This is a genomic window from Pseudobacillus wudalianchiensis (assembly GCF_001685015.1).
In the GTDB taxonomy this organism is placed as follows: domain Bacteria; phylum Bacillota; class Bacilli; order Bacillales; family Domibacillaceae; genus Pseudobacillus; species Pseudobacillus wudalianchiensis.
In genome coordinates this window covers 57672-288357 of the sequence record NZ_MAYT01000027.1, presented here as the reverse complement: position 1 = coordinate 288357, position 230686 = coordinate 57672, and the positions used below count along the sequence as shown (strand labels likewise).

The following is a 230686-nucleotide window of genomic DNA, read 5'->3' as shown; positions in this document are numbered from 1 at the left end:
AGCAAACCAATTTTACATTTAACGAGAATGGAAGGGTTAAACCCGGTTTATATTATCACAGCCAAAAGGATGAAGGAGGACCAGTCATGACGACAGGCACATTATATGGAGTAGGTGCAGGACCCGGCGACCCGGAATTGATTACAGTAAAAGCTTTTCGGGCACTGCAGGAGTCATCGGTTATTGCTTACCCGAAAAAAAGGAAAGGCAGCAAAAGCTATGCACGGAAAATCATCGATGCTTATGTGGATCCATCCGAAAAGGATATGCTCGGCCTTGTGTTTCCGATGACGAAGGATCCGGCGATTTTAGAGCGGGAATGGAATGCAACCGCAGAAGCGGTCTGGGAAAAACTGAGTGAAGGAAAAGATGTCGCTTTTATTACGGAAGGGGACCCGCTTCTCTATAGTACGTTTATACATATGATGAATGTGATGAAGGAACGCTACGGGAATGTCAGCATGAAAGTCATTCCGGGCATTTCCTCTATCAACGGAGCAGCCGCACGGCTTTCATTGCCGCTTGCGGACGGCGATGATCTCGTTGCGATTGTGCCAGCGAAGGATGACTATGAAGCAATGAAAAAAGCGATTGAAGAACATGACTGCATCATCTTTATTAAAGTCGCTAAAGTAATAGATTTAATGCTTCAGATTTTAAAAGAGTTGAATTTAACCGATAAGGCAAAAGTCGTTTCCAAAGTAACCTCAGAAGAAGAGATTGTGTGGAGCATGGAAGAACTCGAAGGCGCTGAGCCGGAGTATCTGACTTTAATGGTGGTGAGAAAATGAAGCTGTTTATCGTCGGAGCAGGTCCGGGAGCGGCCGATTTAATTACCGTCAGGGGGCTGCGGCTGATCAAAGAAGCGGACGTCATTTTATACGCTGATTCTCTCGTAAATGAAGACGTGTTTCAAGAAGCCAAGCCCGAAGCAGAAATTTTAAAGACAGCCGGCATGCATTTGGAAGAGATGGTGGACGTGATGATTGAGCATTTGCAGGCGGGCAAAAAAGTCGTTCGGCTTCATACGGGCGACCCGGCTGTATACGGGGCGATTATGGAGCAAATGACGCTGTTAAAAGAAAAAGGCGTCGATATTGAAATCGTGCCTGGTGTCAGCTCTGTTTTTGCGGCGGCGGCCAGTGCGGGTGCGGAGCTAACGATTCCTGATTTAACCCAAACCGTTATTTTAACGAGAGCAGAAGGGCGTACGCCGGTGCCGGATCGGGAGAAATTAGCCGATTTAGCGAAGCATCACTGCACGATCGCTTTTTTCCTTAGCGCCACGCTGACAAAGAAAGTCATGAGAGAGTTAATGGACGCAGGGTGGGCACCGGAAACGCCGGTAGCGGTCGTTTATAAAGCAACATGGCCGGATGAAAAAATCGTGCGTACGACTGTCGAGAATCTGGATGAAGATATGAGAAAAAACGGCATTCGCAAACAAGCAATGATCTTAGCAGGCTGGGCGCTTGACCCGGCGATTCATGAAAAGGATTTTCGTTCTAAGTTATATGATAAAGAGTTCACGCATGGCTACCGCCGGGGGGTGAAATCGTGACGGTCAAAACAGAGGCTCACCATTTGCCAGAGGTGACCGCAACAGGGGACTATGCCATTGTGGCGATCACGAAGCATGGGACCCAGCTCGCGCGAAGAATTCATGCTGTCTTTCCCGGCAGCGACCTTTATTACATGAAGAAGTTTGAGCAGGGGGATGAAAGCGGGCAAGGGATTACCCTATTCGAAGGCTCTGTCCGTTTGCTGCTGCCAGAGCTGTTTGCCAAGTATAAAGGGCTGATTCTTATTATTTCTCTCGGTGCGGTTGTCCGGATGATCGCCCCTATTTTGAAGGATAAAAAGACGGACCCGGGTGTGGTGGTCGTCGATGATAAAGGAGAGCATGTGATCAGTGTTCTTTCGGGCCATATCGGCGGAGCGAACGAGCTGGCACGGGAAGTGGCTGCCCTCATTGGAGCCTATCCGGTTGTGACCACTGCTTCTGATGTGCAAAAAACCATTCCAGTTGATTTATTCGGCCGCCGCTTTGGCTGGGTGTGGGAATCAGATGAAAAGCTGACACCAGTGAGTGCGGCAGTGGTGAACGAAGAAAAGGTCGCAGTCGTGCAGGAATCCGGTGAGAAAAACTGGTGGATGTATGATACACCGATGCCGGACACGATTCATGTTTTTTCTTCTATTCAAAAAGCGCTGGCTGAAAAACCGGCGGCTGCTCTTGTCGTCACGCACCGGCAGCTGGAAAAAGAAGAAGAGATCATTTTAACGAACGGCGTGTTGTTTCGTCCGAAAGTGCTCGTTCTTGGTATTGGCTGCAATCGCGGTACCGCTGCAGAGGAAATTGAACAAGTGATCGAAGAAACATTGAGTGAGTTAAAGGTAAGCATGAAAAGCGTCAAAGCGATCGCAACGATTGACTTGAAAAAGGATGAAGCCGGATTGCTTGAAGTGGTGCGGAAATACCGCTGGGAATTCGTATACTTCAGGCCAGAAGAATTGAATCAAAAAGAGATTTCTCAACCGTCCGAAACGGTCTATAAATTTACGGGTGCTTACGGAGTGAGCGAACCGGCCGCTATGCTTTGCAGCGGAAATGATGAGCTGCTGCTTACGAAGAAAAAATCAGGAAATGTCACCATTTCAGTTGGACTCATTTCCTATTAGAAAGGGGGAAGGAACGTGAGGCAAAGAAGAATAATGATTGCCGGGACGAGCAGCGGCGCGGGCAAAACAACGGTTACCCTTGGCTTAATGGCGGCTTTTCATGCGCGAGGCCAGGTTGTACAAGGGTTTAAATGCGGTCCCGATTATATTGATCCGGCTTACCATACGGCGGTCACCGGCAGGCCTTCCCGCAATCTTGACAGCTGGATGATGGATCAGGAAACCGTCAAAGAGGTCTATGCAAGAGGCGCAGCCGGAGCAGACTTATCGATCCTAGAAGGAGTCATGGGCTATTTTGACGGCCGCGATCCGCTCACAGATGAAGGCAGCTCGGCTGACCTGAGCCGTCTGCTTGATTGCCCGGTTTTACTAGTCGTGAATTGTGCCAGTATGGCACGCAGTGCGGCTGCCGTCGTCAAAGGATTTCAGGTGATGGACAAGGCAGGAAACATTGCCGGTGTGATTGCGAATCAGGTCGGAAGTGAGAGCCACTACCAAATTGTGAAAGCAGCGATTGAACAAGAATGCGGGCTACCGGTCGTTGGTTATTTAAAGAAAAACACAGCCGCCGCTATTCCAGAGCGCCATCTCGGCTTGGTTCCTTCAGTAGAAAGAGGAGAACTGGATGAGCTTTTTCATACACTTGGTGAGCTTATTTCAGCCACGATCGATCTAGATGAAGTTTGGAAAATAGCCGAAACCACTCTAATAGAAGAGAAGCCAGAGACGATCTTTACAAAGAAAAAATCGGCCACTGTTAAGATGGCTGTTGCCCGGGATGCAGCTTTTAATTTTTATTACGAGGAGAATGTAGAGCTGTTAAAAGCAAATGGCGCCGAGCTCTCTTTTTTCTCACCGCTTGCCGGGGAACCTGTCCCAGAAGATACCGCTGGTTTATATATTGGCGGCGGCTTTCCAGAAGAGTTTGCTGCCCAGCTCGCTGAGAATCAAAATGTGAAAGAATCTATTCGTGTAGCTGTAGAAAAGGGAATGCCAGTACTTGCTGAATGCGGTGGCTTTATGTATCTAACTCAAGCGATTGAGGATACAGAAGGGCAGTTGTATCCGATGGCAGGTATTATTCCAGGGAAGGTTAAGATGCAAAAGAAGCTCGCGGCCCTTGGCTATCGCGAGTTAACGGGATTAGAGCCGAATTTTCTCTTACCTGTTGGGGAAAAGGCGCGAGGGCATGAATTTCACTATTCAACTTTCACTGCAGATGATTCACTTCCGGCCGCTTGGCAATCGGCCGGAAGAAGAGGGACGAAAGCAGAAGGATGTCTCGTTCATAATGTAGCGGCGAGTTACATTCATTTTCATTTTGCTTCTTCACCGGAGATGGCTGAGCGGTTTGTGGAAGCATGTGAGAAGTATAAGGAAGAACAAGGCATTGGGAGTGAAAGCTATGCTTTATCCGGTGATGCTTAACATTGCCGGCAAAAAAGCAGTCGTGGTAGGAGGAGGATCCGTTGCGGTTCGAAAAGCTCGTTCTCTTATCGAAGCAGGGGCACTAGTGGAAGTGATCAGCCCCGAGATAGCGGAAGCGATGGAGGAGCTGCTGGATGTCCACGAGATAAAGTGGCGAAAGAAAGAGTTTGCACCGGCTGATTTGACAGATGCTTTTATCGTAATTGCTGCTACAAATAGCCAGGAAACGAACGAGTTTATTCAGCGCAGTGCTTCTTCCTATCAGCTCGTCAATCGGGTGGATGATCCGAAAGAAAGCAGTTTTATCGTGCCGGCTTCATTTAAAAAAGACAAGCTTTGTGTAGCAGTCAGCACACATGGAGCGAGCCCGGCGTTAAGCAAAAGGATCATTCAGGAGCTGAAGGAGCAGTTCGATGCTTCGTATATTTCTTATGTAACCTTTTTGGACGAGTGCCGGGCTGCCGTTAAACGACTATGCCCGGATTCCTCTGGCAGGAAAATGATGTTAAAAAGGTTGGCCAGTTCAGCTTTTGAAGAAAAGGCGAAGGCAGCTTCTCCTGCTGAAAGAGATCAGCTATTGACAGAAATCGTACGTGATTGGAGGGAAATGCAATGACAACAGGAAAAGTATTTTTAGTGGGTGCCGGTCCGGGTGACCCTAAATTGATTACGGTAAAAGGAATGGAATGTCTGCAAAAGGCAGATGTGATTGCGTATGATCGGCTTGTGAATAAAGAATTACTCGCTTATGCGAAGCCGGGAGCTGAACTGATTTTCTGCGGCAAGCTTCCTGGTAAGCACGCCCTCATTCAAGAGCAAATTAATCGGCTTCTCGTAGAAAAAGCAGAACAGGGCTTGATCGTTGTTCGCTTGAAAGGAGGAGACCCGTGTGTGTTTGGCCGAGTGGGTGAAGAAGCGGAGGAGCTGGCGATCAGCGGCATTCCTTTTGAAATTGTCCCTGGTATTACAGCAGGCATTGCGGCTCCTGCTTATGCAGGGATTCCGATTACCCACCGCGATCACGCTTCAAGCTTTGCGATTGTGACCGCCCACGGACGAGAACAAAAGGGAGAAGATCACATTAATTGGCAGGCGCTTGCTCAAGGAATAGATACGATTGCGTTTTACATGGGAGTCGGTAACCTAGCGCACATCTGTACTCAGCTTATCCGCCATGGAAAAAAGCCCTCTACCCCTGCTGCTCTGATCGAATGGGGAACGACCGCTGAGCAGCGAACCGTTATCGGAGAGTTGTCGTCGCTTGAGCAAAAAGCAAAGGAATGTCACATTTCAAATCCGGCCATCGTCCTTATTGGGGAAGTCGTTCAGCTTAGAGAAAAAATCAGCTGGTTTGAGTCAGTGAACTTACAGCAGCCGATAATCCTCTAAACACACAATTATATTGGGAAGGTGACGATATGCGTAACATACATAAATTAGCCATCGCAACAATGGCTCTTGTCTGTTATTTTTGGATCAGTTCACTGCAGCCAGTGGCCGCTATGCATATTATGGAAGGGTTTCTTCCGTTAAAATGGGCGATTTTTTGGTGGGTTCTAGCCATTCCCTTTATCGCAGCAGGCGTGAGATCGATTCAAAAGACAATGAAACAGCATCCAGAGACGAAAATGATGCTCGGTCTTGCGGGAGCTTTTACTTTTGTATTATCTGCCTTAAAAATTCCGTCTGTTACAGGGAGCAGTTCCCACCCAACCGGTGTAGGACTTGGTACCGTTTTATTCGGCCCGCTGGCCATGACCGTCCTTGGAACGATCGTTTTGCTATTTCAAGCGTTGCTGCTAGCCCACGGCGGATTAACGACGCTAGGCGCCAATGCATTTTCAATGGCGGTCGCGGGGCCCCTCATTACGTATGCTGTGTATAAAGGCTGCAGAAAACTCCATATTAGCTTTGCGGCAGCCGTTTTTCTATCTGCCTTTTTTGGCGATTTAGGTACATACACAGTGACTTCATTTCAGCTGGCGCTTGCTTTTCCAGCTGAGGTTGGCGGCGTATTCGCTTCATTTGCTAAGTTTGCCGGTATTTTCTCGCTTACACAAGTCTCGCTTGCAGTATGTGAAGGAATCCTCACGGTGATCGTGATGAATTGGCTGATGAAATACAACGAAAATGAATTAAAACTACTGAGCATTGTCGGGAAGGGAGCGTAAATCGTGAAAAATATTCTGTTATTCATGCTAGTCGTTCTCCTGGCCGCTGCACCGCTTGTTATGAATCGAGCTGCTGAATTTAATGGGGCGGACGGTGAAGCAGAAGAAGCCATTACAGAAATTAATCCAGATTACACACCTTGGTTTGACGCTCTTTGGGAGCCGCCAAGCGGGGAAGTTGAAAGCTTGCTGTTTGTGCTGCAAGCAGCGGTCGGTGCTTTATTCATCGGCTACTTTATTGGCGCCGGCCGAATGAAAAAGAAATTGGAAGAGAAAGCAGCAGAACGGCTGCAATGAGAGCCATTGATTACTTTGCTCATCACAATCGCTTAGCAGGCTGGCACCCCGTGGAAAAAGCATTATTTGCTTTTTCCCATTTGTTTTTAGTGCTCTTTTTAAAAGAGATGATAGTGTCCATTTTTGTTTTTCTTTTAATGGGCATGGCCGCCGTGTTAGGAGCGAGGGTTCCTTGGCGGTGCTATGTACACTTACTGAGCCTGCCGCTCGTTTTTTTGCTCATGAGCATTCTACCTCTCCTTGTGTCCATCGCTCCGAGCGGAACCGATACAGATGCCTTCATTCAAAGCCATGACGTTCTAGGATGGCATGCCTATATTTCTTCTTCCGCCCTGAAACAGGCGGTTGTTTTATGCTTGTCTGCCTATGCAGCTGTCAGCTGTATGTACTTTTTTATATTAACGACGCCTTTTCAAGGGATTGCACTCGTCCTGTACACTTTGCGTGTTCCCCAAGTGTTTGTTGATCTGACAGCTGTTACGTACCGGTTTATCTTCGTGCTGATTGTCAAAGCCGAGGAAACCTATAAAGCGCAAAAATCCCGGGCTGGCTACAGCGGTTGGCGTTCTTCGCTTCACTCCTTGTCTAGTTTAACAGCCAATTTATTTGTGCAAACGATGAGAGAGGCAAGAGCCGTTCAAATGGCGGTAGATGCGCGGGGAGGAGCGGACGTAAAGAGAAAAGGAGCGTCTGAATATACGCTGCGTCCCTATGCCTGCGGGCTCGTCTTAGTATTATTTTTTCTGTCGTGCAGCATCGGGTTATTTTTCTAACAATCGATAAAGGATGGCATAAAATGATCGAATTAAAAGAGGTTAGTTATCACTATACAGATGGAACAAAAGCGCTTCATGAGGTTTCTCTAACGATTACGGCAGGACGGAAGATCGCCGTGCTTGGCAATAACGGGGCAGGAAAGTCGACGCTCTTTCTTCATTTGAATGGGCTGCTCCGGCCAACGGAAGGCCAGCTTTTGTTTAATGGATCGCCTTTTACCTACAAACGAAAGCAGCTGCAGGAACTGCGCAGACAAGTCGGATTAGTTTTTCAAAATCCTGATACGCAGCTTTTCTCGCCAACGGTTCGGGAAGATGTTCTTTATGGCCCGAGCAATTTAGAATGGGAGCAGGAGCGTATCGAGCAGGCGGCAAAACAGGCGATGGAGCAGACGGGAGTATTAGAATTCCAACACAAACCGCCTCACTTTTTAAGCATTGGACAGAAAAAGCGGGCAGCAATTGCCAGCGTTTTAGCCATGCAGCCCAAACTTCTTGTGCTCGATGAGCCAACAGCCGGTCTCGATCCATACTATGCAAGAAAAATCCTGCATTTGCTGACAGACTGGCATCATGAGGAGACGACGATTATGCTCTCAACACATGATGTGGACTTTGCTTATGAATGGGCTGATGAAATATTAGTGATGAAGCAAGGAAGCATCCAGGCGTTTGGAAGGACAGTTGATATCTTCAATAAGCCTGAACTATTAGCAGACTGTCATTTAGAACGACCGTGGATTATGGAAGTCTACGCAGCTCTTCAAATAGACGAAACACAAAAAATGGAAACCATTCCTAGATCGAAACCGGAATTGCTGGAATGGATCATGAAAAAGACAACTAAAGATAGAGGGAATTTCACAGAGCGCATACTTCTCAAGTAGAAGTGATGCGCTCTGTTTGTTGGCAAACGCTCGCTTTCCTTGTGGCTCGTGACCATTATGATCACTTTGCTCCTCATCAAGTATCGCGCCTTGAAAGACAAACGTTTTCAGCAATCCTGTAGTAGGGAAGATAGACTTTATCTCCATTCCTAAATGCTTTTTATAGGATAAAATAACTGTTCATCCATAAAAAGGTACCCATCTAAAAAGAAAATTGATATGATAAAGAAAAAGTGGTTTTCTTTTGAAAAAATTGAAAAACATGAGAGAAAGCGAGCCATTTGGATGATGCATCGTCAAGCGAAAAGAATGTATTCATTGCAAATGGATGATATGTGGTAGATCCAGGGAGAAGGGTTAAAAAGTAACTGCTTCGATCTACATTCGATCAAAAGACGGGGGAGAAACATTCAATGGCAAATGAAAATGAGATTTTATTAGATAAGGGAAAACAAGATGATACAAAAATGAAAGTAGAGAGAAAAGAGGGAGAACCCACTCCAGCATTTAAAGGCGCATCTTGGGCAGCGCTATTAGTAGGGGTGATCACTTATCTTATTGGTTTGTATAACGCGTCGATGCAGCTGAATGAAAAAGGATATTACTTTGCCATTTTAGTATTCGGACTCTACTCAGCGGTATCCTTACAAAAAGCAGTAAGAGATAAGTATGAGGGAATACCAGTCACAAATATTTATTATGGTATTAGTTGGTTTGCATTTATTGTATCTGTTGCTTTAATGGCCATTGGTTTGTATAACGCGACAAGTATTGTTTTAAGTGAAAAGGGATTCTATGGTATGGCATTTGTTTTAAGCTTATTTGCAGCCATCACGATTCAGAAGAATATTAGAGATGCGCAGAGGGCAAGAGAAAGAGATTGACTGGATAAAAAGCAGAGCTAATTTATATATAAATTAGCTCTGCTTTTTTAGTATTACAGGAGCAGCGGAATTTCATACATCCAAATGAACAAGATAAATCGGGGCAGTACGAGCGTCTAGGCAAACAGGGATAAGGAGTCTGCTGAATTTTATCTTACTCTTGTCCTAATTAATTACTGGGTAAAATGATGATCTCTTCGTTTTCAATACAGTGACATTAGCTAAATTTTTTAAGTTGCCTTTCTTGACAGTTTAAATTTTGATTCAATGTCGACATGCACATGTAACTAATCAATATGGCTATCCCTTTTTATGAAATCCTTTTTTTTCTGTAATTTTTCGAAACAGAACGGAAAAAATAAAGTTGTCCTCCCAAAGACATTTCATACAAAAGGATGATAGCAAAATGAATCATACATGCTTTTATTGTGACGACGACTTGAAGGAGCAGCGAGTCCACCATATTTCTTTTTTTCACGAAAATAAAGAGCGCGAGGAAACGATGTGTACAGAGTGTTACGCTGAGTGGCTTCAAGGGATAAAAGGATAAATAAAAATGAAGAGGCTTGCCCGGAAAGAACGTTTCTCCAGGCAAGCCTTTGTTTGTTATACTAGCCTCATTTGCGCTTGTATCGTTCCTAAATGCATTCCTTCGTGGAACAAAAGAAAATTCAGCAAGTCATCAATGGTTTCCAGTTTGAGTGGGCCGATCATAATTTCATTGGCTGGTTGATCTGACAGGCGGCCTTCAAAATGTTTTTGAATTCGTTTTTGCTGATCAACGAGCAGTTGGATCACTTGTTCTTTTGAAGGTACCGTGTCAGGCCAGTCCGAAGGCTTCGTACCCGGGCTGAAAAATGGAGCGTATTCCTGAATGTTTGTTTCCAAGTCAGGAGCGGCTTTCGTTATTAAAGCCTCCATAACGAGATAAATATGACCGGCATTCCATTTGATCGTATTGGAAAACCCATCAGGCTGCTGATCCCATTTCTTTTCATCAATTTTCTCTAATGTGTTCACTGTTGCTGTACGTGAAAAATCAAAGCGTTCCCAAATAGCCATAAACATTCCTCCAGTTGCCATATTCTTTTTTATTATAAGGCAAAAAATAAAAAAAACCCGTTCTCAAGATTGGCTTTTTAAGAGGAAAATTTTCGAGTTAATCCGTCAATGATGAATAAAATGTCGAAAAAACAAAACAAGCCGCTTTAAACTAAGATGTTTAAGCGGCTTGCTTTATTTAAGATTAATCATTTAGCTTATCTTTTGCCTTTCCTACTGTTTCTTGAAATTTTCCTTTTAGCTGATCGGCTTTTCCTTCTGCTCTTGTTCGTTCGTCATTTGTCACATTTCCCCAAGCTTCTTTTGCCCCGCCTTTCATTTTGTTTCCCATTCCTTTTAATTTATCTTCCATGCCGTTGTCTCTCATGATAAAACCTCCTAGTTGTTAAATTTAAATGAAGGAATATTACTCTATTCCCGGTAGACTTTAGAACAAACATAATGGAAGAAGAAAAATACAAATAAGCGAGCATATCCTTGAAAAGTGGTTTCCGTTATAGGAAAATAAATACAGTGAAATCCTAAATTGGAATTGAAAGTTATATAAATTTGAAAGAATATTCAAATAATATTTTCCGGGAAATGTTTTTTAAGGAAAAGGTATAAGGGAAGTGAGAGGATGGAAATTACGCTGATGAGGCATGGGAAATCCAGTCACACAGACAAGTCAGCTATTTCTTGTTCTGAATTTGCCAAATGGGTTGATGATTATGATAAAGCAGGGATTATTCAAGAAATCGTTGTGCCGGCACAAACGAAAAAGAAAGCACAAGAAGCAAAGCTGCTGATCTCCAGCACTTTATGTCGGTCTATCCAATCAGCAGCGAGGCTTGATACAAATTGTTTGACGATTTCAGATTCGCTTTTTCGGGAAGCGGAAATGCCCGTTTCAAAATTTGCTTTTTTTAATGTAAAGGCTCCTCCGTCTTTTTGGGCGGTTTATCACCGTTGTGCTTGGCTGATGGGATACAAAGGAGAGAAAGAATCTATAAAGGAAATAAAAGAAAGAGCGACTAAGGCGAGTGATCGGTTAATGAGGTTAGCGGCCAAATATGAACACGTTTTTTTAGTGGGGCACGGAGTTTTTAATCAGTTCATTGCCCGGGAACTATTAAAAGCAGGCTGGCAAGGGAACAAAAAAACCGATCGGCATCATTGGAGCTGCACAACCTATACGTTGACAGAGGCGAATAGTCGACATGGCGGCCAGACGAAAATGTCATAAAACGTAGAAATTTGCGTATGTAATAATGAAGAAAAAAGGTATCCGCGTTGCAAAATTAACGCTCCTTGGTTGAATGAAAAATGGGTGAGCAAGTACTTTTTCTATTGTGAAATGACTGCATTTGAACAGGCGAACGTCTTCCATAAAGAGAATACGGCCGCTGCAATCAAATAATAGGACACCCTTCTTATAGAAAAGTAAAGAGGACAATGAAAAGATTTACAGAGGGCTAAAAGACGGAGATCAAAATTAGAGAGTTACCCAAATATGAAGTAGCGTTCAATCGCCGTACTGGAAGTTATTTTGAGTCTCAAGACCATTGGGGAACATTGGTCAATTGGGCTATTCAAAATGGGCTTTTTCCGCCCAGCAGTCTTTTACAGGAGTATCCTTAGACAATCCTGATTTCGTCGAAGAGCAGCAGCGCCGTCATGATGCTTGTGTGACCATCCCGAAAAAAGTTGAAAGGGAAAAATATAAAGACATGCAATTTAAAACATTAGATAGCCGTTTATAGGCTTTGTATGCATTTTATGATACAGCTGTGAAGTTGAACGAAGCTTATCAATATATGTTTGGAGAGTGCTCAAAAGTGTGTATCAGGCAGATGAGGATCGGGATAATCTTGAATTTAATTTAAATAATCCCGCTGAAGATCCAGAAGGGAAATGCAAAGTGAATCTGTATGTCCCTATTAAGCAGAAAAGGAATCATTAAGTTTTTTTTCTTTTTTAGAGGTATATTTTTATGCTCAGAGAATAAAAAACTCTGAGCATTTTGTTTACTGTTCATGAAAATGCAACTCCCTTAAATAGTTTATTGCCGTCGTCAACATACACAAAACTCAGGTAAAGGATAATCGTGTTACGTAACTAAGTATCAGTGAAGTCATTTATGATAGCGGATGTAGCTGTAATTCGAGGTTGGAATCCTTTCTTGTTCATTCCCTTGACTATCAGTGTAGACCTCATATTCACGATAGGTTTCAACCATATAATCATCTACTTCCTCGCGCTGAACTAATTCCTCCTCTACTTTGAAATTTTTAGATTGAATGAATTTATTTTGGTCTGTTGATTCAGCTAACACAGGTTCACTATCTGGTTCAATAGTCGTTAAAGAGGTCTTTTCCTCCAAGAGCCTGCGAGAGGAAAAATCGAAGCTGGATGCCGCTGCAAGAAGAATAAAGAGAGCCGGGAACAGGAAAAAAGTAAACTTTTTATTCATTGAGTTCGTCCTTTCTTGTCCAACATAAAGCTTTGCTCATTTCTATGTAGATAAACGTTTTAATATGCGTATGAAGAATGATTTTCTCATTCAGGAAATGGAAGTTTGTCGTCAAGGCAGGTAGTGTTTTATCTACAAAATGAAAAAGGAGAGAGAAACGATGAGAAAAATAAAACAAATAAGCTTTTTGTTGCTTGCTTTCGTATGTATGCTGGCAGGATGCACGGAAACGAACACAACAAGTACAGCCAAGGAGAGAAAGCCAGGCACGGTATTTGAGGTGGATGGCCAGACTTTATATGGGGAAGAGGGAAAGTTCGGGATGATTAAATTAAACGGAGAAAGTGGAGAGCTGGCGTTTGCTGTCGGACAAGGCCGGCACTATCAGCTGTATTTTCTCGCTGAGGCTGAAAAAGTAAATGGGAAACTGTACAATATGATGGCTCTGCACCAGGAGACAGGAAAAAAGGTTAAGCTTTACGAAGCAGGGATTGAAAATGCACAAAGCGGAGCAAAATTTGCGCTTGATCAGTCAGGTAAGTGGAAAATAAACGTAACGGTTAATAAAGAACCGTATGCAAGCTTTTTGATAACAGCCGAGTAAGAAATCAGCTTTTCAGGCTGCAGGCTGATTACAAACGCTCGGTCTTTTCGCTCCTCGAAAGATAAACGTTTGCAATCAGCCTTGGGAATGAGAAACGGGCTTTATTTACATGAGTAGCCTAGCAGTTTGAATAGAGAAATAAATGTTCTTCTTTTTCACCTTAGAGCTTTCTTCCAAACAAGACAACGAAATTAAAATATTTATAAATGCAATCCACATCGACAAAGCCGCTTGCTTGTAACCAGTCAAGCTGGTCTTGAAGAGGTGCCATTTGGTCAAGGTTTGTCCGTTCGTAAGCCGCTTGAATTTCTTCCGCCTTTAAACCGCTGGCTTCAATTTTGTGTTTCCAATCCCTTTTGTACAGAGACTCAATGAACGGGGTATGTCCAAGAACTTGGTCAGCATTTATAAAGATTCCATTTGGATGTAGCAGTGAGAACACTTTGTCGTATAATTTTCTCTTCTCTGTGTCGGTTAAATGATGAATCGAAAGTGAAGAGATAATGAGATCAAATGGTTTATTAAATTCATGCACTGTATAATCAGCTATCACATAATCGACCTGTGGATCTCCTTTAAACCGTTCTTTAGAGAGAGCCATCATGTTTTCGGACAAGTCAATGAGCGTTATGTGAGCACCAGGGTATTTCTCTTTCACAAAGGAAGCAAATAAGCCTGTACCTGCCCCTATATCCAGCACAGAAGGCTGCTCTTTTTCAAAATTGATCAACGATAATGGAACTGAATAAAAGTCATCAAAACAAGGGATTAGTTTTCTTCGCTGCTGGTCATAATGCGGGGCATTCTCATTAAATTTTTCTTTCACATGGTTTTTTATATGATTCATTTCTACTTCCTCCTTTATCATTCTTTTTTAGCAGTTGATTAGAGAGCATAAGGCGTTGGTCTGCAGGAAAAATCAATAACGAAATATAACAGCGCCTTCAGTAAAGATACAACTAGTTAGTGTGATATGAATTATAAAGTAATAAGAGTACAATGAAAATTAACAAAATAGATCATTATTAATAACGATCTGTTATTAAAGAGAAGGACGGTAATGGAATGGATATAAAGTGGTTGAAAACATTTATTGCGGCGGCTAACTATGAAAACTTTCGCAAGGCTTCTGAAGAACTTTTTTTAACACAGCCAGCGGTAACAAAACATATTAAAAAATTAGAAGAGCACTTGCATATTCAGCTATTTGAGCGGAAAGGAAAGCATGTTTTTCTTACTTCTGCCGGCTTTACATTTCTTTCATCAGCGGTAGGGATTGTGGAGAAATATGAAGAGGAAATGGAGAAGTTTGAGGGATGGAAGCAAGGATACCATCGCAAGCTGACAATCGCTGCAGCTCCACAAATTGCTGCTTCTGTCCTGCCCTCTTTTTTGCGTTCGTTTATACATGATCATCCAAATATTGAAGTGATCATAAATGTCCTAAGTTCTTTTAAGATCGGGGAAGAAATAAGCAGTGGCCAAGCGGATATTGGCTTAACGAGGTTAAAACCGGCTCAAATGGAAATTTGTTGTGAAACAGTTCATGAAGAACGAGTCATTTTTGTCGCTCCCTATCGTGAAAAGGCGGACAGGAATGAAAAAGAGGTGCTCCATTCCTATCGGCTTTTGACGAACAATCATCCAGCCTACTGGGAACCGCTTTTACGTAACATTAAAAAACATTATCCAAGAACCCGCACTATGCCTGTTACTCAGGTCGAAGTGACGAAGAGGATGATTGAAGAAGGGCTTGGCGTTTCTTACTTACCTCTATCCATGATTAAAGAAGAGCTGCAAAATAAAAGAATAGTGGAAATACAGCCGGATAACGTCATCCCTCCTAATTCGTTCACATATGTCGTGACAAAAATAGAGACACCTGAAGTAGAGCAATTTAAACAGTCGTTAATTGCTTCTTTTTTTTAAGACTGGATGAGGCAGAACAGATTGAGGCTGTTTATTTTTATTTGCCGTAATGGTCCTTTAAAGGATTACAAAGGAAGAGTTGTCAACGAGCGAATAGTATGACAGTATAGAAGAGTGTGAGGAATTACCTATGTGTTTTTGGTCCTGTTTAATGGCACATAGAATTCTTTCAATGTTAGTTGTTTACATAATGGAAAATCATCGAATGGAGGATATATCATGTCTGATTTACCAAATTGCCCGAAATGTAATTCGGCGTATACGTACGAGGATGGAGCGCTTCTCATTTGTCCTGAATGTGCTCATGAATGGACGCTGGAGACAGAAGCAGAAGAGGAAAAGATCATAAAAGATGCGAACGGCAATATTTTAAGCGACGGGGACACGGTGACAGTGATTAAAGATCTTAAAGTAAAGGGGAGTTCATCCGTTCTAAAAATAGGAACAAAGGTAAAAAATATCCGTCTTGTAGATGGGGATCATGATATCGATTGTAAAATTGATGGCTTTGGAGCCATGAAATTGAAATCTGAATTTGTCAAGAAAGTCTAATACAATAGACGCCCGTTAAGAAAGTACAGCACTTAATAGGCGTCTATTTTTTCATTCATAGCGGAACCGTAAAATAAAGCTGCATTTTGTGTGGGCGTTCAAGAAGTGAAGGAGGGGGAAAAATGAAGAAGTGGTTGTTGGCTGTTCTTTTATGTATCTTCCTATCAGCATGTGAAGTAGGAATTCAAGGGCCGCCCCAGCCTGTTTTAACGGTAGGGAAGAAAGAGATCATGTATGAAATCGGCCCCTATTCCTGGCACAAAAATGGGGAAGGCATTGCAGTCGACACAGCCGGGCCCGAAGAGCTTGTCGAACACACAAATGCTGTTGCTGTTCCTCCAGGTGCGGTGTTAGTTATCGATTTTAAATACCGTCCTGATGGTCTCGAGGCGGGAATTTGGAAAAATGAACAAGCAAATTTCAAGAGAGTAAAACATAATAAGATTATGTTACCTAACAAAAAAGGAACCTATATTTATATTATCCACGCGAAGTGGAAAGAGGGAGACGCCACATATGCTTTGCGGATTGCCACGAAATAACATTTCCTTCTTTAGTATTTTAAAGGGACTTGTTAATATAAAGTAGAGTGAATATCTACATAATAGGAGTGGACAAAGGATGAGTGTACATAAGGATCTCGAGCTTCATGCCCAAAAGCAAAACCAATTATATAAGAAGTTTGTCAGCCTTGATCAGCAAAGAGAAAAATATATTGAAGAAGCAGTAGCTTTATGCAAGGAAGGAAAGGAATTCACAACTGAGCAAATCAACGAAGTCACTGAGCAAATCAATCTTCTTGCCAATCAAAGATTGATTCCTACACGTAAATTGGTGACACCGGAGATGGTTCGTGAATATGTGGAATCCCTAAAGTAAGGGTATTCTGTTTTAAAAAAGAAAAGTCGTTCGGCTATGATGGAACGGCTTTTTTGTGTGCATTTCTTTTTTATTGGAAATGAAAAAATACCCATCAATTGGAAACGTGTTATACTATTTTGAAGGGGGGGATGATAATGGAGAAAACAAGCGTAAAAGCGGTTCAAGATGAGTACCCGGATGATTTTGCTTGGTGTTACGGGTGCGGCCGGTTGAATGAAGCGGGGCATCATTTTCGGACGGGCTGGCAAGGGGAGCAGACTGTCACAGTGTATACGCCAGAGCAAGATCACACGGCCATTCCCGGATTTGTTTACGGTGGGGTTATTGCATCATTAATTGATTGTCATGGGACGGGTTCAGCTTCTTTAGCCTTGCACCGGAAAAATGGGCATGAGCTGGGAGATGGAGCAGAGCCGCCGCGGTTTGTGACAGGGTCTTTACATGTTGACTTTATGAAGCCAACTCCGCAAGGTATTCCATTAAAAGCAGTTGGAGTGGTAGAGGAAATTCATCCGAAGAAGTGGAAGGTTCAGACAGAAGTATTTGCTAATGATACCCTTTGTGCTCGTGGAGAGGTCATTGCTGTCGTCATGCCTAGCAACTTTGTAGATAAACAATAGATGAGAGAGCAGGAGAACTCATTACGGAGTTCTCCTGTTTTTTATTTACTAGCTGCCATTTGAAGGCCCGTCATCCTGATGAGGCTCCTCATCTGCATGGGGCGGTGCGACTGGATGAGCATCGTTAATGATGCGGATAGGGCGCATCATGTCATGATCTTCATGTTCGAGGAAATGGCAGTGCCACACATAGTTTCCAGTATGTTCTTTAAAATGCATCACAAGTTTTGTCACCATGCCGGGATCTGTCTTGGCTGTATCCTTCCAGCCTCGCTCGTAAATTCGCGGCTCTTCAGGTGGACCTGTAAATTCTATTTTGCCTGTTTGATTAAACAAATCTACATTAAAAGGCCTTCGTTCGACAATTTTAAATTGAACTAAATGAATATGAATTGGATGCGGGATAGGAGTAGTATTTATAATGTTCCAAATTTCAATGCTGTCAAGCGAAGGTTTTTCGGTAACGGGGTCATGCCACATTTTTCCGTCCAGCATTAGCATTAACCGTCCATATTCATCGAAGGAGATACCTAGCGGCAGATTGCGAATAGTATGAGCCATATGTTCATGTAAATCCATATTCGGGTACAATCTTTCTGGTACCTCGCTTTTGTCTTCTCCTTTTAACGGGAGATCTACACGGAATTGCATGACCGTTCTCGTGTGGCTGTCTTCCGTTTCGTTCGTGTTAAGAAGGGTAATTTGTTCTCCTTTCCATTTAGAAAAGTCAATCACAATATCTGTTCTCTCAGCCGTCAGCAATTCAAATGAAGTAAGCTCCGTTCTGTTTGACAGCAGTCCGCCATCCGTGCCGATCTGGTAGAACGGCTCATTGTTTGACAGACTAAAGTTATATTCTCTGCGGTTAGATGCATTTAAAATCCGGAAGCGGTATTTACGTGGTTCTACCCGTAAATAGGGCCAAACTTTTCCGTTCACTGTAATCATCTCTCCAAGAAAACCTGGTACGATAGAAGGAAAGACCGGCAAATCAGGGTCAGGGGTTTCTGGATAAAAGAGAGATCCATCTTCATTGAAGGAGCGGTCTTGGACCATTAACGGAATATCATAGTCACCTGCTGGCAAATTCAACCGTTCCTCATTGGTGTCCCGAAGCAGATAGAAACCCGCCAGGCCGGCGTACACATTTAAGCGGGTGAGTGCCATGCTGTGATCATGGTACCAGAGAGTGGCACTTTGCTGATGATTTGTATAGGCATGCACTTTTCGTCTAAATGCAGGTCCCGTAAATTCATAGTTATTTGTGTACCAGGCTTCTGGATAGCCATCGCTTTCCCAATTGACGTTAGCTCCGTGAAGGTGAACTACTGACCGAACCTCCGGGTTACCGACTGCTCCGTGCAATGTGTAATCTACAGGCAGGAAGTGTTTTTTGGGAAGATTATTTAACCACTTTACTTCAACGGTTTTTCCTTTGCGCGCTTCAATCGTTGGTCCTGGAAAGATACCGTTATAGCCCCAAATAGTCGTTCGTGGAAAAGCGGGATGAAATTGATGTTTTGCTTCTTTCATCCTTATTTCATAATAAGAGTCTCCAGCGGTTGGTCTCGCTATGGGAGGTTTTTTTACTTCTTCAATGAACTTTGGAACGGTGTTTGGGTCAGCAGGATTTACTTTCTGACTCACCAGTGATTCCACCTTTCTTTTTAACATGGACTTTTGTCTCGATACATTTTATGCGGAGTCTTCAAGGAAGGAAAGTGAAAAAATGAAAAACTTTTCCAAGTGTTTAATATATTTGTAATATAATTAAAATATAGTAGAAATTTTTAAATGGTAGAATAGGAGACAAATAGAAAATATATTGAAAGAAAGCAGGTTAGAAGTGTGAAAAAGTGGTTAGTAGCAGCAACGATGGCCGGTGCTTTACTGGCAAGCCCGGCTGCAGGAGAAGCAGCATTAGGGGATCAAACGTTAAAAAGTGGTATGAAACATCAAGATGTAAAGGAACTTCAACAAGTATTAAAATCAAAAGGGTATTATCGTTCTTCGCTGGATACAACCTTTGGGCCGTTAACGAAATCAGCGGTTATGAAGCTTCAAAAAGCTCATGGGCTGACAGCAGATGGTATAGTCGGAAAAAACACATTTAGAGTATTAGGTAAATCAACTGCTTCAGCAAAACCAACGACAAGTGCATCAAGCAAGGCGAACACGATAACTTATGCGAAACGGTTCATGAATGTTCCTTATAAATGGGGCGGTACCACACCAGCAGGTTTTGACTGCAGCGGATTTTTAACATATGTTTATAAAAATAGCGCTAACATCTCCTTGCCTAGAACAGTAGCTGGTATTTATTCCAGAGGATCAAAGGTAAGCAGCCCAAGAGTTGGGGATCTCGTTTTCTTTGAAACCTATCAAAAAGGCGCCTCACATGCTGGTATTTATCTAGGCGGAAATCAATTTATACATAGCTCAACTTCAGAAGGGGTAACGATCAGCTCACTGAAGAGTACATATTGGTCAAAGCGGTACATAGGAGCAAAAACATATTAAGCTACCTCAAGCGTTTTATTTTTAAAACAGGTATAGTTAGAGGGCTATCCTAAGTCTATAAACCCTGTTGATCGGAATGGAAATATATACAAACAATAAAAAAGACAAGCTGGATAGCCGCTTGTCTTTTTTATTGTTCCAAAATAATATCATTATTTTTCGTCAAATCCCAAGAGGTAATAATGCCGACCGGCAGCTCATCTGAACTTCCATCGGGGGTGATAAGGATCGCTTCCAGTTTTTTATTACGGGATTGATGTTCCTCAAAGGTAAATTCAATATCAAAAATGTTCGCATCTCTTTTCACAAAAGCAATAATGTATTCATTTTTTTCCGGAAGAATGTCCTTTACTTGAACCGAGGCAATATCTATTTTCCCATTGGCATGTGTATTAGCCATCCATTTCAATATTTCTTTTCCGGTTAACAAGCCCTGACATTTACCTTTTTCATATACAGGGTATTCGTTCATTTTATCGTCGCGAATCATTTCCAGCACTTGTACAAGCGGAGTATCAAGCTCTACAATGTGAACGGGAGAAGAGGCGATGGACATCGCTTCTGCTGGTTCGGATAACATCTTGTCAATTTGTTCAATACGTTCTACGATTTCTTGATGAGGCTCAGCTATGTAATAGTTGGCTTCTGTCTTTTGATGGACGATAGCGTTTCTTAGCTTAGCATATTGCTTTAGTTCATCAAGGTGAGCCCGGACGCTTGCGTGGTTACGCGCACTGATGTGAAGCAGCTCGACAAAAGCATCGCTGTCACTTTGTTTAACGGTTGCTTTTAGTCTGTTGTGGATACGATTAAAAGCAGCTTCAAAACGTTCCGATAATTCATCATTTGTTTTTGTTTCTTTTTCCATATCGATCGTTCTCCTTTATTCACTGCGGCCTTTGTCTTAAAAATGGCTCTGTTATACTTGATTGTTGATTTTCGCTGCAAGCGGACGCCTTCTGCCCTAATTTACTATTGAAAAAAACAACGATCATCTTTAACGAAGCCTAAAAGATGAACACGCGTCTAGTTGAAGGTGTGGCTGTTGCGTGCTGTGAGTGACGGATGAGCCAGAGTGTAAAATGAAAAAATAGATTGCTCCATACAGTAGAAGTATGGTATAGTAATCAAGCGATGAGCTAATTTGCGTAAGCCGGGAAGCCTGCCTTTGGCAGAACGTCTGGATGTGGCCGGACGTCTTTTCGCCGCAAAATACGTCAGAAAAAGCTGTCATGGAGAGGATATCCACTCTATGACAGCTTTTTTCGTTTGTCCGGTTTAATGTTTGTTTGCAATTAGAACTAGTTTGCCCTTGTCTAGTTCTTTTTCATACGTATCTGCTTCCTGCTGAGATAAGCCGAGGGACTCCATTTTGCTTCGTAATTCGTCACCGCGTGATTTGAAGATGTTACTCATGCTGCCGAATACTCCTTGTTCCTCCATGCCAACCTCATTCGTGTGAAGAGCCTCAGAGATATCCTCACCACGGTGTTCATCGTGGGCTAGAAGATAGACATCATCTAAAGAGTACCCTTGAGCGAGTAAACCCTCGATCTCATGTTTTGCTTGTACTGCGTTTTCAACTGTTTTTGTTGTAACCATTTTATCTGCCTCCTGAGTTTTATATTCTCTATATGTTTACCATTAAGTTCTTTCTTTTAAACATGCTTAGCTCGTTTGTTTTTTGCTTGATTGTCTTCTGATGAGCCAGACTGCAGCCGCCACTCCAAGAACCAGCAAGACGATCGATATTGTAAAGAAAGGAGGGCGATAGATAAGTTCTATCTGGTTGTTGCCTTTTTCTAAAGGAAAACCGATAAAGGCAAAATTCGCTTTCTCTATCTCTTTTTCTTCATTATTTATCTTTAGCTGCCATCCTTTTTCAAAAGGAATCGGCAGTGCCATATATCGTTCGTCGGTATGATTGTCATAAGTAATAGAGATTTTATTTTTATCCCAATTCATTTTAGCAGGAGTGCTTTTTTCCGCTGCTGTTTGCTGAAGTTCACGGTAATCCTCTTCATACAGCTTTAAATGTTTTAATTTGTATGTGCCTTTAGGCAATTGAATGGCAATGTGCTCTTCTTTTGGTACCCGGATGAGCACAGTATGAATGCCCGTTTTATAAATAGAAGCGGCTCGCTTCCTTGTCGTTCGATATTGATTCACTTTGACAGCGAAACCTTTGCCATGGACATTTTCAATATAAAACTGGACATAGTAGTCTTTTGTTTTTTCAGATGAGAGGCGGGGAGTGATGACGATGCCGCCATTGTCTTTGGTTACCTTTAATTGCCCGTTATCGTAGGCTGCATTCTTTTCTTTTATAACAGCCTCATCGATTCTATTCTTTTCCGTTGGGGGAACATCACTTTTGCCGTTCTTCTTATCTAACACGACTCCCGACAGCATCGCGTGCTCTTTATCTAGCGGTGAGCGATTTTTTAACTCTTTTTCATAAAATACATGGCGCGCAGTGCGGATAAAAGGAAGTGAAAGTGTGTTTTTGTACGCGATATAATGAGCTGATTCTGCAACTGGCTCGAAACCAAAAGGGGCATTGGCAGCCTCAGCTTTTTCCCGCATCCAATAGTTGGTTTGCAAGAGGCCATAAAGGTTTGCCCGATTTCCCAAAGTGGCATAGCGGCTTACACTTTCCCGTCCCATATCGATCTGTAAATCGCGCCAATAGAAAAATAGCAGCTCCTCGTTCAATATGCTGGAGTACAAGCTTGTTCCATTAAAATCTTGGACAATAGGCGTATTGTTTCTAAGCGGATTCATCCAATCTATTCTGACAAGCGGGTCTTGTTCGGAGTGTTGGATCTTTTTGATCAGCTGCTGTTGTTCAGCCCCGTTGTATGCAGGGTCTTGTAAAGTGTCACGGGAAACCCGGTCAACGCCGAATTTTTCTGACATGGTCATCTGTTCGTACCCATTGACGATGACAAGGCCGGAAATGATAATGACAAGCTGTAACAAAAAGAAGGTAGAAGCGTGCTTTCTCCATACGTACAGACAGAGCAAAAGGGCTGCCAGAAAAAATAGCTGGATAATTATATCTATCTGTTCTTCAAACATCATCATTAGCTTTGGGCCCATAACGTATGTCATCGCTTCGGCCATAAACAAATAAAGGCCGAAAGAGATGATAATCGATAAAAACAGCTGGTTCAAACGGACTTTGTGCAAAGACTGCAGGCCTGCAGCCACACATCCGCCTGCTGTAAAGGAAAGTAAGTATTCCCAGCGGTATTGCGGGGCAGAAAATCCATTAAACGCACTTGCTGCTAATGGGCTAAAGTGAAAAATGATAAACAGTATAGTAAGCAGGGCAAAAAAACGATATGTACGCTCTTTATATAAAGGAACTAAAAAGAGAAACAATACTAAAATAGCTGGCAAAATAATATACTTGCTTGCATGTAAAATGTTGTCAGTAATAAAGAAAAACGGGATCTGTTCCTCATAAGCAGGCCGATAATTATGTAGAAATCCATAAACAGCTGGAATAAAGGAAACAGCGCCTATACAAAAGCTGATCACTCCTCCTAAGAAAAAGAGAAACAACTGTTTATGCTTCGGGTACTCTTGTCGAGATAACGGAACGATCCAGCGAAATGCTATGTAAATAAATAAAAAGATCAAATGAATATAAGCAAAATAAAAATTGTTAAAAAACATAAGTGACCAGGCGACAATGAACCATCCTGGTTTTCCTTCGCGGATAATTTTTTCTGTCCCTATCACAAGAAGAGGCAGCCACAGCATAGCATCGGTGAAAAACTCCCAGAACACGACATGCCGGAAGTACATGACGGATAGGCCATACACAGCCGCACCAGTAAAAGCAGCCGTCGTGCGGATGCCCATATATCTAAAAGCAAAAACCGCCGTTAAGATAATGAGAGACAGCCTAATGATGCTGACAGGCAGTATCGTATTTATCCAAAATAATAAATCAGGGTGGGAAATAAGCCCGATGGTTTCGAGTGAAAAAACGATTCCAGCCGTCATGAGAAAAATAATAGAAGTAGAAAAGTAATAAGCAAGCTGGCTATAGAACCCGCCGCCTAAACCAAACGACCAAGAGTAAAAAAAATTCCCCTGACTGTATTGATCATAGATAAATTTTTTAAAAGGAGCCATTTGTGATAAGCCGTCGTTTGGACCGATCATAAATCGACCATTGAACCATTCCTGGATGAAAAAGAAATGAGCAGCCGCCGATAAAAGCAGACTGCTAATAATAAGAACCGTGACACTTTTTTTCCTCATGCACTAACACTCTCTTTTTTCATAATTTTACTCGTTACAACAAAAGTAGCAGGCAAGGCAACGAATACAGCCAAGATAGGAGTAATCATACTGTTAATCTGGAAGTATTCAATAAATACATACATAAAAAGAGAAGACACTGTAAAGTTCACGACCTGAGATAGCGGGAATTTTAAGAACTTAGCTAATGTCGGCTTCACTTTAAATGTAAAATAAGAATTTAAAAAGAAAGAAATAATAAAGCTGACTAAAAAGGCAATCACATGGGATGGCATATAGAGCCATCCCAGAAGCATATGAAGCAGTAAATAGACAGCATAATAATTAAAGGTATTGATTCCCCCGATTATGACGAATCTGATAAATTCTTGGCTTGTTCTTCTCATACTGCGCTCCGTTCATAAAGTTTGTTTCTTGAATTAAATAAGGCGGCCGCTTTTTCGTCTCATAATAAATCCGGCCAATATATTCCCCAATGACACCTAAGCTGACGAGTTGAATGCCTCCTAAAATAAGGACAGCTGTAATAATGGTAAAGTAGCCAGGCACATCGATACCATTATTTAAGATTTGGATAAATGTAATGGCGCTGTAAATAAGTGCCAGACACAAAACGATCGCTCCTGAATAAAAACAAATCCGCAGGGGACGGTTGTTAAACGAAATAAAGCCGTCCAGTCCATAGTTCAATAATTTAGAAAACGACCATTTTGTTTCACCGTGCTCCCGCAGCACATTGTTGTAATCAATGATTTTTTGATTCATGCCGATCCAGGAAAACAGCCCTTTTGAAAAACGCTGACCTTCATTTAAGGAAAGCACAGCTTGCACAGCTTTCTCGCTAAGTAATCTAAAATCACCTACTCCATCCTCCAATTTAACATCGACAATCTGGTTAACCAACCTGTAATAAGCTGAGGAAAGGAACTTTTTTAAGGTCGGTTCGCCGTTGCGGTTTCTACGCGCAATGACCTGGTCAAAGCCTTCTTCGTAACCTTTCAATAGTTTAGGGATTAAAAAGGGAGGATGTTGAAGATCGGCATCCATAATGATGACAGCTCGATCATTAGCATGCTGCAAGCCAGCTAATAGTGCAGCTTCTTTTCCAAAATTGCGGGAGAACGAAATAAATTTCACTTTAGGTGTTTTGGCTGCTAATTGTTTAATTTCTTCTAATGTGTTATCAGTGCTTGCATCATTAATAAAACATATTTCAAAATCATACGCTAACTTTGTAAATTCTTTTTTGATACTTTCATAAATTAGTGAGATATTATCTTCTTCATTGTAAGCTGGTATGATGATTGAAATGGTATTCACACTTCTCCGCCTCTTCTCTTCATAAAATTGATTCTGTTGTATAAAAGGGTAGGTTCTTTTTATGTATGCCCCGCATTGACAGAAAAATGAAAAGAAAAAAATGATCGAGCTGGTATAATATCGGCTGCTTTATAAATTCTGTCAAACGGACTTATACCCTGTTTTTTCTTTTTTTAATCCTCTTGCCGAGAAGAGAATGGTCGAGACTTGATTTTATCTAAAAAACAAGGGTACATTTTATAGCAATATATAAAGAATATTGGAAAGGACAGGTGTAACGGTATGTTTCATTTAAGTAAAAATCATGATCCTGCCAAAAATGATCAGCTCATCTCCCAATTTTTCTCTAGAGAGCCATCTATTAAACAGATTGTGCAGGAAACAAACAATTTATTCACCCAGTGCAAAAAACACTATCCCATCCCTTCAAATATAGAGACTCCCCGCTCCCTTTCTATTGGACGATTTTTTCAAAAAGCGGCATCTTTTTTCATTAATCTCCTCTTGCCATCAGAGCGCTCCAGACCGGCTGCTTCTTCAGAAACGTTGGTAGACGAAGCGGGGAATGTTTTTCCAGCGTGGAAAAAGTTGTTAGACAAGGAGTATGAGACGTTTACAAAACAAGTAACTCGAGAAGTAAACATCGAGCAATTTGGGGCTGTTGGCGATGGGGTAACAGATTGTACAGAAGCTTTCCGAAAAGCGATTGGAAAAGGAAAAGTGAAGGTGCATATTCCAAAAGGGGTGTTTATCGTCAAGGAGATTCGGCTTCCTTCCTTTACGTATCTTGTTGGAGCAGATAAAGATAGAACAATACTAAAGCTTCATGATAAGGCTCCGAAAAGCAGTTGGCTCATCACAAATTCAGATCATAAAAAGGGTAACCATCATCTTTCTGTAGAAAATATGACCCTTGATTGGAATGTCGAACGCCTCGGTGATATTCCGCGAACGAGTACAGGAGGCAACCGTTCAAGCTGCTTAACTTATGCCCATGTTACGTATGGTTGGGTTAAAAGGGTAAAAGCGATAAACCCGGGGCTGCACTGCTTTGATGTTTCCTCTACAAAATATAGTTATTCAGGGGATGGAACGAGAGCACGCGGCGGCAGTAAATATGTTTGGTTGGACCATCTCCAAGGATATGGTTTTGGGGATGATGGCATTACGACTCACCATAGTGATTTCATTTTTATTTCTAACTCGCATATGTGTGATCCGAGTGGAAAAGCCCATAAGGAAGGGTTCTCCAATTCAAATGGTATTGAGGTAGATGATGGTTCTAGAAACGTTTGGCTGTTAAATAACTCAACAACTAGATGCTTTGGCGGCGTAGAAATAAAAGCTCATGAAACTTCATCTGCTGCTAATAACGTTCATATTATTGGGCATGTATCAGTCAATGATAACCGTTCATTTAACTTCAGGCATATTGGCCATCATAGTGCGGCGGATCCCGAGTCTCTCACTGCTTACAATATTACAGCTGCGCGCCTTGTTTCTATTGCTCCTATTAGGACAGAGCTCTATCGGGAGTCGAAGCCAAGGGCACTTGTCGTATCGGCCTATAAAAATGTAATCATTAATCATTTTGCTGTTATCGGTGACCCGAACTATGACTACGAGCAGCAACCGGTTATTGCGATCCAATACCGGTCGCGAAATGTACATTTGCATCACGTTCAAATAAAGGATTTTAAAACGGCAGGAGTAGACATTAAAATATTTGGGGGAGGCCAACGAGCGGATGATGTTCATATTAAAAATGTCGTTATTGATCAGTCGGCGAGAACAGGAATCTTTATTGGAGCGGGGATAGAAAGAGTATCGGTTTATAATGTGACAGCTAAAGCAGAAGAAGGCCTTTGCGGCTGTCAGGCAGATACTCCATCCGCTCGATTTAAAAATATTATGGCAAAGGGATATAAGGTCGCTCTTTCAGAGGCTGCTTCCAAACAAAAATGAATAAAAACAGGAAAATGAGGAGATAAGAAAAAGAAGCATCCTTGGAAGGAGTGAACAGCATGAAAGGAATAATCCTAGCTGTTTTATTGGCGTCCGCTTTTCCGCTCGCGGGCTGTGCCAATAATGATAACGATAATAATAACGATCAAGATCAAGTGCAGACTCAGCCGGAAAAAGCACCGGTAAAAGGGGATGGGGCTAATGCCAGCTATCCGTTTACAAGTTTTGATCTTGATGTTGATTTGAACGGGAAGGACGATGCAATTGATGTTGACTATGATCAGGATAAAAAGGGAACGGAAGCATCGTACGTAAATCAAACAAAAAATCAAAACTTACAAGGCGATGCAGCGATGAAAGAACTGGATGAAATATTCTCTTCTTTCGCTTTTAACGAACGAACGCCTGACGATGAAGTATTAAAAAGTGTAGAACAAGCCTTTGATATTCCTAAAGATGCTCGATCAGTGGAATTGGAGATTAATTTTGCAGGCGGCCCTGAAAAGAAATATAGAAGGTAAGCACAACAGATCTGTCTGTCAGAGACAGATCTGTTGTATTGTTTTAGAAAGCTTTACAACTAGGGAGAGGAACATAGAATGAATAAAGAAAAAAGAAGGGAAGACGCTCTTCAGGAAAAGAAGAGGGCGACTGCTGCGAATGAAGTTGCTTTTTCATGGGGAGCTGTCATATTTACTCTTTTGTTACTCATTATTCCGCTGGCAATCGGGTAGGGGATGATGGTTCTTCATCTAGAGGAAGGTTCATATGGAGAGGAAAAGTTAATAGAGCCTTTTTACAGCTGGATGCATTCTTTCATAAAAGTGTATTGGCTAGCCGGTGTAATGCTGCTTCTTGGCTGGTCGATCAGTGTGAAATTTATAAACGACAGCCATCAGCAAGAACGCTGGGCTATGCCTTTCTTAGGGGGAATCCTTATGTTGTTCGGCATCGGTTTTACAGTGGCTTACATGGTAGCATTAATGAAACTACAGGCTATCAGGGAGAGTCTTCTTTTTGCCGTTCTTTTGTTCGTTGTGATGACTGGTCAGACAGTGGCCGCTTTTTTTAAAGACAGCTGGCTGCACTCCTTGTCATGGAAAGCAATGGTGGGTTTTCCGCTTCTTTCATTGCTGTTGTTAGTTATGGCTGATCATTCGGAAGGGCTTTATACCATCGTTCACCGCTGCAGCCCTATGGGAAATATTAGTGTGAAATTTCTGCTATGGATGATCGCGATAATTGGCACAGGCATGGTTATTGGTATGTATGAGTTTGTCCTTAGAAAGCTAGCGAAAAAATAACTAGATAGGGAAAGGAAAGTTCCAAGAATCTACTAAAATAGTGATAGTTATTTAGCAAAAGTTGTAGTATATTTTTAGGAGGTGGAAAAATAATCATATAAAGGGGATATTGGCAATAAAATGAACAAAGATTTGAACAGCCGCAATGGGAGAAGAAAGCGTAAACGGTTAAAGAAATCGGTCAAGATCACACTTTTTGTCCTATGTATACTGATTATTGGTGTCTCCATATATAATTTTAATTTAGATTCCGCTGAGACAGTCAGCGGCAGTGAAGTCGATAAAGGAACGGCTAAAGCTAAACAAATAGAAGCGAATAAAGAAGAACCGGCACCGGCGAAGGAAACAGCGATCACCATCAGTGCTGCTGGCGATTTTACATTAGGAACAGATGAAACATTTCAATATGCTGGCTCTTTTCCAGATGAGGCAAATAAGAATGGACTTTCTTATTTTGTAGCGGAACTAGATGATATTTTTAAGAAGGACGATTTGTCAACAGTCAATTTAGAAACAACGTTAACGAATGCTAAAGAAAAAGCCGTTAAAAAGTTTCGTTTTAAAGGCGATCCATCGTATGCGCAAATTTTAAAGCTTGGCGGAATCGAGTCTGTAAACCTAGCAAATAATCACATTCACGACTATTTGCAAAAAGGCTATGAGGACACGATTGACACGTTGAAGAAAGAGAATATAGGCTACTTTGGCTACGAGAACAAATATTTAACAGAAGTAAAAGGGGTAAAAGTAGGGGCTCTCGGTTACGAAGGCTGGGATGATACAGCTGAACTACGTGATCAAGTAGCGAAGGACATTAAAGAACTTCGCAAGAAAGGTGCGGAAATTGTTCTTGTTCATTTCCACTGGGGAGTAGAAAGACAATATGTGCCGGAAGCATCGCAAAAAACACTGGCTCATTACACAATTGACCACGGTGCTGATTTAGTCCTTGGACATCACCCTCATGTCGTCCAAGGGGTAGAAGAATATAACGGCAAGTTCATTGTCTACAGCCTCGGCAACTTTATGTTCGGCGGCAACCGAAATCCAAGTGACAAAGATACGTACGTGTTCCAGCAGACATTCCATTTGAAGAATGGGAAGCTGACAGACAAGAAGGAAATCAACGTTGTGCCATTCTCTATCTCTTCCGTTTCCTATAGGAATAATTATCAGCCAAAAAAATTAGAAGGTGCTGAAGCAGAAAGAGTAAAGAAAAAAATTATCGATGTATCCAACCAAATCAACGGATCGGATTGGCTGCAATACGAAAAAAGTAACTAATATAAACTTTAAAGTCTTCTCTATACAACTAGTTAGGGAAGACTTCTTTATACTTTTATACGAATCAACTTTACGATCGTTGTTTTAGAAAAACAGGAGTTTACTTAGCCACTGACGAAATAGTTATATATAAAAAGAAAGGAGGAAGAAAGCATGACAAAGTGGATAGGAGAACAGCTGTCCTTACCTGTCATTATGGCTCCCATGTTTTTGGTATCCAGCCCGAGAATGGTCATTGAGGGCTGCAAGGCAGGTGTCATCGGTTCATTTCCACTGTTAAATGCCCGGACAGTGGACGTGTTAAAGGAATGGATGGAGACCATTAGGATAGAGTTAGAAGAGGCAAAGCAGCAAAGGCCGAATGAAATCATCGCCCCGTGGGCAGTAAATTTCATCGCCCACCGTTCAAATAAACGATATGATGAAGATTTAGGGCTTATTAAGGAATATCAGCCGCCAATCGTCATTACGTCATTAGGGGATCCGAGCCCTGTCGTAAAGATCGTCCATGATTACGGAGGTCTTGTTTTTGCTGATGTTATTACCGTTTCACATGCGGAAAAAGCAGCTGAGAAAGGGGTAGACGGCCTTGTATTAGTGTGTACGGGAGCGGGTGGACATGCTGGAACGATCAATCCTTTTGCTTTTATCGGAGCGGTGAAAGAATTTTGGAACGGAATAACGATTTTATCAGGTGCGATTTCGACTGGAAAAGATATTGTTGCAGCCAGAGTTCTCGGAGCTGACCTCGCTTATATGGGAACCAGGTTCATTACAGCAGAGGAAAGCTTTGCCCAAAAGGAATACCAAGAGATGATTATCGACTCTACACTTGATGACATCATCTACACAGATGCCTTCAGTGGAGTGCACGCCAATTATTTAAAACCAAGTATTAAGCAGGCAGGATTAGATCCGACCCAATTAGAGAAAGAGGAGAAAGTTGATTTTTCAAAAATGAATGGGACTGCCCCCAAGGCATGGAAAAATATTTGGTCAGCTGGACAGGGGATTAACACGATTCATAAAGTCCAAAAAACCTCGCACATTATAGAAGAGCTGCAAGAATCCTATCAAAAAGCACGAAACCAATTAATTAATCAACCTTCATCTATTGAAGGATAAGAAAATAACAATATGAATGATTAATCATTCATATTGTTCGAGGCACGTTCATAACGGTATGGAGGTTTTGGGAAGGAAAAAAAAGGGAAAAAATAAATAAATCAATGAGGAGGCGATACACATGAAAGATGGCAAAGACACGCTCTCTGAAATCCCTTCTATTATTGAAAGAGAAACAGCTGTTCAACCGAAGGAAAAGAAAAACTTCCTCACCCATGCAGACACCGATTCATCAGGGGCGGGTGGAATGTCTTCACCGGATGAATAGGCCAATCGTTTTGTGACTTAAGGGGCGTTTTGTGAAACGTCCCTTTTTTATTTTTGACAAAATATCCTTAATTGATCATTTAAGGATAGATATTGTCGAATTTTTTCATTTGTTTCATTGACCTTTAATGGAAAATAGCATAAAATCGAGAGGTTACAAGATGGATATTTTTCTAGATATTAGAAGAATCTTGTGCCATTATGACAGTTTACAGAGAGACATATGATCTATTTATTATTGAAGGGATTTAAAATAATGAGACGATTACGCTGGCCTGCTTGGGTCGTTCTTACCTTATTTTTTCTTTTTGTTTTGATAGGGTTTAATCAGTTTACGGGAAATGGGACATATGCGAAGAATGAAAAAGTGGAAACAAAAAAGTTAAGCAAGTATCCAGGACTGCAACTAGAGACACGCACAAGTGAAGCAAGAAATTACACATTGGCAATCAGCCTGCCTGTTGCCGGAGACAAAAAAATAGATCAGCCTATTCAACAGTGGGTTAAGCAGCAGAAAGAGCAGTTTTTTACTGAAGTACAAGCGAATAAAAAGCTGTTTGGAAAGCAAAAGCGTGCAAATTTGACGATTGAAGTAGACACAAACAAAGTGAATGATCATCTATATAGCCTTGTGTTTTCTGCCCATCAATATACGGGCGGGTCAAAAAGACAAGAAGCTATTAAAACCTTTGTGGTAGATATTACCCAGAAAAAGATTTTAAAGGTAACGGATATTTTAGAAGACGGAAAAGAAAACTTAGATGAGATCCGCTCCATGGTCGTAAAACAATTAAATGGGCAAGAAGACGTAGCTTTTTATATAATAGACGATTTATTGGATGAAGCACTGAAAGACCATCATACATGGAAATGGTCTATTAATAAACAATCCTTTATCTTATATTTTGATAAGTATGAAGCGGCAACGGGTTCAGCCGGTTCATTAAAAGCAGTGATTCCGTTAGAGAAAATAAGTCCCTTCTTAAAAGAGGGAATCGTAAAAGAGTTGAACATCTCCCAGCAGCCGAAGAAGAGTGCTGTTGAACAAAATCCAAAACAAGTGAAATTGGATCCTAATGGCAAGTATATTGCACTTACTTTTGATGATGGGCCGAATGCCAAATCTACACCTCGTGTTTTAAGTGCATTGGAAGCTCATCATGCCGTAGCGACATTCTTTATGTTAGGCAGCCAAGTGGAGTATTATCCTGCCGTGGCCCAGCAAGTATTAAGCAAAGGCCACGAAATCGGAAGTCATACACAGAACCATCGCGATTTATCAACTTTAAAAGATGTGCAAATTCAACAGGAGCTAGGAGAAGCAAGCCGTAAAATTGAAGAAGCGACTGGGGCAAAGCCGACCTTGCTGCGACCTCCGTACGGAGCATACAATGATAAAGTTAAAAATGAGGCAAAGCGAAACGGAACGCCTATTATCTTATGGTCCGTTGACTCACTTGACTGGAAAAATCGGAATGCTAAGGCCGTAACGGATGTTATTCTGCGCACTATTAAGCCAGGATCGATTGTATTAATGCACGATATTCATCCAACAACAGCAGAAGCACTGCCTGCTCTATTAACAGCATTAGAAAAGCAAGGATATCAGTTTGTAACAGTTTCACAATTGCTCTCGTTAAACGATCATTCTGAAATCGGTCCTTATTTTAAAAGATAGCTCACTATAATGAAGTGAACGAGAAAAACATCATCTGTCTGTTTGGATGATGTTTTTTCCTTGTGCAGGCAATGTTAAGATGAGTGTTCTCTTCACAATGAATGAGAAGGCTTTGTGATCAGCGTTATTCGTGTGACTAAGAGCTGACACCTATAAAAATCGAAGACTAAGTATTTGTTAGCTCCCTTTTGTTATATTCTATATATTATTAATATAATGGGAAAAGAAGGTATTAATTATTTAATGTAGAACACTTCCAAAGAATAATTACATATTTAGGGGATAGAGAATAATGGGAAAAATGAATGTGTGTTTTGAAACCCTAAAAACTCAATGTAAAGAGCGGGGGCTAGATCCTCTTGTGATACCTGCATTCGAAGACAGTTTAGGTGAAGAGGAACTGCAGCAAAAACTCTCACAGCATACCAAGTTTTTAAAAGTTGTTCAGCATTTTTTTGAAAAGTTTATTTCATCTATGCAAGGTGTACCTGTCCTGACGGCAACGACCGATAAGGAAGGTTACGTGATCCAAATGAATGGGGATCAAACGATCAAAGATACCGTTAATCAACTTGGCATCAAAGAAGGGGTTCGATTTACGGAGGAACACTGCGGAATCAACTCTGTCAGCTTAACATTAAAGCATAAACAGCCAATTGAGATCATCGGACCGGATCATTTTCATCACTGCCTGCATGCGTGCACTTGTTACGGCGTACCCATAATAGATCAGAGTGAGGGAGAAATAATCGGTACGATTACCTTTATGACAGCTGTTGAATGTGGCAGTCCACTTTTATTAACGTTGCTGTTAATGATGAAAGATTCTATTGAAAGAGAGCTGCAGTTGTTACATCAGAATGAGAAGTTATATATTATTAACCAACTCATTATGGATACAACAAGAGATGGGATCATGATTTCAAGCAAATCAGGAAAGTTGATTGGCTTCAATCACTCAGCTGAACACATAACAGGTTTAAAAAAAGAAGATGTTCTCTTCCAACCTCTTGATCAATTAGAAAGCTTTGGTCTCTATTTAAGAAAGGTGCTCGAGGAAGGAGAACGGTATACCGATCTAGAAATAGATTTTAGGCAAAAGAGTGGTGGAAGGGTGACGGTTTTATTTGATGCGCTGCCCATTCTAGATGAGAAACAAAAACTAATTGGATCCTTTGCTCAAATAAAGGATATTACGCGGCGCAAGCGAACAGAAGAATTACTGCTAAATGCAGAAAAGCTGGCGGCAATCGGCCAGATGGCTGCTAGTGTCGCTCATGAAATTCGTAACCCTTTGACGACTGTTCGCGGTTTTATTCAGCTTATTAAAGAGGACTTTGAAGATAACTCACATTTTCATCTAATTTTAGATGAAATTGACCGCATTAATTTCATCGTAAGTGAATTCTTAATTTTATCAAAACCGAATGTTGTCCATTTTCATCCAAAAAATTTAAAACATATACTAGAGGAAACGGTTGTTTTGTTCCAAGTGCAGGCCAGTATGAACAATACTCAAATCGTTCCTGACTTTGAAGATGGCGACCTGCTTATTCATTGCAATGAAAATCAATTGAAGCAAGTATTTATCAATCTCTTTAAAAATAGTATAGAAGCGATGCCGTTTGGGGGACAACTAGCTGTTCGTGTAAAAAGAGTAGAAGATAAAGAGGCAAGCATTCAAATTATTGACAAAGGCGAAGGGATGAAGCCAGAACAAATTCAAAAGCTGGGAACCCCTTTTTATACGACGAAGGAGACAGGAACCGGACTAGGTTACATGGTCATTAAACGTATTATTGAGCAGCATAAAGGAAGGTTGACCATTCACAGCAAGATAAAAGAAGGAACGACTGTTGAGATTACGCTGCCGCTTATTTCTTGTTAATTCGTTGTACGCTATGAAAGAGTTTGGTAAAAAGGAGTCGTTTATGGATGACTGTTATCTTGATTGATGCAGATGGTTGTCCGGTAGTGGATCGGACAATCAAAATCGCTAAAATGTTCGGACTAGAAGTTCTGCTAATTTGTGATACTGCTCATATTATGCAGAGAGACGGTGCAGAGACGATTACAGTTTCCAAAGGAGCAGATGCGGTAGATTTTGTGCTAGTCAATCGTGTGAAAAAAGGAGACATTGTCGTGACTCAAGATTATGGGCTAGCGGCGATGGTTCTCGCTAAAAATGGATATGCCATTGACCAAAATGGCCGTTTGTACACAACGGATAATATTGACCAGCTTCTTGGATTTCGTCATGTTGCAAAAAAAGCACGGCAGGCTGGCGGGAGAATGAAGGGGCCTAAAAAACGCCAAAAAGAAGATGATCAGCGATTTGAAGAACATTTCCTTGAACTCATAAAACGGGTGACGGCGGCTGGAGAGTTCGAGTGAAAAAGTGAATAGGCGCAATCAGCCTGATAAGATATAAAATAGACTTTATGTGCAATCTCAGAGTCCGGTATTGACCGGACTCTTTTTTTGTGAAAATGATCAAAGCTCTCTCTACGTACAAGTAAAAAGGACAGAGGAATTTGTTCTCCGTGACCTTTCACACTTTCTGGGCTATTTACATACTGTATCTTTGTAGAGGTGGTGAATATGAGAAATGAAAAAAACAGCCGTTCAGTTTGATCCCTTTAAAGTGGAACAGCAAGAATGGAAAAGGCGGCAGCGCAGGGAGAGGTATAAAAGAGCGCTAACGATTTCTTCGCCCATCTTTGTTCTCTTGTTATGGGAGCTGTTATCGCGTACTGCTTTAATTGATCCCCGCTTTTTTCCGCCGCCGACTGAAATTATCAAGACCTTGGTCGTAATGAGTGTGAGTGGTGAATTATTCCAGCACATTTGGATTTCTCTTTACCGGATTTTTGCTGGCTTTTTGCTTGGGGTTATTCCCGGTATCATTATTGGATTGCTAATGGGGCTTTACTCGCCAATCCGCCATTTTGTTTCCCCGCTTATTATGGCGTTAATGCCGATTCCAACACTCGCTTTGCTTCCGCTTATTATTATTTTATTTGGCATTGGCGATGTGTCTAAAGTTGTTACCATTGCGGGAAGTGTATTCTTTCCAGTTGTGATTAATACGGCTGCTGGCGTGCTGAATATTGATGGGATTTATCTGGATGTAGCTAAAAATTACGGAGCGGGCTCCAGAGAGTACTTTCTTAAAATTGCCTTGCCAGGCTCTCTTCCGGTTATGCTTGAAGGCATACAGATGGGGCAGGCCATTGCCCTCTTGACGATCGTGGCAGCAGAAATGATGGGCGCTACATCTGGCATTGGTTATTTAATCTGGACATCATATAAAGCTTTTCTATTAAAAGAAATGTTTGTAGGGCTGATTCTTATTTCGTTTTTTGGCTATCTTTTTTCAGTAGCTCTGCGGATATTGCAAAAAAAGCTGCTCCCTTGGAGGTGATAAAATGAGCAGGCAGCCTAAAATTATCATTAAACATTTAACAAAAGTTTTTTACAAAAAAGAAAGCCGTGTGAAGGCGCTGGATCGCATCTCGGCTACTATCGAAGAAGGAGAATTCGTGTGCCTTGTTGGTCCGAGCGGCTGCGGCAAGACGACACTGCTTCGTATACTGGCAGACTTGGAAAAGGAAAGCACTGGTTCATATCAGATTATGACGGGCCAGGAAGATCGCCCGCTTCAATCAATGGTGTTTCAAGAGCGTGGAGTCATACCATGGCTGACAGTAGAAGAAAATGTGGCGTTTGGTTTAAAGATGAGAAAGCTGCCCAAAAGCGTAATAAAAGAGAGAACGGCTTACTATTTAAAGAAAACGGGTCTTACTGCGTATGCCTCACTTTATCCAAAAGAGCTTTCTGGAGGGATGAAGCAGCGCGTTAGCATTGCGCGTGCTTTTGCAAACGACCCCGAGATTTTGCTGATGGATGAACCGTTTGCCGCACTAGATGAACAAAACAAATTCATTTTGCAGGAGGAGCTGCTGGCAATCTGGTCAGAAACGAAAAAAACCGTTCTCTTTATTACTCATAGCATTGATGAAGCTCTTTTACTAGCTGATCGCGTATTGCTCATGAGTGCGCAACCGGGAAAAATTGTCAAAGAAATAAAGGTGAGTCTGCCAAGGCCGCGAACGATGGAACAGGTACGGGCAGACCCGGATGCAGCTGCTCATTTTATAGAGATTCGCAAGCACTTGCAGGATGAAGTACAGGCGTCTAGAAAATAGAGGGGGAAGAGCAATGGGAAAGCGACTGCTTCAGGTTTCGTTTATGATCATGATGGCCATTTTATTTATGTTAAGCGGCTGTGCACAATCTAAAACAGATGAGAATTTTAGTACGAACATAGATAAGAGAAATCCTTCAGGCGATTTAGCACCTCTTAAAAAGAAAGCGACTGTAGTCATTGCAGAAGACGGAGCTGCCTCAGGAGCTGGTTTCTATATTGCTAAAGAGAAAGGCTACTTTGCAGATTATAATATTGAAGTGAAGTTTGCTCAATTTGCGAACAGTGATGATATGCTGCCGGCTCTCGCTGCGGGTGAGGTAGACATTGCCGGCGGTGTATCGACAGCCTCCTTTTTTAATGCAATTGCTCAAGGGATTGATGTGAAGATCATCGCGGATAAGGGTCATAATGTAAAAGGGAAATCTTATTTTTCTTTTGTGATTGGCAAAGATAAGCAAAATAAAATAAAGGAATACGCTGATTTTAAGGGGAAGCGCATTGCCGTTTCCACGAAAAATGGGGTTGATGATTATATATTTCAGCAAATGATCAAGCATGGGGGTCTGACAAAAGAGGACGTTGAATTCGTTTTGATGCCTGATTTCGGCAGTATGCTCGCTGCTGTTGATAACGGTTCAGTGGACGCCGCTTTGCAAATTGAACCTTTCATTACACAGGGGATAGAGAAAGGGATGCATGTTCGGTTTGGCGATACAACCGACTATGCACCGGAGGCACAAATTGCCATGGTTCTTGCCTCACCTAAATTTATCAATGAAGAAGAAGACGTTTCTTTACGGTTTATGGCGGCTTATTTAAAAGGAGTCCGGGATTACAATGATGCTTTTATGAAAGGGAAGAATAAAGAAGAAATCATTAGCATTATGACAAAACATACTGCGTTGAAAGATGCCTCGCTGTGGGAGAAAGTCTTCGTAACCGGTCTGAATCCAAATGGAGAAATGTACATTGAAGACATTAGAAAGCAATATGAGATGTATAAAGCAAATGGGGCGATCCGTGGGGATGTGGACTTGAATAAAGCAATCGATCCATCATTGACGGAGGAAGCCGTTAAAGTGATTGGAGAATATGATCAGAAATAAACAGATGAAGGAGCGTAGCCGAAAGGGCTATGCTCTTCTTTTTTATATTCAAAAGAGAGAAAAACCTAACGGTGCCAATTTAAAGATTTCTGTATAAAATAACCCAAATGAAGAACCATAAAAAGAGGAATAAGAGCGGATGTCAAAGATGGGGAGGGACTAGGGTGATCCGTAATGTAAGCAAGTTGTTGAGACGGAAAAAGGAGAAGAAGCGCCTAGATCAGCGAGAGGCTAAACCTCAGGAGAAGCTGCATGCGAATTTCGATCAAAACGTCGAAACTTTTCGGTCGATTTATACAAACTGTTCAGACGTTCTTTTTCGTTCCTTTTTACTTTTCGGAAAAACGAGAGCGATGATCATCCACATCGAAGGTCTTTCGGATGTAAAGGGCCTTGAAGATTATGTTCTTTCTCCCCTTATGAAGGAAACAGCCGATACTCCACAGTCTTTTAATGAATTTTTAGAAAACAAATTATCAGTTTCCAAAGTAGAAAAAGTCCATTTGTTAGCTGATTGTATTGAGTCGATTTCAAGTGGAAATCCCATTCTCCTATGTGAAGGAGAAGAGACGGCTTTATCGTTAGGATTGGCTAAATGGGAGAAGCGAAGCATTGAAGAGCCGCAGGCTGAGTCATCCATTAGAGGACCGCGGGAAGGGTTTATTGAATCTTTAGGTGTTAATACATCTTTATTGCGCCGCATTATCAAAAGTCCTGCCCTAAAAATTCAACCTATGAAGATTGGGGAGTACACGAAAACGAATGTGGCGGTTGCTTATATAGAAGGACTGGCTGATCCGACACTTATTAAAGAAGTTAACAATCGACTGCAACGGATTGAAATAGATGCCGTTTTGGAAAGTGATTATATTGAAGAATTGGTTGAAGACAATCCCTATTCACCCTTTCCGCAAATTTTGTCAACTGAACGGCCGGATGTAGCATGTGCCAATTTACTTGAAGGTCGTGTCGTCATTTTAGTAGAGGGCACGCCATTTGTTCTAATTGCCCCGATTTCTTTCTTTTCTTTGATGCAAGTACAAGAGGATTATTATCAGCGTTTTGTTATTAGCACGTTTGTTCGGTGGCTACGCTATCTTTTTCTCGGCGTTGCCCTGTTGCTTCCATCTGTTTATGTAGCGGTTGCGACGTTTCATCAAGAGATGGTGCCAACTACGCTGCTGCTGAGCATTGCAGCCGCCAGGGAAACGGTTCCTTTTCCTGCTTTAGTGGAAGTATTAATCATGGAAGTGGCGTTCGAGGCGTTGCGCGAGGCTGGTGTTCGACTGCCGAGACAGATTGGGTCAGCTATTAGCATTGTCGGAGCCCTCGTTATTGGACAGGCAGCTGTTCAGGCAGGACTTGTTTCGGCGCCAATGGTTATCGTGGTGGCTATTACGGGTATCGCTTCTTTCATGCTTCCCCGCTACATTACGGGTATGTCTATTCGTATCCTTCGCTTTCCGCTCATCTTTCTTGGAGGAACGTTAGGATTGTTGGGCGTTGTAATGGGAGTTATCGCAATTGTCATTCACCTGTGCACGCTGCGCTCCCTTGGAGAGCCTTATTTAGCGCCCCTAGCTCCGTTAAAGAAAAAAGAGCTGAAAGATATGCTGTGGAGAGCCCCTTGGTGGATGATGAATACACGGCCGCATTTTACTGGGGAGTCTAACGCGTATCGGCAGTCCCCACACCAGGTACCGAATCCAGAGGGAGATAAAGGGAAACGTCAGGGAAGAAGGTGAACACTCATGTTGGTGGAAAAAAAGAGAAATAGCTTCATAAAATGTGCCCTTCTCTTCTTATCTTTTAGCGGCTCGCTTTTTCTGTTGAGTGGCTGTTGGGACAGAGTCGAGATTAATGATTTGGCCATTATTACGGCTGCCGCGATTGACAAAAAGGATGTCAACCAAGTTGAGCTCTCCTTGCAAATATTTATCCCTAAAGCGATGGGAGGAGGGCAAGGTGGAGAAGGTGGAAGCGGGGGTGAGAATGTAACATTTGTTATCTCTCAGGCAGGAGTCAACATTGCAGACGCTTTATCGAAGCTGCAAGCAGACTTTCCCCGTAAAATTTTTTGGGGCCAATGTAAAGTCTTTTTATTTGGTGAAGAATTGGCGAGAGAGGGAGTATATGAGTCTCTAGATTTCCTGCTTCGTCATCCAGAGCCAAGAGAGAGAGGCTATGTGTTCGTTAGCAAAGGAAAGGCGAAAAACATTCTAGCGATGAAAACAAATTTGGAACCTTATTCAGGAGAAGCCGTTCGGGAAATAGCTACACTGGGCAGTGGATTAGCCGTTACTTTACAAGATTTTGATGAGCTATTGACGGGTGCTTCTCAAGGTGCAGCACTTCCATATATGAAAGTAGCTTCAAAGAAAGGAGATAAAGAGAGCTCTTACGACTATACATCATTTATCGGAGCAGCTGTATTTAAAAAAGATCGAATGGTCGGTGATCTTTCACGGAAAGAAACGAGAGGATTGCTATGGCTAAAAAATGAAGTAAAAGAATATACCGTTACTGTGAGGCCTCCCGGGGAAAAGGGGGAGTTGTCCTTCACTCTTGGGACTGTACAAGTTAAGGTTGATCCCCAAATTAAAAATAAAGAGTGGAAAATGAAGCTGGATGTTAAAGTAACGGGGATGGTTATACAAAATGGAACGAATTTAGACGTTAACGATCCGAATTCCTTAAAGATCGTACAACAAGCTTTCCAAAAGAGCGTTAAACAACGGATCGAGGGAGTTATCGGAACAGCACAGCATAAACTAAAAGCAGACATTGCTGATTTTGCAGAAGAGTTCCATCGGAAATATCCGAAACAATGGAAACGAGTAGAAAAGCGCTGGGAAGAGGTCTTTCCAAACGTGAAAGTACAAGTCCAGGTGAACGCCGAGGTTCGCAGGCAAGGATATATAAACCAACCAGAAAAAGCAAGGGAAGGGGTAGACAACGAATGAAATGGACAACTTTCTTTATGGTGGCATTAATCGTGGCAGGCATCTTTTTGTTTCAGTGGCCAAAAATGAAGCAAGCACCTAGAAAAGATAAATGGGTATTTAGTTTGTTGCTATTAACGGGCTGGGGAATATCATTGTTTGACATTCAGCACATAAGCGGGCCTATTCAATTGAAAGCAATTATTTTCGGGCCGCTTGGACAATTTATGAAAAATTAGATTTTATTCTTGATTTATTTAAGAAAAGGGGAAAGTAGATGAAAGAAGTTAAAATTTCATCCTTGCAGCTGTCCATGATGATGTATCCCACCATTCTGGCTACCGCTATTCTTACGGTTCCAAGCGTTACAGCGAAGTTCGCTGCTCACGATCTCTGGATGTCACCTATTTTGGCATCTTTCATGGGGGGTGTGGCAGTATTTATAGCGGTTCAATTACATAAACTTTATCCGGAGCAGACCATTATAGAATACAGCGAAAACATTATCGGCCGGATACCAGGAAAGATTATCGGGTTTTTTGTTCTGATTTTCTATCTTGAAATGACGGGAGAGATTGCCAGGTCTTACAGTGAATTTATTGTCAGTTCCTTTCTATTTAAAACTCCTATTATGGTCATTATTGCCTTGATGCTCCTTGTCTGCGCCTTCGCAGTGTACGGCGGTTTAGAAACTATGGCAAGAGCAGCCCAATTGTTTTTTCCTGCTTTTTTCGTTCCGCTAATTATTTTGATTATTTTACTAAGCCCAGATTTCAAATTTGAAAATGTATTTCCAGTATTGGAGGAAGGGATTGTTCCTCCTGCTAAAGGGGCTGTTGTGCTAAGCGGATGGTTTGCTGAATTTTTTTTGATTGCCTTTTTCCTACCTTTTTTATCTGATAGAAAAAAAGCCATGAAGCAAGGGATAATCAATGTGGTAGCTGTAATGATTACGTTAACGCTTGTGAACTTGACCGTTCTTTTCGTCTTGGGCGTGTCGACAGCATCTAAGACTTATCCTTTGATGAACGCCGGACGGTATATTAGCTGGGCGAACTTTTTTGAGAACTTGGACGCTGTGATTATGGCGGTTTGGATTTTGGGAGCGTTTGTCAAGCTCACTGTTTTCTATTTTGCAGTCGTTTTAGGTACTGCCCAGTGGCTGAATCTTTCCGATTACCGTCCGATTGTATGGCCGGTAGGAATTCTAATTGCCGAGTTCTCTTTCTGGGGAATACCAAATATGATGGTATTTGCCCGGGATGAAGATCAGTCGTTTCCTTTTTATTCAATTTTGATTCAAGTTCTTTTTCCACTATTATTATTAATGATCGCTATGATCCGGAGAAGAAAAGGGGAAAACAGAGCTGTCAATGAATGAAAATAATAAGGTGTCAGCGCAATAACTAGTTTTTTTCATGCTTATCTGTCCAAGGATCGAATGTAAAAGGAATGCCAACCATTCGAGCGATAGATTCATCATAGGATACTAAATCTTCTTTTGACAGCTCTTTTAATGAACGTTTCCCCATGGCCCGCAAGGCTGTTTTCATTTCTTCTGTGCTGGCAGTTAAAAACTTTTCTGCCGTCTTAATTCCTTCTTCGACTTTAAATTGATCTTTCAGCTTGCCGTTATACCAAACAACTTGGGTTGGAGGCTCAAATGGAAGGGGAGCGGTGGATTGACCATGTGATACGGCAAATAAGATGGATGATCCTAAATAAATGGCATCCGCACCAAGGGCAAGTGCTTTTAAAAAGTGACCCGGTGTCAACATACCGCCGGAGATAATCAAACTAATTTTTTGTTTCATCTTTCTTTGCTCTAAATGATTCACAGCTCGAACGACTGCATGTAAGGTTGGAATGCCAAAGTCGTCAGATAAAATAGGAGGGGCGCTATAAGTTGCCGCTTGTCCCCCATCAATCGCAATATAGTCCACGCCCATTTCGATTAAGTGATCAATATCTTCCTCAACTTTACCTCCTGCGCCTATTTTTGCCCCGATGGGAACGCCTCCAGTCAATTTTCGAAGCTGTTCTACCAGCTCTTTCAAGTCGTGTAATGTTTGGTCTTCGAAAAAATGTTCATGGATGATGGCCATCTCACCTTGTTGAAGCCCCATGACTTTACGGGCATTGCCTGTTAAGTCTTGAGGAGAAATGTGTGCTCCCATTCCGAATAATGCGCCTTGACCAAGCTTAATTTCAATCATGTCGGCACGCTTGATGGTTTCTTCTTCTTTCGCCCACTCCGTTTTGGAAAACTGTAAAATATATTTTCCAGCTGCCTGTAACTCCTCGGACAGCACGCCACCTTCACCGGAATTAATCGCTGTTCCAGTATTTTTAGCCGCACCAGCCAGCGAAAGCCTTGCTCGTTCGCTTAGCGAGACGCCATAGCCCATCCCGCTGATCATGAGCGGAATGTTAATTTTCATTGGCTTTTTTGCTTTTGGGCCAATGATTACCTCTACGTCTACTTCTTCTTCACTGCTGACAGCAAAAGGGGCCGTTTGTGCAGGGACAAAGGTAATAGCATCAAGGTGCGGCCATTTTTTTGAAGAGCCGAGCGGGCGATGAAGCACCTTGCCTGTTTCTGCCCGCAAGCTATTTTCCAATGTATTTTGAATGCCCATATGCCGCAGACCAGGCATGAGCTCCATAATATTTTCCTGGTAACTGTCAGATAAAATAATGTTTCCAGCATGCTGAACCATTTTCTTTATCACCCAGCGCCAACTAATGAGTAAGAATAAAAGCAGAATAAATAATGTGACGGTTATCCCAAATGTTAAATAGGATACGATGTATGGCATGTTCTCTCCTCAATCTTGATTTAGATTCTTTAGCTGCCCGCATTATTTCCTATTTTTACTTTATTTATTCGTCAAGAAGAAAAGAGCTTGTCCAACAATAATTGTATCCTTATAGAGGAGAAGAAGTTTAAAAATACATAAAATGATTGCTTAATAATAATGTTCCCGGGGACCTTTATAATCTTGAATTGTATTCCCGCCATCTACAACGAAGAGCTGACCTGTAATATAAGAGGCCTGTTCAGATGCTAAAAATGTAATTAAATGCCCGACTTCCTCAGGCTGGCCGTTTCTGCCCATTGGGGTGTTTTCACCGGCTATTCTTTCATGCTCTGTTTGTGAGCCAGTTGTAATCCAGCCAGGAGCTACGTTGTTCACTGTAATGTTATGTTTGGCTACCTCGATTGCAATGCCTCGGCTCATACCAACCATAGCCGCCTTTGCCGCGCTATAGCCAGATTCTCCGGGATTGCTGACAAGTGGCCCGGTGACAGAGGAAACGTTGACAATTCGGCCGTATCGATTTTCGATCATTTGTGGAAGGGCCGCTCGTGTGACATGAAAGCAAGTAGATAAATTGCGTGAAATAGAAGTATTCCATTCTTCAGTATCAAGTTCTACAAAAGGAATAAATTTTTCAGGTGAGCCCACTTGCCCCATGCCCGCATTATTAATAAGGATATCAACTTTTCCATAGTCCTTGAACACTTGCTGGACAAGCTGTTCTGCCTGATCAAAATTCATAAGGTCGGCTATATAGCCTTTTGCATCAATTCCAAGCTCTCTTAGCTCCTTCTCTCGCTTGTAAATTCTTTCCGTCGTGGAAGTGATCGCTACTTTGCCGCCAAGCTTGCCAATAATTTTGGCCGCAGCAAATCCAATGCCTGAGTCGCTTCCTGCTCCTGTTACAAGACAAGTTTTCCCATTAAATTGTGTATGTACTTTCATATTTTTCTTCCCTTCTATTAAAATAGTCTAAACTATTTTAATAGTATAACAAATCATTCGAATGATAAGAAAACAGATGTAAAAAAGACACTATTTTGGCGAAAAAAAGAAAGTTATCTTAAATATAGTTGTATTGACCTAGTAACTTTGGTATAATCTGCCTAAATTATTCACATACACTGGTGAGTTGATCGGAGAGTGAGGATGGTGGGATACAGTAGAAGCGTTTATGATGATCAACCAGAGCTTCTTCTAATGGACTTGCAACAACTACATGCTTCTTTGAGTAAATTTGATGTAAAGCAACGAGCCGCTTTTGAACGGTTAGATAGCGAAGTTGTAAGGTTTATTCGAAATCATACGGACTTATTAAACGCTGTGGATCAAGCTGTCATCATCGGTATTACGGATACAAAAGGAAGAATTTTGTATGTAAATGATAGTTTTTGTAAGATTTCTAAATATGTACGAGAAGAATTAATCGGAAAGAATCACCGCCTCATTAATTCTTCCTATCATCCTAAAGCTTTTTTTAAGGATATGTGGGATACGATTGCCTCGGGAAAAGTTTGGCGGGGTCAGGTGAGAAATAAAGCCAAAAATGGCGAGCACTATTGGGTGCAGACAACCATCGTTCCGATAAAGGATGAGAAGGGAGAAGTAAGCTGCCATATCGCCTTGCGCACGGATATTTCTAAAGGGAAATTTCTTGAAGAAAAGCTGCGCATGTCGATAGCAGAAGATTACGACCGGACCATTAAACTAGTGAATCACCTTGTTTTTAAACTGAAGAAAAATGACAGAGATGATATTGTCTACTCCTATATAAATGGCGGAATTGTGAATCTATTTAAAAAGGATCATATGAAACAACTTAATAAATCTCTTCATTCCATTTATCCGAAAGAACAGGCTTCTTTTTTTCTTGAGCACTATGAAAAGGCGTTTAGGGGAGAATCCATCTCCTATAAATATAAAATCGGAAAGCTATGGCTGTTCACTTCGCTCACTCCGGTTGAAAGAGACGGCCAAATTGTAGAAGTGGTTGGAACGACGAGCGATGTGACCGATCTTGAGAAAATGCAAGAAAAAGTTCATTTTATGGCTTACCACGATGACATGACCAAGCTGCCTAATCGCATGAAGCTTTTAGAGGATTTAGACCGGCAAATGAAAGGAAGAGAGCCTTTTACTGCTTTTTATCTTGATATGAATAACTTTAAAACTATTAATGATTCTATTGGCTATAAGATAGGGGACAAGTTAATTATTCTCGCAGGGCAGCGGATAAAAGAATTTTTTAAACAGTCTGCTATGGTTTACCGAGTCGGAGGTGACGAGTTTTTTGTTGTTTGGCGTGATTCTGACAAGATTGAGTCGACTGTGACCGAGCTGCTTGATCAGCTAAGCCTGCCTTTTGTCATTGACAGTCATGAAATTTCTATTTCTTTTAGTTTAGGCATCAGCCATTTCCCGGAGCTGAGCCAGGATGTAGAAAGCGTGCTGCAGCATACTCATCTTGCCTTACAAAAAAGCAAGCAAGCGAAAGAGAATAATTTTGTTTTTTACAAACCTGAATTATACAGGCAGTATCAGCAAAGGGCTGAAATGGAGAAAGAGTTGCGATCAGCGATTGATTCGAGTGAGTTAACCCTTTTGTATCAGCCTAAAATGGATAGTAAGACAAACAAAATGATTGGAGTAGAAGCGCTCGTTCGCTGGCAATCGCCTAAATACGGAATGGTTAGCCCAGGGAGATTTATTCCCTTGGCAGAAGAAACGGGCTTAATTAGCAGGATTGGCAAATGGGTTTTAACCGAAGCGTGTAAGCAAATGAAAGAATGGCTGGAAAAAGGCTATCCAGCGATTAGAATGGCGGTAAATATTTCTGCGAATGAATTGCAAAGTCCCAATTTTGTGCAGCAAGTAGAGGAGATTTTACAAAAAACAGGGGTGAATCCTTCTTGCCTGGAGCTAGAAATTACAGAAAATAGTATGCTATCACAACAGAGTGGCGCCGTATTAAATGAACTAAGAAAATTAGGTATTTATTTATCTATAGATGATTTTGGTACAGGCTATTCTTCACTTAGCTATTTAAAAACATTTCCTGTGGATTGTTTAAAGATTGATCAAAATTTTATTTTTGATGTATTCAAAGATTCAGGAAGCGCAGAGATTGTGAAGGTAATTATCCAAATCGCTCATACTTTTAACTTAAATGTGATTGCGGAAGGTGTCGAAAATAGAAAAACTGTTAACTTTCTCTTAAATAATAAGTGTAATCAAGTGCAGGGCTATTTTTATAGCAAACCAGTTTCACCTAGGACAATTGAGCGTTTTTGGATTGAGTCTTTTCAAGGGTTAAATAATTAATAGATAGATGAAAAAACTGTCTAGGTGCATGAGACAGTTTTTTACATGGGTTAAATTTCCCAGAATGGATTTCTTTAATGTGAATAACGCAGGAAAATATCGGAATAATAGCCTATTTTGAAAACGCTTACTTTGTTATAGAATGATCACTAACCTATACATTTACATAGGCACAAGAGATCAAATATGAAAAAGGGAAGCGAGGGAATAAGATGGGGAAATGGAAAAAGGCTGTTTTATCAGGAACGATTGCAACAGGTGTCATGATGGCACCGTTTGCGGTGTATGAGGCGCCAGTTACGGTAGCAGCTTCTTCGCAGGCATTTGACAATAAAGTTGTCAAAAAAATTGATGCTGAAACAATCTATCAGCACGTATCAGACCTATCTGTTGGCATTGGGGAGCGTGTAGCAGGTACAGCAGCAGAGAAAAAGGCGGTTGATTACATAGCTGCCCAGTACCGTTCCTACGGCTTAGACGTGGACATCCAGCCGTTTGAATTTCGAACGTATCAGGAAGCAAAAGAGGTTTCTGCTCAGGTGGCGGGACATCCCGAACAAAACTTAAAGCCAACTGCTTTCCAATACTCTCCTAATACGCCAGATGAAGGGTTGACGGGTGAAGTTGTTTTCGCTGGTTTAGGACAAGCATCTGACTTTACGGGGAAGGATGTAAAAGGAAAAATTGTGCTGATTGAACGAGGCACCATTCCTTTTGTTGACAAAGCAGCCAATGCAGCTAACGCAGGAGCAAAAGCAGTGCTCATTTACAATAATATATCAGGCACGTTAAAGAGCAGCTTATCTTCTACCGGAAAATTTGTGCCTACACTTGGAGTAACAAAGGCAGAAGGAGAACAATTGAAGGCTTTACTTGATGAAAAAGAACCAGTTACCGCTACGGTAAAAATTCTCGGTTCCGGTTTTGTAACAAAAACATCTTATAACGTAATTGCTACGAAAAAGGCTCATAAAAACCATGACACAGGACAAATCCTCTATGTGGGGTCACACCATGACTCGGTGCCAGGATCTCCAGGAGCGAGCGATAATGCTTCTGGCGTAGCAGTCAATCTTGAAATCGCCCGCGTTTTGAGTGATCAGCAAACGGATACAGAAATTCGTTTTCTGACGTTTGGAGCGGAGGAACTTGGATTGCTCGGTTCTTATCATTACGTTTCTACGCTAACGGAAGAGGAGAAGGATCGTTCGATCGGCATGTTCAATTTTGACATGGTCGGCAGCAAAAACGCTGGTGAGATGATTATGTTCACTGTAGACGGCCAGCGAAATGTTGTGACAAATACCGGTGCCTCAGCGAGCACGCGTGTGTATAAAGAGCTGACTTATGGAAAAGTGGGGCGCAGCGATCATCAGCCATTCCATGACAGCGGCATTCCGTCAGCTGCCTTCTCCTATGCACCGCTTGAGCCTGAGTATCACCAACCGACTGACACAATCGATCATATTAGCAAAGAAAAAATGGAAAACATGGCAAAGGTCGTAAGTGCTGGCATTTATCAAATTGCCCGCAAGGATACACCAGCATTAGAGCGATCTAACGTAGCGCCAAAGCCAGTAGAACCTCCATTTGAAGACCGTCCGCTTTAATAAAATACGGAGAAGGTCGTGTAATTGAACCTGACTTCACGAACAAGTTAAATAAAAAATGCACCCTGAAAATGATCTTTTGGGGTGTATTTTTATTTTGTAACAATTTTATGTTAAAACATTATGTGCAAAATTCAAAATAAGTCTTTATATCAAATAAAATTACTTTAAAGGTAAATGTTAACATTTGGAAGGATATCCTCCACCTGTTCAAGAAATTAAACAACAAAGGAGGATTCTATGAAAAGCTATGTTTCTATTTTCGTTCTTTTCATCATCATTTTAACAGGATGTGGCACTGAAAATGCACAAGGCACCAAACAGGAATATCAACAGGCAAAGGAGAACAATGACTTGCCGAGCCAGTTTGGAAGTGAAGCAGCAGGGAAGAAAATGAAGCCTGCTTTTCCTTACTGGGACCAGCCAGCTTGGGAACGAGGAGACATCATCATAGAAAAAGACATGAAGACGAATCTGTTAGATGGTTTATTTGTAAATGTTCCGGGACCGATACAACGCCCGAACCAGCTCGTTTCCGTTGAGTTGCAGAAGCTGCCGAATGGGACGAAGATGCAGCTTCTGCTAGAGGATTATGACTGGGAGAAGAAAACGTATACCTCCATACTTGAAAAAGAAGCAGTTAGACGACAGGATACTTTCCTTAAATTGCCTAACGAAGAAAATAAGGTATATCGTTTAACCGCGAATGTAGTAAATAAACAATCGGAGCAACTGTTAGATGCCGTCCAGTACCGCTTTTATGTGCCTTACCAAACAGCAGAGTTAAACGTTAAAATAACAGCTGAAGAAAAAGTGGCTGATCAATCTCTTGAAGTGAAAACAATGAATTGGGGGCCAGCTGATGTAGAAGTGAGTAAAACATACTCGATCAGCAAGTGGGAAGACAAGGAATGGAGGCTTGTTTATCCAAATGGCCCCCAAACCGATGAGTACGTATTTGAGCGACTGCCTCCAGGCGAAGAAATGAAGTCAGAGATTGATGTTTCGGATTTAAAGCCAGGGCTGTACCGGTTTGAAAATGGAATAAATGTAGGAAATACAGATATTGCCGGAGGAACAGTTTTGGCTGCTGTATTTGAAGTGGTGAGAAAATAGAAAAAGCCGGCAATCATAATGTTTATCATATAAAAAGCTCGCTAACCTTGACATTTGTCTCGTTTAGGCGAGCTTTTTTATATGGAGAGAACATTAATCTTTCGCAAGGTTGATGGCCGTTTGGGCTGCTTCGAAGTCTACTTGCAGCTGTTCATTTAACGCGCCTGGGTGATAGTAACCTTTATCAATCATATAATGGCTAATGTTTTTGTGTGTCTCGATTGCTGTTCTCAATTGCTCTCTTAATACCGATCTTAATTCGGGGGTAGCCGTTTCCGTAAGAGCGACTGCAAGGTTTCGAACCCCCGCTTTCGCTGAAATGAGAAAATCGGTAGCGATCACTTGATCGGTCATTCCACCCATTCCGACGAGGTTCTTTAAAATCGAGTTCATGAATAATTTCCTCCTCCCTGTAGAAAAGCCCGTAATTGCTGAATATGCTGTTGTCCGATGGTGGCATCATTTTCGAGCAGTATTTTCAGCTCCTGATCCTTTACTAACCCGCTCATCAACGCTGACTTCGTGACGCAAAGGTTTTTGAATGTCAGTAATTCGTGTGTATCTACTGTTTCATGCAGACCTAAAGATTTCCTCATCTTGTTCACTCCCCATTGGTTGTTTACTCGTTTAGGTTATGTAATCCTGTGATGATTATCCCTCTATATCAGTATGGCTTTCGTACAATGGGAAGTCTGTTTTTACAATAGTATAGATTATAGCTGGAGAGGGAAAATAAGACGGTTAAAGCAGCGGAGGTGAATACGATGGAACAAAAAGCAATGGGATATCATGAAACAATGGAAATTCATGAAATTTTTAATATGAAAACGACTTGCTTGCTTAAGTCTAAAATGATGCAAGGAATTTGTTTAGATAATGAATTAAAGGCTCTTATGGAAAAGGATGTAAAACAATCTGTGCAAGCCATTCAAGAACTTCAGGGACTCTACAAAAAGGCCCGGACTGATTACGTACAATGAGGTGAAAAAGATGAAAATGGATTTTTTAGATCCTGCTAATGCAGAAGGAATGCTTGAAAAAACGGATGCGGCCCTTTCATTAGATTTTCTGTTATCTATTAAAAACGGCATTCGCAATTATGCATTCGCCATTACTGAGACAGCCAGTCCGGAAGTAAGAGATGTGCTATGCCGGCAGTTGGAGCAAGCATTGAATTTACATGAAGAGGTTTCTGAACTCATGATGAAGAAAGGCTGGCTATATCCTTATGATGTAGGGAAGCAGGTAGAATTAGATTTAAAGTCAGCAACGATGGCGCTTGATATTGCTGAGATGACGCTCTTTCCTCTAGATACCGATCGGCAAGGGATGATGGCAACACCTGATAAGTAAAGAAGGAGGACTATTCGTGAAAGCTGTTACGTACCAAGGTTTAAAAAATGTGAGTGTTAAGGACGTAGAAGATCCAACAATTGAACGAGAAGACGATATTCTTATTAAGGTGACTGCTTCAGCTATATGCGGCTCAGACTTGCATTTAATTCATGGACTTGTGCCCAACATGCCGACTGATTATGTAATTGGCCATGAGCCAGTGGGCATCGTGGAGGAGGTAGGTCCGGGAGTCACAAAGGTAAAAAAAGGAGACCGTGTCATTATTCCTTTTAATGTCAGCTGCGGCGAGTGCTGGTATTGTCAAAACGACATCACGAGCCAGTGTGATAACTCGAATCCTCACGGAGACATGGGCGGGTTTTTGGGGTATTCCGAAACAACAGGCGGGTATGCCGGCGGCCAAGCCGAGTATTTGCGTGTCCCTTTTGGGAACTTTACTCCTTTTAAAATTCCAGATAACTGTGAAATAGAAGATGAAACATTGGTATTACTAGCAGATGCTGCATCGACTGCCTATTGGAGCGTGGATCACGCGGGAGTAAAGAACGGTGATACCGTGATCGTTTTAGGCTGTGGACCAGTCGGGCTGCTTGCTCAGAAATTTGCCTGGCTGAAAGGAGCGGAAAGGGTCATTGCCGTCGACCATCTTCAATATCGTTTAGAACATGCTAAAAAGACGAATAAAGTAGAAATCGTTAACATCGAACAGCATGAAAATACAGGGAATTATTTAAAAGAAACGACTCGTGGCGGGGCAGATGTTGTGATCGACTGTACCGGGATGAGTGGAAAGATGACTCCGATGGAATTTCTTGCGTCAGGCTTAAAGCTTCACGGCGGAGCGATGAGTGGGATCGTCATTGCTTCTCAAGCTGTAAGAAAAGCGGGTACTATTCAAGTCACTGGAGTTTATGGCGGACGATACAACGGTTTTCCGCTGGGAGATATTTTTCAGCGCAATGTAGATATTAGGACAGGACAGGCGCCAGTCATTCCAGTAATGCCTCATTTGTACGATATGGTGACTGAAGGAAAAGTAGATATAGGAGATGTCATCACCCATATTCTGCCGCTCGATCAAGCCAAACATGGATACGAGGTATTTGATACGAGAACAGACGGATGTATTAAAGTAGTTCTAAAGCCTTGAGGGGCTCTTTTAAAAAAGCCAGCAAAATTGCTGGCTTTTTTATTTTTAAATTTCCCCTCTCTATACAGTATACAAAATTGTTCTTTAACCAAAACTTGTGAGGAAGAGAAATGGATAAAATGGATCTATTAGGGGTGTGTCTGTATGCCGATCGTTTCTGTTATAGGATATGGAGAGTTTAAAGTAGAAAAAGGGAAAAAATTAGTTTTAGCATTAGAAGATAATGGTATTCATATCCTCCACCGTTGTGGAGGAAAAGCAAGGTGTACTACTTGCCGTGTGGAAGTATTAGCGGGTGAATATTATGAAACAAAAGAAATTGAAAAAAGTGCTCTTTCAGAAAAAGGGATTGAAGATCTTTTACGATTATCCTGCCAAGTCTATGTAAACGGGGATGTAACGGTTCGGCCAATCTTGACAGTTGAAAGCTCTGGCATGAATGCGGGCCCTAGACCAGCTGATTAACATCGTTGAGTACTTTAAATACCGATTTTTAATTAAATACTGAAAGCTCATTACATCAATATTCTGGAGGATAGATTAAAAAGCGCCCAAGAAAATAAAGAATTAAAGCATATGATTAATTGAAAGTTCATTTTTAAAAGTGGGGGCGTTTTTATGAACACAGAAACTCAAATCTTTCCAGAAGACCATTTGCATGACATGCGTGCAGAAGAGGAGCAGCCGATTGAGGCTGATAGCAGAATTGGTCGATTTGGCCGTCCGTTCGGTGGATTCGGTAGACCGTTCGGATTTGGGAGACCCTTTGGGTTCGGCAGGCCGTTCGGATTCGGCAGACCATTCGGATTTGGAAGACCGTTTTTCGGTCGGCCATTTTTCGGCAGACCGTTTTTTGGTAGGCCATTTGGATTTGGGTTTGGCTATCCTTTCTATCCTTACTATGGATTCGGAGGTCCTTTCTTTGGAGGACTCGCTGGAGGTTTGTTAGCTGGCGCTTTGCTAGCTCCATACGCGTACGGCTACCCATACTACGGCTATCCATACTATGGTTATCCGTATTACGGCTACCCATACTACTGGTAAAAAAGTAAAGAGATAGACGAATTCTGTTGTTCATAGTGAAAATGTTTTCGGTCAGGAGAAATTCTAACAGGTCTCTTGATAGGAAGGAACGATTTTTTACAAATTAACAGGTTTTTGTTTAGTAAGCTTAAACTAGAAAGATTTATCGTTGGCGGGTTAAGTCCAGTAATGCTAAGGGCTTAACCCGCTTCCTTTCTTGTGTCAATAATGAGGTAAATCACTAGCTTGTCCGATCAAAAATAAAAAAGGTTTCTTAAAAAGAGGAGAAGGGCACGCGCCCATTTTCTTGAATAATGAAGATTCTTTTTATCTATTTACTAGCCTATGCTTCACTTGGAAAGCAAAAATAATATTTCATTTTTACGGAGCAGTAGGTCAACAAAAGAATGGCCGTAATAATATCGATATTGCGCTGCGAAGAGGATATAAATTGGAGTTCATTTTGGAATTTGATATTTTTCCAATATGGTCACATCCTTGTATCCTAGTTTGTCCTAACTATGATGTGATGGTTTCTTAGGATGCTAGAGTTGATATAGGATATCTCGGAGCAAAATAGTTGTTATTTACTGACTATTCAGTTAGGTTGGAAGAAAGAGGGGAATTTGTGAAAGGGAGGGCTTGACAGTGAAAGCGATTGTTTTGAAGGGACTTGGGGGACCTGATCAGCTATCATACGAAGAAGTAATGACTCCTAAGCCAAAAGGAAATGAAGTCGTCGTTAAATTAAAATATGCTTCTTTAAATCGAAGAGATGTATGGATCCCGTATGGAAAATATCCTGGCATAAAGCTGCCGGCTATACTCGGGTCAGACGGAGCTGGTGAAGTGGCGGCTTTAGGCGAGAATGTCAAGAATATTGAAGTTGGCAGTGAGGTCATTATTAACCCTTCTTTGAATTGGGGAGAGAGCGATGCTTTTAACGGTCCCGATTATTCCATATTGGGAATGCCGACAAATGGAACCTATGCTCAATACGTTGCGGTACCAGTCGAGAATGTGTACCCTAAGCCGGAATACTTATCGATGGAGGAGGCGGCCGCTTTGCCGTTATCCGCTTTGACGGCTTATCGAGCAGTAGTAGTTCGAGGAGAAGTGAAGAGGGATGAGACGGTCTTCATCCCTGGAATCGGCAGTGGAGTAGCTTTATTTGCCCTCCAAATTGCAGCAGCAACTGGTGCAAATGTCTATGTCACTTCAAGCAGTGATGAAAAGCTTGAGAAAGCGAAAGAGCTTGGGGCGATAGGAGGAGTGAATTACCGTTCAGATACATATGTAAGAGATTTAAAAGGCGAAATAGGCGGCGCTGATCTTCTAATTGATGGAGTAGGTGGAAAGACTTTTAACGATTTAATACAATTGGCTAAGACGGGAGGAAGAATTATTAATTTCGGAGCAACGGCAGGCCCTGTGCCGGACCTTGTGCTTCCACGCCTATTTTTTAAACATTTAGATATCAAAGGAACCACGATGGGGAGTTCGCGGAATTTTGAAGAAATGCTTCAATTTTTTGCTGATCATGAAATCCGGCCGGTTATTGATCGGATATTCCCGCTGCAAGAAGCAGCTGAGGCTCAGCGCTATATGGAAAAAGGCCAACAGTTTGGCAAAATTATATTGGAAATTCCAGAAGGTGATGAGTAAGAAAAGACCTATTATTTCTTATAAGTGAACTTTTGATACGAATAGGGCTTTACGATACAATGGGTGCATGCAGCTGCATGCACCCATTGTATCTTCTTTAACTCCTGGCTCTGTTAATGGTAAAGGTTGTTTTTCAATAGTCGATTAAAATAAAAATCAACAATCAAGTATAATAGAGCCGAATTTTTTTAAGAGGCTGCTTAAAAGCAAATAAAGATAAAAGAGGAGAGAAGGAAATTGGAGAAAAGAACACCAATCACCGTTGCTGAAGCTGTACGAAAAGTGATGGCTGTAGCGGGCAGCGGAAAAAAAGAAACAATACATATTGATCAAGCCTATGGGCGGAGATTGGCGGAGAATGTGATTGCCAAGCATCCGGTCCCGCCTTTTGATCGCTCTCCATATGATGGTTTTGCGATCCGCGCCAAAGATTCTAAGACCGCTTCACGAGATCACCCGGTTACATTCCGGATTGCCGGCGAAATTGCAGCTGGCGATGTGTTTACAGGAGAAGTGAAGGAGCAGGAAGCCGTACGAATTATGACAGGTGCCCAAATTCCCGACGAGTGCGATGCGGTCGTTATGTTTGAACTGACAGCCGAACATTCAGATGAAAAGAATAAATATATGACGATTAAACGCCCATTCACGGAGGGCGATAACGTTTCCTTCGCTGGCGAAGATACAAAAGAAGGAAGAGTGCTCGTCGAAAAAGGAGAATCTATTAATCCAGGAGTGATGGCCCTTTTAGCGACATTCGGGTATAGTACGGTAGAAGTGGCGGAGAAGCCTGTTATTGGGGTATTTGCCACCGGGTCAGAGCTGTTAGATGTCCATGAGAAGTTAGAACCGGGGAAAATCCGTAATAGCAACGCCCATATGATTCTCGCCCAAATCGAACGGGCAGGAGCGGAGCCGCTGTATCTTGGTAAGCTGCCGGATCAATTCGATCTTTGTCTGTCAGCTATTCAAAAAGCGTTGGGGAAGGTAGACATGCTCATTACAACTGGAGGGGTTTCCGTAGGCGACTACGATCTTTTACCGGATATCTACAAGGAAATAGGAGCTAACGTGCTGTTCAATAAAGTAGCGATGCGTCCAGGAAGCGTAACGACGGTTGCTGAGACGAACGGAAAAATTTTATTCGGTTTGTCCGGGAATCCTTCCGCTTGTTATGTTGGGTTTGAACTGTTTGTCCGGCCGGTCGTTCTTCATCGTTCATTCGCCAAGGAGCCTCATTTGAAAAAGGTAACAGCTAGGCTAATGGGGGACTTCTTAAAGCCTAATCCGTTCACCCGCTTTGTGAGAAGTGCCATCGAGATAAAAGATGGCTGCTTAGAAGTGGATCCGAGTGGATTTAATAAATCGAATGCGGTTGCTGTGCTTGCCTATACTGATGTGCTCATGGTGCTTCCGGGCGGCACGAGAAATTTTAAAAAAGGAGACATGGTCGACGTGCTCCTCCTTGATTCTGATAAAGGCAGTGAGTGGCCTTGGGAGTGAATAAGCCCATTCTTCAAGTGACGGGCTATCAAAACAGCGGCAAAACGACGCTGATGATGGAGCTAATTGAAGAAGCTGCTCGCCAAGGATGGACAGTCGCTTCTTTAAAACACCACGGCCATGGCGGAACCCCGTCCCTTTCTGAAGATCTAAAAGATAGCGATAGGCATCGCCGGGCGGGAGCTCTCGCTGCGGGAGTAGAAGGCGGGGGGGTATTGCAGATCACGGCTGCAAAAGAAAACTGGCAGCTGGAAGAAATTCTTGCGTTATACCGCTCTCTTCCTGTTGATCTCCTGCTTGTAGAAGGCTACAAACAGGCAGAGCATCCCAAGATCGTCTTAATTAAAGAGGAAAAGGAGCTGAATTTGCTGGATCAGCTCCAAAATATTCAAGCGGTGATCAGCTGGCAGCCACTCTCTGTAAAGAATCAGGGTTATCCTGTTTTTCTGCTTGAGGAAAAAGAAACCTATAAAAGTTGGTTTGTCCGTTATGTAAAAGACTGCTTCTTTGCACAATAAGGGAATATCCCCCTGAAGATGGGGAAATCCCCCGATATGGAGAACACTATCTTTTTCTTATGATAAGAATCAGATAGTGTTCTTTTTATTTGTAAGGAGGAAGCAAAAAATGCCACAAACAGCCATTATCAAACAGAAGAAGGAACGATCCATTAACAATGCGTTTGCTTCTCATTATGCAAAGTCGATGTTTCTTACCGTCAGCGCCCTGATTCTTTTATCTTTTATCGGAACAAGAATGTTTACCCATATTGATTTAAACCTTTACGGTTACATGGTCGGAACGATCGTGTTTATCGGTGGCTTTTTCTACCGCTTCATCGCCTGGGGGGAGAGACCGCCGACAAAGATTTTCATCAAAAAAGGATTGAAGTTATTATTCCGTCCCACAACAGCTAAAACATCCGTTGATCACCTAGCGATCTATAATTTTATCTGGAATCGGGGAATTTACCGCTGGACTCAGCATATCCTGATTGGCTGGGGTTGTATCCTTTCCTGCTTTGTTACGTTTCCGCTCGTATTCGGCTGGATGTATTTCACAATGGAGGAAAATGGCTATTACACAGTGGTTGCTCTCGGAATGAACATTCTGCATGTAAAAGCAGACGGGGTGTTAGCCTTCTTCTTTTATAACGCCCTGAACTTTACAGCCGTTATGGTGATCATCGGAGTATGTATGGCGCTATACCGCCGCCTGAAAAATATGCAGGCACGCGCAGAGCAAAAATTCATGTACGATTTTCTCCCTTTATATTTATTATTATTAGTTGCGATTACAGGCTTACTGCTCACATTTATGAACATTTTCCTGCACGGTCAAGGACAGCCGATCATGTCACTTATTCATCAGTATGCCGTTATTGTTACACTGATTTATCTTCCTTTCGGAAAGCTTGCGCACATTCCTTTCCGCCCATTGAGTGTATTTGTCAAAAACTACCGCGAGCATTACGCGAAACGATCCATGAAAGAGTGCAAAGTATGCAGCGAGTCGTTCGTTTCCACAGAACAGTCTAATGATGTACGCGAAGTTCTCGGAACAAATGATATTCATTTTGATATGGAAGATGGTTTTAACTTAGCAGAATTATGCTTGCCATGCCGACGTAAATATCGAATCTCCCGTTTCTCCGGCATTGCGACTCACGAAATTAAAGTCAAGGAGACGAATCAGAATGCAAAGGGATAAATTTTTTAAAGAAATAGATAACTTAACACATCCAAATGAAAGGTTAATTAAAACGCATTGCAGCTATTGCGGCATGCAGTGCGGCATGAACTTGCGTGTTAACACGATCACGAACAAAATTATCGGGGTAGAGCCAAGATATGACTGGCCTGTCACGGTCGGTAAAATGTGTCCAAAAGGGGTGACAGCTTATCAGCAGACCAATCACAAAGATCGTTTGTTAAAGCCGCTCATTCGTGATGATGCTTCGCTGAAGGGGACGAAAGAAGGCTTTCGGGAAGCGAGCTGGGAAGAAGCTTATGATCTCATTGCTGCTAAATTTAAAGAGCTTCAAGAACAATACGGAAAAGACAGCTTATCCGTTTTCAGCGGCGTATCGATGACGAATGAAAAGTGTTATTTAACTGGAAAGTTTGCCCGTGTGGCTCTCGGAACACGTTATATCGATTACAATGGCCGGTTCTGTATGTCGAGTGCAGCAGGAGGATTCCTGCGCTCATTCGGAGTTGACCGCGGTTCCACTCTTCCATGGACTGATATCCATGAAACCGACTGTTTATTTATTGCGGGCAGCAACACAGCGGAATGTCATCCGACCTCTATGTTCCGCGTCTGGGCAGTACAGGAAAGGGGGGGCTATCTTATCGTAGCCGATCCGCGTGAAACACCGATCGCCAGAAGAGCAGATATCCATCTTGATTTAAAACCAGGAACAGATTTGGCCCTAGCGAATGGTATTTTAAATCTCTTAATCCAAAATGGCTATGCGGATGAAGAATTCGTTCGTCAACATACGAACGGGTTTGAAGAAACGAAAGAACTCGTTAAAGAATTTACACCTGAATACACAAGTGAACTTACCGGGGTTGCTATCGAGAAGATCGTCCGGGCGGCAGAGATTTACGGTAAAGCGCCGAATGCGATCGTTATGTTCGCAAGAGGAGTGGAGCAGCAGCATAAGGGAGTCGACAATGTGTCCGCTTATGTGAATTTAGCGCTAGTTACGGGGAAAATTGGACGGACAAAAGCAGGGGTGGCTACTTTTACCGGCCAGGGCAACGGCCAGGGCGGCCGCGAGCACGGACAAAAAGCAGATCTTTTACCGGGATATCGCAAAATTACCAATCCTAAGCATGTTCAGGAAGTATGTGATGTATGGGGCATTACACCAGAGGAAATGCCGGGACCGGGTGTTTCCGCTTATGAAATGTTTGAACTGATGGAGAAAAAAACGATTCGGGGCTTGTATCTGCTCTGCTCTAATCCGGCTGTTTCAGCGCCAAACCTTAACTTTGTTAGACAGGCCATGAAAAATCTTGACTTTATGGTTTGTGCAGATTTTTATTTATCAGAATCAGCAGAGTTTGCTGATGTTGTGCTGCCATCGGTTACATGGTCAGAAGATGAGGGAACGGTCACCAACTTAGAAGGGCGGATTATTAAGATTAATCAAGCTCAAGAGCCGATTGGGGAATCAAAACCGGACTGGAAAATACAAGTAGAACTAGCTGAACGGCTCGGAAGAGGAAAATATTTTTCACATTTACACACAGCAAAGGATGTTGCCGATGAATTCCGATTAGCTACTAAAGGCGGATATGCTGATTATTATGGGGCCACTTGGGATAAGATCGACAAGCAGGATGGAGTCTTCTGGCCTTGTAAAGATGAAAAGGATGCAGGAACACCCCATATGTTCCTGGATAAGAAATTTTATCATGAGGATGGCCGGGCAAAGATTTGTGCACTGCCCTATCGGCCGCCAGCGGAGGAGCCCGATGAACAATATCCGCTTCGCTTAACAACTGGAAGAGTCGTCTATCATTATCTGTCCGGCAACCAAACGAGACGAATTCCATTTTTGAAAGATATGTGCCCGGAACCATTTGTGGAAGTACATCCGGAAACCGCCTTAAAGTATGACATCAATCATGAAGAAAATGTTCGGCTGTTTACCCGCCGTGGAGAAGGAATCTACCGAGTGAAGATTACGGAAGCTATTCGACAGGATACAGTATTTGTGCCCTATCATTTCGGACATGAGCAATCTATCAATTTATTAACGATTGCAGCGCTTGATCCAATGTCACGCATGCCGGAATTTAAAGCGTGTGCCGCACAAATTGAAAAACTAGAACAAAAGAAGGTGCAATAAATGAAAAAGAGGCTGTATTTAGAACTGGAAAATTGCATTGGGTGCCGCTCCTGCCTTGCAGCATGTACCCAGTGCGGAGGACACGAAGAACGAAATCGAAACTATGTATACGACGTGAATCCTCTCGTTAACCGGCAGACGATGCCTCTTATGTGCCTTCACTGTGTGAATCCGGCATGTGCGAGAAGCTGTCCGGCCCAAGCGATTCAAATTCATGAAACAGGAGCTGTCTTATCGGCTCTTGTAGAAAAGTGCATTGGCTGTCAAAACTGTACGATTGCTTGCCCGTACGGCATTCCTAAATTTGATACAGAACAAAATTTAATGTACAAATGTGATTTATGTATTGACCGCACAAAAGATGGCATCCCGCCCATGTGCGCAAGCGTCTGTCCGACCAATACACTTCAATGGTTAACAGACGAAGAAATTGAAAATAAAAAGCAGCATAACCTTGATAACGGAAAATGGGTCACAAGCATGCCTTATTTAGAAGGAGAAACGAACGTCAAGATCAGCCTCCCAGGGATTTTACAAGGGGTAACAAAGCTGTTTTAGGAGGAATAAGCACGATGGACAAAAACAATAAGATTCCTTTTCAAGAAGATAACTATACTCATAATATCGAGCGTAACGGCGAACGAACGCTGGATCGCCGGGGATTTATGAAAACACTCGTCGGGGCGGCTGGCTTATTCGCTGTTTCTTCACTCCCATGGGGGGCGGTAGCAGCGAAGGAATTAATGGGGCTTAGCGATAAAGGCTATCCAAAAAAGAAAATTGCGGACGTCTCAAAAGTAGCGATTGGTGATTCCGTTAATTTTTCCTTTCCAGGTGAGCATGACAGTGCCCTGTTAATTAGACTTAGTGAAAACAAGTATGTTGCTTATCAAAATGCCTGTACTCATCTTCGCTGCCCGGTATTTTGGGTGAAGGAAAAGGGCGAAATGATCTGCCCATGCCATCACGGGAAATTTGACGCCCAGACAGGAGAGCCAACTGTGGGCCCGCCAAGACGTCCGCTGCCAGAAATTAAAGTAAAAGTAGAAAACGGCACAATTTATGCAGTAGGGGTGAAACGCTATGAAGCGTAGCTATCTGAGTGTGGCCGTTCTTTGTGTCATTTTGATGATGAACATCGTCTTTACCCAATTGATCGTTCACCAATATTTCTTTGAACATTATGTAACTGTTTTAATTTATTGCGGATTCAATATTTTATTATTTCCGATTGCTCTACTTGTTTATCAGCAGGATAGAAAGCGCAAAGGAGTGCATCACGATGAACAATGAAACCTATTTGGATTTTTGCTTTATCCGGCCTGAACAAGGCGAGTTCAAACAGGAGGTTGACCGGCTGCTCGCGGAGCTGTTTAGCGGCAAGCGGTTGAAATGGTATTTAGAAGAAAAGAAGCAGGATGGCCTTGAAGTGGTCGTTGCCGAAGTGAAGGGCATGAGTAATTGGTCCTCTGAAGAAGAGCTAGTCTTACATTTGGAAGACGAGGCGGACGAGCGCTTTTGGAACTATATACAAGGCTATCAGTTTTATATTTATCCATTCACGAAAGGGTGTGGCTCCTGCGGAACTCATTAATATAGCAGAATTGGATTCTTACGTATCCATTCCGGTCCAGTTAGCCATCCATGATGAAAATGGGACGAAGGCGCCGTGGTCGAAAAAAGTAATCGAACAGGTGACACTTTGCCCGGATGGCACCCATCTCCGTTTATATTTTGACCAGCATCATTTTCTTGCAATTCCGCGAATGAGTCAAGTAGTAAAAGATGATCGGCTGTGGATCGCTCACGACGAAGAAAATAAATTAATCTATATGATCCGAAAGGAAGAGACTTTCCATGAATAAAAAAGTTCAGCTGCCGTTGCAGACGCTAAACTTAACAGTTGGTTTTATGATTTGGGTTATTTTATCCTCCCTCATGCCATTTATTAAAGAAGACATTGCTATTCCGCCAGAGCAGCTTGCCTGGGTTACGGCGATACCGGTTATTCTTGGCTCTTTATTAAGAATTCCGCTCGGTTATTATGCAAACATATTCGGAGCACGTAAGATTTTCCTTGCTAGTTTCGTTGTTCTTCTTTTTCCTATCTATTATATTAGCCTAGCAGATAGTTTTGTGGACTTGATGATCGGCGGTTTATTCTTAGGGGTTGGCGGCGCCATCTTCTCTGTTGGTGTTACCTCATTGCCGAAATATTATCCGAAAGAACGGCATGGACTGGTAAACGGCATTTACGGAGCTGGGAACTTAGGAACAGCGGTTAGTACCTTTGCAGCTCCAGTCATCGCTTCGAAAATTGGCTGGTCTGCTACTGTGCAATTATATTTAATCCTAGTCGGTCTCTTCTTTGCAGCCAACTTCTTCCTTGGCGATAAAAAAGAGGAGAAAGTAAAAACACCATTAGTAGAACAGATCAAGGGTGTCTATAAAAATGAAAAAATGTGGATGCTTAGTTTGTTTTACTTTATTACATTCGGTTCATTTGTCGCTTTTACAATTTATCTGCCCAACTTTCTAGTCACAAATTTCGGTCTGGAAAAAGTGGACGCAGGTATGAGAACAGCAGGCTTCATTGTTGTGGCTACTCTCATGAGACCGCTCGGCGGCTGGCTGGCTGACCGTTTTCATTCATTGATTTTGCTTATGTTTGTGTTTGCTGGAGTGACAGGTGCTTCTATTCTACTGTCATTTGCTCCGTCCATCCAATGGTATACAGTGGGCTGCTTAACAATTGCTTTTTGTGCAGGCGCTGGAAATGGCATTATCTTCAAGCTTGTGCCAACATATTTTCATAAGCAAGCAGGGATTGTAAACGGCATCGTATCGGCAATGGGAGGACTCGGTGGCTTTTTCCCGCCTCTAATGCTGACATTACTGTTCAATTTAACTGGCCATTACGCGATTGGATTCATGGCTTTGTCGGAAGTAGCGCTCGTAAGCTTTGTATTAGTCATCTGGTTATATTTCCAGGAGAGACTCGACCTTTCCAAACAAATTATTAGCCATACAGCGGAAGGGCTGATTGTAACAGATAAGAGCGGCACCATTATTATGGTTAATCCCGCCTTTACTCAACTAACAGGTTATGAGGCAGATGAAGCGATCGGCAAGAACCCAAGCTTCTTAAAATCTGGTATTCAGACGAAAGAATTTTATGAGAAAATGTGGGGAGCGATAGCAGAAAAAGGATCGTGGCAAGGGGAAGTATGGAATCGCCGCAAAGATGGCCGTAATTATTTAGAATGGCTGACCATTAGTGCGATTAAAAATGAAGCAGGTGAAGTGAAGCAATATGTCGGCATGATTAGCGACATGACAGAGCAAAAATTAAATTGGTCAAAGGAGGGATAGGATGGAGAAAAAGCTGGTGGATCAAGAAATCAGCTCCTATATTATTCAGTTCCAAGAAGAAGAATTAAAGCGGATTGCTACGGAGCTCCATGAGGGGATAGGACAGACACTGTACGGTATTTACACTAGTTTAGGCTTTTTGGAAACCGGGCTGGATCAACCAGAGATGAAGCAGTATATGCAGGAAACCGCTTTACTCATGGAAAAAACAATTAATGAAGTACGGATGCTGTCAGTGGAACTTTATCCGCCAGCTTTGGAAATTGGACTAGTCCCTGCCATTAAAAGTTATGCTAAGCTATTCACATCGACTTATGGTATTATAGTAGAAATCGAGTCAAGCGGTACTCCGCAAGATATATCTAAAAGCGGGAAGCTCGTTTTATTCCGTGTTTGTCAGGAGGCGCTTGCCAATATTGCTAAATATGCTGGCACATCGTGCGCTTCTATTATAATAGAGTGGGAACCGTCTCTTGTAAAAATGCAAATACAAGATTACGGCGAAGGGTTTGACCTGAAGGAAGCATTAAAGAAAACATCAGGGCTTGCAGCGATGAAGGGAAGGATGGATCTCGGCGGAGGCACATTTTCAGCCGAATCCGAGATAGGGAAGGGATCTGCTATCAAGGTTTCACTTCCTCTTGAGCAGCCTTCGTAGTGCAGCGATTATTCATGGCAAATAAGATTAGGCTAAAGAGGAAAATAGCGGCCATTTAATTTAAGTCGTGGTCGATTCAAAAAGGCAAGCAATAAAAATTAAAGTGTTTCAATAGCCTGAAAGCCTCCATCATTGGAGGCTTTCAGTATTTTTTGGTTTAGTAAGGATTTATTGGCAGATAGAACGGGAAGTTAATAATGAGGGGGATTGCTATCATGATTAAAATATTACTTGTGGACGATCATTCTGTAGTCCGAATGGGGCTGAAAATGCTGTTAAATAATCATTCTGACATAGAGGTGGTAGGAGAGGCATCAGAAGGGAATGAAGGTATCCAAAAAGCGCTGGAGCTTCATCCTGATGTTGTCATAATGGATTTAAGCATGCCTCATGGAAAAGATGGCTTATCTGCTACGTCAGAATTAAAGAAGCAGCTTCCGCATGTTCATATTCTCATCTTAACGATGCACGATGATGAGGAATATTTATTTCAGGCAATTGAAGCCGGTGCTTCTGGCTGTTTGTTGAAGAGTGCGCCGCATGATGAGCTGTTATCTGCTATCCGGTCAGTCGCTTCAGGACAAGCTTACCTCCATCCATCAGCGACAAGAAGATTAATGGAAGAGTACATAGGTACGATACGGCAAAGTGGTTCAGGAGGGGGTTCGTATAATTCACTGTCAGATAGGGAAAGGGAAGTGCTAACGCTTATTGCTAAAGGCTATTCTAATAAAGAGATCGCGGAGCAATTAGTAATCAGTGTCAAGACTGTCGAAACACATAAAGGAAACTTAATGGAGAAACTGCAAATGAAAACACGGCCGGAGCTTGTGGCATATGCTCTGAAGAAAGGGCTTCTCGGCTATGGTATATAAGAGGAATCATTTATGATAAATAATACAGGGGAAGAGCAGCAAGTACTCCGCTTATTTGATCAATTAAGAGAGCGTATTTCCATTGATTTTGTGGCTCTTGCTTTTCAAAATGTAAAAGGAACAGACATTACGTGGCGCTATGCAGCCGGCAATAGCAACGATAAATATAAACGAATTACCGTTCGTTATGGCAAAGGAGTGGCTGGAAAAGTTATTTTAACTGGCCGATCCATTCTCGTTGAGGAATTTCCGCACAACATTAGTGGGACAGTACTAGATTACCCTATTATGCTCGCTGAAAAACTTGTATCCGTTTATGCAGTGCCGCTTTTTCCTTTTAACCATCCAAAGGGAGTCTTGCTTATTGGACGAAGGAACAAGGCAATATTTACGAAGAGAGAACAGTTGGACGTGCAAATGTTTGCGGAAGATCTTGAAAGTATCATAATGATCTGAAGCTCAGTTGGTATCAGGAAACAGTCATTGACCAGGTTTATTCAAGAGGGGCATATGACTGTTCGCAAATACGCTAAAAAAGACGAAATATGTGTAACGATAAGAGAATTTGAAGGAGTTGTTCGGCTTGTTGTTGAAGATAAGAAGAAGAACTCGAAGAAATAACAACCTCCGCGGGGTCGGTTTATTTAGCATAGAAGAACGAGCACGAGCAGTAAAAGAGACACGGATCGTGTCAAAGACCCTGCTTGAACAATAAGTCTTGCCACTAGAAAGGAAAGATAAAGAGATGCAAGGACGTTATTCAAGGCAAGAGCTGTTTTCTCCTATCGGCAGAGAAGGACAGAGGAAACTGAAAGAGAAGCATGTACTTCTTGTTGGTGCGGGAGCGCTTGGTACAGGAAATGCAGAAGCACTAGTACGAGCGGGCATCGGCCGTCTAACGATTATTGATCGTGATTATGTAGAGGAAAGCAATTTGCAGCGGCAACAGCTCTATAGTGAAGAGGATTCAAGGCTTGCGGTTCCAAAAGCGATGGCTGCACAGCAAAGACTAGCGGCTATTAACTCAGCTGTCACGGTCCAGGCAGAAGTGATTGACGCTTCCTACGCTGAATTGTTGGAACTTGCTGAAGAAGCAGATTTGATGATCGATGCCACTGATAATTATGAAACAAGGCTGATGATCAATGACGTCGCCCATCAGCTCGGTATACCGTGGATTTATGGAGCATGTACAGGAAGTCATGGAATGGTCTTCGTCATCCTTCCTGGGGAAACACCGTGTCTTCGCTGTCTATGGGAAAGAGGAGCAGTCGGCAGTGGTTATACGTGTGACACGGCGGGCATTATTGGGCCAGCTGCTACTCATGTCGTCTCTTACCAAGTAACGGAAGCGATGAAGATATTAGTAGAAGACTGGCAGGCTTTAAATGGGAAGCTCATTATGTTTGATCTTTGGAAGAATATGCATAAAGAAATTAACGTGAACAAAGTGAAAAGAAAAGAATGTCCTACGTGCGGAGAGTCGCCTGTGTATCCACATTTATCTCATGAAAATCTGACAAAAACATCAGTGTTATGCGGAAGAAATACAGTGCAAATCCGCCCGGCCGAGGCAAGAAAAGTGAATCTTTCAGAGTTAGAACAGACATTTGCAGGGCAAGGCTATCCAGTTAAGCGCAATCCGTATATGGTGACCATTCACTTTCCTTTGCATCGTCTCGCTGTATTTCACGATGGCCGCATGCTTGTGCATGGAACGAATGACCAGGCGGAGGCAAAAAAGTATTACACGAAACTATTTGGCTAGTTTCTCTTCTTTAGTCGACGGCTCCCTCACGGTTGTAATCACCGTTTTTGCCGCCCGATTTTTTAACTAAATAAGTTGGACCGATCACCATTCCTTTGTCTATCGCTTTGCACATGTCATAGACGGTCAAAGCACAGATAGAAGCTGCAGTAAGAGCCTCCATTTCCACTCCTGTACTGCCTTTTGTTTTTGTGGAAACGGTAATAGTCAGCCTGTAGTCAGGTTTTTCTTCTAACCAGTCAAATGCAATATCGACGCCGCTTATTGGGATTGGATGACACATCGGAATAAGGGTAGAAGTTTGTTTAGCTGCCATAATACCAGCTACTTGGGCGACAGCCAGAACATCTCCTTTTTTGATCGCATGGTTGTTAATTTGCTGATAAATTTGTTCATTCACAAGGATGCTTGTTTGCGCTGTAGCAGACCGGTGGGACGGTTGTTTCTCCGTAATATCGACCATCTTGGCTCTTCCTTGCTGATTAAAATGAGTAAATTCAGACATAAGATCCCTCTTTTCTGCAATGATTACCTTAAAGAAAGCTGATTTGATTGTAACATGGAAGGAGAATCAACTGAAATAAGAGAACTGTAATAAGTATATTTCCATGGGGAGGGAACAAGAATTGGAACGTTTGTTTATCGTAACGGATCAGCCGATTTCGGTTGAGGAAGTGACAAAAAAAGTAGTTCGTCCCGAGGCTGGGGCTATTTCTAACTTTATCGGGACAGTAAGAGAATACACACACGGCCGTCGAACGCTGTCGTTAACATATGAGGCCTATCAATCAATGGCTGAAAAACAGCTGAAAAGAATCGGAGAAGAGATTAAAGAAAAATGGCCAGATGCCAAAACAGCGATTACACACCGAACAGGCGATTTAGCTATTTCTGATATTGCCGTTGTGATTGCTGTCTCTACCCCTCATCGTAAAGATGCCTTTAGGGCAAGTGAGTATGCGATTGAACGAATCAAGCAAATTGTCCCTATCTGGAAAAAAGAGCATTGGGAAGACGGAGAAGAGTGGATTGGAAATCAATTAGAGACAGAAGCCTATCCGGAAGGAAAGCCAAAGGGGGAAGAAATTTATGATTAATGTGCTTTGTTTTGCCCACTTAAAGGAGCAGGTTGGACAGGAACAGTTAGAGCTTGCCCGTGATGAACTAACAGTGAAAGAGCTATTACAAGAATTGCATGAACAGCATTCGATTGATACCGATTCCTTAATCGTCGCCGTTAATGAAGAATATGCAGACGTGGACGATGTCATTAAGTCAGGTGATACAGTCGCACTTATTCCACCTGTGAGCGGCGGGTAAAAATATTGCTGGTAAAACAAAGGAAGCAGTGGGCCGGTGTTATTTTAGCAGGTGGAGAATCAAGAAGGTTCGGCAAGCCAAAAGCTTTTGCTAAATTCAAAGAAAAATATTTTTTTGAATATGCTATGGAGGCTCTTGCTCCTTTTGCCGATAAAAGAATGATTATTAGTCATCCCTCTCTTACGGATCGATTTAATCGCCGGGCAGCGGTCAAAGTCCTAGAAGACTTGCCTCCTTATCAGGGCAATGGACCACTCTCAGGATTGTACAGTGCAATGAAGCAGAGTGACGCTGAATGGTACGTCGTACTCCCTTGTGATATGCCGCTCATTACAGCTGAGGTAGTGAGTCAGTTGGCTGCTGCAGCCGATGAAAGCGTGGATGCTGTTATTCCGATTATAAATGGCAAAATCCATCCGCTCGTCGCGGTTTATCACCGGAGAGTGCTGCCTATTGTGACAGACCAGCTTGCTAGCGGGAATTATAGAATGATTGATATGATTAGAAAGATAACGGTTAAAGAACGAACAGAAGCTGATTTGCTGTCAGCAGATACATTATTCCAAAATATTAATACGAAGGATGCCTACAGCCAATTATTTACTGGTAAGTCATGTGATCCGCTAACATAACGGAAATTTGTTAAGCCAGGCGGCATCCAGAAAGGGGAATGGAATGGGACAAGTAAAAGACCAGTTTAACAGACCGCTCAGAGACATTCGAATTTCCTTGACGGATCAATGCAATTTTCGCTGCTCTTACTGTATGCCGGCTGAAATCTTCGGTGCAGATTATCCGTTTTTGCCAAAGGAGCAATATTTAAGCTTTGAAGAGATTATTCGTGTTGTCGAGGCGGCAACAGAACTGGGAGTAGAAAAAGTCAGACTAACGGGAGGCGAGCCGTTACTTAGGAAAAACTTGCCCGAGCTCATCCATGGTTTGTACACTAAAACGGCTATCAAAGATATTGCCTTAACAACGAATGGCGTCTTCCTGCCGAAATATGCAAAAGAGCTGAAAACGGCTGGTTTGGAACGAGTGAATATTAGTATGGATGCAATTGATGATGCGATTTTTAAAAGAATGAATGGCCGCTCCGTTAGTGTAAAAACCGTCTTAANCAAAAGAGCTGAAAACGGCTGGTTTGGAACGAGTGAATATTAGTATGGATGCAATTGATGATGCGATTTTTAAAAGAATGAATGGCCGCTCCGTTAGTGTAAAAACCGTCTTAAAAGGCATTGAAGCAGCCAAAACAGCTGGTTTGGGTATAAAGGTCAACATGGTCGTCAAAAAAGGTGCCAATGAAGAACAAATATTGCCAATGGCCGCTCACTTCAAGGAGGAAGGCATTCCGCTTCGGTTTATTGAATTTATGGACGTTGGAAGTACGAATGGCTGGCAGCTCTCTTCTGTTGTATCTAAAAGAGAAATTGTTGAGCTCATTAACAGCCAGTTTCCAATAGAGCCTGCTGATGAAGCGTATTACGGAGAAGTGGCAAGCCGTTTTCGCTATAAAGATGGCAGTGGTGAGTTTGGTGTCATTTCTTCTGTAACCGAGTCATTTTGCTCTACATGTACGCGAGCAAGGGTATCAGCAGATGGAAAGCTGTATACTTGTTTGTTTGCGGCAAAAGGTACGGACTTAAAGCCTGTCCTTCGTTCCTCAGGATCAACAGAGGAAGTGAAGCAATTTATTGCTTCTGTTTGGCACAAAAGAACAGATCGTTATTCTGATGAGCGAACAGAAGAAACCGCTAAAAACCGGCCGAAAATTGAGATGTCCTATATTGGCGGTTAATGAAGAAAGGAAGTGATCTCCATGAGTGAAAGACAAGTGCATGCTCATAAAGAACAAGCAGCAAAGCATGTTGTTTGCCAGATCATCACAGTTAGTGATACGCGTACAGAAGAAACGGACAAGAGCGGAAAAAAGATTAAAGAGCTCCTGCTTCATAACGGCCACTCCGTCGCGCACTATCAAATCGTACCTGATGACAAAGCGAGAATTGAAGAGTTAGTTCTCCAAGGAATTGAAGATGCTGACATTGAGGCTGTGATACTTAATGGGGGCACTGGTATTGCCAAGCGGGATGTGACGATTGAAGCTGTCACGCCTTTATTTGAAAAAGAGCTGAAGGGATTTGGAGAATTATTCCGTTACCTTAGTTACACAGAAGACATCGGGTCAGCGGCTCTTATGTCTCGGGCTGTAGCTGGAGTCGCTGAAAGGACGGTTATTTTTTCGCTTCCGGGCTCGACCGGGGCTGTTGCTCTCGGAATGGAGAAGTTAATTTTGCGTGAGATTGGTCATATTGTAACGGAACTAAATAAAAACCAATAAATCGTCTTGCCTGTCAAAGAGCTAAAGGATCCTTTTACTCTTTGACAGGCTTTTTGCTTTATTCAGACGAGTATGCTCAATTGGTTTAATGGTGTTCCCAAAGAAGGATAAGCTGTTGCTATCCTTCTTTTTTTATGCCAAATTGCGAAGCGAACTTACTGAAGACAAATTGGCGGGAGGAAAATTTTTCACACTAAGGGAATTTCCGCAGAAAGATGGGGACTTTCCCTGATAGGCTGGTAACTGGCTTTAACATATGATAAAAGCACAATAAAAATCATTTAATTGGGAATGTAAAAGGGTCGGGGGGATAAAATGGATGAACTATTAGATAAAAGTCGTCCGGGACAATATGTTGTTTTTGCAATTAATAAGCAGCTTTGTGCCCTTTCTATAGAGGAAGTGATGGAGATTATCCGCATTCAGCCGATCACCGATGTACCGGAAGTAAACGATTATATTGCAGGCGTTATTAATCTGCGAGGAAATATTATTCCTGTTGTTAACTTACGGAAACGTTATGGGATGGAAGCGGTATCTTTTCAGAAGAAAACAAGAATTATTATTGTGAATGATAAGACAGGGGATATTGGTTTAATTGTCGATGAGGTTGCAATGGTGACTTATGTGGAAGAAGAGAATTTAGAGCCGCCGCTTGATGTATTTAATTCCATTGAAAAAGAATGTTTTAACGGATTTGTTAAACGTGAAGGCCAGCTGATTGGCATTCTTAATCTGAAGAATGTTCTTTATCCGGCAATAAGCAAGGAGGTGTAAAGAATGGATATGGATATGTCTCTCTATCTGGGGGCGTTCTTAGATGAAGTAGATGAACAAATACAAGTTCTTGAGGAAGAAGTATTAAACCTTGAGCAGGATGGGGAAAATCTTGATACGATTCAACGAATTTTTCGATCAGCACATACGTTGAAAGGCTCTTCAGCCGCTATGGGATTTGACAAGATGAAGGAGCTAACCCATAAGGTTGAGAATGTGTTTGATTTAATTCGTAATCAGCAATTAAAAGTAAATACAGAAATTATCAACCTTATTTTTGAATCAATTGATGCGATTAAGCAACTAAAGGAAGCCATTTTAAACGGTACGCTTGAAGAAGCGGACGTCTCGGATTTAACGGGGCGCCTTGAACAAGTAAAAACAAATGCAGATGAGAGTGAGACAAAGAGCAAACCGGCACAAGAAACCGCAAAGAGTTCGTCAGAGGACGTTATTTATCCAGATGTAAAGTTTGATCAATATCAAGAAGAGATTGTGAAAAAAGCATTTGATATGAATATGAATGTGGTGGCCGTGTATGTCTCCATTAATGAAAAAGCTATGCTGAAATCGGTGCGTGCTTTTTTAATTCACAATAATTTAAAAGAAATTGGTGAGATTGTCGCTTCTTATCCAGAAGCGGAAGTGATTGAAAATGAAGAAGCTTTTACTGGGAATCTCGTTTACCTCGTCGTGACAGAGTCAAAAAATCAGGATGTATTCAAAGCGATCCAAGGTATTTCGGATATTCAGGCTATTCATTTAACTGATGTAACGAAGGACAATCTGAACAGTTTCTTAGAAGGAAAGAAGCTAGAGGTAACCGGACGGAAGAAGATGGAAGAAACCAATCAAACACCGGTCCGGGCAGAGGCAAAAGTGAAAGTGCAGCAAACAGTTCGGGTGGATGTCGACCGCCTTGAGAATCTCCTTAATCTTGTCGGCGAATTAGTCATCGGACAGACAAGGTTGGCTGACATTAAGAGCCGGTTTGAAAGCCGTTATCCGAATGATGCGGATGTAGAAAACTTCCAGGAAGCAACGAATAACCTTAGGCAAATTGTGAGTGAGCTCCAGGAAGGAATGATGAAAACCCGGATGCTGCCGATTGAACAATTGTTTAATCGTTTTCCGCGTATGGTTCGGGATATTTCACAAAAAGCCAATAAAGACATCGAATTTATTTTGGAAGGAAAAGAAACGGAGCTCGATCGAAATTTAATTGAAGAAATTGCTGATCCTATTATTCACTTGCTTAGAAACTCGCTTGACCATGGCATTGAATCCCCTGAAGAAAGGGAACAGATCGGTAAACCTCGCAAAGGAACGGTTCGCCTGAAAGCAGCCCATGAGGAAAACCATATCGTCATTTCTATTTCGGATGACGGAAGAGGAATCGATGCTGAAAAAATTAAACAGTCAGCCGTTAAAAAGAACATGATCACAGAGGAGGAAGCAGAGCGCATCAGTCCTAAAGATGCTGTTTTCCTCATTTTTAAATCAGGGGTTTCTACGGCGAAAGCGATTACTGATATTTCAGGGCGCGGCGTTGGAATGGATATTGTGCGCAGCCATATCGAAAAGCTAAACGGCATGATCGATATTGAAACAGAGGTTGGACAAGGAACGACCTTCATCATTAAATTGCCGCTTACGTTGGCGATTATTCGTTCACTGCTCGTTCAAATGGGAGAAAAACAATTTGCGGTGCCACTGGCTAATGTCCAGGAGATTATCCGGCTCGATAAAGATGAAATCCAAACCATTCAAAACAAAGAGGTTGGTGTTGTTCGGGGCCGTGTTCTACCTCTTATCCGTCTGCATCGACGATTAAAAGCTAGCGAGGATACACTCTTACAAAAGAAAAGACTTTTTGTAGTCGTCATCGGTTTAGCAGAAAAAAGAGTTGGCATCGTGATTGATAAACCACTTGGCAATAGAGAAATTGTTATTAAGCCGCTTGGACAGTATATCGGTATGCCGAAGTATATTGCTGGCGCCACGATTATGGGAGACGGAAGTGTGGCGCTCATTTTAGATGCGGGAGCGATCGTATATGAGGAAGGAACGGCAGAACCATCAGGTCATGGTGCTATCGAGAAAATGGTAAAGAAACAATCAGAGCAAACGATTCAGCTAGCAACCTTTAAACTCGGCAATGAAGAATACGGACTGCCTGTCGATCAAGTAAAAGATATCATTACCGTGCCTGAACTTACACCAGCTATGAACTCACCGTTTTCCATTATTGGCATGATGAACTTAAGAGGAAACATTATGCCTGTTATGGATCTGCGCCGGCGCCTTCATCTTGCAGAAGGCAAATTGACGAGAAAATCAAGAGTAATTGTCACTGAAACAGCAGAAACACCGATTGGCCTGCTCGTTGATCAGGTTGTTCAAGTAATGAAAGTAAATAAAGAAACAACGGAGAAAGCAGCCACTCATGAAAACAAGCCGGATGATCGTTACATCCAAAGCGTTTGTAACTTGGGGGAACGGCTCGTTATTCTGCTCCATCTTTCCTCTTTGTTTAACATAGAAGAATTAACAGAGAGTGCCCTATTACAACAAGTGAAGGAGAAATAATTATGTCATGGCTTAAAAATGCCCATATAGCTAAAAAGATTATTACACTGATTACGACTTCCTTATTATTTATTATCGCCGTCGGCGGTTTTGGTTATTATAACATGTCACAAATGGCTGACCGTTCAAACACCCTTTATCAAGACCGATTGCTTCCAATAAAATGGATTAATGATTTACGTGCACAAACACGTGCAAATGAAGCGCTTGTAAAAGAATATATCTTAGTGAAGGATCAACAAAAGGAACAAGCAATTTTAGATGAAATTCAGAAACGTTACAAGAACATTGAAAATGATCTATCACTTTATAAAAAAACGAATTTAATGGACTATGAAACAGAGCGATTACCTCAAATTGATGAAGAATTAAAGCAAATTCAGGAGAAACGCCAGCAATTATATGCTCTAAAAGCTAAAAGTGGACCAGATGCAGCTTTTCGTTATTATGAACAGAATTTAAAGCAGCTGCTTAATGACTTAAATGTTACTTTACAAGAGCTGGCTGACTACAACGCCTCTTCTGCTGAAAAATTAGTTAATGAAATTAATAGCAAGGAAAAGACTACTTCTATTTTCATGGTGATCGTCATTTTGGCTTCTGCCGTTATTGCATTGATGTTGGGATTAACGATTTCTCGGATAATTACAGCGCCAATGAAGGATATGGTTGAGAAAATGGCGAAAGCCAAAGAAGGAGACTTAGCCGTCCAAAGTGATTATCAATCAAAAGATGAAATTGGCGAATTAGTCCAATCGTTTAATCAAATGATCGCTGGGATGCGAACAGCTATTGCAGAAGTAAATGAGAGTGCTTCTAACCTTGCTGCCAATGCAGAAGAAATTTCTGCAAGTACAGAAGAAGTCGCAACAGGTACACAGCAGCAAGCGCATGATGCCGGAACGTCTGCTGATATGGTTACTGAAATGGCCACAGCGGTACAAGCGGTTTCCAGAAACACAGAAGACGCAGCTAATCTTTCTGAAAAAACACTAGAGGCAGCTCAAGCTGGTGAAAAAGTGATCAATGAAACGATCACTGGCATGGAGCAAATTAATGCCAGTATTCAAGACTTGGCTGACAAATCAGTTCAAATTGGTGAAATTATTGAAGTGATCGACGATATTGCCGAGCAAACGAATTTGTTAGCTTTAAACGCGGCGATTGAAGCAGCACGTGCAGGTGAAGCAGGAAAAGGATTTGCAGTAGTCGCTGATGAGGTTCGCAAACTGGCAGAACGAAGTGGGACAGCAACAAAAGAAATTTCTGAACTTATCGTTACAATTCAGGAAAATACAAAACGTTCGGTTGAAGCGGTTGACAGCGGCAATGGTAAAGCAATCCAAGCAGGGGAAACCTTCGGAACGATCTTATCACTTGTAAAAGAAAATGCATCTAAGGTAATTGAAATTGCTTCTGCAAGCGAGGAACAAGCGGCGCAAGCACAAGAAGTTCTGTTGTCTGTGCAAAACATTGCCGCGGTTTCTGAAGAAGCAGCAGCCAGTGTTCAAGAAACGGCTTCTACAGCAGCGGACTTGGCAAGCATGGCAGAGAGCCTCAATCACCTAGCTGCTAAGTTCAAAATTTAGTGAGAGACTTGAAAGGAAGAAGAGAATGAGTCTCCAGTTTAATTGTATAGAAATGCCAATCAAAACAGAGAAAGATGTATGGGAAGCAATGAAAAGAAACGATCAGTTGGCGGAAAAACTTGGTTTTCCGCCGACTGTCCAAATCATGCTTCGACTCGCTCTCGAAGAAGCAGCCGTTAACTCCCTCGAATATGGGAGAGGATCAAGTCACGAACCTGTACATCTCAGCTGGAATGTCGATAACCACACGATTAGAATTTCTCTAAAGCAAAAAGGAAGCCGCTTTTGTATTGGAAAAAAAGAAGAGGTAAATGTGTCTTCTTGTGGAAGAGGGCTTCAATTAATATTAAATATTATGGATAAAGTCTGGCTGGATGAAAAAGAAGGCTATGTCATTTTTCATATGCAGAAGAGTTGTCATTAAGGGGGAGAAAGAGTGAAAATAGAAAGCTTTAATCGTATACAAGTGATGCATTGGGAAGAAGACATTACGTTAAAGAATATTGAGCTGTTCCGGGCTGCTATGCTGAAATTTACGGCAGGATCGGTAGATTATTTTGTTCTTGATCTAAAACCAATACAGTACATCAATAGTGCTGGACTTGGAATCATAGCTGAAAGTGTCATGAATATGCGTAAGCAGCAAAAGGATATGGCGATTTCAGGGATTGGCCAGTCCATTGAAGAAATTTTTGCAATTGTAAAGTTTACAGCGTTTATTAAATTGTTTCCTGATATAGAAGCAGCTATTAACTTTTTTGAGGCAGCTCAAAATGACAATCCCTCCATTTGCTAGCTCCGGGAAAGGGGAAGGACCGGCAATGAAGCTTACGAAACCATTGACGGCCTCTTTATCAGAAGCGAGTGAATTTTTAGCTGATCGTCTTTTCCAAAGCATCATGGAAGGCGTGATGGTGACAAACGTTGAAGGAAAGATCCTGTTTATTAATCCAGCCTTCACTGAAATTACCGGTTTTGATAAAGAAGTAATTGGCTTAACACCGAGAGTGATTCGGTCTGGGAAACATAGTGAGGCTTTTTATAAAAATATATGGGACTCAATCGCTCGACATGGTCAATGGAAAGGAGAAATTTGGAACAAGAGAAAAGATGGCCAGTTTTATGTTCAGTGGACGACGATAACCGTGATCAAGGATGAGAAAGGGAAACCGCTTTTTTATGCTTCTGTCTTTACGGATATTTCAGCCAAAAAAGAAGCCGAGCAACAACTCCAAGAAGATTTAAGGTTAGCTCGTAAAGTGCAAAAAGAGCTGTTAAGCCAGCCAATCAGAAATCAAGATATTCATATTACAGGGGCTTATTTGCCTTCAACAATGATTGGTGGTGACCTGTACGTCTGGTACCAGCTGAATGAGCATGAATATAGCCTATTCGTGCTAGATGTCATGGGACATGGCATTACTTCTGCTTTGTTAGCTGTTTCTATCCGTTCGCTTCTTCGATCTGTTTTATACGAAACAGTGAAACCCGCTAATGTGTTAGAAAAAATGAACAGCCATGTTTATAGTTTATTTAAATCCCAGCAAGCAACGTTACGCACGTATTTTATTTCGGGGATTTATGTTCACATTGACACAGACGCAAAACAGATAAGGTATGCGTCAGCTGGTCATCCACCCGGACTATTTATTGACTATACAGGCGATGTGACAGAATTAGAGAGTAGTTGTCCTCCGTTAGGAATGATAGAGCAGATCGAAGTGAAGGAAGGACAGTTTGATTATGAAGGAAGAGCAGTGCTAGTTTTATATACAGATGGCTTGATCGAGCATGGGGAACAGACGGTAGGAGCAGCTATTGAGGAATTAAAAAAGATGGTCAGACAGCATCGTCACTTGGAATCAGAACAGATTATTTGTCAATTGCTCAAAGAAAAAAAATACTCCCGAAATCCGAACACTTTTGAGGATGACATAACGATCGTGACGGCCATTCTCTATTAACTTAATTTGACCAATAGTCGGTCTAATGTCACAACCTATCCGCCTTCTGCTTATTGACTTATTGGGCATATAGTTCTATGATAATCGTATAAAGATCATGGACTTATTTTACATATTGCCTTTAAAGTGGAAGCGATGAATAGTCATTTGTAAGTGGGCACTTGAATGGCTTGGAGCGAGTAGTGCAACCGACTCTTTTTTAGAGTCGGTTTTTTGCTTGCCTTATAGATAAATATAGAATAGAAAAGAGAGATCTGCCATGCCTAAATATTCCCTTTTGAATAATCCTGATAACAGAGAAAGTGAACAGTTCGAGGTGGTTTTAAAAGAACTGACAGATGTTAAATATGCGCTTGATCAGTCTGCTATTGTAGCCATAACGGATCAGCAAGGAAAGATTTTGTACGTAAACGAGCAATTTTCTAAGATTTCAAAGTACAGCGAGGAAGAATTGCTGGGACAGGATCATCGAATTTTAAATTCCGACTATCATCCTAGCTCCTTTTTTAAAGAGATGTGGGCAACGATTGGGACCGGCCGTATTTGGAGGGGAGAGGTAAGAAATCGAGCAAAAGATGGTTCTTTTTATTGGGTCGATACCACAATAGTGCCTTTTCTAAATGAGAATGGGAAGCCTTATCAGTATGTGTCTATACGAAACGATATTAGCAGCCGCAAACAAATAGAGGAAGAATTAAGAGGGAGCGAAGAAAAGTACCGTCTTATTACAGAGCATTCATCTGATTTAGTTGCAGTGATCGATAAACAAGGGGGTTTTCGATACGTTTCTCCCTCTCATGCTTCCTTGCTCGGTTACGATCTGGATGTATTAGCATCGGGACAGTTGTGTCAATTTGTTCATGAGGGAGATAGTAAAAAGGTTTTGGCGAAGTTAGATAAGCTGGCTGCTAAAAAGAAAATCTCTGCTCAGCTTGAGTTTCGTATCCGAACCATTCGCAACGAATATAAGTACATGGAAACAAAAATTAGCCCTATCTTTAAAAACGGAGAAATTGAAAGCTTCGTATTAGCGATGAGGGATGTAACGGAACGAAAAGAATCAGAGCAAATGGTTTATCATTTAGCTTATCATGATACGTTGACAGATCTTCCGAATCGCCGGCTCTTCATGCAGCAGTTGCGAAAAGAAATAGAACGGGCAAAAAAAACCTCATCCCAGTTTGCTGTGATGTTTCTTGATTTAGACCGTTTTAAATTTGTCAACGATTCATGGGGCCATGAAACGGGTGATTTCATTTTGACAGAAGCGGCCCGTCTTATTAAAAAGTCCGTTCGTACAACCGATTTAATCGCCCGCTTAGGTGGCGATGAATTCACGATTTTGCTGAGAGATGTTCAGAACGCGGAAGAACTTGAGCGGTTAGCCAAAAGAATTCAATCCAACTTTCAAAAGCCGTTAAAGGTCGCAGAGCAGCAATATACCCTTTCCTGCAGTGTAGGCATCGCTCGTTTTCCGGAGCATGGAGAGCAGCCGGATGAGCTGCTAAATAAGGCGGACTCTGCCCTTTATTTTGTAAAAGAACGAGGGCGCAACGGATACGCTCTGTTTAAAACTGAAATGGAAGAAAAATCATTAGAGCGGATTTTACTAGAAAATGAGATGAGAAAAGCTATTGAACTTGAGCAATTTCATATTGATTACCAGCCTAAAATGGACATTACAAACAACGAGGTCATTGGAATGGAAGCACTTGTCCGCTGGCATCATCCAGAGCTTGGGCGCATTCCTCCCAATAAATTTATTCCGCTGGCTGAGGAAACTGGCTTGATCCTTCCTCTTGGGGAATGGGTGCTCCGCCATGGGTGCAAACAAAATAAAGAATGGCAGCGTAAAGGCTATAAACCGTTGAGAATATCTATTAATATGTCTGTCCGTCAACTGGCCCATCCAAACATCGTGGAAAAAATTCAAGAGATTTTAACAGAAACAGAGCTGGACCCAGAGCTGCTGGAGCTTGAGGTGACAGAAAGTGTATTTGCGGATTTCGATCATGCGGCAGATACTTTACAGCAGCTTAGAGATTCAGGGATTCATATTTCGATTGATGATTTTGGCACCGGGTATAGTTCATTTAGCTATATTAAGTACTTACCTGTCGATACGTTAAAAATTGATGCTTCTTTCATTCGCGATATTCACCATAATGAAGAAAGTCAGGCAATTGTGCAAGCTGTCCTGACCCTAGCACGGACACTTGGCATGAATGTTATTGCCGAGGGAGTGGAAAGCAAAGAGCAATTAGCTATACTGCATGAGGACGGCTGTAATCAGGGGCAAGGATTTTTGTTTAGTAAGCCGCTGTCTGGCCAAGATTTTGAAACATATTTAATAGAAGCCCATAAAAAGCAGGAGAGTAACGACTAAATTAATAAATTTTAAATAAATTCAGAGGAAATGAATACACTGATGCTTTAGCAACTGGCAGAATGAGTCGATAAAAAGTGAATTATCTGTGATGGCTTATAAGGTTCGCATGCTAGCCAAACGTATAAAGAAATCTAAAGGTGTATACCTCAGGATAGAGGAGAGGAGCGTTTGTCTTTGAGTCAACTAGCAACGAAAAATGGATTTTGGAAAGTAAATAGAGGGGGAGTCATTATGCCCCTTTTGTTCTTAATTCCTGTCTTGTTTTTTCGCGAACCATTATTTGCTGTTTTTAAAGAGCAGAACTATATCACGCTTCATTTAATTTTTGAAATTTTTATCATTGCCTCCTCCTTTACAATTGCTATTCAGGCATGGATGGTCTTCCCGCATATTATGTCCAATCAGCGACTGTGGCTGGGAGCGCTATTCTTTTCCATTAGTTTGCTGGAAGTCCTTCATACGATCACTTATAAAGGAATGCCATTCTTTTTAATAGAAAGCACGCCGTATACAGCTACTTGGTTTTATATGGTTTCACGGCTGACGCAAGCTTTAGGACTATTTTTAATTATTATATCGACGGAAAAGCAAGTAAACTCAAAGTATCGGTGGCTGGCCTATAGTTTTGCTTTCATTTATTTCTTGAGTTGGACGACTATTATTTATCATCCCGCCAAGCTCCTGCCTGAATTAGTGGTAGAAGGGACAGGCACTACAGTGATAAAGAACAGCCTGCAATATACGGCCATTGTGCTGCAATGTCTCTGTATTGTTTTTTTAATTAAGAATTTTAGAGAGGCAAAAAATCGCAATTTTATGATGATCGTTGCTTCTCTTTACTTAATGATTGGTGATTCGATGTTCACTTCTTATAAAAGTGTATACGATATTGCCAATTTCATCGGCCATTTATTTCAGCTGCTAGGTTTTTATTTTTTGTTAAGAGCGTTGTACTATACGGCGGTAGAAGAACCGTTTCAACTGTTAAAACAGGCGGAACAGCGATTAAGGAAATCCGAGGAGTCGCTTCATTACATGGCTTATCATGATGAATTGACGAAATTGCCGAACTTTCGTTATTTTAAAGAGAAGCTGGCCGAATTGCTAAAACGGGAGCCGCAAGAGAAGACAGCCATTCTTATTATTGAAATTGACCGCTTTGATGCGATGAATGAGTCGCTTGGCCATTCCTTTAGCGATTTAATTTTGCAATCTGTTGCTGCCCGCTTGCAGGAGACCGATTTTCATAATGGATTTCTCGGAAAGATGAGAGGGAAGGAATTTACACTTTTTTTCAAGTCGATAAAAGATAAAGAGGAAGCAGCAACTATTTGTCGAAAGCTCCAAAAGTTGATGGCAGAGCCTTTTCGAATCCAGCATTTACAGCTGAATATCACCTTGAATATGGGAATTGCCTTATATCCGGAACATGGGAAAAATGCAGATGAACTTTTAAAGCATGCGCAGGTTGCTAAGTTTGAAGCACAAAATGAGTTCAGCCGTTATGCGTTTTATCATTATGATATGGATGAGCAGCTGATGGACCGATTAGTATTAGAGCATGATTTACATAAAGCACTTGATAAGGGAGAGCTGTACCTTTACTATCAGCCGCAGGTGAATTTGCGTGAAGGACGTATTGTTTCGCTAGAGGCATTAATTCGCTGGAAGCATCCGGAGAGAGGATGGGTATCCCCAGGGGAATTTATACCGATTGCTGAAGAAACTGGACTCATCGTGCCAATTGGAGAATGGGTGCTAAGAACGGCTTGTAAGCAGCTGAAACACTGGCATAATCAAGGCTTCTCTGACTTAAGCGTCGCCGTAAATCTATCTACCCGGCAGTTTTTCCAGCGGAATCTCGTTGATTTAGTAGAAGACAGCTTGAAAAAAGCAAATCTGCCGCCGCGCTATTTAGAATTAGAAATTACAGAGAGCATGACGATGAATGTTAGTTATGCAACTGATATTTTAGCCGAATTAAAGCGGTTAGGTGTGCGCATTGCCATAGATGATTTTGGAACCGGCTATTCCTCCTTGTATTACTTGAAAGACTTACCGATTGACTGTGTAAAAATCGATCGTTCATTCGTTCGTCATGTCCGGACAAATAAACATGACGCTGCCTTGATTGCGATGATTATCTCGATTGCCAAACACCTGGAACTAACCGTTATAGCTGAAGGGGTGGAACAAGTTGACCAGCTTGAATTTCTCTGGAAAGAGCACTGTCATCAAGTGCAGGGATACCTTTTTAGCCCGCCAGCTTCTTCGGAGAGATTAAGTGCTGAGTACGAGGAACTGCAACAGCAATCCAAAATATATTGTGATCAATTAAAGCATGTACAAGCAGGAAATAGATAAAACGAATAAGACCTCTGGCTACTAGGTGTGAATCATTAACAGCAAGTAGCTAGGGGATTTTTGTGTTAAAAAGAGCAGGGCTGTCCAGCTGCAAAAGAAAGTGGCTTGATCCTAATATAAAGTCATTGGTACTAGTATTGAATGGTTATTTTCTTGTACGGCGGATAGGACTATTACAAGATTTATGCGTTTGCTGACCAAGACAAAGCATTCTTTGTTTATTATCAAAGCATAAAAATTATGATATTGTTTTTAGATAGCCATTCTATTTTACCAAGAGGAATAGGCAGTATAAGTGAAAAGTCTCAATAGCTTGTGGAGAAATGCTTTTCTTTGCTGCTTTTGAATTCCGTTCATGAACTAAAAGCTGGTCCGCTTTCAGTTTGTGCACTAGGAAAGACGCATGTTGGTGAATCTGCAAAAAAAATCAACAACTAAGTATAATAGGGACTAATTTTAAAAACTGAAATGGTACAATAAAAGCCTGTTTCTCTTTGAAGCGGATACTCGAGCAGCCGCTCTGCTCATACATAGACGTATTTACACTAACTAGATAGGAGGAAAAAAAGTGAAGATCGATGTAGAAAGTTTTAAAGGCTTATCTGATTTTGACAACGTATTAATTGTCGATGCGAACGGAATAGTCATTTTCTATGACTTAGCCGATTTAAATGTATTAAAAGAGCTTGATCTAAGACCTGAGAACTTTTTAGGAAAACATATCACTTCTTTCTATAAAGATTTAACAAATGAAAATAGCACGTTGATGAACGTACTAAGAAGCGGAGTGCCGCTTTGCAACGTTAAGCAAGAGATGACCACCAATAAAGGAAATACTTTCGTATCAGTTAACTCGACTTATCCGATTAAAGAAGGGGATCAAATTATCGGAGCTGTTGAGTTCTCTAAGCACTTTTTTGATAAGAAAAACATTCAGCATCTTGATAAATATGCGCGTCATAAAGTGTATCGTAAAAATGATACCATTTATACGATTGATGACATCATTACAGCAAATCCTAAAATGACTGCGATCAAACAAAAACTCGAAAAAATTTCTAAGACCGATTCGACAGTGCTAATTCACGGGAGAACAGGGACGGGAAAAGAAGTCATCGCCCAGGCGATTCACAATTTAAGCGACCGGTACAGCCACCCCTTCGTTTCTCTAAATTGCGGAGCAGTCCCGGCTAATCTGCTAGAAAGCACGTTGTTTGGCACAACGAAAGGGAGTTTTACGGGTTCCGAGGACAAACCGGGTTTGTTTGAGCAGGCCGAGGGAGGCACCCTGTTTTTAGATGAAATCAATTCTTTAGAGCTTAGCCTTCAAGTGAAGCTTTTAAAAGCAATAGAGGAGAAGTCGATTAGAAGGATCGGCGGCAAAAAAAATATTAGGTTAGATATCAGAGTCATTTCGGCTACGAACGAAGATCCTGATTTACTGCTTTCTGAAAAAAGGATGCGGGAAGATTTGTATTATCGGCTGGGAGTCGTACAACTTGATCTGCCCAGCTTAAAGGAACGGCAGGAGGACATCGAAGTATTGCTCCAGCATTATATTGAGTTTTATAACAATAACATGAACATTTTTATCGATGAAGTCGATCAGGAAGTGATTGATTGCTTTAAAGCATATAATTGGCCGGGGAATATTAGAGAATTAAAAAACGCGGTAGAAACTGCTTTTAATCATGCAAGTGAGCATCGTATTACAATGGAAGATATACCGAGAAGAATTAGAGAGTATCAGATGGCTGCTCCTGTAAATCCTGCAATGAACAGTATGATCAGTTCTTTACGGGAAGCCGTGGAAGACTATGAAAAAAAGATAATTGAAAATGAATTAGAACAAACAAATGGTGTTATTGCTCAAGCGGCAAGAAGATTAGGGCTTTCTAAACAATCTCTAAAATATAAGATGGACAAATATAGACTGCGGTAAAAAAGTTTTTACGAAAGAGGGATAAATTTTTCCCTCTTTTTTTGCTTTTTTCATGAACTTTTTTCTTACCAGCCAGTTTGAAAAATAATATTCGGCTTTATCCTTGCGGGTAAATAGGGCGTTTAATACGATTTATGAGGGAAATTTTTATTTTTGGCACGAAAATTGCATGAGAAAAATGACGATGAGTCTTTTTTACGCTTTCAATTTTGGATTTCCTAACCAAAATCACAAGCAATAAAACAATTGAATGAAAGCGGATAACTTCATGACTAAAAACAAATGAATGAATCAGCTGGCAGAGGAAAGCTATCCAATCGCCAAGAGAATGCATCTTAGAATTTTATTGTAGGAAGGAACATGATAAGCATGAATAACCAATATGAAACGACTTTTATAAATGGCAAGATCTTTACATCTAATCGTGATCAGCCATATGCAAGCGCTATGAAAGTACAGGGTGGAAAGATTACATGGATCGGAAATGGGGAAGAGATTCAACAAAGCAAAGGAAATGTCATTGATCTTCAAGGCCGACGAGTGCTTCCTGGTTTCATTGATGCTCACCTTCATCCCTGGCATTTAGCGATGTATTCTAAACAAATTGCGGCTCTTCCTCCGAATGTACATTCTATTGCCGAATTGATTGAACAAATTCGTGAGAGACGTAAAAGTTTAAAAGAAGGCCAATGGATTGAATGCTGGGGATACGATGAAGGGAAATTAGCAGAGGGCCGGATGCCGACACGCTGGGACCTAGACAAAGCAGCTCCAGACGTTCCTGTCATCGCCAGCCGTTCATGTGTTCACATTGCTACAGTAAATAGTAAAGTATTAGAAATGGCTGGAATTACAAAGGATACACCAAATCCTCCAGGCGGACAAATTGATAAAGATGAAAACGGTGAACCAACGGGAGTTTTACGAGAAAATGCGAGAGAAATAGTATTTAAGCTGATGCCTGTTCAAACAATTGAAGAAGATGCATCTGCCTTAGCTGAGTTAAGCCCGAAGTTGTTTGCCCATGGCATTACGGCCATCACAGACTTAATGTCAAGAACAGCGCCGGTTGATTATTTGGAAATGTATAAAAAGGGACAGGAAAAGGGTCTTAAGCAGCGAACAGTCCTTTACTATATGTGGGAGGACTTGCGCATGCAGCCGATTGAGGACAAAGAGCGGATAAATCGAAATAACCCTGTCCATATTGGAGGGATTAAACTATTCTCTGATGGAAGCATTTCCGGTCAAACAGCTTGGGTAAACCCGCCGTTCCTGGGAGAAGGCGAAAACTATGGCATTCCGACAACGTCAAAAGAAGAATTATTAGCAGCGGGTGAGGCTGCTAAGAAATATGGGATTCAATTAGTGATTCATGCGATGGGAGAGCAGGCAATCGATTTAATCGTCGATACGTTTTATGATAAAGAAGGCTGGTTAGAAGATGCACCGTCTGTCAGAATTGAGCACGTGACTTTGCCTACTGAACAAGCGATGAAACGCATGGCGGAAGCGAGAATTGGCATTGTTACGCAGCCTGTCTTCCTATATGCAGAAATCGAAAGCTATTTGAAAAATCTGGGGGCGGAACGGACAAAAGAAACGTACCCAATTAAAACCATGCTAGAAATGGGAATAGAAGTGGCCTTTTCTTCCGACGCACCAGGAACAGCATGGGCTGATCCGGTCAATCCATTCCTCGGACTCAAATCCGCCGTTACACGTAAGGCGTATGACGGAACAGATACAGGACAGGATGAACGAATCGATGTTGCTGCGGCTATTGAGCTTTATACGCGGGCCGCTCAACAGCTCACCCGCATTCCGCAGGTTGGTCAGTTAAAACCAGGATATCATGCTGATTTCATCGTGCTTGACCAAGATATACTCGAAATCAATCCAGAGAACATTGATGAAGTACAAGTGGTTGAGACGTATATGGGGGGAAGCTGTGTCTATCAAAAAGAGGCTGCAGTAAAAAAATAAATGAAGTGTTTTTCTGCAAGATGAGAGGATAGAAGATTCTCTCTTCTTGCAGAATTTTTATTTTGAATATTTAATTAGTTTTGCTGTTTGAACAATTAAAGATCTAACCCTGTTCTTACTTAGGTTCAGATTGAATAAATGCTTCATTTTAAGCGATCCATTCATCGATCTGAACATCTAAAAGAGTTTGCTTTTAATCGAGTAGATAAAATTTTAATCATTTTATTACGAATAATTGTGTTTTTGATAAAATAATGGCAGACTAAGGGCCAAATTGGTAGTAGAACGAGTAAAAAATTTGTATCTGCAAGAATCTAAATTTTACGGGATACTTTAGGGGGAAACAGGATGCAAAAAACAATCTACACTAACGGAGTTGTTTACACGCTTGATGCGACTCAACCGTTAGCGGAAACAGTCGTCGTAGAGAATGGAATTATTACTGAGGTTGGATCACATAAAGAGATAATTCAAAAGTGGGGAGGGAAAGATACTGAAATTATTGATTTACAAGGGAAGATGGTCACTCCTGGTTTGATCGACAGCCACCTTCATCTCTCAGGTATTGCTTTTCAATATTTGGATTTAAACTTAATTGGTGTAACATCTAAAAGAGAAATGCTAGACAGAGTAAGAGAAAGAGCGAATGCGACACCACCAGGCAAATGGCTGTTAGGGATGGGCTGGGATGAAAATCTGTTTACTGACGGAACCATTCCGACGATCGAAGAATTAGATCAGGTTGCGCCGCATTGTCCAGTTTTTCTAAAGCGGATCTGTCATCATGCGTTTCTTGTCAACAGCAAGGCGCTTGAAATGTGCCACTACTCTCCTTCAATGACTGTACCGACAGGCGGAAGCATTGTTCTTGATGAGGTAACGAAACAGCCAACGGGCGTGTTGCTTGAGTCAGCTTCTAAACTGATTACAGAGCATATTCCGGAGCATACATATGATGAATTAAAGTTCGGCTTAGAACAAGCGATGGATCATGTCGCGCAAAGAGGAATAACAAGTGTTCATACGAATGACCCAATCTATTTGGGCGGTTTTGATCAAACGTATAAAATGTATGATGAATTACTAAACGAAAAACAAAAAGGCCTTCGATGCAATCTTTTAATTGATTATCCGTTTCTCAATCGTTTAAAAGAAAGAGGAATGTATGCGGGATATGGAAATGATAAGCTGCAAATCGGAGCGATCAAAATTTTTGCGGATGGAGCATTCGGAAAGAGAACCGCTTTACTGTCGGAAGCTTACCATGACGCGCCAGGTCAATTCGGGGAAGCGCAGCATAGTCAGGAAGAGCTTTACCAAATGGTGAAAGATGCAAGGGAGCACTCGATGCCAATCGCTGTCCATACAATTGGCGACCAGGCGGTGGAAAATGTGCTGCAAGTCCTTGAGCAATTTCCAAAAGTACAGCACCGTGATCGGATCATCCATGTATCTCTGCTTCGGAAAGATTTAATCGAGCGTCTTGCTAGACCGAATCTAATTGCTGACATTCAACCGAGGTTTATAGTAGGGGATTTCCCGTGGGTTCAGGAAAGGATTGGGGAAGAGAGAATACAACATTTGTATGCGTGGAAATCCCTGCTTGCTGCTGGAGTGTTATGTGCCGGAGGATCAGATGCACCAGTTGAGCCAGTTGATCCATTATTAGGTATTCATGCAGCGGTTACTCGGAGAGCGCCTTCACAATCACACGATGGCTGGAATGAAAAAGAAAAAATCTCTATGCTTGATGCCCTAAAGACATTTACAATCGGCGGTGCTTATGCCACGAATGAGGAGCACAAAAAAGGAACTCTTTCACCAGGAAAGTTAGCGGATATGACGGTTTATTCGAATAATATTTTAGCGCTGGAAGAACCGGATGAGCTTTTGACCACTGACATTGAAATGACGATTGTAGGCGGGAAAATTATATATAAGAAGTAAATGGGAGAAGAGAATGCCTATAGATAACAGGCATTCTCTTTTTAAGTCAGTAAAATGAAGGAATGGCTGCAAGAAACACAAACGGAGAGTTGAAACAAAGTTCGATCATTTAAAAAAAGCATATCGTTTATAATAAGATTTAATCAAAAATCCTCCATATAGAAATTCGTTATTTTTATAGTATAGAAAAGGTCAAAATAATAAGTACTATCATTTAATAAGTTTATAAATGGAAAAGTTTTTTCAATAGCAAGGCTTGCTTTTTAACAATTGGCCTGTAACAGAGGATTTTTCACTCTCTTTTTCTAAAGGGTAAATATTCCAAAAAACTCTTAGCCGCAAGTGAAAGCAATCTTTGCTCTCTCATAGCAAGGCCAATATTTCGAAAAGCAGGCACTTCAAGTTCTTTCGCTATAACTTGGTAAGGAATACGGTGTAAAATCAGCTCTGGCAATATACTGATTCCTAACCCGTTTTCCACCATAGACATAATGGCATAGTCATCCCATGTAGTAAAATGAACTAACGGTGAAATTTGGTGTTTTTCAAAAATTTCGGATATTTCTGCTTTTGCTCCCTTTTCCAATAGCATAAAGGGACTGTGCAATAATTCGCTGATTGGAAATTTATCGCAATCAGCAAGTGGATGATCTCGAGGTATGACTACCAGCAAACGGTCCTGCTCCAAAAAGATCGTTTCAAGTTCAGCTTTTGTCGGCAGCCGTAAAAATCCAAAGTCGACACGTCCTTCGATAATCCAGTTTTCAATTTCTGTATAATCACCTAAAAGCAATTCAAAATCAATATTGGGATAATCCTTCTTAAAGAATTTAATCATATTAGGTAGCCAGTGAGTTGCCACACTTGAAAATGTTCCGATACGGATGATCCCAGATTGCATATCGTGTAAGTCCTCAACCTGCCTCATTAAAATTTCATGTTCATTACAGATTCGCCGTAACTGGGGCAGTAATTGTAAGCCATCAGATGTTAAACTAATACCGGCACGCCCTCTTTCCAAAAGGGACATTCCCCATTCCAATTCTAAATCTTTAATCATACGGCTGATGCCAGACTGTGTATAATTTAATGCTTCAGCCGCTCTTGTAAAGCTCCCATATTCTACTGCTTTTACAAACGCCATATATTTTTGGATATTCATAACTCTTTCTCCCTTACATCAGATTTTGTTATAGATAGCATGAGAAACATTTGATTCTGTAATACATATGAGTATGCTATGCTATTGCTATTGTAAAATCAAGTTTGAAAGGGATGAGTATTTAACGATGTTTTATGTGAGTGATTTTATGCAAAAAGCACCTGACAGTTATAAATCATCTCTGCAAGAAATGGTTTATGACTCATTAAAAAGTTAGAAACTTCATTTGAACGTGTAGATACTGATAAAGCAATTTCAATGGAGGATTGTAGTGAAATCAATAAAAATTGAATATGAAAATGGTAAAAAAGCTTTTCCTTTGTAACTACCGCAGATAAGCTATTCAAATTCAAGAATTTCAGCCATGAATTCAATATTTCATTGGTTTCCTTTGCTTCTTTAGAACAGATGGAAAATATTTTGGGCGTTAAAGTTGGGGCTGCTACTGTATTTGGCATTTTAAAAGCAAGGAAAATCTCGCACAAGTTATTTTTTGATAAAGATGCGCTTCTAGAAGAGTGTTATGGATGTAGCAAAGGGACAACAACGGGATATATGAAAGTGAAAACAATGGAGGTTATAGATAAATTTCTGCCTTCTAAAAAGTACAAGCCGACTGTTATTCAAATATAGATTTTAGTAGAAGTATGGTGATTAAGAATGAAAAATGCATATTTCAAATATGTGGTCGCACTGCTCCTATTTGGCTCCAATGGAGTGGTTGCAAGTTACATTTTATTGAACAGTTACGAAATTGTTTATTTACGGACTTTGATTGGCAGCATATTTCTGATTTTCGTATTTGCGCTGTCTAAGCAGAAAGCACAGTTTTGGAAAAATAAATTCCACTTTCTGTATTTAGTAATATCCAGCGTGGCGATGGGGGCAAGCTGGATATTTTTATTTGAGGCTTACACACAAATCGGTGTAAGTATTGCCACTCTTGCTTATTATTGCGGCCCTGTAATCGTCATGATTCTTTCACCACTTATCTTTAAGGAAAAGATGACAAGCGCTAAACTACTTGGATTTTTTGCAGTGATAATTGGAATGCTTTGTGTAAACGGACAAGCTTTTACACAGGGAAGAATCTCCTTGGGGTTGATTTTCGGAATATTATCGGCAATCATGTATGTCATTATGGTGGTTTTTAATAAAAAGGCTGTAAGCATAACGGGGCTTGAAAATGCCACGTGCCAGTTAGTTATTAGCTTTATAACGGTTGCCATTTTTATGGGCTTGAAGCAAGGGTTTTCGGTTAATGTGATGGAAGGGAATTTGCTGCCTATACTGATACTAGGCGTTATAAACACGGGAATCGGTTGCTACTTCTATTTTTCTTCCATAGGTCAGCTGCCTGTTCAGTCGGTGTCCATTCTCGGGTATTTGGAACCTCTCTCAGCATTGATTTTTTCAGCTGCTATATTAGGAGAAAAGTTAAGCCTTGTGCAAATAGCCGGGGCTGTGTTGATCTTAGGAGGTGCAGCATATGGGGAACTGTTTCGATCGGGAAATAAACTAAAGGAAGCAAAAGGTGAAAATTAAGCGGAAGCTGCTATGGTTTCTCTTGAACACCTTGCTATGATTCATTGGTTGGAAGGGGATCGGAATACGTTAAACCACTTTATTATCTCTGTCTTTTGTAATTAACGAGTGCATTAGTAAAAGAAGACTAAATTGGTTTTGAGACTGAAAACATACATTAAGTTATTCCACAATCGGGCGCAATTGTAGGGCGTCACAGGTAGAAAATGATCAAACTTTTCTATAAAACAGAAACTTAAATCTATTGAGAAAGACTCCAATTTGATCAGCTTTTTTCAAATTGGAGTCTTTCCATTTATCGTAGAGTACTGATTGGTGAGGGGTGTCCGAACAAACCTTATTTTAAAGTAGCAACAGGTTATCTTTGTCTATTGGATCTTTTGTCCAATAATCCTTTGGCAGAATCAAATGAACGGCCGTTCCCAAATCTAGTTTGTCTCGTTAGGGCTCTCTATAAGTAAGTTTTAGTCGTTTATGAGTATAGAACAGACTAATTTAACTAAAAGACGCATGAATCATAAATAAGATAATAAAGCCAATTGCCAACTTTAAATGCCATTTTTTATCTTTTCTCTTGAATCGTTTCAACCCCATAAATAAGAGAAAACCTAAGAGAACGATCGCCAGGATTCCCGTAACATTGGTGAAATCCCATTTAAATCCCCTTATAACAGCTAAATATGCGTGGAGTAAAATTAGACCTGTAGATACTAGAGCAAGGGGGACGTGCCATTTTCTGAGAACTTTTCCGAGATACTGTAGAAGGACTTTTAATTGAAAATTCCGCCAAGCTATTGTTTTCAACCGCCGCCATTTTAATAAAAGAAAAGCGGGATAGACAGCAAAAACGACAAAGTATACAATTCTTGAAATAGAGCCAAACTGCTTTAAGAATTCCTTATAATGTTTGTATTCTTGCGACATTAGCTGTTGATGATTGAGAGAAATGAGTGAAAGTCCAATTAGAAGCAAACAAGCAGTTACAAGCAAGCCAATGGCAATGGCTCTTCGTTCTTTCGGGTTTGGAACATGAATTGATAAAAAGGAAGTATTGTTTCTTGTGTTTTGTTTTAGACTCATTGTTTATACCTCTAACATTTGATATGAAACGCATTATTAGAATAAACGAGAAAAATGAAAATTTAATGAAAATTGGATGAAAAGCCTATAAATATTTTTTTCCTGAAGCAGCAAAAAAGGATAGCCTTCTCTATAGAGAGGAAAACTACTTGATTTTTTCTAAATCAATCCGTTCAATAAACTCAACAAATGCTCTGACAATATTAAGCTGAAGCGATTCCTCGTGAAAAACCATCCATGTTTTTCGAATAATCGGCTGTCCATCTTTTGTACGAAGCGCTATTTTATAAATATCTTTTAAATCGTTTAAAAGCATACCGGGTAAAATAGCATAACCTAAGCCATTGGCCATCATATTTTTGCTTGTGCCTGCTTTATCGACGTCGATGCTGACAAGCGGAGGTTTTGTATAGTTTTCAGCCCACCAATTGTCGACGACCGTTCGCAAGTTTTGGTCAGTATGGTAATCAATCCGCGGCAGTTCAGGTAAATCCTTTAATGCTATTTTTTCTGTTGAGGCAATATAAATGGGTTCTTCAAATAACAGCTTTTTGCCGCCTTTCCAGCTATAGTCCCCTTTAATAAAGGCCACGTGTACATCTTGATTATAAGCTAAATGAATAATGTCATTGCTCCAGCCGGTTGTCACTTTAAATTCAATATTAGGGTACTCATCTTTAAAGAGTTTGAGCAGTCCGGGAAGTTTGTAATCAGTAAAAAAAGTAGAAACGCCGAGCCGGAGTGTGCCGGTTATTTTATTTTCCATATTTAGAACATTTTCTTTAATATGCTGCAGTTTTAACAGCATGTGGTCAGCACATTTTGCCAGATATTCTCCTTGAGGGGTAAATTGTACGCCACGTCTTCCGCGATTAACAATTTGAACACCGAATTCTTTTTCGATTTGCTTCAAACGGTTCGTCAGTGCAGGTTGAGAAATATACAGTTTGTTAGCTGCTTTTGTTATATTTTTTTCATAAAACAACGTCTGTAACACAAGCCAATCCCGATCGTCCATCCTTTACTTTCCTTTCTGGTATAACTTTATTTTATGCTTAATGATAAAAAAGCGATATTTTATTTATTTCTTTTTTCTTATTATAATTAGTTATAGAGAATAAGAAAAGAAAGAAGAGGATTAAATGAAAGAAAATAAGTGGATCGTTCTCATAGTAAGTGCCATGGGAGGTCTATTTTTATCATGGACAGGTCTTTCAATTGGCTGGATGTTGGGGACACTGATAGTAGCGGCAAGTATTTCTTTTGCTTTTCCTCAATTTTCAGGAGCGAACAAGATACCGAAAAGCTGGCTATCCATTGGTCAGCTCATATTAGGGATTGAGCTTGGGCAAAAAATCAATTTGTCTGTTTTAACTGCTTTCCAATCACACTGGGTGGTTATTAGTTTGATGCTCATCTTATCTGTTCTTTTTTCCTTGCTTTCTGGTTTCGTTCTTTGGAAGTTCAGCCGTTCAGATATGCTAACAAGCTTTTTCGGTACAGCACCAGGAGGATTATCAGCGATGCCGGCTTTGGCGGAAGAGGTGGGAGCCAACACCGCCATTGTCAGCATCATTCAAACGATGCGCGTGTTTTTAGTTGTTTTAACCATTCCGGTTATCGTATCACTTTGGGCCATTCATCCAGCTGCTGAGCCAGCTATTCAATATGCTTCAACTGGATTTGATCCGCTCCAGCTGCTTTGGACAGCCGTACTAGTGATGGCAGCGTGGGGAGGGTATTATGTAGGGAAATATTTAAAATTCCCAGCCCCCTGGCTGCTTGGAAGTATGACGGCTGTAGCGATTGTCCAGTCGTTGAGCTCAGTGCATGCTGGTCATAACATGGTAGCCTATTGGCCGCATAGCTTGATTATTTTATCGCAAGTTTTAATTGCCGTATCGATTGGATCTCGTTTTCATAAAAAGATGTTTGCCGGATTAAAGCAAACAATCATGGTTGGATTAATCAGTACAGTTGGATTAATCGCTGTCATGTTTATTTGTGCGTATCTCGTTTCTATATTAACGGGCATCGACTTCAAAACAGCGGCTCTTGCTTTTGCACCGGGTGGAATTGCTGAAATGGCGACGACTGCTGTTGTATTGGATGCTGATTCTACGTTTGTTGTGGCAGTGCAAGTACTTAGAATCTTAGCCGTCTGTCTCATTCTCCCTCCAATTTTCCGCCTTCTGCACATGAGGGAGTTACAAAAAGAGGTTCATACCCATGCGTCTGCATAACAAAGCCGGCCTTGGTATTACTTATTTTATCGATTTTCTTTATTGCAAACAAAAGAGCAGTCTAAAAGCTGGTGAATAACCATTTTTAGACTGCTCATTTTTTAATGGATCTTTTCTTCTCTCATTTCAATAAGTTCTTCGCTCATTTGTCTGATTCGATCAGACAATTCAAGAACAATTTCTTCTAATTGGGTCACTCTAATTAATAGCTTTTCTTCGTCTAGTTTTTTCATGTTTCTCCTCCTAAAACTGCCATCATTCAAAACATACATACCTTATTATTGATATTATCTTTTTTTGCCTGCTTTAAACTTTTCAAAAAAAGTTTTTCTTCTGAAGAATATATGACCTCACGGGTAAAAAAAAGAAAAGTGGGTACAGTAATAGAAATGGGAAAAAGTGATGTTTGAAGGGCACCATAGAGAGAGGAAGAGGAGGTGTTATCAGGTGGAACTACTATTACTTTTTACAGGTGCATTGTTTTTTGCGCTTTATTTACAGCGTAAAAAACAATCGTCAAACTATAAAATAGATCAAGGAATGTTGATGACAAATGATTCGTTAAATCAAGTCAATATTCCATTAACAGAAATTGTGGACGTGGTGAGAATCGGAAAAAATGCAAAGCCGAATTTCTGGTTTAACCTTGAGGCGATTTCGGGAAGACTGGACAATGTAGCCATCTTCACTCGTTCCAATGTATCCTATCTTTTAAGAGTAAGAAATGGCCGGGCATTTATTAGAGAGTTAAAAGAGCAAAAGTCAAATGTGTATAGAAAAGCTGAAGTGATCTAATGAAGAAGACAAAGCCCCACGATTATAATGGGGCTGTGTTTTTATGAGGAAATTTAGTTTTATACAGGGTATATAATCAGTTAACATAATTAAATTATGTGGAACTTATTTGCGGGTAAAAGTTTTTGTTTACAAAGTAACGTAAAGCTGATAGGTTATAGTTGTTATTATCTATCACACAGCGAAAAAGAGGTATAATACATGACACCCTTTATAAATGAGGACGCAGTTCCCGAATGCACGGCTACTGATACCGAGTATTGTTGGAAAAAGAATATTATTAAAGTAGATAAAGGATTTCTAGTTAGCAAAGGTCCGGTCACAAATATTCGTGTTCCAATTCATCATATAGATACCGTTGTATATTCAATGAATCCCAAAAAACCAGCTATCGTACCTGGATTGAAAATCATTGGCAAAGGAACAGTGCTGGCGGAACTAGATATTTCCGGAGAGTATATTGAAAGTGTCCAGGATTGGCTTCTTCAGATTATTGATCGTCACTCAAGCATTTAACATTGTGAGCATACAGAGGGCTTTTCTTCGAGAAAGGACTATTGCCCAGAGCACAATGTATGGATAAGGTTTGGAAAAGCAGGAATTAGCATTGATGAAACCATCAATGCTATTTTTTTATAGAATAAAGAACACTTGTTTGTTATAATAGAGAAAAAGAAAAGGATGGAAACAGATGAAAGGATCGGCTCATTTGGCTATTGGAGGAGCCTCCGGACTAGCCACAGCTGTTTATTTACATACAGACCCAATTACTACAGCGGGTTTAATTGCCATTGGGGCAATCGCTGGCCTTGCTCCTGACCTTGATGTAAACGGCAAGCTGTCCAATCGAATTACGATATCGAAAAAATGGTTAATTTTATTTTTTGCCACTGCAGGGCTGCTTTTGATGGGCTACAGTTATCTAAAGCTGAACGGTTTCGTTCAATCGGCGGGTTTTACTGTTGGGATTGGCTTAACGGTATTACCCCGGCTGTTTATTAAGCAGCGGACGATGCTTTTTATAACGGGAGCTGTTCTAGCAATTGCTGCCTGGTATACGGGTATCTTTTGGTTGCTGCTGTTAAGTGCATTTATTATGGTCTCTTCCTTTTTATCACACCGCTCATTAACTCACTCGTTAATTGGAGCAGCTTGTTTTGCAGGGATTGCGTGGCAATTTCAGCAAAGTGTTGGGCTTGAAGGCAGCTTTTTAGCGGCTTCTATCGCGTATATGAGTCATCTAGTGGCAGATATGAAAATATGGCCGGCTAATAAGAGGGGCATTAAATGGTTTCAGCCTCTTTTTAATAGAGAATTTTGAGAGGCATGCTTTGTATAAAGCATGCTTTTTTTCAAAAACAAAATGTGCAAAATTCATAAATAATTAACGGCTAGCAAAAGAAAGATTAACGAGGAAACATCGGGGAATATTAAACTAAATTGGATAGAAAGAAAGGAGGTATTTCATGTGGAAACATATTCTGTCTAGTATCGGCATTGGTGGAGTCGAGATCGATACAGCTCTTCCAAAAATGACCTATCAAAGAGGAGACAAAATTGAAGGGAAGGTTCTAATTAACGGCGGGCAGGCGTCGGAACCGATCGAGACTTTAATCGTTTCATTGCATGTCCAAATGGATAAAGTACGGGAAGATAGCGACTTTTCCTATATTGATAAGGAGTTAAAAGAAATAGTCATTCCCATCCAACGAGATATTAAACCGAAAGAAAACATCACCATTCCTTTTTCGCTTGAAATTGATCTAGAGCATCCGCCTACAAATGACAAGAATAAAACTTTTTTAAAAACAACCGCCGTTATTCCACAAGCTGTTGACCCTTCTGATCAGGATGAATTGATTATTTTAACTACAGAGTGAGTAAATACCGGAGTAAGTAAAAAGTTCATTCGGGGTTGCCTCCGGTAACGATCATTGTTATACTAATTCGGACACAACATTTAGTGGCAATGTTATAATTAAATCAATATTTAGTAAAAAGGTGCTATTGCAGCTTAATAGGGAATTCGGTGAAATACCGAAGCTGTACCCGCAACTGTAAGTGTGGACGACCGCAGATAAATCCACTGTCGAATAGACGGGAAGGAATGTGGAAGGAAGAAGCATAAGCCAGGAGACCTGCCTTTTTACAGCGTTTACTCTTCTTCGGGAGTTGGGAAGAAAGCGCGGAGAAAACGACAATGTCTTTTATTCAGACAGGCTCTTTATTGTGTACAAGGGCAGGTCTGTCTCACTTTGTGAAAAGATTATTTCTTCGCCCTCATCCCATCTTTCATCTAGAAAGATGGTTTTTTTGTTGCTAAAAAAATCTCTTTCTAAACTACTGATCGTTTAGGAGGAATAGATATGATTCAAACCGTACAAAGAATAGCAGAAGAGGCATTTATTGAAATTCAAAGGGAATTTCCACATATTGAACTGGCAAGCTATGAAAATAAGATAAAGGGAACACTTGATACGAGAGAAGAATGGACAGATGAGCAAGTTTGGCAGCTGCTTTTACATTCAGCAGTTGAGCGGATCACGAGCATGGAACCAGATTGGACATTTATCGCAGCCCGATTGTATTTAAAACAACTGTATAAGCAGGCAGCGACAACCCGCGGGGAGAAATTGGCTGGATACGGAGATTTCCCAAGGCTCATCCAGCTTTTAATTGAAGAAGGAATATACAATTCTCAGTTAACCGTTTCTTATACAAAAGATGAAATGGACGAGCTTAGCAAACTAATCGATCCTGAGAAGGACAAATTATTTACATACATTGGGATTGTCACATTAAGTGAAAGATATTTAGCCCGTACACTAGATAAGCAGCCGGCAGAGCTTCCGCAGGAAAGATGGCTCATTATTGCGATGACCTTAATGATGAACGAGCCCAAATCAACACGGCTGCACTACGTGAAGGAAGCTTACTGGGCGCTCTCTAATTTATATATGACTACCGCTACCCCAACGCTTGCGAATGCGGGAAAATCATATGGCCAACTGTCAAGCTGCTTCATTGATACAGTGGATGACAGCTTGCAAGGAATTTTTGATGCTAATACGGATGCAGCTAATTTAAGTAAGAATGGCGGCGGACTTGGGATTTATTTAGGGAAAATTCGCAGCCAAGGAAGCGATATTAAAGGATTTAAAAATGTGAGCTCCGGTGTGATTCCTTGGATGAAGCAGCTCAATAATACGGCTGTATCCGTCGATCAACTTGGACAGCGTCAAGGAGCGATTGCTGTTTATTTGGATATTTGGCACAAAGATATTTTCTCATTTTTGGAAACCCGGTTGAATAATGGAGACGAACGCCGCAGAACACACGACTTATTCACGGGTGTCACTATTCCTGACTTATTTATGGAAGCAGTCGATAAACGAGAAGAATGGCATTTATTTGACCCTCATGAGATAAGAAAAGTGATGGGTTACTCTCTTGAAGATTCATTTGATGAGAAAAGGGGAGAGGGAACGTTTAGAACAAGATATAAAGAGTGCGTGGCTCATCCGCACATAAGCAAAAAAACAGTTCCGGCTATCGAGATTATGAAAGCCATTATGATTTCCCAGCTTGAAACAGGCACACCTTACATGTTTTACCGAGACACCGTTAACCGAGCGAATCCGAATAAGCACACCGGAATGGTTTACGCAAGCAATCTTTGCACAGAAATCTGTCAAAATATGAGTCCGACGGTCGTAATCGAAGAAAAAACAGAAGACGGAAAAATTGTGGTTACAAAAGATCCTGGTGATTACGTCGTTTGTAACCTCTCGTCCATTTCTTTAGCCCGGGCTGTGATGGATGAAGTGCTTGAACGCTTAATCCTCATCCAAGTAAGAATGCTCGATAACGTTATCGATATGAATAATATTCCTGTTTTACAAGCGCAGCTGACGAACAAGAAATATAGAGGAATTGGACTTGGCACATTTGGCTGGCAGCATTTGCTTGCCTTAAAGGGGTTGAGCTGGGAATCAAACGAAGCAGTCCATTATTGTGATGAATTGTATGAGCAAATTGCCTTTTTAACGATTCAAGCAAGCGCGGAACTTGCAGCAGAAAAAGGTTCATATCCGGTCTTTGCAGGATCAGATTGGGATAGTGGTGCCTACTTTGAACAACGTAATTATAATGAAGCAAAGTGGCAGCAGTTAAAGGAAACAGTCAAAACATCTGGTATGAGAAATGGTTATTTGCTGGCGGTCGCTCCAAACTCGTCCACCGCTTTGATCGCGGGTTCAACAGCTGGAATTGATCCAGTTTTCCGTAAAGAATATATGGAAGAAAAGAAAAATTACAAAATACCTGTGACAGCGCCTGACTTGTCAGCTCAGACGACATGGTACTACAAGACCGTTTATTTCATTGATCAGCATTGGAGCATTCGCCAAAATGCCAAGCGCCAGCGCCATATTGATCAGGCTGTATCCTTTAATTTATATGTGCGCAACGACATTAAAGCAAAAGCCTTGTTAGACTTACACCTAGATGCATGGGAATCGGGATTAAAGACGACTTATTATGTGCGGTCTACCGCTTCTGATATTGAAGAATGTGAAAGCTGTCATTCATAAGGAGGAGAATAGTTATGAAGCTTAAGAAAAGGGAGATTATCGATCACAGTGCACCCAATCGGTCTACCGCTATTATTAATGGAAGAAGCTCCAACATTTTAAACTGGGATGACGTGCGTTTTAGCTGGGCTTATCCGAAGTATAAGAGAATGCTAGCGAACTTTTGGACGCCGTTTGAGATCAACATGACGAAAGACCGGCAGCAATTTAGTGAACTGACGCCTGATGAAAGAAATGCATTTTTGAAGATTATCGGCTTGCTCGCTTTGCTTGACAGCATTCAAACTGATTATGCCGGCAGAGCAGCGGACTATTTAACGGATTCCAGCTTGCATGCTTTGATGATCATTCTTGCCCAACAGGAAGTGATCCATAATCATTCCTACAGCTATGTTCTTTCTAGCGTAGCTGATAAGGAAACACAAGATCGTGTATTTGATTTTTGGCGCACTGAACCGATTCTTCAAGAACGCAATGAATTTGTGACAAAAGGATATGAAGCATTTTCTCACGAACCAACCGTTGAGAATTTTCTTAAATCCGTTATTTATGATGTGATATTAGAAGGTCTTTTCTTCTATTCTGGCTTTGCCTTTTTCTACAACTTAGCCCGCAATCAAAAAATGATCGCCACTAGTACGATGATCAATTATATTAATCGCGATGAACAGCTTCATGTTGGGCTGTTTGAAAAGATTTTTAAAGAAGTGCTGAACGAAAACCCAGAGTATGATACAGAAGAACTGCGGGCTTATGGGCAAGAAGCTTTCCGACAGGCAGCGGAACTTGAAATTGAATGGGGAAAATCGATTATTGGCCACAAAATAGATGGCATTCAAATGAACGAGCTAGAAAGCTATATCAGATTCATGGCAAATAAACGAGCGGAACAGCTAGGCTTTTCGGCACCATTTGAAGGGTATCGAACAAATCCAATGCGCTGGATTATCGCTTATCAAGAAGTAGACCTCGGCAAAACAGACTTTTTTGAACAAAAGTCACGCGCCTATACAAAGACAAGTGAAGCGAATGGCTTTGACGAGTTATAAATATAGTCATCTATTTGTTTGCCCATCATAATAAAACTAGACTGCTTGACAACCAATAGCCAGTATATATGATAAAGACAAGACATCTTCTCTTTTCATAAAGAGAAAGCATGAAAAATTGTCAAACGGCTTAAGGGAGTGTCGTCCGTGGCGAATGAAAAAGAATATCAAAAAAAGTTGATGAAGGCAGACGAAGCAGTTTGCTTGATTGAAGCAGGCGACGATATTATCGTCCCTTTAATGGCTGGCGAACCACCAGCTTTGCTGGCAGCACTTGAAAAGAGAGAAGATTTAAAAGAAAACCGTCTGTTCCAAATGTTAACGTCCCGGCCAGCAATTAGAAAGAAGCCAGAAGAGCTAAAAGTCATTTCGATGTTTTTAGCAGCTGGTGATCGACACGCGTTTCAGGAAGGCGCTGTGGACCTGCTGCCTAATCACTTTTCAGACGTACCGGCATTGTTAAAAGAAATAACAGACCAACAGGTGATAATGGCCACTGTTTCACCGATGGATGAGAACGGCTTCTTTTCTCTGGGAACGAATTGTGATTATACCGCACCGCTCGCTGGAACCGCCAAAACGATATTACTGGAAGTAAATGAATACATGCCGCGAACTTATGGGAGGAATCAAATTCACCTTTCGGAAGTCACAGCGCTCATTGAGCATCATCAGCCACTAATAGAATCTCCAGTGCCTGTCATTACGGAAAAAGATGAAAAAATCGGCCGCTATGTTGCGAGCCTTATTAAAGATGGGGATAGCTTGCAAATTGGATTCGGGGCGATTCCAAATGCGGTAATGAAGTCTTTAACAAATTATCAGGATTTATCTATTTTGACAGAAATGATACCCGATCAATTAGTAGAGCTTTATCAGAGCGGAGCCGTCACGAATCGGAGACGCACGGATTACCCTGGAAAAACAACGGCAACATTCGCTTACGGCACGAAGAAGCTGTATGACTTCATGCATGAAAATAAAGATATTTTTATGCTGCCGGTAAATGAAACAAATGATGTTCGCCGTGTTTCTCAAATAGACAACATGGTCACGATTAATGCAGCTATTGAAGTGGATTTTCTGGGTCAGTGCAATGCAGAGAAGGCTGGGAACACGTATTGGTCCTCATCCGGAGGGCAGTCGGACTTTGGGGTTTCCGCGCGTTTATCGCAAGGAGGCAGAGGAATTATTTGTTTGCATTCCACAACCAAAAATGATAGCATCTCCAAAATCGTTCCTGCCTTAGCTTTAGGTACGCCAGTAACCACTTCGAAAAATGACGTAGATTATGTTGTGACGGAATATGGGATTGCCCAGCTGCGGGGAAAAACCATTCGAGAGCGTGTAAAGGCCCTAATTCAAATTGCTCATCCAAAGTTTCAGGAAGAACTAGCTTATGAGGCGAAAAAATTAGGCTACTTCCTTTAATAAAAGAAGCGGATAGACGCGAATTTCGTTGTCTATCCGCTTTTTAGCGTTTATTTTCCGAATATTTCGGGTAAAGTGGGGGCAAAGGATTGACATCATTTTCTAACTGTTATATATTAATTTCAATAGAAATATTTTGTTATATAACAGAAAGGAGGTGAGTGTTGTGGAGATATATCGCGAAGCTTATGAGTATTATATGGAAAGCTGTGAAAATTACGAAATGGAATCAATTAGTTTTTACCACTTCGTTAAGCATTTAACAGAAGAACAGTTGCAGGAGTATATGAAGAGTGAGATAAAATAGAGGATGTGATTACTACGGAAGCGTTAACAGAAGAAATAAGTTGAACCCCGCTAGCGACGATCTGGTTGCAGGCGGGGTATTGTGCGTTATTCAGTTTCTTCACTAGGAAGGTGATCATGACAGTAAGCTGCCACAAGAGCTTCCTCTTCTTCTTCTAGCTCAAAATCAAGCACTTCTCCTGTTGCTCTGTCATGCAAATGATAATGAATGATCTTTTCCTCATCTCCATCGACTAAATAAAGTACGCGAATATAAAATCCAGATTCAGAATAGAGTTCATCCTCTTCCTCTACGTTTGCATACAGATGAAATTCAAATCTCTCTCCGGTAAGCAATCCAAATGGATCTTCAAGAAGCTCAACCGTATGGTGTGTAATGTTCATTTATTGATCCGTCCTTTGAAAGTAATATAGGTCCGTTTTATTTTACCACAAATCTTCTGAACAAAAGCATACCAGGTTTTTCACTTGAAAATACAGGTATGATTATTATAAGATTCGTCTACACTTTCTAGTGAATTGACATTCCTTTTATTAATTCAAATGAAAAAAATACAACAATCTTAGAGGAAGCAAAGGAGCTAAAAATGAAGCGTTTATTTAAATATACTATCTCGATTGTCATTGCTGCTGTCATTGCTGTATCCCTTTGGCTTTATTATCCTACTTATCAAATTCAGCAAATGAAAGAAGAGGCTGCCCCTACCTCTGCGCAAGCCGCTCTCTCTTATGTTGATTATTTTAGCAACGTTGATAAAGAGAGTTTAAATCATTTAGCTATTGGCGATTCGATCATTGCTGGCTTTGGGTCAGAAAATGAAGAGAGCTTTGTCGATTACTTTTCACGCCGTTTAGAAGAGCAAACGGGCAAAACAGTAGTATTAGAAAACGAAGGAATTCTTGGTATTAACAGTACGAATTTAAATACACTTGTCCAAACAGGCAAATTTGATGAACAAATTAAAAGAGCCGACTTGATTACGATTAATGTCGGCGGTAATGATATTTTGGAAACTCTTTATCAAGGGGATTACAAAAATGTAGTGGCAAATTTTGACTCGATGCGGGAAACATTTATCAAAAACCTAACGGCGATGACGGACCGAATTAAGAAAGAAAATCCGTCCGCTACCATTGTTTTCTTAGAAATGTACAACCCGTTAAAACCAAGTCATGATCTTTACAAAGTGGCTGATCAGTTACTGCCAAAATGGAATGTGAAAATCTATGAAGTCGCTCACAAATACAATCATTCCATCGTCCTCGAAACGACAAAAGTGATTAATGGCCATCACTTGCAATATCTTGCACCTGATGGCGTGCATCCGAATGCGCTCGGTTATGAAGCGCTTTCCAAGCAAATGCTTGAACAGTTAAAAAAGAAACCTTTCGTTGAAGCGGTTTAATGAAAAGCAGATTTTTTTATCTGCTTTTTTAATATGCTTCAATAGTGGAATATTAAACATAAGCGAGCATATATTTGTTCTTGTGTTGAATTTTTTCCAATTAGGAGGTCATTTTGTTGAACATCTATTTACCAGTTTCAAGATGGGCAGTCGCATTATTTACTCTTTTTGCTTTCGCTTTCTCTTTCGCATGTGGACCTGTCAAGCAGGCATCCGCTACGATTAATTACGGGGAAGAAGTAGCTGCAAAAGCAGAAATACTTATGGGAGCGCCTTACAAGTATGGAGGCACTTCCCCGAAAGGCTTTGATGCAGGGGGCTTTACACAATATGTGTATAAAGAAGCTGCTACTAAGATGAAAATTCCAAGAACAAGTGCTGATCAATATAAAATAGGCAAAGCAGTCAAACAAAAAGATTTGCAATTTGGTGACCTTGTTTTTTATGCAACAGGGGCAAAAGGGAAAGTTTCCTTTGTAGCTGTTTATACGGGGAATGGCAAATTTGTAGGGGCAACCTCTAAAGGAGTAAAAGAAGTAAAAATGAATGAAAAATATTGGAAAGACCGTTATGTGGGCGCTAAACGTGTGATTAAATAAAAAATCAAGCCGGGGATGTTCTGTCATCCCTGGCTTGATTTTTTTGTTATTAGAATCCGTCTTCCATGGCGGCGAATGGAATATGCAATCTATTTTCTACTGTACGTAATCGCTGGTTTAATCGATTCAAACGCCTCGTGTGGCGTTCATCATTTTGATTTAACCGATTGATCTCTTGATTGATTCGGTTAATTTCCTGATTGATTCGATTGATCTCTCGGCTAAGTCGCGTTAGTTCTCTAACCTGCCGCTGGTTTTCTCGTTCGAGCACCTCGATTCTTCTCTCCAGCGCCTGCGGCTGCCGATTTACATCAAACTCTTCTTCGGGCTGCATATAAGAATAATCTGCGTAATGGTCCACTGATTGTGGAATAAAGTCAGGATAAAAATAATATGGATTCATGTTCGTCATTCTCCTTTTTGTTAACAAGGTCATTCTCTCTATAAATTATGTACAAAACCACTAGATGACAGGGCCAAAGCCTAAAGAAGCTGAACCAGTTCATGATAGAGGAGAGAGAATAGAATTTTTGTTAAAGTAGTAAAGAAATCAACAGCTCGGAGGTGAAGCAGATGAAAAAAATGATGATGTCCTTTTGTATAGCTACATTCATGCTCCCAGCCTGCAGCAACGAAGGGGAGAAGAGGAATAGTGGAGCTATAAAAGAAAAGGAACAGCCTGTTCAGCGTAAGGAGACAGCCCAGCAGGGGAAGGAGAGCCAGGTACAAGAAGAGTGGACTTCATTGCCTGAATATGAAGAAATAATGAAACACATTCATGATCAAGAGTACCTATTTGAAACGGTTACGGATAATGAGAATAAGCGAATTCTTTTGCTTAAGAATAAAAATGGCGAAAAACAATATAAAACGGTCTTTATCAAGCAAGATAACCGTCTTAAAGTAATCAAAATTAACGGCGGGGGACAAGTTTTTAATGGCAGGATTAGTTAAAGCAGATGAATTGAAACATAAGAAGAAAGACAAAAAGCATAGAAATTAGACTATAGATAATAACCAAAAGCAAGGACAGATAAAAAAGTTCACAAGCCTTGTCCTGCTTTTCTATTCGACTGCATATAAATGTAAAAAGAACGGTTTTTACTGGAGGAGCGTATGTTTACATTTATAGAAAAAGCGGTACTGGGCATGGCTTTATTAAGGATACTGTCGGGCGGAATTGAAATTTTTGCTGCTTTTTTAATGTTGCGATTCAATGATATTGAAAAGGCACTCATTCTCAATAGCTCGCTGGCCTTAGTAGGGCCAATCATCTTAATTGCCACTACTTCTATTGGGCTGTTGGGTCTTACCGATCGAATTTCTTTTCAAACGATCTTCTGGGTGTTTCTCGGAGTAGGCTGTATTCTTTATGGGGTAAGAAGTGGATAGTTAGAGTACTTTATTAGATAGCTTAATAATCAAGTAGTTTATTTTCGTGCACCTTTAAAACTATAAGATTATAATTAAATAGTAGACTCACTTCCTAGAAAGCAATAAATCCGACAAACAAGCAGTCTTTGTATAGAGGCTGCTTTTCAAATTTCTTTGAATAGAAAATAGTAGCGTATAATAGTTGAAAATTTGGAGGTGGTAAAATTGATGGTAAAAGGTTTGAATCATTTTTTGTTTTCAGTTTCGGATCTAGAGCGTTCTATTCAATTTTACGAAAGCGTATTTGAAGCGAAGCTGTTAGTTAAAGGCAGGGGGACGGCTTATTTTGACCTAAATGGTATATGGCTTGCACTTAATGTAGAAAAGAATATTCCGCGCGAAGAAATCAGACAGTCTTACACGCATATCGCTTTTTCAATAGAAGAAGAGGATTACGATCGTATATATGAAAAATTAGAGAATTTACAAGTAAATATTTTAATAGGCCGCACTAGAGATGAGAGAGATAAAAAATCCATTTACTTCACTGATCCGGATGGGCATAAGTTTGAATTTCATACAGGCACCTTACAAGACAGGCTGGACTATTACAAACAAGACAAAAAGCACATGGAATTTTACTTGTAAAAGACCATTAAAGCAGTTACTTATTTTTAAGATTGAGAAGGAAAAAATAAAACCCACATTGAAGCGGGTTTTTATTTTTTATAAAGTATCATCGGATGCAGAATCTGTATAAACAGCAATTAAAACAACTGCTGTATCCTCTCCAATATTTTTCACAAAGTGAGGGGCGCAAGCATTCCAGCTAAAAGAATCCCCTTCCTCTAATATAAAAGAATCTTCCCCTTGTTCAGCTAGGATTTTTCCTTTCAACACTAAGTGGCACTCTTTTCCTTCATGAACGTGTGGTTCTTCTCCTGTTGCGGTTCCAGGAGGAAATTCGACATGCTGCAATGTGAGCCCATCTCTTGAAATGAGATGTTCGACTTTAATGTTTTCTCTTTCATGAGTCGTATATTTCCGCTCATTTTTTCTCACTACATTCATCCGTTCTTCTTTTTCTAACAGAAGATACGGCAGAGGCACATGAAGAAAGTTAGCCACTGTTTGCAGCGTAGCAATAGATGGTGACGTATTGTTATTTTCCATATTACTAATGAATCCTTTTGAAAGGCCTGTAGCCTCACTCATTTGCGCAATGGTAATTTTTTTTCTATTTCTGATTACTCGGATATTCGAACCAATGTCCATACTATTACACCTCGGTTGTTGTCTAATAGGAAACTTAATTCTATATTAACAAAAAAACAGTTGACGATCTATCAAATAATTTGTTATCTTATAGGAAACAAATATTCACATAAGAAATAAAAAATATTGGATGATTGCACGATGAACCTTTCTGCCATGTATGAAAACAATCTCTTTTGATCTTAATAAGCAGGAGAAGTTGAGGGATAGCAAATTTTTATATTTTCAATATCCTCTCCCAATTCGGCTGCATCCATTATCTTTTATAAAATTTAAAAAATTGAAGGAGGAAAATAAATTATGATGCCGTCTTTCTTTATCGCTCATGGAGCGCCGCTTTTAGCCATTGAAGATAACGAATATACACAGTTTCTAACTGAATTAGGCAAGACAATGCCTCGTCCGAAAGCTATTGTATTATTTTCTGCACATTGGGAATCACCAGTACAAAAGGTAAGCAATGTAGAAACGTACAGTACAATTTATGACTTTGGAGGTTTCCCAGAAGCTTTATACCGTATTCAATACCCAGCTCAAGGAGATAATCAGGTCGCTAAGGAAATTGAAGAGTTATTTACTGAACAGGATATCCTTTACGAAGCAGAAACAAGACGAGGCTTGGATCATGGTGCTTGGGTTGTTCTTCGGCTGCTTTATCCAGAGGCTGATGTCCCGGTCATTGCCATGTCTGTTAATCCACGGCTTACACCGGAGGAACAGTATAAAATCGGAAAATCGCTAGCAAAGCTGAGAGAACAGGATATTTTAATTGTTGGCAGCGGGGGAACAGTTCATAATCTCGGAGCAGTCAAAATGATGTCAGATCATGGAGAAATTGATGATTGGGCCCTCGATTTCGATGAGTGGCTCGCGCGCCATTTGAAAAATTGGGACTTGGCCTCGCTGTTTCAATACAATACTTTGGCTCCTACAGCACGCCTGGCTGTGCCGCCATATGGAAATGAGCACTTTATTCCCATCTTTTATGCAATGGGAGCAGCGGATGACGAGAGAAAAGCTGAACTTATTCATCGAAGCTATCGATATGGAAACTTGAGCCATAGTGTATGGCAATTTGGTTCGTAAAAAAATGAAAAACGGAGGATCTAGAATGACAAACAAATATGAATGGAGTGCCCTAATTTTACGGGTTGTGTTGGGAATTGCTTTCTTTGTTCATGGATTGGCAAAATTCCAAGGGGGAATAGAAAATATTGTTGGCTGGTTTGAAAGCATTGGCTTACCAGGATTTTTAGCTTATGGGGTCGCTTTAATAGAGACAGCTGGCGGAATAGCTTTAATCCTCGGATTAGGCACTAAAATGGTGTCCGCTCTCTTAGCTCTTATAATGATCGGAGCGATCTTAAAAGTAAAACTAGCAGCTGGTTTCTTAGGGAACGGACAATCAGCAGGTTATGAATTGGATCTCGCGTTCTTAGCAATGGCTGTATCTCTTGCTGTTACGGGAAGCAAGCTCTATTCATTAGGGCACGTGATCTTTAGAGGGCGAGAATATAACGATGATGCTTCTAAATCGGCTTAACGCTTTTTTACAAGACGAGTTTTAGAAAGAGAGAAACAAAACCAAGTCTGCCTCCACTTTAGTTAAGGGAGGCAGACTTGGTTTATTTTTACTTTCTGTCTAGATTACGCTGCCAGCTTATGGCACTCTTCAGCACAGCGGAAACACGCCTCAGCACATTTCTGGCAATGATCATGCTCATGTTTTTTGCATTCATTTCCGCACGCCTCGCAAATGTCGGCACATAACTGGCAGATTTGTTTAGCAAATGGACTGTTCGATTGCATAGACTTAATCGCTAACGCACATATATCCGCGCATTCTCTGTCTAATCGGATACAACCGGCCATCATGCTGACATCTTCCTCTTTTAAACAGGAATCATAACAATGGTTGCATGCTTCCATGCATTCAATACAAGCTTTGATACATTCCTCATATATCGTGTTCATCAAGCTTCCTCCTTATAGTAGTAGTCATTTAAAATCTACCCGTATTATGTTATTTCTAACGATTTTAGTAAAACTCCTTAAAAACTGCACAAATTATGATGCTGGATTCAGTATGATAAGAATAGTAAGCGAAAAAGTGGTGAGGATGATCAACAAAATAACGTTAAAACTCGGTCTCTGGTTTTTCTTTGTCATGATCATGATTGAGGTTTGCTTGTTTTTTGTTTTACATACCGGTCTTGTAGAAAGCAGGGTCGAAGAGGAATTACAGGCATTGCTTGCAAGAGGAAACAGTCATAGAGAAGTTTTGGAGGATTCTTATAATAAAGAAACACTCCACCATATTGCTTTAATGGAGTTAAAAGCGAATACGGAAGTCATTATTACAGATCATGAACAGCGTATGATCATCAGTTCTTCTAAAGTAGATAGTGAAGAACAGAAGGTCGTATCTAAAAAATTAAGAAATGTTCCTCGAAATGGAAAGATTTTAGAAAGACGATGGGAGAATGAGCCGTATATTGCTACGGTTAGTCCTTATTTAACGAGTGGCCATCAGAGCGGATACGTCTATATGTTCAAAAGTACGGATCAAATACAAGGCTTGATCTCGAAATTAAATGAGCACTTCTTGTTTGCAGCTGCTTTAACCATGGCACTTTTAATTGTCACGGTTCTGTTCTTATCAAAAGCTTTGACCACTCCTCTTATCCAAATGAAGAGGGCTACAGAAAAGCTAAGCAAGGGTGACTTTTCTGTGCGATTACCTGGTAGAGGAGAAGACGAGCTTGGTGAATTATCACGATCTATCACCGTGCTAGCACAAGATTTAAAGCATTTGAAAGAAGAGAGAAATGAGTTTTTATCGAGTATTTCTCATGAATTAAGGACGCCTTTAACGTATATTAAAGGATACGCCGACGTCGCGAGAAGAAAAAATATTACTGAAAAAGAGAGAGGCCAATATCTCAACATTATTTATGAGGAATCTGAGAAATTGTCTACGATGATGGAAGATTTGTTTAATTTGGCCAAGCTGGACCGCAATGCTTTCGTAATTGATCTAACGAGAATAGAGTTATCTTCTTATATCACAGCCATTTGTAAAAAAATGCTTCCAGCTTTTCAAGAAAAAAAGATGAATCTCGAATGTGAGGGCAGTGAACATATAGAGGTGATGATAGATCCTTTGCGATTTGAACAGATTTTGATTAACTTACTGGACAATGCCATTAAATACTCTGCTCCCCATACAAAAACAAGTATTTGGGCAGAAAGAGAAAAGGGAAAAGTCTTAATTTCCATTAAAGATGAAGGAACAGGAATCCCTAAAGAAGATATCCCTTTCATCTTCGACCGTTTTTATCGAGTAGATAAATCCCGCTCAAGGAATTTAGGGGGAACAGGCTTAGGGCTATCCATTGTTAAAGAATTGGTAGAGGCACATGGAGGCCAAATTGAGATAAAAAGTGAAAGGCAAAAAGGAACCTTGTTTTTGATTTGGCTAGAGGAGGCAATAGAATGAACACGATTTTGCTCGTAGATGATGAAGAGAGGATGTTAGACTTATTAAGCATTTACTTAACACCGAATTATCAATGCATCAAAACTAATTCTGGACTGAAAGCTATTTCCTATATAAAAAGACATGATGTTGATTTGGTTCTATTAGATATTATGATGCCGGAAGTTGATGGCTGGAGTACATGCAGACAAATTAGAGAGTTTTCTGATGTTCCCATTATTATGTTGACGGCAAGAGATGAAAAAATGGACGTAGTCAAAGGACTAAAAATGGGTGCCGATGATTACATAACCAAACCATTCGATGAAGCAGAGCTTCTCGCAAGAATAGAAGCCGTATTCAGGAGAGCCAAGAGCGATCAAAAAATGAAAATGGAATATGATGGACTCTTATGGGATGGAGAGGCTCATGAATTGATTTACGATGGACAAGTGATCCAAGTGACGCCAAAGGAGTTTTCTTTACTCGGATTACTCTTACAACATCCTAATAAAGTCTTTTCGAGAGCCAATTTATTAGAAAGCATTTGGGGAGATGAAGCATTCACAGAAGATAGAACGATTGATTCTCACGTGCGAAATATTCGGGAAAAGCTCCGGCAAGTACATTTTCCTGTTGATCACTATCTGTCCACTGTTTGGGGAGTAGGCTATAAGTGGATAGGGAAGTAGAGACAAAAGAGTTTCCAGTTTACATTAGTGGTGTTCCTCCATATTTTCTGCAAATTTCCTTGATAAGATGATACAACAATCGTCAAAGGAGGATTAGAACCATGCTAAAAAAACAAGTAATGATGCTATGTACAGCTCTCTTTTTATTGTTAGGCGCCTGCTCAAATGATAAGAACGAAAGTGTAAAAAAGGAAGACGAGACAAAAAATATCGAAAATCAAGAGCATACAGAGCAAACGGAAGGAATGGACCATGAAGAGATGGATCATTCTAGCTCCGGAGAAGTTCCAAAAGAATTAAAGGTGAAAGAGAATCCAACGTATAAAGTGGGAGACAGAGCCATCCTTGAGACGGATCACATGAAGGGAATTAAAGGGGCAGAAGCAACGATCGCAGGTGCTTACGATACGATTGCTTATGTTGTCTCCTATAATCCAACTACTGGCGGTGAAAGGGTAACCAATCATAAGTGGGTAATTCAGGAGGAAATAAAAGAAGCGGACGAAAAAGTTTTAGAACCTGGGACAAAGGTAACATTAGAAGTAGACCATATGAAGGGGATGAAAGGGGCTGCAGCTACAATAGAGTCATCAGAACACACAACTGTCTACATGGTCGATTACACTTCTACAACAAATGGAGAAAAGGTAAAAAACCATAAATGGGTAACTGAAAGTGAATTGTCAGCAGTAAAATAAAAAGCACCATAAGTTAGTATCCTATTTGTCTGTAAAACCGCTTTTCTTTTTATAGGAAAGCGGTTTTCGTTTGCTGACTTCGAAACATTGAGTTATCGAAGGTTTTACTTGTTGGAGAATAGGAGATATGAAGGACTTTTACAACTGTCGCGATAAGAAGAGAAAAAGCCACTTATAACGCCTATTAAAGACGTTATAAATGGCTGATCTTTAGAAGAGACCTGCTTCTCTTGCCGCTTCAATACTTTTTCTTGCAAATTCAAATGGATCTCCAACGTTTTCCCAGTGCATGTACATTAAGCGTGGTTCATCAAAAAGCCAGTGGTTGTGAAGAGCTGTAACCGTAATGCCTCTTTTACGCAATGCTGTTAGGAATGGGTTGATTTCTCTTTGAAGGATAACTGTTTCGCCTAGATTAAGAGTTTCGCCATTTCGATTATTTTCAAAAGAGAGGGCAAATGGAAGGGCTAATGGAGAGCGAGTACGACGGCCTAAAATAGTAGCATTAATATTTCGAAGACGCTGAACAACACAAGCGGGAGATGAAGTGATAACCATGCCTCCAATAATATTGGCAAGTCTTTCGCAGGAAGACATGTTGTTTGACATATCGTGTGACATAAAATTCCTCCTTTCAATGGGGATGTAATAATATATGCAGCGACTAAACAGCTTGTCTAGACGAATAAAATGGGGGAATAAAAATTTATAAATTTTGGAGAAATCGCCGATCTTTTTTAAAACGCCCTATAGTATAAAACAAACTTTTTGAATGTTTACGCAGTGAGGTTTTAATACTATCACTATGTAGTGAAGAACTATGCTATAATGCAAAAAATAGCTTATTATATTAAAAAGTCTTTTATTTGGAGAAAATCAATTTTCTTAGATGTAAAATGAACTTCTTCATACACCTTATAATGATTCTGTATTCAAAAGCCCTTCTTTTTAATTAATCATTCATAAAAAGGGGGTTTTTTATTTGAAGTAATTTCTTTAATCGTTAGGCAAAAGTGAAAGGGAAAACAATATGAAGAAACAACGTTTTTATAACAGCTTAAGTGTATTCCAATGGTTTATTTTCCTGCTTGCGAATTCCGTTGCTTTGCCGATTGTAATCGGAAGTGTATTTCATTTATCTATTGAAGAGGTTTCTTCCTTGATGAAGCGAACTTTTTTCGTCGTAGGAATCAGTTCTTTTATACAAGGATGGCTTGGACATCGCTATCCAATCGCTGATGGACCTGCAGGCTCATGGGTTAGTGTATTTGTCATTTTAGCAGGGGTTGCTGCTGGACAAGGAGAAAATACGGAGGACACTTTACAACTTTTAGAAGGGGGATTAATGATTGCAGGGCTTTTGCTCTTCGTTCTCGGTGTAACGGGTTTAGTGAATCGGCTGCTGTTTTTGTTTACCCCTTTAGTTACCGGTTCTTTTCTTTTAATCCTTGCTCTCCAATTAAGTGGTGTGTTTTTAAAAGGAATGATGGCATTGAAGGGGGTGCCGCCTCATTCTGATTATGGAACAGCAGCGATTTCATTTGGTGTGTTCTTTCTTGTTATTTTGTTATCTGTCAAAGGAAAAGGGTGGATTAAAAGTTACGCTATGCTGATCGCCATCTTGTTAGGCTGGCTATTATTTATCTTACTTGGTAAATCGTCTCCTGCCTTTTCAGAGTCTGCTTCTTTATTTACATTACCAGAAGTTTTTGCATGGGGTACACCTAAGCTAGATGCAGGAATGGTCATAACGGCCGTTTTGTTTACCTTTATCCTCGTATCCAATACGGTTGCAGCAGTCACAGCTGCACAACAAGTAGTTCCTGGATCAAAAAGAGACGGAAAACAAACAATTAACAGAGGGACTTGGACAGGTGGTATTTCACATTTTCTCTCTGCTCTTTTTTCTACTATTGGAGTTGTTCCATTGCCTGTATCGTCAGGATTTATTCAATTAACGGGAGAGAAAAGAATAGGGCCCTTCCTGGTTGCAGGCTTGTTGTTATCTGCGATAGCTCTTATCCCGGCAATCGTTCACTTTTTAGCTTTGTTACCAGGACCAATTGCCAGTGCAGCCCTTCTGGCATCGTTTGTCCAAATGGTTGGAATTGCGTTTCAATCTATTTTAAAAGAAGAACTGGATCAACGCCGGCTGACCATATTAGGAATTACATTGTTAATCAGCATTGGATTAATGTTTTTGCCCACTGATCTATTTCGAGATCTTCCTTCTGTTTTACAATATATCTTTAGTAACGGTCTTCTTGTTGGTACGATGATCGTGATCCTGTTGGAACAATTGTGGAAAACAAAAAAATAGGGGCGTTTATGATGTGGAAGAGAATAACAGTATGGCTGGGATGTCTGCTTTTGCTTCCAGCATATGGTTTAAATGATAATCAAGAACAAGGAAAGGAGAGAGAAGCAGTGGAAGAAGGAGTGAATGAACAATTGCTGCAGGCAGCGGAACAGAGAGAAACAGAAAAGGTAAAAAAACTAATTAAAAAAGGGGCTGATATTAATATACAAGATGAAAAGAAGCGAACACCGATCATGATTGCAACGTATCACAATGATGTAGAGACAGCGACAGTTCTCATTAAGGCGGGGGCAGATGTGAACATTCAAGACCATATAAAAAATACTCCTTTTTTATATGCTGGTGCAGAAGGATACATCGAAATTTTGAAGCTTACCATTGAAGCGGGAGCAGACCCTACTATTACAAACCGCTACGGGGGAACGGCTTTAATTCCAGCTTCAGAACATGGCTATATAGAGGTTATAAAGGAATTGCTCACCAAAACGGATATTGATATTAATCACGTAAATAATTTAGGCTGGACAGCTTTAATGGAGGCCATCATTTTAAATAATGGAGACAAAACACAACAAGAAACGATCCAGCTGTTGATCGATCATGGTGCTGATGTTAATATTCCGGATCATGATATGGTAACACCTTTGCAGCATGCACGCGAGAAAGGGTTTAAAGAGATCGAGAAAATCTTGCTGCAAGCAGGGGCAAAATAACTAATCTTATTTGGAAATTATTCAGTTTTTGCTGATAAAGCTTATTAAAAATAAATGTATAAGTTTGTCCTTATGATATTTCATTGGGTTCATATCAAAGAGGCTTTTGACTAAGCTTCTTTTTATTTTTTTATATTGATCAAAAAGATCTATGTGTTAAATTCGAAAACAATTTTTACTAATTGTAAGTATCCGGTAAATCTCTCTTTCAATCTTCTCTTGCTTACATTAGGCTCATTCCATGAATTTATTGTTTAATATGTCTAAAAAAAGAGAAATATCCTATTAAACGGCTGAGTTTTATATCATCTCTTCTTTTTATACGGCAAGAGAATAAAAACTGCTGCTTTTTTTCAAAATAACATGGAGGTGAGCGACTTGAATAGAGGTATTATCATTGCATTATCAAGTATTGGGGTAGCACAGGCTGCGAAAATTCCACTTCACTATATGAAGAAAAAAGAATGGAAGCCTGAACTGTTTTTGGCGACAGGGGGCATGCCGAGCTCTCATTCAGCTGGAGTATCATCCTTAGCTACGTATATTGCCATGAAAAAAGGAGTCTCGACCATTGACTTTGCTCTTTCAGTCATCTTTGGTCTAATTGTTATGTACGATGCCCAGGGAATCCGCAGACAAACCGGTGAATTGACTTTAAAAGTAAATGATTTAGATGAACTGATTGATAAAATTCATCAAGATGATCCGGTTGAATATGAGGAAAAGGTGCCTGATCCGCTTAAAGAAGTGCTCGGCCATAAACCAGGTGAAGTGATAGGCGGAGCCTTGCTGGGAACGTTATTAGGAATGGCTGGCTATTACATGTCGAAGAGAAAATAGACAATCTTCCAGTTCTCTAATCCATATACATAAGAGATGCTTGGAGGAACGGCTTCGGTTGACTAACGATCGTAAACCGCTTGCCGGATAAAAAGGGAGCTGTCGCATAAGCCGATCAATACGGCTTTTTGCGACAGCTCCCTTTTTTATAAACACAATCAAAATGATTTAGTTAAAAGAGTCACATTTGCTTTTACAGCTATTTTTTAAGGAACAGGCAGCACATTTTCCTTCTTTGCTTTTCTTGACATAGCGGAAAATCGTCCAGCCTGAATAACCAAAAATAACCGTGCCAATCGCTATACTTGCTATCATCTGTTCATTCCTCCTAGAGGGTTAGAAGCCTAATAGTTTTCCACCTTGATAAATGACAAAAGACAAGACATAAGCTAACACTAGGGCGTAAATAATCGAAAAATAAGTCCATTTAGCTGAACCAGTTTCTTTTCGGATCGTTCCTACCGTCGCCAGGCAAGGGATGTACAAAAGAACAAACACCATAAAGGTAAAAGCAGCAAGCGGCGTAAATTGCGTAGCCATCAATCCTTGTAAAGAATCTACATTTGGAACGTGATAAATAATGTTCATGCTTGATACGACTACTTCTTTTGCCAAAAATCCTGTAATCAGTGCGGCGCCTGCCTGCCATGTGCCAAAACCAAGAGGTGCTAAAAGCGGCGCTGCAAATCCGCCAACTAAGGCAAGAAAACTGTCGTCCATCTGAACGTTTAAACCGTGAGGACCGGCATAAGTTAACAGCCAAATAATGACGGAACCCCCAAAAATGAAGGTACCAGCTTTTCGGATAAAGCCTTTTCCTTTATCCCAGGTGCTTCTAAAGAGCGCCTTTGATTGAGGAAGACGATAAGGCGGAAGCTCAATCACAAACAAAGATTGTTCCTCTTTTAAAATGGTCATAGAAAACAATTTAGCTAATAGCAGGGCCATGACAATCCCTAACAAATAAAGTGAAAAGACGATGATTGTTTGATACTGAACAAAGAATGCGCCAACGAAAAGCGCATATACCGGTAATCTGGCTGAACAGGACATTAAAGGAGTCAAAAGAATCGTGAGTAATCGTTCTTTTGGCTGTTCAATGGTTCTGGCAGCCATTATTCCAGGAACATTACAACCAAAGCCAATAATCATCGGAATAAAGGCTTTGCCATTTAAACCGACGGATTCCATCACTTTATCCATCACCAACGCTACACGAGCCATATAGCCTGAATCTTCAAGAAGAGAGATAAAGAAAAATAAAATAAAGATTTGCGGCATAAATACTAACACACCGCCTACTCCGGAAATAATTCCGTTAAGAACGAGCGCTTGAATAAAAGAAGAAGCACCGATACTCGTAAGAATCCATGATAGCCAGTTTGTTAACGGCCCTGAAAAAAAACTGTCTAATGCATCTGAAAGCGGTGTACCTAACCAATCAAACGTTAATTTAAACAGGAGGAGCATACAGAGCAAAAAGATTGGCAGCCCTAAAACTTTATTGGTCACGACAGCATCAATCCGGTCTGTCCAATTAGTGGAGTGAGCGGACTGGCGATCGACTGCCTGCTCAATGATCGAGTCGATGTATGTCCGTCTAACCGTATATATCCACTGAGATAAACTGTTTACGCCATGACCCTTCTGCACAGCTTGTTCTGTTTCTTCATAGAGTGCCTTCAAAGTTTCTGTTGATATAAAAGCGGCCAAAAAGTCCTGTACATTTTGATTGCTTTCAAAAAATTGCAAAGCCAGCCAGCGGTGGGGAAAATGGTTCGCAGCTTGTTTTGGCATAAGCTTTGATAATGCTTCAATGCCTTTTTCTAAAGCCGCCCCATAGTGAAGAATCAATGGCTGCTGTTCTATCGTTTGTAAGTTAGCAAGTTGATCACGCAGCAGGCTGCAGCCTTTTCCTGTTCGTGCAATAATTGACGTAACAGGAACGTGCAGGGCAGTAGAAAGTTTTTGTTCATCTACATAAATGCCTCGGTTTTTGGCGACATCGTTCATATTTAAACCAATCACCAAAGGCTTTCCAAATTCAAGAAGCTGGATAGTCAAATTTAAATTTCTTTCTAATTGGGAAGCATCCACAATGTTGACGATCCCATCAAATGAATCATGAATAAAAAAGTTTGAAACGACTCCCTCATCTTTTGATAAAGGGTTTAGTGTGTAAATGCCTGGGAGATCAATGAGCTGTCCTGCTTTATTTTTTAATGTTCCAATTTTCTTTTCGACCGTCACTCCGCTCCAATTTCCAACATATTCGTAAGAGCCGGTCAAATTATTAAATAAAGAAGTTTTTCCGGTATTCGGATTTCCTAACAGAGCAAGGTTCATCATAGCCTCTTTATCTCAATCTGAACTGCTTCCTGATGACGAATCCCAAGACATTGCCCACCATGATTAAGCATAAAAGGGCCCTTAAAAGGCATACGCTCTTTTAATTGGATTTCCATGCCTTCCATAACTCCTAAATCTAGCAATCTCCGTTTTACCATATCGTTTACTCTAGATAAATCTACAATCCTGGCTTTTTCTCCTCGATTTAATTCCGAAAGAAGCACGTGTATTCCCTCCAGCCAATAATAAAAGTCAGCCTCTTTATCAGTTCTTTAAAGAACATTGCCATATCCATAAAAAGACAATGATAATTTTTTCTCAATTATATCAGTAAATACTATTTTTAGAGAACATTTTCTTGAGATTGTAACAAAACATATAAATATCGGAATAAAAGGAAAGTGGAATGGAGAACAGAGAGCGATGCAGTAAGTTGAAAGCTTGTTCACATACTTACTATAATAAAAAGATGAAGGGTCTTGAATCACCTTGTCTTAGATAAAGAAAGATTATATTCAAGCATATAAGAGGAAATGGTAGAAGAAATTAATATGTAATTATTGCTGATGATAAGGAAATTAGCAGCTGGCGCGCGACCGGGAAAAACGGGCTGCTTTAAGCCCATTCATGATAAATACAGAAATGACTTAGGATTTCTCACACTTATTTTTGGATAAAAGGCAAATCTTTGATTAGCTTTAGATAGACATAATGGCCGGCGCCATGCTTAGTTTGAGTTGAACTTTGCCTCTCCATATCTAAGTAAAACAACATTCTCATTTGCCATCTTGTCTGCTATTATTCACTTCATCAATCTCAACATTTGTATTCAGCATTTCATTTTCAATGGCTTGTTCGTATTCTGTGTGATCTATTCCATTATAATGAAAGGAATCATTGATATCTTGTTCTTCGATGGTAGCTAAAATATCACGAATATCATTATGATCCCCAGATATCGAGCCAAACCCTTGGTTCTGTTTTTTATAATTTACAAATCCGCTCGGAAGGTTGTTTCCAAGATTGACACAGGAGGCACCTTCAACTGTTCCAATGGAAATGGAACCAATGAAAAAAGAAGGGGAAAATCGCTTCAAAGCCAACATCCTTTCCTTAATCGATTGTATAGGGCACTGACTTTTCATTCACACTTATTTTGATATCGTCAGCTGTCTGTTTTTTCTTTTCGGTCTGTTCCCGATTTTCTGGGGTATTCGTCTTTTCAGGTTCCTTTTTAGGATGAACAACAGGCGAAAAAGCATTTCCAAGATTCAGCATTCCGCTCAATTCTTTTATATCTAGCTTATCAAGATGAAAGGCCAGTTCCTCTAAGTTTAATTCCTGCAGGTGCAGGTCTTTCACATCGATATTTATGACAATAGAAAGGTTACCTTTACTATGGATAGATGTTTCGAGCGCATTAAGTTTTTCATACAGCTCCTCAAGCTTATCTGATATATGTTCCTGGTCCATCTTATCCTGTTCCTTTTTTAGAATCTTTCGCTACAACCCCTGAATTTGCTTCCACTTTATTGTGGCGGCCCCGAATAGTGCCAAAGCCTTCGTTAAGTTCTGCTTTGCTTTTTCGGCCTTTTTGAATGTTTGTCCCGACAAACAAACCAGAAGAAGAGGTAATTTGATTAATCTTTAATGATCCGTATTTAATTGATGTCATGGCTATTCTCCTCAAGGATTTTAATTTCGTTGTCATCAGCGTTAGAATGAAATGGAATGGTGATCCATAATACTCCTCTTTGTAACACAGCGTCTAATCGCTCTAGCGCACAAGTTTTCGGGACTGATACACTTCTTTTAAAAGGGCCGTAAAAGCGTTCGCTATTGATCACCTTTATATTTTCTTCTATATGTCTATTAGGAATCGTTCCTTCAATTAATAAAGTATTTTGTTGCCGTTTGACAGAAATATCTTCATGACGTGCCCCGGCTATTTCAACAGAAATCATAAAGTATTGATCGGATTGAAAAATATCGATTCTCGGTTCTACAAATGGCGCTATTTCATACAATAATTCGGAAAAATCTTTTCCTAACACATCTTTAACGTTAGAACGAAAATGAGGTTGTACCACTCATTTACTACCTCCCATACAAGGAACTATAATATATTGATTAAAATGACAGTGCGCAAAAGACTTTATATACTATATGAATTTCAATTTTTGGTATGCTAAAAGGTTTATAAGAATTGATATAAAACAAAGGTCAAGCCGTAAATTCTAAAGAGCTTGACCTTGAGCACTAGGGGAAATATTTTGGTTATTCATCATTCCGTCTATCGCATCAGGATCATTAACGCCCATTGTATTCCCAGCGTTAAACACATTCCCGGCCTGAAAACCCATCCCGTTATTTACCTTTCGATGTGCAGCCCAGCCAGGTAATTGATTTTCACCGATAGAAATGGCTGAATTTGTATTCTGAGAATTCACATTGATAGAGCCTAATGTAAAAGCTATTGCCAAGTAAATCCTCCTCCTTTTTCCCTGTACCAGCAAATGTTAGCGGTTATCATTTATTTCACAGTCAATGACATCGGCATCCAAGATGAGAGAGGAGTTTTGCGTGTTGTGAACTTCCCCTGTAAATCTTCCTTGACCAGCATTCCGTTTACTATGTGAGCTCCATCCAGTTAATTCATTTTCTCCAACAGAAACGGCTGCGCATGTATCCAGCACATTGATATTGATTTGGCCAATATCAATATCATTTTGGTTTTCAGCCATGTGTCCATCCAGTAGAATCGTTGGATTGTTTTGTATAGGAGTATCGATTACATCATTATCCATTACGTAACTGTAGTTATTTGAAACTTGAGAATGGCTGATGGATCCAAATCCGTAATTGTTTTTTCGATGTGAAGACCAATTGTTAGCATAATTGGTTCCTACAAAAATTCCAGAAGAAGTATCAATAGAATTAACATAAATTTGATTCACATTCACGTGATTCGTTATTTTGGCAGGAGTCAATATTTTCACTCCTTCACAATATTCGATACAATATAAGAACAAAAATCTAGGCGATACTTTACCATATGTTGAACTTTGAGTAAGGGTTCGCGGTTTTTATTTTCTAAAGCTAAAAACTCTGCAATGAAAATTCATATAGCTATCTAGGGCATTTAAGCAGTATAAGTCATACTTTTAGCAGAGGGAGAAACGATGTCGGATAAAAAAATACGAGGATTAAAGCGCAAAACGAAAAAGATGATAGAAAGAATCGAGCAGGAAACAGAGACATTCCCGTCTGAGTTTTATAACGGGTATTGGCATCTGCATATACCAGCTGCCCAATCTTTCATTTCTTCATCTAAAATACCTCTCTCTATCAAAAGGGCTTGCATGCAGACTTTGCTAGATAGAACAGAGCATTTAATCAAGATAAAGCCTCAATATAATGAGAAGCTGCGCGTGGTCGCCGCTATAGATTTGCCGGATTTATGGAACAGCCAAATCATTGTTTTTACAGGGGACCGTCATTTTAAAGGGTTCTTTGACCGAGATGACGGCGAACAAAGGTGGACACCCTTATCAAAAAAAAGAGACATTGAAAAAGAATGGAGCTTATCTATTCCAGCTGGCGTAGAGACGTTAGGGATAAGAGAAGACTTAACAGAGGAAGATGGAGAGAAATTTGAAAGTGAAATTTGGTTTGTGGGAGAATTAAAATAAACCATTGATCAGCTTAATAAGAAATAACAGAATTTTTTATATTGTCAATTATAGATGATCAAGGAGAAAAAAGAGGAGTAGCTGTTACCGATGATAAATAATAGGAAGGATTTCATGAACCTGCTGGAAACAAAGAGAAATGCAGGTAAAGTAACTTGTTGTGTAAGAAAAATGGATACAACCGGTACGGCTGTAGTAGATTCATTCGTAAAAGAACTTGGTTTCAGACCAATAGGTGAAAAATGGGAACAAATCACTCAACATGAGGCGAGAAATATTCTTATGTATCTTTTTTCGATGGACATGGCTTATGATGCCGAACTAGAGTCCAAACCTTTGGCAGACGAGCTGAGTGATTACTTTTTAAGTACATTTTCTCTCCAATCCAAAATTTTCACTGCCGGATACTTTGAGGAGAATTCCGGATTTTTTAAACTTCAGACGTGGGAGCCGATTACAGATGCTACGTTTGATACAGGTATCGTTGTGTTGGATGCCAATAAAATCGGCATACTTTGGGTAGAAGATGAAGATTAATAATAAACAATTTATGAGGGATGAATTCGATGCTAGGTGTGAAAGATTACTGCCCAAAACTCTATACGAACACATCAGCTATATTAGAAGAGCATAAGCCCAGCTTTAAGAAACTGAAAGGCCAAAGGATAATAGAAATCTGGACAGCCTGGGATCAATTTGATAACGAATGGTTTAATAATTGTCCTGTCGTTGTTTGCTTTAAAGATTGCCAGATCGAGCTCTGTGCCTATAAAACCGATGAATACATTGTTACATTTGATCAAGTTAATGTTGGTGATGAAATTGATTGGTATGGCACAGAGTTAAGGATAAAATGGGAAAAGAACAAGTTGGCTTCTTTCAAAGAAGCTGTTAACAAAAAGGTGAAAGAAATTGAAATTATAGAGTGGATTGAAGGGGAGGGCACCTTTTTATTTGGGATAGGCTTTCAGCTGGAAGGAAGCTATTTTGCCGTGTGCAACGGATTAGACGAGAATATTATTCTGACAGAAGTTAAAGAAGGGACTAACATAAAGAAAATTATTATATAAGGGAGAACCCCGGAAAGGAGAATGAAAATGTGGAAAGAAAGGATTGATAGCTTTCCAGGGAAGTATACTTTTGCTGAGCCCGCCACCAAAGAGGAAATAGGTGAACTGGAGAAATCATTAAACGTGAAACTTTCGCAGGAGTTAAAAAGCTTTTTATGCGAATCTAATGGTGTATTTGATGAATACGACTATCCTTTAGTGTGGCCGGTTCAGCAAATCATTCGTGAAAATACTGAGTTAAGAACCTTTGAGTATTTCAAAGATTTATATATGCCTTTTGACTCTTTGTTGTTTATTGCTAATGCAGGGAATGGTGATTTATTTGGACAGGCTGTCTTAAACGGAGCCATTCAGAGAGAGTATATATATGTTTGGGATCATGAAGACGATAGCCGAACCTGGGTTGCTTCCTCGTTGAAAGATTTTATGAAAGGATGGGCGGGAGGAACGATTAGTATCTAGGAGATACATGAACAGAAACAACAGTAAGATGGATGTGTGTGACGGTAGAGCTAAGTTCATAAGTGAGCCCATACATAACTATCCTAATAAAGCAGAGAAAGTAGTAAGCGGACTTTCTCTGCAGAGAGAATGCATGTCCTCTCTATCCTAAAAAAGTCAATTTTTATGAGGTTTGATTAGACTGGAAGACCTTATCCCTTAAATCTTCCCATCACAACGGTGTTGTAATAGAGGCCGTCTGAAAGGATTTTATCGTGTTCAAGTACGCCTTCGACTTTAAAACCAAACTTTTTGTAAAGGTGTATCGCTTTGTCGTTTGATTCTAGTACCTGTAAAGTGATTTTGGTGATTCCACTTGAATCTGCCCAGGCGATGGATTCCTTCAAAAGATTTGTCCCGATGCTTAATCCCCAATAATCTTGTAAGATGCCTATCCCAAACTCTACCTTATGAGCCAAGCGTTTTAAAAAATTTCCTTCACATCTCGAAAAACCGACAATCCGATCGTTTGCGACTGCAACTAAAAAGAGATTTTTCTCATTCTCTGTATCTGCCTGGATAAGTGATTCAAAACCTTGTGTATCTATGAAGGCTTCACCTTTTTCTCTATCAAGGTTTTCAGTCTCTCCATCAATCTGTAATCTAACGCTTGATAGCTCCTCTGCATCTTTTCTGATAGCAGACCGGATGATGTAGTCTATTCCATTAATAGTAAATTCCTTCTGGTTAATTTTCATCTTTTGGCCTCCCCTGTTTAGTTTTTTCTTTGTTCAATCGTAAAAAATCTGCAGCAGACTCCTGCTTTTTTAGAAGAAACGATATTTTCTTATTATAGATTTATCTGCCATTCTTGCAAAGTATGGGAGAATGATAAATTTGTATGTAGAGTGGACTATTCATTTTTAAGCCGGTGTTCGTCTTCTTAATTTTATCATTTTATGCAGCTGCATCTTTTGTAAAGAAAAGCATGACCTTCGTTTAATTTCTTAATCAATAGTAAATAATTGGTTTTCGCTTGGTATAATAAACAAAAAATGAATTAAAGTGGGAAAGGAGAAGAGAGACATGAAAAAAATGAAACATAGTTTGATTGCCGCCTCATTAGCAGGAATCCTTTGCTCAATGCCTGCAGCTTTAACAGAAGCAGCAAGCTTTAACCCTGTGTTAGCACAGCCTACGAGTACATTCCCTTTTAAAGATGTGCCTATACAATACAAGGAAACGGTGTCGTCTCTTTATCAAAATAAGTTTTTTAATGGTGTGAGTGCAGAGGCATTCGGTTGGGGATTGCCAATTAAACGGGTAGATGCGGCCATGATTGTAGCGCGTGGGATCGGTTTTAGAAAAAGCTTTCATGTACCAGGGGAGAGGGCGACGTTTCAGGACATTCCGGATCGTGCGAAAGATGAAATTTCCTATCTTCAGCTTTATAGAATCATCCAAGGAAAAACGGATACCCTTTTCGGTTCCAATGATATGATCACGAGAGGAGAAGCGGCTATTATTCTCTCAAGAGCCTATTATGATGTACTGTTATCGCCGAACGAAACGGTGCACCAATTTACAGATGCAACAGGAAGATACGCGACCGCCATCAACCGGCTTACCGCTTCAGGCATTGTAAATGGAAAATCGCTTACGAAGTTTGGCACGAATGACCCTGTAACACGAGGAGAGTTTGCCGTTATGACAGCCCGGTTGAGTGACCCGGCTTTATCCCCATCCACTCACGGTGATCTGCTTTCTTCACAAAATGGATTAACAATAAAAACAGAAAAGGAGAGCTACAGTCTGTCGTCTGATCCAGCTGTAAGCGTGATGCTTGTTAATACGGCAGACTTTGATTATATTTCTACCCGTGAATACATACTGGAAAAGAAACAAGGAGAGAAGTGGCTGCAGATAAAATACAATTTGGGTACACAGTTTCTATCTGATATGCCACCAATAGAAGCGGGCGAAAGAAAAAAAGTAACCCTCTCATTTGAGAGTTTTAGAACATTAATGACCGCAGGCAAATACAGAGTGAGGCATACATTTAGTCCGGCACATAGTGAAGGGAAGGAAGAGCCTGTACGCATAGCGGCTGAATTCACATTGACAGAATAGAAGGGAAAAGCTTGGTCGTTTTTTGGTTAGATAAAGATTAAGCTCGTTCTTAAAAAGGAAGAGTGTATATGACTAAATGATGACCCGGCATTGCTCGATTATTAAAATTTCTTCAAAGTATACAAAAAAGAATGAACCCCGAAGAACCCGTTCAATTGAGCGGGTTCTTTTTATGGTTAAATTCGATAACTGTATTGAAACAGATAGAGATGGGACTACTTAAAAACAGTGAAGAGGAACCATTCAAAAGGCAGCTTTGAATCAAATATCAACCTAATTTTGTTATTTTCAAAGAAAATTTATCTTAAAACATTGTGTGCAAAATTCAAATCAAAACATCAACAAATAAAAAACTCATCCAGCAATAAAGAAAACATTTCATTTAGTTATGTAGAATAAGGAACAATAAAAATGAAAGAAAAAATAAAAACATAAAATTATGTCAAGAATAATGGCGCATGAAATGAATTTACTTTTCATTCAAAGGAATAGATCATATGTACAGCATGATAAAAAGGGGAGGGTCACTGTGACTGTAAAAATTAAGGTGTATTCAGATTACGTCTGTCCTTTTTGTTTCTTAGCAGAAAAGCCGTTGGAGGAAGCCATCAAAGGAAAAGATGTAGAAGTAGAATGGATGCCTTTCGAGCTGCGTCCTTATCCAAATGAAACATTAAAACCTGAGGGCGACTATTTACAAAGTACGTGGAAGCAATCAGTCTATCCACTAGCAGAACAGATGGGAATCTCCATTATCCTGCCAAAGGTATCACCACAGCCCTACACACATTTAGCGTTTGAAGGGTATCGATACGCAAAAGAACAAGGAAAGGGAAACGAGTATAATGACCGAGTGCTGCGTGCCTTTTTTCAAGAAGAACAAGATATTGGGAATATTGAAGTACTGACAAAATTAGCTGGAGAGATTGGGCTTAATGAGGCAGAATATCGGACAGCTTTGGAGAGAAGAACTTATAAAGAAGCGCATCAGCAGGCGTTAAAACATGCCTATGAAGAAGCAGACATTACAGCCGTTCCAACGTTTGTCATCGGCAACACCACGATCGGAGGAATCCGATCGAAAGAAACGCTTGAGCAAATTATCAATGAAGAGAGCCAAAAGGAAACAACGAATAGTTCAATCGAAGGCATGGCCTGTGATATGGATGGCTGTTAAGGAAAGGATTTTTAAGAGTAAATAATAAAAATAAGGAAGTGAAGAAGGTTATGGCAAAAGTATTAGCTGTTCTTTCAAGCGGATATAAGGACGAAAAAAACAACTATGAAACCGGATGGTGGGGCGAAGAGCTTTTTGCTCCGTTACATGCCTTAGAAAAGGCAGGTCATCAAGTCAATTTGGCTTCTCCATTAGGAGGAAAGCCGGTCGTTGATCAGACTAGCTTCTTACCAGAATATGATCCTGAAGGGACGTATAAGGCGCTCTATGAATCAGGGAAGGCAGATGAAACAGCAAAACTTATGGATATCAATCCAAAGGAATATGATGCCGTGTTAATCGTTGGCGGCCATGGAGCCATGTATGACTTAGCTAAAGATGAAGACTTACATCAAATTATTAATGCCATTTACGATAACGGAGGCATTGTAGCTGCCGAGTGTCACGGTCCGGCTCCTCTTATTTGGACGCTGCGTCCAGATGGCAAAAGCATCATTGCCGGAAAGAAGGTAACAGGTTATCCGGATGAAATTGAACCCGAAGGATTACTTGATATTTTACCTTTTAGTTTGGAACAAGAAATGAGCAAAATTGCCTCTTATGATAAGGGAGACTTGTCTAAAAAAGCCCATGCCGTATGGGCGGATGAGCAAATCGTGACAAGCCGTGATCCCTTTTCATCCGAATTGATGGGAGAAGAGCTAGCAAAGGCACTTGAGAAAAGAAATAAATAAATGAATGAAAAGAGAAGCGCCGTCATGAAAAGGCGCTTCTCAAACATTGTTTAGGCTGTTTCTCTGGATAAACCCTTCTTTAGCTTTTGAAGCTCCTCTTGCAGAAACTCTTCTAGGCTGCTATCCATATAGCCTTTCGCCGGGGGTTCATCTGGTTGTAAAGATTGATTGAAGGCTTGAACTTCTGACTCCATTAATAAAATACGATCTTCTGCTCGGGCCATTCCTTTCGCGATATTTTCAGAACTAAATGAAATAGCCGTTTACTGCATTTGCTTAATTGATCGAGCTACGTTCGCTCTGCCGCTTAATAAAATTCTTTTATGCAGCAGCTTATTGTATGTTCCTTTGAATTCCTGTAATTTTTCTTTAAGAGATTCTGCCTGCTGCTGTATGGCTTTAAGTTGCTCTATGTACAGCTTCAGCTGGTTTTCCTGGAGGCTTTTTTCATACAGAGCGAGAGTGGCCATATTGTCGTTACCTTGTTCTACGGCAAGCCTTGCTAGTCGCTCTTTTTTAACAATCAACGCTTCTGTTTCAGAAATCAAGACTTGTTGTTTTTTTCAAGAAAAATTTGTCTAGCAAGAGCATCCTGGCCCTTTGCCAGGTTCCCTTCCATTTCTCTTACATATTGATTTAACATTGCAATCGGGTCTTCTACTTTATCCAGTGCACCATGTAATTCTGCCATCCATGCCCTCTGCCCATAAAATGTTGTCCGTGAGGGGAGAGGAACCTCATCAAATTCAAAGCAAATTTGAAAAGTAAAAAGATACTTATCGCGATTGCTCCCCAAAAGAAACCTTTCTTCACATTTAATTTCATACTCCATTCCCTTCTTTCTTTGATAGGTTGAATTTTAAAGGGGGAAAGTAAAGTTTGGTGAAAGGAGAATATTTTGTTAAAAGATAATGAAAACCTTGGATTGCCTGTGTAAAGAGATAATAAAGTTATTGAAAAACCATCAACTTAAAAATATAATAAAAGTAAGTGATTAAACACTCACTTTTAAGAGGGGGAATAAAAAATGAGTGAAACTAATACTATTCAAATTCAAGAAGTCACGAAAAGTTTTGGAAAGAAAGTTGTATTAAAAGACATCAACTTTGATATTAAAGAAGGTTGTATTTATGGTTTTATTGGGCCTTCCGGAGCTGGAAAAACAACATTAGTTAAAATGATAGTTGGTATGGATATTCCAGATAAAGGGTTTATCTATTTATTAGGTAAAAAAATGCCTAATTTAAATATCTTACAGCAAATTGGCTATATGGCACAATCAGATGCGTTATACATGGCCCTTACAGGTAAGGAAAATCTAATGTTTTTCGCATCTCTATTTAAATTAGATAAAACTGAAAAACAGAAACGCATTGCCTATGCTGCTGACTTAGTTAACCTAACTGCCGATCTTAATAAAAGAGTGTCAGCTTACTCAGGAGGTATGAAACGTCGATTATCTTTAGCAATTGCTTTAATTCAAAATCCTAAAGTTCTGATTTTAGACGAACCTACTGTGGGGATAGACCCTGAATTACGATTAAGTATTTGGACTGAGCTTTTAAGATTAAAAAATGAAGAAGAAAAAACCATTATTGTAACGACTCACGTAATGGATGAAGCAGAAAAATGTGACTACATTGCAATGGTTCGAGATGGTTCATTTATTGCAACTGGCACACCTCGCCAATTGAAAGACCAATATGAAGTAAATAGCTTGGAGGAGGTATTTTTAGATGCCGGGAGGAAAGTACAATGAGAACAGTAGCACTTATTAAGAGAATTTTATTACAAATACTTAGAGATAAGCGTACATTGGCTCTTCTCTTTGTGGCTCCTTTATTAGTTTTAACACTAATGAACCTAGTTTTTAATGGAAATACCGTTGATCCTGTTTTGGGAGTTGCTAATGGGAATCAGCAACTCCTTGAAAAATTAAAAGGTGCTGACATTGAGGTCAAAGAATATAACAAAGTTTCAAATGTGAATGAAACTATATTAGATAAAAATTTAGATGGATTTTTACAAGTCGATGGCAATAAAGCAACGATAACGTTACTTAATAACGATCCTTCGATAGCAAAAAGCTTAGAAATGAAAGTAAAGCAAACTTATAGTAAAGAAATCCAATTAAAGCTAATGGGAGCAAACGCAATTCGGAGTGAACTTCCATCACAGGATTTGATGAAAACCAACTATGTATACGGCAGCAGCGATACAGAGCTTTTTGATACTTTTAGTCCTATTTTGGTAGGGTTCTTTGTCTTCTTTTTCGTTTTTTTAATCTCTGGCATTGGGCTATTGAACGAAAGAACAACTGGAACGCTAGAACGTTTGTTAGCAACACCTATTAAAAGAGGAGAGATTGTCACAGGCTATCTTGTTGGCTACGGTATATTAGCAGTGATACAGACCATTATTATTGTTTTGTTTGCAATCAATGTGCTAGATATGGTTTTAGTTGGTTCCATTTGGAATGTTATTTTAATTAATATCATCGTAGCACTTGTGGCTTTATCACTTGGAATATTATTATCTTCTTTCGCAAGTTCAGAGTTCCAGATGATTCAGTTCATTCCAATTATCGTTGTGCCACAAATATTCTTTTCAGGCATTTTCTCTATCGAGGGAATGGCGGAGTGGCTACAAGTATTCGCAAACTTTATGCCATTGTATTATGCAGCAGATGCGTTAAAAGGAGTAATGTACGAAGGTTTAAATTTAACTGACATTAGTAGTAATTTATATATCTTGTTGGCTTTTTCAGCAGTATTTATCGTCTTAAATTTGTTTGCTCTGAAAAAGTATCGTAAGCTATAATACGGTAACGATATAGCGTTAAGCAAAGATGGTGAATAAAATGGTAAATAATAATCTATTGGATGAAATGGCTAAAATACTTAAAAAATCAAATAAACAAACGGTTAAACAAAAGAAAATTATTGAGGTTGCTATTACACTTTTTGCAGAAAAAGGATATTCAAATACTGCAACATCAGAAATAGCAAAAATGGCAGGCGTTGCTGAGGGAACCATTTTTAAGCATTATGGAACAAAGGAAAATTTATTATTATCTATAATGGTACCTTTTATAAAAGATTTTTTCCCTACGATGGCAGATGAACTTATTGGAGAACTAATGAATGATAAGTGTACATTTGAAGAGTTTTTAAGAGCTTTTTTAACAAATCGTATTGCTTTTATCTCGGAAAACAGAGAAATATTTCAGGTAGTCATAAAAGAAATAATTTATAAAGAAGAACTTAAAAATGAAATACTTCCCTATATTTTAGAAGCGGCGTCTGTTCGCTTAGTAAAAGTAATTGAGATATTCAAACAACGGGGAGATATAAAAGACATACCAAACGACTCAATCCTAAAAATGCTGGGCACAGTAATGAGTGGATTCTTTATTTCTAATTTTATATTGTTAAATAAAAAATCCATTAGCGAAGATGCCATTGAAGATATCGTATTTTTTATACTAAATGGGTTTGGGCAATCTCCTCAATAAAAGGATTTTTATGAAATGCTCATTAGTAAGAAGAGACAATTAAAATGTACCATTTTCAATAACAAGCAGCTGTAAAACAGCTGCTTGTTATTTTTATACAAAGAGTAATGAGTTATATCGGATATATACATTGAAGATTGTGATTAAATATACTTAAACTAACGGGTGCTTTAGTTAAAAAGAATTAAATGACTTTATTATCCTTTTTAGCAGTAAAATTCTTTTAGATCAATGTGGTTTTAAACAACTTTTAAAGGCCTCATTACATATCAAACATAGTAAGGCTTTTGTTTATTTTAGTGAATTAAAACAACTTTATTATCGCTCTACAGCCTAAAAAAGCAATGATATAAAAGCTCTATTTTAGATTAACTTTATTACACGAGCCGTAGTGAATAAGCAATTCAAAGTATATTTTTCTTCCCGTTACAAACCATATTTGTATCGGAGGTGAAGAAATTGAAAAAAGGCAATAACAATGAAAGCAGCAATGTTGGAAATGGCAACACGTCTCAAGATGAGATTATGAATAGAGTGAATCAAACGTTTGATGAAATGGTGCAAGAAGTGAGAAGTATGATTAATGACAATAACGAGGCAGTTAACAGGGAACAGTCTGAACGTTCTTAATGATGTTTTTAAAGCTTTTTGACATAACACGTTTTCTGGCAGCTGCAAGAACCAAGAATGAAATTATTCAATTTAATGCGGAAAAACATTAAAAAAGCTAAAAAACAATCGTTTTATGAAAAGATTGTTTTTAGCTTTTTTTATACATTATGTTATTGCAAAAAATTGATTTAAAAGCCTGTATTTTTCGGAACGACAAGTCGGGAACAGTAGGTTAATTCAGGATTAATTGATTAAGTAAAGATTCAAAAATGTGATTTTATTGCTTGTTAGAGTATATTAATTTGATTGTGACAGCCTGTATTTAAACTAAAACCAGCATTATCTACAGTATTATCAATAAAATTTGACTAACCGTGGAGTTGGAAATATAGAAAAAGGCTATGAATTAAGTAGAAACATAGAAATCATGAGCAGAATTATAGGTGATATATCATCAAATCAAAATATTCAGGATATTATATTACATATTTAACTGCACAGTGATTTTTTTTACTCAAGTGTTTTTTTGTTTATTTTCGGTAGACTGAGGGAAACCGATGGATCAGACCGCAGTAGTCCGAACTCATAAATCTTTATCTCATTTTCATCAAGTATTGTATTGTTCTGATCGAGGATATAAGAGTTGAATCTCTTGCTTAAACTAGACAATTAATAGACAATGATTGATAGAAGTGATATTTCTTTCTATTTGAAAACTGTCTAGTTTTTCTCTAAACTTATATTTGCTCATAGGTTTTGGTTTTTGAAGTGAATTGGAGGCCGACACGACAGTTCACAGCGTTTAGCAGTAAAAATGAAAGATGAAAAGCACTCGCAAATGAGTGCTTTTATTTGGTGTAGAGGAAATGACAGGGTTCAAATTCTTATGTTTTTACAGGGGGGTGGTTGAATGAAGGTTTTTATTGATTTGAAGTGGTTCTTTAAACAGGAAAAAAGACCATATATTGTAGGAATTCTTTTATTAATTGTGGTAGCGATGCTTGAATTGGTTCCGCCAAAAATAATTGGGATTATTGTAGATGCGATCAAAGAAGGGACTTTAACAGGAAGCGAGCTTCTGAAATGGATGATCATTTTAACGGTCACAGGCATTTCGATGTATGTCATTCGCTATTTCTGGCGGGCTATGATTTTCGGTTCCTCTCTTAAGCTTGCTAGACAGCTGCGGGATATGCTGTATGCTCATTTTACAAAAATGTCGCAAACCTTCTATCAAAAGAAAAGAGTAGGGGACTTAATGGCTCATGCGACGAATGACTTACAGGCAATTCAGCAGACCGCTGGAGCCGGCGTATTAACAATGGTCGATTCTTTGACGATTGGAATTGCGGTTGTTGTGATAATGGCAGCTACGATCAGCTGGGAATTAACGCTGATTTGCTTAATCCCCATGCCATTCATGGCGATTATGACAAACTGGTATGGTCGTTTGCTTCATGAACGGTTTTACAAAGCGCAAGAAGCCTTTTCATCTTTGAACGACAAAACGCAGGAAAGTATTACAGGAATTAAAGTCATTAAAACATTTGGTCAAGAAAAGGAAGATGTCGAAGAATTTTATCACCAATCAGCAAATGTCGTGAAAAAGAACTTGGCAGTTGCACGAGTGGATGCCTTATATGATCCAACCATCGCTGGCATTGTAGGGGTCTCTTTTTTCTTATCCATTGCTTTTGGTGCGAAGTTTGTCATAGACGGAATGATTACAATTGGAGAACTCGTCTCGTTTAATGCCTATTTAGGGCTGCTCGTCTGGCCGATGCTGGCATTTGGCTGGCTTTTTAATATTTTAGAAAGAGGAAGAGCCTCTTATGATCGGATAAGGAAGATCCTAAACGAACCCGTGGATGTAAAAGATACACCAGATGCGCTAGATCAAGTTCCAACTGGGGATATTGCGTTTCATATTAATGATTTCACGTACCCAGGAGAACAGCAGCCTGTATTAAAACAAATTCACTTTCGATTAAGAAGGGGAGAAACCCTTGGCATTGTCGGAAAAACAGGAGCTGGAAAAACGACGTTACTAAAACTTCTCATTCGGGAGAGTGAAGGTTTTGATGGAGACATTTTGTTTGGTGAGAGACGTATAGACCAATATAAACTTGAAAGGCTTCGTGAAGCCATTGGTTATGTACCACAGGAGCATTTTCTATTTTCTGCAACGGTTGCAGAAAACATTTCATTCGCAAAGCCGGACGCTTCAATCGAGGAGGTTCATCATGCCGCGAAATTAGCGAAGGTGGATCAGGATATTCTTCAATTTACGGATGGATATGAGACGATTGTTGGCGAGAGAGGCGTCTCCCTTTCCGGTGGACAAAAGCAGAGGATATCCATTGCCAGAGCATTATTAATGCAACCAGAAGTCCTGATTCTTGATGATTCCTTATCTGCTGTTGATGCGAAAACGGAAGAAGGGATCCTCGCATCATTAAGGGAAACGCGTGCTGGAAAAACAACGATTATTACCGCACACCGTTTAAGTGCTATCCAGCATGCAGATAGGATTGTCGTTCTTGATGAAGGAGAGATTGCCCAAATGGGTACACACGATGAGCTAATGGAACAGGATGGCTGGTATAAGGAAATGTATCTCCATCAGCAGTTAGAAGCACTTGTAGAGAAAGGGGGATCTCATGGGCAAACCAACTGAATTTACAAAACAGGAGCAGCGTACGATCCTATTTCGACTGCTTTCCTATACGACCCCTCATTATAAAAAAATTATTTTTGCCTTTATCCTGCTGACGCTGGCTACATTGGGGGAAATTGTCGGACCGCTAATGATTGCGCACTTTATTGATCACTATTTAGCACCGAGACATCTTCCTCTTCAGCCATTGCTCGTTTTAGGAGGAGGCTACCTTGCAATTCATGTAGCAAGGTCGTTTATTACGTATTTTCAACAATATAAATTTCAGGAGATTGCTTTAAAAATCATTCAAAAAATCCGTGTGGATGTCTTTACAAAAGTACAAGGGCTCGGGTTAAAATATTTTGATAAGACTCCAGCGGGAAGTACTGTTTCTAGAGTGACGAATGATACAGAGGCCATAAAGGAACTGTTTGTAACGGTTCTCGCCAGCTTTATCCAAAGTGGATTTTTAATTATCGGTATTTTTATCGCGATGTTCATTTTAAATGTGAAATTGGCAGTATTTTGTTTAATCATTCTTCCGCTTGTCTTTTTGATCATAAAAATGTATCGGAAATATAGTTCACGTTATTATGCGGAAATGCGTGAACAATTAGGTCTGTTGAATGCAAAGATTAATGAATCATTGCAGGGCATGTCCATGATCCAAATGTTCAGACAGCAGAAAAGACTGGAAAGAGAGTTTTCAACGATCAACGAAAAGCATTTTCTTGCCGGTCGTATAAATATTAAACTAGACAGCTTGCTCTTAAGACCTGCAGTCGAGCTCGTGTATTTTGGCTCTTTAATTATGGCACTAAGCTATTTCGGGATTACCTCTTTAAATAGTCCTGTCGAAATTGGTGTGGTCTATGCTTTTACAACGTATTTGCATCGTTTCTTTAGGCCAGTGAATGACGTGATGAGGCAGCTATCGTCGTATCAACAAGCCATTATTGCGGCTGGCAGGGTATTCCGACTGCTTGATGAAGCAGAAATGGCACCAGAACAAAAGAATGCGGGTGAAACAAAAATCAAAGACGGAAAAATCGAGTTCCGTGACGTCAGTTTTTCCTATGATGGGAAAAAGGATGTGCTCAAAGATATTTCCTTCACGGCAAAACCGGGTGAGACGGTCGCGTTGGTCGGTCATACGGGCAGCGGGAAAAGTTCAATCATTAATTTGCTGATGAGGTTTTATGAATTTGAGCGAGGGGATATCTTGATTGATGGGATGTCCATTAAGGAATATTCACGTGAGGAGTTACGGGAAAAAATGGGACTCGTTCTTCAAGACCCTTTCCTATTTTATGGGACGATAAAGGATAACATTCGCTTGCATAACGATTCAATGACCGATGAAAAAGTAAAAGAAGCAGCGGAGTTTGTTCGGGCACATCGCTTTATCGAAAAGCTAGAAGATGGTTACGAGCATCGAGTCGTTGAGCGTGGCTCTACTTTCTCTAGTGGACAGCGGCAGCTTATTGCATTCGCGAGAACCATTGCGACAGATCCAAAGATCCTTGTTCTCGATGAGGCGACGGCTAATATTGATACGGAAACAGAAGAAGAAATTCAAGCTGCTTTAGCAAAAATGCGTAAAGGGAGAACGACGATTGCGATCGCGCACAGATTATCAACGATTCAAGATGCCGACTTAATTCTCGTCCTGCATCAAGGAAACATTGTCGAAAGAGGAACACACCAGGAACTATTGGCACAAAAAGGACTCTATTATCAAATGTACCAGTTGCAAAACGGTCTCGTCGTTTCGTAATAGTTGTCACAAAAGATTCACGTGAACAAAAACACTTCGTTATATGTTTATGTATTCTTTTGATAGAATGGATCAAGCATGAACAGAGCGAAGAGGATTAAATGTCAGATTTAAACATATTCATGGCTTTCTGAGCTTTATCTCACCATATTAATAAAATAAGAAAACTAGTCATAACTTGGTCACAGATTAGACGTTTATATATATAATTAGATAAAATTAAATGATAGATGACTAGTTCAAAAGTGTCTTAAATCAAGATTTTACGCCATTATATAAAACTAGATGGAACGAAAAAAGATACCTTCCCTCTAACTTCAAAACCGCTTGTGATCTGCGTGCCAGATTAGGTGGATTCGCTTTTCACATAGTTCCGTCAGAATAACATTTTAAATCAACTTAAAAGTTTCTCATCTGTACAGTCTTCTCTAGTTTTCAAGGAGACTAGGCATGTTTAGAGCCTTCAAATAATTATATTTGGAGGTTTTTTGTTATACATAAAGGTATTAGAATGCATTCAAGAGATTGATTGTCTTTATCAGAGGTAAGTTAGATGCTCAAGAAATTAAGAATGCTATTCAAGCTTTAGCTTAAGAGCTAAACAAAGGAGTTTTCCCGGAAATTTTAGTGATAGCGGAGGAGAATAGAACAAAAAGGTTTGTCCTGCAACAATGAGCTGACTCTTTAAGGAGTTGGTTTATTGTAATTCATTTTGGAATATTATGGATATTTCATCTATAATGGGAATAGTGTTAGTTCCGAGTTTAAAATGGACAATATCTCCAGTTTAAATTTTCCCCAATTGGCTTTATATCAGGGTTTTTAGGGTTTTGTAAGTTTTTAAATGAACTCTGATTTCCGGTAGTTTTCTATAGTTTGTTACCAGAAGGTGACCAATATTTTCGTGAGAAATATGTAATTGATGCGTGTAAAAGAGTAGGATTTTGAGATGGGATAGTGTGCCAAATGTAAAAGTACGGCGCTCTTTGATTAGTTGCCAAGGAGTGCTTTTTATATGAGCAACTGTTGAACAGATAACACCTATTACCTGAACAGATCTAGAAATGATGAACGGTCAAAATGGGGAAGATTGTTCCCGTATACAACCCATTGCGAAGCTGTCATTTGGTTGGAGCTAACACAAATATATTAAAAAACGAGTTCCAATTTTAGTGGAATTCGTTCTTTTTTGCTTGTGAAGGTATTATTAAGTGTCGATTTCTTTTATGACAAAACCGTTTGCAAATGTATTTAAAATACGAATGAGGCGTTCTGTCATTTCACCAGGTGTCACATCAAAATCCTTCGCAATCCAGTCCGTAATTAATCCCGCCGTACCATAGGCCATATAGCGCTTTTGGGAATGATCATCGACAAACGACACTCCGTATTGAATATCGAATTTAGATTTTAGTAAATTAAAAATCGCTTCAGGCAGTTGCTGGTGTATGTATGGTAACGTATCTTCTAAAAGTAGTAGTGTGAAGTAATCACGGTTATCGTAAATGTAATACAACAAATCGAAAGAGTTTGTTGTCAACTCCTTTACTTTTACCCGTCTATCGCTTTGGTATTTCGACATGCTGTAATACTGTATGGCTTCAAACATTTCATCCATTAACTCTTCGACAAGATCGTATATGTTTTGATAGTACACATAAAAGGTTGTTCGATTATATTGAGCATAATCAACCACGTCCTTCACCGTAACAGTACTAAATCCTTTCTTATGTACCATTTCAATAAATGCCTTTTTTAAGAAACTCTTGGTTCTTAAAGCTTGGGTGGAATTGGATTTCATCATATTCCTCTCCTATTATTCGACAGATTGATCGAAAGTGTTGGCTTCTTCGACATTATAGCAAATGTTAAGGATTGTGTACAAAGTGTAAAAGCGATTACACTTTAAATATAATCAAAATCTTTAGAGGGGGTATTAAATATGAGATTTGAAAACAAAGTCGTAATTATTACAGGTGCTGCTGGAGGCATAGGAAAAGAAATTGCTCGTAAACTTGCAAGTGAAGGTGCAAAGTTAACCCTTGTGGATTTAAATGAAGCTGCTGTGAAAGCGGTTGCAGAGGAACTTAACTTAGGTGAAGATCGCGTTCTAACTTTAAAGGCAGATGTTTCTAAAGAAGCAGAAGTAAAGAATTATGTTGAGCAAATTATGGAAAAGTTCGGCCGTATTGATGGATTTGCAAATAATGCAGGGGTAGAAGGTCCAGCAAAAAGTATAGAAGAAATAACGGAACAAGATTTCGATTTCGTATATAGCATTAACGTAAAAGGTGCTTTCTACGGTTTAAAATATGTATTACCAATCATGAAACAACAGAAAGCAGGATCAATTGTAAATACTGCTTCAGTAGCAGGACTAATTGGTTCACCACAAATGATGCTATATAATTCGTCGAAACATGCATTAATGGGTATGAATAAAGTAGCCGCGTTAGAAGCTGCTCCATATAATGTACGTGTGAACACAGTAAACCCGGGAGTTATTAATACACAAATGATGCGTAATATTGAATCAAAAGTTGCACCAGGTGCAGCAGAAGCAGCACAAGCAGCTTATAACGATGCGGTGCCAATGAAACGCTACGGTGAACCTGAAGAAGTAGCTAACGTGATTGCTTTCTTACTTTCTGATGAAGCTACTTATGTTAGTTCATCTTCATTCACGGTCGATGGAGCATTATACAACGTTTAATTTATTGAATAATGAGTCCATGAAGCTGGCTAAAAAGCTAGATTGGACTGAAATATTAAGAGTTTATTTTTTGAGTTATTAATTAATCCGATATATTAAAACAATTTGGAGGAGATAGTATGAGAGGTTGGCAATTTTCAGGTACAAATAAACCACTAGAATTGATTGAAAAAGAAGATCCAAAAGCGATTCCAGGTCACGTTGTGATAGACGTGAAAGCTGCTGGTTTATGCCATTCGGACGTTGCAGCATTACAAGATCCAGGTTGGATGCCACTTTTCCCAAATGGTCCTGTTATTATGGGGCATGAGTTTGCTGGGGTTGTTATTGAAGTGGGGGAAGGTGTAGAAGGTATTAAAGTTGGAGACCGCGTTGGGGCTAACCCAATGGATCGAGCAACGAAAATAACTGCTGGGTACAACTATGACGGAGGATATGCAGAAAAAGTGCGTGTTCCTGCTCACCAATGTGTGATCATTCCTGATAGCGTTTCCTTTGTAGAAGGGGCAGCTTCAACAGATGCAGGAATTACAGCGTATCGAGCTCTTTTCAGTATTGGACAAGCAAAAGAAGGTACAAAATTAGGAATTATCGGTATCGGTGGACTTGGTCAATTTGCCTTACAAATGGCATTAATTAAAGGTTGTGAAGTATACGCTACAGATGTATCTCCAGAAGCTCGAAAACTTGCTGAAGAACTAGGAGCTAATAAAGTTTACGATACTGTTCTAGATATGAAAGAAGCAGAATGCGATGTCATTGTTGACTTTGCCGGTTTTGGACAAACAACTTCTGATGCATTAGAAGCTGTAAAAGTTCAAGGAACAGTTGTCATTGTTGGTATGGGTAAATTAGAATCAAATATCAACACGTATTTAATGATTACAAAAGAAATTAAGCTTTTAGGAAGTAATGGTGGGTCAGTAGAAGACTTAAAAGGTGTATATGATTGCTTCGCTACTGGAAAAATGAATCCGAATCTCATCACTATCCCATTCGAAGAAATCGACAAAGGCATCGAAAAACTGAAAAACCATGAAGTAAAAGGCCGCTTAGTAGCTGTATTTGAATAAATGTAAATTTAATTTATAAGGTAGCGGCTGGGATAAAACAATCCTCTAAAATGAAAAAGCCTGTGAAATTTTGTCGTGAAATTTCACAGGCTTTTATATTTTAAGCTAGTTAGGTCCCATCATGTTTTATGTGAAATTTTTTACTCAGGCTAAAAAGAGAAAAGTTGAATATGTATTAGAAAAACAGCTAGATTCCACTGGAATAGGAACCTAGATATTTAATTAAACCCACCGGCACTCATGTGTTGCCACATACACTCTGGACATGTAGAGTGTGGTAACAATTATAAGAGAAAATCAGTTGTTTAAAATAATGATAGCAACTGATAAAGCAGGCCGCTCTTTAATACAGAGCGGCCTCTTTTTATTCCTCCCACTCTTTTGAATAAAGCCCTTCATGTAAAAATTTTTATTCATTTTCTAAAGAATGAATTGAAGTTTTTGAGGCGAGTTTACTCCTACTATTTCCAAAGTTAAATAGCTATGAAAGTCAGAAAAGACAGTAAGCAAAGATAACTCACTGTCTTTTTAATTTAATATTTTAAGTATATTTAATTAAAGGAATTCCTTACCAAGATGTTTAGAACATAAATTTTGATCGCATTTTTGATCACATAAACGGTTGCAGATGCTTGAATAAGCCTCTTTTCTAATAGAAATAGCGATCACACGTATCACCTCGAAAAGCTTCCATGCTTCTCCCGAATCCGCTCAACCACTTCATCAAACTCCTCAGGCTTATGAAACTCAATAGGAGAGAAGCCTTTCTCAAATATCACCGAATCAGCTTCCATCAGAACGACATAACGGTCGCCGATTTTAGCCAAATGAACCGACTCCCCGAAGTCCGACAGCATCGCTTTGACGCCCATATGGTCCAGCTTCATTTTCAGCTCCAATTCAGGTGTATGCTCGACCATGCGGCTGGCAGCTTCTACGATTTCTTCGGTTGAAAAACGCTCCTGCAGCTCCCGTTTCGGGCTTTCCGCCCAGACTTCCATCGCTTGTTCAAATTCGGCTCTTTCAGGGCTTTCATCTTCCAAGTCTTCAATCACCGTTTCCCGTACGAAGTCCATCACTTGCGTTTTGACGATTTCAGGCATCGATTGTTCGTAGCCGACGTATTTTAAGAAATCCTCAAAGTAGCGGGCGTGGGAAGCCTGATGGATTTTCAGTTCGCCTTCTTCGATCATTCCTTCTTCGGGCATGTAAGGGTACTGAATCGATTTCATGTTTTTGGTTGTAATCGCCAGTTCTACGTGCTCGATAAGGGAGGAGGCATCCGAAATGGAAGCTACTTTCGGCTCAAAGTCACATTTTAAAACAAAAACAAAGGGGTCATCAAAATATTTTCTTAATTGCGCTTTTGCGACGATGAACACCCCGCCGCGTGCGGCACTCGTTTGTGTGTAAAGCGTGGCGAATTGTTCACTCGCTTCTTGAAATTCTAACAGTGAAAAAGCAGCACGGGCTTTAGCGAATAAGTTATAGTTCGGGTTTGACGTTAAGTCATGGCCCGGTTCTGCTGTGAAAAAGCCGATTTTTGTCGGCACTTGTTCGGCTTTTGGATGGCGTTCGGCCTTGCGTTTTACGATCTTTGTAAATTCCCCGTCAAGAAAGTCTTTGAGTGGGCTGCTTTCATATTCTTCCTCATTGAGGGTGCGAAAGTGCTGGGCCCGTTTGTTTTCTTCTTTATCATCTACCCGGATCAAAAAGAAGGATAAGTAGTGTATTTTAAAATCCATTATTATCACCTAATTTTTCAATCAATCTTATGTTAGTTGTCCTCAAGGATGATTTCCCGTAATTTTATAATGCCTTGTTCAAACTCTTCAATGGAAGCGTAGCCGTAGGAAAGCCGAATCGCTTGAACGGACTCTTCTGTGTAAATGCTGCCCATGTTCAATGAAATTCCTGCTTTATACGCTTTTTGATGCATATCCTTTAATTGGACATTCTTTTTTATTCGCAGCCAAATTAAGAAGCCGCCGGCCGGAACGTCCCATTCGGCAAGATCGCTCATATATTGATTTAACACGTTTAGGGCAGCAGTTCGCCTTTTCTTTAATTCTTCACGGACGAAAGACAAGTGTTGCTCGTACAAACCGCTCGAAATCCATTCAGCTGCTACAAGCTGGGAGAGGGAACTGGAACCATAGTCCGTTTGCTTTTTCATTTCCGCTAACCGGTCAATGACTGGTTCTGCTCCTGCAATCCAGCCGATGCGAAGGCCAGGCGTGAGGGTTTTTGAAAAGCTCCCAATGTACAGCACATGGCCGTTTGAGTCGAGTGACTGCAGTGTAGGCGGAGGCGGACTGTCGATCCAAAGCTCTCGATAAATATCATCTTCAATAATTGGGAGCCGCTTTTCCGCACAAATATCGAGCAGCTCTTTTCGGCGTGCTTCCGACATTAAGATGCCGGTCGGATTATGGAAACAGGGGATCGTATACAAAATCGAAGAGGGGCCGTCCATCGCCTTTTTAGCAAGGGGAGCGGGCTGCAGTCCTTCTTCATCCATCGGCAAGCCGGATAAGTTCATGCCGGCCGATTGAAAAATATGAAGGGAATACAGATAAGACGGCTTTTCCAGAAAAACGGTCGATCCTTTATGCAAAAGGCCAGCAGCGATTAATTGCAATCCTTGAATCGCTCCGGAGACAATTAAAATCGAATCGGGGGAAACATTGGTTCCTTGTTTTTTCATATAATCACTGATTGCCTGTCTTAGCGGAAGATACCCTTTTGGTTCCTCGTATCCGAAGGGCTCTAAGCTTTGAGCAAGACGCATCATGACTTGCTGCATATTATCCTTTGGAAAAATATCCTGTGCGAGTTCGCCCTTGCTTAGTTCAATTAAATGGTCTGGTGCTTTTATTTCATCTGTTTCCAAAACAGGGGAAGGCACTGATTTAGGGAAAGACAGCGGCGCCGATTCGTCCCAGGAAGGGGGGCTGGCTGCAAGCAAGGTCCACGTATTATTTACAACCATCGTGCCTTTTCCCATCACACCTTCAATTAATCCCTCTGCTTTTAGCTCTTCAAGCGCGGTAACAATTGTAGAGCGGTTAACCGACAGCAGCTCGGCCAGTTTGCGCTGGCTCGGAATTTTACTGCCGATCGGCCAATCGCCGCTTGAGATCGCTTTTTTAATGTAATTCATCACTTTTTCGTATTTTGCAAGGTTTGTACCCATTCGTATTTCAATCTCCCTATTGTTGTGCTGCCTCTATCATATCATCCTGTTTTACTGCTTACTATCTTCTTCTGTCCAGTGTTCTTGAATAAATTCATCCCGACCTGATTTCTGGCGGTCTGCTTTGTATTCATCAGGATTCTTTTTATAGAAGTCTTGATGATAATCCTCTGCTGGATAGAATGGGGCAGCCGGCAAGATGCGGGTGACGATAGGCTTTTGAAATCTTCCACTCTCCTCAATCTCTCTTTTGGAGGCTTCTGCCAGCTCCTGTTGCGCGGGTGTATGATAAAAGATCGCCGCCCGATAGGAATCGCCGCGATCCTGAAACTGGCCGCCATCATCTGTCGGATCAATTTGCGGCCAATACAAATCCAACATCGTTTGATAGGAAATAACAGCAGGATCATATGTGATTTGTACGGCCTCTAAATGGCCGGTCGTTCCGCTTTTCACTTGCTCATATGTTGGATTTATCGTATGGCCGCCCGTATAGCCGGAAATAACTTCATGCACACCGTCCCATTGATCAAACGGTTTGACCATACACCAGAAACAGCCGCCTGCAAATGTTGCTTTCTCTACTCTTTTATTCATGGTTTTCCACCTCTTTGTATACTTGAAATAATAGTTCATATTATCACTTATTCTCTTAGTTTGTCACGGGCCAATCTTTATAAAAACACTTTACGGCTAGCTTAAAAAGTGACTTTTCCCAAAGAAATGGTTTATTATAGTAACTACACGTAAGGAGTCATTGAAGTAAGGAGCAGTAGATAAACCAATGATAAGAAGATGGATCATTACAGCCGCTTTAATCATCATCACAATCTATTTAATTCCATACTCATTGCCATTTCTACTGGCATTGATTACGGCGATCCTGCTTGAGAATTCTGTCAAGTGGTTCATGATGCGTTTTAAATGGCCGCGCTTTCGGGCCGTGCTCGCCACCTTTATCCTCTATCTGCTTTTTATTGCCTTGTTCGTCTGGTTTATCGTGAAGCTCGTCATCGATCAGGCCGTCACGCTCGCAGAAAAGGGGCCGCCTTTTGCTAACGACTTTTATAAAGAGTCATTAAAGGGATTTATTGACCAATCGCAGCAATACTTCAAATCACTGCCGGTTGATGTTTTTCAATCGTTTGAAAAAACAATCGAAAACACGCTGCAGTCTGTCACGAGTATGCTGCAGGGAATCGTTGAGTGGCTGTTTGGGCTGGCCGCCGCGATACCGGGATTTTTAATCGAGTTTTTAGTCTATTTAATTGCAGTATTTTTATTTAGTTTAGAACTGTCACGGCTGCGGATTAAAACAGAACGGCATTTGAGGGAAACGACGAAAGAAAAGTTGTATTTAATTACTGCTCAGTTGAATCGTGCTGGCATTGGTTTTATTAAAGCACAAATCTTCCTAAGCATCGTCACCTTTATGATGGCGTTTATCGGACTAGCTATTTTAAAAGTCCCGTACGCTTTGCTTTTATCTATTCTGATTGTTTTTGTTGATATTCTTCCCATCTTAGGCACAGGCTCGGTGCTCGTTCCGTGGGCAATCGTTTGTTTTTTCCAAGAAAATCAATTTCTAGGCTTCGGTTTGATCGTCCTGTTTATTGTCATCACGGTAGTACGGAGAATCTTGGAGCCAAAAGTATTTTCAAGCAATATGGGCATTTCCCCTCTGGCCGCTTTGATCAGCCTGTTTATTGGGTTCAAACTGCTTGGGTTTATCGGCTTTTTTGTTGGTCCAGCCGTCGTGATTGTGTACGATACACTGCGAGAAGCCGGGATTATTAAAAGCAGATGGAAAATTTAATGGTTTTTGCATACACCATCCACAAATAAGGATGGTGTATTTTTCTATGCTAAAAGCATTGACAGAAGTTTGATTATACTTTAATTTTTGTATTAAGGAAAAAATATTGGTTGTACACATATGTCGTTTTTTTCTTCATTGCATAAAGTAGTCTTATAACAGAAGATCATTTTTTTTAAATAAAATTTTGCCCTAAGGAAACAAAATAGCAGTAAGTAAATAACTCTTACTGGCATGAAATCATTTTTTGGCATTCTGTATTCAGAAAACAACGGAAGGAGAATGGATATGAATGAGGCGTTGACAGTGAAGGATTTATTCGTCTCTTATCATGGAAATGAAGCGATCAGTGATATCAGCTTTGCGATCAAACCTGGAAACTTGGTCGGCATCATCGGCCCGAACGGTGCAGGGAAATCTACTCTTTTAAAAGCTTTGTTGAACTTGATTCCAAAAGATAAAGGAAACGTCCAAGTATACGGAAGAAGCTTTCAGGAACAAAGAAAGGCGGTGGCTTACGTGCCACAAAGAAGCAACATCGATTGGGACTTTCCCATCACCGTTTTGGATACGGTTCTACTGGGGGCGTATCCAAAGTTAGGCTGGTTCAAACGGCCAAAGAAGCAAGACAAAGACTGGGCGTTACACTGCTTACAAAGAGTCGGAATGGAAAGTTTTAAAAACCGTCAAATTGGTGAACTTTCTGGAGGCCAGCAGCAGCGGGTATTTTTAGCACGTGCTCTCGCACAAAAGGCGCAAATCTTCTTTCTAGATGAACCGTTTGTCGGGATCGATGCAGCGAGTGAAGAAGCGATTGTGGCGATTTTAAAAGACTTAAAGCAGGAAGGGAAAACCATCCTCGTCGTTCATCATGATTTAAGTAAAGTAAACGACTACTTTGATCAGCTGATTTTGTTAAATAAAGAACTGATTGGCTTCGGAACCGTTGATCAAGTGTGGCGGGCAGATATGCTCTCTAAAGCTTATTCTGGCCAGTTTTCTTTTCTAAACCAATTGGGGGTAGAGATGTGATGAGCTTTATCGAAGCGGTTATTCATTACGGCTTCTTACAAAAAGCATTGTTGACTTCCGTCATGGTGGGCATTATATGCGGGACAGTAGGGTGCTTTATCATTTTAAGGGGGATGGCGCTGATGGGGGATGCTATCTCTCATGCGGTTCTTCCCGGAGTGGCGATCGCCTATATGCTTGGCATCAACTTTTTTATCGGAGCGGTCATTTCAGGCGTCGTAACAGCGATGGGAATTGGTTTTGTGAGCCAAAACAGCCGGATTAAAAATGATATTTCCATTGGCATCATGTTCACCTTTGCTTTTGCCTTAGGGATTATTCTCATTACTTTTATGAAGAGCAGCACCGATTTATATCATATCTTATTTGGCAATGTGCTGGCTGTACGCTCTTCAGATATGTGGACCACATTTGGGATTGGGATTTTTGTTCTTGTTTCTATCTATCTGTTTTATAAAGAATTGCTCATCACTTCTTTTGATCCGACAATGTCGGCAGCGTACGGCCTTCCTGTTAAAGTGATTCATTATTTTTTGATGACGCTGCTTACGATGGTAACTGTCGCTTCGTTGCAAACGGTCGGAATCGTCCTCGTAGTCGCCATGCTCATTACACCAGCTGCAACAGCTTACTTGCTAACAAACCGGTTATGGATCATGATTTACCTTTCTGCTGGATTGGGAGTAGCAGCTTCTGTTATCGGATTGTACTTTAGCTTTACTTACAATCTTGCTTCTGGGGCTACGATCGTTTTAGTATCGACCTTGCTGTTTTTAATCACCTTTGCTTTTTCACCTAAGCAGGGAATAGTCTGGCGTTCATTAAAAATAAGAAGAAAAAAAGCCTCATTAATATGAGAAACTCAAAGGAGAATAAGGATGAGACAGCTATTTACATTCTTTATAACGGGTCTTTTGGCGATAGCACTTCTTTCTGGATGCGGGAAAGAAGAGAAAAAGACTAACATGAACAAGGGAGAAAAACTTCAAGTTGTTACGACGTATTCTATTTTATATGACATTGTGAAAAATATTGGGGGTGACCGGGTAGAGATTCATAGTTTGGCGCCGGTCGGATCCAATCCCCATGAATATGACCCGCTTCCGCTTGATATCCAAAAAACAACCGATGCAGATGTTGTATTTTACAATGGATTAAATCTTGAAGCAGGGAACTCGTGGTTTAAGAAGCTGCTTGAAACAGCTGGAAAATCAGAGAAGGATGGGAATGTCTTTCGTCTTAGCACAGGAGTGGAACCAAGGTATTTAACATCAAAAGGCCATGAAGGGGAAGAGGATCCCCATGCATGGCTTGATATTCGCAACGGTATTCAGTATGCAAAAAATGCTAGAGATGCTCTCGTTCAAGTAGACCCGGACAACGCCGATATTTATAAAAAGAATGCGGAAGACTATATTTTAAAGCTAGAGCAGCTTCATAAGGAGGCCGTAGCCGATTTTAACCAAATACCAAGAGAACAGCGCTTTTTAGTAACGAGTGAAGGAGCCTTTAAATATTTTAGTGCTGCTTACGGCTTTGAAGCAGGCTATATTTGGGAGATTAATTCGGAAAATCAAGGAACGCCGCAACAAGTAAAAGAAATAGTCGATTTAATTAAATCGAAAGACTTACCCTCTTTGTTTGTAGAAACGAGCGTAGACCCTCGCAGCATGGAAATGGTCTCCAAAGAAACAGGGATTCCGATTGGCGGCACCTTGTTCACAGATTCTCTTGGCAAACCTGGAGAAGAGGGAGATTCGTATATTGAGATGATGGAATGGAATATTTCTGTTATTCTGAAGAATTTAAAGTAGGGAGTATAAAGCAAAAGAGGAGATTCCAAAAAATATATTCTGGAATCTCCTCTTTTTTATTTAGCTATAACTGCTGCCTTATTCGTAAAATCGACGTTTGGATAGTAAGCATTTTTAACGAGAATGTTAGGGCCGAGACATTGAACACCTGAACAATGGCAATTAAGCTCAGAAGCGAGGCGCGATTGATTCCACGTTTCATAAGCTTGCTGTAAAGCAGTCGTTTGGATATTGCCTAAAGGAGGTGCATCGCCAAAGTCAGTTACAATAATTTCTCCATTAAAAATATTAACGTTTAGACGGGAGCGGCCGTCTGGATCATTGCGCACTGTCACATTCTTCTCTGTGCGCAGTCGTTTTAGCAGCTGGTGTGTCTGTTCATCTGGCTGACAAGCATAAAAAGGAAGAGTCCCAAATAACATCCACACGCTTGGATCACGAGCATCGAGCAACCGGTGGATAGCTTCCCTGATTTCATCAAGAGAAAGCGATTCAAGAGAGCTCGCGAAATCACTTGGGTACATTGGATGAACTTCATGGCGGGCACATTCCATTTCATCTACGATTTGCCGATGAATTTTTTCAAGGTAAGGGAGCGTGCTTTTATTTAACATCGTTTCGGCCGATACCATCACGCCCATCCGTGATAATGCACGGCTGTTGTCTATCATTCGCTGGAACAAAGCCTCACGCTGCTGGAATGAAGGTTTGCGCGCCATATTGGCAAATCCTACTTCTACAAACTCTTTTACTGTGCCCCAGTTATGAGAAATATGGAGAACGTCCAAATAAGGGGCAATTTCTTCGTAACGGGACAGCTCTAGCGTCAAGTTAGAGTTTAACTGAGTGTAAACCCCGCGCTCATGAGCATATTTCAATAGTGGCAGCACATATTCGCGTACAGAAGACTTTGACAGCATCGGCTCACCGCCGGTAATGCTTAAGGCCCGTAAAGCAGGTACTTCATCGAGCCGTTTTTTTAACAGATCAAAAGGCAGCGCCTCAGGATCTTTCGTTTGCAATGTATAGCCGACCGCACAGTGTGCGCATCTCATATTACATAGTGTTGTTGTCGTGAATTCAACATTAGACAATTGCAGCTGTCCAGTTTGCTGCACATCAAGATACGCTTCCCATGGATCGAATACAGGTGAAATCGTTTGTTTCATGTTTAACCCTCATTTCTTTGTACAACGAATTATTATACTGTTATTTTATGAATAAATGAACAGGAAAAATGAGAGGAAGGATCAGCATAAGAGGTTGGAAACCAATATAGAGCGATACTCTCAAAATTTGAAAATCTTTCATTCTTGAGCCCTATTTTTCCTAATTTGTTATGTAAATAGTTAGCGAAAAATTCCATGTATGTTACAATGTAGGCTGAAAGACAAGGAAGTGAAAGGAGAGAGAGAGATGAAAAAATGGTCTATGATCTTGGGAGCCGTGGTGCTTGCAGGAGGAATATTAGGAGCATGCTCTGAATCAGAAACGAAAGAACAGACAACGGACAAGCCTGAAAAGGAAACAGCTGAACAATCAGGACAGGATACGGAAGTACAGCAGGGAAATGAAGGAACAACTCAGGAGCCAGCAGATAAAGAGACGACTCAAGCTCCTGAAACAAACAAAGAAACAACGCCTAGTACCGAGAAGAAGCCGGATTCAAACACACAACAGCCAGCTGCTGTCACTGAGACAAAAGGAACCTTTAATGGTGTGGCGGATCCGCATACAGTAGAAATTGAAGTAAATGGACAGCCACAATCCTTCCAGGTTGCTCCTGATAGTGACATGATGAAAAAGTTTGATCAAATGGAAGAAGGGACAGAAGTTACATTCACCTATAAAAAAGAGGGAGAGCAGCTAATCCTTCAAGAACTGAAAGCACAAGCACCAGCGAAAACAAACAGTGACACAGCAGCTGCCATTGAAACACACGGAACTTTTAATGGCGTTGCGGACCCGCATACAGTAGAAATTGAAGTAGACGGACAGCCGCAAGCCTTCCAAGTGGATCCTAATAGTGACATGATGAAAAAGTTTGATCAAATGGAAGAAGGGACAGAGTTTTCGTTTACTTATAAAAAAGAAGGCGAACAATTGATCATTCAAGAATTAAAATAAGAATCATTCGAACGGATAAAGGGAGCTTCGAGCTCTTTTTTATCCGTTTTTGTGTGCCAAAGAAAATAGCCGCTTTTTGATTAAAATGCTTCTTAACGGGAATAGGAAGTTTATATAACCTATGCGAATGAAATGAATGGAGGAGTTGGATGAATACTTCCGCAATGCTGAGAGGCTATCTATCGAAGATGATGGACAACGAAAGTTACTTTTATCATGTAGTGAATTGTATGGAAGTGCAATTAAACGATTGGGGACAAGAAGCCATTTTATTATTTGATTGGAATGAACATGATGAAGTCATCTATGTGTCTTTTATAATTGAAGACCACTTATACACTTTTTCCCTAGACCAGGAAATGGCGGCCACGCTACAGGAAAAGAGCCCTTATTCACTAGATCGCTTTATGTGGGAGGCACTCGTCAGACAAGGGTTTAAATTGAAAAAAAGTAATTACATTCAGATGGCTTTTCTATAATGGAAGAATGTGTAGACAAAATCTATATTCAATCCCCCAGGCTAGTTGAAAACGTTTGTCTTTCGAGGCGCGAAACCTGACGAGGAGCGGAGTGACCATCAGGGTCATGAGCACCGCAGGCAGATGGGCAACGAAGAAAGCGAACGTTTGTCAACAGCCTCAAACCGGCAGCTTAAATTCAGAAGCTGCCGGTTCGTATGCTTAGTTTCTAATTTGCCCCGTTCCTTCGACGAGCGATTTTACCGTTGTGAGAGCACGCAATCCCATCGGTCCACGGGCATGAAGCTTTTGCGTGCTAATGCCGATTTCCGCTCCGTATCCAAATTGTTCTCCGTCTGTAAAACGAGTAGACGCATTATGGTAAAGAACAGCAGCGTCAATAGCACGGAAGAACGTCTGTACATGCTCCTTGCTTTCCGAAACGATCGCTTCCGAGTGTTTTGTCCCGTACGTTTGAATGTGGGCGATTGCCTCTTGAATGCCTGCTACTGTTTTGACAGCCAAAATGGGAGCTAGGTACTCTGTAGACCAATCTTCTTCAGAGGCTTGCTTGATAAATGAAAATTCCTTGACGAGGTCATCCGAGCCGCGAAGCTCGATCCCTTTTTCATAAAGCGACTGCAATAGCTCTTTGTGATACGGCCAATCTTTATGAATTAATAAGGACTCGGCTGCATTGCAGACAGAAGGGCGGTGGAGCTTGGCATTTTCTGCAATCGCAATGGCCATCTCTTTTTCTGCGCTTTCATCAATATAGACGTGACAATTGCCGACACCTGTTTCTAAAACAGGAACCGTTGCCTGCTTAATGACTGTTTGAATCAAGCCAGCTCCGCCGCGAGGAATGAGCACATCTAAATATTCGTTTAACCGGAACATGTCAGACGCTGTTTCTCGGCTCGTATCCTCAAGCAACTGCAGGGCCTCTTCTGGAACAGGGGATGATTGTAAAGCAGCCTTCATTACTTTTGCCAAAGCTAGATTAGAACGGGCAGCAGAGGAACTGCCGCGAAGCAGCACAGCATTGCCCGCTTTTAGACATAAAGCAGCCGCATCCACTGTGACATTCGGACGCGCCTCATACACCATGCCGATCACGCCGAGGGGAACTCTTACCGTTTGGATATTCAATCCATTCTCCAGCGTCCACTTTTCTGTTACTTCACCGACTGGATCTTTTAGGTGAAGTAACTGCCGAACACCATCCGCCATCTGCCGGATCCGATCTTCTGTTAATTTGAGACGATCTAATAAAGGCGGGGCAAACCCGGCGGCCGTTCCTGCTTCCATGTCCTGAGAATTCTCCTGTAAAATAAAATCTATATTTGAAAGCAACGCCTCTGCAATTTGCTCGAGTGCCTCGTTTTTCTCGGTCTCCGTTAGCATCCCCATCTGGTAAGAAGCTGCCTTTAACAGCTTCGCTTTTTCAAGTAATTCTCCCATTCTTTCCACTCCATTCTCTAATCAAATCATGACTTTTGTTGTCACCCAATTATCGCGGTGAATGACTTCCGCTCGCTCATTGATTGAATGCATTTTTGCTTGTGCACCGGCCTGGCCTTTTACTTTCTCTAAATCAGCAGAAGAATAAAAGACTTGCCCTTTGCCAAGAACTTCTCTTTTTTCATTTAAGACTGTGACAACGTCCATCGCGTGAAATAAGCCTTCCACTGCCAAAACACCGACTGGAAGCAAGCTTTTTCCCCTTGATAAAATAGCTTGTTCAGCTCCTTCATCCACAATAATAACGCCGTTCGGCTTTGCGTGGTGAGCGAGCCACTGTTTTTTCATTTGCATATGGCTTTTAAAAGGAGCGCCAATATAGGTGCCGGAGCCTTTGCCAGCCAGAATATCCATTAATTTTTCCTGGCCAGCACCGTTGCCGACAAATACCGGCACGCCGAGTGATAATGCTTTTTTTGCTGCCAACAGCTTTGACCTCATGCCGCCAGTTCCGATAGAAGTGCCGCTGTCACCGGCATAAGACAGTAATTCATCTGTGACTTCAGGGATAAAATGAAACCGTTTTGCCGTCGGATTTTTAATAGGATTACTATCATACAAGCCGTCAATGTCAGTCAGGATAATGAGCGCGTTTGCTTGGGTAAAGCCGCTCACAAGGGCCGACAGCATATCATTATCACCATAAGTAAGTTCCTCGATCGAGATCGAATCGTTTTCGTTAATGATCGGAATAGCGCCCGCTCTTAACAATTCCGACATCGAAGTGTAAAAGTTATGAAAGCGCCCTCGGCTGTAAAAATCTTCTTTCGTTAAAAGCATTTGCGCAGCAACAAGGTTAAAAGGGGCCAGCAGGGAAATATACTTCTGAATAAGCAGACTTTGCCCGACTGCCGCTGCTGCTTGCTTAGCTGCCACTGTTTTCGGACGGGCCGCATACCCGAGCGACCGGAAGCCGGCCGCGATGGCCCCGGAGGAAACGACGATCACTTCATGACCATTTTCACGAAGACTCGCAATAGCAGATACATGATCCTGTACTTTTTCTTCAACGATATTACCTTGCTCGTCAGTTAGGGAACTGCTGCCAATTTTCACAACAACCCGTGATTTCTTCACCATCCATCATCCTTTTCGTCTATATAAAAAAACAGCATGCCCCTCCTCCTAACAAAAGGACGGAGGGCATGCTGTTCCGCGGTACCACCTTTATTGGTGCATAAAGCACCCACTTTAAACCCGTAACGCGGGGAACGGCCTATGTTGTCATAAGCGATACATAATAAGGGCAGGTTCAACAGCTTCCTGCGAGGAACCTTTCAGCCGGTGGGTTCCACTCTCTAACGCATTTCACTGGTTTACTAATCCCTCGATCGTTTCAGTATTTATGATTATTCATAATTATCTATTATTTTCTTGATTTGTCAAGAGGCAGGGAGGGCGATGAAGCAATGCCTGACTCTTTGATGAGTTCAATAAAATGTTTAAGTATGCGAGCCGTTAACCCCCAAATAATTCGGTTTTCATAAAAATAAAAGTACTCATCCATAGAACGAGCCTGCCAGTTATAATCCTCACCGCCGATAATTAAATTAAAAGGAAAGCCTTCTTCCGGTTCGACTTTAAAGTGAACAGAATGACGGTCTGGTACGGCGGTTAATAAATAATCAAGCGGTACTGTAAAAACTTCTGCTACCTCATCTGGATTAGGTTTTAGCCGATCTGCTGGCAGTACTCCTACGAAAGGAAAGATGATTGTCCCGAAAGGCGATAGCATGAAATCGAGTGGAAAAGTGCTGTGAACAGCTGAAGGGGAGATCCCAAGCTCTTCCGATGTTTCACGTATAGCCGTAAAGCGTTCATCTTTATCCTCTGGATCGCACTTTCCGCCCGGAAAGCAAACTTCTCCCGGCTGCCGTCTCATTTCATATGAACGTACTTCAAATAAGACGTGAATGTCTCCTTCTTTTTCAACAAGAGGTAGAAGAACAGCAAACTTTGCGAAATTTTCACTACCTAAAATAGCCGGTGTCCGGCCTTGAAATTGTTCCATTAGTCGATTCATTTCCATAGCGGCACCTCTTCTTTACGACATGTTTGTCTTTATTATAGTGTATTCCCTCGAAATTGTGTGAAAAGCACTCTTTTCTTTCTCCGACAAGCATTTGTCATAAAAACTCACCTTTTGTTGAAAGATTTTTAGTGAAAAAAAGGAAATTTTTATACATAGTAGAAAGGGGGAGAGGATAGAGTGAAAACGAATGAAAAAAGATTGATCACAACTGATACAGCAGCAACTAAATGTAACAGCTGGCGTGACGCTTTTTTACAGGCTGTTTGCGACCCTTTGTACGTTTTAGATTCGGAGGGAAAAGTCATCACGGTGAACGATGCCTTCGAACAAGAATACGGCTGGACATTACAGGAAATAAAAGGGAAGCTTTTACCGATTGTCCCTTTGCATCTTGAAGTAGAATTTAATTTTTTACAGCAGCAGCTCCAGGACGGGAAAAGAATTCAACACTACAAGACCATTCGCCAAAATAAAAAGAGCGCTCTTCTTCATGTTGAAGTTTCTGCATCACCCGTTCATGATGAAAGCGGACAACTTACTGCCGCTATTTATGTAACAAGAAACATAACGAAAAAAATTGAAACCGCTCTTTTATTAGATCGTCAAGTCGAAGAATTAAAGGAAAATGAAAAAAGGTTTCTGATTATATCAGAAAACATCAATGACATTTTTTGTGTGTATGACCGTTTTACAAAGAAACTTCATTACATTAGCCCTTCTTATGAGAAAATACTTGGCCATCCTAAAGAGGATATTTATGAGGATATAAGCTCATTTCGAGCGGTTATCCACCCGGAAGACCAGGAACGGTTTAGAAAGTTTGCCATTGAAGAGGTATACGGTGAAGGGGCAGAAATTGAATACCAGGTGATTCATAAAAATGGGTCCATCATCTGGCTTCGTTCGCGCAAAATTATTGATAACCGTTTTAAAAACCGTGTAATTGTGATTACTCAGGACATTACAAGCTTAAAAGAAAAAGAAATTTTATTAAATAAGCGGGATAAGCTAAGCGCTGTTGGCCAATTAGCCGCGGGCATTGCCCATGAAGTGCGAAATCCGCTGACAGCTATAAAAGGTTTTACCCAGTTATGGGGGCAGGAAACACATCATAAATACAGCGAAATTATCCTGTCTGAGCTAGAAAGAATTGAATCAATTATGCAGGAATTTTTAATGCTGGCGAAACCAAATCAGGAAATGGTTTTTATTGAAAAGGATATTAATCATATTTTACGAGATACGATTGCCTTTATGGGACCGGAGGCGTTGCTTTACGGCGTAGAGCTAGTTTCAGAACTGGCAAAGGAATTGCCTCTCGTCCGTGTGGAAGAAAAGCAAATGAAGCAAGTTATTTTAAATTTAATTAAAAATGCCATTGAAGCGATGCCAAACGGAGGGAAAGTGACCATCACAACAAAACAGGCAATAGATGGATCTGTTTGCATTGAGGTGATGGACAGCGGGATTGGCATTTCTCAAGATCGCATTCCCCATTTAGGTGAGCCCTTTTACTCTAATAAAGAAAAGGGAACAGGATTAGGATTGATGGTTAGCTTTAAAATTATTGAGCATCATAATGGGAAAATCTTTTTCGAAAGCGAAGAAGGAAGCGGGACGAAAGTGGAAATTAGGCTTCCTGGCAGCCATTGACCATTTGTCAGTAATGGATCAACCCTTTTTTAGCGCCTGCCAAATGGAGGGATTTCTTCACCATAAACTAATAAGTTGGTTTTCTTCTAATACATGCCTATCTATTCTATCCAGATGGGCATTTTATTTTGCTTAGAAGAAAAGTTTGTTAAAGTAGACATTTAGGGAAAAGATGAGGAAGAAAAGAAGAAAGAGGCATGAATATGATTCAATTTAACAGCGTATCAAAAAAATATCCTGACGGGACGGCCGCCGTTCAGTCTCTTGATTTATACATAAGGGAAGGAGAATTTCTGATCCTTGCTGGTCCAAGCGGCTGTGGGAAAACGACGACATTGAAAATGATCAATCGGTTAATTGATGCCACTAATGGGACGATTACGATCAGAGATAAAAATATACGTGATTATAATATCCATGAATTACGCTGGAATATCGGTTATGTTCTTCAGCAAATCGCTCTTTTTCCGCATATGACAGTTGAAGAAAACATTGCTGTTGTTCCTGAATTAAAAAAGTGGAGCCGAGCGCAGATAAAAGAGCGGATAGATGAACTTTTAACGATGGTTGGCCTTCATCCAAACACGTACAGAGGGAGAAAGCCTTCAGAGTTGTCGGGCGGACAGCAGCAGCGTATAGGGGTTGCCCGCGCTTTAGCTGCCGACCCAGACATTTTACTAATGGATGAGCCATTCAGTGCCTTAGACCCGGTCAGCAGAGAAAAAATGCAGAACGATATCCTTGCATTGCAAAAACGAATTAACAAAACTATTGTATTTGTGACACATGATATGCAGGAAGCCTTTAAGCTTGGTGACCGCATTTGTTTAATGAAGGCAGGGCAAATTGTTCAAATCGATACGCCAAAGACTATCTTTACTCATCCAGCCAACGAATTCGTCCACCAGTTTATCGGATCAGCCCGGCCTTTAACACAGGAAATCATGACGGCCGCACAAGCTCTTGAAAGCCTCCCGATTGCTGACAAGAAATCAGGAGGACGGAGAATCAGTGCAGATTTGCCATTGGAAGAAGCGATTGAACAGCTGATGGATGATGAGCAAATTGAAGTAGAAAAGGAGGGGCAGATCATTGGAGTGCTTACGAGACAATCCGCCCTCGCTTATTTATCTGGCGTGTTAAAGGAGAGAAGGATGTATGAATAATTTCATAAATGTATTGAATGAGAGAAAAGGGGATGTCTGGCGTTCTCTGCTCGAGCATGTGCAGATTTCTTTCATCTCCTTATTTTTTGCTGTTCTCATTGCGATTCCGCTTGGCATTTATTTAACGAGACACAAAAAAGCAGCCGAAAGCATCATTGGCGTCACTGCCGTTCTTCAAACGATCCCATCTCTCGCTCTGCTCGGGTTAATGATTCCGATATTTGGAATTGGACGGCTGCCAGCCATTATTGCATTAGTCATTTATGCCTTGCTGCCTATTCTTCGCAATACATATACAGGGATTGTCGGAGTTGATCCTTCACTTTCTGAAGCGGCCAAAGCCATGGGAATGAAAAGCTACCAGCAATTAATCAAAGTAGAACTGCCGCTCGCCATGCCAGTCATTATGGCAGGAATTCGGACAGCGATGGTGCTAATTGTCGGAACAGCCACTCTTGCTGCTTTAATTGGAGCAGGCGGGCTTGGTGACATTATTCTGCTCGGCATTGATCGTAACAATGCTTCTTTAATTGTTTTGGGAGCGATCCCTGCTGCACTGCTCGCTATCTTTTTTGATGTCATATTAAAGGCAGCTGAAAAAGCTTCCTTTAAACGCTCATTGTCGATGGCGGGGATTGCTGTTATTGCTGCTTGTGCTCTCCTAATGGTGCCGTCGCTGATGAAAACAAAGCAGGAGACAATTGTCATTGCTGGAAAACTCGGCAGCGAGCCTGAAATATTAATGAACATGTACAAGTTACTCATTGAACAAGACACCGATTTACAAGTGGAGCTGAAACCGGGTCTTGGCAAAACCTCATTTGTTTTTAATGCTCTTCGGGCCAAAGAGATTGATCTTTATCCAGAGTTTACAGGTACGGTTATCGCTGAATTTTTAAAAGAAGAAGCGAAAAGTACAGATCGTAAAGCGGTCTATCAGCAAGCTGAAACGGGTTTGCTTAAAAAATATGATCTGATGCTGCTTCGACCGATGGCTTATAATAATACATACGCATTAGCGGTACCAGATCAAATAGCTGAAAGCTTTGGTTTAAAAACGATATCTGATCTTAAGAAAGTCGAACAGCAGATGAAGGCTGGATTTACACTCGAATTTTCTGATCGGGAAGATGGGTACCGCGGTATTCAAAAAAAATATCATCTTTACTTCCCATCTGTTCAGACGATGGAACCAAAGCTTCGCTACCAAGCTGTGAAATCTGGTGATATTAACTTAGTAGATGCCTATTCGACAGACAGTGAACTGCAACAATTTCATTTAACGGCATTAGAAGATGACCTCGGTTTATTCCCACCCTATCAGGGAGCACCGCTATTAAGGACGGAAACACTGGAAAAGCATCCTGAGCTTGAGCGGATATTAAATAAGCTTGCAGGTAAAGTGACAGATGGGCAAATGAGAAAAATGAATTATGAAGTCAATGTAAAAGATCAAAAAGCAGCAGCCGTAGCAAAGGAATTTTTAGAGAAGGAAGGCCTTTTAGACTGAAAAAGTGCAATTGGACAAAAAATTGAAAATGTTTTACAATAATTTTGCACTAAACTATTGTGAAAAGATTCTAAAAAATTGTAAAATGATATGTATATAGTTATTTATTATCTTTATCTTTTCCCAAATTCATATACAGCAAGGAGACAGTGCGAAATGAAAGAACAAACTATCCAACTCAACTTAAGTCCTGAAAGAAAGCCGAAGCCACAATCTGAAGAGCTAGGCTTTGGAAAAATTTTCACGGATCATATGTTTATTATGGATTATACTGAAGGGCAGGGCTGGCACGATCCGCGCATTGTTCCTTACCAGCCAATTTCACTAGATCCGGCCTGCATGATCTTTCATTATGGCCAGACGGTGTTTGAAGGATTAAAAGCATACCTTACAGAAGATAATCGGGTGTTGTTATTCCGCCCACAGAAAAACTTTGAGCGTTTAAACCGTTCAAATGAACGCCTATGTATTCCTCCAGTGGATGAAGAGTTTGCTCTAGAAGCTTTAAAACAATTAATTTCTGTGGAAAAAGATTGGATTCCGAATGCAGAAGGGACCTCTCTTTATATTCGTCCATTTATCATTTCTACAGAGCCTTTCCTTGGAGTGGCACCATCAAGCCGTTATAAATTTATGATTATTTTATCACCGGTAGGAGCTTACTATAAAGAGGGCATTCATCCAGTGAAAATATTAGTAGAAAGCGAGTTTGTCCGTGCAGTTGCTGGCGGAACAGGAGAAGCCAAAACAGCTGGAAACTACGCTTCTAGTTTAAAGGCGCAGGAAATAGCTGACGGCAAAGGATATACTCAAGTATTATGGCTGGATGGCTTGGAGAAGAAATATATTGAAGAAGTAGGCAGCATGAATGTCTTCTTTAAAATAAACGGAGAAATTGTAACGCCTGCTTTAAACGGCAGCATTTTAGAGGGAGTCACAAGAAACTCTGTCATCGAGCTTCTAAAATCCTGGGATCTGCCAGTAACAGAGCGCCGTTTGGCGATGGAAGAAATTCGTGAAGCGTATAAGTCCGGCCAATTAGAAGAAGCCTTTGGTACAGGAACAGCAGCCGTTATTTCTCCAATCGGAGAATTGCTCTGGAATGATGAAAAAATGATCATTAATGAAGGAACTACAGGTCCGATCGCTAAAAAGCTTTACAGCACCATTACTGGTATCCAAAATGGAAAAGAACAAGATCCATTTAACTGGACAGTAGAAGTAGAACAATATGCTGCAACAAAATAAAAATACGTCTGCCTTTTGGCAGACGTATTTTTTCATTCCTGATCCACGAATTTAACGAGCATATGGGCTAAATGATGACGTTCATCCTGCGTGCCTACATTCCATAGCTCCTGGAGCAGTTTTTCTTCTCTATTTTTTGGCTCAGCATGTTCTGCTAAGTAGCCAGCAATTTTCTCGGTAGCCACCGCAAGCTGTTCTTCATTCAAGCCGATTTTTTCAGCAAGTTCAATTCTTTTTTTCAAATAGGATTTAAAAGAGTTAAAATTCTCAAGAATGCTGTCCATTCTTTCAGGACTAATTCGCTCAAGCGCATCGTCTACTTTATGGGGCTGTAACTCTCCATCTTTATGAATAGCATGATTTTCCTCTGTCATCAGTGATTCCTCCTTTACTGTTTCGTTATGCCCTCCTTCGCCTGTTTTCAAACCTGAGACAGAGGAATTTCAGTAGTTTAAGGACGAATATGAACAGGAGTGCCAATTGGGACAATGCTTGCTAATTCTTCTACGTCGCGATTGTACATGCGGATGCAGCCTTTTGAAACAAACTTACCGATGGAGGAAGGATTATTCGTTCCATGGATGCCATAAGATTTTTTTGATAAACTCATCCACATCGTTCCGAATGGACCGCCTGGATTGGGCGCTTTATTAATAATGACAAAGTCTCCGGTCGGTGTTCGGGTCAGCATTTTGCCTACACCTATCGGATAGGTTTTTTGAACATTCCCACGGCGAAATAACGCCAATTTGCGCTGGGATAGCGAAATACTGATAGAGTAGGGGAGAGAACTAGGTGACGGAAGACCTGGAATCCGGATTTGCTGTCCGGGGGAAAGCTGATACAGATTGACTCCAGGGTTAGCAGCGATCAACTGAGAGACAGAAAGCCGATAATCACCAGCAATTGATGAAACTGTTTCTCCACGTTTCACAACATGATTCATAGACACACCTGCTTTTATTCTTTTTTGAACAAGCCCTAATAAAGCGAAAACTCCAATATTCACTTACGTATATGAAAGATAAAAAGCAGATATACACGTTTACTAAAATAGGTGATGCTGACTAATCACTCCTCGCTGAAAAACGGAAAGCACTTTATCACTTTAAATTGACGAACAATCCCCCTGTTTCATTTTCTTTACACTTATGCTATAGTAAGAATATACAAGTCCACTAGGGGTGTCGTTAGACTGAGAGAGGAGTGATCCTCAACTCTAAGAACCTGATCTGGTTAGTACCAGCGTAGGGAACGTGTGACAGATACGGGAAACATTCGCAAATGCCGAATATCTTTTGTATCAGTTCACCCCTTTGGATAAGAAAAGGGGGATTTTTTATGGAGAGAAATAAGCTAGTGACGATGATCGAAATCGCTGTTATGGCAGGATTGTCGTTCATATTAAGCTACGTGGAGTTCGGTGCTCTATGGGCGTTTGGAGGCTCTATTTCGCTTGTAATGGTACCGATATTCGTTATGGCGTTTCGTCGAGGCTGGCAAGCAGGCTTCTTAACAGGTCTGTTAGTGGGGTTAATAAGCTTACTGACAGGCGGCTATGTTGTCCACCCGGTACAGCTAGTCCTCGATTATCCACTTGCCTATGCGGTGCTTGGATTAGGAGCATTTGTTGTTTTTCATAAGCCGGTTACGATAGGCCGAATTTTCGCTGGCCTATTATTAGGTACATCACTTCGCCTTGTCTGCCATTTCCTTTCCGGAGTCATTTGGTTCGGCAGTTATGCACCTAAAGGCACGCCGGTTGCTGTTTATTCTTTCTTGTATAACCTTTCCTATTTACTTCCGGAAATGTTGATTACATCAGCTGTATTACTCTTCTTGAAAAAGACAGCACCGCGTTTTTATAAGCAATCTGCTTCTATTGAAAGCAGTTCGGCTAGTTATTAATAAATAGAAAAAGCAGAAGCCGTATGGATGGGTCGATCCATACGGCTTTTGCTTTTTTTGTGTAAAAGAGGCTCACAGCTGAAATGTCCAAGACATTTCGATACAATGAAATAAAAGTATTTTAAAAATGGGAGCGGGAACGTATGCTAACGGAAAAATTAAAAAAATGGCTAGCCAATCAAAAGCCCACTCGCGCCCTACTGCTTCCGAAGCTAGAACAGCTTCATACTTTGTTGTTGAAGTATGGAGATCAGGAAAGTGCTCAATTGTGCGCTGAATTGCTGGAAAAGCTGGAAAATCGCGAGTATGTCATTGCCTTTTATGGTCATTTCTCAGCTGGTAAATCTTCGATGATCAATGAATTAATGGGGGAAAGTTTGCTGCCTTCGAGCCCTATTCCGACGAGTGCCAATATCGTAAAAGTGAAAGAGGGTGAGCCCTGTGCGAATATTTTATTTAAAGATGGGACGCTCAAAAACTTTCCTTATCCTTACAACATCGAGGACATCCAAGCATATTGTGTGAACGGAAATATAGTAGAGGAAGTCGAAATATCACATCGCACTGGGCAGCTTCCGGAAGGAGTGACTGTTTTTGATACACCGGGAATTGATTCGACAGATGATGCTCACCGGGTCAGTGCTTTGTCCCAGCTTCATTTAGCTGATCTTGTTTTTTATATGATGGATTATAATCATGTGCAGTCTCCGGTCAATTTTGAATTTAACCGCCAGCTTTCAGAAAGAGGAAAAGATAATTACTTTATCATTAATCAAATTGATAAGCATGTCGCTAGTGAATTATCTTTTGAAGAGTTTTCAAGCCGTGTCCATCATTCATTCACTGAGCATCATCTCACATACAATGGACTTTATTTCACTTCCTTGCAGGATGAAAGTCATCCGTATAACCAAATGAACGAGTTAAAAACCTTTTTATCCAGCAAAATTGCAGATCGCTACCAGCAAATTACTGCCCACGTTCTTCAAGAAGCGCTCATCATAGCCACGGATTTTTTCCAAAAACAGCAGGAAAAGAAGAGAAAAGAGCTAGATGAGTATGATGAGCTGCTCGTCGGAACAGCTTCTTTTCAACAGCTTCAGGAAGAACTTTTCGAATATACAGAGCGCAAAGAAGCGATCGAAAAACGGGATCACCTCTTTATTCCCCTGTTTGATCAGATTCTCATAGGTGTCTTTAATAATGCTAAGCTAATGGATTACTATGGCCGGATCTTTGTACGTCAGTTTTTAGAATCCCGTGAGCTGTCCTTTCAGGTGCGCGGCTTCCTTTCCCGCAAGAAAACGAAAAAAGAAAGGGAAGCGCGGCTGCAGCAGCTATTTCAGGCATTGAATGAAAACAGACTGTCCTACATTGATATTCCCTTAAAAGAAGAATTGATTAAATTGCTGCAATCCTTTGATGTGCTCACAGAGGAGCTGCGAGAAGGCATTCGCCAATGCCAAGTCCATTTTTCTCCGGAACTGCTCGTAAGGCTGGTGAAAAGTGGAGCCATGCTAACAGACGACTATGTACTAAACTATGCTAAAGACATTAGCCGTGAAATGAAGAGTTTGTACCGGCAGGCATTTGCTGTCCTCGTTGAACCATTGGAAACGCAGGCAAAAGAAAATAATCGGAGAAAAAGAGCTTTACTAGCACAGGAATATGAAGAGATTCAGCAGAAAATCGATGCGTGGAAAAAGCGAGAACAGATAAAAGCGCAAGAAGCCCAGCTCTATGAAAGTATTTTTGCCATGCTTGCCGTACGGGGAACAGAGAAAGTGGAAAAAAGACCTTTTCAGGCATTTAAAAAAACAGGCCAGCTGGCAGAACAAAGACGAAAGCGATTCATTGATATTGGCGAGGCAGCGAGAGAATGGAGCAGGCGATTAGAAGAATTGGCCTTTACCCCTGTTGATTTAGAAAAGCAGGTGAAGGAAATAAAGAGAAAAGCAAGCTTGCTAGCGCAAGCGAGTCATATGGAGCAAAGAATAGGGCAGCTAAAGGCACGGATTGAACGGTTGGAGAAAAACGAGTATATGATTGCCTTGTTCGGAGCTTTTAGTGCCGGCAAGTCCTCTTTCGCCAATGCCTTGTTAGGAAAACGGGTTCTGCCTGTATCACCGAACCCGACTACTGCTGCAATTAATGAAATTCGTGCACCAGATCAGGCCCATCCTCACGGAACAGTGACATTATTGTTTAAAACAGAAGAACAATTGCTAAAAGATATTAATCAAGCGTTAGAATTAAGCGGAAAAACTGTCAATAGCCTAGAAGCACTTCATTCTCTTCTACAGGAACATGAAGAGTTCATAAAAAGCAAGGAGTCATCACAAGAAAAAGATAAAAGAGGCGAGCCAGAAGAAGAAAGGTTTAGTCCGCTTGAAGCGTTGCCGCTCGAGCAATTCTCATTTTTACGCGCTGCTCTTTCTGGTTATCCAAAAATTAAGTCCCAGCTCGGACAATCAGCAAGAAAAACAGCAGAAGATTACACTGAATTCGTGAGCGTAGAAGAGAAAGCTTGTTTTGTCGAACGGATCACCTTATATTATTCGTCCCGGCTAACCGAACAAGGTATGGTGCTTGTCGATACACCGGGGGCAGGCTCCATGAATGCCCGTCATACGGAAATGGCGTTTAACTATATAACAAGTGCCGATTCTATCGTATTTGTCACTTATTATAACCATGCTTTTTCACGGGCGGATCAAGCCTTTTTAACCCAGCTTGGCCGAGTCAAAGATTTTACCGGCAAAGATAATCTGTTTTTCATCGTGAATGCAGCTGATCTTGCTACAGCGAAAAGGGACTTACTCGATGTGCTTCAACATGTAGGGGAGAACTTAATAAAATGCGGAATCCGGCAGGCTCGGATTTATCCGGTATCCAGTCACCTCGCTCTGTTAGCTAAAGGAAAAGCGGCTCATTCGTTAACAGAAGAGGAACAGAAGCGGTATAACGCCCTTCTTCGTTTAGCAGCAGGTGAACAGATGGCGGCTGAGGCAGCGCTTGATCTGTCAGGCTTTTCTTTGTTTGAACACCACTTTTATCCTTTTACGAAACAAGCCCTTGCTATGGCTGTTTTGCAGCAGGCAGAAGTGGATGTTGAACAAGCTATGATCGAGTTGAAAAGACGGATACGGCTCGCTGAAGCGGATGAAACGGCGAAGCGCCAGCACCGAGAAGAGCTATCGCAACAATTGACCGAGACGCTTTCTTATCTAGACAGCCGGTCCTTTTCAGCGGAGCTTGAAGCTTTTCAGCAAGAGATCAAGGAGTTATTGTTCTATGCGAAGCAGCGCCTGTTTTATCGCTATAATGATGAATTCAAGGTGATCTTCAGCCCGACAGCATTCGATGCTTTTGATGATACCTTGACGGCATTGCACCGAATGACGAATGAAGTCATTCGCTTCGTTGCTAGAGAAATGACGCAGGAAATGAGGACAGCGGCCTTTCGGCTGCAAACCTTTATGCAAAAAAGCATGGAGCGAATGTCAAAGTCTTTAGAAAAAGAGATAAAACCAATCTTGCCAGCGATTTATTTAAAAGAAACAAGCGTAGGGGAGGCTCCGGAATTGTTTTTTGAAGCAGGTCTGCATGAAATCCATTCCGGCTTATTCGCTTCGTTGTTGAAGGAATATAAAAGTTCTCTGCAATTTTTCGCAGAAGGCGGAAATAAACGAATCCGGGATGAAATTGAAAAAGAGCTCATCACGCCTGTTCATCAATATATTCGCAGCGAGGAAGAACAGATAGAAGCCGCTTTTCTCCCGTTTTATGAAGACCTCCTAAAACAAGCAAAGAAGGACGCAAGATTGCAAATAACAGAACAAGTGGAAGGACGGCTCGCGGCACTTACTGAAAAAGCAGAGGCAGATCATTATAAAAAGCTGCTTTATGAGCTGCAAAGCGGATACTTTTCTTAATAAAAGTAAAGTAGTTCTGAAAAGTGTTTGCTTCAGTGCCGCTTTTTATTTTGCCTAGCTTCACACATGTACGTAGAAGAGCATCCTTAAGTATGACTCGTATTAAGCATTTTCATCGCCTCTTCTTTTCTTTTTCATTATGATAGAGGGGAAAGGAGCATGAGAATGAAGCAGCATGATTTTACAAGCGGAAGCATTTGGAGGCAGCTGCTTACTTTTTCCACCCCTATCTTGCTGACTAATCTATTACAGGTATCCTACCAGTTCATCGATAGCTTATGGGTAGGAAATTTGCTCGGTGCTAATGCACTGGGGGCGGTAGCTGTTTCTAGTACGGTTATTTTTACGGTATTATCCTTTATCATTGGCATTAACAATGCCACGTTGACGATCTTATCGCAGCTAAAAGGAAAAGATGACCCTGAACATTTAAAAAGGTATGTCAATGCTTTTACCGTCATTTTAACTGCCTTATCAGTAGGCTTAGGTGTTGCAGGCTTTTTCTTCGCAAAAGATATATTGCAGCTGCTTGATACACCAACCTCCATGATTCCTGAAGCCGTCAGTTATTTGCAAATAAATTTTATAGGCATTCTTTTTCTATTTGGTTATAACTTTATCGGTACTGTCTTTCGTGCTCTCGGCAACAGCAAAACACCGATTCGTTTCGTTCTAACCGCTGTTATTTTAAATACGATTCTCGATCCGGTGTTTATCCATGTGTTCAACATGGGCATTGACGGAGCGGCCTACGCCACCGTTGTGGCTCAAGGCGCGGCTTTTCTATATGGTTTATTTACCAGTATCCGGTTTAAGTTCATTCCCTTTACGGTTCCTTTTCTTCCAACGAAAGAAGAAGTATCGCTTATTTTAAAACAAGGGATCCCCGCCGGCTTGCAAATGATGGTTATTTCTGCAGGAATGGCGGCTATTATGAGTGTTGTTACTTCATTTGGCGGGCATGCAGTGGCTGGTTTTGGTGCTGCCCAGCGCCTGGACAGCCTGTTAATTTTGCCTGCTCAGGCTCTCAGCACAGCAGTCAATAGCATGGCTGGCCAAAATATCGCGGTTCACCAGTGGAGACGGGTGAATCAAATTGCGTTATATGCCACCTTCCTTAATTTAGCCATTATGCTGACAGCGGCTCTCTTTATCTTTTTATTCGCTAACTGGAGCATACGCTTATTTATTACAGACAAAGAAGCGGTCGCTTTTGGAAGGGAATATATAAAAATGGTCGCCTTTTTCTATCCTTTTCTCGGCTTGAATTTTGTATTAAATGGGATTGTGCGGGCAGCAGGGGCGATGTTTCAAGTATTGGTGTTAAACCTGATTTCTTTTTGGGTGCTGAGATATCCGTTGACGGAATTTTTTGCGGGCTGGATAGGAGAGCGCGGAGTTGCGCTAGGCATGGGAACTAGCTTTGTTATTAGCAGTCTGTTCGCTTTTAGTTATTTTTATTTTGGAAAATGGAAGAAAAAAAAGTTATTTGCCACCGAGAGAGATTAGTTTATTCATAAAATATAAAACTTAATATTTTTAATATTGCAAACAACAAATGAATATATTAAGATAAATGTACCATGCTTATTACGACGAACCTTTGCATCTAAAACATGTGAATGCCCCGCGTAATATCCGAATGGCAGGAGGAACATCCGTGTTTCATAAAGATACGATTTACGTGATTGGAGATAGCAAAACCGCTTCTAATAATCCGATTATGCAGCAATTCAATTCCTATTTCATCGGACTTGTCATTGATCGAAACAGTCATAGAATCTTAGAGGCTGAGTGTTCTTCAACCATTTCATTAACCTCTAAATTTGTTCAATCCATTTTTAATGGCCGGTCGATGATGGAAGTAGAAGAGATTATTTCCGATATTGAAAGCCGATATTTTGGCGCTTCGCAAAAGGCTTTAATTGTGGCATTTAAGAATGCCCATATTAAATATAACCAAATTATTAACGGTTAGCTGCTTCATTTGTTTACGCATTTGAAATCCAGCTGTTAAAGGAGATCGATCCTTTGGCGGCTGGATTTTTTATTTTTAAAGGAGGAATTGTAGATGATTCAAGATGGTGTGATGTTTGTTTGTTTTTTGCTCGCCTTTACAGCAGTGATTGCCATTGCAGAAAAAACGATTGGCGGGAAGTTCTTTAAGTACGTACCAGGAATTGTTCTGATTTATATTGGCGCCGCTTTAATGAAGACTTTTGGATTTTTCTCTGCCAGTGAATCAGTTGAAACCGCTTACGGAACGATACGCGGCTTGCTTTTGCCAGCGATGCTGATGTTAATGCTGCTTCATTGCGATTTAAGAAAGATTGCCCGTTTAGGTCCCAAAATGCTCTTAACCTTTTTCGCGGCATCTTTTAGTATTATCGCTGGATTCACGATTACTTATGCTCTTCTTCAAGGGCTATACGCGGAAGGAACTTGGAAAGCCTTTGCTGCCCTTAGCGCCAGCTGGACGGGCGGATCGGCCAATATGGTTATTCTTCAAGGAATTTTGAATGTACCGGAAAACATTTTTGGATACGCCTTGATTATGGATACAGTCAATTATTCTGTTTGGGTCATGTTTTTATTCTGGCTTGTGCCGTTAGCGATGAAATTCAACAAGTGGACGAAAGCGGATACCTCTTATATTGATGAAATTACTGCCCAGCTTGAAGCAGAGGACAATGGAGACAAGCACCCAATCGGCTTTGTTGAATTAATTGGCTTTCTTGCACTCAGTTTATTCGTTTCCGCATCCGCCACAAAAATAGGCGCCAGCCTCCCGGAGCTTGGTGCTGCGGTTAATGCTACAACTTGGACCATTATTATTGCATCTGTTATTGGCCTGATCGTGGCGATGACAAAAGTAGGGAAGCTGCCGGGATCAATGGAGGTTTCAAAGGTCATGCTTTATATCGTCATCGCCTTAATCGCTTCTCACGCTGATTTTTCTCAGCTGTTTCAGGCACCGATTTACATTATTTCCGGTTTCATGATCATGTTCTTCCATGGTTTAATTATGGTGATTTTGGCGAAGGTCTTCAAACTAGATTTTTTTACAATGGGGGTCGCCTCACTTGCTAATATTGGCGGTGTCGCTTCTGCTCCTATTTTAGCGGGTTCCTTTAACAGAACGCTTATCCCGGTAGGTATCCTGATGGCCGTCCTCGGCAGTCTGCTTGGCACCTATTACGGTATTTTCACTTCTTATATTTTATCTGCACTCTAAGGAAAGGATGTCATCATGTATATTAATAAACTCAAGGTTTCCATAGAGAAACTTCCATTGGTTAAACCTTTTAAAACAGCGTTACGTACAGCACAAGACATTGACAATATTTTTGTGACGATTGAATTGGAAAATGGCGTAATTGGAATGGGAGCAGCTGCTCCAACCGTTGCCATTACAGGAGATTCAACAGAAGGAATTGCAGGGATCATTGAACATGTCATTGCCCCGCAGCTTATCGGACAAAAAATTACACAGTTAAATCTGCTTTCACAGCTTATCCAGCAATCGTGCGTCGGCAATACGAGTGCAAAAGCGGCTGTTGAAATAGCTGTTTACGATGCAGCCTGCCGTTACTGGAAGATTCCCTTGTTTGAGCTGCTCGGCGGCCAAACGAACCAGCTTCGCAACGATATGACTATCAGCATTGGTGATAAAGAGGAAATGGTGAGCGATGCCTTAAAAATTATCGGGGATGGTTTTTCTATTTTGAAAATCAAAGCGGGGAAAGACTGGGAAAAGGATGTAGAAGGAATTAGTGCCATCCGTGAGGCAGTTGGTGACAAAATCATGCTCCGGATCGATGCGAATCAAGGCTGGTCGGTTAGCCAAGCTATTCAGATCATTCGCGAGCTCGAGGATCGAAAGCTACAGATTGAATTAGTCGAACAGCCGGTGAAAGCTTATAACATTGCCGGATTAAAGGAGATAAAGCGCAGTGTTCACACGCCGATCATGGCAGATGAAAGTTTATTTTCTCCGATTGACGCGATGAAGCTATTGTCAGAACAGGCGGTAGACTATTTAAATATTAAATTAATGAAAACTGGCGGAATCCGCCGGGCGCTGCAAATAGCCGATATGGCGGAGGCAGCAGAAGTAGAATGTATGATTGGCAGTATGATGGAATCGATCGTGAGTGTGTCGGCTGCTATTCATTTGGCGGCTGCTCATCCGAATATTACCAAAATTGATTTAGACGCACCGCTATGGATTAAACAAGAGAATTTCGAAGGCATTACTTACGAAAAAGATCTAATCCAACTCGGAAATGAACCAGGTCTGGGGATTAAAAGGAAGGAAAACCTTTCCTTTTAAATAAATAAAAGAAAGGATGAATGGTAGTTATGTTAAAAAAGTGGTATACTATCGTGTTAACCATCGGAGCTTTATTCTTTTTGTCAATGAGTCCAGCAGAAGCAAAAGGGAAGGCCAATAATAATTATTATGTTGATGTATCAGCAGCAACCTTATGGACAGCCCCTGATTTAGTGAGAGAGGTGGACAAGCCTTCCGCCGTAAATCCTGTTGATTTAAGAAAATGGACAGCAAACATGACATACGAGGACAAGCTTGGCCTCGTTGGGAAGCTGGAAACGCAAGCTTTGTACGGCTCGAAAGTAAAAGTGCTTGAGCAAAAAGGGAATTGGGTGAAAGTCGCTGTCCATAATCAGCCGACGCCCCGTAATGAACATGGCTATCCGGGCTGGATGCCGAAAGCCCAGATTGTAAAAGGGAATAACTTTGAGAACAAGTTAAATCGGCCGTTTGCCCTTGTTACATCGCCAACAGCCTGGTTGTACGAGAATAAACAATTCTCCAAAAAGTTTATGGAAATCAGTTTTAACACGCGTCTTCCTGTTATAAAAGAACTTAAACATGAAATACTTGTAGCAACACCAGGGGATGGAATGAAATGGCTCAAAAAGAAGGATGCAGCTATTTATAAAAGTGAAAAAGCTATTCCAGCTCCAATTGGACAGGGTATTGTGAATACTGGCAAAAAGTTTCTCGGTCTTCCTTATTTATGGGCCGGCATGTCCGGCTTTGGTTTTGATTGTTCAGGGTTTACGTATACCCTGTATCACGCAAATGGAATTGTCATTCCAAGAGACTCTTCTGTCCAGGCAAAGCATGGCACACCGGTCGAAAGGGAGAATCTGCAGGCAGGAGATCTTCTGTTCTTTGCTTACGATCAAGGAAAAGGAAAAGTTCATCACGTAGCTGTTGTGCGCCCGTACGGGCTCTGAAAGATTTTGCTCTAGCAAAGCAATAGGCTAAGAACATAATATACCTATCGCCAACTAACTTATCCACGAGGGAAACCAAATGGGGAGTGTAGCATGTTAGGAAAGCCATAAGTTGTCAAGTTGCCATGACACGACTGAATGGCAAGGCGAAATGTTATAAACGAGGATGAAAGCTAAACTGCTTGAATGATAGTCTGAGCGAGTATAACGTGGCTTATGACGAAAGGTAACTAGAAGACGTCATATAACTCAAAGGGGCGACTAATAAATGGCGAGTCCTCCCGTATGTTCTACGAGTTACGCAGCCCTAGTGAAGGGAAAAAGACGAAAGTCACATCCGACATTATAACAAGCTATCTTCAGAGTACTAAACGGGGATTATCTAAGTGAGCAGGCCATAAGGCTATGACTTAAAGAGTCTGAATAGTTCATATGATAACGGAGTTTCCGTAGTAGTCCGGGCTAGGGAAAACCTAGTACATGGCGAAGGGAAACAGCTTAATCGTTTAATACAACGTATGGAAGGAGCGTGAGGCTTCATGAGAAGTCCAAACAATGTGTTAAACAGTCTAGTTTCCAAGTCTAAAGATTCTACTTATACCTTTAAACGCCTATATAGAAATCTATATAACCCTGAATTTTACTACTTAGCATATCAGAAAATATATGCAAAAGAAGGAAACATGACAAAGGGAATAGATGGAGAAACAATTGATGGTATGAGCTTAGAACGAATAGACAACCTTATCGAAGCGTTAAAAGCTGAAACTTATCAACCACAACCTGTAAAAAGAACATATATACCTAAAAAGAATGGGAAGCGAAGACCGTTAGGTATTCCTTCAATAGACGATAAACTAGTACAGGAAGTACTCAGAATGATACTTGACTCTATATATGAAAGTTCATTCTCGAAACTATCTCACGGATTTCGTCCAAACAAAAGCTGTCACACATCTCTAATGCAGGTCAAAACTACTTTTGACGGAACAAGATGGTTTATTGAAGGAGATATAGAAAGCTTCTTCGATAATATCAATCACCATAAGCTGGTGAACATTCTCAAGAAACGAATTGACGATGAGAAGTTCATCAACCTAATTTGGAAGTTTCTAAGAGCAGGTTATTTAGAAAATTGGACCTATCACAAAACATATAGTGGAACACCGCAAGGTGGAATCATCAGCCCTATCCTAGCCAATATCTATCTAAACGAGTTAGATAAATATGCGGAAAAGTTAATAAGTGAATTTAATAAGGGCATCAAAAGAAAAGTGAACACTCAATATAACAAAATTAACCGACAGCTATTCCAACTGAAAAAGCATCTGCATAATGAATCATTAAGTCCAGTCGAACAAGAGAAAATCACATCAAAGATACAAGAGCTGAGAAAGCTAAGAAGCAAAACTTCAGCTGTTAAACCTGAGGACGCAGAATATAAACGAATGTACTACACAAGATATGCGGATGATTTTCTTATAGGAATCATCGGGAGCAAACGAGAAGCACAACAAATAAAAGATCTGTTATCTGAGTTTCTAAGTAAGGAACTGAACTTGACACTTTCAATTGAAAAAACCCTTATCACGCATTCTAACAAACCAGCTAGATTTCTAGGATATGATGTGATTATTTCACGTAATCAAGATAAAAAAATGTGTAAGGATAGGAAAATGAGAAGAACTAAATCCTATACTTGCACTTTATACGTACCGCAAGAAAAATGGGTTGATAAGTTAAAAGAAATAGGAGCTTTAAAAATAACGCCAAAGGGTACTTGGATGCCTACTCACAGAGCAAGTTTAATCGGTCTCGATGATTTAGAAATTCTAAGCATCTACAACGCGCAAATAAGAGGAATGTACAACTATTACAAACTAGCGAAGAATGTAAGTGTGCTTAACAAATTCTACTATCATATGAAATATAGCCTGTACAAAACCTTCGCTAATAAGTATAAGTCCACCATAAACAAAATAATAGAAAAATACTGCCATGATGGAGTGTTTACAATAACGTATGAAACTAAAAAGGGACAAAGAAAGAGTACGTTGTACTCCGGAAGTTTCAAGTGCGATACGAAAATAAACACTGAAATAACAGAAGACTTACTTCCGAATGAGCAAAAGCTCAAGGGAGAAACAAGTCTGGTAGATAGACTTAAGGCAAGACAATGTGAATGGTGTGACAAAACCGACGTTCCCCTTGAGATGCACCACGTAAGAAAAATGAAAGAGTTAAGCGGCAAAACAAAATGGGAAAAGTGGATGCTTGGAAGACGACGCAAAACTGTAGCTCTATGCACGAAGTGTCACAAAGATTTACACAGTGGGAAGCTAGACTAGGATTAAGTGGAGAGCCGTATACATGGAGACATGTACGTACGGTTCGGGGGAGAGTTCTTGGAAACCTGTCATGGAAACATGATAAGGCGCCGGGTTCTTATCCTACTATATCGGTGATGGAAAAATGATTCACTCCCCTAACAGCTCTACACACGTACGGATCGATCCGATTGAAACATCGGGCTATGGGGAAGAATACGCGGGTGCCCGCCGATATATTCAATAAAATTAAAACATCCACCTAAGGACTGCCTGTCCCGGGTGGATGTTTTTGTCCTCTCTAAAAAGAAGGAATTAAATCAGGCGATTAATCACTTCTTTTCCTTGAAAAGGACTTTTTTATAGGTTCGGCTTACTCCATAAAAATTTTCGATCCCCAAATTGAATGGGACATGTCAAAATAGATAAGAGTCCTGTCAGCATATATAAATCTTCCTCAGTAAAGCTTTACATGTATAAGATTTGTATATTTAGCGCAACAAGAGATTATTTACTCTTTGTACATTTTTATCTTTGGCAACTTTTATTGGACAGATAATGTTGACAATTACTTTTTAGCTATCAACTTTAAGATAATAACTTTTTTTATGTAAACAGGCTGGAGCTTTTCGTCAGAAATAAATTTTTGAATCAAATTCTGGAACATGGTATTCTGTTTTATAGGGACACCTCTTCCTGTGAATGTTTGGTCGGACTTACATTTTACAAGAAGGTGCCCCTTTTTGCCGTTTCTTTATAGAGTGAGCATGAAGTTAGAAGGCCAAGCCTGGCCTCTGATTCAATAGGTTATTAGAACTTGCTGCAATCTACCTAAGAGAGAGAGGATAGCATTATGAATATATTAGACAAAATTATTTCTGTTAAAGACCAGTTGCCTCATAAGCAGAAACAGTTATGCAATTATTTGTTAAATCACCATCAGGGTATTGAATTATTAACAGTTAAAGAACTCGCTAATAAAGCAGGGGTTGGTACGACTACAGTAATGCGATTAGTGGAGAACTTAGGGTTTGACAGCTTCTTTGATTTAAAAAAAGAGTTTCATCATATCCAAGTAAATTATTCTGATAAATGGGAAAGCGTTCAAAAATCTTTTTCCGCAGGCGATAAGGATGTAGAGTACCTATCCCTTTCAAATGTTTGGCAAGAAGGGGTTTCCTTGCTCGATCAAACACTTACTCCACAACTGATGGAAAACTTTAAGAAAGCAATGGACCTCATTGAAAATGCCGAAAGAATTAACTTATTAGGTTTGCGTCCGTATAAAGCTGTGGCAATTTATATGGAGCTGCTAATTGAGGAGTTTCTATCAAAAACGAGACAGTTAAGTTATGACAGTGAGTCTATGATTGACCGAATTTTACAGTTTGAAAAAAATGAGGTCTTTATTGTTTTTAGTTTTTCTCCTTATACTAAGCGTACGATTGATGCGGCAAGTATAGCATATGGGAAAGGAATCCCTGTGATCCTTATTACCGATTACTTATCTTCTCCCATCGCCCAATATGCAACAGCTATTTTAAAAGTGGAATGTAGTGATAAGCATTTTAGTATCATCCCTATCATTGCACTTGTAGAGGCAATGGTCATCGAATTAGGGAAACGGCACGCCAATGAGTCGATTTTAAGAATACGTAATTTAATGGAAGTTTTAAAAGAAAAACAGAATGTGATGGATTAAATATGTGGGGGGGAAGAAGGAAAGAGAGCGTTAATAATTTTTCATAAATCCCAAATTCCTTTTCTTGTCAACCTTATCTAGTTTTTCATTTCAAGCATTACCGGCAGCCGAATAAATTGCTTCTCTTGAAACTGTATCACTCGCCTCTGATTTATTGGCTGCCGCTTCCAAATGAGCATAAAAACCTTCGATAATGTCTTATTTTTGCTAGAGCCTCAATAATGCCTGTGGTGAACTCGCTCATAGGGAAGACCTCTTTTCTGTGAATTGTGTGGTAGTGATTTAATTTTACGAAAAAAGGTCTTCCTTCTTCCACGAAGAAAAAAATTCACAAAAAAAGTTTTAAAAATAGTTCAAAAATTTTGAATAAACAGTATACTATTATCAAGAGAGGAATATTTATTCTATTTTTTTCATCGATGAATATTTTTGTTCCTTCAATTCATTTTGTTAATACACGGTACTATTAAGGGGGGATATGATGCACAACTATTGAATGGTTACTTAAAACAATAAACGCCTACAAAAGAATGCGCTTTCAAAATCCAATGTCATTTCAGTTTGTATCATTACATCTAAACATTCTTCGATCATCACGCATCACTCTTCAAAATTGATGATAATCATTTCAAACATTGCTTCATATGCCAAGCAGGAACTTCACTCTCACAACATCATAGGAAACCGAGGACCCGAAAGAAAAAAAATTACTCAATTACAGGAGGGAATTTATGAATAAAGTCCGCACTATGGAGGAAATGCCTTTAAGTGGATTTCATTTTAAGATGTTTGCCTATACTGGTGGGAGTGCTTTCCTCGATGGATATATTATCGGAATTATTGCGGTAGCGCTTTCTGTCATGCAGCTTCAATTCAATATGTCTTTAACCGTGATGGGACTGATTGGAACGGCAACGCTGGTTGGTATGTTTGTTGGAGGCATGATAGGCGGCTACATTACAGACCTCATTGGTCGGAAGACAATGTTTATCATCGATTTGCTAGTTATGGCTCTTGCGTCAATCCTTCAATTTTTTATCGACGATCCTATGCAGCTGGTTGTTTTGCGGTTTATTTTAGGTATTGCAGTAGGGGCTGATTATCCAATTGCAGGAACCTTGATGGCGGAGTTTTCGCCGAAAAAAAATCGTGGAGCCTTACTTGGAGGACTCGTGGGACTCTGGTACATCGGTTATGCTATTTCCTATTTGATCGGTTACTTTATGCTGTCCATCGGAGATGCAAGCTGGAGATGGATGCTTTTAAGTAGTGCAATCCCTGCGCTCATCTTGCTTTTCGCCCGTTTAAATATGCCGGAATCCCCTCGTTGGCTGGCGAATAAAGGGAAAGAAAAAGAGGCAAACGCTATTGTACGGAAAATATTTGGGGAGGAGGTCATAATGTCAGAGGAACCGGAGACCAAAGAGAAAACTACCTTTCTCGATATGTTTCGAAATGGTTATGGGAAATGGATGCTTTTCGTGGCGGTTTTCTGGTCGCTTCAAGTTGTTCCCACCTTTGCGATCGGTACGTATATTCCCGAAATTCTTGCACAATTTGGTTTTGCCAATGGAACGAGGGAGTACCTTGGATCAGCGGTTATCAACATCGTCTATCTGGCCGGCTTGATTCCTGCTCTTTATTTTGTTGAGAAATACGGAAGAAGGCCTACGCTGATTTGGCCGTTTTTAGTGTCATCTATCACTTTATTCGTAATGGGAGCAACCTCTGGGTTGAACTTGTCATTTGCTTTAATCCTCGTTCTTTTTATCGTCTATGGAACGTTTAATACCGGCATGGGGATTCATCAATGGATTTACCCTAATGAGCTTTTCCCAACCCATATTCGCGGTACGGCAATGGGCTTTGCCACAGGGATAAGCCGGATTGCCTCTTCCATTGGTACGTTTTTCTTTCCGTCCTTTTTGGCGCACTATGGCTTGGCCGCTACGATGTATGTTTGCGGGGCATTGTTTTTCATTGGGTTTTTAGTCTCGCTCTTCATGGCTCCGGAAACAAAGAATATGAGTTTAACGCAAGCCAGTTCCATCAACAAATTCAGTAGCTTGAAGCAAGACAGCTTTACATCGAACAAAACTATTAATTAGAAAGGGAGAACCTTTGTGGCACAACAGAAACCGAATTTAGGGAAAAGCATTTGTATAGCAGGAAATGTGTTGGTTGGAGGAGAAGCAGAGGGGGAAATTGCAGGAACCAATGAAATGTTAAGTTTCTGGGGAGGGTTTGACCCGGCTAGCGGCCAAGTGATTGACCGGCGTCATTCCCTTTATGGGAAAAGCCTGGCATCCAAAGTTTTAGCTATGCCGTGCGGGAAGGGATCAAGCACGGGGAGTCCGGTTCTATTAGATGCAATCGTTACGGGGAATGCCCCAGCCGGGTTGCTGCTAAATAAAACAGATGAAATCCTTGCTTTGGGTGTGGTCGTCTGTGAAGAATTTTTTGATAAGAAGATTCCGATTATTGTCCTAAATAATCATCACTTTGCTGAAGCCGTTAAGGCTAAAAAAGCTAAAATCTTTGCAGATGGAACAGTCATTCTGTATCAAGAAGGAGAATGAAGATGAGCTCTATTAATCTTTCGAAACGAGATCAGCGAATGCTAAATGGAGAAGAAGGAAAAGCAAAACAAATTGCTATGAAAATCATTATCCGGATGGCAGAAATCCAAGGAGCAATCGAGCTTGTGAATATTACCCACGCACATATAGGAGGATCGATCTATACAGGGATCCCCAGTTTAGAAGCAATTGAAAAACTCGTGGAATATGGTGCCAAAGTGTCGGTTCCAACGACGATTAATGCTATTTCTGTAGATAGAAAAAGGTATATACAGCAGGGGATTGATCAGGAATTTGCCAGCAATGCCACCCGTCTGGCTGCTGCATTTGAAAAAATGGGGGTCAAACCAATCTTCTCTTGTACCCCCTACATCTTTCCCGACGGTCCGAGTTTAGGGGAACATATTATGTGGGCCGAATCTAATGCCATTGCCTATGCAAACAGTGTTCTCGGAGCAAGGACAAACCGCCATGGTGATTTTATGGATATTTGCGCGGCGATTACTGGTAGGGTTCCTTTGGCCGGATTACATGAAGAAGAAAATCGGATTGGAACCTTCCTGGTAGAAGTTCCGAATGTCGGAAAAGTGGATACTTCCTTTTATACCGTTCTGGGATATTTAATTGGCAAGCATGCAGGAGAGGATATTCCCGTTATTGAGGGGATCAAAGAAAGGCCTACATTGGAACAATTAAAGTACTTTAGTTCAACCATAGCCACTTCAGGTGCCGTAGGTATGTATCATATGGTTGGAATTACGCCAGAGGCAAAAACGTTGAAGCAGGCACTAGGTGGAAAAGAACCGAAACGGACCCTTCGAATCTCTCAAAAAGAATTACTCTCCGTATGGGAAAACCTTTCAACAAGCGATGGTTCTTCCTTGGATCTTGTTGTCATGGGAAGTCCACATTTTACACTGGATGAATGCAGGGAATTAGCCAAGCTGGTTGAGGGAGAGATAATAAATTCTCAAGTTGACTTTTTAATTACAACGAGCAGCTATGTCTATTCTCAAGCGGAGATTGAAGGGCTTGTAGAAAAAATAGAGAGGTTTGGAGCACGTTTCAGTACAGATATATGCCTATGCATGTTAAATGAAGCCATGTTTCCAAAAACAACAAAGGTAGTTATGACAAATTCCGGGAAATTTGCCCATTATGGGCCGGGTCTGATCAATAAAGGTGTTTACTTTGGAAGCATGAAAGATTGTGTAACATCCGCGATTTCAGGAAAACCGGTAATAGATAAGCCGAACTGGCTGGAGCTAGTCACTTATCCGGAATAGAAGGGGCGTGAACCATGGAGAAAAATCTTTTTTGATACTCCTAAAACGATTGCTAAATCAGCATATATAGAGGGGAGGTGTCCATATTGCTTTTATTATCCGGAGAAGACGTTCAGCGGTTATTGCCTATGAATGAAGCAATGGGGGTAATAAAAGAGGCTTATCGCATTTATGCGAAAAAAGACTACCAGATGCCGGAAAGAATTTTTGCAAAAGTGAAAGAAGATGACCGCTATCTCTTAATGCCGTGCTTGGCCGATGATTGTATCAGCTTAAAGGTAGTCGTTTCGTATCCGTCAAACCAAAACAGGGAAAGCCCTGTAACCCAAGGGGTAGTGTTGGTGAATGATTTGGAAACGGGGGATCCCTTGGCGGTTGTGAATGGAACGGTGCTGACTGCCATTAAAACGGGTGCCGTATCCGGAGTAGCCATGGAAATATTTCGGCATGATGCCGAATCCGTCGGTTTGGTCGGCACAGGATATCAAGGAATCTATCAACTCATGGCAGCGTGCTCTGCCACATCTGTCAAAAAGGTTTATTTATATAACCGAACTCGAGAAAAACTGAAGCCGTTTATAGAAGAATTCCGCCGGTTATCCAGTCGGGAACTGGAGATCATTTCGGTGGAGGATGTTCAAGAACTGATTCGAAAATCGGATATCATCATCACTGCCACCACATCGCTGACGCCTGTACTTCCAAACGTTCCTTCGCTTTATAAAGGGAAAGTAGTGATTGGTGTAGGGTCATACGACCACGATATGAGAGAGTTTCCAAGAGCGCTCTTTGAAGGAGTTGACTATTACTATATTGATTCTGAGCAAGGAAAAGTGGAGTGTGGAGATATCATTGATCCGTTAAAAAACGGATGGGTGAAGGATGAACAAGTGATACTGATGTCAGACCTTTTGGAACAGAAAAAAAAGGTGGAAGCCGACAGAACGCGACCGATTGTGTTTAAAACGGTTAGTATGGCGCTTTTTGATGCGTGTGTGGCGAACTATCTTTATAAGAAGGCAAAAAAGCTAGGGGTAGGTTTTAGTTATCGCATTTAGGGATGGGTTTATTTTCAAGAAGGCTAAAGGGGGAAACTGCATTGATGAATATGACAAAGGAAACCAAATTAGAGAAGCTGTTTAGTCCTTTAAAAGTCGGTAAAAAAGTAGTGAAGAACCGGATCGTTTCTACGGCTCATGCAACGGGATGGGATCTAAACGGTTTGTTGAGTGAGCAGCATATCCGATATCATGAACGGAAAGCGGCAGGGGGAGCAGGGCTCATCATGACTTTCGGCTCCGCTTCTGTCCAAAAAGAGTCTTCCGCTTCTTATGGGTCTATTAGTCTTTGGGATGAACGAAACGAACCAGCCTTGAAGGACCTTGCTGACCGTGTACATGCCCACGGTGCGCTGCTTATCTCGCAAGCCACCCATATGGGAAGACGTGGGACATCTGTGGTAGACGGAAAACCAATTTTCGCTCCATCATGGGTTCCGGAAGGTGTTCACAATGAGGTTCCACATGTAATGCGTACGGATGAGATCCCCCATATCGTTCAGGCTTTTGCGGATGTAGCGAAGCGACTGGAAAACTGCGGGTGGGATGGAATTGAGGTAACGTCTTTTGGCGGGCATCTTATTGAACAGTTTTGGAGTCCGAAATTAAATCATCGTACCGACCGTTATGGCGGTGATTTTGAAGGAAGAATGCGATTCAGCATTGAAGTCATTGAAGCGGTTAGGGCTGCAGTTTCGAGTGATTTTATTATTAGTTTCCGAATGACTGGAGATCCGATGACCGATGCACTGGGCCTTGATCAGGAGGATATGTTGCAAATTGCCAAAAGGCTGGATCAACTAGGCTGTATTGATTTATTTAATATTAATGGAAGTACAGGTGCAACGTATAAAGCCCAAGCGGCTGTAGTCCCTGGAGATACGTTTGAGCGCGGATTGTTTAATGATCTTGCTAGTATGATGAAGGAACATCTTTCCGTTCCCGTGTTGGTTGCCGGCCGAGTTCTTGACCCCTATCAAGCAGAAGAAGCATTGCTGCAGGAAAAATGTGATTTAATTGGTTTGACAAGAGCCATCATCGCTGATCCTGATTTGCCGAATTTATCTCAGAAAGGGGAATTTTCTAGAATTCGCCCATGCATCGCCTGCAGTGAAGGATGTATTGGACGATTATATTCAGGAATGCCGATGATTTGTACGGTAAATCCTGCGATTGAAGACGATTCACTCTATAATATAACCCCGGCCAAAAAGAAACAAAAAATCGTGATTGTAGGCGGCGGTCCCGCCGGATTGGAAGCAGCGCGTGTTTCGGCTGTAAGAGGGCATGAAGTGATCCTTCTAGAAAGCTCCGTTCAATTAGGTGGAAAAGTATTATTGACTTCAGCCGCTAAAGAAAGGCCTCATTACGGACTGCATGTGAAATGGTTGGAAGAAGAAACTGCTAGACTTGGGGTTAGGGTGCACAGGAACATTAACGCGACAGTGGAAACAATTCTGTCCTTGCATCCGGATGTAGTCGTACTCGCAACTGGTTCCAACCAGTTTAATCCATTTTTAAATGAGACTAAAACAAAAGTCGATGTAGTGACAGAAGCAGACCTTTTAGATGGAAAGACCGCTATCACTTCCGGCATGAAAGTAATTGTTTATGATCGTGAAGGTGGGTATCGTGGCGCAAGCGCAGCCATTTATGCGGCGGGAAAAGGGGCTGAAAGAGTGGCAATCGCAACACCACACTGGTCCGTCAGCGATAAATTAGATGATATGAGAAAAGCTGAGATGTATAGCCTTTTAGGAAAGAATCATATTATACACCTGCCTAATAAGGAATTGGCCGTAACCTCCAACGGACAACTCGTTTTGAACGATATGTGGTCTAATGACAGAAGTTTAATAGAAGACAACGAACTCGTCGTCCTAGTTGGTTTTGAACAAGGGGATAACCGCCTTTACGAACAGATTCAATCAGCGGCTCCTGAACTCAAACTCTTTCAAATTGGAGACAGTATCGCTCCTAGGCGACTGCACGACGCAATCAGGGAAGGAGCACAAGCTGCTGTAAAGTTATAATGCATGGGAACGGTTCCGAACAGGATAAGATTGGAATCTTACGTGTAAAAAGACACAGCTAGTTGAAATAACAGAGTGAATAAGAATAGAATGGCTACACAAACACTTGAGCATTGTGGGATTGGTAGCCTCTGGAACACCGAAAAATGAGATGAAAATAAAATAAGCCCAGGAAAAAAGAAGGCCCTATATCAGCGGCCTTCTTTTTCTTTTATATGATCGGCTATTTTTTCATGAATTTCGTTCTCGATTGCCTCAACATGTTTATCTTCGAGCTTTTGTTGAGGCTGAGGATGAAACCATTGGATTTCCCCTTCGTGAACAAACCCTTTAAATTCCTCTCCCTGCACTTGCAATGTGAATTGGTGGCGTTCATGCACCTCGTCTTCAAAGGCAGGCTTAATCTCTAAATCTTCCACACGGCTGGAAATCCCATGCTGTCTCATTAATTCGTATATAGTGGATTCAATCGCAGCCATTTCTTCTTTGCTCACTATTTGTTGTGGGTGAGGATGCATCCATTGAATGGTGTCTTCATGGAAATAACCCTTAAACTCATCTTCTTCAATTTTAAATGTAAAGGAATATCTTTCATGAACACGGTTCGGAAATACGGTTTCCACCTCAAAATCTTCAAGTACTGGTTCATCTTTATTTTCCGCAGTCATTGCCTAAACCCCCTAAAAAGTAGTCTAATTAAATCGTTTCCCTAATTTAAGCAAAGTAATCTGTATTTTTGAAGAAAAGTGATTTTTTTTCAAAAAGAATCCGACAGCTATTAATGCTGTCGGATTTTAATTAATTAATACTTTCTTAACGAGCGTGGGGTTATGTCAAACCATTCCTGACTGATCAAGCGATGGCACTCTGCAAATACTCGTTCGATTATCTGGGTAGAATTAGCTAAAATCCGTATGCTGAAGCCTTCCACAGGCAGTTTTGAAAGGCCAAACTTTATACGATTGGAGCCAATAGAACAAATTAATTCGTACAATTTGTCTAAGAGGCCGCTATTCGTTTTTTCACTAACAACAATCATAGAACCAAGATGGGTAAAGCCTTCCAGAAAGCCTAACCCTGCCATGTTTTGCCTAGCTGGTGTCAGCTTAATATGATCAAATACAGCAAGTTCGCCGTCTAAATAAACTTCATTTATTAGCTGCACAGTATCATAGGTGAATCTTTCACCACTTGGAGACCAGCCTGCAGTAAGAATGTCTGTATAAAGAAAAGTAGCTCCAGACTCCATTCGAACAATATTCTTCTGCTGATACCGAGCGTTTTCATAAGCAATTAGCGGATCTGGAAGAAACTCTAGATAGCTGCCTTTCTTTAAGGAAATTTCAGTCTCCTGGTAGGCATAGTCCTTAGGAGTCTTATATACCTTCGTTGCGGATTGAGTCGTTAAAGTGACCCTCGCACCTTCATTAACTGTAATTTTCATCTGGTACCGATCACCATCTAAGTATCCGCCGCCGGGATTTAATAAGTAATAACACACTTGGCCTGTATCATCGTGGTACACTGGCCGCATTACTTTAAATGCCCCTTGGAAAAATACGTTTTTAGCAACCGTTTTTCCCTTCCGTTCTTCCAGGTCCAGTGATAGAACCCCTGTCCAGTTCGTCATATTATTCCAATCCTTTTAACAATGCATATTTCTTAATCCATTCAATGACCTCATTGAGGCCTTTCTCATTTTTTAAGTTTGTAAACACGAATGGCTTGTCGCCGCGAAAAACTTTTGTATCTTCAGCCATTACTTCTAAACTGGCACCAACAAAAGGGGCGAGGTCTGTTTTATTGATAATGAATAAGTCAGATTTAATCATACCTTGACCGCCTTTGCGTGGAATCTTTTCCCCTTGGGCCACATCGATTATATAAATGGAAAAATCGACGAGTTCAGGGCTAAAGGTAGCTGCTAGATTATCGCCGCCGCTTTCTACAAAAATCAATTCTAAATCGGGGTGTCGCCCAATCAGCTCATCAATGGCCGAAAAGTTCATCGATGCATCTTCACGGATGGCCGTATGAGGACAGCCGCCGGTTTCCACTCCAATGATACGGTCTTCAGGCAATACACCATTTTTCATTAAAAATTTAGCATCTTCTTTCGTGTAAATATCATTTGTGACGACAGCCATGTTAAGTTCGTCTTCCAAATGGCGGGTCAGTTTCTCAACAAGCATCGTTTTTCCTGCACCAACAGGTCCTCCAACACCAATTTTAACTGGTTCCATTGAAACACTTCCTTTTCTTTTTAGGTAAACTATTAAGACATAAAAATGCGAATATTAACTCGCTCATGCTCCATTTGAGCAAGTTCCAGTCCGGGCGACACGATGCCGAAATCGTTTTCCGGAAGTTGTATAATTTTTTCTGCTGCACGCTGTAGTTCAGAATGAAATTGATGAGTAATGACTTGTCCTGCTGTCTGGCCAAGAGGAATGGCACGCACAGCATTTTGAACAAGACTTGAAACGGCAGAATACAAATAATAGAGGATGGCATTGGGCTTTGGCACCTCAAGACCATGGGCGACCATTGTAAACACAATGGCAGGATGGGCAAACGACTGCTTGTTTTTAATTTGATCCCTATATAAAGCGAGCAGGGGGAAAGCATATAAAGATTGAGAGAGTTTTAACATGCGATCTCCAATCATATTAGTGCCTTCGCGTGTTTCCCGTGGCAAATTTTGGACTGTTAATAGGCGGCCCATCTTCCATACTTGTTCAAGGTCTTCTCGCAATAGCGCGTCATAAACAAGCCGGCAGGCAAGACCATCTGTATAAATGAGCTGTTCGTGCACATACACTTGAAGCCACTCGAAAAAAGTTCTCTGATCTCTTACTACATCAGATTGTATATAGCTTTCCAAACCGAAAGAATGGCTAAAAGCACCCGTTGGAAAGTTAGAATCACACAATTGAAATAAAGAAAGCAAATTTTTATCCATGACTGTGACCTATATGTCGGAATGCTTGCTTTACTTTTCTGTCCTCCCGTTTAAAAGGGATGTCTAGTTCTTGCAGCAGCTCCTCTACCAAGTAATCATATTGGACAAGCATATTATTTTCTTCAAATTGGGCAGGGAGGTGGCGATTGCCAAGCTGGTGGGCGATCGTGCCCATTTCCTTTATGCTGCGGGGGCTGATAACGATCAAATCATCGGTCAATACGTCAATAACAATCATGTTTCTTTCGTCCATGTATAAGACATCACCAGCGAAAAGATCACGTTGTTCTTTTAGGCGAATGCCGAGTTCTGTGCCATGATCAGTCTTTACACGCTGGATTCGTTTGACTAAATTCGCGCTTTCCAAATACACTTTTTCTATATGGCGCTTGTCAATTTCGCTTTGTTCCATATTCTCCAAGTTGGTTATCACTTTTTCAATAATCAATGCATTCACCTCAGAATAAGAAATATCGCTGGCCCATCGGCACAGTGTCTACCGGGTCGCATGTGAGCAATTCACCGTCTACTCTCACTTCATACGTTTGCGGGTCCACTGTAATGTCAGGTGTTTCGTTATTTAGCTTCATGTCTTTTTTCGATAATGTTCGAATGCCGCCAACAGGGAGGACAAGCTTTTCAAGGCCAAGCTTTTCATGAACGCCTTCATCAAAAGCAGCTTGAGAAATAAAAGTTACAGAACTTTTTGACAATGCTTTTCCGTACTGAGCATACATTGGCCGTGAAATGTATGGCTGAGGGGTTGGAATGGAAGCATTGGCATCTCCCATTAAGCCAATGACAGCAAGGCCGTTTTTAAGTACCATTTCAGGTTTCACGCCAAAAAATGCTGGCGACCATAAAACAAGATCCGCTATTTTTCCCACTTCAATTGAACCGACATGGTTGGATATACCGTGTGTAATCGCTGGGTTAATCGTGTACTTAGCGATGTAACGCTTTGCCCGGTTATTATCTGCGTACTGACTGTCCCCTTTAAGGAGACCTCTTTGCATTTTCATTTTGTCTGCCACTTGCCATGTACGCAAAGTGACTTCACCAACGCGGCCCATTGCTTGGGAATCGGAACTCACCATACTAAATACACCCATATCATGCAAGATGTCTTCTGCAGCAATTGTTTCCCTTCTAATCCTGGAATCCGCAAAAGCAATGTCTTCCGGCACGGAAGGATTTAAGTGGTGGCACACCATCACCATATCCAAGTGTTCATCAATTGTGTTAACAGTGTAAGGCAGGGTAGGATTCGTTGAAGACGGTAAAATGTTGTGATATCCCGCTGATTTAATTAAATCCGGGGCATGTCCGCCGCCCGCGCCTTCTGTGTGATACATATGAAGAACTCGGTCTTTCACAGCAGCCATTGTCTGTTCCATAAATCCGCTTTCATTTAATGTATCTGCATGAAGAGCTACTTGGATGTCATATTCATCAGCAACTCTGAGAGCATGATCAAGTGATGAGCCAGTTGCTCCCCAGTCCTCATGAACTTTTAAACCGATTACTCCAGCTTTTACTTGTTCTATTAAAGGTTCGGTAGAAGCGGCATGACCTTTTCCTGTGAAGCCGATGTTGATAGGGAGGCCTTCTGCAGCCATGAGCATCCGGTGGATATTCCATTCACCTGGCGTCACAGTTGTGGCCTTTGAACCAGCTGCAGGGCCTGTACCGCCGCCAATTAAAGTAGTTGTGCCAGATGCCAGTGCTACTTGAACTTGTCGGGGATTAACAAAATGAACGTGAGTATCAATGGCCCCGGCTGTCACGATTAACCCTTCGCCGGCAATGATTTCCGTTGAAGCACCAATAATGATATCGACATTATCCATAACAAGCGGATTGCCGCTTTTGCCAATTCCCGAAATTTTGCCATCCCGGATAGCAAGATCCGCTTTCACAATGCCTGTGTAATCAAAAATAATGACATTCGTGATAACTGTATCCGCTACGCCATCTGCTCTAGTAGCAAGGGGATGCTGGCCCATTCCATCACGGATGACTTTTCCGCCGCCAAAAACAACTTCTTCTCCATATGTCGTATAATCCTTCTCAATTTGAATAAACAAATTTGTATCAGCGAGCCGAACAGAGTCTCCAGTCGTGGGACCAAACATTTCTGAATATTGCTTCCTTGACATTTTAAAACTCATAATTCACCCTCTCTTTCTAATGAGCCGTCTACTTTATTATTAAATCCATAAACTCGACGTTCACCAGCAAATTCAATTAGCTGTATTTCTTTTTCGTCACCAGGTTCAAAGCGTACTGCCGCACCAGCAGGAACGTTTAATCTTTTTCCATAAGCTTCTTCTCTATTGAATTGAAGAGCTTCATTAACTTCATAGAAATGAAAGTGAGAACCTACTTGAATAGGGCGGTCACCGGTATTTGTAACAGAAATAGTAAAAAACGCTCTGCCTTCATTACAAATAATTTTGTCTTCCTTCAAGACATATTGTCCTGGATGCATCGATCAATCCCTCCTGAAAATGTTTATCGAATCGGTGTGTGGACAGTTACAAGTTTCGTTCCGTCTGGAAATGTTGCTTCCACTTGTATATCTGGAATCATTTCCGGGATGCCTTCCATGACATCTTCCCGCGACAAAATGGTCGCTCCGTATTCCATTAATTCTGCAACGGACTTTCCATCTCTTGCCCCTTCTAATACTTCATACGTGATCAGAGCAACTGCTTCCGGATGATTTAGCTTTAAGCCTCTTTCCTTCCGGCGTCTGGCAAGATCTGCCGCTACTACAATCATGAGCTTGTCAATTTCCCGCGGCGATAAATGCATAGTTCTAACCTCCTTAAATGTAATGCAGGCATTAAAAAAAGCCCTCTGAGGGACTTTTAGGAGTTTTGCTTTAATTTTAAAAACTACCTTTCTATCATTCCCTCAGAACCAGGAGATTATCTCCTTTAAATCATCTTAGCATAATAATTTTCAAAGGTAAAATTTGATGTGATAAGTTTTGTTTTTAAAAAATATTATTAAAAGAATAATAACTTCTAAGATATAAAGAAAAACAAGGCGGATCATTTATTTGTTTTTATTTATAGCCACGTTATAGGAGAAGGGATAAGGCATGGCACACCCGCCAAAAGGAGATCTTCTATGTGTTATGTCTGTTCGAGAAGAAGGACGATATGCCATGTAGCTGTTTTTAAGGAACAATGGCAAAAAATATACTGGTGCTCATTGATACATTTAATAAAATAAAAACGTCCACCTAATCTGCAGGTAGACATTCTTTTAAAAATGCACAATTAATGATATGTCGATTCGATAAACTTTAGTAACTCATGACATGCTGCTTGTGCCGATTCTGCATGATAATTTTGAGAGAAAGGATCGCTAAATCCGTGCTTCCCGGTAAATTTATGAGTTGTAACATTCTTTTTCTGTAACTTTAATAGCAATGGACCTACATCAAATGATGTTTCTTCCTGTGGAAAAAACAAGAGGACAGGGCACCGTGGTGATATGTCTAAGTAGTCTCTAATACGGGAGCCATAATATCCTACGATCCCATCTGCTAGTTTTTCGGTGCTGCAAAGCCATGCGACTGTTGCTCCTACACTAAATCCCACGACAAATACTTTTTTGTATTTCTCCTTCGCCTCTAACAATACATCCTTCACTACAGCAGCAGCTTTTGTAAAGCCAACCTTCTCCATGAAATATTGATAAGCCAATGCCTCCTCGGAATAAGGAAAAGGAACCTCCCGTCCTAATAAATTAGGGCAGATAACATCCATTCCTCTGTCTGCTAATAAGTAGCAGATACTCTTCATATGCTGATTTATACCATAGATTTCATGTATGATAATCACGACAGTATCAGATTCCTTATGTATATGAATCATGCTAAAGCTCCTCTCGAACGTAAAGATTCATTGTTTAAAAGAAATACGCTGAACTTCACGATTAGTTTCAACCTTTCTCTATGAATGAGTAATTTTTCAGCTTAGAGATTCCTTAACAAAAAAAGTGAATAGCTATTCATAATGTGCTATAGTAGAGAGGAAATCGAGGATGGGGGGATGAAGCATGCAGTCTGTTTATTTAATTGAAGGCGCAAGAACACCATTTGGAGCCTTTGGCGGGGAATTAAAAGGAGTATCAGATATTGACCTCGGGGTAACAGCCGCAAAAGCTGCGATCGAAAAGAGTTCCTTATCATCAGAAGAAATCGAGGATGTTGTGTTTGGCAGTGTGATTCATACAACGAAAGCCGCTTCTTATTTAGCACGCCATATTAGTTTAAAAAGCGGAGTACCTGAACAAACACCAGCACTGACAGTGAACAGGCTGTGCGGTTCGGGCTTGCAGGCAATCGTATCAGCGACTCAAGCGATTCTTTTAGGCGATGCTGACACTGCACTTGCAGGCGGAACAGAAAATATGAGTCAGGCACCTCATGTACTGCGTCACACTCGCTTTGGCTCTCCGTCCGGTCCGCCGCCAGTAGATGATATGTTGTGGTCGACCCTTACCGATCAATATATCGGCTGTGGCATGGGCATTACCGCAGAAAATCTAGTCAAGAAATATGAAATCAGCCGTAAGGAGCAGGATGAATTTGCTCTCGAATCACATAAAAAAGCAGCAAAAGCACAAGCTTCAGGCCGATTGAGCGAAGAAATTATTCCGGTTCTTCTTACTGATAAAAAGAACCGAACGATTACCATTTCGGAAGATGAACACATCCGAAAGGACGTCGATCTCGAAAGTCTCGGTAAGCTGAAACCAGCTTTTGCAAAAGACGGAACTGTAACGGCCGGCAGCTCAAGTGGGATTAATGATGGAGCAGCTGCAGTAACTCTTGCTTCAGAATCATTTTTGGCGAGCCGCTCGAACATAAAGCCGCTTGCCAGGATTGTTTCATGGGCAGTTGCTGGAGTAGACCCGAATATCATGGGAATTGGACCTGTACCAGCAAGCGAAGCCGCACTCAAGAAAGCAAATTTAACATGGAATGATATTGAACTAATCGAACTAAACGAAGCATTCGCCGCACAATCACTTGCGGTAATAAAGCAGTTGGACCTTGATCCGCAAAAAGTGAACGTCAATGGGGGAGCGGTAGCACTCGGCCATCCGGTCGGAGCAAGCGGAACTCGCATCACGTACTCACTCGCTCTGGAATTAGAAAAGCGTAAAGCGAAATATGGCCTTGCTTCTCTTTGTATTGGCGGGGGACAAGGAATTGCTATAGTGCTTGAGCGGGCATAGTCTATTAAACGCAGATTGATTATTTAAATAAAAAATCATCATTTTCAATGAAGTTTGATTAAAAACCCTGTATTTTGCAGAGTTTTCTCTTTAATTATGAGGTAGCATGAGTTGAACAAGATAAGTAAAAAGCATTCTATGTAGAATGCTTTTTATCGTTATTACAATTTGGTGAAATACTAGAGGGGGTTAACAGGCGGGCCAATGCCTTTTCAGTAACTGGCATAAAGTAATTAAGTATGAGCCCTCCTAAACAAACGGTTAATAAAGTTCCAACGCCGATGGGTCCATGTAAAATCACGGCTATGATCAAGAATACAAGGTAAACGAAGGTTCTCGAAAAAAAGATATTCGTTCTAGTCAATTCTTGGATGATTAATGTTAATCGATCAATGGGGATCGGGGCAAAATTTGTATGTAAATAGGTTGCAGTTCCTAGCCCGATCACAACTAAGCCGATGCCAAAACAAACCACTTTGCTGTACCATAATTCAGGTGTGATCACACTGTGCAATAAGAAAAGCCACATATCAATACCGATCCCTGTTATAACGGCTGTTAACAATCCCAAAACCTCTGGTCTTTGTTTTTGTAAGAATGAATTACAACAGATCAATAGTAAAGCGATAATGATTTCCCAACTTCCTACAGTAAGCCCTACGTGTATGGATAGCCCTACTAAAAGCGCATCAAAAGGTGAAGTTCCAAGGTCTGATTGTATAGTGAAGGCAATACCGAGCGTTAATATGAAAATACCTAACACATAAAAAATATACTTCACTTTACTTCACCTCTTTATCGTTGCTTTTGTTGCATATACAGCAAAATTAAGTTAAATTTAGTATATGTTATTTTTATAGCATTTGCAATAAAATATAAAATAAGGAGTTAATGATGAAGGAAATTCTTCGTGAGATTGGAATGATAGCAAGGGCGTTAGATTCGATAAGCAATATAGAGTTTAAAGAATATGACCTTACAAAAGGGCAGTATTTGTATCTTGTGCGAATATATGAAAACCCCGGAATCATTCAAGAAAAGTTAGCTGAGATGATAAAAGTAGATCGAACAACGGCCGCTCGCGCTATAAAAAAACTTGAGCTCAATGGCTTTATTGAAAAGAAAGAAGATCAACAGAACAAAAAAATAAAGAAGCTCTTTCCAACAGAGAAAGGGAAATATGTTTATCCTTTTATAAAAAGAGAACATGACTATACCGATAGCATCGCATTAGCAGGATTTTCTGAAACAGAAGTAGAAACTATTTTCAATCTTCTTCAGAGAGTAAGAAAAAATATAGAAAAAGACTGGGAATTTGTAAAAAAGGGAAACAAGAGAAATTATTAATGATCTAAGGGAGCGACAGATGTAAATGACGATAAAGATAAAAAAGTGTACCGGTGAAGATTTATATCAGTTGCAAGAAATTAGTTATGAAACATTTAGTGAGACATTTAAGCATCAGAACTCACCTGAAAATATGAATGCCTATTTGGAAAGGGCCTTTAACTTAACACAATTAGAAAAAGAGTTATCTGCTATCTTTTCACAATTCTTTTTTGTTTATTTGGATAATGAAGTCGCTGGATATTTAAAAGTCAATATCAATGATGCCCAGTCTGAAGAGATGGGGGATGAATCACTTGAAATCGAAAGGATTTATGTAAAGAACAAATTTCAAAAACATGGGCTTGGTAAATTCTTGCTGCATAAAGCTATAGAAATGGCGAGGGAATGTAACAAAAAGAAAATCTGGCTAGGTGTATGGGAGAAAAATGAAAATGCTATTGCTTTTTATAAGAAAATGGGATTTGTTCAAACCGGAGCCCACTCTTTTTATATGGGAGATGAGGAACAAATAGACTTTATCATGATCAAAACGCTCATATAAATTTTGTAAAAGGTGGCTAACTACGTACGTTCCAAAATTTTTTAAAGGCACAAATACTAAAAGGGATAGTTGAATTTAGGATTAAGGCGGAAGACATTCAGGCTGCCTATAAATTAAATCAGAACAGAAATGAAACAGATTATATGAATATCATTGATCAATTACAAAAAGAAGGAAATTCAAATTCGAAACAAATAGCAGAGCTAATGGAAAAGAGAGTGAAAAACCGCATATAAGCCTGCTTTTATAAAGATTAACCATAAAGCTGTTTAGAGAAACGTCCAATTTGATTAACCTTTTTCAAAAGGGATTTTTTTATTCTATCGTAACACGTTGATTTCTGGAGTGCTGCTGAACAAACTGTCTATTAGAGTAACAGAGCGAACGTTTATCTAACAGGATGGACGTTTTTCTTATTGTAAATTTGCTTATTCATTATATAATATTAGTATATTCAAATATTTGAATATACTAATATTATAAGAAAAGAAGGGGTTACGTTGAGTCCGTTGTTACGCTTTTTTAGCAACTATTCCAGTCATCATTTCCGAAAGGACCTGTTAGCAGGCATCATTGTGGGAGTCATCGCACTGCCGCTCGGGATGGCCTTTGCGATTGCTTCTGGCGTAAAGCCTGAATACGGCATTTACACAACGATCATTGCCGGCATTCTCATTTCTATATTTGGAGGCTCGAAATATCAAATTGGCGGTCCGACAGGGGCTTTTGTTCCTGTTCTGCTTGGAATCGTGATGGCTTACGGATATGAAAATCTGCTGATTGCTGGATTTATGGCGGGTGTTCTGCTGCTCTTAATGGGGGCACTTAAATTAGGATCATTAATCAAATTTATTCCCCGCCCGGTTATCATTGGCTTTACTTCAGGAATCGCGGTTATTATTTTTACCGGACAGATGGCTAACTTTTTAGGGCTTAGCCATATTAAACAGCATGAGGACTTTCTTTCTAATATGAAAGAAATCTTCCTTCATTTAGACACGATCAATTTATACAGTGTAACAACGGCTCTTATTTGTTTCTTTTTTATCATTGTCACACCTAAATTTTTACCTAAAATTCCAAGTCCATTAATTGGTCTTCTCGTTTCAAGTATAATAGCGGCTTATTTTTTTCCTGGGCAGGTAGCCACGATTGCTTCTACTTTTGGGGAAATACCGAACTCGCTGCCTCGTTTTCATATGCCGCAGTTTACGCTGGAAAAAATTCACTTGTTACTTGGACCTGCGTTTACAATTGCTGTTCTTGGAGCGATTGAATCATTGTTATCGGCAGTGGTAGCAGATGGAATGACTGGAACGAAACATAACAGCAACCGAGAACTGATGGGACAGGGAGTGGCCAACATCATTACCCCTTTATTTGGAGGAATTGCAGCGACTGGAGCCATCGCTAGGACAGCGACAAATATTAAAAACGGCGCCGTCTCTCCTATGTCGGGGGTCATCCATGGCTTGGCCGTTTTGCTCGTACTCGTACTTTTAGCTCCATATGCTTCTGCTATTCCTTTGGCAAGCATGGCACCTATTTTAATGGTCGTTGCTTGGAATATGAGTGAGCGCAAGGAATTTTCACGCGTCCTACTAACCAAAACAAGCGATTCCTTTATTCTGTTCACTACTTTTATTCTCACTATCTTCGCCAACTTAACGATTGCTGTAGAAGTGGGCTTACTCATGTCGCTTATCCTTTTTGTAAGACGGATGAGTACCTCTCTTAAAATTGATCAGGTTTTGCCTGATCCAACTGATAAAAAGGTGCGTCCGGTTATTGCAGAAGAAGGACACGACTGCCCACAAATCAGTCTTTTCACTGTAGAAGGCCCGCTTTTCTTCGGAGCCGCTCAGTTATTTGAGCATTCAATCATGGGGGCCATACATTACCGTCCAAATGTGTTAATATTGAGGTTGAGCAAAGTTCCATATATGGATACAACTGGAGAGGCTATTTTAGCAAGCATTGTGAAAGATTTTCACAAACACGGCGGGCTCGTTTTAATTTCAGGCATGCAGCCTCAGCTAATGGATGTTATGAAACGGACAAAATTATTTGATATGATCGGGGCAAATCATATTTTTTCTCACACAGGCGAAGCGATCGATTTTGCTTTAACTAAGTTGGATAAGAACAAGTGCCTTGGCTGTAAGCAATATGCTTTCTATGAGTGCGCAGAGCTTTCTGTTGACACAAAAAAGGAGAAAAAAACTGACAAAGGACTTTTAGCTTAAAAGAATGGTGAAAAGAAATGAATGTAGATTTACAACAATTTAAAGCAGATTTTTTTAAAGCTCTTTCTCATCCGCTGCGCATCCGTATTTTAGAACTGTTGGCGGAAGGAGATAAAAATGTTAATGAAATTCAGACAGCGATCGGTTCTGAAGGCTCTGCTGTCTCTCAGCAGCTAAGTGTACTGCGCAGCAAAAACATCGTATATGGTACGAAAGATGGGAATCGTGTCGTATATTCCTTAAGAGATTCAATGATCATTGATTTATTAAGGATTGCGCGCCAAATCTTTAATAACCACTTGATTGATACTGTCAGCATGCTGGACCAATTGAGTGACGGAAAAAAAGAGCAGTGACCACCACAAAGTCGAACTCCATCGTAAAGAGCTCTAGCCACTCGAATAGCTAGAGCTCTTTGTGATTTGTAGTGTGATGGTTAATTTATGTACATACGCTTCATAATAAACTGAAAGGAGTATCTCTTTCACCTTCATCTGTAAACCTGGAAAATTATTTATAAATTTTAAAAAAATGCAACTAAGGAACGTGTGTTCTATTTATCGTTATGGTATAATGAAACAAGCAATAGAATAGGCTTCTCAAGGGTGGTCGGCACACTCCTCCAATGAAAAAGGAGGGAGGTGATGCCGTATGACAACGTTTGAAACACTCATGTTTGCAGTCGCTTTTGCAGGCTTAGTCGTGTCGATTTTGTCATTCCATAAAAAAGACTAAAACCGCCCTTGAGTTTACCCAGCTCCGGCGGTTTTAGCATGTTAGATGCTGATCCCCTAGAAGGGACCTGCTATTGCATAGCCGTTTCGATGTGCCCAGCATCGAAACGGTCTCTTTAAAATATGTGTTTTCTCCTAGATTATACCCCAACGTTCGAGATTTGCCAACAAGAACGAGCTTCTCCTCTTTATTATTGCTCCTTGTTCTTCAACAAATAAACAACATGAAAGGAAACGATGATGAATAATTTTTCCAATATCTATTCAGACGCCATCTCTCATACAAAGCAAAAAGTTCACGATGATCTTTTTGCTTATCTCGGAAACAAAGACCACATGCCCTTGTTTAAAGAGTATGTAAAGCACCGAGAGTTATACATTCAACAAATTTGGTTAAACGTGTGGCTAAACAAGGCTTCCAATGAACTAACGAGCAAGGAAAAGCGGACGTTTTTAAGAGAGAAAGGCTTCGTGACGAAAGATGTAGCGAAAAAACTGATTAATCAACTATTTCGTAATGAAATTAGAAGCTATGGACCATTTGATACAATGCAATGGCTGAATGAAAAATATGGAGCCCTTTCTGCTGATTCGTGGCGGGACCTCTATGAAAAAGCCCGCTCTTGCTTTCTAGCTGAGCAGGATCAAAAACGCCAGGAGAAAGAAAAGCAAGCCGTTCATGATTTAATCGAGACGGAAACAGAGAAGCTTCTAGGAGAAAAGAAAGAGTTATTGTACTTGTCGTTTAGACAAGCTATGGCAGTCCGTCTAGAAAAAGATCTTCAGGAACAAACAAGGTTTTATCCGATCGATCCTGCTGCTCTTGAAGAACAGCTAATCGAAGACGGCACATTCGATGCAAAGGACTATGAAACAGCCGGAGATTTCTTCACAGAACTAACAGGGGGCATTGAGAAGTCCTGGAATTGGGAATTTGAGTATGAAACCTACCATTCGCTATATGAACAGCATGCGGCAGAATGCGTATTTGATTTAGCGTTAGAGGAAATTTTATCTAGTCTTCCTGACCGCTTGAAAGAACAGTATCAACAGGCATATGGAGAATTCCTTGCGGCTGATAGTCTTTATGACTTAGTGGATCACCTTCTTTCAGGAATGGTTTGGGAATTCTTTGAAGAATTGAATGAGGAATTAGTAGACCACCTTCTGGTCATTGCGTCCATGCCACATGATGAAGCTGTACAGCAAGAGCTGTATGATCAGCAACGGGCAGAAAGAGAACAAAAGAAAGAAAAAAGACTCGCAGAAATCAAACGCAGACAAGACGAAGAAGAAAGACAAATTGAAGAAATTTTTGGGCAAGCTTATCATCCTCCCTCCGAAAGAAACGTGCATTACATTCTTCATATCGGTGAAACGAATACTGGTAAAACCCACCGGGCACTTCAAAGAATGAAAAAAGCCGAAAGTGGCCTTTATCTTGCGCCACTCCGTCTTTTAGCACTTGAAGTATATGAAAAATTAAACAAAGAAGGGATCATGTGCTCCTTAAAAACAGGTGAAGAGGAGAAGGTGCAGCCAAACGCCCGTCACGCTTCCTGTACGGTAGAAATGTTTCATGAAAAAGACCTATACGATGTTGTCGTCATTGATGAAGCACAAATGATTGCTGATAAAGACCGTGGTTTCTCCTGGTACAAAGCCATTACTGGTGCCCGTGCCGCTGAAGTGCATATTATCGCCAGCCGAAATATGAAAAACATGCTCATCCAGCTTCTCGGTGATAATGAATACGAGCTTCATGAATACAGCCGTGACATTCCACTGAAGGTAGAACCAGCCCCTTTTAAATTAACCGATACAGCTAAAGGGGATGCGCTCGTTTGTTTTTCGAGAAAAGAAGTATTGGAAACAGCAGCCAAGCTAAGGAGAAATCGTTTTTCCGTCAGCATGATCTACGGCAGCATGCCGCCGGAAACGAGAAAAAAGCAGATGCAGCAGTTTATTGAAGGGAAGACGTCTGTCATTGTATCAACGGACGCCATTGGAATGGGGTTAAATTTACCTATCCAGCGTATCGTCTTTTTAAAAAATGAAAAATTCGATGGCACACGAAGAAGGCTGCTCACATCGCAGGAAGTGAAGCAGATTGCTGGACGTGCCGGAAGAAAAGGGATTTATCCTGTCGGAAAGGTCGCTTTCACTTCTGACGTTAAAAAGATGACTTATTTGCTTGAAAAAGAAGACGAGCCGGTCCGAACATTTGCCATTGCCCCGACAGCGGCTGTTTTCGAACGTTTTCAGCGCTATTATCGCGACCTCGGTATATTTTTCGAATTGTGGCACCGATTCAAGAGCCCAAAAGGAACAAAGAAAGCCGCTCTTTCTCAAGAGCGCTATCTATACGAAATTATCCAAGGCAGTGAAATTGAAGCGCGGATGCCAATGATTGACCTATATGGCTTTTTGCATCTCCCATTTTCTACAAAGGAACCCGGCATGACAAAACAATGGGTAGCAACAATGCAAGCACTCGTTAATGGGATGGATCTTCCTGAACCTATTGTAAAAAGAGGGAATCTTGAAGATTTAGAGCTATCTTATAAAGCCATTGGTTTACATCTTTTATTTTTATACCGGCTCGGCCGGCAAACAGAAGCGATCTATTGGGAGCGGCTGCGCCACATGATAAGCGATGAAGTTCATAAACATTTACAATCTGGGGAAACGGGTAAAGGCAAAACTTGCAGAATGTGCGGAAAAAAGCTGCCTTCTCATTTTCGATACCAAATTTGCGATGACTGCCATGTTTCCAAACAAAAAAAGAAATATGGCCGAAAGAAAAAGTTTAGTTAACAAACCGTCATTGTTCTTTAAGAGAGCACTGGTTTAGTCTCTATCCCTTTCAGGGAATACAGAACATATAAACTAGGTTCTCAGGAGGAAGATCATGACATTAGCTTCAAGACAAAGTCAGCCTGTCACTTCTTGCAACAGTGAATATGAGCGGCTGCGCAAGGTATTGCTCTGCCAGCCGCAATATATGGCGATTAAAGAAATTATTAATGAAACTCAAGAACAATTTAAAGAAGAAAATATTCAGGTAAAGCGGGCATTAAAGCAGCATCGGCAGTTTTCCCATCTTCTTCAGCAGCATGGCATTGAAGTAATGGAGCTGCCGCCACACCCAGCATATCCTGAGCAAGTATTTACACGAGATATTGGATTTACTATCGGTGATCAGGTATTTATCGCTGGTATGGCAAGCGGTATCCGTCGCGGTGAAGAGGAAATACTAAAAAATTGGCTCGATCAGGAACACATTTCTTATTGCCAATCAACAGAAGGAACGATTGAAGGCGGCGATGTGATCGTTAATGGCCACACCATTTATATAGGCATCAGCAGCCGAACGGATGAAAAAGCCGTTAAGGAGCTCCAAACGCAACTGCCTGATTATGAAATTATTCCAATCCCTTTCAATGAAAAATATTTACATTTAGATTGTGTGTTTAACATTCTATCCCCAAATGAAGCGTTAATCTTTCCAAAAGCGCTTAACGATCGGGAAAGAAAATTATTAGGGGAGAGGTTCCGTCTTATTGAAGTGTCAGAAGAGGAACAGTTTTCCCTTGGGACAAATGTGCTTTCCATTGGCGGCAAAAAAGTATTCAGCTTACCGATCAATAAAGAAGTGAATGAGCAGCTTACTAAGAGAGGGTACACTGTCATTGAAGTAGACATCACCGAAATTATTAAGTCGGGAGGATCATTCCGGTGCTGCACAATGCCGTTGCTGCGTGGATAGAGAAGAGCCGGGCGTAAAAGCGTCCGGTTTTTCTTATTTGAAACCATTTTCTTTCTTTTACGTATACTAAACGGGTAAATAAACCATTCGGTAAACATCAAACATTTTGATACAAAGGGAGTGAGAAGTTGGAACCGATAAGAGATCATTTGCGAGAGGACCTTGACATTTTATTTGTTGGATTTAATCCAAGCCTTCGTTCCGGTGAAACTGGCCACCATTTTGCCAATCCTCATAATCGCTTTTGGACGATTCTACATAGAGCTGGGTTAACGGAAAGGAAATACTCTTCCGAAGAAGATGCTTCTTTATTAAATATAGGATATGGCCTGACAAATATCGTAGCACGGCCAACACGAAATGCCGAAGAAATAACGAAAGAAGAATACGATGAAGGAAGAGAGAGATTAAAAAAGAAAATTTCCCTTTATAAACCACGGATTGTCTGTTTTGTCGGCAAAGGAGTGTACCAGCAATACAGCGGAAGGAAAAAGGTTCCTTGGGGGATGCAGGCTGAGTCAATCGTACCGGGAGTGCTTGACTTCGTCGCCCCTTCTTCTAGCGGCCTCGTCAGGATGAAGATTGACGAAATTATAGCGATTTACAAGGAACTTCCCCAGTATATTCATGAAGGAAAGGAGAGGTGAGTATGATGGAGGCTGTTGCCTGGGTCGGCATTGTTGTTTTATTTATTGCTAGCTTTGCCGGTTTGATTTTCCCTATTATCCCTTCCATCTTATTGCTATGGGGTGGATTTTTACTTTATCATTTTGGCATTAATCACGAGGAACTATCCGTCATTTTTTGGCTGGCAATGGGGATGTTTACCGTTTTAATTATCACAGCCGATATTTTGGCGAATAGTTATTTTGTTAAAAGGTATGGAGGATCCAAATGGGGGGAAAGAATAGCGGGTCTTGCCGTCATTGTGGGCTCATTTGTTTTTCCGCCATTCGGCATTTTGCTCGTTCCGTTTGCGGCTGTTTTCGTAACAGAGCTTCTTATCCAAAAAGATGCTAAAAAAGCCATGATGGTTGGATTCGCTACATTTGTTGGTTTCCTGAGCGGTACAATTGCTAAATTCCTTATTCAATTCATCATGATTATTTGGTTTTTTATTGACACGATAATTTAAAGCATGACACTTGTCATATATCGCATATGACGCGTGCTACTGCCGAACTTTCTCATTCTTTCTTATAATAGAGTTAATAAAATGTATGAAGAGGAAAGGGAAAGACTAAATGAACAAAGAAAATTCAAAATGGCTGCGCAAACAAGTAGCTCCTTATGAAAAAGCAAATACGGCAGCCAGCATCAGACAAATGCTCAATACAATTGTTCCTTTTTGTCTCGTCTGGTATCTTGCCTATCAAAGCTTGTCTGTTTCGTATTTACTGACACTCGCTTTAGCCGTAGTCGGTGCGGGATTCATGACAAGGGTCTTTATTATTTTCCATGATTGTTGTCACTATTCTTTCTTTAAAAGCAGAAAAGCCAATAAAATTGTTGGAACGATTACAGGGATTTTAACGTTCTTCCCGTATAACCAATGGCAGCATAATCATTCCGTTCACCATGCGACAAGCGGTAATCTGGATAAACGCGGCACAGGAGATATTTGGGTTATGACGGTGGATGAATATATGGAAGCGTCTTTCTGGCAGCGATTAGGTTATCGGCTGTATCGCAATCCGTTTGTCATGTTTATCTTAGGGCCAACATATGTTTTCTTAATTGAAAACCGTTTTAATCGCAAAGAAGCCCGTTGGAACGAACGGTTGAATACGTATTTCACAAATATCGCAATTGTAGCGATTGTTTCACTGCTCATTTGGGCAGTCGGCTGGGAAGCTTTTCTGTTAGTAGAAGGACCAATTTTTCTCATTGCAGGTTCAGCCGGCGTTTGGCTCTTTTATGTACAGCATACATTTGAAGACTCCTATTTCAAAGAGGATGAAAACTGGAATTACGTGAAAGCAGCTGTGGAAGGCAGCTCTTTTTACAAGCTGCCGAAGCCTTTGCAATGGTTGACTGGAAATATCGGCTTTCACCATGTTCACCATTTAAGCCCGCGCGTGCCTAATTATCAGTTAGAAGCAGCCCATAATCATACGCCTCCTTTGCAAAATGTACCGACGATCACATTAGCAACCAGCTTAAGCTCCCTTAAATTCCGTTTATGGGATGAGCAAAGTGAAAGGTTTGTTACGTTTCGGACAGCAAAGGAATTAGCTGCTCGCAGTAAAGAAAAAAGAGCCTTACAAATTTAACTAAAGAAGAGGAAGAAAACCATGTTTTTACTCATTGTCTNAAGAGGAAATACTAAAAAATTGGCTCGATCAGGAACACATTTCTTATTGCCAATCAACAGAAGGAACGATTGAAGGCGGCGATGTGATCGTTAATGGCCACACCATTTATATAGGCATCAGCAGCCGAACGGATGAAAAAGCCGTTAAGGAGCTCCAAACGCAACTGCCTGATTATGAAATTATTCCAATCCCTTTCAATGAAAAATATTTACATTTAGATTGTGTGTTTAACATTCTATCCCCAAATGAAGCGTTAATCTTTCCAAAAGCGCTTAACGATCGGGAAAGAAAATTATTAGGGGAGAGGTTCCGTCTTATTGAAGTGTCAGAAGAGGAACAGTTTTCCCTTGGGACAAATGTGCTTTCCATTGGCGGCAAAAAAGTATTCAGCTTACCGATCAATAAAGAAGTGAATGAGCAGCTTACTAAGAGAGGGTACACTGTCATTGAAGTAGACATCACCGAAATTATTAAGTCGGGAGGATCATTCCGGTGCTGCACAATGCCGTTGCTGCGTGGATAGAGAAGAGCCGGGCGTAAAAGCGTCCGGTTTTTCTTATTTGAAACCATTTTCTTTCTTTTACGTATACTAAACGGGTAAATAAACCATTCGGTAAACATCAAACATTTTGATACAAAGGGAGTGAGAAGTTGGAACCGATAAGAGATCATTTGCGAGAGGACCTTGACATTTTATTTGTTGGATTTAATCCAAGCCTTCGTTCCGGTGAAACTGGCCACCATTTTGCCAATCCTCATAATCGCTTTTGGACGATTCTACATAGAGCTGGGTTAACGGAAAGGAAATACTCTTCCGAAGAAGATGCTTCTTTATTAAATATAGGATATGGCCTGACAAATATCGTAGCACGGCCAACACGAAATGCCGAAGAAATAACGAAAGAAGAATACGATGAAGGAAGAGAGAGATTAAAAAAGAAAATTTCCCTTTATAAACCACGGATTGTCTGTTTTGTCGGCAAAGGAGTGTACCAGCAATACAGCGGAAGGAAAAAGGTTCCTTGGGGGATGCAGGCTGAGTCAATCGTACCGGGAGTGCTTGACTTCGTCGCCCCTTCTTCTAGCGGCCTCGTCAGGATGAAGATTGACGAAATTATAGCGATTTACAAGGAACTTCCCCAGTATATTCATGAAGGAAAGGAGAGGTGAGTATGATGGAGGCTGTTGCCTGGGTCGGCATTGTTGTTTTATTTATTGCTAGCTTTGCCGGTTTGATTTTCCCTATTATCCCTTCCATCTTATTGCTATGGGGTGGATTTTTACTTTATCATTTTGGCATTAATCACGAGGAACTATCCGTCATTTTTTGGCTGGCAATGGGGATGTTTACCGTTTTAATTATCACAGCCGATATTTTGGCGAATAGTTATTTTGTTAAAAGGTATGGAGGATCCAAATGGGGGGAAAGAATAGCGGGTCTTGCCGTCATTGTGGGCTCATTTGTTTTTCCGCCATTCGGCATTTTGCTCGTTCCGTTTGCGGCTGTTTTCGTAACAGAGCTTCTTATCCAAAAAGATGCTAAAAAAGCCATGATGGTTGGATTCGCTACATTTGTTGGTTTCCTGAGCGGTACAATTGCTAAATTCCTTATTCAATTCATCATGATTATTTGGTTTTTTATTGACACGATAATTTAAAGCATGACACTTGTCATATATCGCATATGACGCGTGCTACTGCCGAACTTTCTCATTCTTTCTTATAATAGAGTTAATAAAATGTATGAAGAGGAAAGGGAAAGACTAAATGAACAAAGAAAATTCAAAATGGCTGCGCAAACAAGTAGCTCCTTATGAAAAAGCAAATACGGCAGCCAGCATCAGACAAATGCTCAATACAATTGTTCCTTTTTGTCTCGTCTGGTATCTTGCCTATCAAAGCTTGTCTGTTTCGTATTTACTGACACTCGCTTTAGCCGTAGTCGGTGCGGGATTCATGACAAGGGTCTTTATTATTTTCCATGATTGTTGTCACTATTCTTTCTTTAAAAGCAGAAAAGCCAATAAAATTGTTGGAACGATTACAGGGATTTTAACGTTCTTCCCGTATAACCAATGGCAGCATAATCATTCCGTTCACCATGCGACAAGCGGTAATCTGGATAAACGCGGCACAGGAGATATTTGGGTTATGACGGTGGATGAATATATGGAAGCGTCTTTCTGGCAGCGATTAGGTTATCGGCTGTATCGCAATCCGTTTGTCATGTTTATCTTAGGGCCAACATATGTTTTCTTAATTGAAAACCGTTTTAATCGCAAAGAAGCCCGTTGGAACGAACGGTTGAATACGTATTTCACAAATATCGCAATTGTAGCGATTGTTTCACTGCTCATTTGGGCAGTCGGCTGGGAAGCTTTTCTGTTAGTAGAAGGACCAATTTTTCTCATTGCAGGTTCAGCCGGCGTTTGGCTCTTTTATGTACAGCATACATTTGAAGACTCCTATTTCAAAGAGGATGAAAACTGGAATTACGTGAAAGCAGCTGTGGAAGGCAGCTCTTTTTACAAGCTGCCGAAGCCTTTGCAATGGTTGACTGGAAATATCGGCTTTCACCATGTTCACCATTTAAGCCCGCGCGTGCCTAATTATCAGTTAGAAGCAGCCCATAATCATACGCCTCCTTTGCAAAATGTACCGACGATCACATTAGCAACCAGCTTAAGCTCCCTTAAATTCCGTTTATGGGATGAGCAAAGTGAAAGGTTTGTTACGTTTCGGACAGCAAAGGAATTAGCTGCTCGCAGTAAAGAAAAAAGAGCCTTACAAATTTAACTAAAGAAGAGGAAGAAAACCATGTTTTTACTCATTGTCTGAAAAAATCAGATTGGGTGAAAGCATGGTTTTTCAACAGGGGAAGGATTCACTAGCTATTTGAATTCCTTTATACTAAAAAAGACAGATTTACTTTTACCATAAAAATGGGGTTTTGATTATGCAAAGAAGGTACAAGACCTTTCAAAAAGGTTCCGGCATTTCTCCTTATATATGGAGCGTACTTAGTTTATTGCCTTTTTATTTTATTTTCCAGTATTCTTCTACGATTGGGATCGTCATCGGCATTACGCTTACCATTTTGTTTTTCATTTCTTACCGCTTGGCCTTTTTGTCTAAAAAGTGGCCAGTCTACTTATGGACTTGTATTCTGATCGGTATATCCATTACGATGACGATCTTGTTCCAGTTTGTTTATTTTGCTTTTTATATCGCTTATTACAACGGCAACATTAAAAATCGCATTGCATTTATTACCCTTTACATCATTCACTTAATTGGTACGATTGTTTCTTTTAACTACCATCTTGTTCTTCAAAGTCAGCTGTTTATTAAGCAGCTGCCCTTTATTATCATCGTTTGGATCAGCGTCATCTTGCTGCCATTTAATATTTATAATCGAAAAAAACAAGAACAGTTAGAGGAGCAGTTAAAAGATGCAAATGACCGTATTTCTGAGCTTGTCAAAATGGAAGAGCGCCAAAGAATTGCGCGCGACCTTCATGACACATTAGGACAGCGACTATCTTTAATCGGGTTGAAGAGTGATTTAGCAGGAAGGCTGATTACGAAAGATCCGGAGCAGGCGAGAAATGAATTGAAGGATGTACAGCAAACAGCCCGAACGGCCTTAAACGAAGTGAGAAAGATGGTTTCTTCTATGCGCGGCATTCGCTTGAAGGATGAAATTGTCCTTGTAAAGCAAATCCTGCAGGCGGCGCAAATTGAGTTTGTCGGTGAGGAAGACCCGAAGTTGGCAAATGTTTCCTTATTTTTGGAGAATATCTTAAGTATGAGTTTAAAGGAAGCCGTCACAAATGTAGTGAAACATAGTCATGCAACCAAATGTGAAGTGAAAATGGAGCAAACCGAAAAAGATATCCGCATCACTGTAAAAGACAACGGAGAGGGGCTTGCAGTTGATCAGGCATTTGAAACGGGAAATGGTCTTTTAGGGATGAAAGAGCGACTGGAATTTGTTAATGGCTATTTAGATATTCATTCAGATCATGGCACCACACTCATGATTACCGTACCAAATGATGTAAAGCAAAGGGAGAAGGAGAGATGAACATGATTCGAATTGTCATTGCAGAGGACCAGAGGATGCTTCTTGGGGCATTGGGCTCTCTTCTTAGCCTTGAGGAGGATATTGAAGTAGTGGGCAAGGCATCAAATGGCGAAGAAGCGATTGCTCTCGTTCAACAATTGAAGCCCGATATATGCGTTATGGACATTGAAATGCCGGGAAAAAGCGGATTGGAGGCAGCTGAAGAATTAAAAGGGCTCGGCTGCAAAGTCATCATATTGACAACCTTTGCCCGTACCGGTTATTTTCAGCGGGCCTTAAAAGCGAAAGTAAGTGGCTATTTGCTAAAAGACAGCCCCAGTGAAGAATTGGCTGATTCTATTCGCAGCATTATGGCTGGAAGGAGGATTTACGCACCTGAATTAATGGATGATTTTTATGGGGAGGAAAATCCTTTAACAGAGCGGGAAAAAGAAGTGCTCGCACTCGTAGCTGAAGGGAAAAACACAAAAGAAATTGCGGATGAGCTTCAAATCAAAAACGGGACAGTCAGAAATTACATTTCCACAATCTTTGATAAGCTTCATGTGAAAAATCGAATTGAAGCCATTTCTCAGTCTAGAGAAAAAGGCTGGTTCAAATAAATAGAAGAAAAAATGCCTCCATACTGTGCTATCAAGATAATAGCGGCATGGAGGCATTTTCATTGCTTAAAATCAAAACAACGAACGATTACATGTCATGTCCGCTATTTTGATTTTGCCTAGAGTGATTCTTGTTTTTTACCTTGTGAGACCCACTAAGCGGCTTGGGCTGTCCGGATTGCTGCATTTTTGTTTTTGAAGGATTTCTTCCCATCATACGCCTCCAAGTGTCACATCAGGATTATCTGCTGTGTTCTCGGTCGAGAAGCGCTTTTCTTCTGCTTCAGAGTAAGTCATCCGGTACGGGAAACGCTCAGCGTGCTGCGCAACAGAATCTTTGCCTTGTTGAACAAAACGTTTCGACTTGTTACTTTTTCCCATGATCATCCCTCCGAAGTGCGTATTGCACAGGGCTCGCTGTGCTGTTTTTAGTTTGTCTCAATAGAACGTTTCTATAAAGTGAATAAATGGATAGGAAACCGATTGAACAAATATAAATATTTTAAGGTATATTTCTGCAAATAACGGCTATTATAATAAGGCAAGGAACGAAAACTCCAATGGGGTGATGGCTTTGGGAACAGATCGTACTAACCCAGAAACGGGATTTTCAATAATCACATCATACAAATGAGGTGTTTGTCGAAGATTAAGTACAGGCTGTACAAACCATTCGTCTCTCTTGCGCAAAAAAGCGGTACGCCAACTGGCGTGCCGTTTTTTATTGAAGAATTTGTCAAAATCGCAGCAATGATTTCGTTAACACTTACCATTGATATTAGAAAACGGAAAGTTTAAAGAGCAAGGAAGTGGTCCTTGCTCCAACCTGTCAAGCTACATTTCACACTTGCAAGGGGAAAGTAGATAGTCTTGCTAGCTTTGAAAACGAGCATCCAGAGAGCACGATAGAAAAGTTTGAAAAATTTGTGACTGCTTTACTGATTGGGTATCTTTTAGTCTCCTCTTCTTTGCCAAAAAACTTTAATGAAATACAATATAAAAAGGATTCTCTATGTATTCTCTTTAATAGTAAGGCATTCACTTTTGTTGGTTGTTATTTCAAAATATTTTTATCCTCTTATCCTTTACTTTGCTACCAATATTCTACTCTTTTTCACAACCTATTACAAAATAACCTTAAATTCCCTTTTGTTCCATGATAACAATGAACAGTTTGTGACATTGCGCAATATTAATTGTATTTTTGTATCAATGGTACTAAGATAAAAATTGATATAAGAAATAGAGAAACGTATGTTGAACTCACTAATAACTTTTGTGAAATAGTTAACAATATGTTCACAATTTGTAGTTCTACGGTTCTTTGAAACTTGGAGAAAGGGGTTACGTTATGAAATTCAAATGGCCTGTTTTATCTGTACTTTTTGTTATTGCTACTGTGCTTGCCGGTTGCGATAATCGATTATTGGTCCTCGACCCTAAAGGACCTCAAGCTGCGACACAAGCCAAAGACATTATGTTATCCATTGGAATTATGTCCTTTATTGTCATTGCTGTTTTCGCGCTATTAGCGTTTATGCTAACCAAATATCGTGCTTCCAAACAACCGAAGGATTATGAACCACCACATATCGAAGGAAATGCGATTGTTGAAGCGATTTGTGTGGGGATTCCAATTTTAATTGTTGCTTACCTTTCCTTTGTATCTGTTCAAAGTAACTATAAAGTGGAGGCGCGTCCTGAAGGATACGGAGACAAAGAACCGTTAGTGGTTTATGCTTCATCCTCTAACTGGAAGTGGCACTTCAGTTATCCGGAGGAAGGGATCGAGACAGTTAACTATCTGTATATACCTACAGACCGGCCGCTTGAATTTAAACTTTATTCTTACGGACCAATCACTAGCTTCTGGATTCCGCAGCTTGGAGGACAAAAGTATGCCATGAGTGATATGGTGACCACGCTGCACTTAGCGGCTGACGAACCAGGGGAATATATGGGCCGAAATGCAAACTTCAGCGGCAAAGGGTTTGCTGAAAATACATTTGATGTTACAGCAATGCCTCAAGATGAATTTGACGATTGGGTAAAAGAAGTTAAGAAAACGGCTAAGCCTCTTACTGAAGAGAAATTTAATGATTTACTAGAGCCAGGACACCTTGGGAAGTCTACTTACACTGGAACTCACTTAGATTTTTCACCAGCTCCAGAAGGTCATCACCATGGATCATCTGATGAGTCTGGGAAGTCCAATGAACATTCAGAGCATGACAGCATGGATGATATGCATTCTGAACATGAAAGCATGCAACATTAAGATTAGTAATCATTCAATCAATTAAACAAGCCTTATACGATAAGCAATTTATTCCTGAAAGGAGTCACAAAAGTATGGATTTCTTTGATCGATTTGCCATACCGCATGCAAGTCCTGCGATTTATGCCTCAATGGTTGCCATTGTTCTTACAAGCGTTGCGATCGTTGCCGGCTTAACGTATTTCAAAAAATGGGGATATTTATGGCGTGAATGGTTAACAACGGTAGACCATAAACGGATCGGTATTATGTATCTGCTTTCTGCTTTGTTAATGTTATTCCGCGGCGGCGTTGATGCAATCATGATGCGCGCTCAGCTTGCTGCTCCTGAAAGTAAGCTGCTGGATGCCCAGCACTATAACGAAATATTCACAACACACGGGGTCGTGATGATCCTCTTTATGGCGATGCCATTCATTATCGGTTTTATGAACTTTGTCGTACCATTACAAATTGGTGCTCGTGACGTAGCGTTTCCACGCTTGAACGCCATAAGCTTCTGGTTATTCTTTATGGGTGCGATGTTATTTAACATCTCTTTCGTTGTCGGGGGTTCTCCTGATGCAGGCTGGACTTCTTATTTCCCGCTGGCAGGCAATGAATTTAGTGAGTCTGTCGGAACGAACTATTATATGATCGCGATCCAGATTGCTGGTATCGGGACATTGATGACAGGGATTAACTTTATGACGACTATTCTTAAAATGAGAGCACCTGGCATGACATTAATGAAAATGCCAATGTTCACATGGTCTTCTCTTATTACGAATGCGATTATTGTCTTTGCTTTCCCTGTGTTAACCGTGTTGCTTGCAATGGGAACAATGGACCGTCTATTTGGAACACAATTCTTTACAACTGAAAACGGCGGTATGGACATGCTTTGGGCGAACTTCTTCTGGGTATGGGGACATCCTGAAGTATACATCTTGATTCTGCCAGCTTTCGGTATTTACAGTCAGGTTATCTCAACCTTTGCCCGCCGTAATCTATACGGCTACAAATCAATGGTTTGGTCAATGGTTATTATCTCCCTTCTCTCATTCTTAGTTTGGGTTCACCATTTCTTTACAATGGGTCAGGGAGCACTAGCCAACAGTATTTTCTCGATTACAACGATGGCGATTGCCGTTCCAACTGGTGTGAAAATCTTTAACTGGCTGCTTACACTTTGGAAAGGGAAAATCGTTATTACGACGCCGATGCTTTACTCAATGCTTTTCATTCCGCTTTTCACAATCGGCGGGGTGACAGGGGTAATGCTTGGAATGTCAGCCGCGGACTACCAGTACCATAATACAATGTTCTTAGTGGCTCACTTCCATATGGTTATCATTCCAGGTGTTGTCTTTGCGATGCTTGCAGGTCTCACTTTCTATTGGCCAAAAATGTTCGGTTTCATGCTGAACGAGCGAATCGGAAAATTGACAGCATGGATTATTGCTATTAGTACTCTTGTTGCGTTTATGCCAATGTTCTTTACTGGCTTAGATGGACAAGCGCGCCGTATGTACACTTATTCAGAAGCAACTGGCTTTGGGCCGTTAAATATGATCTCCTTCGTTGGAGCACTAGGACTTGCAGCAGGCTTTGTGTTACTCGTTTATAACGTTTACTACAGTACACGTTACGCTTCAAGAGACATCAGCGCCGATCCTTGGGATGCACGTACACTTGAATGGGCAACTCATACTCCAGTTCCATCCTATAACTTTGCGGTTGAGCCGCAAGTGAGTTCAGAGGAACCATTATGGGATGCTAAGAAAAACGGACATGAGTTATTCAAAGGCGAATACAAAGAAATTCATATGCCAAATAATAGCGGAGTGCCATTTATCATGAGCTCGATCTTCTTTGTATGGGGATTCTCATTTGTATTCTCTCTATGGATTCCGTTAATCCTTGCAACAATCGGTATTTTTGCTTGCATGACTCACCGTTCATTTGAAAAAGATCACGGACATCACATTTCAGTTAAAGAAATTGAAGAAACTGAAGAAAAATTGCGAGGTGCTTAATCAATGAAAATAGATCACTCGCTTCCTCTGGAATATAGTACAGAAGAAAATCGGTTAAAAATTTTAGGCTTTTGGATTTTCCTAGGTGCCGAAATCATGCTATTTGCCACGCTTTTCGCGGGTTACTTTACATTGGCAAATCGCACAGGCAACGGCCCTACTGGAGCAGAGATTTTTGAAATCACTCCAGTATTGATTGAGACATTCTTGCTTTTAGCAAGTAGTTTTACTATCGGCCTTGGCATTCACGCAATGCGTCTTGGCAATAAAAAAGCGATGTTAACATTTTTCGCGGTAACGTTAATTTTAGGTCTAGGATTCTTAGGAGTCGAAATTTACGATTTTGTCGTTTATGTACATGAAGGGGCAGCTATACAAACTAGTGCATTTACCTCTATGCTATTAACAACATTGGGAACACATGGAGCGCACGTTACAGTCGGTTTCTTCTGGGGATTATTTATCATCCTGCAAGTTAGAAAGCGCGGGTTGACACCAGAAACAGCTAATAAATCTTTCATCTTCTCTCTTTACTGGCACTTCCTAGATGTAGTCTGGATCTTCATCTTCAGCTTCATCTACATGAAAGGAATGATGTAACATGAGAGAATTATTCCCGGCAAAACAAGTAATGGGCTTTGTGTTTTCATTGGTATTGACTGCAGTGGCTCTCTTGGTTTATTTCTTAGACATGTCATTTACTACCGGAATGACGATTCTTCTTATCACAGCATTCGTACAAGCAGGCCTTCAGCTCGTTGTATTTATGCATGCTGGTGAAACGAAGGATAAAGGAGCCATCTATACAAACATTTATTACGGATTAATTATTGCTCTTGTTACTATATTTGGAACATTGCTAACTATGGTTTGGGATATGTAGCAAAAGTGTAAAAAAAGAGTGCCTGCATAGGCACTCTTTTTAAATTGTAGACAGGAAAGCGTTTGTCAACAACCGCAAAGGAGTGCCATTATAGGCACTTCTTTTAATTTAAGCTAGTATTTTGACATAAACTCTGTTTTTCCGTTACGTTAATTAATTGTCAGCTAGATCATTCTATATTACTATTAAATTGAAATTAATTTACTGTATTAGGAGAATGGAGGAAATAAGATGAAGGAGAAAAGAAGGGGGAAACGTGTGGCTCCAATTTTGCTAGCTGCAACTATTGGCACAGCCGGAGTTTTTATGCCGGTGCCCGTTAACATTCAAGTTCAGGCACAGGAAATAGCAAAGAAAAATATTGAAGCAGCGGTTGAAGAGAAAGCGCATTTATTTATGTCTGCTGTGATAGAAGAGAAGTGGGAAGAAGCTTACTCCTTACTTAATGACAATTTTAAAAAGTATGTTTCACAAGAACAGCTTCCTGCTATTTGGAAGGCCAAAATAGCTCCCTTTGGAAAGTTAGGAAAACAGCTAACGATAAAAACAACCGTCAACAGTGTACATACGAGCGTTGCTATGACCTACCAGGGTTCCGTATTTCCAATGGATGTAACTATTCATTTTGACAAAGCAGGGAATATTGATGATTTTTATATTCCTTTTTTTTATACGCCTCCAAGTCAGTATCAAAAGCCAGCTTATGAAAAAGCGGAAAACTATAAGGAACGTGCTGTCACGATTGGGAAAGGAGAATTTACACTCCCTGGCACACTGACAGTTCCAACTGGCAAGGGTCCGTTCCCGGCGGTCGTCCTCGTTCATGGTTCAGGGACGAATGATCAAGATGAATCACTTAATTCAACGAAAGCTTTTCGTGATTTAGCAGTAGGATTAGCCAACAAAGAGATTGCTGTCTTACGCTATGAAAAAGTGACGAGAGAACACCACATTAAAATAGGTATGAGACCGAAGCTGAGCATCCAAGAGGAAACTGTAGACGATGCCGTGCGGGCGGTTCAGCTGTTACATGGTCTTCCAGAGATTAGCAAGCAAATTTACGTACTTGGTCACAGCCAGGGAGGATACGCTCTGCCGCGGATTTTAGAAGCTGATCTTCATCATCAAATCAAAGGAGGAATTATCGTTGCAGGACCAAGCCGCAAATTTCAGGATTTGATGCTTTGGCAGCAGCGTGAAGCATTAAAAAGAGCGGAAAAACAACAAGTATCTCCTCAAGAACTTGAAGCACTCAAAGCAAACCTTGCCTTTTGGGAACAGCAAATTGCTTTAATTAACAACCCGGCTTATTCAAAAGATCATCTTCCAAAAGAGTTCCAATTAGGCGATCCGTATTGGTGGTTTGAACTTCGAGATTATGTCCCAACAGAATTAGCGGCCCGCCAAAACGTTCCCCTTTTTATTATGCAAGGCCAGAAGGACCTGCAAGTGCCACCTTCGGAATTAACGAACTGGCAGAATGCCCTAGCAAAGCGAGATAATGTTTCTTATAAAACATATCCTGATTTGATTCATTTGCTCGTCAACTACAAAGGAGAACCAAATTTCTCGGAATACAATATCCCGGCTAATGTACCTGAAGAGTTCATTCATGATATCGCCAATTGGGTGAAAGATGGACAGCCTTCTTTATCCTTCTCGGATGTAAAGGCTGATTTTTGGGCATATAAAGAAATTAACTTTATGGTTAACAAAGGGTACATCAGCGGTTATGCAGATGGTACATTCCGTCCTAATCAACCGATCACTAGAGGTCAAGCAGCTAAAATACTCGCCCAGATATTGGAGTTTACTAAAAATAAAGAAACTAATCAAACTGTGTTCCAAGACGTAACTGCACAAAATGAATTTCTTCCTTATATTTGTTTTTTACATGAAAAAGGAATTATGACAGGCTACAAAGATGGTACATTCCGCCCGAATGAACTTCTGACTAGAGCCCAAATGGCAAGTATAGTGGCAACAGCCTTTCACTTAAAGGGACAGCCGACAAAGCCATTTAGTGATATAAGAAAAGATCATTGGGCTGCTAAATCGATTGATGCTCTCGCGGCAAACGGGATTGCCCTCGGTAATTCAAATGGGACATTTGGCCCTAATCAGCAAGTGACCCGTGCCCAAGCAGCTGCCTTTTTATATCGAGCTTCCGCCAAGTAAACTTCTGTTCTTTTTTTATTTTTTTAGACTATAATAAATGAAAAAGAAAGCAGGGAAAAATGTGACAAATATTCAAACCCCGTTAACAGATTTAGAAATAGCAAAGAAAGCTCAAATGCGCCCAATCAAAGAAATTGCCGAGACTGCAGGCATCCCTGAAGAGGCAGTTGAACAATACGGAAAGTATAAAGCTAAGATCGATGTATCTGCACTGCCTAAAAAGCTAGCAGATGGAAAAGTGGTGTTAGTAACGGCGATTAGTCCGACGCCAGCAGGAGAAGGCAAATCAACGGTAACGGTTGGACTAGCTGACGCTTTATCTCAAAGGGGAGAAAAGACGATGGTAGCATTGCGTGAGCCTTCTCTCGGACCCGTAATGGGGATGAAAGGCGGGGCAACCGGCGGCGGTTATGCCCAAGTGCTGCCGATGGAAGAAATTAATCTTCATTTTAACGGGGATCTCCATGCCATCACAGCAGCGAACAATGCTCTTAGCGCCTTGATCGACAATCATCTCCATCAAGGAAACCAGCTGCAAATCGACCCTCGAAGAATTATATGGAAACGGGTACTTGATCTGAATGATCGTGCGTTACGCAACATTACAATCGGGTTAGGAGGGCCCGCTCACGGCATACCGCGTGAAGATGGTTTTGATATTACGGTTGCCTCTGAAATCATGGCGGTCCTTTGTTTGTCAGCCAATTTAACAGACTTAAAAGAGCGTCTAGGACGAATTGTCATCGGCTATACATACGGGAAAGAGCCGGTGACAGTACGGGATTTAGGAGTAGAAGGGGCATTAACGGTTCTGCTCAAAGAGGCGTTGAAGCCGAATCTTGTCCAAACGATCGAGGGCACGCCAGCTCTTATTCACGGCGGCCCTTTTGCTAATATTGCTCACGGCTGTAATTCTATTATGGCGACCAATACTGCACGCCAGCTTGCTGACATTGTTGTAACAGAAGCCGGATTTGGAGCAGATTTGGGTGCTGAAAAATTTATGCATATTAAAGCGCGGCAAGGTCATTTTTCGCCAGATGCCGTTGTGATCGTGGCAACAGCACGAGCACTTAAAATGCACGGAGGCGTTCCAAAGCAGCAATTAAAAGAAGAAAATAAGAGCGCTGTACGAGCAGGAATGCCAAATTTAGAAAAACACATTGATACAATTCGCCGTTTCGGAATAGAACCGGTTATTGCGGTAAATCGTTTTATCTCTGACACGCCGGAAGAAATTAGGGAAATTCTTCAATGGTGTCAAACGCACGGTGTGGCAGCGGCTGTAACAGATGTGTGGGAAAAAGGCGGGCAAGGCGGGCTTGAACTTGCTGAACTTGTGATAAAGCAGCTAAACAAGCCGAATCAATTCGCTCCCCTGTACGATGTCAAAGATAAAGTAGTCAATAAAATTAGAACGATTGTAAGAGAAGTGTACGGTGGGGAAGAGGTACAGCTTACCGATAAAGCACTCAAGCAATTAGTAGATATTGAGCAGAACGGCTGGGATGCATTGCCTGTATGTATGGCGAAAACTCAATACTCCTTTACAGATGAACCGAAACTAACAGGCCGGCCAGAAGGTTTTACCATTACAGTTAGAGAGATTATCCCAAAATTAGGGGCAGGATTCCTCGTCTGTTTGACCGGGGATATTATGACAATGCCAGGACTCCCTAAACAGCCGGCAGCATTGAATATGGATATTGATACAGAAGGCAATATTACTGGTTTAATGTAATTAGAAACACATAAGAAGATAAGCGCCAGCCTTAAGCATTATAGAAGGCTGGCGCTTGTTTATTAGATACTAGAAGATGAAGCTTAAATCCTTTTTCTAGCTGTGAAATTCCAATCCTGAACAGGCCAATTTTCTGGAAATGGACTTCCTAGTACCCAATAGCTGATCCCGCGCAGGCCATATTGTTTTACTGTATCAAACTTTGCCTGAGCACTTCGCGCATCTTCAAACCATACTTCGTGCTCTTGGCCATTTTCATCTGTATAGCGGAAAAATGGTGCCTGATATGTTTCTTGGTATTGGATAGCCGCTCCGTATTTAGCAGCTAATTGAATCGCTCTTTTCGGGCTAACTGTTCTCGCTCTTGTTCCTTGTACCCATGGTATATTCCAATCACGTCCGTAAAGCGGTGCCCCCATCATGATTTTATTACGAGGGATCACCGTTACGGCATAGTCCAAAACACGTCTTACTTGATTAATGGGAGCGATGGCTAAAGGACGACCGCCAGACCATCCCCATTCATACGTCATGAGTACAACGAAATCAACAATTTTACCATGTGCTTCATAGTCATGAGCCTCATATAAAATGCCTTTTTGCTCTGCACTAACCTTGGGGGCTAGGGAAGTAGAGACTAACAATCCAAGCGGACGAAGTCGGGCAACGATCCGTCGTAAAAACGCATTATAATTTTCTCTGTCTTCGGGATAAACATATTCAAAGTCAATATTTAACCCTGCATATCCTTTTTCTCTACTGACACGAAGTATGTTAGTAATTATTTGATCCTGCAATGTCGGGTTGCGGAGTATAGCAGCGGCAGTATCAGAGCTAAAGTTTCCCTCAGAAAAATTAGTAAGAACAAGAAGAGGTGTAATCCTTTGTTCTCTGGCGGCTTCCAGCAAAGAACTTTCCCGCAGCTGGGTAAGCGACCCGTCCGTTCCAACTGAATAGGTGAAAGGAGAAAGATACGTGAGGTATTTTCCTAACTCTTGAACTTCTTCGATTGCCCGTTGATCCATTCTTGTAATAAAGGCGTTTACTTCCTTAATGGGTTTGATTCTTTCTGGTATGCGGATAATTTGTCCAATGGCTATATATTGAGGATTGGTTATGCCATTTATACGGACAAGAGCTTGAACGGTTGTTCCGTAGCGTCTAGCAATTTCTGCTAATGTTTCGCCTGCTTGCACTGTGTGGCGGGTAATGGGTACTCTTAATATTTGGCCTGGATAAATTCTAGAGGCATCGATTAGCTGATTCTCAGTAACAATTGCTTGAACGGTAACACCGTATCTTGAGGCAATATTTCCAAGTGTTTCTCCTTGTCTAACTGTATGAGTCATCATAGGGGAGGGGATAACAAGTGCTTGCCCAACCACAAGCACGTCCGGTTGATCTAACTGATTAGCAGAAATTATTTGATTGACACTCGTTCGGTACTGCCGTGCAATCGCCCACAAACTATCGCCCCTTCGAACGATATGTATATTCATATTCATCACTCCTGCTTGAAGGATCTAGCTTTTAATTAATAATATATTCCTAGCAGGGGATCTCGTGCTTAGAAGGTTCTTTTTCCTATGAATGTTAGTACATAAATAAAAACCAGAACCGGGCTTTTGATTTGCGTTAGGCCCGATTTTGGTTTTCAAGAAGGTTTTAATGTGCTCTTTGCTCTATCTCGCGGCAAACTTCATCAGCAGATAGGCCGTTTGCTTCAATGACAGGCGCCTCCGTGAATGTATCCTGCATACCCATGATGTTAGAATCCATTCCTGTGATAACGCAAGCTGAACAGGTTTTTAAATCCTCAACTGTTTTTAAATCTACTACATCATAGCCTTTTTCTCGAAGAGCCTGAGTAACGTTCGTTAATGATTGTTCTACAGCTATTCTTTTCTTCATCTCGTTTACCTCCTCGCATTCATAACCATTTGTCATAACTAACCATTAGCGAATCATCTGCCCGCTGATGGTAGCTTCACTTGTAGGTTGTCTGTTTCACATTCATTTTATTCCGGATTTTTTAGAAGCAGGAATTTTAAGGAAATGAGCGGATTTATCATGAAAAAGGAGAGGGCAAATAATAGAGCCAAATGAACCGAACCCCTCATGTTGGATTCTAAAGGACTTGTGGGCGGATATTCCTTGGAACCCATTTCTTGCTTCATTAACAATTCACTTTCGTCAAATAAATCAAACCACCCAAAAGCCTTTCTCTATATTCTTTTATTGTAAAATAATTTTTACCTATTTAGTAAAAATTATTTTACTCACTATCATTATTTTTGAATAATTTGGAATTTGTAATAGATACTCCTTTCCACACGCATTTGTGAGTAATAAAAAATATTTTAAAAAATCCTTATTTAACAGGTTTATTGCTAATTTTCTTGAAAATGAGCTATTATCCGAGAGGAAAATATATTTTTGGCACAAAAATTGCATTTTAAATTAAAACCAAGGGAAGCGTTTTCAATTGGTTTTTTAAAATAATACCCAGTTGTTTTAGTAGAGGGAGGAGTGTTTAAAGAGAATAGCTTGGTTGGCTTATGACTGGGAGACACTAAGCATTTATTACTTAATTTGCTTTATAAAGTACCAATTCATATGAAGATAAAAAAACATAGCAAAGGATGGATAGTTTTATATGAACAAAAAAGGCGGAATTTTTTACGGATGGTGGATTGTGGCAGCTGCCTTCTTGATTATGACATTTATTTATGCTCCAATTGCAAACTTGGTTTCATTATTTATCCTGCCCGTCACAAAGGAACTCGGATTTAGTGCCTCTCAATTCATGTTATATTTCACCATCATGGCCTTAGCTGCGATGGTTACTGGACCGTTTGCCGGAAAATTAATGAAAAAAATGGATGTAAGAGTGTATTTAACGTTATTTATTTCAATTTCAGCTCTTGCTTTTATTGGATTTTCTTTCTCAACAAAACTGATTCATTTCTATTTATTTGCCATCCTTATGGGTGCTGGTATGTCCGGAGGTGCGATGATACCAGGATCTGTTCTGATTACAAATTGGTTTAATGAAAAACGCGGTTTATGTTTAGGGATTGCTCTTGCCGGAAGCGGTTTCGGGGGCGTCATTATGAGCCCTGTTGTAAACTGGCTTATTTCAGCTTATGACTGGAGAACAGCTTACCTTATTATTGGAATTTTAATCGCCGTGGTCTTAATTCCATTAGCAGTCTTTGTTATTAAATTACACCCTGCTGATAAAGGGTTAGCGCCATTAGGAGAAGCACTAACGTTAGATGCTGTGCAAAATAAAGTATTAGCAGGTACGAGTCAAGGAGAAACATTTAAATCAGGGTCATTTTGGGCTCTGTGTGCAGCGATTTTAATTGGCGGTATTGTTGTGAATACAATGCTGATTAACCTTGCTCCATATTTAGCTAGTATCGGCACAACGGCTAAAACTGCTGCTTTGCTTCTATCATTAGGATCAGCAATGGTTATTGTCGGAAAATTATTGGTAGGAAGATTATTTGATAAACTCGGATTGATTACGACGTTATTGCTTATTTCGGCATCAAGTTTGGTCAGTTTCCTATTTTTAATGAAAGCGAACGTAGTGGTTCCAGCGGTTCTCTACACTATTTTTTCGGGAATTGGTTCTACCGCTATTACCGTCACACCAGCCTATCTTACAGGAGCTCTCTATGGAGAGAGAGAATACGGTGCCAAATACGGTGTTGTTTCCATCTTTATCTCACTCGGTGCGGCCATTACTCCAGTCGTATCAGGAGCAATTTTCAATATTAACCATTCGTATACATTGCTTCTAGATGTATTAATCGGACTTGCTATTGTTCAGTTTGTTTTATTCTTTATCGCTAGTAAAACAAAACCGCAGTTTCATCCTGCAGAGGAAGCAAAAAGTATAGAAGCTTTGTAATGCTTTGAATGAATTTCATTTGTTAGGCTGGATTCAAAAAGTTATAAGGGGGATTTAAAGTGACTCACGCTATAACAAATAGTACTTTATTACGTGCACAGGAAGTAAAGGAAGAACTAGTTAAACACCGCAGACACCTTCATCAAAACCCTGAAATCGGCTTTGATTTGCCTCATACAGCAGCATACGTTGAAGAAACATTGAAAAATATGGGGATTGAGCCGAAGAGAGTCGGAAAAGCAGGTTTGGTTGTAACCATTGGAAATGGAAACGGCAAAACCATTTTATTAAGAGGAGACATGGATGCACTTCCAATGGCTGAACATACAGATTTGCCATTTAAATCAACCAATAACTATATGCATGCATGCGGCCATGATATCCATACAACGTTCATGTTTGGAGCGGCCAAGCTATTAAAGGAAAAAGAAAATGAGATTAACGGAACGGTCAAAATCATGTTCCAGCCGGCTGAGGAAATTGGTCAAGGGGCAAAGGACATGATCGCCCATGGTTTATTGGAAAATCCGAAAGTAGATGCGGCTCTTGCCCTGCATGTTGACCCGTCATTGGAAGTTGGAAAATTCGGTTATAAACCAGGAATTGCAGCTTCCTCATTAGACGGCTTTTTCTTGAAAGTGCAAGGGAAGGGCGGTCACAGCTCTGAACCTCAAAAGGCGATTGATCCATTGATGATTGTGAATTCAATCTATAGTCAATTAAATGCTTTAGTCGGGAAGGAAGTAGACCCGCAGGAAAGAGCGGTTCTTGTCATTGGAAAAATGGGCGGAGGCACGGTAGCCAATATCATTCCTGATATGGCCCATTTAGATGCCACTTTACGTTCTTTCAATCCTAAAGTAAGAGATCATTTGTTCAAAAGAGTTCAAGAAATTATTGATGCTACAGTGAACATGCTGCGCGGAACGTATGAACTTGAAACGATCTCAACCCCTTCTTTATATAATAACGAAGATTTATGTGATCAAGTGGCACCATTTGTTCAAGAAGTAGTTGGAGCAGACAATTTAGAAGTAAATGAAGAGCCATTAGCCGGCACAGAAGATTTTTCTTATATTAGCAATCTCGTTCCGACGATGTTTATGTGGGCAGGTGCCAATGGCTTAGGAGATAAAAATTATCCGCTTCATAATCCAAATCTGATCTTGGATGAAGGAGTCATTCCACTGGGTGTAGCTGTCGTTGTGCATAGTGCAATCAGCTGGCTGAACCATAACGCTAACAACTAACAATAACTACTTAAAAGGAGATACTTAAATTGGAGACAAGAAATTTAGAATTAGCAAAACAACTGCGTCATGAATTACACCAGCATCCGGAACTCTCTAATCATGAGGTTTGGACAAAGCAGCATTTAATCGATTTTATTAAAACGCACACAAAATTAGAAGTTGTTGATAAGGGCCTTTGGTTTTATGCGATTTACCGCGCAGGAGAAGGGAAAAAAAATATAGCGTTTCGTGCAGACTTCGATGCACTTCCTATGGAGGAAAGGCTCGATGTTCCACACGCTTCTCAAGTCCCGGGCGTCTCTCATAAATGTGGACATGACGGCCATGCTGCGAGCCTAGCGGGATTTGCATTAGAAGTTGACCAGAAGGGCGCCGATAAAAATATCTTTTTCCTTTTCCAACATGCCGAGGAAACGGGAGATGGCGCGGTAGAGTGTGCTTCTTTTATTAAGGAACATCAGATTGAAGAGATTTTTGCCTACCATAACATGAGCGGCATGGCTCTCCATTCTGTTAATGTGATTGATGGGACCGCTCATTGTGCTTCTAAAGGAATGACCATTCATATGGAAGGATCACCTGCCCATGCGAGCCAGCCGGAAGACGGAGTGAACCCGGCTTTTGCCATCGCAAAGGTGATTGATGCCATTCCCGAATTCATTTCTCCTGAAAACAACAAAGGGTTAGTCCTTTGCACAGTAGTCCAGGTAGACATTGGCGAAAAAGCCTTCGGGATCTCAGCAAGCAAAGGAAATTTGCTTTTGACGATTCGTGCACTGTACGAAGAAGAGCTGGATAAGCTTCAAAAAAATTTAGAAGAGGCTGCTCAAGCTCAAGCAGAACAATACGGCTTAAAGGTCAGCTTCTCTTATAATGATGTTTTTCCTGAAACGGTGAATTCTAAAGAAAGCTCTGATAAAATACGTCAAGTTTGCAAGCAAAAAGGGATGCCAGTGATAGAAATGCAAGAAGCTTTTCGCGGCTCGGAAGATTATGGGCACTACTTGAAGCTGACAAAAGGAGCCATGTGCTATATTGGAAATGGCGAGGAATATCCGCAAGTGCATACGTATGAGTATGACTTTCAGGATGATATTATTGAAACGGCAGTTGAACTGTTTAAAGGACTTGCCGAACTGTAAATAGCATGAAAAACGACGCATTCACCACCGATCGTCAAAAGTGTTTGGCAGAATGGTGAAGGAGGAAGTAAAATAGTGAGATCTGAGAGAGGAGAAAAAAGGTTCATCTTTTTCTCCTCTTTTTATTTAACAGCATAATATCTTGTTATAGCAACTGTTCCATATATGTGTGACTCTGAAACAATACGATAAGTGAATATTATTACAAGTAATTTACGGGCATATAAAAGTGTACTTTTTCAATTTGTAGCTTCGGAGTAAAATTTAATAATTTATAGGAATGTCTGATCAATTATAAAAAAGATGCGAAGTTTAAAATAAAGTTTAATTAAAAATCTTGTGTTGATATGCAGGGTTTTTTTGTTCAGAAAAGGGCCATGCAGTCGAAGATGAACAATATCTACGTACTGTTCATTAAGTGTGTTTTTTATTTATAAGATCCTCCTGTATATTTTTCATGAAATTACAAATACTAACTATATTAATTATGGAAGGAGGAAAAACTGTGTTAAAAAAACTTTCATATTCCTCTTGTGCTATATTGATTACTGTCATGCTTTTTGGAATGTCAACTGGATACGCTCAAAACTCTTACACAGACATCTCCAATCACACTAATGGCAACGTAACTCAAGTAGCTCAAAACGATGATAACGATCCCAACGACGTTAACGGTGTCAACGATGCTGATGATAACGACACCGATTGGGGTTGGGTAGGTTTACTTGGTTTGGTAGGTCTTTTAGGATTACGAAGAAGAGATAACAACAGATAAGGAAATAACAAAAATAGCTAATAAACAGTGCTTACACTTCCTTTATTGCTACTATCGATATAACGATTTCTTATCTACAAGGTCCCTTCCTTGGGGGTCTTTTTTATGCTTTGTATATTTTCTTTTCCTTTTACCCCTGCACAGTTTGTGTCTACTGTTCATTATCTTTGGACTGTAAAAGCTTAAACAACTATCTTAAAGGCAGTCTACTAAGGAACACAGTGAATAAAACCCCATTTTTTTAGGCAGCCACTAGGTTGGTGGGAAGGCCAGAAACCTTGTTAAATCAACGATGTATAAAATCGTGTATAGAGAGGAATAAGAATCAGAAAGAAAACCCCTTGTCGGATAAGAGGATTATTTGTTCGGGAGCTTCCTGCTTGTGATGTTATGTGAAATAAGAGTGTATGGAGTATTCATCTAACTTTTGGAGATCTTGTTCAGTAATCGGGCTATTTAATAGAGGAACAGAAAGAACTCAATTTATCAATTTTAAATACTGAGAAATCCAGCTTTTTACCTTCACCTCAACGTAGTAAATCGCTTTCTCCTGACTATACGCCGTTGCATTTGTACAATAAATCAAAAAAAATCGATTTATTGTTTGCGTATACATGATTATTTTGTATATACTTTAAATATCAAAAAAAATTGATGAAAGGGAAATTGAAAATGAATGTAATGACAGAACAGTTTCAAGAATACGAGAAAAAGTTTAAAGCTATGGCTGATCAGAAGCGTTTGGAGATCATGTATGAACTTTGCCAACGAGGAAAAACATGTGTATGTGATTTAACAGAGGTATTTGAAATGTCCCAATCAAAGCTTTCTTATCACTTAAAGATTTTGTTGGATGCTGGCTTAATCATTAAAGAAACGAAAGGCACATGGAGCTATTATGATTTAAATGATGCGGAAGTAAACAATTTGTTATCGGAGGAATTGTGCTGTATTTTTAGAAAAGCTGGTAAAGGAAGCTGCTGTTAATTTTTTGTAATATAAATCAATATTTTTTTGATTTAACAAACTAAGGAGGAGTTTTATATGAAATATGTTCACGTGGGAATCAATGTTACAAATCTAGAGGGATCTATTCAATTTTATGAGAAAGTGTTTAGTGTATCACCAGTTAAAGTAAAAACTGATTATGCGAAATTTTTACTAGAAACTCCTGGACTTAACTTTACGCTCAACGTACGGGATGAAGTAAGTGGAAATCAGGTTAATCATTTCGGATTTCAAGTAGAAACAGCAGAAGAAATTACAGCTCATAAGGAACGGTTAGAAAAAGAAGGATTCTTTGCCCGTGATGAAATGAATACAACGTGCTGCTATGCGGTACAAGATAAATTTTGGGTAACCGATCCGGACGGAAATGAGTGGGAATTCTTTTATACAAAAGCAGACAGCGAGGTTCACAAAAAAGAAGATACAACTTGCTGCACAACTTCAAAGGAGAACAAAACAAAGTCTTGCTGCTAAGAGGTGATTACTTCTTTCTTGACTAATTGGAGGATAGACAATGACAACCGCAATATTGGCATCAGTTATTTTTTTAGCAACTCTTATCTTAGTTATTTGGCAGCCGAAAGGTTTGAACATCGGGTGGTCCGCCTGTGGTGGAGCACTCCTTTCCCTTTTAGTGGGGGTTGTCGGGTTTAGTGATGTCATAGAGGTAATTGACATTACATGGAATGCAACCTTATCCTTTGTTGCTATTATCCTTATTTCCTTAATATTAGATGAAATTGGGTTATTTGAATGGGCTGCCTTACATATGGCAAGGGCAGCTAAAGGAAACGGAATCAAAATGTTCATCTATGTAAGTATTTTGGGAGCCATTGTGGCTGCGTTATTTGCCAATGATGGAGCTGCCCTTATTTTGACACCGATTGTTCTTGCGATGGTTCGCAATTTGAATTTTAAAGAAGCCATGATTTTTCCGTTCATCATGGCGAGTGGATTTATTGCAGATACTACTTCACTGCCTTTCGTTGTCAGTAACTTAGTGAACATTGTATCTGCTGACTTCTTTGATATTGGTTTCGTGGAATATGCTTCAAGAATGATTGTTCCAAATCTATTTTCATTGATTGCAACTATCACGGTATTGTTGATTTATTTTAGGAAAAGCATCCCGAAAATATACGATTTGTCTAAATTAAAGAAGCCAATCGAGGCCATTAGGGATCCAAAAATGTTTCACCTTTCCTGGTATGTTCTTGGGGTACTCTTGATTGGTTACTTTGTTAGTGAGTTTATTCATATTCCAGTTTCGATTGTTGCTGGAATAATAGCGATTTTCTTTTTATTCATGGCGAGAAGGAGTCATGCGGTAAATACGAAATCTGTTATAAAAGGGGCTCCATGGAATATCGTTTTTTTCTCGATTGGAATGTATGTAGTGGTCTACGGTTTGGGAAATGCATGGCTAACCCATTCGTTAGCACACTTTATTCAGGCAACCGCCGAGCAAGGATTATTTGTGGCAACGATTGGCATGGGGTATATTGCAGCTTTCTTATCATCCTTGATGAATAATATGCCCACGGTCATGATCGATGCATTAGCTATTGCTGAAACCCATACTACCGGTACAACCCGGGAAGCTCTTATTTATGCCAATATCATAGGTTCGGATTTAGGCCCGAAAATTACCCCAATCGGCTCATTAGCAACCTTAGTGTGGCTCCATGTTTTGTCTCAAAAAGGTGTTAAAATCTCATGGGGAACCTATTTTAAAACAGGGATTATCTTAACGATTCCCATTCTTTTTGTCACATTACTAGGTTTATACGTTGCCTTATTACTTTACTAAAAGGAGAAATACGTCGTGTCTAAAAAATTAATCTACTTCTTATGTACAGGAAACTCTTGCAGAAGCCAAATGGCAGAGGGGTGGGCAAAGAAATATTTAGATAATGAGTGGAATGTATACAGTGCTGGAATAGAAGCACATGGATTAAATCAGAATGCTGTAAAAGCCATGCAGGAAGCTGGTGTTGATATTTCTAATCAAACTTCAGATATTATTGATCCTGAAATCTTAAATAATGCTGATTTAGTGGTCACATTATGTGGAGATGCAGCTGATAAATGCCCAATCACACCGCCACATGTTAAACGTGAGCATTGGGGATTTGATGATCCAGCGGGAAAAGAGTGGTCTGAATTTCAGCGTGTGCGTGACGAAATTGGTGAACGGATTAAGCAATTTAACGAAACAGGAAAATAAAAATCACCTTGCAAAGATTAATAACTAACTATGAGGACTTATCTTAAAAAAGATACTTCCAAAATCGGGCGCTTTAATTGAACAAGCAGCGAAAAGGATCTTCCAGCAGAGATCCTTTTCTGTACCGATATCGAGAATTATGTAAAATAGGCAGACAAAAAATGTACTCTTGTTACTCCGCAATTTCAGCTAATAGAAGTTCATGTTGATTATTCAAGAAAAGGGCGCGTTTGTGAAACAACACAGGTAGGAAATTATTAAACTTTTTTATAAAACCGAAACTTAAATATGCTAGATAAGAATCCATTTTAATCACTCTTTTTTTAAAATGGATTCTTATAGTTTGCCGTAAAATGCAGATTAATTAGATATTTTCAATCAAACTTTATTTAAAACCAACAGCAACAAACAATGTTGGTCTGGTCCGAAAAGTAAAAAAAGAACCGCTTAGGTTAGTAAGTAATGAAGCGACAGTTATTTTTTTATTTGGAGATCAACCGCAGGTGATAGAAAAAGAGGATTCAATGGAAATGGTTTTAAATAAAAAGGCTGTCGAAGAATTAGCGGAGCAGCTTCAACCTTGTGTAAAAAAGTTTTCCATTCCTTCCTTAAAATCAATTGTCTTTGAAATTGTAAAAACAGATGTAAAAGATTCAGAGGAGAACATCGTTGAAACGATAGGATAATAAGATAAACTCTGTTTAATTTATAAAGTACAATGAAAAATGCTGTTATGTAAATAAAAAGAGCCCTCTCGTTGTACTGCACCTCCGATTATTAGATACCACTAATCATGGAGGATGCCGTACAGAATGGGGCTCTTTAGTTTGTCGATACTACATTGACTCAATCGCAGGAGCCGGGCAATTTCCTTTCTTCACAACATTATGACTCACGCTACCTCATATCCTCTCCAGCAGCGGCTTGATCTGCAACGACTAGATACAATCTTTCTTTGTTGTCGTGACTAAGCGATTACAAGGCGATGGAGAAAACAGCCATTCCCTCCAAGATAATAAAAAACAAGAACCATTTAGCAAGAAGAGAGCGTCTTTAATTTAAAAAGAGAGAATTACATAATGTGCAAAATTCAAAAATAAAAATTTCTTAAACTCCATCACTAAGACATTGATTACAAACATGTTATACTTAAAGATGATATAATTGATAATAGTTTTCATATCAAGCTATGGATTACATACAATTTTACAGAGTCGATGTAAGGAGGTTTTTCAAAATGAACCATCAAGAAGGAATCAATGCTATTGAAAAAAATATTATAAATCGCAGAACTATTAAATCCTTTAAAAAGGAGCCAATTAGTCCCGAAGTAATTATTGAGTTGCTGAATGTGGCCAAGTGGGCGCCCAATCACAAGTTGACGGAGCCGTGGCGTTTTCAATTATACGTGGAGGCTGGAAAGGAAAAATTTATAGAAGCGTACATTCAATCACAACCAAAAGTCGATGGCGAGGTTTCTGAAAAAGTAAAGAGAAAAGCACAGTACTTTCGCGATATTCCCGTGCATCTTGTCGTCATCATGCCTGAAGATCCCCGTCAAAGAAGGTGGGATGAAGACTATGGAGCCGTTTGCTCTTTTATTCAAAACTTTCAACTTGCGGCATGGGAAAGAGGAATCGGTATGATTTGGCGTACAAATGACTGGGTTTACGACCCAACGTTCAGGAATGCAATTGGTGTAACACCTGGTGAGAAAGTAGTGGCAACGTTGATGATTGGCTATCCTGATCATGTACCTGCTGCTCGGCCACGCACGGATATCCGCGAACTTCTAACAATTATTGATAAACGGTGAAAGGAGCCTTGTTCTAGAGCCGTTTGGTCTCTTTTTAGGCGAAACAACCTATATGCAGTTTGCTTCAATTTCATTTCAAGGTCTCACTTATTCTAATGACGATATAGGTCGTTATATAAATTAACCCTTTATTTGCTGATTTACCCATTCATTTTATCTAATTGTCCAAGTATTAGTTTCTTATTCGGTAGCAGAGCATAAATAATCTTAAGTTTTCTGGGTGAAAGATTATTAGAAGTTCTTCTTGGAACATGCTTCTTTTTCTATGGAAAACCGTACCAGGGCAAAGGAGAAAACCGCTTTTTTGCCTTCTGGAGCCGGTTAAGTACATCCACTGTTGGTAGGACTGAGTAAAATTCTGTTCCGACAGGTGAAGAACGACCGTTTCCTCCTATTAACACGAGTGAAATATTTAAATTTTCTAACTTTTCTGTTAAAAATAGTGACGAGCCCTGTCTTAGTTTGTTATGATAGACAGAACAAACGTTAAAAAGGCGGTGGAAATGTTGGCAGAAAAAACAGGAGTGTTCCCAGGAAAAAAATTTGGAAAATGGACAGTTATAGAATTTTCTTATTCGGCAGCTACAGAGGAAGGAGAGGTTCTTCCACATTTGAGAGTGGCTTGTGAATGCGGGACGAGTAAAATTTTGAATGTCAAGGTTTTGAGGTCCGGTGAGATGGAGAGCTGTGGATGCAGCGTATAGGGGACACCTTGACAACGCTATGTGTTCTTAATGTAAAAAGATAAGAAAACGCCTGCCGTTGTCTAGGCAGGCGTTTTTCATTGTGTCTTATGCTGAATAACCGGTAATACATCCGAATGTTACTTACATCTCCTCTAGCTAATGAATATAGGGGAATAAATTTAAAACGTAAATTTCAAACACGAGACAAGCCATTTATCTTAATAAGGAAATTGCGAGGAGTAATTGCTAAATTGCTTATAAGCTTGGTCAATTTTTTGTTGTTCCTCGGCTTCAAGCTTGTACCATCCGTTTTGAAACATCAAGTTATAAAGCTCACGGCAGCTTTGGTGCGTTTCCGTAAGAATTTGAAGCATGTCTGAATGCAGCTGTTCATGGCTTGCTTCACGTACAGCGATATTTAAGCTATCCGTCAAATATTTGCATGTACTGAGTCCGTCATTAAGAAAGTCTCGGTCGTTCATGTCCGGGCCTTTTACTTTTGGCAATTGTCCTGTTTGAGAGTTGGCAATTTGATTCGGGTTTTGCTGTTGCTGGTTTGACATTTATTCCACCTCCACTCTATGATTTATGAATTTGTTCCTTGCTGCTGGTTAGGCAGGCTGGCTAAGGCAGCATTGTTATCCACTTGCAGGTGAGTGAGCAATTTTTGAAAATGCTGCTGATGCATTCTTCCTGCTTTTTCGAGAGCTTGCTTGATTTCTGGATTACTTACCTGTTGGGAAAAGAAATGAAATTTTTTAAATGCTAAAAGTTCCCATGATAATGCGTCCTTTAAATAGAGCAAGTCTTTTGTCGTGAGGACTCTAGGGGGCTGTGGAATCGGTGCTTGTGTATTCTGCATCAGAAAAGCTCCTTTCATCTTGTTGGGTATCATAGTATAGAATGAACCACCAGGAGCCCGATTATGCGCAGGGACGTTACGAAGTTAGAAAAGCGGGTGGAGAGCTGCTGCCAAGAAAGAGTATTTAGATAAAGTCAGTCAAGTAAGGGATTCTAGACAAAGGTCACTTTACGTAAGATCAGGCTGATTGAACACGTTTGCCAATATCCTGAAGTAAAAGATTGCCCTAGGTAACCCTAGGGCAATCTTTTACTTGTTATTTACATCGCAAGTGTCAGCGGCCAGTAGTAGAATAGGAAAGTAATCATAATAATGATGACGCCGCTTATCATTAAATACATTGGATACCGTTTTGTAATGGCCATTTCTTCTCTTTCATTTGGTTCGATCGGCCTTTTCAAAATGTTTGCCTGAAAATTACGCTCTTCTATTGAAATTTCTCCATATTTAGAGCCAATATACAAGGCAATCAGACTTAACACAACACCGATGATAACAGGGTTCAAATAGACAGGAAGCGCAACACCATACTTATTTAGAAGTTCCCCAAATATGACTCCTGCAAAGCCGGTAATGATACTGGAGAGCGCCCCGGTTTTAGTGACTGTTTTGGAGAACACGCTTGCGAACGCAACTGGTCCCCAAGAAGCTGCAAAGAGTGTAGCTGCAAAATAGCCAATCCACATCACAGAAGGCGGCTGCCAAATGCCAATAAGCAAAATAATAATACTGACGGTAATCATAGAGACGCGGCTGGCTCGCAGCAGCTGTTTGTCCGTGTACTTCTTGTTCCTCGATTGCTCCATGATATCTCTAGTAATACTGCTGCCGATCAATTGCAGGAAGCTTGCACAAGATGATAACGCAGCCGCCATTATACCGCTGACGATAATAATGCCTAACCACAACGGTGTGGCATTCATGGCGGCCCAGATAAATACTTTTTCTGTAGGGGCAATGTCGCTTTTGAGCGTGGTAACAGCGGCGATACTAATATGAAGAAACAGATAAATCGTAATGATAGAAATAGTTGCCCAGATACCGGAACGGATCGCCACATGCTCATTTTTAGCCATTAAATACCGGCTGCTTTGCCAAGGGCTGATGGAGATAACAGCGGACCAGACTAATCCTAGTATGATCGCCCATGTTAATGCTTCCCAAGGTTCTCCCATATAAGCATTTGGCCCGGTAATCCCATGCCAGCTTAATAAGTCAGGGCGCTCCGGGTTGGTGGCCGCTTTCACGATGGCCTCAGGGAAGCCGCCCGCTGATTTGATAATAAAAGGCAGAGCTAAGTAGGTAGCTAAGGAAAAGATAAAAAACATAATCGTATCATTAACCATGACTCCTTTTGCACCAGAAAGGGTGGTAAAGGAAGTATAGACAATCCACATAATCAAGAGAGCGAAAGTATAAGAGACGCCCGAAATCTCGGCAAGCAATACAGCAGCACCTTGCGTAACAGCTACCAGATAAGCGGAGATTCCCAATATCGTCGTGATGGCCGCCGCCATTCTTACTTTATTTGATTGAAAGCGATTACCAAAGTACTCAGGAACAGTTAATGATTGGCTTCTTCTAAGGTAACGTCCGAAGAAGAATACCCCTATCACATAACCAGTCGCATTAAAAATGACAAGGATTAATAGTAAAATCGGATAGCCTTCGTAAGAAAATCCTGCTTCGCCCATGAAAGATACGGTGCTTAAAAAGGAGGCGACAAGCATACCAGTGATCATTAAAGTTGAGCCGCTTCGCCCAGATACATAATACTCCTCTGAATTTTTTACTTTTCTGGAAAGAACAATGCCAATCAAAACGTAGATAAGAAAGGAACAAATAATGCCGATTGTATAAACCAATTAGATCCCCACCTTTTCATCTATCGTGTCTGTTTGATCCTGTTGTGGAGCTACGTCCTTCTCCATCCTGAGGATAAATACTCTTGTGATAAGGCCTAGAACGATTAAAGACCCTCCATATCCAAAACAGAAAATCAGTTCTCCCATCTTAAGCGCCCCCTTCGTAATAAAATGAATTCACTTTTATAATGCAAATCTTGTGCCGAATTCTAAACATTCAGTCAATTTATTTAAGAATTAAGTTAATTTATATTTACGGAGCTTTCTCATGATGGTCGTTTGGTTCACTCCAAGCGCCTTCGCTATCTTTCTCGTCGTTTTATGCTGCTTTAAGGCGTGAGAAAGAACTTGTTTTTCCGTTTCCTCTACGGCTTTTTTTAATGTCATCTGCTGCAGGGTCAAATGATTTTCGTTATGAA

Annotated in this window: 239 protein-coding genes, 5 pseudogenes and 3 riboswitches (2 of these 247 only partly in view); of the genes and pseudogenes, 177 read left to right on the top strand and 67 right to left on the bottom strand. The window is 40.6% G+C overall.

The features are described from left to right. The 14 genes from A8F95_RS14570 to A8F95_RS22565 all read left to right on the top strand — a co-directional run. Window positions 1-90, top strand: the final stretch of a protein-coding gene (locus tag A8F95_RS14570) for a bifunctional cobalt-precorrin-7 (C(5))-methyltransferase/cobalt-precorrin-6B (C(15))-methyltransferase (RefSeq protein WP_065411160.1). Its footprint begins 1128 nt before the window's first position; the window shows 90 of its 1218 coding nt (coding positions 1129-1218); the start codon falls outside the window, past its left edge; its stop codon occupies window positions 88-90. Next, window positions 87-791: a precorrin-2 C(20)-methyltransferase gene (gene cobI / locus A8F95_RS14565; protein ID WP_065411159.1), complete on the top strand. Its 705-nt coding sequence runs from the start codon at window positions 87-89 to the stop codon at window positions 789-791. The genes A8F95_RS14570 and cobI overlap by 4 nt, the downstream gene beginning before the upstream one ends. Beyond that, on the top strand, window positions 788-1561 hold the full coding sequence (gene cobM, locus A8F95_RS14560; RefSeq protein ID WP_065411158.1) for a precorrin-4 C(11)-methyltransferase: 774 nt from the start codon (window positions 788-790) through the stop codon (window positions 1559-1561). Before cobI ends, cobM begins: the two co-directional genes overlap by 4 nt. Next, on the top strand, window positions 1558-2682 hold the full coding sequence (locus A8F95_RS14555) for a cobalt-precorrin 5A hydrolase (RefSeq protein ID WP_245671352.1): 1125 nt from the start codon (window positions 1558-1560) through the stop codon (window positions 2680-2682). The genes cobM and A8F95_RS14555 overlap by 4 nt, the downstream gene beginning before the upstream one ends. A gap of 33 nt (window positions 2683-2715) precedes the next feature. Continuing rightward, a complete protein-coding gene (locus tag A8F95_RS14550) occupies window positions 2716-4110 on the top strand; it encodes a cobyrinic acid a,c-diamide synthase CobB (protein WP_065411359.1) in 1395 nt (464 codons plus the stop codon). Continuing rightward, on the top strand, window positions 4088-4726 hold the full coding sequence (locus A8F95_RS14545; protein ID WP_065411157.1) for a precorrin-2 dehydrogenase/sirohydrochlorin ferrochelatase family protein: 639 nt from the start codon (window positions 4088-4090) through the stop codon (window positions 4724-4726). Before A8F95_RS14550 ends, A8F95_RS14545 begins: the two co-directional genes overlap by 23 nt. Then, a complete protein-coding gene (cobA, locus tag A8F95_RS14540; RefSeq protein ID WP_065411156.1) occupies window positions 4723-5499 on the top strand; it encodes a uroporphyrinogen-III C-methyltransferase in 777 nt (258 codons plus the stop codon). Before A8F95_RS14545 ends, cobA begins: the two co-directional genes overlap by 4 nt. A 29-nt stretch (window positions 5500-5528) precedes the next feature. Beyond that, on the top strand, window positions 5529-6281 hold the full coding sequence (locus tag A8F95_RS14535) for an energy-coupling factor ABC transporter permease (RefSeq protein ID WP_065411155.1): 753 nt from the start codon (window positions 5529-5531) through the stop codon (window positions 6279-6281). After that, the gene (locus tag A8F95_RS14530) at window positions 6282-6578 is read left to right on the top strand and encodes an energy-coupling factor ABC transporter substrate-binding protein (protein ID WP_176713729.1); all 297 of its coding nucleotides are present in this window, start codon (window positions 6282-6284) and stop codon (window positions 6576-6578) included. It begins immediately after the preceding gene. Next, a complete protein-coding gene (gene cbiQ, locus A8F95_RS14525) occupies window positions 6575-7351 on the top strand; it encodes a cobalt ECF transporter T component CbiQ (RefSeq protein WP_065411154.1) in 777 nt (258 codons plus the stop codon). Before A8F95_RS14530 ends, cbiQ begins: the two co-directional genes overlap by 4 nt. A gap of 23 nt (window positions 7352-7374) precedes the next feature. Then, window positions 7375-8241 (top strand): energy-coupling factor ABC transporter ATP-binding protein, encoded by an 867-nt coding sequence (locus tag A8F95_RS14520; RefSeq protein ID WP_065411153.1) that lies wholly within the window; start codon window positions 7375-7377, stop codon window positions 8239-8241. A gap of 219 nt (window positions 8242-8460) precedes the next feature. Beyond that, window positions 8461-8583 (top strand): hypothetical protein, encoded by a 123-nt coding sequence (locus tag A8F95_RS23240; protein WP_281181781.1) that lies wholly within the window; start codon window positions 8461-8463, stop codon window positions 8581-8583. Between the two features lie 71 nt (window positions 8584-8654). Continuing rightward, entirely contained in the window at window positions 8655-9125 is a 471-nt protein-coding gene (gene yiaA / locus A8F95_RS14515; RefSeq protein WP_065411152.1) for an inner membrane protein YiaA, read from the top strand. Window positions 9126-9531: 406 nt separating this feature from the next. Further along, entirely contained in the window at window positions 9532-9675 is a 144-nt protein-coding gene (locus A8F95_RS22565; RefSeq protein WP_176713713.1) for a hypothetical protein, read from the top strand. Window positions 9676-9731: 56 nt separating this feature from the next. Here the strand turns inward: A8F95_RS22565 and A8F95_RS14505 are convergent, their stop codons facing one another. Both A8F95_RS14505 and A8F95_RS14500 read right to left on the bottom strand, forming a co-directional pair. Next, entirely contained in the window at window positions 9732-10187 is a 456-nt protein-coding gene (locus A8F95_RS14505) for a DinB family protein (protein WP_065411150.1), read from the bottom strand. 184 nt (window positions 10188-10371) lie between these two features. Further along, the gene (locus A8F95_RS14500; RefSeq protein ID WP_065411149.1) at window positions 10372-10554 is read right to left on the bottom strand and encodes a CsbD family protein; all 183 of its coding nucleotides are present in this window, start codon (window positions 10552-10554) and stop codon (window positions 10372-10374) included. A 252-nt stretch (window positions 10555-10806) separates the two neighbouring features. Between A8F95_RS14500 and A8F95_RS14495 the strand changes: the two genes are divergently transcribed. After that, complete coding sequence (locus tag A8F95_RS14495) at window positions 10807-11412, top strand: histidine phosphatase family protein (RefSeq protein WP_065411148.1); 606 nt, start codon at window positions 10807-10809, stop codon at window positions 11410-11412. 242 nt (window positions 11413-11654) lie between these two features. Further along, window positions 11655-12129: pseudogene (locus tag A8F95_RS14490) on the top strand (AraC family transcriptional regulator). A gap of 171 nt (window positions 12130-12300) precedes the next feature. Here A8F95_RS14490 and A8F95_RS14485 read toward each other — a convergent pair. Then, window positions 12301-12639: a hypothetical protein gene (locus A8F95_RS14485; RefSeq protein ID WP_065411147.1), complete on the bottom strand. Its 339-nt coding sequence runs from the start codon at window positions 12637-12639 to the stop codon at window positions 12301-12303. A 160-nt stretch (window positions 12640-12799) separates the two neighbouring features. On the opposite strand from A8F95_RS14485, the gene A8F95_RS14480 reads away from it, so the two are divergent. After that, on the top strand, window positions 12800-13243 hold the full coding sequence (locus A8F95_RS14480; protein ID WP_065411146.1) for a hypothetical protein: 444 nt from the start codon (window positions 12800-12802) through the stop codon (window positions 13241-13243). Between the two features lie 160 nt (window positions 13244-13403). Here the strand turns inward: A8F95_RS14480 and A8F95_RS14475 are convergent, their stop codons facing one another. Then, window positions 13404-14090 (bottom strand): class I SAM-dependent methyltransferase, encoded by a 687-nt coding sequence (locus tag A8F95_RS14475; RefSeq protein WP_245671350.1) that lies wholly within the window; start codon window positions 14088-14090, stop codon window positions 13404-13406. Window positions 14091-14308: 218 nt separating this feature from the next. Between A8F95_RS14475 and A8F95_RS14470 the strand changes: the two genes are divergently transcribed. From A8F95_RS14470 to A8F95_RS14450, 5 genes are all read left to right on the top strand, one after another. Further along, window positions 14309-15172, top strand: coding sequence for a LysR family transcriptional regulator (locus tag A8F95_RS14470; RefSeq protein ID WP_065411145.1), 864 nt, complete (start codon window positions 14309-14311; stop codon window positions 15170-15172). Between the two features lie 219 nt (window positions 15173-15391). Beyond that, window positions 15392-15724, top strand: coding sequence for a zinc ribbon domain-containing protein YjdM (locus A8F95_RS14465; RefSeq protein WP_065411144.1), 333 nt, complete (start codon window positions 15392-15394; stop codon window positions 15722-15724). A 122-nt stretch (window positions 15725-15846) separates the two neighbouring features. Continuing rightward, the gene (locus tag A8F95_RS14460; RefSeq protein WP_065411143.1) at window positions 15847-16266 is read left to right on the top strand and encodes a hypothetical protein; all 420 of its coding nucleotides are present in this window, start codon (window positions 15847-15849) and stop codon (window positions 16264-16266) included. A gap of 79 nt (window positions 16267-16345) precedes the next feature. Then, window positions 16346-16603, top strand: coding sequence for a DUF2533 family protein (locus A8F95_RS14455; RefSeq protein WP_065411142.1), 258 nt, complete (start codon window positions 16346-16348; stop codon window positions 16601-16603). A 137-nt stretch (window positions 16604-16740) separates the two neighbouring features. Continuing rightward, window positions 16741-17226, top strand: a complete 486-nt coding sequence (locus A8F95_RS14450; RefSeq protein ID WP_065411141.1) for a PaaI family thioesterase — start codon at window positions 16741-16743, stop codon at window positions 17224-17226. A gap of 48 nt (window positions 17227-17274) precedes the next feature. Here A8F95_RS14450 and A8F95_RS14445 read toward each other — a convergent pair whose 3' ends face one another. Then, window positions 17275-18900 (bottom strand): multicopper oxidase family protein, encoded by a 1626-nt coding sequence (locus A8F95_RS14445; protein WP_065411140.1) that lies wholly within the window; start codon window positions 18898-18900, stop codon window positions 17275-17277. 174 nt (window positions 18901-19074) lie between these two features. On the opposite strand from A8F95_RS14445, the gene A8F95_RS14440 reads away from it, so the two are divergent. Continuing rightward, window positions 19075-19746 carry a C40 family peptidase gene (locus tag A8F95_RS14440; protein ID WP_065411139.1) on the top strand — a complete coding sequence of 224 codons (672 nt, stop codon included), beginning with the start codon at window positions 19075-19077 and terminating at the stop codon, window positions 19744-19746. A 130-nt stretch (window positions 19747-19876) separates the two neighbouring features. Here the strand turns inward: A8F95_RS14440 and A8F95_RS14435 are convergent, their stop codons facing one another. From A8F95_RS14435 to A8F95_RS14415, 5 genes are all read right to left on the bottom strand, one after another. Next, entirely contained in the window at window positions 19877-20614 is a 738-nt protein-coding gene (locus A8F95_RS14435; protein ID WP_065411138.1) for a CBS domain-containing protein, read from the bottom strand. Window positions 20615-21024: 410 nt separating this feature from the next. Then, on the bottom strand, window positions 21025-21348 hold the full coding sequence (locus A8F95_RS14430; protein ID WP_065411137.1) for a YflT domain-containing protein: 324 nt from the start codon (window positions 21346-21348) through the stop codon (window positions 21025-21027). Window positions 21349-21414: 66 nt separating this feature from the next. Continuing rightward, the gene (locus A8F95_RS14425) at window positions 21415-24024 is read right to left on the bottom strand and encodes a YfhO family protein (RefSeq protein WP_065411136.1); all 2610 of its coding nucleotides are present in this window, start codon (window positions 24022-24024) and stop codon (window positions 21415-21417) included. Continuing rightward, window positions 24021-24410 (bottom strand): GtrA family protein, encoded by a 390-nt coding sequence (locus A8F95_RS14420; protein ID WP_065411135.1) that lies wholly within the window; start codon window positions 24408-24410, stop codon window positions 24021-24023. The genes A8F95_RS14425 and A8F95_RS14420 overlap by 4 nt, the downstream gene beginning before the upstream one ends. Then, window positions 24349-25344 carry a glycosyltransferase family 2 protein gene (locus tag A8F95_RS14415; protein WP_065411134.1) on the bottom strand — a complete coding sequence of 332 codons (996 nt, stop codon included), beginning with the start codon at window positions 25342-25344 and terminating at the stop codon, window positions 24349-24351. Before A8F95_RS14415 ends, A8F95_RS14420 begins: the two co-directional genes overlap by 62 nt. Before the next feature lie 282 nt (window positions 25345-25626). On the opposite strand from A8F95_RS14415, the gene A8F95_RS14410 reads away from it, so the two are divergent. The 17 genes from A8F95_RS14410 to A8F95_RS14340 all read left to right on the top strand — a co-directional run bounded on the left by A8F95_RS14410 (window position 25627) and on the right by A8F95_RS14340 (window position 42606). Continuing rightward, the gene (locus A8F95_RS14410) at window positions 25627-27309 is read left to right on the top strand and encodes a glycosyl hydrolase family 28-related protein (RefSeq protein ID WP_065411133.1); all 1683 of its coding nucleotides are present in this window, start codon (window positions 25627-25629) and stop codon (window positions 27307-27309) included. A gap of 59 nt (window positions 27310-27368) precedes the next feature. Next, window positions 27369-27830 carry a YusW family protein gene (locus tag A8F95_RS14405; RefSeq protein WP_065411132.1) on the top strand — a complete coding sequence of 154 codons (462 nt, stop codon included), beginning with the start codon at window positions 27369-27371 and terminating at the stop codon, window positions 27828-27830. A 78-nt stretch (window positions 27831-27908) separates the two neighbouring features. After that, a complete protein-coding gene (locus A8F95_RS23235; RefSeq protein WP_281181780.1) occupies window positions 27909-28043 on the top strand; it encodes a hypothetical protein in 135 nt (44 codons plus the stop codon). A 3-nt stretch (window positions 28044-28046) separates the two neighbouring features. Next, window positions 28047-28613 (top strand): hypothetical protein, encoded by a 567-nt coding sequence (locus A8F95_RS14400; RefSeq protein ID WP_176713712.1) that lies wholly within the window; start codon window positions 28047-28049, stop codon window positions 28611-28613. Between the two features lie 120 nt (window positions 28614-28733). Then, window positions 28734-29897 carry a CapA family protein gene (locus tag A8F95_RS14395; RefSeq protein ID WP_065411130.1) on the top strand — a complete coding sequence of 388 codons (1164 nt, stop codon included), beginning with the start codon at window positions 28734-28736 and terminating at the stop codon, window positions 29895-29897. Window positions 29898-30050: 153 nt separating this feature from the next. Beyond that, window positions 30051-31022: an NAD(P)H-dependent flavin oxidoreductase gene (locus A8F95_RS14390; protein ID WP_065411129.1), complete on the top strand. Its 972-nt coding sequence runs from the start codon at window positions 30051-30053 to the stop codon at window positions 31020-31022. A 121-nt stretch (window positions 31023-31143) separates the two neighbouring features. Next, window positions 31144-31290, top strand: coding sequence for a hypothetical protein (locus tag A8F95_RS22560; RefSeq protein WP_176713711.1), 147 nt, complete (start codon window positions 31144-31146; stop codon window positions 31288-31290). Between the two features lie 255 nt (window positions 31291-31545). Further along, on the top strand, window positions 31546-32967 hold the full coding sequence (locus tag A8F95_RS14385) for a polysaccharide deacetylase family protein (protein ID WP_176713710.1): 1422 nt from the start codon (window positions 31546-31548) through the stop codon (window positions 32965-32967). Window positions 32968-33259: 292 nt separating this feature from the next. Next, entirely contained in the window at window positions 33260-34855 is a 1596-nt protein-coding gene (locus A8F95_RS14380; RefSeq protein WP_065411128.1) for an ATP-binding protein, read from the top strand. 47 nt (window positions 34856-34902) lie between these two features. Next, a complete protein-coding gene (locus tag A8F95_RS14375; protein WP_065411127.1) occupies window positions 34903-35361 on the top strand; it encodes a YaiI/YqxD family protein in 459 nt (152 codons plus the stop codon). Window positions 35362-35575: 214 nt separating this feature from the next. Further along, the gene (locus A8F95_RS14370) at window positions 35576-36391 is read left to right on the top strand and encodes an ABC transporter permease (protein ID WP_065411126.1); all 816 of its coding nucleotides are present in this window, start codon (window positions 35576-35578) and stop codon (window positions 36389-36391) included. A gap of 4 nt (window positions 36392-36395) precedes the next feature. Continuing rightward, complete coding sequence (locus A8F95_RS14365) at window positions 36396-37175, top strand: ABC transporter ATP-binding protein (protein ID WP_065411125.1); 780 nt, start codon at window positions 36396-36398, stop codon at window positions 37173-37175. A gap of 67 nt (window positions 37176-37242) precedes the next feature. After that, window positions 37243-38283: an ABC transporter substrate-binding protein gene (locus A8F95_RS14360; RefSeq protein WP_425415007.1), complete on the top strand. Its 1041-nt coding sequence runs from the start codon at window positions 37243-37245 to the stop codon at window positions 38281-38283. Between the two features lie 164 nt (window positions 38284-38447). Continuing rightward, window positions 38448-40028 (top strand): spore germination protein, encoded by a 1581-nt coding sequence (locus A8F95_RS14355; protein ID WP_065411123.1) that lies wholly within the window; start codon window positions 38448-38450, stop codon window positions 40026-40028. Window positions 40029-40040: 12 nt separating this feature from the next. Continuing rightward, window positions 40041-41246, top strand: a complete 1206-nt coding sequence (locus tag A8F95_RS14350; RefSeq protein ID WP_176713709.1) for a Ger(x)C family spore germination protein — start codon at window positions 40041-40043, stop codon at window positions 41244-41246. Beyond that, window positions 41243-41464: a hypothetical protein gene (locus A8F95_RS14345; RefSeq protein WP_065411121.1), complete on the top strand. Its 222-nt coding sequence runs from the start codon at window positions 41243-41245 to the stop codon at window positions 41462-41464. Before A8F95_RS14350 ends, A8F95_RS14345 begins: the two co-directional genes overlap by 4 nt. Window positions 41465-41502: 38 nt before the next feature. After that, window positions 41503-42606 (top strand): GerAB/ArcD/ProY family transporter, encoded by a 1104-nt coding sequence (locus A8F95_RS14340; protein WP_065411120.1) that lies wholly within the window; start codon window positions 41503-41505, stop codon window positions 42604-42606. A gap of 25 nt (window positions 42607-42631) precedes the next feature. On the opposite strand, the gene A8F95_RS14335 is transcribed toward A8F95_RS14340, so the two are convergent. Further along, entirely contained in the window at window positions 42632-44044 is a 1413-nt protein-coding gene (locus tag A8F95_RS14335) for an FMN-binding glutamate synthase family protein (protein WP_065411119.1), read from the bottom strand. A gap of 150 nt (window positions 44045-44194) precedes the next feature. Continuing rightward, window positions 44195-44992 (bottom strand): SDR family NAD(P)-dependent oxidoreductase, encoded by a 798-nt coding sequence (locus A8F95_RS14330; protein WP_065411118.1) that lies wholly within the window; start codon window positions 44990-44992, stop codon window positions 44195-44197. Between the two features lie 204 nt (window positions 44993-45196). Here A8F95_RS14330 and A8F95_RS14325 point away from each other — a divergent pair, with 204 nt between their 5' ends. From A8F95_RS14325 to A8F95_RS14315, 3 genes are all read left to right on the top strand, one after another. Next, window positions 45197-47368, top strand: coding sequence for a sensor domain-containing protein (locus A8F95_RS14325; protein WP_065411117.1), 2172 nt, complete (start codon window positions 45197-45199; stop codon window positions 47366-47368). A gap of 212 nt (window positions 47369-47580) precedes the next feature. Then, window positions 47581-48978, top strand: a complete 1398-nt coding sequence (locus A8F95_RS14320; protein ID WP_065411116.1) for a M28 family peptidase — start codon at window positions 47581-47583, stop codon at window positions 48976-48978. Window positions 48979-49218: 240 nt separating this feature from the next. Continuing rightward, window positions 49219-50094 carry an immunoglobulin-like domain-containing protein gene (locus tag A8F95_RS14315; protein ID WP_065411115.1) on the top strand — a complete coding sequence of 292 codons (876 nt, stop codon included), beginning with the start codon at window positions 49219-49221 and terminating at the stop codon, window positions 50092-50094. A 93-nt stretch (window positions 50095-50187) separates the two neighbouring features. Here the strand turns inward: A8F95_RS14315 and A8F95_RS14310 are convergent, their stop codons facing one another. Both A8F95_RS14310 and A8F95_RS14305 read right to left on the bottom strand, forming a co-directional pair. Next, window positions 50188-50487, bottom strand: a complete 300-nt coding sequence (locus A8F95_RS14310; protein ID WP_065411114.1) for a spore coat protein — start codon at window positions 50485-50487, stop codon at window positions 50188-50190. Further along, window positions 50484-50690: a hypothetical protein gene (locus tag A8F95_RS14305; protein WP_065411113.1), complete on the bottom strand. Its 207-nt coding sequence runs from the start codon at window positions 50688-50690 to the stop codon at window positions 50484-50486. Before A8F95_RS14305 ends, A8F95_RS14310 begins: the two co-directional genes overlap by 4 nt. 168 nt (window positions 50691-50858) lie before the next feature. On the opposite strand from A8F95_RS14305, the gene A8F95_RS14300 reads away from it, so the two are divergent. From A8F95_RS14300 to A8F95_RS14205, 20 genes are all read left to right on the top strand, one after another. Next, on the top strand, window positions 50859-51074 hold the full coding sequence (locus A8F95_RS14300; RefSeq protein WP_065411112.1) for a spore coat protein: 216 nt from the start codon (window positions 50859-50861) through the stop codon (window positions 51072-51074). A 10-nt stretch (window positions 51075-51084) separates the two neighbouring features. Further along, entirely contained in the window at window positions 51085-51447 is a 363-nt protein-coding gene (locus A8F95_RS14295) for a spore coat protein (protein ID WP_065411111.1), read from the top strand. 16 nt (window positions 51448-51463) lie between these two features. Continuing rightward, entirely contained in the window at window positions 51464-52600 is a 1137-nt protein-coding gene (locus tag A8F95_RS14290) for a zinc-dependent alcohol dehydrogenase (protein WP_065411110.1), read from the top strand. 144 nt (window positions 52601-52744) lie between these two features. Beyond that, on the top strand, window positions 52745-53065 hold the full coding sequence (locus tag A8F95_RS14285; RefSeq protein ID WP_065411109.1) for a 2Fe-2S iron-sulfur cluster-binding protein: 321 nt from the start codon (window positions 52745-52747) through the stop codon (window positions 53063-53065). A 153-nt stretch (window positions 53066-53218) separates the two neighbouring features. Next, window positions 53219-53644, top strand: coding sequence for a hypothetical protein (locus A8F95_RS14280; RefSeq protein WP_176713708.1), 426 nt, complete (start codon window positions 53219-53221; stop codon window positions 53642-53644). Window positions 53645-54271: 627 nt separating this feature from the next. After that, window positions 54272-55288: a zinc-binding dehydrogenase gene (locus A8F95_RS14275; protein ID WP_065411108.1), complete on the top strand. Its 1017-nt coding sequence runs from the start codon at window positions 54272-54274 to the stop codon at window positions 55286-55288. A gap of 237 nt (window positions 55289-55525) precedes the next feature. Beyond that, window positions 55526-56791 carry a molybdopterin molybdotransferase MoeA gene (locus A8F95_RS14270; protein ID WP_077247384.1) on the top strand — a complete coding sequence of 422 codons (1266 nt, stop codon included), beginning with the start codon at window positions 55526-55528 and terminating at the stop codon, window positions 56789-56791. Next, window positions 56788-57309, top strand: a complete 522-nt coding sequence (mobB, locus tag A8F95_RS14265; protein WP_245671346.1) for a molybdopterin-guanine dinucleotide biosynthesis protein B — start codon at window positions 56788-56790, stop codon at window positions 57307-57309. Before A8F95_RS14270 ends, mobB begins: the two co-directional genes overlap by 4 nt. A gap of 109 nt (window positions 57310-57418) precedes the next feature. Further along, on the top strand, window positions 57419-58501 hold the full coding sequence (locus tag A8F95_RS14260) for a hypothetical protein (protein ID WP_065411106.1): 1083 nt from the start codon (window positions 57419-57421) through the stop codon (window positions 58499-58501). Next, a complete protein-coding gene (locus A8F95_RS14255; RefSeq protein ID WP_065411105.1) occupies window positions 58488-60656 on the top strand; it encodes a molybdopterin oxidoreductase family protein in 2169 nt (722 codons plus the stop codon). Before A8F95_RS14260 ends, A8F95_RS14255 begins: the two co-directional genes overlap by 14 nt. Continuing rightward, entirely contained in the window at window positions 60657-61214 is a 558-nt protein-coding gene (locus tag A8F95_RS14250; RefSeq protein ID WP_065411104.1) for a 4Fe-4S dicluster domain-containing protein, read from the top strand. A 14-nt stretch (window positions 61215-61228) separates the two neighbouring features. Then, window positions 61229-61750 carry a Rieske 2Fe-2S domain-containing protein gene (locus A8F95_RS14245; RefSeq protein ID WP_065411103.1) on the top strand — a complete coding sequence of 174 codons (522 nt, stop codon included), beginning with the start codon at window positions 61229-61231 and terminating at the stop codon, window positions 61748-61750. Continuing rightward, entirely contained in the window at window positions 61740-61949 is a 210-nt protein-coding gene (locus tag A8F95_RS14240; RefSeq protein WP_065411102.1) for a hypothetical protein, read from the top strand. The genes A8F95_RS14245 and A8F95_RS14240 overlap by 11 nt, the downstream gene beginning before the upstream one ends. Beyond that, window positions 61939-62250, top strand: a complete 312-nt coding sequence (locus A8F95_RS14235; protein WP_065411101.1) for a hypothetical protein — start codon at window positions 61939-61941, stop codon at window positions 62248-62250. The genes A8F95_RS14240 and A8F95_RS14235 overlap by 11 nt, the downstream gene beginning before the upstream one ends. Then, the gene (locus A8F95_RS14230) at window positions 62228-62521 is read left to right on the top strand and encodes a hypothetical protein (protein ID WP_065411100.1); all 294 of its coding nucleotides are present in this window, start codon (window positions 62228-62230) and stop codon (window positions 62519-62521) included. Before A8F95_RS14235 ends, A8F95_RS14230 begins: the two co-directional genes overlap by 23 nt. Then, a complete protein-coding gene (locus A8F95_RS14225; protein WP_065411099.1) occupies window positions 62514-64028 on the top strand; it encodes a nitrate/nitrite transporter in 1515 nt (504 codons plus the stop codon). The genes A8F95_RS14230 and A8F95_RS14225 overlap by 8 nt, the downstream gene beginning before the upstream one ends. A 1-nt stretch (window position 64029) precedes the next feature. Further along, window positions 64030-64686, top strand: coding sequence for a sensor histidine kinase (locus tag A8F95_RS14220; RefSeq protein WP_065411098.1), 657 nt, complete (start codon window positions 64030-64032; stop codon window positions 64684-64686). A 215-nt stretch (window positions 64687-64901) separates the two neighbouring features. Further along, window positions 64902-65561 (top strand): response regulator, encoded by a 660-nt coding sequence (locus A8F95_RS14215; RefSeq protein WP_065411097.1) that lies wholly within the window; start codon window positions 64902-64904, stop codon window positions 65559-65561. Between the two features lie 12 nt (window positions 65562-65573). Then, window positions 65574-66017, top strand: coding sequence for a GAF domain-containing protein (locus tag A8F95_RS14210; RefSeq protein ID WP_065411096.1), 444 nt, complete (start codon window positions 65574-65576; stop codon window positions 66015-66017). 289 nt (window positions 66018-66306) lie between these two features. Next, window positions 66307-67329 (top strand): ThiF family adenylyltransferase, encoded by a 1023-nt coding sequence (locus A8F95_RS14205; protein ID WP_065411095.1) that lies wholly within the window; start codon window positions 66307-66309, stop codon window positions 67327-67329. Between the two features lie 10 nt (window positions 67330-67339). On the opposite strand, the gene moaC is transcribed toward A8F95_RS14205, so the two are convergent. Next, window positions 67340-67834: a cyclic pyranopterin monophosphate synthase MoaC gene (moaC, locus tag A8F95_RS14200; protein ID WP_065411094.1), complete on the bottom strand. Its 495-nt coding sequence runs from the start codon at window positions 67832-67834 to the stop codon at window positions 67340-67342. 103 nt (window positions 67835-67937) lie between these two features. Between moaC and A8F95_RS14195 the strand changes: the two genes are divergently transcribed. The 16 genes and pseudogenes from A8F95_RS14195 (at window position 67938) to A8F95_RS14115 (ending at window position 88540) form a co-directional block, all read left to right on the top strand. Continuing rightward, a complete protein-coding gene (locus A8F95_RS14195) occupies window positions 67938-68426 on the top strand; it encodes a molybdenum cofactor biosynthesis protein MoaE (RefSeq protein WP_065411093.1) in 489 nt (162 codons plus the stop codon). Beyond that, on the top strand, window positions 68419-68649 hold the full coding sequence (gene moaD, locus A8F95_RS14190) for a molybdopterin converting factor subunit 1 (protein WP_065411092.1): 231 nt from the start codon (window positions 68419-68421) through the stop codon (window positions 68647-68649). Before A8F95_RS14195 ends, moaD begins: the two co-directional genes overlap by 8 nt. Window positions 68650-68654: 5 nt before the next feature. Further along, the gene (locus tag A8F95_RS14185) at window positions 68655-69281 is read left to right on the top strand and encodes a molybdenum cofactor guanylyltransferase (RefSeq protein ID WP_176713707.1); all 627 of its coding nucleotides are present in this window, start codon (window positions 68655-68657) and stop codon (window positions 69279-69281) included. A gap of 43 nt (window positions 69282-69324) precedes the next feature. Next, window positions 69325-70450: pseudogene (locus A8F95_RS23415) on the top strand (GTP 3',8-cyclase MoaA). Between the two features lie 21 nt (window positions 70451-70471). Beyond that, a complete protein-coding gene (locus A8F95_RS14170) occupies window positions 70472-70993 on the top strand; it encodes a MogA/MoaB family molybdenum cofactor biosynthesis protein (RefSeq protein WP_065411088.1) in 522 nt (173 codons plus the stop codon). Window positions 70994-71308: 315 nt separating this feature from the next. Then, window positions 71309-71770 carry a chemotaxis protein CheW gene (locus tag A8F95_RS14165; RefSeq protein ID WP_065411087.1) on the top strand — a complete coding sequence of 154 codons (462 nt, stop codon included), beginning with the start codon at window positions 71309-71311 and terminating at the stop codon, window positions 71768-71770. A gap of 3 nt (window positions 71771-71773) precedes the next feature. After that, a complete protein-coding gene (locus A8F95_RS14160; protein WP_065411086.1) occupies window positions 71774-74359 on the top strand; it encodes a chemotaxis protein CheW in 2586 nt (861 codons plus the stop codon). A 2-nt stretch (window positions 74360-74361) separates the two neighbouring features. Then, the gene (locus A8F95_RS14155; RefSeq protein WP_065411085.1) at window positions 74362-75948 is read left to right on the top strand and encodes a methyl-accepting chemotaxis protein; all 1587 of its coding nucleotides are present in this window, start codon (window positions 74362-74364) and stop codon (window positions 75946-75948) included. Window positions 75949-76000: 52 nt separating this feature from the next. Next, window positions 76001-76372, top strand: a complete 372-nt coding sequence (locus tag A8F95_RS14150; RefSeq protein ID WP_176713706.1) for an ATP-binding protein — start codon at window positions 76001-76003, stop codon at window positions 76370-76372. Between the two features lie 12 nt (window positions 76373-76384). Continuing rightward, on the top strand, window positions 76385-76744 hold the full coding sequence (locus A8F95_RS14145; RefSeq protein ID WP_245671345.1) for an STAS domain-containing protein: 360 nt from the start codon (window positions 76385-76387) through the stop codon (window positions 76742-76744). Window positions 76745-76769: 25 nt separating this feature from the next. Beyond that, window positions 76770-77912 carry a SpoIIE family protein phosphatase gene (locus A8F95_RS14140; protein WP_065411352.1) on the top strand — a complete coding sequence of 381 codons (1143 nt, stop codon included), beginning with the start codon at window positions 76770-76772 and terminating at the stop codon, window positions 77910-77912. A gap of 119 nt (window positions 77913-78031) precedes the next feature. Then, window positions 78032-78115: riboswitch (cyclic di-GMP riboswitch) on the top strand. 74 nt (window positions 78116-78189) lie between these two features. Further along, on the top strand, window positions 78190-80298 hold the full coding sequence (locus A8F95_RS14135) for a sensor domain-containing protein (protein ID WP_245671343.1): 2109 nt from the start codon (window positions 78190-78192) through the stop codon (window positions 80296-80298). Between the two features lie 177 nt (window positions 80299-80475). After that, complete coding sequence (locus tag A8F95_RS14130; RefSeq protein ID WP_245671335.1) at window positions 80476-82665, top strand: bifunctional diguanylate cyclase/phosphodiesterase; 2190 nt, start codon at window positions 80476-80478, stop codon at window positions 82663-82665. A 568-nt stretch (window positions 82666-83233) separates the two neighbouring features. Further along, window positions 83234-84607, top strand: coding sequence for a sigma-54 interaction domain-containing protein (locus A8F95_RS14125; protein ID WP_077247382.1), 1374 nt, complete (start codon window positions 83234-83236; stop codon window positions 84605-84607). Window positions 84608-84976: 369 nt separating this feature from the next. Then, a complete protein-coding gene (locus A8F95_RS14120; RefSeq protein WP_065411350.1) occupies window positions 84977-86593 on the top strand; it encodes an amidohydrolase in 1617 nt (538 codons plus the stop codon). A gap of 348 nt (window positions 86594-86941) precedes the next feature. Next, window positions 86942-88540 (top strand): amidohydrolase, encoded by a 1599-nt coding sequence (locus A8F95_RS14115; protein ID WP_065411081.1) that lies wholly within the window; start codon window positions 86942-86944, stop codon window positions 88538-88540. 292 nt (window positions 88541-88832) lie between these two features. On the opposite strand, the gene A8F95_RS14110 is transcribed toward A8F95_RS14115, so the two are convergent. Together A8F95_RS14110 and A8F95_RS22555 are read right to left on the bottom strand one after the other, a co-directional pair. Continuing rightward, window positions 88833-89702: a LysR family transcriptional regulator gene (locus A8F95_RS14110; protein ID WP_049662324.1), complete on the bottom strand. Its 870-nt coding sequence runs from the start codon at window positions 89700-89702 to the stop codon at window positions 88833-88835. Window positions 89703-89848: 146 nt separating this feature from the next. Beyond that, window positions 89849-90160 (bottom strand): hypothetical protein, encoded by a 312-nt coding sequence (locus A8F95_RS22555; RefSeq protein WP_176713705.1) that lies wholly within the window; start codon window positions 90158-90160, stop codon window positions 89849-89851. Between A8F95_RS22555 and A8F95_RS23410 the strand changes: the two genes are divergently transcribed. Then, window positions 90084-90335 carry a hypothetical protein gene (locus A8F95_RS23410; protein ID WP_483826433.1) on the top strand — a complete coding sequence of 84 codons (252 nt, stop codon included), beginning with the start codon at window positions 90084-90086 and terminating at the stop codon, window positions 90333-90335. The two genes, A8F95_RS22555 and A8F95_RS23410, sit on opposite strands and share 77 nt — an antisense overlap. A 27-nt stretch (window positions 90336-90362) precedes the next feature. Continuing rightward, a complete protein-coding gene (locus A8F95_RS14100) occupies window positions 90363-91247 on the top strand; it encodes a DMT family transporter (protein ID WP_065411080.1) in 885 nt (294 codons plus the stop codon). A 495-nt stretch (window positions 91248-91742) separates the two neighbouring features. On the opposite strand, the gene A8F95_RS14095 is transcribed toward A8F95_RS14100, so the two are convergent. Beyond that, a complete protein-coding gene (locus A8F95_RS14095) occupies window positions 91743-92327 on the bottom strand; it encodes a hypothetical protein (RefSeq protein ID WP_065411079.1) in 585 nt (194 codons plus the stop codon). 145 nt (window positions 92328-92472) lie between these two features. Continuing rightward, window positions 92473-93345, bottom strand: a complete 873-nt coding sequence (locus A8F95_RS14090) for a LysR family transcriptional regulator (RefSeq protein WP_065411078.1) — start codon at window positions 93343-93345, stop codon at window positions 92473-92475. Between the two features lie 124 nt (window positions 93346-93469). Here A8F95_RS14090 and A8F95_RS14085 point away from each other — a divergent pair, with 124 nt between their 5' ends. Next, window positions 93470-94570, top strand: coding sequence for an AbrB family transcriptional regulator (locus A8F95_RS14085; protein ID WP_065411077.1), 1101 nt, complete (start codon window positions 93470-93472; stop codon window positions 94568-94570). Between the two features lie 101 nt (window positions 94571-94671). Here the strand turns inward: A8F95_RS14085 and A8F95_RS23230 are convergent, their stop codons facing one another. Next, a complete protein-coding gene (locus A8F95_RS23230) occupies window positions 94672-94803 on the bottom strand; it encodes a hypothetical protein (protein WP_269429911.1) in 132 nt (43 codons plus the stop codon). 214 nt (window positions 94804-95017) lie between these two features. Here A8F95_RS23230 and A8F95_RS14080 point away from each other — a divergent pair, with 214 nt between their 5' ends. From A8F95_RS14080 to A8F95_RS22550, 8 genes are all read left to right on the top strand, one after another. After that, window positions 95018-95365, top strand: coding sequence for a hypothetical protein (locus A8F95_RS14080; RefSeq protein WP_065411076.1), 348 nt, complete (start codon window positions 95018-95020; stop codon window positions 95363-95365). Window positions 95366-95566: 201 nt separating this feature from the next. Beyond that, complete coding sequence (locus A8F95_RS14075; RefSeq protein WP_065411075.1) at window positions 95567-95881, top strand: hypothetical protein; 315 nt, start codon at window positions 95567-95569, stop codon at window positions 95879-95881. Between the two features lie 175 nt (window positions 95882-96056). Next, complete coding sequence (locus tag A8F95_RS14070) at window positions 96057-96686, top strand: metal-dependent hydrolase (RefSeq protein ID WP_065411074.1); 630 nt, start codon at window positions 96057-96059, stop codon at window positions 96684-96686. A 145-nt stretch (window positions 96687-96831) separates the two neighbouring features. Next, entirely contained in the window at window positions 96832-97245 is a 414-nt protein-coding gene (locus A8F95_RS14065) for a sporulation protein (protein ID WP_065411073.1), read from the top strand. 102 nt (window positions 97246-97347) lie between these two features. Continuing rightward, window positions 97348-97525, top strand: a riboswitch (cobalamin riboswitch). A 206-nt stretch (window positions 97526-97731) separates the two neighbouring features. Then, a complete protein-coding gene (locus A8F95_RS14060) occupies window positions 97732-99957 on the top strand; it encodes a ribonucleoside-diphosphate reductase subunit alpha (RefSeq protein WP_065411072.1) in 2226 nt (741 codons plus the stop codon). Between the two features lie 14 nt (window positions 99958-99971). Next, window positions 99972-101006 carry a ribonucleotide-diphosphate reductase subunit beta gene (locus tag A8F95_RS14055; RefSeq protein ID WP_065411071.1) on the top strand — a complete coding sequence of 345 codons (1035 nt, stop codon included), beginning with the start codon at window positions 99972-99974 and terminating at the stop codon, window positions 101004-101006. A gap of 147 nt (window positions 101007-101153) precedes the next feature. Further along, window positions 101154-102437: an acetyl-CoA hydrolase/transferase family protein gene (locus A8F95_RS14050; protein ID WP_245671333.1), complete on the top strand. Its 1284-nt coding sequence runs from the start codon at window positions 101154-101156 to the stop codon at window positions 102435-102437. A 166-nt stretch (window positions 102438-102603) separates the two neighbouring features. Continuing rightward, complete coding sequence (locus A8F95_RS22550) at window positions 102604-102744, top strand: hypothetical protein (RefSeq protein ID WP_176713704.1); 141 nt, start codon at window positions 102604-102606, stop codon at window positions 102742-102744. An 86-nt stretch (window positions 102745-102830) separates the two neighbouring features. Here the strand turns inward: A8F95_RS22550 and A8F95_RS14045 are convergent, their stop codons facing one another. After that, window positions 102831-103127 carry a DUF6509 family protein gene (locus tag A8F95_RS14045; protein ID WP_065411070.1) on the bottom strand — a complete coding sequence of 99 codons (297 nt, stop codon included), beginning with the start codon at window positions 103125-103127 and terminating at the stop codon, window positions 102831-102833. Window positions 103128-103330: 203 nt separating this feature from the next. Between A8F95_RS14045 and A8F95_RS14040 the strand changes: the two genes are divergently transcribed. Further along, a complete protein-coding gene (locus tag A8F95_RS14040) occupies window positions 103331-104149 on the top strand; it encodes a GDSL-type esterase/lipase family protein (RefSeq protein ID WP_065411069.1) in 819 nt (272 codons plus the stop codon). A gap of 116 nt (window positions 104150-104265) precedes the next feature. Continuing rightward, complete coding sequence (locus A8F95_RS14035) at window positions 104266-104748, top strand: C40 family peptidase (protein WP_065411068.1); 483 nt, start codon at window positions 104266-104268, stop codon at window positions 104746-104748. Between the two features lie 49 nt (window positions 104749-104797). Here A8F95_RS14035 and A8F95_RS14030 read toward each other — a convergent pair whose 3' ends face one another. After that, entirely contained in the window at window positions 104798-105151 is a 354-nt protein-coding gene (locus tag A8F95_RS14030; protein WP_049662307.1) for a coiled-coil domain-containing protein, read from the bottom strand. A 170-nt stretch (window positions 105152-105321) separates the two neighbouring features. Here A8F95_RS14030 and A8F95_RS14025 point away from each other — a divergent pair, with 170 nt between their 5' ends. From A8F95_RS14025 to fosM, 3 genes are all read left to right on the top strand, one after another. Continuing rightward, entirely contained in the window at window positions 105322-105702 is a 381-nt protein-coding gene (locus A8F95_RS14025; protein WP_077247380.1) for a hypothetical protein, read from the top strand. Window positions 105703-105864: 162 nt separating this feature from the next. Then, window positions 105865-106140 carry a YqhV family protein gene (locus A8F95_RS14020; protein WP_049662305.1) on the top strand — a complete coding sequence of 92 codons (276 nt, stop codon included), beginning with the start codon at window positions 105865-105867 and terminating at the stop codon, window positions 106138-106140. Between the two features lie 210 nt (window positions 106141-106350). After that, window positions 106351-106770 (top strand): FosM family fosfomycin resistance protein, encoded by a 420-nt coding sequence (gene fosM / locus A8F95_RS14015; protein ID WP_065411066.1) that lies wholly within the window; start codon window positions 106351-106353, stop codon window positions 106768-106770. Between the two features lie 78 nt (window positions 106771-106848). Here the strand turns inward: fosM and A8F95_RS14010 are convergent, their stop codons facing one another. Then, entirely contained in the window at window positions 106849-107397 is a 549-nt protein-coding gene (locus tag A8F95_RS14010; protein WP_065411065.1) for a helix-turn-helix domain-containing protein, read from the bottom strand. A 300-nt stretch (window positions 107398-107697) separates the two neighbouring features. Between A8F95_RS14010 and A8F95_RS14005 the strand changes: the two genes are divergently transcribed. After that, window positions 107698-108483 (top strand): dioxygenase family protein, encoded by a 786-nt coding sequence (locus A8F95_RS14005; protein WP_065411064.1) that lies wholly within the window; start codon window positions 107698-107700, stop codon window positions 108481-108483. Between the two features lie 25 nt (window positions 108484-108508). Then, window positions 108509-108940 carry a DoxX family protein gene (locus A8F95_RS14000; protein ID WP_065411063.1) on the top strand — a complete coding sequence of 144 codons (432 nt, stop codon included), beginning with the start codon at window positions 108509-108511 and terminating at the stop codon, window positions 108938-108940. Between the two features lie 104 nt (window positions 108941-109044). Here A8F95_RS14000 and A8F95_RS13995 read toward each other — a convergent pair whose 3' ends face one another. Beyond that, window positions 109045-109371, bottom strand: a complete 327-nt coding sequence (locus tag A8F95_RS13995; protein WP_065411062.1) for a four-helix bundle copper-binding protein — start codon at window positions 109369-109371, stop codon at window positions 109045-109047. A 145-nt stretch (window positions 109372-109516) separates the two neighbouring features. Here A8F95_RS13995 and A8F95_RS13990 point away from each other — a divergent pair, with 145 nt between their 5' ends. The 3 genes from A8F95_RS13990 (at window position 109517) to A8F95_RS13980 (ending at window position 112265) form a co-directional block, all read left to right on the top strand. Further along, window positions 109517-110896, top strand: coding sequence for a sensor histidine kinase (locus tag A8F95_RS13990; RefSeq protein WP_342669960.1), 1380 nt, complete (start codon window positions 109517-109519; stop codon window positions 110894-110896). Next, window positions 110893-111567: a response regulator transcription factor gene (locus tag A8F95_RS13985; RefSeq protein ID WP_065411061.1), complete on the top strand. Its 675-nt coding sequence runs from the start codon at window positions 110893-110895 to the stop codon at window positions 111565-111567. Before A8F95_RS13990 ends, A8F95_RS13985 begins: the two co-directional genes overlap by 4 nt. A 101-nt stretch (window positions 111568-111668) precedes the next feature. After that, window positions 111669-112265, top strand: coding sequence for a YdhK family protein (locus tag A8F95_RS13980; RefSeq protein WP_065411060.1), 597 nt, complete (start codon window positions 111669-111671; stop codon window positions 112263-112265). 210 nt (window positions 112266-112475) lie between these two features. Here A8F95_RS13980 and A8F95_RS13975 read toward each other — a convergent pair whose 3' ends face one another. Beyond that, a complete protein-coding gene (locus A8F95_RS13975; protein ID WP_245671332.1) occupies window positions 112476-112886 on the bottom strand; it encodes a DUF1259 domain-containing protein in 411 nt (136 codons plus the stop codon). A 409-nt stretch (window positions 112887-113295) separates the two neighbouring features. Here A8F95_RS13975 and A8F95_RS13970 point away from each other — a divergent pair, with 409 nt between their 5' ends. The 3 genes from A8F95_RS13970 to A8F95_RS13960 all read left to right on the top strand — a co-directional run bounded on the left by A8F95_RS13970 (window position 113296) and on the right by A8F95_RS13960 (window position 116138). After that, on the top strand, window positions 113296-114585 hold the full coding sequence (locus A8F95_RS13970) for a purine/pyrimidine permease (protein WP_065411059.1): 1290 nt from the start codon (window positions 113296-113298) through the stop codon (window positions 114583-114585). Window positions 114586-114596: 11 nt separating this feature from the next. Continuing rightward, complete coding sequence (locus A8F95_RS13965) at window positions 114597-115298, top strand: ankyrin repeat domain-containing protein (protein WP_065411058.1); 702 nt, start codon at window positions 114597-114599, stop codon at window positions 115296-115298. A 378-nt stretch (window positions 115299-115676) separates the two neighbouring features. Then, complete coding sequence (locus tag A8F95_RS13960; protein WP_065411057.1) at window positions 115677-116138, top strand: divergent PAP2 family protein; 462 nt, start codon at window positions 115677-115679, stop codon at window positions 116136-116138. A 168-nt stretch (window positions 116139-116306) separates the two neighbouring features. On the opposite strand, the gene A8F95_RS13955 is transcribed toward A8F95_RS13960, so the two are convergent. The 9 genes from A8F95_RS13955 to A8F95_RS13915 all read right to left on the bottom strand — a co-directional run bounded on the left by A8F95_RS13955 (window position 116307) and on the right by A8F95_RS13915 (window position 121477). Then, complete coding sequence (locus A8F95_RS13955) at window positions 116307-116453, bottom strand: FeoB-associated Cys-rich membrane protein (protein ID WP_065411056.1); 147 nt, start codon at window positions 116451-116453, stop codon at window positions 116307-116309. A 21-nt stretch (window positions 116454-116474) separates the two neighbouring features. Beyond that, on the bottom strand, window positions 116475-118487 hold the full coding sequence (gene feoB / locus A8F95_RS13950) for a ferrous iron transport protein B (RefSeq protein WP_425415002.1): 2013 nt from the start codon (window positions 118485-118487) through the stop codon (window positions 116475-116477). Continuing rightward, window positions 118484-118711 (bottom strand): FeoA family protein, encoded by a 228-nt coding sequence (locus A8F95_RS13945; RefSeq protein ID WP_065411054.1) that lies wholly within the window; start codon window positions 118709-118711, stop codon window positions 118484-118486. The genes feoB and A8F95_RS13945 overlap by 4 nt, the downstream gene beginning before the upstream one ends. A gap of 552 nt (window positions 118712-119263) precedes the next feature. Next, complete coding sequence (locus A8F95_RS13940) at window positions 119264-119632, bottom strand: hypothetical protein (RefSeq protein ID WP_245671330.1); 369 nt, start codon at window positions 119630-119632, stop codon at window positions 119264-119266. Continuing rightward, entirely contained in the window at window positions 119601-119960 is a 360-nt protein-coding gene (locus tag A8F95_RS13935; protein ID WP_065411053.1) for a hypothetical protein, read from the bottom strand. Before A8F95_RS13935 ends, A8F95_RS13940 begins: the two co-directional genes overlap by 32 nt. 1 nt (window position 119961) lies before the next feature. Beyond that, on the bottom strand, window positions 119962-120162 hold the full coding sequence (locus A8F95_RS13930) for a hypothetical protein (protein ID WP_065411052.1): 201 nt from the start codon (window positions 120160-120162) through the stop codon (window positions 119962-119964). Continuing rightward, window positions 120149-120577 carry an Hsp20/alpha crystallin family protein gene (locus A8F95_RS13925; RefSeq protein ID WP_065411051.1) on the bottom strand — a complete coding sequence of 143 codons (429 nt, stop codon included), beginning with the start codon at window positions 120575-120577 and terminating at the stop codon, window positions 120149-120151. The genes A8F95_RS13930 and A8F95_RS13925 overlap by 14 nt, the downstream gene beginning before the upstream one ends. A gap of 147 nt (window positions 120578-120724) precedes the next feature. Beyond that, window positions 120725-120970, bottom strand: a complete 246-nt coding sequence (locus A8F95_RS13920; protein WP_065411050.1) for a hypothetical protein — start codon at window positions 120968-120970, stop codon at window positions 120725-120727. A 36-nt stretch (window positions 120971-121006) separates the two neighbouring features. Next, a complete protein-coding gene (locus A8F95_RS13915) occupies window positions 121007-121477 on the bottom strand; it encodes a hypothetical protein (protein ID WP_065411049.1) in 471 nt (156 codons plus the stop codon). A 192-nt stretch (window positions 121478-121669) separates the two neighbouring features. On the opposite strand from A8F95_RS13915, the gene A8F95_RS13910 reads away from it, so the two are divergent. The 4 genes from A8F95_RS13910 to A8F95_RS13895 all read left to right on the top strand — a co-directional run bounded on the left by A8F95_RS13910 (window position 121670) and on the right by A8F95_RS13895 (window position 123711). Then, window positions 121670-122179 carry a DUF3916 domain-containing protein gene (locus A8F95_RS13910; protein WP_065411048.1) on the top strand — a complete coding sequence of 170 codons (510 nt, stop codon included), beginning with the start codon at window positions 121670-121672 and terminating at the stop codon, window positions 122177-122179. 90 nt (window positions 122180-122269) lie between these two features. Then, window positions 122270-122716 carry a hypothetical protein gene (locus A8F95_RS13905; RefSeq protein ID WP_065411047.1) on the top strand — a complete coding sequence of 149 codons (447 nt, stop codon included), beginning with the start codon at window positions 122270-122272 and terminating at the stop codon, window positions 122714-122716. Window positions 122717-122736: 20 nt separating this feature from the next. Beyond that, a complete protein-coding gene (locus A8F95_RS13900) occupies window positions 122737-123249 on the top strand; it encodes a hypothetical protein (RefSeq protein ID WP_141676273.1) in 513 nt (170 codons plus the stop codon). Window positions 123250-123276: 27 nt separating this feature from the next. Continuing rightward, window positions 123277-123711 (top strand): SMI1/KNR4 family protein, encoded by a 435-nt coding sequence (locus tag A8F95_RS13895; protein ID WP_065411045.1) that lies wholly within the window; start codon window positions 123277-123279, stop codon window positions 123709-123711. Between the two features lie 191 nt (window positions 123712-123902). Here the strand turns inward: A8F95_RS13895 and A8F95_RS13890 are convergent, their stop codons facing one another. Then, on the bottom strand, window positions 123903-124448 hold the full coding sequence (locus A8F95_RS13890) for a GNAT family N-acetyltransferase (protein WP_065411044.1): 546 nt from the start codon (window positions 124446-124448) through the stop codon (window positions 123903-123905). A 328-nt stretch (window positions 124449-124776) separates the two neighbouring features. Between A8F95_RS13890 and A8F95_RS13885 the strand changes: the two genes are divergently transcribed. The 3 genes from A8F95_RS13885 to A8F95_RS13875 all read left to right on the top strand — a co-directional run bounded on the left by A8F95_RS13885 (window position 124777) and on the right by A8F95_RS13875 (window position 127731). Next, entirely contained in the window at window positions 124777-125820 is a 1044-nt protein-coding gene (locus A8F95_RS13885; protein WP_065411043.1) for an S-layer homology domain-containing protein, read from the top strand. A gap of 529 nt (window positions 125821-126349) precedes the next feature. Beyond that, window positions 126350-126997, top strand: coding sequence for a DsbA family oxidoreductase (locus tag A8F95_RS13880; protein WP_065411042.1), 648 nt, complete (start codon window positions 126350-126352; stop codon window positions 126995-126997). A 50-nt stretch (window positions 126998-127047) separates the two neighbouring features. Then, the gene (locus A8F95_RS13875; protein WP_065411041.1) at window positions 127048-127731 is read left to right on the top strand and encodes a type 1 glutamine amidotransferase domain-containing protein; all 684 of its coding nucleotides are present in this window, start codon (window positions 127048-127050) and stop codon (window positions 127729-127731) included. Window positions 127732-127781: 50 nt separating this feature from the next. Here the strand turns inward: A8F95_RS13875 and A8F95_RS22545 are convergent, their stop codons facing one another. Genes A8F95_RS22545 through A8F95_RS22540 form a run of 3 tightly spaced genes read right to left on the bottom strand, consistent with a single transcriptional unit; the run spans window position 127782 to window position 128422 of the window. Beyond that, complete coding sequence (locus tag A8F95_RS22545) at window positions 127782-127955, bottom strand: hypothetical protein (RefSeq protein ID WP_176713703.1); 174 nt, start codon at window positions 127953-127955, stop codon at window positions 127782-127784. Window positions 127956-127994: 39 nt separating this feature from the next. Next, window positions 127995-128279, bottom strand: coding sequence for a PspA/IM30 family protein (locus A8F95_RS21750; RefSeq protein ID WP_077247378.1), 285 nt, complete (start codon window positions 128277-128279; stop codon window positions 127995-127997). Continuing rightward, window positions 128276-128422 (bottom strand): PspA/IM30 family protein, encoded by a 147-nt coding sequence (locus tag A8F95_RS22540; RefSeq protein WP_176713702.1) that lies wholly within the window; start codon window positions 128420-128422, stop codon window positions 128276-128278. Before A8F95_RS22540 ends, A8F95_RS21750 begins: the two co-directional genes overlap by 4 nt. A 336-nt stretch (window positions 128423-128758) precedes the next feature. Between A8F95_RS22540 and A8F95_RS13865 the strand changes: the two genes are divergently transcribed. The 6 genes from A8F95_RS13865 (at window position 128759) to A8F95_RS13845 (ending at window position 136293) form a co-directional block, all read left to right on the top strand. Then, window positions 128759-129490 (top strand): ABC transporter ATP-binding protein, encoded by a 732-nt coding sequence (locus tag A8F95_RS13865; protein ID WP_065411040.1) that lies wholly within the window; start codon window positions 128759-128761, stop codon window positions 129488-129490. Next, a complete protein-coding gene (locus A8F95_RS13860; protein ID WP_065411039.1) occupies window positions 129487-130551 on the top strand; it encodes an ABC transporter permease in 1065 nt (354 codons plus the stop codon). The genes A8F95_RS13865 and A8F95_RS13860 overlap by 4 nt, the downstream gene beginning before the upstream one ends. A 40-nt stretch (window positions 130552-130591) precedes the next feature. Further along, on the top strand, window positions 130592-131245 hold the full coding sequence (locus A8F95_RS13855) for a TetR/AcrR family transcriptional regulator (protein WP_065411038.1): 654 nt from the start codon (window positions 130592-130594) through the stop codon (window positions 131243-131245). A gap of 459 nt (window positions 131246-131704) precedes the next feature. Continuing rightward, on the top strand, window positions 131705-131875 hold the full coding sequence (locus A8F95_RS22535; protein WP_176713701.1) for a hypothetical protein: 171 nt from the start codon (window positions 131705-131707) through the stop codon (window positions 131873-131875). Window positions 131876-132767: 892 nt separating this feature from the next. After that, window positions 132768-134534 carry an ABC transporter transmembrane domain-containing protein gene (locus tag A8F95_RS13850; protein WP_065411037.1) on the top strand — a complete coding sequence of 589 codons (1767 nt, stop codon included), beginning with the start codon at window positions 132768-132770 and terminating at the stop codon, window positions 134532-134534. Next, window positions 134518-136293 carry an ABC transporter ATP-binding protein gene (locus A8F95_RS13845; RefSeq protein ID WP_065411036.1) on the top strand — a complete coding sequence of 592 codons (1776 nt, stop codon included), beginning with the start codon at window positions 134518-134520 and terminating at the stop codon, window positions 136291-136293. The genes A8F95_RS13850 and A8F95_RS13845 overlap by 17 nt, the downstream gene beginning before the upstream one ends. Window positions 136294-137500: 1207 nt before the next feature. Here the strand turns inward: A8F95_RS13845 and A8F95_RS13840 are convergent. Next, on the bottom strand, window positions 137501-138097 hold the full coding sequence (locus A8F95_RS13840) for a TetR/AcrR family transcriptional regulator (protein WP_077247376.1): 597 nt from the start codon (window positions 138095-138097) through the stop codon (window positions 137501-137503). Window positions 138098-138235: 138 nt separating this feature from the next. On the opposite strand from A8F95_RS13840, the gene A8F95_RS13835 reads away from it, so the two are divergent. After that, a complete protein-coding gene (locus A8F95_RS13835; protein WP_065411034.1) occupies window positions 138236-139006 on the top strand; it encodes an SDR family NAD(P)-dependent oxidoreductase in 771 nt (256 codons plus the stop codon). Window positions 139007-139125: 119 nt separating this feature from the next. Continuing rightward, window positions 139126-140079 (top strand): zinc-binding dehydrogenase, encoded by a 954-nt coding sequence (locus A8F95_RS13830; RefSeq protein WP_065411033.1) that lies wholly within the window; start codon window positions 139126-139128, stop codon window positions 140077-140079. A 674-nt stretch (window positions 140080-140753) separates the two neighbouring features. Here the strand turns inward: A8F95_RS13830 and A8F95_RS13825 are convergent. From A8F95_RS13825 to msrA, 3 genes are read right to left on the bottom strand one after another with little or no spacing between them, the layout of a single operon-like run. Further along, window positions 140754-141824 (bottom strand): DUF3900 domain-containing protein, encoded by a 1071-nt coding sequence (locus tag A8F95_RS13825; protein WP_065411032.1) that lies wholly within the window; start codon window positions 141822-141824, stop codon window positions 140754-140756. Between the two features lie 32 nt (window positions 141825-141856). Continuing rightward, window positions 141857-143275 carry a MocR-like pyridoxine biosynthesis transcription factor PdxR gene (gene pdxR / locus A8F95_RS13820; RefSeq protein WP_065411031.1) on the bottom strand — a complete coding sequence of 473 codons (1419 nt, stop codon included), beginning with the start codon at window positions 143273-143275 and terminating at the stop codon, window positions 141857-141859. A gap of 51 nt (window positions 143276-143326) precedes the next feature. After that, on the bottom strand, window positions 143327-143872 hold the full coding sequence (gene msrA, locus A8F95_RS13815; RefSeq protein ID WP_065411030.1) for a peptide-methionine (S)-S-oxide reductase MsrA: 546 nt from the start codon (window positions 143870-143872) through the stop codon (window positions 143327-143329). Window positions 143873-144059: 187 nt separating this feature from the next. On the opposite strand from msrA, the gene ytvI reads away from it, so the two are divergent. The 4 genes from ytvI (at window position 144060) to A8F95_RS13795 (ending at window position 147937) form a co-directional block, all read left to right on the top strand. Then, a complete protein-coding gene (gene ytvI / locus A8F95_RS13810) occupies window positions 144060-145091 on the top strand; it encodes a sporulation integral membrane protein YtvI (protein WP_077247375.1) in 1032 nt (343 codons plus the stop codon). 288 nt (window positions 145092-145379) lie between these two features. Further along, window positions 145380-146123: a metal ABC transporter ATP-binding protein gene (locus A8F95_RS13805; protein ID WP_065411029.1), complete on the top strand. Its 744-nt coding sequence runs from the start codon at window positions 145380-145382 to the stop codon at window positions 146121-146123. Continuing rightward, window positions 146123-146980, top strand: a complete 858-nt coding sequence (locus A8F95_RS13800) for a metal ABC transporter permease (RefSeq protein WP_065411028.1) — start codon at window positions 146123-146125, stop codon at window positions 146978-146980. Before A8F95_RS13805 ends, A8F95_RS13800 begins: the two co-directional genes overlap by 1 nt. Before the next feature lie 21 nt (window positions 146981-147001). Continuing rightward, window positions 147002-147937: a metal ABC transporter substrate-binding protein gene (locus tag A8F95_RS13795; RefSeq protein ID WP_065411027.1), complete on the top strand. Its 936-nt coding sequence runs from the start codon at window positions 147002-147004 to the stop codon at window positions 147935-147937. A 56-nt stretch (window positions 147938-147993) separates the two neighbouring features. Here the strand turns inward: A8F95_RS13795 and yfkAB are convergent, their stop codons facing one another. Further along, window positions 147994-149106: a radical SAM/CxCxxxxC motif protein YfkAB gene (gene yfkAB, locus A8F95_RS13790; protein ID WP_065411026.1), complete on the bottom strand. Its 1113-nt coding sequence runs from the start codon at window positions 149104-149106 to the stop codon at window positions 147994-147996. 247 nt (window positions 149107-149353) lie between these two features. Here yfkAB and A8F95_RS13785 point away from each other — a divergent pair, with 247 nt between their 5' ends. Together A8F95_RS13785 and A8F95_RS13780 are read left to right on the top strand one after the other, a co-directional pair. Beyond that, the gene (locus A8F95_RS13785; protein WP_065411025.1) at window positions 149354-150064 is read left to right on the top strand and encodes a hypothetical protein; all 711 of its coding nucleotides are present in this window, start codon (window positions 149354-149356) and stop codon (window positions 150062-150064) included. A gap of 149 nt (window positions 150065-150213) precedes the next feature. Beyond that, on the top strand, window positions 150214-150543 hold the full coding sequence (locus A8F95_RS13780; protein ID WP_065411024.1) for a hypothetical protein: 330 nt from the start codon (window positions 150214-150216) through the stop codon (window positions 150541-150543). A gap of 201 nt (window positions 150544-150744) precedes the next feature. Here the strand turns inward: A8F95_RS13780 and A8F95_RS13775 are convergent, their stop codons facing one another. The 3 genes from A8F95_RS13775 to A8F95_RS13765 all read right to left on the bottom strand — a co-directional run bounded on the left by A8F95_RS13775 (window position 150745) and on the right by A8F95_RS13765 (window position 154075). Further along, the gene (locus A8F95_RS13775; RefSeq protein WP_065411023.1) at window positions 150745-151986 is read right to left on the bottom strand and encodes a glutamate-5-semialdehyde dehydrogenase; all 1242 of its coding nucleotides are present in this window, start codon (window positions 151984-151986) and stop codon (window positions 150745-150747) included. Between the two features lie 21 nt (window positions 151987-152007). After that, a complete protein-coding gene (gene proB / locus A8F95_RS13770) occupies window positions 152008-153123 on the bottom strand; it encodes a glutamate 5-kinase (protein ID WP_065411345.1) in 1116 nt (371 codons plus the stop codon). 289 nt (window positions 153124-153412) lie between these two features. After that, window positions 153413-154075 carry an NUDIX hydrolase gene (locus A8F95_RS13765; protein WP_065411022.1) on the bottom strand — a complete coding sequence of 221 codons (663 nt, stop codon included), beginning with the start codon at window positions 154073-154075 and terminating at the stop codon, window positions 153413-153415. A gap of 180 nt (window positions 154076-154255) precedes the next feature. On the opposite strand from A8F95_RS13765, the gene A8F95_RS13760 reads away from it, so the two are divergent. From A8F95_RS13760 to A8F95_RS13745, 4 genes are all read left to right on the top strand, one after another. Then, the gene (locus tag A8F95_RS13760) at window positions 154256-155731 is read left to right on the top strand and encodes a PAS domain S-box protein (protein WP_065411021.1); all 1476 of its coding nucleotides are present in this window, start codon (window positions 154256-154258) and stop codon (window positions 155729-155731) included. A gap of 203 nt (window positions 155732-155934) precedes the next feature. Then, window positions 155935-156897, top strand: coding sequence for an ABC transporter ATP-binding protein (locus tag A8F95_RS13755; RefSeq protein ID WP_065411020.1), 963 nt, complete (start codon window positions 155935-155937; stop codon window positions 156895-156897). Beyond that, a complete protein-coding gene (locus A8F95_RS13750; RefSeq protein WP_065411019.1) occupies window positions 156890-158407 on the top strand; it encodes an ABC transporter permease/substrate-binding protein in 1518 nt (505 codons plus the stop codon). The genes A8F95_RS13755 and A8F95_RS13750 overlap by 8 nt, the downstream gene beginning before the upstream one ends. Window positions 158408-158563: 156 nt before the next feature. Continuing rightward, window positions 158564-159655: a branched-chain amino acid aminotransferase gene (locus A8F95_RS13745; RefSeq protein WP_065411018.1), complete on the top strand. Its 1092-nt coding sequence runs from the start codon at window positions 158564-158566 to the stop codon at window positions 159653-159655. 32 nt (window positions 159656-159687) lie between these two features. Here the strand turns inward: A8F95_RS13745 and A8F95_RS13740 are convergent, their stop codons facing one another. Together A8F95_RS13740 and A8F95_RS13735 are read right to left on the bottom strand one after the other, a co-directional pair. Beyond that, window positions 159688-160029 (bottom strand): DUF3243 domain-containing protein, encoded by a 342-nt coding sequence (locus A8F95_RS13740; protein ID WP_065411017.1) that lies wholly within the window; start codon window positions 160027-160029, stop codon window positions 159688-159690. 77 nt (window positions 160030-160106) lie between these two features. Then, window positions 160107-160601 carry a L,D-transpeptidase family protein gene (locus A8F95_RS13735; protein ID WP_065411016.1) on the bottom strand — a complete coding sequence of 165 codons (495 nt, stop codon included), beginning with the start codon at window positions 160599-160601 and terminating at the stop codon, window positions 160107-160109. Between the two features lie 224 nt (window positions 160602-160825). After that, a riboswitch (TPP riboswitch) is annotated at window positions 160826-160927 on the top strand. A gap of 69 nt (window positions 160928-160996) precedes the next feature. Here A8F95_RS13735 and thiT point away from each other — a divergent pair. From thiT to A8F95_RS13670, 15 genes and pseudogenes are all read left to right on the top strand, one after another. Next, window positions 160997-161563: an energy-coupled thiamine transporter ThiT gene (gene thiT, locus A8F95_RS13730; protein WP_065411015.1), complete on the top strand. Its 567-nt coding sequence runs from the start codon at window positions 160997-160999 to the stop codon at window positions 161561-161563. 143 nt (window positions 161564-161706) lie between these two features. Then, on the top strand, window positions 161707-165498 hold the full coding sequence (locus A8F95_RS13725) for a dynamin family protein (RefSeq protein ID WP_065411014.1): 3792 nt from the start codon (window positions 161707-161709) through the stop codon (window positions 165496-165498). A gap of 165 nt (window positions 165499-165663) precedes the next feature. Beyond that, a complete protein-coding gene (locus A8F95_RS13720) occupies window positions 165664-167007 on the top strand; it encodes an MATE family efflux transporter (RefSeq protein WP_065411344.1) in 1344 nt (447 codons plus the stop codon). 151 nt (window positions 167008-167158) lie between these two features. Then, window positions 167159-167476 carry a DUF3870 domain-containing protein gene (locus A8F95_RS13715; RefSeq protein ID WP_049662250.1) on the top strand — a complete coding sequence of 106 codons (318 nt, stop codon included), beginning with the start codon at window positions 167159-167161 and terminating at the stop codon, window positions 167474-167476. Between the two features lie 93 nt (window positions 167477-167569). Next, window positions 167570-168733 (top strand): DUF819 family protein, encoded by a 1164-nt coding sequence (locus A8F95_RS13710; RefSeq protein ID WP_065411013.1) that lies wholly within the window; start codon window positions 167570-167572, stop codon window positions 168731-168733. Between the two features lie 15 nt (window positions 168734-168748). Further along, window positions 168749-169831: a dipeptide epimerase gene (locus A8F95_RS13705; protein WP_065411012.1), complete on the top strand. Its 1083-nt coding sequence runs from the start codon at window positions 168749-168751 to the stop codon at window positions 169829-169831. Between the two features lie 29 nt (window positions 169832-169860). Continuing rightward, window positions 169861-170763, top strand: coding sequence for a C40 family peptidase (locus A8F95_RS13700; protein WP_077247374.1), 903 nt, complete (start codon window positions 169861-169863; stop codon window positions 170761-170763). 539 nt (window positions 170764-171302) lie between these two features. Then, window positions 171303-173111 carry a reverse transcriptase domain-containing protein gene (locus A8F95_RS13695; protein ID WP_065411011.1) on the top strand — a complete coding sequence of 603 codons (1809 nt, stop codon included), beginning with the start codon at window positions 171303-171305 and terminating at the stop codon, window positions 173109-173111. A 106-nt stretch (window positions 173112-173217) separates the two neighbouring features. Beyond that, a pseudogene (locus A8F95_RS21940) lies at window positions 173218-173337 on the top strand (peptidase P60); the annotation flags it as partial. Window positions 173338-173943: 606 nt separating this feature from the next. After that, complete coding sequence (locus tag A8F95_RS13690; protein WP_065411010.1) at window positions 173944-174792, top strand: MurR/RpiR family transcriptional regulator; 849 nt, start codon at window positions 173944-173946, stop codon at window positions 174790-174792. Between the two features lie 731 nt (window positions 174793-175523). Next, a complete protein-coding gene (locus tag A8F95_RS13685; protein ID WP_065411009.1) occupies window positions 175524-176900 on the top strand; it encodes an MFS transporter in 1377 nt (458 codons plus the stop codon). Window positions 176901-176915: 15 nt separating this feature from the next. Beyond that, window positions 176916-177371, top strand: coding sequence for an aconitase X swivel domain-containing protein (locus tag A8F95_RS21740; RefSeq protein WP_077247373.1), 456 nt, complete (start codon window positions 176916-176918; stop codon window positions 177369-177371). Between the two features lie 2 nt (window positions 177372-177373). Next, window positions 177374-178657 (top strand): aconitase X, encoded by a 1284-nt coding sequence (locus A8F95_RS13680; RefSeq protein WP_176713700.1) that lies wholly within the window; start codon window positions 177374-177376, stop codon window positions 178655-178657. Between the two features lie 86 nt (window positions 178658-178743). Further along, entirely contained in the window at window positions 178744-179715 is a 972-nt protein-coding gene (locus A8F95_RS13675; RefSeq protein WP_065411008.1) for an ornithine cyclodeaminase family protein, read from the top strand. Between the two features lie 44 nt (window positions 179716-179759). Further along, on the top strand, window positions 179760-181748 hold the full coding sequence (locus A8F95_RS13670) for an oxidoreductase (protein WP_245671381.1): 1989 nt from the start codon (window positions 179760-179762) through the stop codon (window positions 181746-181748). Window positions 181749-181939: 191 nt separating this feature from the next. On the opposite strand, the gene A8F95_RS13665 is transcribed toward A8F95_RS13670, so the two are convergent. From A8F95_RS13665 to A8F95_RS13625, 9 genes are all read right to left on the bottom strand, one after another. Beyond that, a complete protein-coding gene (locus A8F95_RS13665) occupies window positions 181940-182416 on the bottom strand; it encodes a hypothetical protein (protein ID WP_065411007.1) in 477 nt (158 codons plus the stop codon). A 134-nt stretch (window positions 182417-182550) separates the two neighbouring features. After that, window positions 182551-183378 carry an urease accessory protein UreD gene (locus tag A8F95_RS13660; RefSeq protein WP_065411006.1) on the bottom strand — a complete coding sequence of 276 codons (828 nt, stop codon included), beginning with the start codon at window positions 183376-183378 and terminating at the stop codon, window positions 182551-182553. Between the two features lies 1 nt (window position 183379). Continuing rightward, on the bottom strand, window positions 183380-183991 hold the full coding sequence (gene ureG / locus A8F95_RS13655; protein ID WP_065411005.1) for an urease accessory protein UreG: 612 nt from the start codon (window positions 183989-183991) through the stop codon (window positions 183380-183382). Between the two features lie 32 nt (window positions 183992-184023). Beyond that, window positions 184024-184710 carry an urease accessory protein UreF gene (locus A8F95_RS13650; protein ID WP_065411004.1) on the bottom strand — a complete coding sequence of 229 codons (687 nt, stop codon included), beginning with the start codon at window positions 184708-184710 and terminating at the stop codon, window positions 184024-184026. After that, a complete protein-coding gene (ureE, locus tag A8F95_RS13645; RefSeq protein WP_425415005.1) occupies window positions 184703-185122 on the bottom strand; it encodes an urease accessory protein UreE in 420 nt (139 codons plus the stop codon). Before ureE ends, A8F95_RS13650 begins: the two co-directional genes overlap by 8 nt. Window positions 185123-185168: 46 nt before the next feature. Next, on the bottom strand, window positions 185169-186881 hold the full coding sequence (gene ureC, locus A8F95_RS13640) for an urease subunit alpha (RefSeq protein ID WP_065411002.1): 1713 nt from the start codon (window positions 186879-186881) through the stop codon (window positions 185169-185171). Further along, the gene (locus A8F95_RS13635; RefSeq protein WP_065411001.1) at window positions 186878-187201 is read right to left on the bottom strand and encodes an urease subunit beta; all 324 of its coding nucleotides are present in this window, start codon (window positions 187199-187201) and stop codon (window positions 186878-186880) included. The genes ureC and A8F95_RS13635 overlap by 4 nt, the downstream gene beginning before the upstream one ends. 23 nt (window positions 187202-187224) lie before the next feature. Then, entirely contained in the window at window positions 187225-187527 is a 303-nt protein-coding gene (locus A8F95_RS13630) for an urease subunit gamma (RefSeq protein WP_065411000.1), read from the bottom strand. 473 nt (window positions 187528-188000) lie between these two features. Beyond that, a complete protein-coding gene (locus tag A8F95_RS13625) occupies window positions 188001-188600 on the bottom strand; it encodes a dienelactone hydrolase family protein (RefSeq protein ID WP_065410999.1) in 600 nt (199 codons plus the stop codon). Window positions 188601-188784: 184 nt separating this feature from the next. Here A8F95_RS13625 and A8F95_RS13620 point away from each other — a divergent pair, with 184 nt between their 5' ends. Beyond that, on the top strand, window positions 188785-189969 hold the full coding sequence (locus A8F95_RS13620) for an acetyl-CoA C-acetyltransferase (RefSeq protein ID WP_065410998.1): 1185 nt from the start codon (window positions 188785-188787) through the stop codon (window positions 189967-189969). A gap of 136 nt (window positions 189970-190105) precedes the next feature. On the opposite strand, the gene A8F95_RS13615 is transcribed toward A8F95_RS13620, so the two are convergent. After that, window positions 190106-190750: a YczE/YyaS/YitT family protein gene (locus A8F95_RS13615; RefSeq protein ID WP_065410997.1), complete on the bottom strand. Its 645-nt coding sequence runs from the start codon at window positions 190748-190750 to the stop codon at window positions 190106-190108. A gap of 113 nt (window positions 190751-190863) precedes the next feature. Between A8F95_RS13615 and A8F95_RS13610 the strand changes: the two genes are divergently transcribed. The 16 genes and pseudogenes from A8F95_RS13610 (at window position 190864) to A8F95_RS13540 (ending at window position 205613) form a co-directional block, all read left to right on the top strand. Then, window positions 190864-191316 (top strand): MarR family winged helix-turn-helix transcriptional regulator, encoded by a 453-nt coding sequence (locus tag A8F95_RS13610; protein ID WP_065410996.1) that lies wholly within the window; start codon window positions 190864-190866, stop codon window positions 191314-191316. 25 nt (window positions 191317-191341) lie between these two features. After that, a complete protein-coding gene (gene paiA / locus A8F95_RS13605) occupies window positions 191342-191860 on the top strand; it encodes a spermidine/spermine N(1)-acetyltransferase (protein ID WP_065410995.1) in 519 nt (172 codons plus the stop codon). A gap of 56 nt (window positions 191861-191916) precedes the next feature. Then, window positions 191917-192096 (top strand): annotated as a pseudogene (locus A8F95_RS23070) (FMN-binding negative transcriptional regulator); the annotation flags it as partial. Window positions 192097-192360: 264 nt separating this feature from the next. Beyond that, window positions 192361-194106: a SulP family inorganic anion transporter gene (locus A8F95_RS13600; protein WP_245671328.1), complete on the top strand. Its 1746-nt coding sequence runs from the start codon at window positions 192361-192363 to the stop codon at window positions 194104-194106. Window positions 194107-194123: 17 nt separating this feature from the next. Beyond that, window positions 194124-194462, top strand: coding sequence for an ArsR/SmtB family transcription factor (locus A8F95_RS13595; protein ID WP_065410994.1), 339 nt, complete (start codon window positions 194124-194126; stop codon window positions 194460-194462). Between the two features lie 615 nt (window positions 194463-195077). After that, window positions 195078-197657, top strand: coding sequence for a helicase-related protein (locus A8F95_RS13590; RefSeq protein ID WP_342669959.1), 2580 nt, complete (start codon window positions 195078-195080; stop codon window positions 197655-197657). A 94-nt stretch (window positions 197658-197751) separates the two neighbouring features. After that, the gene (locus A8F95_RS13585; protein WP_065410992.1) at window positions 197752-198609 is read left to right on the top strand and encodes a dimethylarginine dimethylaminohydrolase family protein; all 858 of its coding nucleotides are present in this window, start codon (window positions 197752-197754) and stop codon (window positions 198607-198609) included. Between the two features lie 128 nt (window positions 198610-198737). Beyond that, entirely contained in the window at window positions 198738-199256 is a 519-nt protein-coding gene (locus A8F95_RS13580) for a mismatch-specific DNA-glycosylase (RefSeq protein ID WP_065410991.1), read from the top strand. 2 nt (window positions 199257-199258) lie between these two features. Beyond that, the gene (locus tag A8F95_RS13575) at window positions 199259-199744 is read left to right on the top strand and encodes a DUF456 domain-containing protein (RefSeq protein ID WP_342669958.1); all 486 of its coding nucleotides are present in this window, start codon (window positions 199259-199261) and stop codon (window positions 199742-199744) included. A 109-nt stretch (window positions 199745-199853) separates the two neighbouring features. Continuing rightward, window positions 199854-200882, top strand: a complete 1029-nt coding sequence (desA, locus tag A8F95_RS13570; RefSeq protein ID WP_065410990.1) for a Delta(5) desaturase DesA — start codon at window positions 199854-199856, stop codon at window positions 200880-200882. Window positions 200883-200925: 43 nt separating this feature from the next. Continuing rightward, a pseudogene (locus tag A8F95_RS13565) lies at window positions 200926-201447 on the top strand (dimethylarginine dimethylaminohydrolase family protein); the annotation flags it as partial. A 128-nt stretch (window positions 201448-201575) separates the two neighbouring features. Continuing rightward, the gene (locus A8F95_RS13560) at window positions 201576-202094 is read left to right on the top strand and encodes a mismatch-specific DNA-glycosylase (RefSeq protein WP_065410991.1); all 519 of its coding nucleotides are present in this window, start codon (window positions 201576-201578) and stop codon (window positions 202092-202094) included. A gap of 2 nt (window positions 202095-202096) precedes the next feature. Further along, on the top strand, window positions 202097-202582 hold the full coding sequence (locus A8F95_RS13555) for a DUF456 domain-containing protein (RefSeq protein WP_342669958.1): 486 nt from the start codon (window positions 202097-202099) through the stop codon (window positions 202580-202582). Window positions 202583-202691: 109 nt separating this feature from the next. After that, window positions 202692-203720 carry a Delta(5) desaturase DesA gene (gene desA / locus A8F95_RS13550; protein WP_065410990.1) on the top strand — a complete coding sequence of 343 codons (1029 nt, stop codon included), beginning with the start codon at window positions 202692-202694 and terminating at the stop codon, window positions 203718-203720. A gap of 160 nt (window positions 203721-203880) precedes the next feature. Beyond that, window positions 203881-205011 (top strand): sensor histidine kinase, encoded by a 1131-nt coding sequence (locus A8F95_RS13545; protein WP_065410989.1) that lies wholly within the window; start codon window positions 203881-203883, stop codon window positions 205009-205011. A 2-nt stretch (window positions 205012-205013) separates the two neighbouring features. After that, complete coding sequence (locus A8F95_RS13540) at window positions 205014-205613, top strand: response regulator transcription factor (RefSeq protein WP_065410988.1); 600 nt, start codon at window positions 205014-205016, stop codon at window positions 205611-205613. A gap of 88 nt (window positions 205614-205701) precedes the next feature. Here A8F95_RS13540 and A8F95_RS13535 read toward each other — a convergent pair whose 3' ends face one another. Both A8F95_RS13535 and A8F95_RS22530 read right to left on the bottom strand, forming a co-directional pair. Next, a complete protein-coding gene (locus tag A8F95_RS13535; RefSeq protein WP_049662233.1) occupies window positions 205702-205827 on the bottom strand; it encodes a small acid-soluble spore protein P in 126 nt (41 codons plus the stop codon). Then, window positions 205827-205994, bottom strand: a complete 168-nt coding sequence (locus A8F95_RS22530; RefSeq protein ID WP_176713698.1) for a hypothetical protein — start codon at window positions 205992-205994, stop codon at window positions 205827-205829. Before A8F95_RS22530 ends, A8F95_RS13535 begins: the two co-directional genes overlap by 1 nt. 258 nt (window positions 205995-206252) lie before the next feature. Here A8F95_RS22530 and A8F95_RS22525 point away from each other — a divergent pair, with 258 nt between their 5' ends. From A8F95_RS22525 to A8F95_RS13500, 7 genes are all read left to right on the top strand, one after another. Then, window positions 206253-206411, top strand: a complete 159-nt coding sequence (locus tag A8F95_RS22525) for a hypothetical protein (protein ID WP_176713697.1) — start codon at window positions 206253-206255, stop codon at window positions 206409-206411. Window positions 206412-206964: 553 nt separating this feature from the next. After that, a complete protein-coding gene (gene qoxA / locus A8F95_RS13525) occupies window positions 206965-207891 on the top strand; it encodes a cytochrome aa3 quinol oxidase subunit II (RefSeq protein ID WP_065410986.1) in 927 nt (308 codons plus the stop codon). A gap of 74 nt (window positions 207892-207965) precedes the next feature. Beyond that, window positions 207966-209909: a cytochrome aa3 quinol oxidase subunit I gene (gene qoxB, locus A8F95_RS13520; protein ID WP_065410985.1), complete on the top strand. Its 1944-nt coding sequence runs from the start codon at window positions 207966-207968 to the stop codon at window positions 209907-209909. Between the two features lie 3 nt (window positions 209910-209912). Further along, window positions 209913-210509, top strand: coding sequence for a cytochrome aa3 quinol oxidase subunit III (qoxC, locus tag A8F95_RS13515; RefSeq protein WP_049662229.1), 597 nt, complete (start codon window positions 209913-209915; stop codon window positions 210507-210509). 1 nt (window position 210510) lies between these two features. Further along, window positions 210511-210792: a cytochrome aa3 quinol oxidase subunit IV gene (gene qoxD / locus A8F95_RS13510; protein ID WP_065410984.1), complete on the top strand. Its 282-nt coding sequence runs from the start codon at window positions 210511-210513 to the stop codon at window positions 210790-210792. 258 nt (window positions 210793-211050) lie between these two features. Then, window positions 211051-212970, top strand: coding sequence for an S-layer homology domain-containing protein (locus tag A8F95_RS13505; RefSeq protein ID WP_176713696.1), 1920 nt, complete (start codon window positions 211051-211053; stop codon window positions 212968-212970). Window positions 212971-213085: 115 nt separating this feature from the next. Next, a complete protein-coding gene (locus tag A8F95_RS13500; protein WP_245671379.1) occupies window positions 213086-214711 on the top strand; it encodes a formate--tetrahydrofolate ligase in 1626 nt (541 codons plus the stop codon). A gap of 83 nt (window positions 214712-214794) precedes the next feature. Here A8F95_RS13500 and A8F95_RS13495 read toward each other — a convergent pair whose 3' ends face one another. Both A8F95_RS13495 and A8F95_RS13490 read right to left on the bottom strand, forming a co-directional pair. Then, window positions 214795-216210 (bottom strand): glycoside hydrolase family 18 protein, encoded by a 1416-nt coding sequence (locus A8F95_RS13495; protein ID WP_065410981.1) that lies wholly within the window; start codon window positions 216208-216210, stop codon window positions 214795-214797. Window positions 216211-216376: 166 nt separating this feature from the next. Continuing rightward, window positions 216377-216622, bottom strand: a complete 246-nt coding sequence (locus A8F95_RS13490) for a YkuS family protein (RefSeq protein ID WP_065410980.1) — start codon at window positions 216620-216622, stop codon at window positions 216377-216379. A 745-nt stretch (window positions 216623-217367) separates the two neighbouring features. Between A8F95_RS13490 and A8F95_RS13485 the strand changes: the two genes are divergently transcribed. From A8F95_RS13485 to A8F95_RS13445, 10 genes are all read left to right on the top strand, one after another. Then, window positions 217368-218633, top strand: coding sequence for an MFS transporter (locus A8F95_RS13485; RefSeq protein WP_065410979.1), 1266 nt, complete (start codon window positions 217368-217370; stop codon window positions 218631-218633). 59 nt (window positions 218634-218692) lie between these two features. Further along, on the top strand, window positions 218693-219883 hold the full coding sequence (locus A8F95_RS13480) for a M20 metallopeptidase family protein (RefSeq protein WP_077247369.1): 1191 nt from the start codon (window positions 218693-218695) through the stop codon (window positions 219881-219883). A gap of 29 nt (window positions 219884-219912) precedes the next feature. Next, a complete protein-coding gene (locus A8F95_RS13475; RefSeq protein WP_065410978.1) occupies window positions 219913-221028 on the top strand; it encodes an amidohydrolase in 1116 nt (371 codons plus the stop codon). 505 nt (window positions 221029-221533) lie between these two features. Continuing rightward, window positions 221534-221803, top strand: a complete 270-nt coding sequence (locus A8F95_RS13470; RefSeq protein WP_065410977.1) for a WGxxGxxG family protein — start codon at window positions 221534-221536, stop codon at window positions 221801-221803. Window positions 221804-222484: 681 nt separating this feature from the next. Beyond that, window positions 222485-222790 carry an arsenical resistance operon transcriptional regulator ArsR gene (gene arsR, locus A8F95_RS13465; protein WP_065411339.1) on the top strand — a complete coding sequence of 102 codons (306 nt, stop codon included), beginning with the start codon at window positions 222485-222487 and terminating at the stop codon, window positions 222788-222790. 57 nt (window positions 222791-222847) lie between these two features. After that, complete coding sequence (locus A8F95_RS13460) at window positions 222848-223285, top strand: ArsI/CadI family heavy metal resistance metalloenzyme (protein WP_065410976.1); 438 nt, start codon at window positions 222848-222850, stop codon at window positions 223283-223285. A gap of 40 nt (window positions 223286-223325) precedes the next feature. Further along, the gene (locus A8F95_RS13455; protein ID WP_065410975.1) at window positions 223326-224621 is read left to right on the top strand and encodes an arsenic transporter; all 1296 of its coding nucleotides are present in this window, start codon (window positions 223326-223328) and stop codon (window positions 224619-224621) included. 15 nt (window positions 224622-224636) lie between these two features. Continuing rightward, window positions 224637-225038, top strand: a complete 402-nt coding sequence (arsC, locus tag A8F95_RS13450; RefSeq protein WP_065410974.1) for an arsenate reductase (thioredoxin) — start codon at window positions 224637-224639, stop codon at window positions 225036-225038. A gap of 503 nt (window positions 225039-225541) precedes the next feature. Then, the gene (locus A8F95_RS22130; RefSeq protein ID WP_141676272.1) at window positions 225542-225724 is read left to right on the top strand and encodes a hypothetical protein; all 183 of its coding nucleotides are present in this window, start codon (window positions 225542-225544) and stop codon (window positions 225722-225724) included. 551 nt (window positions 225725-226275) lie between these two features. Further along, on the top strand, window positions 226276-226854 hold the full coding sequence (locus A8F95_RS13445) for a nitroreductase family protein (RefSeq protein WP_065410973.1): 579 nt from the start codon (window positions 226276-226278) through the stop codon (window positions 226852-226854). 904 nt (window positions 226855-227758) lie between these two features. Here A8F95_RS13445 and A8F95_RS13435 read toward each other — a convergent pair. The 5 genes from A8F95_RS13435 to A8F95_RS13420 form a co-directional block, all read right to left on the bottom strand. Beyond that, complete coding sequence (locus A8F95_RS13435) at window positions 227759-228103, bottom strand: spore coat protein (protein WP_065410971.1); 345 nt, start codon at window positions 228101-228103, stop codon at window positions 227759-227761. A gap of 23 nt (window positions 228104-228126) precedes the next feature. Next, on the bottom strand, window positions 228127-228402 hold the full coding sequence (locus tag A8F95_RS13430) for a ferritin-like domain-containing protein (protein ID WP_176713694.1): 276 nt from the start codon (window positions 228400-228402) through the stop codon (window positions 228127-228129). Window positions 228403-228662: 260 nt separating this feature from the next. Next, window positions 228663-230267 (bottom strand): sodium:solute symporter family protein, encoded by a 1605-nt coding sequence (locus tag A8F95_RS13425; protein ID WP_065410969.1) that lies wholly within the window; start codon window positions 230265-230267, stop codon window positions 228663-228665. Further along, the gene (locus A8F95_RS22520) at window positions 230268-230414 is read right to left on the bottom strand and encodes a hypothetical protein (protein ID WP_176713693.1); all 147 of its coding nucleotides are present in this window, start codon (window positions 230412-230414) and stop codon (window positions 230268-230270) included. Between the two features lie 90 nt (window positions 230415-230504). Then, window positions 230505-230686 carry the 3' end of a sigma-54 interaction domain-containing protein gene (locus A8F95_RS13420; RefSeq protein ID WP_077247368.1) on the bottom strand. 1570 nt of this gene lie beyond the right edge of the window, so only the last 182 of its 1752 coding nucleotides appear in the window; its start codon lies beyond the right edge, outside the window; the stop codon is at window positions 230505-230507.

Coding starts and splice junctions, on each gene's coding strand:
- A8F95_RS14395 (WP_065411130.1), top strand. CDS start 28,734: ATGAACAAAGATTTGAACAGCCGCAATGGGAGAAGAAAGCGTAAACGG.
- A8F95_RS14245 (WP_065411103.1), top strand. CDS start 61,229: ATGGACAAAAACAATAAGATTCCTTTTCAAGAAGATAACTATACTCAT.
- A8F95_RS14205 (WP_065411095.1), top strand. CDS start 66,307: ATGCAAGGACGTTATTCAAGGCAAGAGCTGTTTTCTCCTATCGGCAGA.
- A8F95_RS14455 (WP_065411142.1), top strand. CDS start 16,346: ATGAGTGTACATAAGGATCTCGAGCTTCATGCCCAAAAGCAAAACCAA.
- A8F95_RS13595 (WP_065410994.1), top strand. CDS start 194,124: ATGAATGTAGATTTACAACAATTTAAAGCAGATTTTTTTAAAGCTCTT.
- arsR (WP_065411339.1), top strand. CDS start 222,485: ATGACAGAACAGTTTCAAGAATACGAGAAAAAGTTTAAAGCTATGGCT.
- A8F95_RS13535 (WP_049662233.1), bottom strand. CDS start 205,827: ATGGGAAGAAATCCTTCAAAAACAAAAATGCAGCAATCCGGACAGCCC.
- A8F95_RS14365 (WP_065411125.1), top strand. CDS start 36,396: ATGAGCAGGCAGCCTAAAATTATCATTAAACATTTAACAAAAGTTTTT.
- A8F95_RS13435 (WP_065410971.1), bottom strand. CDS start 228,103: ATGTCAAACCAGCAACAGCAAAACCCGAATCAAATTGCCAACTCTCAA.
- A8F95_RS13705 (WP_065411012.1), top strand. CDS start 168,749: ATGTATATTAATAAACTCAAGGTTTCCATAGAGAAACTTCCATTGGTT.
- A8F95_RS13935 (WP_065411053.1), bottom strand. CDS start 119,960: ATGGACCAGGAACATATATCAGATAAGCTTGAGGAGCTGTATGAAAAA.
- cobM (WP_065411158.1), top strand. CDS start 788: ATGAAGCTGTTTATCGTCGGAGCAGGTCCGGGAGCGGCCGATTTAATT.
- ureG (WP_065411005.1), bottom strand. CDS start 183,991: ATGGAACCAGTTAAAATTGGTGTTGGAGGACCTGTTGGTGCAGGAAAA.
- A8F95_RS14115 (WP_065411081.1), top strand. CDS start 86,942: ATGCAAAAAACAATCTACACTAACGGAGTTGTTTACACGCTTGATGCG.
- A8F95_RS13445 (WP_065410973.1), top strand. CDS start 226,276: ATGAACCATCAAGAAGGAATCAATGCTATTGAAAAAAATATTATAAAT.
- A8F95_RS13495 (WP_065410981.1), bottom strand. CDS start 216,210: ATGAATATACATATCGTTCGAAGGGGCGATAGTTTGTGGGCGATTGCA.
- A8F95_RS14305 (WP_065411113.1), bottom strand. CDS start 50,690: ATGAGGAAATCTTTAGGTCTGCATGAAACAGTAGATACACACGAATTA.
- A8F95_RS13860 (WP_065411039.1), top strand. CDS start 129,487: ATGAGAACAGTAGCACTTATTAAGAGAATTTTATTACAAATACTTAGA.
- A8F95_RS14485 (WP_065411147.1), bottom strand. CDS start 12,639: ATGAATAAAAAGTTTACTTTTTTCCTGTTCCCGGCTCTCTTTATTCTT.
- A8F95_RS13545 (WP_065410989.1), top strand. CDS start 203,881: ATGCAAAGAAGGTACAAGACCTTTCAAAAAGGTTCCGGCATTTCTCCT.
- A8F95_RS13635 (WP_065411001.1), bottom strand. CDS start 187,201: ATGCATCCAGGACAATATGTCTTGAAGGAAGACAAAATTATTTGTAAT.
- A8F95_RS14110 (WP_049662324.1), bottom strand. CDS start 89,702: ATGAATATCCAAAAATATATGGCGTTTGTAAAAGCAGTAGAATATGGG.
- A8F95_RS13430 (WP_176713694.1), bottom strand. CDS start 228,402: ATGCAGAATACACAAGCACCGATTCCACAGCCCCCTAGAGTCCTCACG.
- A8F95_RS14450 (WP_065411141.1), top strand. CDS start 16,741: ATGGAGAAAACAAGCGTAAAAGCGGTTCAAGATGAGTACCCGGATGAT.
- A8F95_RS13700 (WP_077247374.1), top strand. CDS start 169,861: ATGTTAAAAAAGTGGTATACTATCGTGTTAACCATCGGAGCTTTATTC.
- A8F95_RS14390 (WP_065411129.1), top strand. CDS start 30,051: ATGACAAAGTGGATAGGAGAACAGCTGTCCTTACCTGTCATTATGGCT.
- A8F95_RS14025 (WP_077247380.1), top strand. CDS start 105,322: ATGAAAAAAATGATGATGTCCTTTTGTATAGCTACATTCATGCTCCCA.
- A8F95_RS22520 (WP_176713693.1), bottom strand. CDS start 230,414: ATGGGAGAACTGATTTTCTGTTTTGGATATGGAGGGTCTTTAATCGTT.
- A8F95_RS13620 (WP_065410998.1), top strand. CDS start 188,785: ATGCAGTCTGTTTATTTAATTGAAGGCGCAAGAACACCATTTGGAGCC.
- A8F95_RS14500 (WP_065411149.1), bottom strand. CDS start 10,554: ATGAGAGACAACGGCATGGAAGATAAATTAAAAGGAATGGGAAACAAA.
- A8F95_RS13740 (WP_065411017.1), bottom strand. CDS start 160,029: ATGACAGAGGAAAATCATGCTATTCATAAAGATGGAGAGTTACAGCCC.
- A8F95_RS14425 (WP_065411136.1), bottom strand. CDS start 24,024: ATGAGGAAAAAAAGTGTCACGGTTCTTATTATTAGCAGTCTGCTTTTA.
- A8F95_RS13775 (WP_065411023.1), bottom strand. CDS start 151,986: ATGGGAGAATTACTTGAAAAAGCGAAGCTGTTAAAGGCAGCTTCTTAC.
- A8F95_RS14285 (WP_065411109.1), top strand. CDS start 52,745: ATGCCGATCGTTTCTGTTATAGGATATGGAGAGTTTAAAGTAGAAAAA.
- A8F95_RS14320 (WP_065411116.1), top strand. CDS start 47,581: ATGGGGAAATGGAAAAAGGCTGTTTTATCAGGAACGATTGCAACAGGT.
- A8F95_RS14160 (WP_065411086.1), top strand. CDS start 71,774: ATGGATATGGATATGTCTCTCTATCTGGGGGCGTTCTTAGATGAAGTA.
- qoxA (WP_065410986.1), top strand. CDS start 206,965: ATGAAATTCAAATGGCCTGTTTTATCTGTACTTTTTGTTATTGCTACT.
- A8F95_RS13825 (WP_065411032.1), bottom strand. CDS start 141,824: ATGGATTTTAAAATACACTACTTATCCTTCTTTTTGATCCGGGTAGAT.
- A8F95_RS14075 (WP_065411075.1), top strand. CDS start 95,567: ATGACACCCTTTATAAATGAGGACGCAGTTCCCGAATGCACGGCTACT.
- A8F95_RS23240 (WP_281181781.1), top strand. CDS start 8,461: ATGATAAAGAAAAAGTGGTTTTCTTTTGAAAAAATTGAAAAACATGAG.
- A8F95_RS14090 (WP_065411078.1), bottom strand. CDS start 93,345: ATGGACGATCGGGATTGGCTTGTGTTACAGACGTTGTTTTATGAAAAA.
- A8F95_RS13745 (WP_065411018.1), top strand. CDS start 158,564: ATGAAAGAACAAACTATCCAACTCAACTTAAGTCCTGAAAGAAAGCCG.
- A8F95_RS14005 (WP_065411064.1), top strand. CDS start 107,698: ATGATGCCGTCTTTCTTTATCGCTCATGGAGCGCCGCTTTTAGCCATT.
- A8F95_RS13900 (WP_141676273.1), top strand. CDS start 122,737: ATGAATTCGATGCTAGGTGTGAAAGATTACTGCCCAAAACTCTATACG.
- desA (WP_065410990.1), top strand. CDS start 202,692: ATGAACAAAGAAAATTCAAAATGGCTGCGCAAACAAGTAGCTCCTTAT.
- A8F95_RS14170 (WP_065411088.1), top strand. CDS start 70,472: ATGAGTGAAAGACAAGTGCATGCTCATAAAGAACAAGCAGCAAAGCAT.
- A8F95_RS22530 (WP_176713698.1), bottom strand. CDS start 205,994: ATGGGAAAAAGTAACAAGTCGAAACGTTTTGTTCAACAAGGCAAAGAT.
- A8F95_RS14165 (WP_065411087.1), top strand. CDS start 71,309: ATGGATGAACTATTAGATAAAAGTCGTCCGGGACAATATGTTGTTTTT.
- A8F95_RS13690 (WP_065411010.1), top strand. CDS start 173,944: ATGAATATATTAGACAAAATTATTTCTGTTAAAGACCAGTTGCCTCAT.
- A8F95_RS14345 (WP_065411121.1), top strand. CDS start 41,243: ATGAAATGGACAACTTTCTTTATGGTGGCATTAATCGTGGCAGGCATC.
- A8F95_RS14360 (WP_425415007.1), top strand. CDS start 37,243: ATGTTAAGCGGCTGTGCACAATCTAAAACAGATGAGAATTTTAGTACG.
- A8F95_RS13575 (WP_342669958.1), top strand. CDS start 199,259: ATGATGGAGGCTGTTGCCTGGGTCGGCATTGTTGTTTTATTTATTGCT.
- A8F95_RS14370 (WP_065411126.1), top strand. CDS start 35,576: ATGAAAAAAACAGCCGTTCAGTTTGATCCCTTTAAAGTGGAACAGCAA.
- A8F95_RS14055 (WP_065411071.1), top strand. CDS start 99,972: ATGAAGCTTAAGAAAAGGGAGATTATCGATCACAGTGCACCCAATCGG.
- A8F95_RS13805 (WP_065411029.1), top strand. CDS start 145,380: ATGAATGAGGCGTTGACAGTGAAGGATTTATTCGTCTCTTATCATGGA.
- A8F95_RS13710 (WP_065411013.1), top strand. CDS start 167,570: ATGATTCAAGATGGTGTGATGTTTGTTTGTTTTTTGCTCGCCTTTACA.
- A8F95_RS13725 (WP_065411014.1), top strand. CDS start 161,707: ATGCTAACGGAAAAATTAAAAAAATGGCTAGCCAATCAAAAGCCCACT.
- A8F95_RS14480 (WP_065411146.1), top strand. CDS start 12,800: ATGAGAAAAATAAAACAAATAAGCTTTTTGTTGCTTGCTTTCGTATGT.
- A8F95_RS14030 (WP_049662307.1), bottom strand. CDS start 105,151: ATGAATCCATATTATTTTTATCCTGACTTTATTCCACAATCAGTGGAC.
- A8F95_RS14315 (WP_065411115.1), top strand. CDS start 49,219: ATGAAAAGCTATGTTTCTATTTTCGTTCTTTTCATCATCATTTTAACA.
- A8F95_RS14100 (WP_065411080.1), top strand. CDS start 90,363: ATGAAAAATGCATATTTCAAATATGTGGTCGCACTGCTCCTATTTGGC.
- A8F95_RS13845 (WP_065411036.1), top strand. CDS start 134,518: ATGGGCAAACCAACTGAATTTACAAAACAGGAGCAGCGTACGATCCTA.
- A8F95_RS14065 (WP_065411073.1), top strand. CDS start 96,832: ATGTGGAAACATATTCTGTCTAGTATCGGCATTGGTGGAGTCGAGATC.
- A8F95_RS13795 (WP_065411027.1), top strand. CDS start 147,002: ATGAGACAGCTATTTACATTCTTTATAACGGGTCTTTTGGCGATAGCA.
- A8F95_RS13555 (WP_342669958.1), top strand. CDS start 202,097: ATGATGGAGGCTGTTGCCTGGGTCGGCATTGTTGTTTTATTTATTGCT.
- A8F95_RS14045 (WP_065411070.1), bottom strand. CDS start 103,127: ATGAACATTACACACCATACGGTTGAGCTTCTTGAAGATCCATTTGGA.
- A8F95_RS14470 (WP_065411145.1), top strand. CDS start 14,309: ATGGATATAAAGTGGTTGAAAACATTTATTGCGGCGGCTAACTATGAA.
- A8F95_RS22545 (WP_176713703.1), bottom strand. CDS start 127,955: ATGGCCCGAGCAGAAGATCGTATTTTATTAATGGAGTCAGAAGTTCAA.
- A8F95_RS13850 (WP_065411037.1), top strand. CDS start 132,768: ATGAAGGTTTTTATTGATTTGAAGTGGTTCTTTAAACAGGAAAAAAGA.
- A8F95_RS13955 (WP_065411056.1), bottom strand. CDS start 116,453: ATGATAGCAAGTATAGCGATTGGCACGGTTATTTTTGGTTATTCAGGC.
- A8F95_RS14410 (WP_065411133.1), top strand. CDS start 25,627: ATGTTTCATTTAAGTAAAAATCATGATCCTGCCAAAAATGATCAGCTC.
- feoB (WP_425415002.1), bottom strand. CDS start 118,487: ATGATGAACCTTGCTCTGTTAGGAAATCCGAATACCGGAAAAACTTCT.
- A8F95_RS13485 (WP_065410979.1), top strand. CDS start 217,368: ATGAACAAAAAAGGCGGAATTTTTTACGGATGGTGGATTGTGGCAGCT.
- A8F95_RS13975 (WP_245671332.1), bottom strand. CDS start 112,886: ATGTCACACGATATGTCAAACAACATGTCTTCCTGCGAAAGACTTGCC.
- qoxC (WP_049662229.1), top strand. CDS start 209,913: ATGAAAATAGATCACTCGCTTCCTCTGGAATATAGTACAGAAGAAAAT.
- A8F95_RS22540 (WP_176713702.1), bottom strand. CDS start 128,422: ATGGCAGAATTACATGGTGCACTGGATAAAGTAGAAGACCCGATTGCA.
- A8F95_RS13460 (WP_065410976.1), top strand. CDS start 222,848: ATGAAATATGTTCACGTGGGAATCAATGTTACAAATCTAGAGGGATCT.
- qoxD (WP_065410984.1), top strand. CDS start 210,511: ATGAGAGAATTATTCCCGGCAAAACAAGTAATGGGCTTTGTGTTTTCA.
- A8F95_RS13875 (WP_065411041.1), top strand. CDS start 127,048: ATGGCAAAAGTATTAGCTGTTCTTTCAAGCGGATATAAGGACGAAAAA.
- A8F95_RS13970 (WP_065411059.1), top strand. CDS start 113,296: ATGAAGAAACAACGTTTTTATAACAGCTTAAGTGTATTCCAATGGTTT.
- A8F95_RS13985 (WP_065411061.1), top strand. CDS start 110,893: ATGAACACGATTTTGCTCGTAGATGATGAAGAGAGGATGTTAGACTTA.
- A8F95_RS14070 (WP_065411074.1), top strand. CDS start 96,057: ATGAAAGGATCGGCTCATTTGGCTATTGGAGGAGCCTCCGGACTAGCC.
- cobI (WP_065411159.1), top strand. CDS start 87: ATGACGACAGGCACATTATATGGAGTAGGTGCAGGACCCGGCGACCCG.
- A8F95_RS13650 (WP_065411004.1), bottom strand. CDS start 184,710: ATGGATAAAAATTTGCTTTCTTTATTTCAATTGTGTGATTCTAACTTT.
- pdxR (WP_065411031.1), bottom strand. CDS start 143,275: ATGGGTACAAACCTTGCAAAATACGAAAAAGTGATGAATTACATTAAA.
- A8F95_RS13625 (WP_065410999.1), bottom strand. CDS start 188,600: ATGATTCATATACATAAGGAATCTGATACTGTCGTGATTATCATACAT.
- A8F95_RS14225 (WP_065411099.1), top strand. CDS start 62,514: ATGAATAAAAAAGTTCAGCTGCCGTTGCAGACGCTAAACTTAACAGTT.
- A8F95_RS13610 (WP_065410996.1), top strand. CDS start 190,864: ATGAAGGAAATTCTTCGTGAGATTGGAATGATAGCAAGGGCGTTAGAT.
- A8F95_RS14475 (WP_245671350.1), bottom strand. CDS start 14,090: ATGAATCATATAAAAAACCATGTGAAAGAAAAATTTAATGAGAATGCC.
- A8F95_RS14085 (WP_065411077.1), top strand. CDS start 93,470: ATGAAAGAAAATAAGTGGATCGTTCTCATAGTAAGTGCCATGGGAGGT.
- A8F95_RS13930 (WP_065411052.1), bottom strand. CDS start 120,162: ATGACATCAATTAAATACGGATCATTAAAGATTAATCAAATTACCTCT.
- A8F95_RS13865 (WP_065411040.1), top strand. CDS start 128,759: ATGAGTGAAACTAATACTATTCAAATTCAAGAAGTCACGAAAAGTTTT.
- A8F95_RS13750 (WP_065411019.1), top strand. CDS start 156,890: ATGAATAATTTCATAAATGTATTGAATGAGAGAAAAGGGGATGTCTGG.
- A8F95_RS13965 (WP_065411058.1), top strand. CDS start 114,597: ATGTGGAAGAGAATAACAGTATGGCTGGGATGTCTGCTTTTGCTTCCA.
- A8F95_RS14060 (WP_065411072.1), top strand. CDS start 97,732: ATGATTCAAACCGTACAAAGAATAGCAGAAGAGGCATTTATTGAAATT.
- A8F95_RS13455 (WP_065410975.1), top strand. CDS start 223,326: ATGACAACCGCAATATTGGCATCAGTTATTTTTTTAGCAACTCTTATC.
- A8F95_RS23230 (WP_269429911.1), bottom strand. CDS start 94,803: ATGAAAAAACTAGACGAAGAAAAGCTATTAATTAGAGTGACCCAATTA.
- A8F95_RS22560 (WP_176713711.1), top strand. CDS start 31,144: ATGAAAGATGGCAAAGACACGCTCTCTGAAATCCCTTCTATTATTGAA.
- ytvI (WP_077247375.1), top strand. CDS start 144,060: ATGATAAGAAGATGGATCATTACAGCCGCTTTAATCATCATCACAATC.
- msrA (WP_065411030.1), bottom strand. CDS start 143,872: ATGAATAAAAGAGTAGAGAAAGCAACATTTGCAGGCGGCTGTTTCTGG.
- A8F95_RS14445 (WP_065411140.1), bottom strand. CDS start 18,900: ATGTTAAAAAGAAAGGTGGAATCACTGGTGAGTCAGAAAGTAAATCCT.
- A8F95_RS14010 (WP_065411065.1), bottom strand. CDS start 107,397: ATGGACATTGGTTCGAATATCCGAGTAATCAGAAATAGAAAAAAAATT.
- A8F95_RS13685 (WP_065411009.1), top strand. CDS start 175,524: ATGAATAAAGTCCGCACTATGGAGGAAATGCCTTTAAGTGGATTTCAT.
- A8F95_RS13895 (WP_065411045.1), top strand. CDS start 123,277: ATGTGGAAAGAAAGGATTGATAGCTTTCCAGGGAAGTATACTTTTGCT.
- A8F95_RS14405 (WP_065411132.1), top strand. CDS start 27,369: ATGAAAGGAATAATCCTAGCTGTTTTATTGGCGTCCGCTTTTCCGCTC.
- A8F95_RS14385 (WP_176713710.1), top strand. CDS start 31,546: ATGAGACGATTACGCTGGCCTGCTTGGGTCGTTCTTACCTTATTTTTT.
- A8F95_RS14255 (WP_065411105.1), top strand. CDS start 58,488: ATGCAAAGGGATAAATTTTTTAAAGAAATAGATAACTTAACACATCCA.
- A8F95_RS13835 (WP_065411034.1), top strand. CDS start 138,236: ATGAGATTTGAAAACAAAGTCGTAATTATTACAGGTGCTGCTGGAGGC.
- A8F95_RS14240 (WP_065411102.1), top strand. CDS start 61,740: ATGAAGCGTAGCTATCTGAGTGTGGCCGTTCTTTGTGTCATTTTGATG.
- A8F95_RS13995 (WP_065411062.1), bottom strand. CDS start 109,371: ATGAACACGATATATGAGGAATGTATCAAAGCTTGTATTGAATGCATG.
- A8F95_RS13670 (WP_245671381.1), top strand. CDS start 179,760: ATGAATATGACAAAGGAAACCAAATTAGAGAAGCTGTTTAGTCCTTTA.
- cobA (WP_065411156.1), top strand. CDS start 4,723: ATGACAACAGGAAAAGTATTTTTAGTGGGTGCCGGTCCGGGTGACCCT.
- ureC (WP_065411002.1), bottom strand. CDS start 186,881: ATGAGTTTTAAAATGTCAAGGAAGCAATATTCAGAAATGTTTGGTCCC.
- A8F95_RS14095 (WP_065411079.1), bottom strand. CDS start 92,327: ATGAGTCTAAAACAAAACACAAGAAACAATACTTCCTTTTTATCAATT.
- A8F95_RS13855 (WP_065411038.1), top strand. CDS start 130,592: ATGGTAAATAATAATCTATTGGATGAAATGGCTAAAATACTTAAAAAA.
- A8F95_RS14280 (WP_176713708.1), top strand. CDS start 53,219: ATGAACACAGAAACTCAAATCTTTCCAGAAGACCATTTGCATGACATG.
- A8F95_RS13490 (WP_065410980.1), bottom strand. CDS start 216,622: ATGAAGAAAAGAATAGCTGTAGAACAATCATTAACGAACGTTACTCAG.
- A8F95_RS14310 (WP_065411114.1), bottom strand. CDS start 50,487: ATGAACTCGATTTTAAAGAACCTCGTCGGAATGGGTGGAATGACCGAT.
- ureE (WP_425415005.1), bottom strand. CDS start 185,122: ATGGAACAAAGCGAAATTGACAAGCGCCATATAGAAAAAGTGTATTTG.
- A8F95_RS13800 (WP_065411028.1), top strand. CDS start 146,123: ATGAGCTTTATCGAAGCGGTTATTCATTACGGCTTCTTACAAAAAGCA.
- yiaA (WP_065411152.1), top strand. CDS start 8,655: ATGGCAAATGAAAATGAGATTTTATTAGATAAGGGAAAACAAGATGAT.
- A8F95_RS13720 (WP_065411344.1), top strand. CDS start 165,664: ATGAAGCAGCATGATTTTACAAGCGGAAGCATTTGGAGGCAGCTGCTT.
- A8F95_RS14430 (WP_065411137.1), bottom strand. CDS start 21,348: ATGGTTACAACAAAAACAGTTGAAAACGCAGTACAAGCAAAACATGAG.
- A8F95_RS14505 (WP_065411150.1), bottom strand. CDS start 10,187: ATGGCTATTTGGGAACGCTTTGATTTTTCACGTACAGCAACAGTGAAC.
- A8F95_RS13940 (WP_245671330.1), bottom strand. CDS start 119,632: ATGAAAAGTCAGTGCCCTATACAATCGATTAAGGAAAGGATGTTGGCT.
- A8F95_RS13680 (WP_176713700.1), top strand. CDS start 177,374: ATGAGCTCTATTAATCTTTCGAAACGAGATCAGCGAATGCTAAATGGA.
- qoxB (WP_065410985.1), top strand. CDS start 207,966: ATGGATTTCTTTGATCGATTTGCCATACCGCATGCAAGTCCTGCGATT.
- A8F95_RS13660 (WP_065411006.1), bottom strand. CDS start 183,378: ATGACGAACTGGACAGGGGTTCTATCACTGGACCTGGAAGAACGGAAG.
- A8F95_RS13990 (WP_342669960.1), top strand. CDS start 109,517: ATGATCAACAAAATAACGTTAAAACTCGGTCTCTGGTTTTTCTTTGTC.
- A8F95_RS14420 (WP_065411135.1), bottom strand. CDS start 24,410: ATGAGAAGAACAAGCCAAGAATTTATCAGATTCGTCATAATCGGGGGA.
- A8F95_RS13785 (WP_065411025.1), top strand. CDS start 149,354: ATGAAAAAATGGTCTATGATCTTGGGAGCCGTGGTGCTTGCAGGAGGA.
- A8F95_RS14325 (WP_065411117.1), top strand. CDS start 45,197: ATGGTGGGATACAGTAGAAGCGTTTATGATGATCAACCAGAGCTTCTT.
- A8F95_RS13755 (WP_065411020.1), top strand. CDS start 155,935: ATGATTCAATTTAACAGCGTATCAAAAAAATATCCTGACGGGACGGCC.
- A8F95_RS14550 (WP_065411359.1), top strand. CDS start 2,716: ATGATTGCCGGGACGAGCAGCGGCGCGGGCAAAACAACGGTTACCCTT.
- A8F95_RS14520 (WP_065411153.1), top strand. CDS start 7,375: ATGATCGAATTAAAAGAGGTTAGTTATCACTATACAGATGGAACAAAA.
- A8F95_RS13840 (WP_077247376.1), bottom strand. CDS start 138,097: ATGATGAAATCCAATTCCACCCAAGCTTTAAGAACCAAGAGTTTCTTA.
- A8F95_RS14000 (WP_065411063.1), top strand. CDS start 108,509: ATGACAAACAAATATGAATGGAGTGCCCTAATTTTACGGGTTGTGTTG.
- A8F95_RS14140 (WP_065411352.1), top strand. CDS start 76,770: ATGAAGCTTACGAAACCATTGACGGCCTCTTTATCAGAAGCGAGTGAA.
- desA (WP_065410990.1), top strand. CDS start 199,854: ATGAACAAAGAAAATTCAAAATGGCTGCGCAAACAAGTAGCTCCTTAT.
- A8F95_RS14330 (WP_065411118.1), bottom strand. CDS start 44,992: ATGAAAGTACATACACAATTTAATGGGAAAACTTGTCTTGTAACAGGA.
- A8F95_RS13780 (WP_065411024.1), top strand. CDS start 150,214: ATGAATACTTCCGCAATGCTGAGAGGCTATCTATCGAAGATGATGGAC.
- A8F95_RS13905 (WP_065411047.1), top strand. CDS start 122,270: ATGATAAATAATAGGAAGGATTTCATGAACCTGCTGGAAACAAAGAGA.
- A8F95_RS14535 (WP_065411155.1), top strand. CDS start 5,529: ATGCGTAACATACATAAATTAGCCATCGCAACAATGGCTCTTGTCTGT.
- A8F95_RS13630 (WP_065411000.1), bottom strand. CDS start 187,527: ATGCATTTATCGCCGCGGGAAATTGACAAGCTCATGATTGTAGTAGCG.
- A8F95_RS14020 (WP_049662305.1), top strand. CDS start 105,865: ATGTTTACATTTATAGAAAAAGCGGTACTGGGCATGGCTTTATTAAGG.
- A8F95_RS14300 (WP_065411112.1), top strand. CDS start 50,859: ATGGAACAAAAAGCAATGGGATATCATGAAACAATGGAAATTCATGAA.
- A8F95_RS14400 (WP_176713712.1), top strand. CDS start 28,047: ATGATGGTTCTTCATCTAGAGGAAGGTTCATATGGAGAGGAAAAGTTA.
- A8F95_RS14380 (WP_065411128.1), top strand. CDS start 33,260: ATGGGAAAAATGAATGTGTGTTTTGAAACCCTAAAAACTCAATGTAAA.
- A8F95_RS13980 (WP_065411060.1), top strand. CDS start 111,669: ATGCTAAAAAAACAAGTAATGATGCTATGTACAGCTCTCTTTTTATTG.
- A8F95_RS14250 (WP_065411104.1), top strand. CDS start 60,657: ATGAAAAAGAGGCTGTATTTAGAACTGGAAAATTGCATTGGGTGCCGC.
- A8F95_RS14545 (WP_065411157.1), top strand. CDS start 4,088: ATGCTTTATCCGGTGATGCTTAACATTGCCGGCAAAAAAGCAGTCGTG.
- A8F95_RS13665 (WP_065411007.1), bottom strand. CDS start 182,416: ATGACTGCGGAAAATAAAGATGAACCAGTACTTGAAGATTTTGAGGTG.
- A8F95_RS13590 (WP_342669959.1), top strand. CDS start 195,078: ATGATGAATAATTTTTCCAATATCTATTCAGACGCCATCTCTCATACA.
- A8F95_RS14435 (WP_065411138.1), bottom strand. CDS start 20,614: ATGGAAAAAGAAACAAAAACAAATGATGAATTATCGGAACGTTTTGAA.
- A8F95_RS14235 (WP_065411101.1), top strand. CDS start 61,939: ATGAACAATGAAACCTATTTGGATTTTTGCTTTATCCGGCCTGAACAA.
- A8F95_RS14340 (WP_065411120.1), top strand. CDS start 41,503: ATGAAAGAAGTTAAAATTTCATCCTTGCAGCTGTCCATGATGATGTAT.
- A8F95_RS14220 (WP_065411098.1), top strand. CDS start 64,030: ATGGAGAAAAAGCTGGTGGATCAAGAAATCAGCTCCTATATTATTCAG.
- A8F95_RS14215 (WP_065411097.1), top strand. CDS start 64,902: ATGATTAAAATATTACTTGTGGACGATCATTCTGTAGTCCGAATGGGG.
- A8F95_RS14335 (WP_065411119.1), bottom strand. CDS start 44,044: ATGCCATACATCGTATCCTATTTAACATTTGGGATAACCGTCACATTA.
- paiA (WP_065410995.1), top strand. CDS start 191,342: ATGACGATAAAGATAAAAAAGTGTACCGGTGAAGATTTATATCAGTTG.
- A8F95_RS14040 (WP_065411069.1), top strand. CDS start 103,331: ATGAAGCGTTTATTTAAATATACTATCTCGATTGTCATTGCTGCTGTC.
- A8F95_RS14155 (WP_065411085.1), top strand. CDS start 74,362: ATGTCATGGCTTAAAAATGCCCATATAGCTAAAAAGATTATTACACTG.
- A8F95_RS23235 (WP_281181780.1), top strand. CDS start 27,909: ATGAATAAAGAAAAAAGAAGGGAAGACGCTCTTCAGGAAAAGAAGAGG.
- A8F95_RS13540 (WP_065410988.1), top strand. CDS start 205,014: ATGATTCGAATTGTCATTGCAGAGGACCAGAGGATGCTTCTTGGGGCA.
- A8F95_RS22565 (WP_176713713.1), top strand. CDS start 9,532: ATGAATCATACATGCTTTTATTGTGACGACGACTTGAAGGAGCAGCGA.
- thiT (WP_065411015.1), top strand. CDS start 160,997: ATGGAGAGAAATAAGCTAGTGACGATGATCGAAATCGCTGTTATGGCA.
- A8F95_RS14260 (WP_065411106.1), top strand. CDS start 57,419: ATGCCACAAACAGCCATTATCAAACAGAAGAAGGAACGATCCATTAAC.
- moaC (WP_065411094.1), bottom strand. CDS start 67,834: ATGTCTGAATTTACTCATTTTAATCAGCAAGGAAGAGCCAAGATGGTC.
- A8F95_RS13910 (WP_065411048.1), top strand. CDS start 121,670: ATGTCGGATAAAAAAATACGAGGATTAAAGCGCAAAACGAAAAAGATG.
- A8F95_RS13735 (WP_065411016.1), bottom strand. CDS start 160,601: ATGAATCATGTTGTGAAACGTGGAGAAACAGTTTCATCAATTGCTGGT.
- A8F95_RS13890 (WP_065411044.1), bottom strand. CDS start 124,448: ATGAAAATTAACCAGAAGGAATTTACTATTAATGGAATAGACTACATC.
- A8F95_RS22555 (WP_176713705.1), bottom strand. CDS start 90,160: ATGCCAAATACAGTAGCAGCCCCAACTTTAACGCCCAAAATATTTTCC.
- A8F95_RS13830 (WP_065411033.1), top strand. CDS start 139,126: ATGAGAGGTTGGCAATTTTCAGGTACAAATAAACCACTAGAATTGATT.
- A8F95_RS14495 (WP_065411148.1), top strand. CDS start 10,807: ATGGAAATTACGCTGATGAGGCATGGGAAATCCAGTCACACAGACAAG.
- A8F95_RS14295 (WP_065411111.1), top strand. CDS start 51,085: ATGAAAATGGATTTTTTAGATCCTGCTAATGCAGAAGGAATGCTTGAA.
- A8F95_RS13500 (WP_245671379.1), top strand. CDS start 213,086: ATGCGCCCAATCAAAGAAATTGCCGAGACTGCAGGCATCCCTGAAGAG.
- A8F95_RS14465 (WP_065411144.1), top strand. CDS start 15,392: ATGTCTGATTTACCAAATTGCCCGAAATGTAATTCGGCGTATACGTAC.
- A8F95_RS13695 (WP_065411011.1), top strand. CDS start 171,303: ATGAGAAGTCCAAACAATGTGTTAAACAGTCTAGTTTCCAAGTCTAAA.
- A8F95_RS14195 (WP_065411093.1), top strand. CDS start 67,938: ATGGGGAGGGAACAAGAATTGGAACGTTTGTTTATCGTAACGGATCAG.
- A8F95_RS13885 (WP_065411043.1), top strand. CDS start 124,777: ATGAAAAAAATGAAACATAGTTTGATTGCCGCCTCATTAGCAGGAATC.
- A8F95_RS14460 (WP_065411143.1), top strand. CDS start 15,847: ATGAAGAAGTGGTTGTTGGCTGTTCTTTTATGTATCTTCCTATCAGCA.
- fosM (WP_065411066.1), top strand. CDS start 106,351: ATGGTAAAAGGTTTGAATCATTTTTTGTTTTCAGTTTCGGATCTAGAG.
- A8F95_RS14150 (WP_176713706.1), top strand. CDS start 76,001: ATGCCAATCAAAACAGAGAAAGATGTATGGGAAGCAATGAAAAGAAAC.
- cbiQ (WP_065411154.1), top strand. CDS start 6,575: ATGAGAGCCATTGATTACTTTGCTCATCACAATCGCTTAGCAGGCTGG.
- A8F95_RS14375 (WP_065411127.1), top strand. CDS start 34,903: ATGACTGTTATCTTGATTGATGCAGATGGTTGTCCGGTAGTGGATCGG.
- A8F95_RS14120 (WP_065411350.1), top strand. CDS start 84,977: ATGAATAACCAATATGAAACGACTTTTATAAATGGCAAGATCTTTACA.
- A8F95_RS13765 (WP_065411022.1), bottom strand. CDS start 154,075: ATGGAAATGAATCGACTAATGGAACAATTTCAAGGCCGGACACCGGCT.
- yfkAB (WP_065411026.1), bottom strand. CDS start 149,106: ATGAAACAAACGATTTCACCTGTATTCGATCCATGGGAAGCGTATCTT.
- A8F95_RS13585 (WP_065410992.1), top strand. CDS start 197,752: ATGACATTAGCTTCAAGACAAAGTCAGCCTGTCACTTCTTGCAACAGT.
- A8F95_RS14210 (WP_065411096.1), top strand. CDS start 65,574: ATGATAAATAATACAGGGGAAGAGCAGCAAGTACTCCGCTTATTTGAT.
- moaD (WP_065411092.1), top strand. CDS start 68,419: ATGATTAATGTGCTTTGTTTTGCCCACTTAAAGGAGCAGGTTGGACAG.